This window comes from Rhizobium lentis (genome assembly GCF_014200175.1).
Lineage (GTDB): Bacteria > Pseudomonadota > Alphaproteobacteria > Rhizobiales > Rhizobiaceae > Rhizobium > Rhizobium mulingense.
In genome coordinates this window covers 963,606-1,167,906 of record NZ_JACHBD010000001.1, presented here as the reverse complement: position 1 = coordinate 1,167,906, position 204,301 = coordinate 963,606, and the positions used below count along the sequence as shown (strand labels likewise).

Sequence of the window (204,301 nt, the reverse complement as noted above, 5' to 3'; positions counted from 1 at the left end):
CTTGAGCGACGGGCCGGCGCCGTCCGTGCGAAGGGCCTCGGGGCGGATGCCGAGGACGAGTTCGCGGCCATTGACGGCGGCTTCGGCGAAGCGGGTCGGTAGGGGCAGGCTGGCATCAGAACCTGCAATCGCCAGCCGGCCATCGCGCACTGTCGCCTTCAGCAGGTTCATCGGCGGAGCGCCGACGAAGGTGGCAACATAGAGTGTTGCCGGATGGTTGTAGATTTCCTCAGGCGTGCCCAGCTGCTCGATACGGCCGTCGCGCATGACGGCGATGCGGCTTGCAAGGGTCATCGCCTCGATTTGATCATGGGTTACATAGACGACCGTGGTCTTCAGCATCTGATGCAGCCGCTTGATCTCAGTGCGCATCTCCATGCGCAGCTTGGCGTCGAGATTGGAGAGCGGCTCGTCGAAGAGAAACACTTCCGGCTTACGCACCAGCGCCCGGCCGATCGCGACGCGCTGGCGCTGGCCGCCGGAGAGCTGGCTCGGTTTGCGGTCGAGAAGGTTTTCGATCTGCAGGAGTTTCGCGGCATCGCGCACGGCCTTGTCACGCTCGGGCGCCGGCACCTTGCGCATTTCCAGGCCGAAGCCGATGTTCCGGTGCACCGTCAGATTGGGATAGAGCGCATATGATTGAAAGACCATGGCGATGTCGCGGTCCTTCGGATGTACTCCGAGAACCGACCGCCCACCGATCCTGACGTCGCCGCTCGTCGCCTCGGCAAGGCCGGCAATGATGTTGAGGAGCGTGGACTTGCCGCAGCCGGAGGAGCCGAGCAGCACGAGGAATTCGCCGCTTTCCAGCGAGATGTCGATGCCTTTCAGCGTTTCCACTTCGCCATAGGTCTTGCGGATGTTTTCAATGTCGAGCGCGCTCATGACATGGGCTCCTGAGGAGCCGATGGCTCGCCATAGCTGCGGGGAAGGGTGGAAATGGCGCGCGAGGCGACCTGTGTCCCTGCCGCCAGGCAGGAAGCCAGCGGCTTGCCGTCTGCCAATGCTGCCAGGAAGCCGGCATTGAAGACATCGCCGGCGCCGATCGTATCGACGACCTTGACGACGGGTGCAGTTGCGGATGCCGGCAGGCCATCCGGCCCGATGGCGATGGCGCCATCCGGGCCGCGCTTGACGACGATGATCGCGCCCTCCGGCATATGCGACCTGACTTCACGGGCGGCTTCGACCGGATCGGCGATGCCGGCAAGCGTCGTCGTCTCGACCTCATTCAGCAGTGCAATGCCGCTGCGCGAAAGCCAGGCACGGGCGGCCGCGCAATTTTTTTCGGTCCAGCCGTCGAGCGGCCAGCCGGTATCGAGTGCGACAATGATGTCGTGGCCGTCGGCCCAGTCGAAGAAGGCGTCATATTCGCTCGCCAGATCGTCGGTCAGAAAGCCGCCGCAGAGAAGCGCGTAACCGCCGCGCAGTCTTTCGCCGTCGATGACTGCGAACACGTCGGCGAGGCTGAAGCGCGGCAGATGGCCGGTCGTCGTGAAGAAGGTGCGCTCGCCGTCCGGATGGGTGATGCCGACGGAAAGCGTCGTTTTCTCGGGGCGTACCGGCCAATTTTTGGAGCGATGGCCGAAGGCTTCCGCCAGCCAGCGGCCGAACTGGTCGCTGCCGATATTGGCGGCGATCTCGAATTCGATGCCGAGCGCCTGCCACGCGAGTGCGCTGTTGCCGGCCGATCCGCCGACGCGGAGCTCGTCGTGATCGACCCTGATTTCCGTGCCGGCCTTCGGCCAGGGGGCGGCCGGTCCGAGGATGAGATCGACATTGACGTTGCCGATGACTGCAAGCGGCCGCATTCATTCACTCCGGGTAATCTTGGTGGAGCGGATCGGCGTTCCGGCATTCTCCACGCGGGTTCCTGCAAAGGCGATCATCAGCCGCTGGGCGACCGGCAGCATCGCGAAGATCGCGGCAAGCCCCGTCGCTGGCGCAAAACGGATCGTCACCGCCCCTGTGACGGGGGCTTCGCTCGAGGCGTCGAACAGGATGACGGGCGCGCCGGTCTCGACGGCGGATACCGCCATGGTGGTGACGAGGCCGGCCGTCTCGTCGAGACCGCGGAACAGTACCACGCCAATCTCCGGCCTCAGCATCTCCATCGGGCCATGGCGCAGCTGACCGCCTTCGAGGGAGAAGCAGGGCCGTCGCGAAAGCTCTGTCAGCCCGAGGGCCAGTGCCTCGGCGACACCTTGCAGTCGGCGGCCCGAGGTCACGACGGTCGCGACCTTTTCGAGTGCAGCGAGCGCGGCCGCGATGTCATGGTCTTCGGGCGCCTTGAGGACGGCAAGCGCGGCCGCGGGATCTTCGCCGAGAGCGGCCAAGACCGCGAGATGCAGGGCGAAGGTCACGGTCAGGCTGCGGGTTGCGGCAAAAGCAAGCTCGGTGCCGCCGCTGCCGACCAGCGACGGGGCGGTTCTGGCGAGGAAGGAACTGCCTTCGAGCGTCAGGCCGAAGCTTTCCTCCGTACCGCCGGTTTCGTTGAACCAGCGCACGACTTCGGCACTTTCGCCCGATTGCGAGGTGACGAAGATCGTCCTGCCGGCGATCGGCAGCGGCTGGCCGAGCTGTTCGGAGAGCGGCAAAGCGACGGCATCGATGCCGAGCGCACGGTAGAGCGGCTCGACGGCGCGGTTGACGGCATGCGAGCCGCCCATGCCGAGCAGTAGAAGCCGGCCGGTCTTCTTCAGCGAGACGGCGGCTCTTGCCGCCATCGGTGCGGCGGCTTCATAAGAGGCGATTGCATCGGCGTGCTGGCGCACCATCTCGCGGTCAATCGCAGCAAGTCCGGCCGGCCGGTTTCTTTCTGTTGTCATCTTCATCCCTTGACGCCGCCGCTGGTGAGCCCTGAAATCAGGGCGCGTTGCATGACGAGGCCGATCAGCACCGGGGGCAGGGCGGCGAGCACGCCTGCCGTGGCGATCAGTCCGTAATCGGAAACGCGGCCGCCGGCGAGATCGGCAATGGCGACGGTCAGCGTCTTGGCGCGCTGGTCCGAGGTGAAGAGCAGCGCATAGAAGAATTCATCCCAGGCCAGCAGGAACGCGAAGAGGCTCGATGTCGCGACCACGGGGGCGGCAAGCGGCAGCGTAATAATTCTCAGCGTCTGGAACAGGCCGGCGCCATCGATCATTGCGGCGGATTCAATCTCGCGCGGGATGGAATCGAAGCCCGATTTCATCAGCCAGGTGGTGAAGGGTGCCAGGATGGTGAGATAGACGAGGGCTAGGCCGAAGACGTTGTTCAGCATGCCGAGATGGGACAGACCCATATAGAGCGGCACGGCGAGTGCTACGGGCGGCAGCATATAGGTGGCGATCACCATCGACAGCGACCATCCCACAGAAGGCGTGCGCGACACCGCCCAGCCGGCCGGAATGGCAAGCGCGATGGCGGCGATGGTCGCCATGCCGGCCACCTCGATGCTGTTGCGCAGCGATGAGGTGAAGGCGGCGCCAGCGCTGTTTTCGAGCGTCGACAGCAGGACCTGGTAACGCGAGAAATCCATCGTCTGCGGCCACCAGCGCAGCGGCTTTGCCGCAAGATCGGCGGCCGGCGAAATGCTCATGATGAACAGCCACAGGATCGGAGCCAGGATGACGGCGGCAAGCAGCAGCGCTGAGAGATGAATGAAGGCGGAAAACAGCGGGCTCTGGCGTTCCATCAGACGGCACTCCCGGCGGTCTTGCGCACCAGGGCGGCATAGCCGGCGGCAAGCAGCGTGACCAGCAGCGTGACGATCAATGCCAACGACGCGCCCGAGCCCGCCCGCTGGAAGGAGAAGGCTTCCTGGTACACGAGGATCGAGAGCGTGCGGGTGCTGTTGGCCGGTCCGCCGCGGGTCATGACCCAGATGATGTCGAATACCTTGAAGGCTTCGATCGTGCGCAGCACGAGCGCTACCATCAGCGGGCCGGCGAGATAGGGCAGGATGACGAAGCGGAAGCGGGCGAAGGGGCCGGCGCCGTCAACGAGGGAGGCGGCGGTAATATCGCGCGGCACGGCCTGGAGTGCGGCAAGCGCGATCAGCGCCACCAGCGGGAAGTTCTTCCAGCAGTCGGCGACGATGAGGGCGGCAAGCGCCGTGCCCGGCTCGCCGAGCCAGGAGCGATAGGCATCGAGCAGACCAAGCTGCGTCAACGCCGCGTTGAGCGCACCGTATTCAGGATTATAAATCAGCCGCCAGAGCGTGGCGTTGACGACCGTCGGCAGCGCCCAGGGCAGGATCATCAGGGCGCGGAGCGCAGTGCGGCCGCGGAACTGCTGATTCAGCAGCAGCGCGGCAAGCACGCCGATCACCATTTCGGCGGCGACCGAGACGATCGCGAACCATGCAGTGGTGACCAACGTGCGCTGGAAATTCGAGCCGGAGAGCATCTTGGCGTAATTATCGATGCCGACGAAATTGCCATCGGTGCCGACCAGCTTGGCATCGGTGAAGGAGAGGCCGACGGTATCGGCGAGCGGCCAGCCGATGACTGAGATCATGACCATGAGAAGCGGCAGCATCAAAAGCCACGCGCGGGTTGTCAGCCATGTGCCCGACATCGAGGCGACCCTTCTTCATCACAGGTTTGGGAGGCGGGCGGCGACAGGCGCCGCCCGGGGTTCATGCCGGCTTCAGAGGCCGCTGTTTTCGGCAGCAGACTTCAGCGCGTCCTCGGGAGTGGACTGGCCGAGCAGCGATTCCTGGATTGCCTGCTGCAGCGCCGTCGAAAGCTCCTGATATTTCGGCGTCGTCGGGCGCGGATACATGGCGGCGAGGCCGACCTTGGCGGCGGAAATCAGCTCTTCCTGGCCCTTGGTGACACCGGGGTCGTCATAGGAGGAAGCCCAGATCGGCAGGCTGAGCTTGGCGTAGGCGTTCTGTGTGGCCTGCGAGGTCATGAAGGTGATGTACTTCCAGGCCTCGTCGGGATGCTGGCTGGCGGAGGTGATGCCGAGGCCCATCGAGCCGTTGACGGCCGAAGCCTCGCTCTTACCGGCGACGCCCGGCGCCGGCACGACGCCGACCTTGCCCGCGACCTTGCTGTCCTTCGGGTCGTTCGCCATGTTGTACATGTAGGTCCAGTTGAGAGCGAAGGCGGCATCACCGTTCTGGAAGACCTTTCGGACGTCCTCTTCCAGGAACTCTTTGGAGTTCGGATTGGTCAGGCCTGACGTGTAGCTGGCCACCATATATTTCAGGGCGTCAAGGCCGCCACCGCTTTGGAAGGCAGGTTTGCCGTCCTTCAGGAAATCGCCGCCATAGGCGCTAACCAGCGTGGTATAATCGCAGATTGCCGCTTCGGCCTGCGACCAGCTCCAGGCGATCGGAGTTGCCAGCAGACCCTTGTCCTTGATTGCCTTTGCCTGCTCAGCCAGCTCGTCCCAGGTCTTCGGCGGCGCCTTGATGCCGGCCTTCTCCAGGATTTCCTTGTTGTAGAACAGATATTTGGTGTCGAGGATCCAGGGCATGCCGTAATATTTGCCGTCATACTGTACAGTGGTCCAGGCGCCCGGCAGCACGCCCTTCTTCATCTCGTCGGTGATGCGGGAGGAGACGTCGACCAGCACCTTGTTTGTGGCGTATTCGGCCGGCCAGATGACGTCGAAGAGGACGACGTCATAGCCGCCGCCGGAACCCTGCGCCAGCACGGTCTTGTCGTGCAGGCCCTCATAGGGAACGAATTCGAGATTGACCTTGATGTCGGGGTTCGCCTTGGCGAAGGCGTCGGTCATGGCGCGCACATCGGCTTCGCTATAGGCGGCCTGCGCCATGAACAGCGCGTTCAGCGTCGTTTCGGCGAAAGCATGCGGGGCAAGGGATGCGCCGATCAAGGCCGCACCCAAAAGCGTCTTGTTCAAGGATTTCAGCATTGCAGCCTCCAGTTTTTGACATTTACGCATAGCCGAGGGCGGATTTCCGCCATCGGGTTTTCGAGAAGGCACGCATAAAAAAACGTGCCGGTTCGTCACCTCGGAGCGTCGTTGGAGGCCCTGTACGGCTTCCTGCGTTCCCTGGAACTCTCCGGTTCCTTATTAAGTCAATTGTCTTGACTTATTACTTCTTCAACATTCTACTGGAGTCAAGAGGCAATTGCACATGAATGACAGCAGGCCGATCAGGGCCAAGAGCGGCACCAACCACGAAGGCACCAGCGCGCATAATCGGCGCGTGATAGTCGATGCCTTGAGGATCAATGGTGCGCTCTCGCGCGCCGATCTGGCGCGGGCGACACGGCTGACCAAGCAGACGGTGTCGAATATCATCGAGGAACTCGAGCGCGACGGTCTCGTCAGTTCGCAGGAGGCGGTGCGCAAGGGCAGGGGCCAGCCCTCGACGCCCTTTCGGCTCGTCCCCGGGGGCGCCTTTTCGATCGGCCTGCAGATCGACCGGCATGTGACGCGGGCCGTCGCCGTCGATCTCGTCGGCAGCGTTCTCGTGCGCGCCGAGGCCGCTTTGCCGCCGGGAGGCCCGTCCACGGGAGCGAAGGTCATTCTCGACCTCGTCGCAGGCGTGCGCTCGAACCTCGCTAGGATCGTCCGGCAATCGGATAAGCGGCTGGTCGGCCTCGGCGTTGCGATGCCCGGCCCTTTTGGGATTGACGGCAGCGGCGACGACCCGTGGATGATGGGGGCCTGGCAGAAGTTTCCCCTGCTGGAAACCCTGGCCGCCGGCACCGGGCTCGATGTCGGACTGCAGAACGATGCGGCGGCGGCTGCGACCGCCGAGCGCATGGTGGGGGCCGCCCACGGCCTCGATCATGCCGTCTGCCTCTTCGTTGGCTACGGCATCGGTGCCGGCCTCATCCTGAATGGTGAACTCTACCGCGGCGCCAATGGCAATGCCGGCGAGATCGGCATGGCGCTGCTCTTTGCCGACGGTAAATCGACGCCGCTCGAACACCGCGCCTCGCTCGCCTCGCTCTACCAGCATCTGTCGGCCGACCCCGCCGATCCCGATCTCCATGCGCGCATCGACAACCTCGCCTTGAGAGGCGACCCGAGCATCGAGGCCTGGATCGGGACGGCCGCAGCCGATTTGCGCTGGAGCATCCATCTGATCGAAACGATCTTCGATCCGCAGACGGTGATCCTCTGCGGCAGCGCGCCGGAAGGGCTGGTTAACAGGCTGATTGCGGCGGTCGGGCCGCTGCTCCCTTCGATCGCCGAAAGGCGTGGCCGGACCCTGCCGCGCCTGCAGCCCGGCATGGCCGATCCCTGGTCGGTGGCGCTCGGAGCCGCAGCAGGACCGATCAGCCGGGCATTCGATCCGCATTTTGCTGCAATTTTGAAGGATTCCCGCTGATTTCGAGGCTGAAACCGGGCGTTGCGCGGCAGTGCAGCGGCAGAAAAATGGCTCTATATGTAAGTTTCAAGTGACCATTACAAGCGAATAAAGAGGCGCTATCGAAGTATAGTCAAATATTGAAAATTATTGAAACTTATGGGAATTCTGGTATAGATATAACTATTCGGCAGTGCGCTGGGGTGGTTGGCGAGGCTTCTCTCAATATAGCCTTCAGCCGTGGCAAATAACATCCGCATGAAGGTTTCGTGATGGCGCGATTTCGGTTGTTTCGTGTCATGGAATATTCATTGGCCGCGGCAATTTGGACCAGCTAATAGGGCGTGCGCTGAAAGTGCGCGTCTCTTTTACGTTCGAGGTTCTCATGCAAGCCAAGCTTCTCGGCGCCGTCGGCGCCCTTCTCGCTACAGCGTTTCTTGCTGGCCCGGCTGCCGCCGCCGAAAAGACCAAGATTGACTTCTGGTTCGGCAATTCCGGTGACATCGCAAAGCGGGTCCAGGAACAGTGCGATCGCTTCAACCAGTCGCAGGCCGATTACGAAGTCGTCTGCACTAGCCAGGGCAGCTACGACGCCTCCCTGCAGAACACTATTGCCGCCTTTCGCGCCGGCAAGCAGCCGACCATCGCTCAAGTTTCCGACGCCGGCACGCTCGACATCATGCTCTCCGGCGCCTACTACCCGGCAAACAAGCTGATGGCCGACATGGGCTACACCGTCGACTGGAACGATTATTTCTCGGGCATCGCAGGCTACTACGCCACGTCCAAGGGCGAGATGTATTCCTTCCCCTTCAACTCCTCGACCGCTCTGCTCTACTGGAACAAGGATGCCTTCACCAAGATCGGCAAGGATCATGCTCCGGCGACCTGGAAGGAAGCCGGTGAGGACTTCAAGGCTCTGAAGGACGCCGGCTATGCATGCCCGCTCGCCTTCGACATCTCTAACAACGAAGTCTGGCAGTACATCGAGCAGTTTGAAGCCATCAACGGCGAGCCGATCGCCACCAAGAAGAACGGCTTCGAAGGCCTCGACGCCGAGCTGGTCTTCAACAAGAACCCGCTTCTCGTCAGCTACATCAAGGACCTCAAGTCCTGGTACGACAACAAGCTCGCCGTCATCAAGAACAAGGCCGTCGGCCAGACCTTCGTCGAAGCCTTCGCTGCCGGCGACTGCCAGGTCATCCTGACTTCGGTCGGCGACCACGGCAATATCGGCCGCACCGCCAAGCAGGGCATGAACTGGGGCGTTGCCATGCTCCCGACCTACGGTGACGCGACCCGTCACAGCTCCTATGTCGGCGGCGCTTCGCTCTGGGTTCTGAAGGGCCATTCGGACGCCGAGTACAAGGCTGCCGCTGCATTTTTCAACTTCATCGCGAAGCCGGAAGAAGCTCTGACCTGGTCGACCGTTACCGGCTACATCCCGGTTCGCAACTCCGGCTTCGAATATCTGAAGAAGCAGGGCTTCTACGACAAAGCGCCTTACGCCGGCCGTGAACTCGCCATTCAGAGCCTGACCGCTTCCCCGGCTGGCGACGCAGCCGCAAAGGGCATCCGTCTCGGCGGCCTGCTGCAGGTCCGCACCGAGATCGCCAACGGCCTGCAGGCGATCTTCGTCAACAATGCCGACGTCCAGGCCTCGCTCGACTCTGCTGCCGAACGCGGCAACCAGCTCCTGCGCCGCTTCCAGCAGACCTACAAGAACGTTCAGCTCCCCTGATTTGAGCTGCACCCGGCCCGCCTTGCGCGTGCCGGGTGCGTCTTTGTAAGTTCTCCCAATCAGTCGCGGATGTGCTGGAGCCCGCGCCTGAAGTCAAATCAGGGCGAAAACGACCACCCATGGAAAAGCGCGTCACTTTCTCCTCGACGACGATCGGCCTGCTTTTTGCATTCCCGATGCTGCTGCTGATCTTCGTCTTCTTCTACTGGCCAAGCGCGCAGGCGCTTTATTGGGCGTTCACGCTCGAGCAGCCATGGGGCGGCGGCAATGCCTGGGTCGGCTTAGACAATTTCAAACTGCTGCTCAGCGATCCGATCTATTGGGAATCGATCACCCGCAGCATAGTCTTCGGCTTCAGCTCGACGATCATTGCCATGGGCCTGGCGCTCATCCTGGCGCTTTTGACGGATCGCGAGCTGCGAGGCCACAAGATCTACCGGTCGGTCTTCATCTGGCCCTATGCGATCGCCGCGCCCGCTCTTGGGCTTGCCTTCCGCTTCATCCTGGCGCCGGAGGCCGGCCTTCTCTCGGTCATCAACCATGTCTGGCCCGGCCTCTGGAATCCCGCGCTTGACGGCAAGGACGCGATGATCGCCGTCATCGTCGCCTTCTCCTGGAAATATATCGGCTATAACTTCATCTTCTTCCTTTCGGCTCTGCAGGGCATTCCGCGCTCGCTGATCGAAGCGGCCGCCATGGACGGCTCCGGGCCGCTGCGCCGCATGTGGGATCTCCAGCTGCCGCTGCTGACGCCGACATTGTTCTTCCTGCTGGTGATCAACATCACTGAAAGCTTCCAGGATTCCTTCGGCATCGTCGACGTCATGACGCAGGGCGGCCCGGCCCGGGCGACGGAGCTGATGGTCTACAAGATCTATTTCGACGGCTTCCGGGGCCTCGATTATTCGGGCGCCGCGGCGCAATCGATCATCCTGATGCTGCTCGTCGTCATGCTCACCATCTTCCAGTTCCGCTTCATCGAGCGGCGCGTGCATTACAAGTGAGGTCGCGGACATGATCGAACGCACGCCGATATTCAATTTCATCTGCTATACGCTTCTGGCGCTCGGCATGGTCATCGCGCTCCTGCCTTTCGCCATCGTCATTATCGCCTCGACGCTGGATCTGGAGACGGTCAACCGTGTGCCGCTGCCGCTGACGCCGGGCTCGCATTTCTGGGACAACGCTCGGGAAGCCTGGGTCCGCGCCGATCTCGGCAACAAGCTGCTGCACAGCATCATTTTCGCCACGGCAGTCGCTACCGGCAAGGTCATCCTTTCCGCCATGGCAGCTTTCTCGATCGTCTACTTCCGCTTCCGCGGCCGCTATGTGATTTTCTGGATCATCTTCATCACGCTGATGCTACCGCTCGAAGTCCGCATCGTGCCGACCTATTCGATTGCGGCCAATGCGCTGCAGCCATTCCAGACGATTCTCGATGTCACGGGCATCAGCTGGCTCGTGGCCCAGATTACGGGCATCCAGGTCAAGCTCGAATGGGGTCTGCTGAATTCCTACCCGGGCCTGGTTCTGCCGCTGGTCGCAACCGCGACCGGGACGTTCCTTTACCGGCAGTTCTACCTGACGGTTCCCGATGAGCTTGCCGAGGCTTCGAAGATGGATGGGTCGGGCCCGGTCCGGTTCTTCTGGGACATTCTACTGCCGCTGTCGCGGCCGAACATGATCGCGCTGTTCACCATCATGTTCGTCTGGGCATGGAACCAGTATCTCTGGCCGCTTCTAATCACCACCGATCCGAATTTCGGCATTGCGGTGACGCAGCTCAAAACCCTGATTCCATCCGAATTCGGCCTGCCTGACTGGAACGTCGCAATGGCGGGTACACTGATCATCATGTCGCCGCCGCTGGTCCTCGTCATCCTGATGCAGCGCTGGTTCGTGCGCGGCCTGATCTCCACCGAGAAATGAAGGAACAGTCCTGTGGCACCGATCTCAATCCGTGATGTAAAGAAGAGCTACGGCAAACATCCCGTGGTTCACGGCGTCGATCTGGAAATTAAATCCGGTGAATTCGTTGTCATCCTCGGCCCTTCCGGCTGCGGCAAGTCCACGCTCTTGCGCATGATCGCCGGCCTCGAGGAAATCAGCGGCGGTGAAATCGCGATTGACGGCCGCGTCGTCAACCAGCTGGAGCCGCGCGAGCGCGGCTGCGCGATGGTGTTCCAGAACTATGCGCTCTATCCGCATATGACCGTAGCCGAGAATATCGGTTATGCGTTGAAGGTGGCTGGCGTTGCGAAGGCTGAGCGTCAGCGACGCATCACCGAGGTCGCCAAGGCGCTTAGCCTCGAACCCTTCCTCGACCGCCGCCCGGCCGCTCTTTCCGGTGGCCAACGCCAGCGCGTCGCCATGGGCCGCGCGATGATCCGCGAGCCGAAAGTGTTCCTCTTCGACGAGCCGCTGTCGAACCTTGACGCCAAGCTGCGCATCGCCATGCGCGCCGAAATCCGCCGCCTGCACCGCCGCCTTGGCGCCACTTCGATCTTCGTCACCCATGATCAGACCGAGGCGATGACGCTGGCCGACCGGCTGGTGGTGATGAACGGCGGCAAGGTGGAGCAGGTCGGCACGCCGGAAGAGGTCTATCATCATCCGGCCTCGCGCTTCGTCGCCGGCTTCGTCGGCACGCCGGCGATGAACCTGCTCGAAGGCACGATCAACGATGAAGGTGTCTTCGTCTATGACCAGAGCCGCAAGATTGCGCTGCCGCGCGAACGCGCCGCGCCGCTGAAAGGCAAACGCGTCGTGCTCGGCATGCGCGCCGAGGCCGCCCGACTGGTGGCGCCGGATGCGCCCGGCGCCTTGATCGCGACGGCCGATTTCATCGAAGAGCTCGGCGCCAGCCGCGTCGTTCATGCCGATTTCGACGGGCTGCCTTTTGCCGTGGCGCTGACGGATGCCGTGAGAGTGAAATCCGGCGACCCGATCGGCATCGCGATCGACCACAACGCGATCCACCTCTATGCCGCCGATACCGGCCGGATCATCGAGAATTCTGCAATGAGCAGTGCCGGCGCCGTCCACGCCTGATTAATTCATCGCCGGTCGGCGTCAGCGATGGATCGGATCGATCCAGGGGACGTCTTCCGGCTTCTCGACCGGCTCGATATCGAGATTGACGACGACGGGCTCCTGGCCTGAGCGGACAAGCACGCATTCCAGCGTCTCGTCACGGCTGGCGTTGATCTCCTGATGGGGCACGTAGGGCGGGACATAGATGAAATCGCCGGGGCCGGCCTCGGCGGTAAATTCCAGATGCTCGCCCCAGCGCATGCGGGCCTTGCCCTTGACGACATAGATAATGCTTTCGAGATCGCCATGATGATGGGCACCGGTCTTGGCATTGGCATGGATCGTCACCGTGCCGGCCCAGATTTTCTCGGCGCCGGCACGCGCATTGTTGATCGCAGTTGCGCGGTTCATGCCCGGCGTCTGCGCCGTGTTGGGATCGAGCGAATTGCCGGGAATGACCTTGACGCCATGTTCCCGCCAGTCGATGTGAGAATGCTCGTGGTCGCCGCTCATGCCTTGTCTCCACCTTCGATGCAGACAGTCTAGGTAGGCGCGACGCGACGGCCAAGCGGATTTATCTTCGCGCACCAGAAAGAGGCACCCGATGAGCTATCTGCCACAAATCGATTACGACACGGCTTCGGAGGAGATTCGGGCAGCGCATGACGAAGAAGTCAGGCTGCGCGGGCGAATGACCAACATGAAGCGGACGCTCTTACATTCGCCGGTCGCCCACCGCATCTATGCCGAATGGTTCACGCTGCGGGCGGAGCTGGATCCTGCCGTCAGCGACCGGGAGATCTGGGTCTTCTCGCATGCGATCTCGAAGGCGGCGAAATCGAAGATCGCCATCACCTTCTTTCGCCGGGCGCTGATCAACAAGGGCTTCAATCCCGATGCGCTGGAGCTTTCCCAGACGGAAGCGTTGCTCGACGCCTTCGGCAAGGCGATCGTCGCCGATTCCAACGCCGTTCCGGCCGAGCTATGGGCGCAGCTGAAGACGCGCTATGAGACAAAGGTGCTGGTTGATCTCGTCGCCTTCGCCGGCATCATGCTGGCGACCGCCGTCTTCAATAATGTCGTCAAAGTCGATTTCGACCCCGAACTTGAAGCCTTTGCCGAAGGTGCAAACTCGAGCTAGCCATCTAGCGAAGCAATCGCCGCCCTGATCGCGTCGGCGCCAGGTCTGATCGGCCGGTATTCGAGCCCGACGGCTCCGTCATAGCCGTTGCCGAAGATCCAGTTGAGGCGGTGGCCGAGATCGATGCCGCCGGAGCCCGGCTCGTTGCGGCCGGGATGATCGGCGACATGAACGTGAAAGACGCGGTCGAGACGGCCCTCCAGCACCTCTTCCGTGCGTTCGTCCATCACGGCGGAATGGTAGACGTCGTAGACGATGCCGATCTCTGGGCGGGCGACGTCATCGACGATGTCGAGGCCTTCGCGGGTGGAATCGAGGAAATAGCCGATATGGTCGATGCGGGTGTTGAGCGGCTCGACGCCGAGGCGCACGCCGCTGCCGGCGAGGATATCGGCGCCGGCTCTCAGCGTTTCGGTGAGGGCCAGACGCTGCGCCTGCCGGGTGAAGCCGGGAAGATCGTCTCCTGCTTGGGCAATCAGCACCGGCGCGCCGAGACGTCTGGCGACGGCCGCGGATTCGGCCAGGCCCTCGAGCCAGGCGTGCCGGTTGACGGCGTCGGTCAGCGCGATCATCGGTTCGGCAACGAGGCTGGTCACCGCAAGGCCGGTTTCATCAATCGCCGCCTCGATCGCACCCAGGTCCTTGTCGCTCCATCGCCAGAATTCGATCGCCGTCAGGCCGCCGGCATGGGCGCGGCGGATGCGGTCGGGAAAGCGGTCGCCCGCTTCGGCAAACAGCCACTCTATGCAGGCCGAATAACGTCGCATGAAAACTCCTCCCCTGTGCGCGGGGCGCAGGCTGCGCCAGATCGGAGCCTGCCGCAAGGCTTGACGGCCGGACTCATTGACGGAACACTCCGCACATCAGGCCGGGATCGCCGGCGTTGCTGGAGGAAGATATGGATCTGGGATTGAGGGGAAAGACCGCGGTTATAACGGGCGCGTCGGTCGGCATCGGGCTGGCGATCGCCGAGGGGCTGGCGGCAGAGGGCACCGATCTCGTGCTGGCGGCGCGCGGCGGCGAGCGGCTGGAGGCGGAGGCCGCCCATATTGCCGAGAAGCATGGCGTCAGCGCCACCGCCGTTGTCGCCGACGTTGCGACGGCAGCGGGAACGGAGGCGATCATTGCGGCCGCCGCGGAGAAGGGCGGCGCCGATATCCTCATCAACAATGCCGGCACCGGATCGAACGAGACGGTGATGGAGGCGCCGGACGAGAAGTGGCAGGCTTATTGGGATCTGCATGTGATGGCTGCCGTGCGGCTTGCACGCGGGATCGCGCCGCAGATGAAGAGGCGCGGCGGCGGGGTCATCCTGCACAATGCCTCGATCTGCGCCGTCCAGCCGCTCTGGTACGAGCCGATCTACAATGTCAGCAAATCGGCACTGATGATGTTTTCGAAGACGCTCTCGACCGAGCTCATCCCGGACAATATCCGCGTCAACTGCGTCAATGCCGGCCTGATCCTGACACCGGACTGGATCAAGACCGCCAAGCAGCTGACGGCCGAAACCGGCGGGAACTGGGAAGGCTATCTGCAGAGCGTCGCCAATGAACATGCTGCTTCAAAACGCTTCGGCACGCCGGAAGAACTGGCGAATGTCTTCGTCTTCCTAAGCTCGGAACGGGCAAGCTACTGCATCGGATCGACCTATTTCGTTGACGGAGGCATGTTGAAAACAATCTGACGGATCAACGGCAAAGCGCGCTGGAGGCCGAGGACTGGCGGCACCTTCTGCGGACGTTGCCGAGATAAGCTATAAATAATAGCTATTTTGTTGTATCTTCACGCTTTCGACGCTATTTGCCTGCTATTGGCAGGATAAGTATTGCGTTTTCGACAGGGCAAAGACGATGCTGACGAAAAAGGGAAAATATGGCCTGAAGGCGCTGGTCGATTTGGCGCGGCTGCCGCCGGGCGAGACCGCCTTCATCAATGACGTTGCCGCCCGCAACAATATCCCGAAGAAGTTTCTCGATACGATCCTCTTGGAACTGCGCAATGTCGGCATCCTGCGTTCGAAGAAGGGACCCGGCGGCGGCTATTCCCTGTCGCGGCCGGCTTCCGAAATCCGCATCGGTCATGTCATCCGCACGCTCGACGGGCCCTTAGCGCCGATCCGCTGTGCCAGCCGTACGGCCTATGAGGCCTGCGACGATTGCGCCGATCCGGAAACCTGTCAGGTGCGGCGTTCGATGACCGATGTTCGGGACGCGATCGCCGCCATCCTCGACAATATGACCCTCGAGCAATTCGTTGCGGCCGGCGGCCATGTCGAGGGCGCTACGGAAGAATTTCCGATCTCTGCCGCCAGCTGAGATCTCTTCGTTTCCACATCGTCCCGCATAACGGCGGCGCCCTCTGCAAGCTTTCAGTTCTCGACTTTCTGCGACACATACTTGCCTGCGCTGCGCAGCAGCCTATCCCGAGGCAGCGAAAGCGCGTGAATGCGGGCATTGCGCCAATGGCGGTCGAGATTGAGCCCGATACCGGCCGATGCCTGCCCTGCGAGTTCGAACAGCGCATTGGCGGTGGCGAGCGCCGTATCGCCGGCTATGATCGCGGCCGCCGAAGCGGAAAAATACGCGTCCGCCATCGCCGCCTCCACGGGATTGACCTGGGCAAAGTCGAGTTTTCTGCCAGCCCGTTCCAAGGCCGCCGCCGTCGCTTCGATGCCAACGGCATGTTTGCCGAGCTGAGAGAGGACGGCGGCGCGATCGCCGATCGCTTTCATCAGGTCGGCCCACGCGGCTCGCGCGATACCGAGGCTTACCCCGGCCTTGAGCAGCAGGCCAAGCGACACGCCGGTCGAATATCCAAGCGAAGGCGCCGGCACGATGGCGTCGGCGTTAACATGGAGTGGACCGGCGATCGCCGTTGCCGATCCATTGGTGCGCTGGCCAAAGCCGTCCCAATCATCGACCACCTGCAGGTCTCCATCGCTGCCGGTGAGGTAGAACGTCGCCGGGCGGTCGGGCGGAAGTGTGAGGGCGGCGGCGATCCAGTCGGCATAGAGGATACCGGCGGCCTGCCGAGTGCGGCCGCTGAGGCGATAGCCCGGGCCATCGTCCGTCACCTCGCATCCCTCGGCGAAAGCGGCGGCCGCGAAGCGGTCGCCGAGCAGCACCCGGGCAAATAGCGAGGTCTTCAGATCCTCTCCGGCCTGAATGCGGAGTGTTTCCAGCGCAGAAAAATGACTCTCCAGAGTCTCGCCGATCGAGGCATCGGCCTCGGCAATGATCGCAACGATTTCGGCAAGTAGGGCATTCGGCACGTCGAGCCCTTCATGGTCGGGCGGAACAGTGATCGCCGTCAGTCCCGACATCGACAGCGCGTCGACTTCGGCAAACGGCAGAATGCGGTTGATATCGCGTTCGCTCGCCTCGCGCCGGAATGCGGTCGCGAGGTCACGGGCCGTGGAGATTGCCGCCTCTTCGCTCTCGATGCGCTGCGCTGGCGGTCTCAGGCGGTCACGAAACTGCGATATGGTTCCCATCGATCACTCTTTCCTCGACGGATAACAGGAGTGAGGGATTTCGCTCCGGATGATAAGAACGGTTTTTCTAGAAAAAACCGATGCTTCGAATTATCTCACCAACTTGATCGCCTTGCCCTCGACGCTACTTATGGTTAACCGGGGCTTCCTTGATTGAGAAACATGATGAGCGACTCTCTTGCTCGCCGCAGCGAGGTTTCGAAAATGGCACGCGAGCCGAGACCGCGTCCGACGCTGGATATCGCCGATATACCAACCTATGCCATCGGCGACATTCACGGCCGGCGCGACCTGCTCGTGAAGGCCGAACAGGCTATCCTGCGCGATGCGGCACGGCTGCCCGGGCGCAAGCTGATCGTGACGCTCGGCGATTATATCGACCGCGGCCCGGAATCGGCGCAGGTCATCGCTCACCTCATGGATCCGCCGCCGCAAGGTTTCGATCGGATCTGCCTTGCCGGCAACCACGAGATCGCCATGCTCGATTATATCGACGGCTGGCTTTCCTATGACGACTGGATGCGGATGGGATCGGCGCACTCGCTGAAATCCTATGGGCTCGATCCGGAACATCTGCCGCTGGTCTTTCCCTCCGGTGCACAGCTTGACGCCTTCCTCCGTCATTCGCTGCCGCACACGCATATCGATTTCATGCGGGCGATGCCGATCATGCTGGACACGCCGAGCGTATTGTTCGTCCATGCCGGCATCGATCCGGCGCAGCCAATCGCGGCGCAGACCGACGAGGATCTGGTGCTCATCCGCCACCGATTTCTCGAAAGCAGGATCCCTTTGCCGAAACTCGTCGTCCATGGTCATACGCCGAACGACGAGCCGGAGGTTCGCGCGGGGCGGCTCAATCTCGATACGCGCGCCTATCGCAGCGGCAGGCTGACCGTCGCCCGTCTGTGGCAGGGCCAGGTGCATCTGTTTTCCACCTGACAGGCATTGTCACTGGAGTGATCAAACCGTCTCCCTTTCGGTCGGGACCGCTTCGACCGGCCTGTCAGCTGAGCGGTTGCGACGCCGGCCGCGCAGCACGACGTAGAAAACCGGCGTCAGGAACAGGCCGAAGATCGTCACGCCGAGCATGCCCGAGAAGACGGCAGTGCCGAGCGACTGGCGCATTTCGGCGCCGGGGCCGGTCGCGATGGCAAGCGGCAGCACGCCGAAGATGAAGGCGAAAGCCGTCATCAGGATCGGGCGCAGGCGAAGATGGCTGGCCTCGATCGCCGCCTCGACCGGCGATTTGCCTTCTTCTTCCGCTTGTCGCGCGAACTCGACGATCAGAATGGCGTTCTTGGCCGCAAGGCCGATCAGCACGATCAGGCCGATCTGCGTCAGGACATTGTTGTCCATGCCGCGGAGCGAGACCCCGATCAGCGCCGCCAGCACCGCGAGCGGCACGATGAGGATGATCGCCAGCGGCAGAACCCAGCTTTCATATTGCGCCGCCAGCGCCAGGAAGACGAAGATCACCGACAGGGCGAAGATATAGACGGCGGTGTTGCCGGTATGGGTCTCCTGATAGGCGAGTTCCGTCCATTCGAAGGTCGTTCCCTGCGGCAGGATCTTCGCCGCCAGCGCCTCCATCTTCGCGATGGCGTCGCCCGTTGACGTGCCTGGCGTCGGATTGCCCTGAAGCGGCACCGAGACATACATGTTGTAACGCTGGACAAGCGCCGGGCCGCTGGCATCCTGAATGTCCATCAAGGTTCCAAGCGGAACCAGCGCGCCGGTCGCCGATCGAACCTTCAGGGCGAGGATATCTTCCCTATCCATGCGATACTGCCGGTCGGCCTGGGCGCGAACCTGGTAGACGCGGCCGAACGCGTTGAAATCGTTGACGTAAGCGACGCCAAGATTGATGGAGAGCGCGTTAAAGATATTGGGGATCGGCACATTGAGGAAGCGCGCCTTGTCGCGGTCGATCGCCAGGAAATATTGTGGGCTTGCATCGGAGAATGTCGTAAAGACGCCGGTCAATCCCTCCGTCGTCGCTGCCGCCCCCATCATCTGGCGGGCGAGGGCGAGCACCCGCGTTATATCGGCGTTTTCAAGGTCGGAAATCTGCATCTTGAAGCCGCCGGAATTGCCGACACCCCGCACGGATGGCGGCGGTATGGCGATGATGAAGGCTTCCTGGATGCTTTGCAGCTTGCCGAAAAGCTCGCCGATGATCTTGTTGGCGTTGTCTCCGCCTTCTTCGCGTTCGGCGAAGGATTTGAACGGGACGAAGACGACGCCGGCATTCGAGGCATTGGTGAATGTCGCCCCGCTGAAGCCGGCAAACTGCACGGCATTGCCGACGCCCGGCACGGTACGGGCGATATCGCCCACCTGCTTGACGACGGCGTCGGTACGCGCAAGCGAGGCGCCGTCAGGAAGTTGTATGACGATGATCGCGTAGCCTTGGTCCATGGTCGGGATGAAACCCGAGGGGACGCGCGTGCCGATGTACCAAGTTGCCCCCAGCAGGCAGACGAAGGCGACCATGGCAGCGCTCAAGCCGACCCAACTGCTGACCAGGTGCCGAACGGTCCATGAATAGCCGGAACTCATCCGATCGAATCCACGGTTGAAGCCATCGGCAAGGCCGCGCCCCAGGCGTGTAGCCATATTGACGCGCCTGGTTTCGTGGTCATGAGGCTTGAGCAATATGCCTGCCAGGGCGGGCGAAAGCGTCAGCGAGTTCAACGCTGATATCGCGGTGGTGACGGCGATGGTGACCGCGAACTGCCGGTAGAACTGTCCCGAAATGCCTGGGATGAAGGCTGTCGGCACGAAGACGGCGATCAACACCAGCGAGATGGCGATGACGGCGGTTCCGACTTCGTCCATCGTGACGTGGGAGGCCTGTTTCGGCGTCATGCCGCGGGCGAGATTGCGCTCGACATTTTCCACCACCACGATCGCGTCGTCGACGACGATGCCGATCGCCAGCACCAGGCCAAACAGGGTGAGCATGTTGAGCGAGAAGCCGAAGGCCAAGAGGACGGCGAAGGTGCCGATCAGCGAGACGGGGATGGCAATGATCGGAATGATCGCGGTTCGCCAGGATTGCAGGAAGACGAGCACGACGATCGCCACCAGGATCGCCGCCTCGACGATGGTTCGATACACTTCGGAGATCGAATCCGAGATGAATTCGGTCGTGTCGTAGACGATGCGATATTCCAGCCCTTGCGGGAAATTCTGCGACAGGTCCTTCATGATCGCCTGGACCTGATGGGCGGTATCCAGGGCATTGGTCCCCGGCCGGGCGAAGATGCCGAGCGCGACCGCGGGATCGTTGTTGAGATAGCTGTTGGTGACGTAGTCCTGTGCGCCGAGTTCGATGCGGGCGACATCCTGCAATTGCACGAGCCGGCCGCTATCCGTCGATTTGACGATGACGTAGCGGAACTCGCGCACGTCGGAGAAGCGTCCGTCCGTCCGCACCGTATATTCGAACGCGTTCTTGCCGGTCACCGGCGGCGCGCCGATCTTGCCGCCCGACACCTGGACGTTCTGGTCTCTGAGGGCGGCGACGACGTCATCGGATGTCATGCCGTAGGCAGAGAGCTTTTCCGGGTCCAGCCAGATTCGCATCGAATACTGGCGCTCGCCGAACAGCTGCACGTCGCCGACGCCATCCAGGCGAACGAGAACGTCGCGGATGCGGTTGCGGGCGTAGTTGGAGACGTAAAGCTGGTCATAACGGTGCGTCGGCGACAGCAGGTGCACGACCATCATCAGATCCGGCGAACTTTTGTCGGTTGTCACGCCGAGCCGCTGGACTTCCTCGGGAAGGCGGGGGAGGGCGATGGAGACGCGGTTCTGGACAAGCACCTGGACCTTATCGAGGTCGGTGCCGAGCTTGAAGGTAATCGTCAGCGACATGGCGCCGTCGGCACTCGAATAGGAAGACATGTAGAGCATGTCTTCGACGCCGTTGATCTGCTGTTCGAGCGGCGTCGAAACCGTGTCGGCGATGGTCTGCGGATCGGCGCCCGGATAGGAGGTGCGCACGACGATCGTCGGCGGCGCGATCTCCGGATATTGCGACACCGGCAGCTGCGTATAGGCGATGCCGCCGACGACGAGAAGGACGATCGAGATCACGGCCGCAAAGATCGGCCGGTCCACGAAAAAATGAGCGAATCTCATTGTCCGCTCTCCGCGCCGGCGGTTTCGGGCGCCGTGTCCTGCCGCTCTTTCGGCAGTTCGGTCATCTGGGGCGTGATCTTCGAGCCGGGACGGGCGCGGATTACGCCGTTGACGACGATCGTCTCGGTGCCATCGAGACCCTCGCGTATCACGCGGTAGCCGTAGAGCCGCGGTCCAGGTCTCACGGGCTTGGTCGAAACCGTGCCGTCGTCGGCAACGACATAGACGACGCGCTCGTTCTGATCCGAGCCGATTGCCTCGTCGGGGACAAGAATGGCCTGATAAGTGTTGGAAGCTTCGACCTGTATGCGGCCGAAGAGGCCGGGCTGCAGGACAAGGTCAGGGTTGGGGAACCGGGCCCGCAGACGAATGGTGCCACTCTGGTTGTCGACCCGGTTCTCGGCGAAATCGAGCTTTCCCTTGAAAGGTTTGGCATTGGGATCCGAGATCGTGACGGAGACATCCAGTCCGCCGCCGCCCTGCTGGAGATCCTTGCCCAATTTGCGGGCCGTGTCGGCAAAATTCAGCAGGCGGCGTTCGTCGACGTCGAAATAGAAATCGATCGGGTCGAGAGAAACGATCGTCGTGAGCACGGTCTGGTCGGTCTGCACGAGATTGCCGGCCGAGATCAGCCGGCGGTCAATACGGCCGCTGAGCGGCGCCTTGATTTCCGTATATTCCATGTCGAGCGACGCACGGTCGGCAGCGGCCTGCGCGCCGCGGACATTGGCCTCGGCCGAATCAAATTCGCGGCGGCGATCATCCAGCGTCTGCGCCGACTGACTGCCGCTCGAGGCAAGCGACTGGGCGCGCTTGTACTGCGTGTCGGCAAAGACCAGGGTGGATTGTGCCGCTTCGAGGGTCGCCTTTGCCTGGTTAAGCGCCGTAATGAAGGGTCTCTGGTCGATGACGAAGAGCAGATCGCCCTGCTTGACCAGGGCGCCGTCCTGGAAATGGATTTCCTGCAGGTAACCGCCGACGCGCGAGCGAACGGAGACTTCGTCGACCGGTTCGAAGCGACCGATGAACTCGTCGCTGTCGACGACGTCACGAACAACCGGCTTGGCGACGGTGACGGGCGGGGGCGGCGGGGCGTTTTGAGCCAGCGCGGCCAGAGGCATCAACGCCGCCATGCAGCCAAACACCGCGATCTGTCGAAGCGCGTAAGTCATACCGGTCCTCCAATCTCGGCGCGCGCTTTTTGCTGCCGCCAAACCCAATATGAAGTGATGTCGTTCATGTCTTGCTGCTTGATCGGAGGCGTTCGCCCCCTTGATTTCTCCGGCGTCCAATACCCTGGAAAGGAAGGCCGGCAGGCATGCAGATCAGAAAAATCGTAACGCTATGGAATTGGACTATAAACGGCAGCGGCGAAAAATTGCAAATGCCAATTGGCGGCGCTTCCTGAAACCATAGAGACGTCGCGGAAGGGCGTCAGCTCTCGACGATCTCATCCCTGCCGGGCGGAAGCGCGCCGAGCTCGGCCCAGTCAAGTTCCTGTTCCAGCATATGAAAGACATCGTCGTCGATCTCATCGGAGCGGCGCATCGCTGCCAGCTTGGCGCGTTTTGCGACGATGACATTGCGGCGCTGCTTATCGAGCCTGCTGACCTCGCGTGGATGTTTCCCGTCCGCGGCGATCTTGCGCTCCGAAGTGTAGACATCGCGCAGGATGCGGGTGGAATCGTCCTCGCCGCCTGTAAGCTCGGCCAGCGCTGCATCGATCAACGCCACGCGGGCTCTGGCGAGATCGCGCTCCAGGGACGTGTCCGGATCGAATTTTAGAAAACGGATCAGCGGGCCGAGCGTCAGTCCCTGGACGATAAGCGTGCCGAGGACCACGGCGAGCGCGCTGAGCAGGATGATGTCGCGATCGGGAAAGTCGATCGGCAGGGCGAGTGCCGTCGCCAGGGTGACGAGGCCCCGCATGCCGCACCAGCCGGCAAGCAGGCTGGCTGCAAACGTCGGAGCGGCCTGTATCGTGCGTCCGCGCGCTGCGAGAAATTTGATCGCCCGGTTGTAGAAGAGCACCCAGGCGAGACGGACGACGACGACGGTTCCGAAGACCGCGGCGGCGAAGCCGATCGCGAAACTCAGTCGGCCGGGATCGAGGTCGAGGACGATCTGGCGGGCCTGCAGGCCCATCAGCAGAAAGGCGAGCACATTGAGCAGGAAGACCGCAGCCTCCCACACAGAATAGGAGTGGATGCGGTGGCGGGCCGTCTGTAGTTCAGGCATGTAGCGGGCAATCACCATCGCGTAGACGACGATGGCCAGAATCGCCGAAAAATGCAGCCGCTCGGCGATGATCCACGTGCCGAAGGTGGCGACGAATTCGAGTAGCGTGCCGCCGAGCGTGCCGGCGAGCCTCAGGCCGACGACCATGTAGAGACGGCCCATGAGATAGCCGAAGACGAGGCCACCGGGGACGGCGAGAGCCAGTTCCGCCAGGGCGCCGGAAAAGAAGGCCGGACTGGCCGCGGCAGAAACCGCAGCGCTGAAGATCAGAAGCGCGACGGCATCGTTCAAAAGGCTCTCGCCCTTCAGGACGACATAGGTCTGGCGCGGCAGGGCGAAGCGATCGAGCATGGCGGTGGCGGCGGCGGCATCCGGCGGCGCGACGATGGCCCCGAGCGCGACGGCCGCGGCCAGCGGCAGGCCGGCCATCGTCACCCCGACGACGGCTACGGCTGCAGCTGTCAGGATCACGGCGATCGCGGCGAGCGAAAAGAGCGGCAGCCAGTTGCGCCTCAATGTTCTCGGCGGCAGATCATAAGCGGCGTCGAAGAGCACGGGCGCGACCAGCAACGCCAATGCAAGGTCGGGATCAATGGCAACCTCGGGAGCCCAGGGCACAGCCGCAACGATGACGCCGGCGATCGACAGCATTGTCGGATACGGAATTCGAAACTTCCTGGAGAATTGCAGAAAGACAATCGCCACCAGCAGGAGGGTCAGCATGCTTTCGAAGAACGCCATCAAGCTCCCCAAATACGCGCCTCGTGCGGAGGCGTTCCTGCCGCAGAATTAGGGCGGCGCAAGCCCGCGGCCACTGTCAAACGGGCTTGAGCCCAAGCTGCGGCATTTCAGCCGACGTTGCTGAATCTGCCGTCTGCGTCCTTGTGCTGACGGCAAGCTCAATATACATACGCATATCATAAGTATGCTTATAAATTCGGTCGCAGGTTTTCATGAGCTCTACGCCCACACTCGGTTTCCTTCTCCATGACGTCGCGCGGCTGCTGCGCAAGCGGTTCGAGCAGCGCGCGAAGTGCCTTGGGCTGACCCGGTCGCAATGGCAGACGCTTGCCTATCTCTCCAACAATGAAGGCATCCATCAGGGCGGCCTTGCCGAAATTCTCGAAGTCGAGCCGATCACGCTGGTGCGCATCCTCGACAAGCTCGCCGAACGCGGGCTGATCGAGCGCCGCCAGCACCCGACCGACCGGCGCATCTGGCTGCTCTACATGCGCGAAGCAGCCCATCCGCTGCTCGCCGAAATGCGCGAGCTCGGCGATGTGACCCGCGCCGAAGCGCTGGACGGCGTTTCGGCCGCGCAGCGCGAGCAGCTCTACCAAATCCTGTCCGCAATGAAGACGAACCTGGTGCAGGCTTGCCGAACACCAGTTGAAGAGAATGAGATGAACGATGGCTGATCAACCCAACCTCCGCGTCGTTGCCGACGCCAAGACATCTGACGAAAACGAAATCAAACAGCAGGAAACGGTAGCCGAAGCGCCTTCATCCAGTTCAGCGCCGGCTGCCGCCGTGGCTGCGCCTGGCGGCAACAAGGTCCGCCGCCGGCGCAGTCTCACACGGCCCGTCCTGTTCGCCCTGCTGCCGGTGTCGCTCGTCGTCGGCGGTTATTGTTACGTCAATGGCGGCCAGGTGATGTCGACCGACAACGCCTATATCCAGGCCGATATGGTCGGGGTCACCACCGATGTCTCGGGCATCGTCGAGCAAATCAATGTGCACGAGAACGAGGCGGTCAAGGCGGGGCAGGTGCTCTTCAGCCTCAAATCCGATTCCTTCAAGATTGCGCTCGATGGCGCCAAGGCGCAGCTCGGCGCGCAGCGCAATCAGATCATGAACCTCAAGGCAAGCTATCAGCAGTCGCTCGCCGAGATCACGCAGGCGGAAGCCGATCTGCCCTATTACCAGGATCAGTTCGATCGGCAGCAGAGCCTTGTCAACAATGGCAGCGCGACGCAATCTGCCTATGACGAGGCCAAGCACAATCTCGAGGCCGCGCGGCAGAAGGTTGCCGTCGCCAAGGCCGAAGCGGCAACGACGCTCGCCGAGCTCGGCGGCAGTGCTGACCAGCCGGTCGAGGAAAACCCGCTCTATCTGCAGGCCAAATCCCAGGTTGACAATGCGCAGCGCGAGCTTGACCACAGCGTCGTCAAGGCGCCGTTCGACGGCATCGTCACCAAGGTCAACGCCTTGCAGGTGGGCTCTTATCTTCAGGCGTCGCAGCAGGCCTTCTCGCTTGTCGCCACCGACCATCTGTGGATCGCCGCCAGCCCGAAGGAGACCGAGCTGACCTACGTCAAGCCCGGGCAGACGGCGGAGATCTACGTCGACACCTATCCCGGCATGATGTGGAAGGGCAAGGTCGAGAGCATCAGTCCGGCCTCCGGCTCCAGCTTCTCGCTGCTGCCGGCGCAGAACACCACCGGCAACTGGGTGAAGGTCGTCCAGCGCATTCCGATGCGCGTCAGCATTGAGGACGCCGGAGGCAAGCCGCCGCTTCGCGTTGGCATGAGCACGGTCGTCGATGTCGAAACCGGCCATGCCCGCGGATTGCCCGACTTCGTCAACAAGCTTCTGGGCCGGTCTCAGGGCAAGGATCATGAGTAACGCTCCCGCATCTCCGGCGATCCCCGTTGCCAATCGCGGTGCGATCACCGCCTGCGTCATTCTCGCCGTCATCATGCAGGCGCTGGATACGACGATCGCCAACGTGGCGCTGCCTTATATTCAAGGCAGCGTGTCGGCCTCCGCCGACCAGATCAACTGGGTGCTGACGTCCTACATCGTCGCGGCGGCGATCATGACGCCGCCCTCCGGTTTCCTTGCCGCCAAGTTCGGCCGCAAGCGCGTGCTGCTCGTCGCCATATCAGGCTTCGTCGGCGCCTCGGTGCTCTGCGGCCTGGCGCAGTCGCTGAACCAGATCGTCGCCTTCCGCTTGCTCCAGGGCCTGTTCGGCGCATCGCTGGTGCCGCTTTCCCAGGGCATCCTGCTCGACATCTACACGGTCGAGGAGCGCGGTTCGGCCATGGCGCTCTTCGGCGTCTCGGTCATGGTCGGGCCGGTGCTCGGCCCGGTCATCGGCGGCTGGCTGACCGACAATATCAGCTGGCGCTGGGTGTTCTACATCAACGTGCCGATCGGTGCGCTGGCCTTTGCCGGTATCGTCATCTTCGTATCGGAAACGAAGAGGGATGCGCTTGCCAAGCTCGACTGGTTCGGTTTCGGCATGATGAGCCTGTTCATCGCCTCGCTGCAGCTCTTCCTCGATCGCGGTGAGCAGCTCGACTGGTTTTCTTCCGGCGAGATCATGCTCGAAGCGATCATCTGTGCTGCCGCCTTCTATCTGCTGCTGGTGCACACGCTGACGGCGGAGAAGTCCTTCGTCAATCCGAAGCTGTTTCTGGACCAGAATTTCACGATCAGCATGATCTTCATCTTCGTGATCGGCATCACCTATCTCGCCTCGCTGGCGCTGATGACGCCCTATCTGCAGACGCTGATGGGCTATCCCGTCATCACCGCCGGCATCGTCATGGGGCCACGCGGGCTCGGCACCATGCTTTGCATGTTCATCGTCGGGCGGCTGATCGGCAAGGTCGATACACGCTGGCTGCTGGGGCTCGGCCTCGGCCTGACTGCCTGGGCGATGTACGACATGACCGGCTGGACGCCCGACGTTTCGCAATGGACGATCATCTCGGTCGGTTTCATCCAGGGCGCCGGTCTCGGCTTCCTCTTCGTGCCGCTGACGACGATCGCTTTCGCCACGCTACCCGCCCATATGCGCGGCGACGGCACCGGCCTTTACAATCTATCTCGCAACATCGGCTCGTCGGTGGGTATCTCGATCGTCTCGGCGCTGATCGTCGAAAACACGCAGAGCAATCATGAATCGATCGCCGCCTATGTGACGCCGTTCAACCATGCCTTCAATGCGGCGGCGGCGCAGGGGCTCAGTCCCGTGACGGCGGCCGGGCGCGCCTCGCTCAACGAGATCATCACGCTGCAATCGACGATCATCGCCTATATGGACGATTTCAAGCTGCTGATGCTGATGTCGCTTGCGGTCATTCCGCTGGTTCTGCTGCTGCGCAAGCCGAAAGCGGCGCCCGCCGTCGACCACAGTGCCGTCATGGAATAGTCAGCGAAACGGCTTGCTGAGATGACGCGATCCCTGGATGCCGAAGCGCCATGGCGCGTCGGCATTTTTCGTGATGCCGATGCGCTTACCCGAAACGATCGGCACCGGCGCGGAGAGCGTCAGCGCATAGGGAGGGTGGTCGAGCAGCCGGTCGTTGATCTCGATGTCGATGCCGAGCGCCTGGCAGAGTTTGCCGGGGCCGCTGCAAAGCGCCGTCAACATGTCGGTGCCGCGCCGCTGCATCATCAGAGGGATTCCTGTTTCCGGCTCAAGGGCCCGGATGAGCACGGCCGAACCCGGATGGCAGACGAAGTTCAGGCACCAATACATGCCGTAAATGCGGTAGATGTAGACATTGCCGGGGCGGCCATACATGGCGCCGTTGCGCCTGGTCGGGCCGCGGAAGCTGTGCGAGGCCTCGTCATCGGGGAAATAGGCTTCCGTCTCGGTGATGCGGCCGCCGACACCGTCGACTGTGAGATGGCAGCCGAGCAGAGCCCGGGCAACAGTGGCCGCATCGCGCTCGAAAAACGCCTTGAGGCTTTCGCCGGCAAGCGCGCCGGCGCCGATCGCGCCGCTTGTCATTCCACCATCGGTCATGGCCAAGGCAGATACCATTCGGTGCGCTTGGCGTCACCCTAAAAGCGTTTGACGTGACAAGCAGGTGTTACCGGCCGGCATTCGGATCGCGCATCGGGATCGAGGAGACCGTGACCGAAACCGGGTCGCTCGCCGGAAAAGAATCTTCGAGGCCCTCTTCCAGTTCTTCTTCAAGCAGGGCGGCATCCTTGCTGCGCGGGCCGTCGCCATGGGTGGGTTCGATGGCTGTCGCAAGCAGGGCCTTGGCGCGCGAGACGGCATTTTCCGAGGTTAGCTCTGGCCTGCTGCGCAACGTCACGGCAATGCTGTCTTCGCCCTCGCCGCCGAATTCGATGACGAAGCCGTCTTCCGTCTGGTAGACAGTGATGTCGCTGAGTGCCATGGCCTCCCCCGAAAAAAGCGCTTACATGCGCAAGGCGCGCCTTAATGATGCGCGCTTTCCGGATTTTGTCGAGCGAAGACCTTCACCAGCCAGTCGATGAAGACGCGCACGCGCGGTGAAAGCTGGCGGTTGCGGGGATAGAGCAGGGATACCGGCGTCGGCGTCAGCGGAAAATGCCACCCCGGCCGAAGAACTGGCCCGGGAGACGAGCTGGCCGGCGGCAAGGCGCTGACCGCTAAAGCCGATGTCAGCAATGCGGGCGCCGTGCGCCGCATGTTCGATGCCGCGGAAGCCGCTTTCGGTGGCATCGACGTGCTCGTCAACAATGCCGGCATCATGATGCTCTCCTCGCTCGCTCAAACTGACGACGAAAACTTCGACCGCCAGATCGGCGTCAATCTCAGGGGCACCTTCAACACGTTGAGGGAAGCGGCCAGGCGCTTGCGCCACGGCGGCCGGGTCATTAACTTCTCGACCTCGACCGTCGGCTTGAAGCTTGAAACCTACAGCGTCTACGCCGCGACCAAAGCGGCCGTCGAAACGCTGACGGCGATCATGGCCAAGGAAATGCGCGGCCGCAATATCACCGTCAATGCCATTGCGCCCGGTCCTGTCGCCACCGATCTTTTCCTCAACGACAAATCAGAGGAACTCGTCGCCCGCATGGCGAAGATGAACCCGCTGGAGCGCCTCGGTACGCCCGAGGACATCGCGTCGGCGGTCGCCTTCCTCGCCGGTCCGGACGGCGGCTGGATCAACGGCCAGACGCTGCGCGCCAATGGCGGCATGATCTGACGAAGGCGAGCTCATCGCGATTATGTGATCGCTTGTAGGCTTTCCCTCTTACAATCTTATGGGGAGTGCCTATAACTGCTTTATCGCGAGAGAGTGGAGTTCCCTGACGCTCTCTTACGAACCTCCAGAGCCTGCCGCGCCCGCTCTGCGGCGCGACAGGTCCGATGTTCGAAATATTGCGGCCCGTCGAAGGTTCCCCTCCTTCCGGGCCGTATCTGTTTTGCCGCTCAATAGTCGTTCAGCTTGGCCTCGACCAGAAGCTTCACCAGCCAGTCGACGAAGACGCGGACCTTGTTGCTGAGGTGGCGATTCGGCGGATAGACCACATAGAGCGGGATCGGATCGCGGCGCCATTCCGGCAGCACGCGGACGAGTTCGCCCCGCCGCATCGGCTCGCGCGCCATGAAGGTCGGTACCTGCGCGACACCGAGCCCCGTCAGCGCTGCTGTCAGATAGGTGCGGCTGTCGTTGACGGAGGCGATATAGCGTGGGTTGGTTTCAATCATCTCGTTGTCCCTGCGAAATTCGAAGGGCAGCGTCCGGTTGTTCTGAGCGCGGAAATAGTTCACCGAAAAATGTGCGGCCTCCAGATCCTCAGGGCGTTCGGGCATGCCGAATTTCTGGATGTAACTTGGCGAAGCACAGGTGATGAGTTCCATCTCCGACACGCGCCGGGCGATGAGCGACTGGTCGGTAGGCGTGCCGGCCCGCAACGCGCAATCGACATTTTCGACCAGATAATCCACCGTGCGGTCGCTGACGCCGAGGTCCAGACGGATATCCGGATAACGCTGATAAAAGTCGCAAAGAGCCGGGACGACGATTGCGTCAGCAAAGGCGCCGCTCATTTCGACGCGCAGCCGCCCGCTCGGCAGGCTCTGCGAGTTGGAGAGGCTGCCGTCGAGTTCCTCCAGTTCGGAGATGAGCTGGGCGGCGCGTTCGTAATAAAGCGCGCCGTCCGTGGTCACCATGACCCGTCGCGTGGTACGGTTCAGAAGCTTGGTGCGCAGATGCGCTTCCAGGCCCTGGATGAGATTGGTCACCGTCGCCTTCGGCATAGCGAGCATGTCGGCGGCGCGGGTGAAATTGCCCGTCTCCACCACGCGGATGAAGACGCGCATTGCCGAAAGTTGATCCATCGGTTTCAAGTCCGGAGTTTGCGTTGCACCATTATTCGAGAATCGGAACAGTGTAATCGCGATATCGCTTCTTATTCCCTGTTCTGAATAACAATATCTTTTTTATGCAAAATGCAAGCGACGGCGTTTTCTGTTTGTCGCGATGCACAAAGAGACGGCAATCATGACGGTGGAATGGAAAGATATGATGCTGGATAAGGTGGCCATCGGCCCCGTTTCCGCACGCATCTACCAAGGCGCCGATTATGGCAAAGGTCCGCCGATCGTGCTTTATCTGCATGGTGGAGCGTTTCTCGACAGCGAGACGAATGTCGACCGACCGGTGGCGATCAGCCTTGCCAAGGCTGGCGCCATCGTCGCCGCCGTCGATTACAGCAGCCTATCCGGGAACCTGTTTCCGAAGGCGCTGGAAGTTTCCTTCTCGGTTTTTACCTATCTCGCCAACAAGCGCGCTGCCGGTCTCGGCGACCGCAAGTCGCTGCTCTTCGTCGCCGGCGAAGAGGCCGGCGGCAATGTCGCCGCCGGTGTGGCGCTGAAGGCGCGCGACCAACTGCCCGACGCACTCGATGGGCAGATTCTGATTTCGCCGCTGCTTGATCCCTTCATGGGCACATCCTCTATCCGCAGAGCGGAGGCCATCGGCATGCGGCAGCGCTGGACAGAGGGCTGGAGCCATTACTTGAGCGGCGGCGGCTGCCACCCTTACGCGGCGCCTTGCCTCTGTTCGCGTCTTGCGGGCGTCGCGCCGGCGCTGATCTTCACCGCCGAGGACGATCCTCTGCACGACGAAACAATTGGTTACGGTGCCCGCCTGAAGAAGGCGGGTGTCGGTGTGCGCCAGCATGTCATTCCCGCCGGGACGGGCTGGCCCTCGATTTATGGTGGGAAATCCGGGGAAGTGCCCGATTGGCAGGAACACGTCAGCCGCCATTTCGGAGATTTCCTTCAGGACGTAAGCGTCCAACCGCAATTGCATTGAAGAAGATTTGATATTTCGGCGGCTTGGGGCCGCAAGGAGAGTACTGATGACGTCCAGAAACAAGCGCTGGGCCCTGGTGGGCGCCGGCATAGGCCTTATTGCGTCGGTTTCCGGCGCTGCATTGTTTTTCGAACTGCCGATGAGCACGACCGCCACGGCCGCTTCCGCCCCGGCGCAGCCTCCCGCCGTGCCGGTGACGGTTGCCGTCGTCGCGGCGCGCGATGTGACGGCTTGGGAGAGTTTCTCCGGCCGCCTCGAAGCCGTCGACCGTGTCCAGGTTCGTTCCCGCGTCGCCGGCGCCATCCTGTCGGTGGCGTTCCGCGAAGGTGCGCTGGTCAAGCAGGGCGACCTGCTGTTCACCATCGATCCGGCTCCCTATCAGGCGAGCGTGGCGCAGGCGCAGGGCCAGGTCGCTTCGGCCGAAGCGAAGGTCAGCCTGGCGCAGACCGAGCTCGATCGCGGCCGCAGGCTTTCCGACAACCGCACGATCTCCCAGAGCGATCTCGATCAACGCCAAAGCGCGCTGGCCGAGGCGCAGGCAGGACTGCGTTCGGCGCAGGCCGCATTGCAGTCGGCCCAGCTCGATCTCGATTATACTGAGGTGCGGGCGCCGGTGTCCGGCCGTATCGGCAAGATCGAGGTGACCGCGGGTAACCTGGTTGCGGCCGGCTCGGCTTCGCCGGCGCTGACGACGCTCGTTTCGGTCGATCCGATCTATGCGAGCTTCAATGCCAGCGAAGAGATGGTGACGCGTGCCCTTGCCCAACTGCCGCAGACGGACAGCGCCTTGCCGCCGGTCGAACAGATCCCCGTCGAGGTCGGCACGCTGGCCGACAGCGGCACACCGATCAAAGGCAAGCTGCAGCTGATCGACAATGAGGTCGATGCCTCAAGCGGCACGATCGGCGTGCGCGCAGTCTTCGACAATCCGGGCGGGCGCCTGATCCCCGGCCAGTTCGTGCGGGTGCGCATGGGCCAGCCGAAGGCGGAGAACAAGATCGTCATCAGCGATCGTGCCGTCGGCACCGACCAGGACAAGAAGTTCGTCTTCGTCGTCGACGGCGAGAACAAGGTGGCCTATCGGCAGGTGCAGCTCGGCACGCTGTCTGACGGTCAGCGGGTAGTCGAAAGCGGCCTGAACGCGGGCGAGAAGATCGTCGTCAACGGCCTGCAGCGCATCCGTCCGGGGGCCGTTGTTATCCCGCAGATGGAAGAGAAGGTCGCGACCGCTCAGTAAGACTTCGCCCTCCCCGGCGGGGCTAGGCTATGCCTCGCCCGGGGAGGCCCATGCTCGAATTGATATGACCCGCCGGTGGTTCCCAAGCCGCCGGAGAGGCACTTTGCATCCATGTTCACCCCGGAGAGGGCTTTGATATGAACATCTCCAGATTCTTTGTCGACCGCCCGGTTTTTGCCGGCGTTCTTTCGGTCCTCATCGTGGTTGCCGGCCTGATCGGCCTCAGGGCGCTGCCGATTTCCGAATATCCCAACGTCGTGCCGCCGTCGGTCGTCGTGCGCGCCACCTATCCCGGCGCCAATCCGAGCGTCATTGCCGAAACGGTGGCGACACCGCTCGAGGAGCAGATCAACGGCGTCGAGGACATGCTCTACATGTCGAGCCAGGCGACGTCGGACGGCGTGCTTAATGTCACCGTCACCTTCAAGCTCGGCACCGATCCCGACAAGGCGCAGCAGCTCGTGCAGAACCGGGTCTCGCAAGCTGAGCCGCGCCTGCCGGCGGAAGTCCGCGCGCTGGGCATCACCACCGTCAAGAGCTCGCCCGACTTCATCATGGTCGTCAATCTCGTCTCCGACGGCGACAGTCACGACATCACCTATCTTCGTAACTACGCGACCCTCAACATCAAGGACCGGCTTGCCCGTATCCCGGGCGTCGGCCAGGTGCAGGTCTTCGGCGCTGGCGATTACTCGATGCGCGTTTGGGTCGATCCGCAGAAGGCGGCCGAGCATGATCTCGCTGCGAGCGACATCAGCAACGCCATCAGTTCGCAGAACGTCCAGGCGGCTGCCGGCATCATCGGTGCCTCTCCGAGCAAGCCGGGTGTTGACCTGCAGCTCAACGTGAATGCGCAGGGCCGCCTGCGCACGCCCGAGGAGTTCGGCAACATAATCGTCAAGACCGGCGCCAATGGCGAGATCACCCGCCTTCGCGACGTTGCCCGCATCGAACTCGGCGCTGCCGATTACACGCTGCGTTCGCTGCTCGACGGCAAGCCGGCGGTCGCCGTTGCCGTGCTCCAGGCGCCCGGTTCCAACGCCATCGAGATCGCCGACAATGTGCGCGCGACCATGGATCAACTGCAACTGGCCATGCCCGAGGGCGTGAAATACGAGATTGTCTACGATACGACGAAATTCGTGCGCTCCTCGATCGAGAAGGTTATCGACACGCTGCTTGAAGCCGTGGCGCTCGTCGTCCTTGTCGTCATCCTGTTCCTGCAGACATGGCGCGCCTCGATCATTCCGCTGATTGCGGTTCCGGTCTCGATCATCGGTACCTTCGCGGTCATGTATGTCTTCGGCTTCTCGATCAACGCGCTCAGCCTGTTCGGTCTGGTGCTCGCAATCGGTATCGTCGTCGACGACGCCATCGTCGTGGTCGAAAACGTCGAGCGCAACATCGAGCAGGGCCTGTCGCCGAGAGCGGCCACCTACAAGGCGATGAAGGAAGTCTCAGGCCCGATCATCGCGATCGCGCTGGTGCTCGTCGCGGTTTTCGTGCCGCTCGCCTTCATTTCCGGTCTGTCGGGACAGTTCTATCGCCAGTTCGCACTGACGATCGCCATCTCGACCGTCATCTCGGCCTTCAACTCGCTGACCTTGTCTCCGGCGCTCGCAGCTCTTCTCTTGAAGGGTCACCACGCGCCGAAGGATTGGCTGACGCGGTTCATGGACGCCATCTTCGGCTGGTTCTTCCGCGGCTTCAACCGTGTATTCGGCGCCGGCTCGAACGCCTACGGCAAGGGTGTGGGCGGGCTGGTGTCGCGCAAGAGCATCGTAATGGTGGTCTATCTGGCGCTGGTCGGCGCGACCTACAGCATGTTCACGACGGTTCCCGGCGGCTTCGTGCCCTCCCAGGACAAGCAGTATCTGATCGGCTTCGCTCAGCTGCCGGATGCCGCCAGCCTCGACCGGACGGAAGACGTCATCAAGCGCATGACGGATATCGCGCTCGCCCAGCCCGGCGTTGCCAACGCAATCGCCTTCCCGGGCCTGTCGATCAACGGCTTCACCAACTCGTCGAATGCCGGCATCGTCTTCGTGACGCTCAAGGACTTCGAGGAGCGCAAGACGCCTGATCTCTCGGGCGGCGCCATCGCCATGGCGCTGAACCAGAAGTTCGGTGCCATCCAGGATGCCTTCATCGCCATGTTCCCGCCGCCGCCGGTCAACGGTCTCGGCACGACGGGCGGTTTCAAGCTGCAGATCGAGGATCGCGCCGGCTTGGGCAACCAGGCGCTCGACGAGGCGACCAAGGCGGTGCTCGCCAAGGCCTACCAGACGCCTGAGCTTGCCGGGCTGTTCTCCAGCTTCCAGATCAACGTGCCGCAACTCTATGCCGATCTCGACCGCGCCAAGGCCGAGCAGCTCGGAGTTTCCGTCACCGATGTGTTTCAGACGCTGCAGATCTATCTCGGTTCGCTCTATGTGAACGACTTCAATGCTTTCGGCCGCACCTACAGCGTCCGCGTGCAGGCCGATGCCAAATTCCGCGCCCAGCCGGAAGATATCGGCCAATTGAAGGTCCGTTCGGCATCGGGCGAAATGATCCCGCTTTCGGCGCTGCTGAAGGTCGAGCCGAGCACCGGTCCGGAGCGCGCCAACCGCTACAACGGCTTCCTTGCCGCCGACATCAACGGCGGTCCGGCGCCGGGCTTCTCATCCGGCCAAGCCCAGGCGGCAATCGAGAAGATCCTTCGCGAGACCCTGCCTGCTGGCATCGACTTCGAATGGACGGATCTGACCTATCAGCAGATCCTCGCCGGCAATTCGAGCGTCGTCGTCTTCCCCCTGGCACTGCTGCTCGTCTTCCTGGTGCTGGCCGCCCAATATGAAAGCCTGACGCTCCCGCTTGCGATCATCATGATCGTGCCGATGGGTGTGCTGGCCGCGTTGACGGGCGTCTGGCTCACCGGGGGGGACAACAACATCTTCACCCAAATCGGCCTGGTCGTCCTTGTCGGTCTATCGGCGAAGAACGCGATCCTCATCGTCGAGTTCGCCCGTGAACTGGAGTTCGAAGGCAGGACGCCACGGGAAGCCGCTGTCGAGGCCAGCCGGCTGCGTCTTCGCCCGATCCTCATGACCTCCATGGCCTTCATCATGGGTGTCGTGCCGCTCGTCGTCTCGACCGGCGCCGGTGCGGAAATGCGTGCCGCCATGGGTGTCGCGGTCTTCTCCGGCATGATCGGCGTGACCTTCTTCGGCATCTTCATGACGCCGGTGTTCTACGTGCTGCTGCGCCGGATGACGGGCAACCGCCCGCTGGTCCAGCACAAGCCGGACGAGCACAAGGAGGAAGAGGCCGAGGTCATCAGGCTCGCGGCCGAATAAACGGAATTCAACCTTCCTTTGTCGAGTAAATCGGGCGGGAACTGCGGTTCTCGCCCGTATCGTTTTCGGAGACCCGACAAAAATGCGTTACGTTCATCAAAACGGTTGCAACCATGGGCGAGGGGACTATCAAAGACGGATAGCAGCTCGGAGGATCGGCGCGGGCGTTACCTATACGCAATGCGGGCAAGGCCGGAGCGCTTGCGGGAGATGATGGGATGGGCTGAAGCCCAGGCTTCTCGACTTCGAAGAGACGTATGCCCGATCGGGAGGATGGTAATGACGGACAGCCAGACGAAAAAACGCCGCCTGCGTTCGCAGGATTGGTTCGACAATCCCGATCACATCGACATGGCGGCGCTCTATCTCGAGCGTTTCATGAATTATGGCATCACGCCGGAGGAGCTGCGTTCCGGCAGGCCGATCATAGGGATTGCCCAGAGCGGCAGCGACCTTACACCCTGCAATCGGGTGCATATCGAACTCGCCAATCGCGTGCGCGACGGCATTCGCGATGCCGGCGGCATTCCGATCGAATTTCCCACGCATCCGATCTTCGAGAACTGCAAACGCCCGACGGCCGCGCTCGACCGCAATCTCGCCTATCTCGGCCTCGTCGAAATCCTCTATGGCTATCCGCTCGACGGCGTGGTGCTGACCACCGGCTGCGACAAGACCACGCCTTCGGCGATCATGGCGGCCTCGACGGTCGATATTCCGGCGATCGTGCTCTCCGGCGGGCCGATGCTGGACGGCTGGCACGAGGGGGAACTGGCGGGTTCCGGCACGGTGATCTGGCGGATGCGGCGGAAATATGCGGCCGGCGAAATCGACCGAGAGGAATTCCTGCAGGCAGCGCTCGACTCGGCTCCTTCGGTCGGCCACTGCAATACAATGGGCACTGCTTCGACGATGAACGCGCTGGCGGAAGCACTCGGCCTGTCGCTGACCGGGTGCGGCGCCATTCCGGCCGCCTACCGCGAGCGGGGGCAGATGGCCTACCGCACCGGACGGCGCGCCGTCGAGATCGTGTTCGAGGATCTGAAGCCGTCGGATATCCTGACGCGGGCGGCCTTCCTCAATGCGATCCGCACCAATTCGGCGATCGGCGGCTCGACCAATGCACAGCCGCATCTGGCTGCGATGGCCAAGCATGCCGGTGTCGAACTCTATCCCGACGACTGGCAGGTGCACGGCTTCGATATCCCGCTGCTGGCCAATGTTCAACCGGCTGGCGCCTATCTCGGTGAGCGTTATCACCGCGCCGGCGGCACGCCGGCAATCATGTGGGAGCTGCTGCAGGCCGGTAAACTCGACGGCGACTGTCGCACGGTGACAGGCAGGACGATCGCCGAGAACCTGCATGGGCGGGAAGCCGGCGACCGCGAGGTCATCCGGCCGTTCGACGACCCGCTGAAGGAGCGAGCCGGTTTCCTCGTCCTGAAGGGTAACCTCTTCGACTTCGCCATCATGAAAATGAGTGTCGTTTCAGAGGATTTTCGCCGGCGCTATCTCCAGGAGCCGGGGCGAGAAGGCGTCTTCGAGGGCAAGGCTGTCGTCTTCGACGGCTCGGAAGATTATCATCGTCGCATCAACGATCCCGCGCTCGGCATCGACGAGAATACCATCCTCGTGATTCGCGGCGCTGGGCCACTCGGCTGGCCGGGTTCGGCCGAGGTTGTGAACATGCAGCCGCCCGACCATCTTCTGAAGCGCGGCGTCCGCAGCCTGCCGACGATTGGCGACGGCCGTCAATCGGGCACGGCGGACAGCCCCTCGATCCTCAACGCTTCGCCGGAGAGCGCTGCCGGCGGCGGCCTCGCCTGGCTTCGCAGCGGCGACACGATCCGCATCGACTTCAACCACGGGCGCTGCGACATGCTGGTGGATGACGCCGAGATCGAACGGCGCAAAGGCGAGGGCATTCCGCCGGTGCCGGCGGATGCGACGCCGTGGCAGCAAATCTACCGCCGTTCCGTCACGCAACTGGCGGACGGCGCCGTTCTGGAAGGGGCAGCGGACTTCCGCCAGATCGCGAAAAGACCACCGAGGCATAATCACTGATCGCGAAGCTGCGGCAGATCGCACGTCCGTTGATCCAAAAGGGAAAGCCGTAACGAAGATTTCAACATTTCGGTGTCGCGCCTTGCGGGCCCGGCGCTGCTCGGCAAGCTGAAAAACTCGACATTCCGCCCGGCGCAATCATATTCGAGCTGGTCGAGACGATTTTCCTCGATGAGGCGACGACACGCTGCTCGATCATATGATGATATCAAACAGCTGGGCATCAACATCGAAATCGACGATTTCGGATCGGGCCACGCCTCGCGCAGTCGCGTGGTCAGTTCGATCGTCGAAATCGCCAAGGCGCTCGATGTCTGGGTGATCGCCGACGGCGTCGAGACTGAGGCTCACGCCACCGTGCTGGCGCAGCTCGGCTGCGACGGCCTGCAGGCTCTTTGGCTATCCCGCGCGGGCAAACCAGGCAGCGATAAGCGGCTAAATGTCGGTGAAATTGCTTACTCGCCACCGGCAGGACGATAATGGGCGGCAAGTAATTTTCTTGAGCTTGCAACGGCCTTGTTTCATGGTAATGCGGAAACAAAGCTTACTGCATTGCATCGAAAATGATTATACGCGTCGTCAAGACCATCAGCGCGGCTTCTCCATAATTCGCAGCCGCGATAGGGAGTGGTGATCTGACAATTGCTTTGCCGTTGGCGGGATGGACTTGCGGGACATTCAAATCTGGGAAGGTCGCATGACTTCGGAATTTGCCGTTCGTTCGATGCGGCCCGGCGAATTGGAACTCGTGCTCGAATGGGCGCGTCAGGAGGGATGGAATCCCGGCCTCGACGATTCGCTGGCATTCCTCGAAGCTGATCCGACGGGCTTTTTCGTCGGCGCCATTGGCGAAGTCCCCGTCGGCTCGATCTCGGTCGTCAAATATGGCGACAGCTTTGCCTTTCTCGGCCTCTACATCGTCCACCCCGATTTCCGCGGCAAAGGGTACGGCAAGGCGATCTGGGAAGCGGGGATCGCCACGGCGGAGGGCCGGACGATCGGTCTCGACGGCGTCGCCGCGCAGCAGCAGAACTACCGCAGGGCCGGCTTCGAACCCGCTTATCTCACCATTCGCTATGGCGGTATCGCCAGCACGCTGCCGGCCTCAACGCTCGTTGCGCATCCGGTGCTGGATTCGCGCCTGGAAGGGCTTCAGCGTTATGATTCGGCGATCTTTCCGCAGCCGCGGGAAGCCTTCCTTGCCGCCTGGTGCACCGGCCGCAAGGGACGGCGTACCGCTGTCGTACGGAAGAGCCACAAAATCCGTGGCTACGGCACGATCCGCCGCTGCTACGAGGGCTACAAGATCGGCCCACTCTTTGCCAATGATTCCGATAGCGCCGCAGCACTGCTTGCCGAACTGGTCCCGGAGGCGAAAGGGGCAACAGTCTTCATCGATATTCCCGCGGAGAACCGCGAGGCGATCGCGCTTGCCGAAGGCATGGGCCTTCAGCCGGTGTTCGAGACCATGCGCATGTATCGCGGGCCAGCGCCAGCCACGCCGTTGAAGCACGTCTTCGGCGTGACGACGCTGGAGCTTGGCTAATCCACCGGTGAGGCGGGCACGGTTCCAGCCGAGGCTTTCGGACGACCTTTTTCGGCGATGGCGATGCCGCCGAGCGTCAGGGCCAGCGCGACCATATGGAAGGACTGCAGCGTCTCGCCAACCAGGGCGACGGAGAGCAGGGTTCCGAATACCGGCACGAGATTGATGAACAGACCGGCCCGGTTGGCGCCGATTGCCTCGACGCCCTTGATGTAAAGAATCTGCGCCAGCAGCGAGGGGAAGATCGCTGTGTAGAGAGTGATGCCCCAGCCGGCCTGATCGGGCCATTGGGCCGCATCCCGGCCTGCCTCCCAGAGGAGCAGCGGCAGCGATGTCAGCATGGCGGCAAAGGCTGGGAAGGCCATCAGCGTTCGCCAGTCGACCCGCGGTTTCCAGCGCAGGAAGATCGTGTAGAGCGAATAGGCGACGATCGCGATCAGCATCAGGCCGTCGCCCCGATTGAGCTGCAGCTGCAGCAGCGAGGCGAGGTCGCCATGCGCCGCTGTCAGCGCCACGCCTACCAGCGTCATTCCGAAACCGAGGCATTGCGCCAGCGAAATGCCGGTGCGGAAAAAGACGAAATTCAGCAGGAAGATCAGCATGGGAATGCCGGCCTGCTCGATGGCGACATTGATCGCTGTCGTATACTGCACCGCCGAGTAAAGCATCGCGTTGAAGAGGGTGTAGCCGATGGCGCCGTAGCAAAGCAGCAGCGGCAGGTTTTTTCTGGCGACCGGCCAGTCCTTCTTGAGTTGCGGCACCGAGATCAGGGCGATCAACGCGACGGCAAGGAACCAGCGCAGGAAGGTCAGCATCATCGGGCTGACATGGCCGACCGCGAGCTTGCCGGCGACGGAATTGCCGCCCCAGCAGAGGGTGGCGATGACGAGGCAAATATAGGCCGTGGCTTGCAAGAGCGTTTCTTCCTCGTCTTTTGATGATCAACAAGCGGCGTTTTCCCAGGGGAAATAGCCTGCCCACTGCTGTTTTGTCACGTAAAAAGCCCAATCGCCTGTGACAACAGGGTCGCTTTCCCAAAAACAAAGCTTTATAGATGCGCGGGTTTGAGCAGGTGCGCGGTTCCGCGCCGGTAACAGGAAGAGTTAGATGACGAACGTAGTCGTGGTCGGTTCGCAATGGGGTGACGAAGGCAAAGGCAAGATTGTCGATTGGCTTTCGGAACGCGCGGATATCGTCGTGCGCTATCAGGGCGGCCACAATGCCGGCCATACACTCGTCATCGACGGCACCAGCTACAAGCTCTCGCTGCTGCCGTCCGGCGTCGTGCGTCCAGGCAAGATGGCGGTGATCGGCAACGGCGTCGTTGTCGACCCGCATGCGCTGATCGCCGAGATTGGTCGACTGGAGGCCCAGGGCGTGAGCGTGACGCCTGACAATCTGCGCATCGCCGACAATGCGACGCTCATCCTGTCGCTGCACCGCGAACTCGACGCGATGCGCGAAGATGCGGCCTCCAACAGCGGCACCAAGATCGGAACGACGCGCCGCGGCATTGGCCCGGCCTATGAAGACAAGGTCGGCCGCCGCGCCATCCGCGTGATGGATCTTGCCGATCTCGACAGCCTTTCCGGCAAGGTCGACCGTATCCTCACACATCACAACGCCCTTCGCCGCGGCCTCGGCGTTGCCGAGGTCAGCCACGAGGCGATCATGGAGGAGCTCACCTCCATCGCCGACCGGGTGCTGCCGTTCCGCGATACCGTCTGGCTTTTCCTCGACAAGGAGCGCCGCAAGGGCGCCCGCATCCTCTTCGAAGGGGCACAGGGCAGCCTGCTCGACATCGATCACGGCACTTATCCTTTTGTGACCTCCTCGAACACGATAGCCGGCCAGGCCGCGGCCGGTTCCGGTATGGGACCGGGCTCGCTCGGCTATATCCTCGGCATCACCAAGGCCTATACGACACGTGTCGGCGAAGGCCCGTTCCCGACCGAGCTCACCGACGAAATCGGCCAGTTCCTCGGCGAGAAGGGGCATGAGTTCGGTACCGTGACAGGGCGCAAGCGCCGCTGCGGCTGGTTCGACGCCGCGTTGGTTCGCCAGTCGGTCGCCACCAACGGCATCACTGGCATCGCGCTCACCAAGCTCGATGTGCTCGACGGCCTCGAGGAACTGAAGATCTGCGTCGGCTATATGCTCGACGGCGAACAGATCGATCATCTTCCCGCAAGCCAGGGAGCGCAAGCTAGGGTCGAACCGATTTATATCACGCTGGAGGGCTGGAAGGAATCGACCGTCGGCGCCCGCAGTTGGGCAGATCTTCCGGCACAGGCGATCAAATATGTTCGCCAGGTCGAAGAGCTGATTGGGGCGCCTGTCGCGCTCCTGTCCACCAGCCCGGAGCGGGACGACACCATACTTGTGACCGATCCGTTTGAGGATTAAGGTCACCGGTCACTGCGGAGGATAGGTTCGGGAGAGTACCGGACTTCTTGAGAAAGTACTGATGGCGGATTTTATTGCAGTTATTCGGCGGGCCGTCGACGGCCTGGCCGAAAATACCCCCGAGATGCGGGTAAAGGTCTACGAACGTGCTCGCGGCGCAGTGCAGCGGCAGCTCGAGAACATGAAGCCGCGTCCGCCGGAAGCCATGCTGCAACGCCAGCTCGAAAAGCTCGAGGCTGCCATCCGCGACGTGGAGGCTGAACACTCCGAGGCGCTGTCACTCGATGAGGCCGCAGACTCTGTCGCTGTGCCGGAGCCCGTCGAGGAATACGCGGCTCACGGTGAAAGCGAACCGCCTGTGTCACAGCCGGCCGTCGACGAGCCAGCCGATGAAGCCCCTACAGAACCGCTGGCGGCAGAGGCCGTCGATGAGCCCGATCACGTCGAAGCTGCCGCACCGCAGGAAGCTCAGGAAGAGGTCGTGGCCGAGAACGTCGAGCCTGCGGAACCCCAGCCTGCAGAGCCCGCGTTCGCGGAAACACCAGTTTCCACCGAGGCGGAAGCGCCCATTGAATCATACTGGCATCCCTCGCATGAGGAGGAGGCGCCGGCCGAGGAATGGCATGCCGCCGAGGCGCGTGAGGTAGCTGACGGCTTCGAACCGCCGCCTGCCGGGCATGGCTACGCGGAAGCCGGCCAAGATCGTGCCGATGAGCAGCCTCTCGCGGAAGCCGAAGAGGTCGGGGCCGAACCGACGACCGTTGAAAGCCATGAGCCGAAGGCCGAGACGGCTTACGAGCCCATCGAATCGTTTCAGCCGGTCACGCGTGGCCTAGAGCATGCATCCAACCGGCTGGTCGAGCCGGTCGCCGATTTCGATCGTGCGCAGGAATTCGTCGAACACAGCCGCGAGGAGCCACTGCACGCAGATGCGGCGGCGCATTTCGACCCCGTCTGGACCGAACCCGCTGCCGAAACACCGGCTCCGGCGCCGAAGGATGCCGAGACCGAATGGGCGGAAGAGGAACTCCGGCAATATTCGGAAACCGCTCTGGCCGCCGCCGACACCTCGGCGCGCGCCTTCGAAGAGGTGATATCGAGCCTCGAAAAGATAGCACCCGCGGCCGTCATGCCGGCTGCCAAGGAAAGTTTCTCCTGGGAAACGGCCGCCTTCGACGATCTGCCGCCGATCGAGGCCGGCAGCGACAAGAAGACGCCGGTTTCCTCGCATTTCGACGATGTCGATATCTTTGCTGAAGTGCACGATGGCAAGGCGGCGCCTGCTGCCGGCACGCCGAGCGAGGGATGGCGTGAAGCCAAGGCACTGCGTGGCTATGACCGCCGGGGCTCGGTCGCCGCCGACGATGACGACGCCAATCCGGGGATGGATATCGATCAGATCGTCGCCGCCAAACTGCAGGGCAAGAATTTCCGCATGGAGCCGAAGCGGCGCCGCTTCGGCATCGGCACGGTGATCACCCTGATCTTGGCGCTTATTCTGATCGGGGGCGGCGTCTATGCCGGCTGGATGAACAGAGAGGCGCTGGTGGCGATGGTCGATGGGCTTGTCAGCTCAGCACCATCGCAGTCCACGAGGAACGAGGCGGCAATGACGCCGACGGAACCCGAGACGCCTGCTCAGCCGAGCACGCCGACGCCAGCCGAGCCAGCTACCCCGGAAGCGCAGAATACGCCGCCGGCACCGGCAGTGCCGAACCAGCAAGTGGCGTCATTGAACAGTGACGGTGCGGCGGCCAATTCGAAATTCACCCAGCGGCTGCTTTCCGATGGAAGCGAAGTCGACAGCGGCCCGGCGGCTGTGCCGGGAACGCCGACCGCCGAAGGGAAATCGGTGGCCGAGCAGAATGTCGCGGCTGCGGATACGCCGGCTGCCAGCGCCCAAGGTGATACGGCCCGGCCGGAAACGCTGACGCCGAACGGTCCCGCGGCATCGCCGCAGCAAGCCGCCCCGGTTGGGTCGTCGGAAAAGATGTTCCTCTATGAGGAGCGTATCGGCCAGAGCTCGCCGACGGCGATCGAGGGAACGGTCGTCTGGAGCGTCCAGCACGAGGCCGGCCAGGGTGGTCGGCAGGAAGCGACTGTCCAGGGCAATATCACCGTTCCCGAGCGTAATCTTTCGGCTCTCGTCACCTTCAAACGCAACTCCGATCCGTCGCTGCCGGCAAGCCATCTTGTAGAGATCGTCTTCTCGGTGCCTCCCAATTTCGAAGGTGGCAGTATCGACAGCGTCCAGCGCATCTCGATGAAGCGCACGGAACAGGATCGCGGCGACGCGCTGATTGCGGTTCCGGCCAAGATCACCGACGATTTCCACATGATCGCGCTCAACGATTATCCCGATGCGCGAAAGGCCAATCTCGACCTGATGTCGACCCGCAACTGGATCGATATCCCGATCACCTATCGCAACGGCCGCCGCGCGCTGCTGACGATGGACAAGGGCGGTACGGGAACGGATGCGTTCAATACAGCCATCAAGGAATGGACCGCGCTAGGGGATGTCTCGACGAGCCAGTGAGGTTGTCACGGGCAAGGGAGTGCCTTGCCCTTCACTCGCGCTCAGCGCATTCACAGCTCTGCCGCTCACGCCCCTCATCCGCCTGCCGGCACCTTCTCCTCGTAAACGGGGCGAAGGGGGATAGCTGCCACCCCTCCGTTCCTCGCTGTCCTCTCGCGGGGCATGTGCCTCTCCCGGTTTTTACGGGGGTCCGAAGGACGGGTCGAGACCAGCGGCTCGCCCCCGGCAAGGGTTAGGGTGAGGGGCCAATCACCGTCTACCCGGTCGCACAACCCAAACGAAAACGCCACCTCCCGCATCGGGGAGATGGCGTTGCCAATTCTAGACTTCAACTATCAGGCCGTGGCTTCGACGACGCGGACGGCTTTGGCGCGTTCCAGGGCTTCCTTGCGGACAGCGTCTTGCACCTTCTCGAAGGCGCGAACCTCGATCTGGCGGACGCGTTCGCGGCTGATGTCGAATTCGGCTGACAGGTCTTCCAGCGTCACCGGCTCCTCGGCGAGGCGGCGGGCCTCGAAGATGCGGCGCTCGCGTTCGTTCAGCACGCTCATCGCCTTGCTCAGCATACGCCGGCGGGTTTCGAGCTCGTCCTGCTCGATCAGCACGTCTTCCTGGCTGTCGTGATCGTCCACAAGCCAGTCCTGCCATTGGCCGCTGTCGCCTTCGGCCGCCTTGATCGGCGCGTTCAGCGAGGCGTCGCCGGAGAGGCGGCGGTTCATCGAAATGACCTCCTCCTCCGAGACGTTCAGCTTGGTGGCGATTTCCGATACGTGCTCCGGCTTCAAGTCGCCGTCGTCGATCGCCTGAATGCGGCCCTTCAGCCGGCGCAAGTTGAAGAACAGGCGCTTCTGGTTTGCGGTCGTACCCATCTTCACCAGCGACCACGACCGCAGGATATATTCCTGTATCGAGGCCTTGATCCACCACATGGCATAGGTGGCGAGGCGGAAGCCGCGCTCCGGATCGAATTTCTTGACCGCCTGCATCAGGCCGACATTGCCTTCGGAGACGACTTCGCCGATCGGAAGGCCGTAGCCGCGATAACCCATGGCGATCTTCGCAACGAGGCGCAGATGGCTGGTGACGAGCTTGTGGGCGGCGTCGCGGTCGCCGTGCTCGGCATAACGCTTGGCCAGCATATATTCCTGCTGCGGTTCGAGCATCGGGAATTTGCGGATTTCGTCGAGATAACGATTGAGGCCGGCTTCGCCGGCGGTAATGGACGGCAAGGTATTTCGGGCCATAGTGCACCCTCCTAAAGTGAATTCCGGTTCCCGATGAAAACGCGTCCCCGCGTCGAAAGGCGAACCGAGACCTGCGGCTTTCTACCAAGCCCGCACTAAGTCTATATACAGATAAGTATGGCGAAATGGCGGTTCAAGACGCCGCTCACGCAGGTGTGAGACGGGGAAGGCGGAATTCCGCAGTCCCTTCTAACTCCGCAATGCCGCGACAAGTTCCACCATATCCTCGGGCAATGATACTTCGAAATGCATGAGTTCGCCGGTGCGTGGATGCTCGAATTGCAGCATGAAGGCATGCAGCGCCTGGCGGTCGAACCCGTTGACCACCTTGCGGATTTCTTCGGGCAGCAGATTGGCCTTGGTCTTGAAGCCGGCTCCGTAGACGATGTCGCCGAGCAGCGGGTGGCCGATATGAGCCATGTGCACACGGATCTGATGGGTGCGGCCGGTTTCGAGGCGGCACTCGACCAGCGAGGCGAGCGCCGTCGCGTCCGGGGTTTCATGAAAGCGCTCGATCACCTCGTAATGGGTGATCGCCTCGTCGGCGTCATGGCTGTCGGGGCGTTTGACGGCGCGCCGGGTGCGATCGCCGGTGGCTCGGCCGAGCGGCGCGTCGACCGTGCCTGTCAGTGACCGGGGGCGACCCCAGACGATGGCCTGATAGGCCCGCTCCAGCGGCATGGTGCGGCCGTGGTCGGCAAACTGGAGCGACAGGTGGCGATGGGCAATGTCGTTCTTGGCGACGACCATGACGCCTGTCGTGTCCTTGTCGAGACGATGGACGATGCCGGGGCGGCGAACGCCGCCAATGCCGGAGAGCGTATCGCCGCAATGATGGATCAGCGCGTTGACCAGCGTTCCGGTCCAATTGCCGGGGCTGGGATGGACGACCAGGCCGGCCGGTTTCGATATAACGATGATGTCATCGTCCTCATGAAGGATATCGAGCGGGATATCCTCGCCCTGCGGCGTCGGGTCTTCCGGTTCGGGCAGGGTGATCTCGAAACTGTCGCCGACGCGCACCTTGCGCTGCGGATCGGTGACGGGTTCGCCGCGCATCGAAACCTGGCCGTCCTTGATCAGCGCCTTGATGCGGCTGCGGGAAAAATCCTCGCCGACTTGCGCCGTCAGCCAGGCGTCAAGCCGGCCTTCCGCGGTTTCATCGGCGGTCAGGACTTTTCTAATGCCAACTGCTTGTTTAAAGGGGTCGCTCAAGACGCTTCTTCTCCGACGTATTTTTAGAACGGGACACACAGATGACAGCAATCGAGCCGGACGACCAGGAAGAGAAGCCCCTTGATCCGGCGATGGAAAGTGTCCGGCGCAAGATGGTCCGCCTGCAGATCGTTTCCGGCGCCATCATGTTCGTGAGCCTTATGGCGGTCTTCGGTGCGGTTGTCTACAAGACGATGCGCGAGCCGAAGGACACGGCTCCCGCTGCCTCCGCCTCCGCCTCCGGTGTGCCCTCGGATGCGCCGCTCGCGGCCACCGTCTCCCTGCCGCTGGGTTTCAAGGTGCGGTCGACCTCGTTTTCGGCGGGGCAGATCCTGTTTTACGGCGAGACCGTCGAAGGCCGGAACAAGGCGCTGATCTTCGATCTCCGGACCGGCCGCACCATCGCTGACCTGACCGTCACAGGCAATTGAGGCCGGCATGGCCGCTCCCCCGATCGCCATCGCGAATGCCGACGATCCGCGCGTCGCGGAATTCCGCGACATTCGCGAGCGCGATCTGACCGGGCGGGAAAACCGCTTCATCGCCGAGGGTACCGTCGTGCTTAGAATGCTCGCCGAGGCGCATGCGCAAGGCCGCGGCTTTCGCGCGGAAAAGATCCTGCTGCTGCGCAATCGCGTCGAGGGCATTCTGCCGATCCTGGAGCGGTTTCCGGCCGACGTGCCGGTCTATGTCGCCGAGGCTGACGCGCTTGCCGGCATCGTCGGTTTCCATCTCCATCGCGGCGTTCTCGCGCTTGGCCGGCGGGAGGAGCGTGACGAGGCAGCGCTTCTTGACGCCCTGCCGGAACGGGCGCTGGTCCTCGTCGGCTGCGGCATTTCCAATCACGACAATGTCGGCTCGATGTTCCGCAATGCAGCCGCCTTCCGGGCAGATGCAGTGCTGCTCGACGAAACCTCCTGTGATCCTCTTTATCGCAAAGCGCTGCGTGTTTCGGTCGGGTCGGTGCTGGGCGTTCCACACCGGCGCGGCGGCAAGGGACTGGACCTGCTCCTTGCACTCGCCGAACGGGGTTTTGCCATCTGGACGCTTTCGCCCCGCGGGAAAACGGACATTCGCGCCATTCCGGCTGCGGCACGCATGGCGCTCGCCGTCGGCACGGAGGGCGAGGGCTTGCCGGCGGCGCTGCTGGCCCGCTTTCAGAGCGCGCGCATCCCGCAGTCGGACGAGCTCGATAGTCTCAATGCGGCCACGGCGACGGGGATCGCGTTGTTTTCCATGGCCTCGGCCATGGGACGCATCTGAAGCACGTCGCGATCTTTGAGATTCGCTCCCCCCGCTTTAGGTCTATATCTTCGGCACGTTATCGCAAAACCGCTGCACACTTTTGCGCGACATGCTTTAACGCACCGGATTGGCGATGATGGCAGCCACCCTGTCGGCAAGGCTGACGCGGTCGTTCGGGTTCTTGCTCCCGGCATCCGCCAGCAGCGTGCGGATCGGCGAGGAAGGGCCTTCGTTGAGTGCGGTCAGCGCCACCATATTGGCGGCGATCGAGGCGATTTCCTCGCGGATCGCACCATCACGTCCGGCGACGGACTTTGCCTTCTGCAGGCGTTCGGCAAGGGCGGCGCTGCGCTTGCGGACATCCTCGCTCATCTCAGCCGTTACCGCAGCGGTGTCGAGCATGGACGCGGTTGGGTCGTCGGGTGTCAGTTCGGTCGGTAATTCCGCCGCCATTTTGGGAAGGCCGGAGTCGCGCAGCACCCGGTTGATCCTGCGGATTTCGGCATTGGCGGCTTTCAACTGCTCCTTCAGCTTGACGATTTCCTGCTGACGGCGGGCGAGCAGGGTTTCCTTCTCGGCGGCGGATGCGCTCTCACGCGCGGCCTTGTCTTCCAGGCGGATCACCATATGCTGCTGCTGCGTCAGTTTCTGCTCGGCATCCTTGGCTCGCTTCTGCAGCAGGGTGACGTCCTGGCGCAACGTGTCGCGCTCGTCGCGCAACGCGTTGGCGCGGAATTTCAGGCTTTCCGCCTCTGTTTCACGCGCGGCCAGATCAATCCTCAGCCCGTCGGTTTGTTCGCTGAGCTTGCTCAGCCGCGTCCGCATTGCCGCCAGCTCGCTCTCCTTGTTGGCAGCGGATTGCTCGGCGATATGCAGATTGGTCTTCAACTGGCTGATATAGTTCTCGTCCTTGCGCAGGTGCGAGCGCTGCTCGGCCGCTTCGACATGCATCTCGCCGATCTGGGCCTGCAATTCACCGATATCGGCGGCAAGTCTGCCGGCATCGACGGCAAGGGCATCGTGCCGCAGCTGAAGCGAGAGGGATTTTTCGCGTTCACGCAGAAGGTCTTGGGTGGTGCGCGCGTTTTCGGCGGCATAAAGGGCGCGCACCATATCTTTCTGGGCGCGGACCTCTTGCGGGCTCAAAGGCATCGTCGCTTTCAGCCGATTTTCGGTATACCAGACGATGCGGCGGTGTATGGCCGGCGAAATCAGAAAGACGAGGAAGGCCGCGGTCAGGAAGCCCAGTCCGAACAAGAGAGCGTATTCGATCACGGCGGGGCCATCGATTCGACGTTGATACTAAAACAGGATTTCAGCCCAGTCGGCCAAGGTCTTAATCCCGTTCTCCGTTGGCCGGAACTTGACATCCGAAAACCGATTACGCTTTCGGCGTCCTATTCCGGGTCATCCGTGATGATTAAGCACGCATGGCGCATCGGGGCAAGGCCGCCGATGCGGTTGGCGGCAGTTTCGGACGGTCCTGCGGCTTCAGAAGGGATTCCAGGTCGGCGCCTGGGTGATCTTGAGGTAGCCGACATTGACGCCGAGTCGGGCGCCGACGCCGGTGCGGATCGGCACGACCAGCACGTCGTTGTTCTTCAGCACTGTCATGCCGAAGCCCGCAATTACATAGGCAGAGCCGCTGACGCCGCCGAAGCGGGCATAGATGCCATCGATGGAGGGCAGATCGTAGACGAGCATCATGACTCGCGAGCCCTGTCCGCCGTAATCGATGCCGAGGGAGGGCCCCTGCCAGTAGAGCGGATGCTCGCCGGCATTCTTGGTATTCAGCTGGCCTTCGCCATAGGTGAGCCCGGCGATGAAGGCGCCGCCGCCTTCCTGTCCGAGAATATACCCGTTCGGCAAGCCGTATTTCTGGAAGGCGCTTTCCACCACCTTGGCAAGGCCGCCGCTGGCGGAGCCGAAGAAGGAGTGGCCGGTATCGATGATTTCCTGCATCGTATACTGACCGTTGTTGTTCTGAGCGGCGGCCGGCCCGGCAACCATCATCGAGGAGAAGACGAGGGCCGAGAGCAACCTGCAGAAGCCGATGAATCGGTGCGGAAATCGAGGGCGCATGGTGTCATCCGTTCGTCGTTGGTCGGGAGCGGACAACCGCTCGCGTCAATTGCTGCATTTTGCGCCGATGATCTTAACAATCGGTTTACCAAATATGGTGTCATTATGGCACCGAATGCGATCGCAAACTTCGCGCAATTTAGATGACGCATATTACCGGGCGCGATGAGATTGCCGCCCCTCAGGAGACGATGATGTCCAAGAACCCGAACCTTACCTTGTCCGGCCCGGATCTGGCCGCGCTCCTCTGCAGCCGCGTTTGCCACGACGTCATCTCGCCCGTCGGCGCGATCAACAACGGTCTGGAACTTCTCGATGAAGGCGGCGCCGATTCCGATGCGATGGACCTGATCCGCACCAGTGCGCTCAATGCCTCCGTCCGGCTGAAATTCGCGCGTCTGGCCTTCGGCGCGTCCGGCTCAGTTGGCGCCTCGATAGACACCGGTGAGGCCGAGCGGGCCGCCAAGGATTTTGCGCTGGCGGAGAAGAAAACCGAGGTGATCTGGAACGGGCCGCGCGCCATCGTTGCCAAGAACCGGGTCAAGCTGCTGCTCAACCTCTTCCTCGTCGCCTATTCCTCCATTCCACGCGGCGGCGTGCTCGAGGTGACGCTCGAAAATCCCGAATTCGACGCCAGGTTCACGCTCACGGCCAAGGGCAAGATGATGCGCTTGCCGCCGAAATTCGTTGAAATATCGACTGGCACAATCGAGGAGGCAATCGACGCCCATTCGATACAGCCCTATTACGCTGTGCTGCTGGCTGAAGAGTGCGGAATGACGCTCGATCACAACGCCAGCGCCGATGAATTGGTGTTCACGGCGGTGGTCGCTGCTGCTTGATTTCGGAGCCCAGACGGGTGTCGGCGCCCGTCCGGTAACGATTCCTTAGCCTGATGGACCTATCCTCCAGGGTTGTAAGAGGCCTCTTGTTGCGACGAATGCGGGGGCAAAGGAGCAGTCATGCAAAGGTTCATGATCACCGATAATTCGGACATCGTCCGCAAGGTCGGCAAGCGCATTCTCTCCGAACTCGACTTTCTCGTCAGCGAGGCTTCCAATGCCAGTGAGGCGCTGCAGCGCTGCCAGGCGGAACTGCCGGAATATCTGATCGTCGATTCCGGCATGGAAGGTGCCCTCGACCTCATTGCCGCCATCCGCGCCATGGACGGGGGCAAGGACGTCAAAATCTATTATTGCGTCATCGAAGCGGATCTGAAGAAACTGATGGCAGGCAAACGGGCAGGCGCCACGGATTTCCTGCTGAAACCCTTCGATCGCAAGATCCTGACCGCCGTTTTCGGAAACCGCGCCATCGCTGCCTGACTGGAGGCGCATTCCGCCGACATCATCCATTCCGGAGCGTTCCGCCAAAAAAGTGCGGACGCTGGCTCATGCTGCGGCTCTCCTTCCCTCACCGAGATGAGGGACTCCAGGTCGAGCAGGGCCTCAGGCCATCTCACTCTCATTGCCGCCCAAATACGAAAAATCCCGCCGGCAGGGCGGGATTTCTTCATCCGATAAGGGGATCGGAGGATTCGGAAGCTCAGGCGGTTTCCGCATATTCAGTGCCGTCCGGCTCGCGAAGAACGTAACCACGGCCCCAGACGGTTTCGATGTAGTTGGCGCCGCCGGCGGCGTTGGCGAGCTTCTTGCGCAACTTGCAGATGAAGACGTCGATGATCTTTAGTTCCGGTTCGTCCATGCCACCGTAAAGGTGGTTGAGGAACATTTCCTTGGTGAGCGTGGTGCCCTTGCGAAGCGAAAGCAGCTCCAGCATCTGGTATTCCTTGCCCGTCAGATGGACGCGCTGGCCGCCGACTTCGACGGTCTTGGCATCGAGATTGACGATCAGTTCGCCGGTCATGATCACCGACTGGGCGTGGCCCTTAGAGCGGCGGACGATGGCGTGGATGCGGGCGACGAGCTCGTCCTTGTGGAAGGGCTTGGTCATGTAGTCGTCAGCGCCGAAACCGAGGCCGCGAACCTTGTCTTCGATGCCGGCCATGCCCGACAGAATGAGGATCGGTGTCTTGACCTTCGACAGCCGGAGAGTGCGGAGCACTTCATATCCGGACATGTCGGGCAGGTTCAGATCGAGAAGGATGATATCGTAATCATACAGCTTGCCCAGATCGACGCCTTCTTCACCGAGATCGGTGGTGTAAACATTAAAACTCTCTGATTTCAGCATCAACTCGATGCTCTGCGCCGTAGCGCTGTCGTCCTCGATGAGAAGTACCCGCATAATTATCCCCTTTACCGCCGCCGAAAGGTGGTCTGGCCCCCTACACGCTACCGAACAAGCTACGTGATTTGGAAGCTGCCACGAAATGGTTAACAAATTCTGATTCACTCTGGCAAGGAGTATCGAATTTATTAAATAATTTTTCCATTTCTCTGTTTTCCAATAGGAATCTCAAAAAGGCTTTCCTCAATTTTAACATTAGGAAATAGCGCTAAGTGATTCATCCGACTCGCCAATGAAAAGGTTCGAACTTCATGCCGCGGCATTTACCGACCCTTAAATCATCGGGCCTATCATTAACGATGCCCGTAAACGAAAGGTTACCAGCGGTAGGTATTTGTTAATATCGCAGGAAATTTTTTAGCAAACCGTGTCAAAGCGGCGCGCAGGGCGGTTTCAAGTTGAGCCGGGGTCTCGCATCACGGGAGTAATGCGTATGAAGTCGCGAGAAAGTCTCGTTCGCCTGAAAGAGTTTCAGGTGAACGAAAAACGACGTCAATTGCAGCAATTGCAGATGATGATGTCCGAATTCGAACGGATGACGAAGGATCTGGAGAGCCAGATCGTCGTCGAGGAAAAGAAGTCCGGTATATCAGACCCGAATCACTTTGCTTATCCGACCTTCGCCAAGGCCGCGCGTCAGCGGGCCGACAATCTGCAGGTTTCAATCAAGGAATTGAAAATGCAGGAAGAGGCGCTGGAACTGGCGCTTGAGGAAATGCAGGCGGAATATGCAAGGGCGTCGGCGCTGGAAGAACGTGACAGCGGCGCTCGAGCACGGGCGTAAATGAAAACGACGGGCGCCGGCTTCGGCGCCCCGGGGATCGCCACAGAGAAGCCATGTATGATGGGCGCGCTGGTCCATCATACATGGCTTTTGGTGTTTGCCGTTCTCCATCTCGATATCGCCCCTTTTGGCACACCGGCCCGAAAAAATCGGAATCGCTTTTCGGAGGCCACGATGCGCGGAAGTGTTGCAGCGCCCTTTGCTCGCCTGAAAAGACGCGCGGCGCTTCAGAAATCGCAGCAGGCCAAGCCGCGGGAATCAGTTCACGACGTCGTGCCATTCCGGGTGGCGCTGCGCCTGCGCCTTGAAAAAGGGGCAGAGCGGAATGATCTTCCAGCCGCCGGTGCGGGCAGCCTCCACCGCGTGCAGCGCCAATGCCTGGCCGACGCCTTTGCCGCGCAGGGCATCGGGAACGGCGGTGTGATCGATGATGACGAGCTTCGGCGATGTGCGCGAGTAGGTCATCTCCGCCTCATGCCCTTCTACCTCGGCCGCATAACGGCCGCCGGATGCGCCTTCCTCGTTTCGAATGTCCATTGTTTTTCCTCGCAGGGGGATGGGGATTTTGTCGCCGGCGACGGTGACACGGCGGCGCGATCATGCCAAGCCGGCGAGGCAATTCCTCGAGGAGACGGAGTGTTCATGAAAAAGATCGGATCGGTGCAAGGTTCGCGAACGAGGGCGCTTTCGATGATCCGCCCGGTACTGCTCGTGGCGGCGCCGTTCCTCCTTGGGCTCGGCCTCATCTTGCCGCTGGTCCGTTTCGAGACTTTGTATTTCTTCGATCAGACCCCGTCCCTTGTCGAAATCGTCGCCTCGCTCTGGCAGGGCGGGGATGGGCTGCTGGCTGCGATCGTCGCGCTGGTGTCGATCGTGCTTCCGATTCTGAAGATGGTTGGGATCGCTGCGGAAGCGACAGGTGCCGGCGGCGGGGCCGGCAGTCCATTTTATCGTCGCGTCGTGCCGCATCTGTCCAAGTGGTCAATGATGGACGTGCTGCTGGTCGCGATCGTCATTGCGGCGGCGAAGACGACGGGATTGGCGGATGCTTTCACCCAGCCTGGCCTGTGGTGCTATGCGGCCTCCTCAATGATTTCGGGCCTTCTGCACTCCCTGACGGGAGATGCATCCGGCCCGAAATAAATCGTCGATGCTGGCGTGCGATCAGTGGCGATACTGCTGAATGCGCGTGGTGCGCAGACCGGCGAGGCCATGGCTGTTGATCGACGACTGCCAGGACAGGAACTCTTCGACCGTGAGCGTGTAACGCTCGCAGGCCTCTTCCAAGCTCAACAGGCCACCGCGAACAGCCGCGACAACCTCTGCCTTCCGGCGGATCACCCAGCGCCGCGTATTGGGCGGCGGAAGGTCCGCGATGGTCAGGGGGCTGCCATCGGGGCCGATGACATATTTTACTCGGGGACGTATCATTTCGGTCATTGGACTCTCTACACAACGCAAGACCACGAGCGCCACTCTAGCTTGCCACATTTAAAAATTGCCTAAGCCCAACGTAAGACTTTGATAACAAATTTAGCCGCCCCGGAGTGGCTGATGAATGGGTGTCTGCTTCGCAGGACTTCGTCGCGAATCTCCCCTATATCGCCCCAGTTCGTATGATTTCAGGCTTCCTTCCCTCGCTTGCGCAGCCAAAGGGTCTTGTCGATACTCCGGCGCGGGCTTTTATCGCCTGCAGCGAGGCCGAACTGAAGCCGGTCACGCGACGTCAGGATGACGAAAAAAGGCGCACTAAATTATTGACGGCTGCGCGCGAGGCGCTCGATCTTTGTCTCGGCAGTTCGACAGCGGCGGAGAAGGTACAGCTCGACGAGATGGGGAAGCTTGCAGGCTTGGATTTTGAGCTGCTTTCGGCTTCCCTTCGAGCGCGCGCACCGCTTTTATCGAAAAGCGTTAATCAGAATTGGCAGCAAAGCCTGGTCAGCTTTACGAGGCCGCCGACCACTGTTTGCCGGTGGGCAATGAAGCGGTCGATCCTGCCGATCGCCTATGAGGTGGGGCATCTTCGAGGAGGACGGTCGATCAGGAAAAGGCCATCTCGACACGCTCTTCCAGGATGCGGTGAAGTACACCGTCGCCTTCATGGCGCTGACCTGAAACGATACATTTTTGCCTTTTGAGGTAGCGGCCATGCCGGCAGGGCGGCAGGCAACGGTGACGTTCTACGGCCCCAGGCGCTTCTGGGCCACTATCGCGTCACAGCAATCCGGGAAGTACTTCCGGGAAACGCTCCCCCGGCGCCAAATCGGATGCCCGAAGCTACCCAAAGTGGCTGCGGCGTCGTTTGCGGCTCCGAGACGACGCGCGGCGCTGCGGTCGGTCGCCCGCAGGAGCGGAGACGAGACCGCGATCCTTCGAGGTCTCTCGTCGCATAGGATCGTGGGGAATATCTGAGGAGTGCGATGGCAAGGATCGCTCAACCGCTGCAGGCGGGAGCCCGAGCATTCCGGTACCGGCTGCTTTGAGCAGCCGGCCCTTTCTCATAAAAAGCTTAGAAGCCTTTTCCGCCGGCCAGTTCCGATAGGACGGTTCCGACAATGATGCGCATATCCATCAAGATCGAGAAGTTTCCGACGTAGTAGAGGTCGCAGGCGATGCGCGCGCGCGCTTTTGCCGGACGATCCGTCGGGCCGCGCAGGCCGCGCATCTGGGCGAGACCGGTCATGCCCGGACGCATTGCGTGGCGCTGGTGGTATTCCGGCACAAGCTCTTCGTAGAGCATGCCGCCGGCGCGCATGCCGATCGCGTGGCAGCGCGGACCGACAACGGACATGTCGCCCAACAGCACGTTCAACAGCTGCGGCAACTCGTCGATGTTCGTGCGGCGCAGGATGGCGCCGATGCGGGTGACGCGCGGGTCGTTCTTCACCGTCTGAGCAACGCCCGAGACATCGCAGAGATCGGTGCGCATGGAGCGGAACTTGTAGACTTTGATGGCCTTGCAGTTCCTGCCCCAGCGGGTCTGCTTAAACAGCACCGGTCCGGGGCTGTCCAGCTTGATCAAGAGGGCGACGAGAAGAAGTAAGGGTGCGAGGACGAGGAGGGCGCTCAACGACGAAACAATGTCGAACGCCCGCTTCAGGACGAGATCCACCCACGGCGCCTGCGGCGCATCGCTGTGGATTACAGGGGTCTGGATCTTCAGGCTCGGCTGCTGGCGGCGGCTCGGCCGGAAGGACTCTGTCGAAATAGTGTTGTTTAGTTCCGTGATGCTCAAGGATCGTACTCTGTTGTCTTCGAGGGGCGCGGCGGCAATAGGCGATCAATGGTTTACCCTGTCACCAGGGCTGCACTCAGGTGTTGGTAACCCTACTAAAACGGAAAAATGCGACAATTGTGTAATGGTGTCCAGAGAAATATCGCATCGCAATAAATCTTTCGCATTTGCGTTAAGTTGAGGCAAGCTCATGATATTTCGTTAAGAATTGGAATTTCGTCAAGGTTTTTAGGCCTTTGGCAGGGGCTTCCGGGGTGCTTCGGACGTGCCTTTTCGGCACGTACCGCATTGCCCACAAGCGCCATTTCTTAACAGAAACCGGGGCGAAATTCTTTCGCGAGAACGGTCGGCTTGTTATCCAACAGTGCCAAAATGTGACAAAACCAAGGCGGGATCGACGAGCTTTTGCAGGCAGAAGGTGTGGGGACACGGGGCTATCCCGCAGAATCATCTCTGTCGCCGGCCATGCGAATCAGTTGATGACGGGCGAAGCTGAGATAATTGGCATGTCGGGGAGGGGCGACGGATGAAGAAGCACGCCCGCGGCCTTTCAGCGATCCTTGCGGGCGGTCAGGCGGGTTCGAGGACGCGTTTCCTGCCGCCCCAGGAAATGAAGTTGGGGTTGGCGAAATCGAAATCGGCCGCCGTTCCGGTCTTGCCGTAAGTCAGCGGCGCTCCGTCGAGCGTCACGGTCGAACCGCCGGCGGCGCGAAGCACTGCGTCGCCGGCCGCTGTGTCCCATTCCATCGTGCGCGTGAAACGGGGATATACGTCGGCCTTGCCTTCGGCCAGCAGACAGAATTTCAGCGACGAGCCGATGTTCGTGCACTTGGAAATCGCATGGTCGGCGAGGAAGGTTCCGGTCTCCGGGCTGTTGTGGCGAAGGCTCGCGAGCGCCAGCCTGTCGGCCGGCTGTTCGCGCACGGTGATTGCACTGCGTGCGCCGACGGTGAAATCGTCCATAACCACGAGCCTTTCGGCGTGGCCGCGTTCTCCCGAGAAGGCAAGCCCGAGCGCCGGCGCGTAGACGATTCCGGCCACCGGAGCGCCGTTCTCGATATAAGCGATGTTGACGGTGAATTCCTGCCGCCCGTCGACGAATTCACGCGTGCCGTCGAGAGGGTCGACCAGGAAGAAGCCCCGACCGCTGATGTCGGGCACCCTGCCGGCCGCGACCGACTCTTCCGCCACGACCGGTATTTCGGGATAGTCTCGGGCGAGATGCGCGAGGATGATCCGTTCGGCCTCCTCGTCGGCGACCGTGACCGGACTTGCGTCCGCCTTCATGGCGACGGGAAAGCCTTCGCGCAAGACCGTTATAATGGCCCTGCCGGCTTCGAGCGCCGCCTTTTCGAATGTCCTCAGCATTGTCCTTTGCCGTTCGCCGCGCGGTGAGCACCCCGTTGTCGCTCGTCCGCAAACCATCCCTGCCACCATAGCCAATCTTATATGGTGTTTCGCCCCGCGCTCCGCACCCCGATAACGCAGTCTGCGATGCTACCATAAGTCTTCGGTCTTGTCAGACCAAGATGGCAGGCATTCGCTGGAATGGGATTCGCCAAAGCGCCGCGCTGCGGGTCTGAATTTGCTCCATCTTCCAATTCTGTGGAATAGGTTACGCGGCAAGAGGTTCATGAAATTGACGGCGAAATCGCCGAATGGTTAATTCGACGCCAGTTTTTGGCTAAAAACAGGACGTGCTTCGCCGATTTTCTGTGGATTTTGGTGCAAAATGCGCCATTTAGCCCTGTTCGAACAAGAATCTGCCGGAGTAAATCCTTTTTGTCTTCACATTTGCAACGAAACCGCTATGCATGCGGTCATGAGGTTGCCTGAAACGGGTGACCGAAGAACCAAAAAGAGATGCAGCATATTCGGCTCGCATCCAGGGGAAAACGACATATGGAGTATTTCGTCCAGCAGCTCTTCAATGGGCTGACGCTCGGATCCATCTATGGTCTTGTGGCTATTGGCTATACGATGGTTTATGGCATTATCGGCATGATCAACTTCGCCCATGGCGACATCTTCATGCTCGGTGGTTTCGCCGCTCTTATCGTCTTCCTCGTCCTCACATCGATCTTCGCAGGTCTCCCGGTGGCAATTCTGCTGTTGGCGATGCTTGTTGTCGCGATGCTGATGACGAGTTTGTGGAATTGGACGATCGAGCGTGTCGCATACCGTCCTTTGCGCGGCTCGTTCCGCCTGGCGCCGCTGATTACCGCGATCGGCATGTCGATCGTGCTGTCCAACTTCATCCAGGTAACGCAGGGTCCGCGCAACAAGCCGATCCCGCCGATGGTGAGCTCGGTCTACCAGTTCGGCAATATCTCGGTATCGCTGAAGCAGATCATCATCATCGTGATCACGGCAGTGCTGCTGACGATCTTCTGGTATATCGTCAACCGCACCGCTCTCGGCAGGGCCCAGCGCGCCACGGAGCAGGATCGCAAGATGGCGGCCCTGCTTGGCGTTAATGTCGACCAGACGATCTCGATCACCTTCGTCATGGGCGCAGCACTCGCTGCCGTCGCCGGCACGATGTATCTCATGTATTATGGTGTCGCTTCGTTCGCCGACGGCTTCACGCCGGGTGTGAAAGCATTTACCGCAGCCGTCCTCGGCGGCATTGGTTCGTTACCAGGCGCGGTCTTTGGCGGTCTGCTTATCGGCCTTATCGAGTCGCTGTGGTCGGCGTACTTCACCATCGCCTACAAGGACGTCGCGACCTTTGCGATCCTGGCTTTCGTGTTGATCTTCAAGCCGACCGGCATCCTCGGTCGACCGGAAGTCGAGAAGGTATAACGTCATGGCAAACATCGCAAATTCTGCAGGCAAGCCCGATGCCGGACTTGTCCGCAAAGGCCTTACCGAAGCTCTTTTCGCGGCGGTCCTGTCGTTCGGCATGTTCGTTCTCTATGTCGGCCTCAAGACCGACCAGAACATCAGCAACGAGCTGATCATCGTCCAGCGCTGGGGCTTGCTTGCGATCTTCGTCGCGGTCGCTGCCATCGGCCGCTTCGCCATGGTGGTTTTCCTGCGACCGCATCTCGACAGCCGCAAGCTGGCAAAGGCGAGGCAGGGCGAACTCGACATCTCTACCGAGAAGAGCTTCTTCCACCGGCATTTCCTGAAGATCGCGCTGGCCGCGCTGCTGCTTTATCCCTTGGTGGTGGTAGCGCTCAAAGGCCCTCAGGGCTCGCTGACATATGTCGACAACTTCGGCATCCAGATCCTGATTTATGTGATGCTCGCCTGGGGGCTGAACATCGTCGTCGGCCTCGCCGGTCTGCTCGACCTCGGCTATGTCGCCTTCTATGCCGTCGGTGCCTATTCCTACGCGCTGCTTTCGAGCTATTTCGGCCTGTCCTTCTGGGTACTGCTGCCGCTTTCGGGCATCTTCGCGGCGCTCTGGGGCGTCATCCTCGGCTTCCCGGTGCTGCGGCTGCGCGGCGATTACCTCGCCATCGTCACGCTTGCCTTCGGTGAAATCATTCGTCTCGTCCTGATCAACTGGACCGAAGTGACGAAGGGCACGTTCGGTATCTCGAGCATCCCCAAGGTTACACTTTTCGGCATTCCCTTCGACGCGACGGCCGGCGGCTTTGCCAAGCTCTTTCACCTGCCGAGCTCCTCGGCCTACTACAAGATCTTCCTCTTTTATCTCATTCTGTTGCTCTGCATGCTGACGGCCTATGTCACCATCCGGCTGCGCCGCATGCCGATTGGACGCGCCTGGGAAGCTTTGCGCGAAGACGAGATCGCCTGCCGTTCCCTCGGCATCAACACTGTGACGACCAAGCTCACCGCCTTTGCAACGGGCGCTATGTTTGCCGGTTTCGCCGGCTCGTTCTTCGCCGCCCGCCAGGGCTTCGTCTCGCCGGAATCCTTTGTCTTCCTGGAATCGGCCGTCATTCTCGCGATCGTTGTTCTCGGCGGTATGGGTTCGTTGACCGGCATCGCGATCGCTGCCATCGTCATGGTCGGCGGCACCGAGTTGTTGCGCAACATGGGCTTCCTAAAACTCATCTTCGGGCCTGATTTTACGCCGGAACTCTATCGCATGTTGATCTTCGGCCTCGCCATGGTCGTCGTCATGCTGTTCAAGCCGCGCGGCTTCGTGGGCTCGCGTGAGCCAACAGCCTTCCTCAGAGCGCGCAAAGCGATATCCGGAAGCTTTATCAAGGAGGGCCATGGTTGATGAGCCCCGAAATGAATAAGATGTCTGGCGACACTCTGCTCAAGGTCGAGCACCTGTCGATGAAGTTCGGCGGCCTGATGGCCATCAACGATTTTTCCTTCGAGGCCAAGCGCGGCGATATCACTGCTCTAATTGGCCCGAACGGAGCCGGCAAGACCACCGTCTTCAACTGCATCACCGGTTTTTACAAGCCGACGATGGGCATGATCACGCTCAACCAGAAGAGCGGCAAGCAGTTCCTGCTGGAGCGTTTGCCGGACTTTCGCATCACCAAGGAAGCCAAGGTCGCGCGCACCTTCCAGAACATCCGGCTGTTCTCCGGCCTGACCGTTCTCGAAAACCTGCTGGTTGCCCAGCACAACAAGCTGATGAAGGCATCGGGTTATACGATCCTCGGCCTCATCGGCGTCGGCCCGTACAAGCGGGAGGCAGAAGGCGCGATCGAGCTTGCGCGTTTCTGGCTGGAGAAGGCGGATCTCATCGACCGCGCCGACGATCCAGCCGGTGATCTGCCCTATGGCGCCCAGCGCCGTCTCGAGATCGCGCGCGCCATGTGCACCGGGCCGGAGCTGCTTTGCCTGGACGAGCCGGCCGCAGGTCTCAACCCACGCGAATCGGCGGCGCTGAATGCGCTGCTTCAGAACATTCGTGCTGAAACCGGAACATCGATCCTGCTGATCGAGCATGACATGTCGGTCGTAATGGAAATCTCCGACCACGTCGTCGTTCTTGAATATGGTCAGAAGATTTCCGACGGTACGCCGGATCACGTGAAGAACGATCCGAGGGTCATTGCAGCCTATCTCGGCGTCGAGGATGAAGAAGTGGAAGAGGTGATCGCAGCCGTCGAGCAGCTCGAAGGAGGCGCAAACTGATGGGCGATGAAGTAATGACCGGTCAACCGCTCCTTCAGGTCAACGGCGTCGAAACCTATTACGGCAATATCCGGGCGCTCGCGGGCATCGATGTCCGAGTCAACAAAGGCGAGATCGTCAGCCTGATCGGCGCCAACGGCGCCGGCAAGTCGACGCTGATGATGACGATCTGCGGCAGTCCGCAGGCCCGCACCGGCTCGGTTGTCTTCGAGGGCCGCGATATCACCAAGCTGCCGACCCACGAGATCGCTCGGTTGCGCATCGCGCAATCTCCTGAGGGACGCCGCATCTTTCCGCGCATGACGGTCCTGGAAAACCTCCAGATGGGGGCCGGCCTCGACAATCTCAGATATTTCTCGGAGGACGTCGAGAAGATCTTCACGCTCTTCCCGCGTCTGAAAGAACGCCATGCCCAGCGCGGCGGTACGCTTTCGGGAGGCGAGCAGCAGATGCTGTCGATCGGCCGCGCCCTGATGGCGCGCCCGAAGCTGCTGCTGCTCGATGAACCTTCGCTCGGCCTCGCGCCGCTGATCGTCAAGGGCATTTTCGAGGCGATCCGCAAGCTCAATGAGCAGGAAGGCCTGACCGTGTTCCTGGTTGAGCAGAATGCCTTCGCGGCGCTGAGGCTTTCGCACCGCGGCTATGTGATGGTGAACGGCAAGGTGACGATGAGCGGTTCCGGCAAGGAACTGCTCGCCAATCCCGAGGTCCGCGCCGCCTATCTCGAAGGCGGAAGACACTAGCTCGAAGGGAGAGTTTGAGATGCAGGGACTTTTCTTCGAAAGCGATGACAGCGTCCGTCTCGTCATTCGCGCCCTTGTGGTGCTGATTGGCTTCTGGACGGCGTGGCGGGCCGGCAAGGCAGTCGCCGACGGCTGGAACAATTATCCGCTGGCGGTGGTCTACACCTTCCTGCTCGCCTGGGCGATGCAGTTTCTCCACCACGCCCTGTTCAATGGACCAATGCTCAGCGCCCTCTATTATGGCATCGACTTCGTGACGTTGCTGGTCTTCTCGACGGCCGGCTTCCGCTTTCGCCGCACCAATCAGATGGTCAACAACTATTACTGGCTGTACGAAAAAACTTCCGCGTTTTCGTGGAAGGACAAACATTGACAGTCCGTTGAAACTAGGCATGAATTGCCTTCAGAGTGGAACAGCTTTCCTGGCGCAGTCAATGGTGGGTAATGCGCCGGGCCTTGGACCGGAACCCGCCCAAAAATTGGGAGTAACAATATGAAGAAGTCTCTTCTGTCGGCGGTGGCTCTGACGGCGATGGTCGCCTTCAGCGGCAATGCCTGGGCCGACGTCCTCATCGCTGTCGCTGGTCCGCTGACCGGCCCGAACGCTGCTTTCGGCGCGCAGCTTCAGAAGGGTGCCGAGCAGGCGGCCGCCGACATCAACGCTGCCGGCGGCATCAACGGCGAGCAGATCAAGATCGAGCTCGGCGACGACGTCTCCGACCCGAAGCAGGGCATTTCGGTCGCCAACAAATTCGTCGCTGACGGCGTTAAGTTCGTCATCGGCCACTTTAACTCGGGCGTTTCCATCCCGGCTTCGGAAGTTTATGCCGAAAACGGCATTCTCGAAATCACCCCGGCCGCGACCAACCCTAAGTTCACCGAGCGCGGTCTCTGGAACACGTTCCGCACCTGCGGCCGTGACGACCAGCAGGGCGCCATCGCCGGCAAGTATCTTGCCGACCACTTCAAGGACGCCAAGATCGCCGTCGTTCACGACAAGACACCCTACGGTCAGGGTCTTGCCGACGAAACCAAGAAGGCGATGAATGCAGCCGGCGTGACCGAAGTCATGTACGAAGGCATCAATGTCGGCGACAAGGACTTCTCGGCCCTCATCGCCAAGATGAAGGAAGCTGGCGTTTCGATCATCTATTGGGGCGGTCTGCACACCGAAGCCGGTCTCATCATCCGTCAGGCCGCCGACCAGGGCCTGAAGGCAACGCTGGTTTCGGGCGCCGGTATCGTTTCGAACGAACTGGCCTCGATCGCCGGCGACGCCGTTGCCGGGACCCTGAACACCTTCGGTCCTGATCCGACGCTGAACCCGGCCAACAAGGAACTCGTCGAAAAGTTCAAGGCCGCCGGTTTCAACCCGGAAGCCTACACGCTTTATTCCTACGCTGCGATGCAGGCGATCGCCGGTGCGGCCAAGGCTGCCGGCTCGGTGGATCCTGAAGCCGTCGCCACCGCCATGAAGGAAAAGGGTCCGTTCCCGACGGTTCTCGGCGACATTTCGTTCGATGAAAAGGGCGACCCGAAGATTCCTGGTTACATCATGTACGAATGGAAGAAGGGCGCGGACGGCAAGTACACCTACGTCCCGCAGGGCATGTAAGCATAACTTCCCTTTTGGGGATGTGAGATTGAAGCCCGGTTCCGACCGGGCTTCTTTGTTTTCCGAAGATTTCAATTTCTGTTCGCCGAGGTGCCACCTCCCTGCCGACGGGTCTGCCCGTTTCCGGCCGTTGCGAAGATCCTCGGCAATTTCGGCGGCGGCGATCCCATGCCGCCAACCAATACATGTCGCCCGGAAGTGGGCCGCGGTTCCGGGACAACGACATGCATAAAAACAAAGAGCTAAAGCGCGTCGCATGAATCAAATTTGATGCGACGCGCTTTATCGCTCACATCTCGTGCAGCACATGGGTCGCCTTCACGGCGGCCGATGCACGGTTTTCGACGCCGAGCTTCACGTAGATCTGTTCGAGATGCTTGTTCACCGTGCGTGCCGACAATCCCAGAATTTCGCCAATGTCGCGGTTGGCCTTGCCCTTGGCGATCCAGAGCAGCACTTCGGATTCGCGCTGGGTGAGAGAGAAGCGCTGGCGCAGCATCTCGTCGTCGCTGCGCTGATTGGCAGCGGTGAGGCGAAAAAGATATTCGTCAGGGCCGATCGCGCCGAGGAAGGCGAGCTGCAGCGCCGCCTGGCCGGCATGGGCGATCGAGATGATGCCGTCGCGCGCAGCACTTGCGCGGTCGCGCATCCAGCCGGCGATATGGCGGACGACGATTTCCATGCCGTCGTCACTGCCCATGGCGGCATTGACAAGGCGCGTTGCCTGTGGCGTCGACCAATGGATCGCACCGTCGCCCTTGACTGCCAGCAGATGCCGCCCGGCGGCGTCGAGGGCGACGCGGGCGCTCTGGGTCGAGCGGGCATTTCTGAGATGGACGCGAATGCGGGCGCGCAACTCGTCGATATTGATCGGTTTGCTGAGGTAATCGACACCGCCGGATTCCAGCGCATGCACGACATGTTCGGTCTCGGTCAGACCGGTCATGAAGATAACAGGCACCTGCGCCACAGCGACATTCGCCTTCAGCCTGCGGCAGGTCTCGAAGCCATCCATGGCGGGCATGACGGCGTCGAGCAGGATGAGATCGGGCGTAATGCGCTCGACGATGCCAAGGGCTGCCGCGCCGGAGGTGGCGATCAGCACGGAGTAGCCGGATTGTTCGAGCGCATCGGTCAGGAACCCGAGCGCTTCGGGCGAGTCATCGACAAGCAGAACGATGTCGCGGGGGAGGGCCGGCTCAGCCAATGGATTCCACCTTTTCGTCGAAGTCGTGCAGGAAGGTCATGAAGCCGGCCATATCGAAGGAGGCGACATAGGCGCGAAGCTCCTCCGTGAATGGCCGATTTGCCTCCAGCTTGGCAAGGTCCGAAAGCTTGGCTTCGATGCCTCTGATATAGCCGATCTCCCCGAGCCGCAGCAATTCCTGCACATGGGCCGGGCCAGGACTGAGTATCGGCGTTTCGGTTTTTTCCACAATGGCGTGGGCGTCGTCGGCATAGATCCATTTCAGGCCGAGATGGAGGGCGAGTTTGTCGCGCAGCTGGCGGATATCGACCGGCTTGCCGATCGTATCATTGTGGCTGTCGTCGCTGTCGCTCAGAACGGCGGCATCGCCGATGTTGGCCGAAAGCATTACCATCGGCGCCGTCTGGCCGGCCTCGCGCAGGCGCGAGACGAGCTGCCAGCCGTTCATGCCGGGCATCAGGATATCGACAAGGAAGAGATCCGGCATGATGCCGTCGATCAGCGTCAGGCATTCGGTGCCGCCTGCCGCGGTCAGGACAATGAAATCGAGAGGAGCCAGGATTTCGCGCATCATCTCGCGGTGATCCTCATTGTCATCGACAACAACCACAGTGCGGCGCGAACCGTCGTAACCGATGATGCGCTTTTCCTGCGGCGGGGCGGCAGCGCGTATGACGGCCGACAGCATCAGCCGCACGCGAAAGGTCGAACCCACGTCCCTCACGCTCGAGACCGAAATCTCGCCGCCGAGCGTGTTGGTCAGAAGCCGGGTGATGGTGAGACCGAGCCCGAGACCCGGCATCGGCCGCACGCTTTCGGCCTCGCCGCGCTGGAAGGGTTCGTAAATGCGGGGGAGGTCTTTCTCGGTGATGCCGCGGCCGGTATCGGCAACGGTGAAGGTCGCCACCTGGCTGCGATAGCCGACATCGAAGGTGACGCTGCCTTCGTCGGTGAACTTGATGGCATTGGAGAGCAGGTTGACGAGGATCTGGCGCAGCCGTTTTTCGTCCGTGCGGACGAATTGCGGCAGGGCCGGCGAGCGATCGTGAGCGAAGGCAAGCCCCTTTGCCTGCGCCTGCGGGCGGAACATCTCGACGATCTGGTCGAGGAAATCCTGGATGTTGATCTCGTTCGAGTAGACCTGCAGGCGGCCGGCCTCGATCTTCGAAATGTCGAGCAGGCCGTCGATCAACCCGGAAAGATGCTCGGCGCTGCGGCGGATGACCCTGATCGAGGATTGGCGCGGCGGAGGAATGGTTTCGTCGCGCTCGAGGATCTGGGCATAGCCGAGCACGGCATTCAGCGGCGTGCGAAGCTCATGGCTGAGGCCGACGACATAGCGGCTCTTGGCGCGGTTGGCGGCCTCGGCCATCTCCTTGGCGTTCTGCAAGGCGGCATCGGTCTTCTTGTGGGCGGCAATTTCCTTGAGCAGCAAGGTGTTCTGGCGCGACGATTCCTCCTCGGCGACGACGCGGCTGTCATGGGCGAGCACGTAGAACCAGCAGACGACGCCCGATATCACCGAAAAGACGAAGAAGACGACCAGGATGGTGCGGTTGACCACTTCGGCCGTCTCGGGGGAGGCGGCGGCGACCTGATGGGCAATCATCGCCAGGATCGCGCCGATGGCGGCCAATGCCAGAACGACGGCGATGCCGTAGCGGCCGAGGCGCGTCGCCAGTTTGCCCAGGATGGTTTCCGGCAGCAGAACCTTGGCGACGGCGCCGACCTGCGCGTTGAAGCGGGCGGCCGGCTTGCACATGTCGTGGCAGCGGCTGTCGAGCGAGCAGCAGAGCGAACAGATCGGCGCGGCATAGGCCGGGCACCACGCCATATCCTCCGGCTCGAAAGGGTGCTCGCAGACGGAGCAGGTGATGTTCGTCAGGTTCTTCCAGCTCTGGCGCGGCTTGCGGGCGAGATAGAACTTGCCTTTCGTCGCCCAGGCGAGTGCCGGCGAGGCGATGAGCGCGACGACGAGCGTGATATAGGGGGCAAGTGAGGCGGCGAGCGGGCCGAAGGCGCCGAAATGAGCGATCAGCGACACCGTTGCCGACAGCGCCATGGCGCCGATGCCGACCGGATTGATGTCGTAGAGGTGAGCACGCTTGAACTCGATGCCGGGGGGAGCGAGCCCCAGGGGCTTGTTGATGAAGAGATCGGCGAAGATCGTGCAGAGCCAGGCCATGGCGACGATCGAGAAGATGCCGAGCGTCTCCTCCAGCAGCCGGTAGATGCCAAGTTCCATCAGCAAGAGGGCGATCGCAACGTTGAAGACCAGCCAGATGACGCGGCCGGGGTGGCTGTGGGTCAACCGCGAGAAGAAGTTCGACCAGGCGAGCGAGCCGGCATAGGCGTTCATCACGTTAATCTTCAACTGCGAGACGACGACAAAGGCCACCATTAACAACAGCGCGGCATTATGCCAGGGGACCATGTAGCCGAAGGCGGTCAGATACATCTGCGCCGGGTCGGCGGCGCGATCGACCGGCACGCCCGAGGCCAGCGTCAGCACGACCAAGAAGGAACCGGCGAGCAGCTTCGGTGCGCCAATGACAACCCAGCCGGGTCCGGCAAGGAAGACGGCGAGGCGATGGCGCCACTTGCGCCGCGGCTCCGGCGGCAGGAAGCGCAGGAAGTCGGCCTGTTCGCCGATCTGCGACATCAGGGCGAGGATAACGGCGGAGGCGGCGCCGAACTCCACCAGATCGAAATCGGCGACGGTGCCGGGCGGGCCCGAGGCATGTCGGATGCCGGCAAAGGCGCGCCAGAGATCGAATTTCTCCCAGTCCATGAAGGCGATGAAGAGGAAGGGCAGGATATTCAGCACGATCCAGAAGGGCTGGGTCATCAGCTGGAACTTGCTGATCAGCCGCACGCCGTGCGTCACCAGCGGGATCACCATGACGGCGCTGACGACATAGCCGATCCAGAGGGGAATGCCGAGCGCCAGTTCCAACGCGCCGGACATGATCGAGGCCTCGATCGCAAACAGCATGAAGGTGAAGCCCGCATAGATCAGCGAGGTGATGGTCGAGCCGATGTAGCCGAAACCGGCGCCACGCGTCAGCAGATCGATATCGACGCCGTGGCGGATAGCGTATCGGCTGATCGGCAGACCGATCGCCAGCATGGCGAGCGAGGCGACGATGATGGCGTAGAAGGCGTTGGTGGTGCCGTAGGAGAGGCTGATGGCGCCGCCGATCGCCTCGAGCGCCAGGAAGGAGATCGCGCCGATCGCCGTCTGTGCGATGCGCTGGGAGGAGAAATGGCGGGCGCTCTTTGCGGTAAAGCGCAGCGCGTAATCTTCCAGCGTCTGGTTGGCGACCCAGCGATTATACTCGCGTCTTACCGGAATGATGCGTTGGCGTGCTGCCATGTCTTCCTTCCGGCATTCCGGTTGGCCTATCGTCTCAAAACAGTGTTGGCAGGATAGATGAGAAAGGCAAGGGGCGGAGCACTGGCAGATTCACGGAACCGCCATATTTTTGAAGCCGGTCTGTCACACAAGCCCTCTAACTCTCCCGCCATTCGTTCAACCATTTCAGGTATCACCCATGTCTGTTTCAAGCCTTTTCCGCCTGAGCACCGCCCTCGTCGGCCTTGTTTCGATCGTGCCGCCGCTTGCCATCGCCGAGCAGGACACGGCGGCGAAAGCGCCTTATGTCGAGACCGGAAACACCAACAAACGCGGTGATGCCTGCTTCTCGACGGTGGACTCCAATGCCGCCGTTCATCTCCTCTCCGGGTTCCTCGAAATCTGGACCCCGCGCACGCCTTTCGTCGATGCCGGTGTCGAAGCCCCGGCCAAGGAGAATTGCCGGGCGGTCGCCAAGACGGATTGGGACGGCATTCCCTTCAGCAAGACCGACGGCCAGATCATTAACAAGCTCGTCCATGACGCCAACATCGCCTATGTCGTCAAGGCGACGCGGGCGCGGACGGCCGAGCAGGCATTTGCCGCCTATCTCGACGACCGACGCGGCAAGAACGCCAGCATCGTCGACGGCCTCGGCCCGCTGACGGAAGCCTGGAAGGCCGGCTCCAAGCAGACTACCACGATCACCGAGGTAGCGGCCGACGCGACGACGGTCAAATATGACGACAAGGGCAACAACCGCGGCGCCGGCAGCAAGCCGGACACCGAAAACAAGACCGACGCCAACCCGGACATGGGGCTTGCGATCGACTTCATCAACGCCGCAAGCGCTGACGGCTCGACGGAACCCGCCAAGCGCTATTTCAAATATGGCCGCCCCTACCGCTGGAGCCAGGACGTGTCGGTTGTCCCGACCCTGGTGCCCGCCAAGAGCGGCAAGCCGGTCGAGGATGGCGGTTTCCCGAGCGGGCATACGGCGGAAGCCTGGCGGGATGCGCTCGCCATGGCCTATCTCGTACCGCAGCGCTTTCAGGAAATGATCGCCCGCGCCAGCGAACTGGGTGAGGATCGCATCCTTTCCGGCATGCATTCTCCGCTCGACGTGATGGGCGGCCGCATGCTCGGCACCGCGACGGTCGTCTACAATCTGAACAAGACCGGCAATGCTGCGCTGAAGCGCGACGCTTACGCCCAGGCGCAATCGTGGCTGATCGCCAAATCAGGCGTTGCCGATGCGGGTGCGCTCGAAGTCGCCGCTCATAGAGCGCCGCTCGCCGCGGACCGCTTTGCCGATCACGACGCCAATCGCGCTAACGTGCTGCAGCGTCTGAGCTACGGCCTGCCGGCGATCCATGCGACCGATCAGCCGGCCCGCGTGCCGCAGGGCGCCGAAGCGCTGCTCGAAACGCGTCTGCCCTATCTTAACGGCGAACAGCGCCGCGAGGTTCTGAGGACGACGGAAATCACTTCCGGCTATCCGCTCCTCGACGACGCGGAAGGTTACGGCCGCCTCAACCTGTTTGCTGCCGCCGACGGTTATGGTGCCTTCGACCAGGATGTGACCGTGACGATGGATGCGGCCAAGGGCGGCTTCAGTGCATTCGACACCTGGCGCAATGACATCGGCGGCAAGGGCAGGCTGGTGAAGAGCGGCAGCGGCATCCTCGGCCTGTCAGGCGCCAACAGCTATGCGGGCGGCACCATTCTGGAAGAAGGCGTGCTGGTCGCCGGTTCCTCGTCGGCCTTCGGCACCGGCGGGCTGACGGTGAATGGCGGTTCGCTGGTTCTGGCCGCCGCCAAGCCGCTGATCGTGGGCGGCGATTATCAGCAGATCGCCAAAGCTGCGGCGAAGCTTGCACTCGGCGCGAACGGTGCCGGCACCCTTGCAGTCAACGGCAAGGCGGAACTCGCCGGCGATCTCGACGTGACTCTCGCCGACGGCTTCACCCCGACGCCCGGAACGAAAATCGAGATCCTGAAAGCGGGCAACGTCACCGGCAGCTTCGGCAAGTTCACTATTTCCGGCCATAAGGCGAGCCTCTCCTACGGCCCGACATCGGTTACGCTGACGATCGACGGCTGATTTCCGTCTCACAGATGGAGGGCGTCCTCGGCTGCGGGGATGCCCTTGCTTCCCGCCTGCCTATTTACCCCCTGCGTCTACGTCATTTTGCGTATGTGTTTTTGCGATGCGGCACCCGATAGTCCCCGCGGCAACAGTTAACTCCGTTTCCGGCCTGTTGCGGAACAAGAGAGGGGATCAACCAAATGAATCTCAAATCCATTATCACCGGTGCTGCACTCGGCACCGTCATGGCGGCGTCGGCCGCGTTAAATGGCGCGGTCGCTGCCGATGACACCATCAAGGTCGGCGTGCTGCATTCGCTCTCCGGCACGATGGCGATTTCCGAAACCACGCTGAAAGACGCCATGCTGATGCTCATCGACGAGCAGAACAAGAAGGGCGGTCTTCTCGGCAAGAAACTCGAGGCCGTCGTCGTCGATCCGGCTTCCGATTGGCCGCTGTTTGCGGAAAAGGCCCGCGAGCTGATCCAGAAGGATAAGGTTGCCGCCGTCTTCGGTTGCTGGACGTCCTCGTCGCGCAAGTCGGTTCTGCCGGTGTTCGAAGAGCTGAATTCGCTGCTCTTCTACCCCGTGCAGTATGAAGGCGAAGAATCCTCGCGCAACATCTTCTACACCGGTGCTGCTCCGAACCAGCAGGCAATTCCGGCCGTCGACTACCTGATGGAAAAAGAAGGCGTCAAGCGTTTCGTGCTCGAAGGCACCGACTACGTCTATCCGCGCACGACCAACAAGATTCTCGAGGCATACCTGATTTCGAAGGGTATTCCGAAGGAAGACATCATGACCAACTACACGCCGTTCGGCTTCTCCGACTGGCAGACCGAAGTTGCCAAGATCAAGGAATTCGGTTCGGCCGGCAAGAAGACCGCCGTCGTCTCGACGATCAACGGCGACGCCAACGTTCCGTTTTACAAGGAACTGGGCAACAAGGGCATCAAGGCGACCGACATTCCCGTCGTCGCCTTCTCGGTCGGTGAAGAAGAACTTGCCGGTCTCGACACCAAGCCGCTTGTCGGCCATCTCGCTGCCTGGAACTATTTCGAGTCAGTCGAAAGCCCGGCCAACAAGAAGTTCATCAAGGACTGGCACGCTTACACCAAGAACGACAAGCGCGTGACGAACGACCCGATGGAAGCCGCCTATATCGGCTTCAACGCGTGGGTTAAGGCCGTCCAGGCTGCCGGCACGACCGATACCGACAAGGTTCTCGACTCCATCATCGGCGTCAGCGTACCAAACCTCTCCGGCGGTTATGCGACCGTCATGCCGAACCATCACATCACCAAGCCGGTGCTGATCGGTGAAATCCAGGCCAACGGCCAGTTCGAAATCGTCCAGCAGACGCCCGCCGTCGTCGGCGACGAATGGTCCGATTACCTGCCTGATTCCAAGGACCTGATCTCCGATTGGCGTAAGCCGATGTCCTGCGGCAACTTCAACGTTGCCACAGGCAAGTGCGGCGGCAAGGGTTCCTGAGTACGACCCCCAATCAGATGATTGCTTGAAGACTTCCGTCCGGGTTCGATCCCGGGCGGAAGCTCCGTCCCAGCGATTACGCCGCGAGGCCAACACTATCCAGGGCGAGAAAGCCGATGTATCGCGCTATAAAGATTTTCCTCTTCACGCTCTGCCTGACATTCGCGGGCCTGACATTTTCCGGCCCCGCATTTCTGGGCTTGGCAACATCGAGCGAAGTTCGGGCAGAGGACGATATCCACGTCCTCATCGATGCGCTCGGCGTCGGCGACTTCCCGGAACGCGAGGCGGCCATCAAGGCGCTGGTCGCATCCAAGGACCCGCATGTCAGCCAGATCCTGCAGCACTTGAGCGACGGCCTTCTCTACGTCAATTCCGATGGCGGCCCGGTGCTTCTCCAGGGCGGCACCGATGACGAACCGACCTATTCCGATCCGATCACCGGCGAAGCCGCTGCCGATGTCGATCCTGACATGATGACCAAGGTCAAGATCAACAATGCACTTCGCGGCGTCATCAGCGCCGCCACCAGCCAGCTGACGCTGATGAGCCCGGACCGTTCGGCGCGGCTTGCCGCGGCACAGGGCCTGCTGAAAGACGCCGATCCCGCCAATCTCGACCTTCTGAATGCGGCGCTTGCGGCTGAAAACGACGCCGAGATCAAGAATATGATGGAAGCAGCGCGCGCAGTGCTGCTGCTGAAGACGGATGCGAGCGTCGAAGACAAGAAGGCTGCGATCGATACGATCGCGGCTCGCGGCAATCGTGATGCACTGAACATCCTCACGACCACACTCGAAACCGCGCCCGATGACCTGAAGCCAGCGATCCAGGCAGATATCAGCACCATCAATCGCAGTCTGGCGCTGTGGGATATCGTCCAGAACGTCTGGTACGGATTGTCGCTCGGCTCGGTGCTCCTGCTTGCGGCGATCGGCCTTGCAATCACCTTTGGCGTTATGGGCGTGATCAACATGGCACATGGCGAAATGGTGATGATCGGCGCCTATGCAACCTATGTGGTGCAGGAAACGATTACCTCGGCCTATCCCTCGCTTGCCGATTATTCGCTGGCCTTTGCGGTGCCGGTCGCCTTCGTCTTCACCGGCCTCGTCGGACTCGTAATCGAGCGCGCCGTCATCCGCTATCTCTACGGCCGGCCGCTCGAAACACTGCTCGCCACCTGGGGTGTGTCGCTGATCCTGCAGCAGGCCGTGCGCAGCATCTTCGGCCCCACGAACCGCGAGGTTCGCAATCCGACCTGGATGTCCGGCGTTTTCGATCTCGGCGGGCTCTCCATCACCTGGAACCGACTGTGGATCATCGTCTTTTCGATGGTTGTCTTCGTGGCGCTGCTCCTGCTGCTCAAGCGGTCAGCTTTCGGTCTGCAGATGCGCGCCGTCACGCAGAACCGCCGCATGGCATCGTCGATGGGCATCCGCACCGGCTGGGTGGACGCCTTCACCTTCGCGCTCGGTTCGGGAATTGCCGGTATTGCCGGCGTGGCGCTCAGCCAGATCGACAACGTCTCGCCAAATCTCGGTCAATCCTACATCATCGACAGCTTCATGGTCGTCGTCTTCGGCGGTGTCGGCAATCTCTGGGGCACACTGGTCGGCGCCTTGTCGCTCGGCGTCGTCAACAAGTTCCTCGAGCCCTTCGCCGGCGCCGTGCTCGGCAAAATCCTGGTGCTCGTCCTCATCATTCTTTTCATCCAGAAGCGTCCGCGCGGGCTCTTCGCACTCAAAGGAAGGGCGGTGGAAGCATGATAACGGCCTTCCTTCTCCGGTCTCTCGATCGCAGGATTTCGGTCGCCGTGGCGCTGCTGCTGGCGATCGCCATCCTCGTGCCGATCTTGAACCTTGCGACCGGCCCGAGCCACCCGCTGCACATCCCGACCTACATCATGGCGCTGTTCGGCAAGTATCTGACCTATGCGCTGCTGGCGCTGGCGCTCGATCTCGTCTGGGGTTTCTGCGGCATCCTCTCGCTCGGCCACGGCGCCTTCTTCGCGCTCGGCGGTTATGCGATGGGTATGTATCTGATGCGCCAGATCGGCTCGCGCGGCGTCTATGGCGATCCTGTTCTGCCCGACTTCATGGTGTTCCTGAACTGGAAGGAGCTGCCCTGGTTCTGGTACGGTTTCGACCAGTTCTGGTTCGCGGCGCTGATGGTGCTGGCCGTGCCGGGCCTGCTCGCCTTCGTCTTCGGCTGGTTCGCCTTCCGCTCCCGCGTCAACGGCGTTTACCTCTCGATCATCACCCAGGCGATGACCTATGCTCTGTTGCTTGCCTTCTTCCGCAATGACATGGGGTTCGGCGGCAATAACGGCATGACCGACTTCAAGGATATCCTCGGCTTCAACATTCAGGCGGACGGCACGCGCGCCAGCCTCTTTTCCGCGACGGCGATCTTCCTGGCGCTGTCGCTGACGATCGCCTCGGCAATCGTGCGATCGAAGTTCGGCAAGGTGCTGGTCGGCGTGCGCGATGCCGAAAGCCGCACCCGCTTCCTCGGCTACCGCGTCGAGCATTTCAAGCTCTTCACCTTCGTCGTCTCGGCGATGATGGCGGGCATAGCAGGCGCGCTCTACGTGCCGCAAGTCGGCATCATCAATCCCGGCGAATTCGCACCGGCCAATTCCATCGAAGTCGTCATCTGGACGGCGGTCGGCGGGCGAGGGACGCTGATTGGGCCGATCATCGGTGCGATCCTGGTCAATGGCGGCAAGACGATCTTCACCGGCCTCTTTCCGGAATTCTGGCTGTTTGCGCTCGGCGGTCTTTTCGTCGCCGTCACGTTGTTCCTGCCGAAGGGCGTCGTCGGCACGGTTTCGCACTATTTCGCCAAGCGGAAAAGTGTTGCCGAGGCTGCGCCGCCGGCGGTGCAGGAAGATGGCGTCGAGCCGAAAATCCAGGCAGCGGAGTGAAGGTCATGATCCCCGACGTCAAACCCACCAGCGTGCTTTATCTCAGCGGCGTCTCCGTTTCCTTCGATGGTTTCAAGGCGCTGAATTCGCTGTCGATCGTCATCGAACCGGGCGAGCTTCGCGCCATCATCGGCCCGAATGGCGCCGGCAAGACGACGATGATGGATATCATCACCGGCAAGACAAGGCCCGACGAGGGCGAGGTGTTTTTCAACGGCACGATCGATCTCACCAAGAAGGACGAAGCCGATATTGCCCAGCTCGGCATCGGCCGCAAATTTCAGAAGCCGACGGTCTTCGAAAGCCACACGGTCTGGGACAATCTGGAGCTGGCGCTGAACCGCCGCCGCTCGGTCTTTTCGACGCTGTTCTACCGGCTTGGAGGTGAGGACAAGGCGCGGATCGAAGAAATTCTCGAAACGGTGCGGCTGACCCACCGGCGCGACGAGCTGGCAGCCAATCTTTCGCACGGGCAGAAGCAGTGGTTGGAGATCGGCATGCTGCTCGCGCAGGAACCGAAGTTGCTGCTCGTTGACGAGCCCGTTGCCGGCATGACGGATGCGGAGACGGCGGAAACGGCGATCCTCCTCAAGGACATCGCCAAGACCCGTTCGGTCGTTGTCGTCGAACACGATATGGGCTTCATCCGCGACCTCGGCGTCAAGGTGACATGCCTTGCCGAAGGCTCGGTGCTGGCGGAGGGCTCAATCGATTTCGTAAGCTCCGATCCGAAAGTGATCGAGAACTATCTGGGGCGGTGACGAATGCAACTACAGGCTTGAACCCGATGAGAGAACAAGCTCTAAAACGAGCGGGGTTTATCGTGGGGTTTCAACATGGCTTTTCTCGGTATTCTGGTCATGGCGATCAGCGGCGCGGCTGTCTGGTACTGGCGATTGAAAATGATGCGTGAGGCGGGAAGCGAGATCATCGATTCCGTCGAGCGTATGCGGGGGGCCTTTAAACGCGGAAAGTTGCGCAAGCAGGCCGAGGCAGCGCCACTGGCCTCGATCGCCGATCCGGTGATTGCGGCGGTGGCCTTCTTCTTCTGCCTTGCCAAGGAAAAGCCGATCCATCTCGACGCGGCGAAGGATGTCGTCCGCAACCGCATGAAAGGGATCATCCGGCCGGGCGATATGGAAGAGGTGCTGGTTTTCGGGGAGTGGGCGTCTAAGAACGTCACCAGCCCCGAAGATCCGATCCGCCGGTTCCGGGATCTCTGGCTAAAGGCGCTCGACATGCAGGAGCGTCAGCAACTGATCGGCATTGCCGAGGACGTGGCCGCCGCTGGCGGCGAGAGGACGAAAGAACAGGAGTACGCCTTGCAGATGCTGAGGCGCACGCTGATGAACTGATGGGGAATGGGTGAACGGATGCTGACAGTCGAAAACGCAAATCTGCACTATGGCGCGGCGCAGGCGCTGCGCGGCATCTCGATCAAAGCGGAGATGGGCAAGATCACCTGCGTGCTGGGGCGCAACGGCGTCGGCAAGAGTTCGCTTCTGCGCGCGGTCACCGGCCAGCATCCGCTGTCGGCCGGAACCGTCACCTTCAACGATACCAGGTTGAACGGCCTGCCGCCTTTCGCCCGCGCCAAGCAGGGCATCGGCTACGTGCCACAGGGGCGGGAGATTTTCCCGTTGTTGACGGTCAAGGAAAATCTCGAAACCGGCTTTGCCCCGCTTGGCCGGCGCGACCGCAACATACCCGATGATATCTTCAGCCTCTTCCCGGTGCTGAAGTCGATGTTGTCGCGTCGCGGCGGCGATCTCTCTGGCGGGCAGCAGCAACAGCTGGCGATCGGCCGCGCCATGGTGACGCGACCGAGGATCCTCGTGCTCGACGAGCCGACCGAGGGCATCCAGCCGTCGATCATCAAGGATATCGGCCGGGCAATCCGTTACCTGCGCGATTCCACCGGCATGGCGATCCTGCTCGTCGAACAATATCTCGATTTCTGCCGGGAGCTTGCCGACTACGTTTACATCATGGATCGCGGCGAGATCGTGCATGAAGGACTTGCCGAGACGCTGGACACGCCGGAGGCTCGCCGTCATCTGACCGTTTGACCGGCAGATGCCGTATTTTGCAGCAGCGAGCACGACGTTTCGAAGCCTTCGCCGTCGCCCAAGAGGTCTGTTCGGGACGGCATGGGAATTGCTTTGCTTCCGTCACCCGTGCGATCGAATGATCCGGTAGCGCGACCGAAAGGGACGTATGATGATTGCGGCGGCAGGCACGAGACCGCAAAGAGCGGAGGGGCGCGGACATCTGGCGGCAAAGCTGCTCGGCGGCCGTACACGCATCCGTGAACTCTATCAGGAGGGCGCGGCGAAGATCCGCCTGCCGGATACGTTCGATGCCTCGATGGAAGCCGTCATCATCAACACATCAGGCGGGCTGACTGGCGGCGACCGGATGGACTGGAGCGTCGTCGCCGGCGCCGGCACGAAGATCGACGTCACCACCCAGGCCTGCGAAAAGATTTACAAAGCATCGGCCGGCGTCGCAGAGGTGACGACCCGCATCGAAGCCGGGCCGGGGGCGCGGGTCGACTGGCTGCCGCAGGAAACGATCCTGTTCGACCGGGCGGCGCTCTTCCGCCGGCTCGATGTGGATCTCGACGAGAGCGCCGAATTTCTGGCGGTAGAGGCCGTGCTCCTTGGTCGCAAGGCAATGGGCGAAACGGTAGACACGGGTTTCTTTCGCGACCGCTGGCGCATTCGCCGCTCGGGTCGGCTGATCCATGCCGAGGAGCTCAGGCTATCCGAGGGCGTTGCGGCGCTGGCGGCGCGCCAGGCGGTGCTCGGCGGGCAGGTTGCCTTGGCGACGCTGTTTTATGCGGGGCCGCTGGCGGAAGCCTATCTCGGTCGGGTCCGGCCGCTCGTCGAGGAAAGGAGTGGCGGTGCGAGCGCCTGGAGCGGCAAGCTGGTCGTTCGCCTTGCGGCGGCCGACGGCTTCACGCTGAGAAAAATCCTGATCCCTGTCATTTCCGTCTTGCGCAACGGTGCGCCTGTGCCGAAAGTCTGGAATCTCTAAAGCTAAGCATCAAGCAGATGGGCAAGCAATGAACCTCACTCCGAGAGAAAAAGACAAGCTGCTGATTTCAATGGCGGCAATGGTGGCGCGGCGGCGGCTCGAGCGCGGCGTCAAGCTGAACTATCCCGAAGCGATCGCGCTGATCAGCGACTTCGTCGTCGAAGGCGCCCGAGACGGCCGCCCGGTCGCCGAGCTGATGGAAGCCGGCGCCCATGTGATCGGCCGCGATCAGGTGATGGAAGGAATTGCCGAGATGATCCACGACGTGCAGGTGGAGGCGACATTCCCGGATGGCACCAAGCTCGTCACCGTTCACGAACCGATCAGGTGAGGAAAAAGAATGCTGGAGCTCCGACCCAATTGCGAATGCTGCGACAAGGATTTGCCGCCGGAAAGCGCCGAGGCGCGGATCTGCACCTATGAATGCACCTTCTGTGCCGATTGCGTGGATCGGGTGCTGAAGGGCGTCTGCCCGAATTGCGGCGGCAATCTCGTCGCAAGACCCATCCGGCCGGCGGCGATGCTCGCCAAACATCCGGCGTCGACGAAACGCGTGTTGAAGGCTGAGGGCTGCGCGCCCAGAGCGGCGTGAGGAGGACGAGAATGATTCCGGGCGAAATCATTGCCGCGAACGGCGACATCGAACTCAATGCCGGCGCACCGACGGTGACGCTGGAGGTTTCCAACACCGGCGACCGGCCGGTGCAGGTCGGCAGCCATTATCATTTCGCCGAGACCAATGCCGGACTTTCTTTCGACCGGGCGGCGGCGCATGGCAAGCGGCTGGATATCCCAGCCGGAACGGCCGTGCGCTTCGAGCCGGGACAGACGCGTTCCGTGACGCTGATCCCGCTTGCCGGCAAGCGCGAGGTCTATGGTTTCCGTCAGCTGGTGATGGGCAAGCTTTAACGGGAGGGATGCATGCGTTTGAACATCTGCCTCGTCGGGGCGGCGATGCTGCTAGCCGCGGGCGGTGCCTCTGCTCAGGACATCGATTGCCAGAATCCTAAGACGCAATCGGACATGACATCCTGCGAGGCGGCGCGCCATGAGACCGCCGACAAAGCTCTGAACGCGCAATACAAGAAGACCCGCGCTGCTCTGGCCGCGATCGACAAGGATCTCGACGGCGACATGAAGGGCGCGGAGCAGGCGCTGGTCAAGGCGCAGCGCGCCTGGATCGATTATCGCGACGCCGAATGCGACGCCTTCGGCTTCCAGGCTCGCGGCGGCACGATGGAGCCGATGCTGGTCGCCGGCTGTCTCGCCAACATTACCGACAAACGCACAAAAGAGCTGAAAGAGCTCGAAAACACGATGAGCAACTAGGGTGATTAGCAAGATCGTGATTGTCGGCAATGGCGAGGTCGCAGAGGCGGGAGCAGGCATCATTGATGCCGCCGATTTCGTCATCCGCTTCAACGATTGCCGTTCCTATGGCGCCGGCGGCAGCCGGACGGATGCCGTTGCGGTCTGCAATACCGGCCGGCCGGCAAAGGCGATGCTCGGCTCGCGAGAATGGCGCGCCCATCCCGGCGTCGTTTCCGCTCGCGAAATCTGGAGCGTGCGCGATCCGGACAAATTCGCGGCCATCCGGGCGCCGCTTGCCGTCTCGCATCCCGATCTCGACGATTTCTGCGACGACTATACGGAAGCATTCGGCGCTTTCTGCTCGGAGGCCGGCAAGAAGCATGTCGTGATCGACCGATCGATCCACGAAGCCGTTGATGCCTCGCTCTCGGCCTTTGTGCCTGGGGACTATGTCGTCCCCAGCAGCGGTATGATCGTCATCGCCGAAGTGCTGAGCAAATTTCCCGACGCCGAGGTGATTTTGGCCGGGTTCGGTCACGCCGGGTGGGAATGGCACCCGTTTGCCGCCGAACGGCAGCTTGTCGATAGTTACGCCGCCGTGGGCCGCCTCAAGCGGCTCGGCGAAAAAACACTTGTCTCTTCCTCCTACGGAGCCTGATGGATGCCCTATAAGATCTCACGCGCCGCCTATGCCGGCATGTTCGGACCGACCACCGGCGACAAGGTGCGCCTTGCCGATACGGAGCTCTTCATCGAGATCGAGAAGGATTTCACCACCTATGGCGAGGAGGTGAAATTCGGTGGCGGCAAGGTGATCCGCGACGGCATGGGCCAGAGCCAGGTGACGCGGGCGGACGGCGCGGTCGATACTGTCATCACCAATGCAGTGATCGTCGATCACTCCGGCATCTACAAGGCTGATATCGGGCTGAAGAACGGGCGCATCGCTGCGATCGGCAAGGCGGGCAATCCCGATATGCAGCCCGGCGTCAACATCATCGTCGGCCCGGGCACGGAGGCGATTGCCGGCGAGGGGAAGATCGTGACGGCCGGCGGCATGGACAGCCATATTCACTTCATCGCGCCGCAGCAGATCGAGGAGGCGCTGATGTCGGGCATGACCTGCATGCTCGGCGGCGGCACGGGACCGGCGCACGGCACGCTCGCCACCACCTGCACGCCCGGCCCCTGGCATATCGCGCGGATGATCGAAGCGGCCGACGCCTTCCCGATGAACCTCGCTTTTGCCGGCAAGGGCAATGCGTCGCTGCCGGGCGCGCTGACCGAGATGGTGCTGGCCGGCGCGACGTCGCTGAAGCTGCACGAGGACTGGGGCACGACACCTGGTGCCATCGACTGCTGCCTGTCGGTCGCTGACGACTATGACGTGCAGGTGATGATCCACACCGATACGCTGAATGAAAGCGGCTTCGTCGAGGATACGATCGGCGCCATCAAGGGCCGCACCATTCACGCCTTCCACACGGAAGGGGCGGGTGGCGGGCACGCGCCGGATATCATCAAGATCTGCGGCCAGCCGAACGTCATCCCGTCGTCGACCAATCCGACGCGGCCTTATACGGTCAATACCATTGCCGAGCATCTCGACATGCTGATGGTCTGCCATCATTTATCGCCCTCGATCCCCGAGGATATCGCCTTTGCCGAAAGCCGCATCCGCAAGGAGACGATCGCGGCCGAAGATATCCTGCACGATATCGGCGCCTTCTCGATCATCTCGTCCGACAGCCAGGCCATGGGCCGCGTCGGCGAAGTGGCGATCCGCACCTGGCAGACGGCCGACAAGATGAAGCGCCAGCGCGGTCGGCTGAAAGAAGAGAAGGGCGACAATGACAATTTCCGCGTCCGCCGCTATATTGCCAAATACACGATCAATCCGGCGATCGCGCATGGTCTCAGCCATGAGATCGGCTCGATCGAAATCGGCAAGCGCGCCGACCTGGTGCTGTGGAACCCCGCCTTCTTCGGCGTGAAGCCGGATATGGTGCTGCTCGGCGGGTCGATCGCCGCCGCGCCGATGGGCGATCCGAACGCCTCGATTCCGACGCCGCAGCCGGTGCACTACCGGCCGATGTTTGCCTCCTACGGCAAGAGCCTCACCAATTCCTCGGTCACCTTCGTCAGCCAGGCCTCGCTCGATGCCGGCCTGAAGGGCAGGCTCGGCGTTGCGAAGGAACTGTTGGCGGTGAAGAATACCCGCGGCGGCATCTCCAAGGCATCGATGATCCACAACGACCTGACGCCGGAGATCGAGGTCGATCCGGAGACCTACGAGGTCAGGGCGAATGGCGAGTTGCTGACATGCGAGCCGGCGACGGTGCTGCCGATGGCGCAGCGCTATTTCCTGTTCTAGGACCGCTCGCTCCGTGCGCGCCGGACGGTTCCGATGAAAACAGGCATCCACTGGCTGTTGCGGATCATATTGCTGGTCGTCGCTCTGGCGACGGCCGGAACCTTCATTCCCCGGCCGCTGATCGCACCGGTCGAAGCATCGTCCGCGGTGGCAACCCACCGGATTCTGCTTCTGTCGGGAGCAATCCATACGGATATTGCGATTCCACTCGACGAGGAGACGCGCGCGGCTTTTTCCTTTCTTGATGACGGCGAATTTCCGCTCGGCCATCCGAATGCGGAATGGCTCGTTGTCGGCTGGGGCGGCCGCGCCTTCTATCTGGAAACGCCGACCTGGTCGGAGCTGAAGCCGATGCCGGTGTTGCGGGCCCTGACGATCGACCGTTCGGTGCTGCACGTGGATCTCGCCGGTCATATTGCCGAGCCGCAGCCGGCCGTTGTGGCCTTCGATATCGGGGACGAACAATTGGCGCGGCTGCGCAATTTCATCTCGGATAGTTTTGTCCGCGACGCGGGCGAGGTGAAGCTGATCTCAAACGCAGGTTACGGCGAGATCGACCGGTTCTTCGAGGCGGAGGGATATTTCAACGCCCTCTTCGGCTGCAACACCTGGACGGCTGCCGCGCTCCGCTCGGCGGGACTTCGAACCGGCTTTTGGAACCCGCTTCCACCTTCGTTGCGATTATCCGTTGCTGTCTACAATTGAGGCATCCGCGGGGCAGGCGAGTTGAAAGCGACAAGTTCAGCAAGCTTCCGGAATATAGAGTCCTCACTTGAGCAAAAGGTCATTGGTGCTTGCATCGGCAAGCGCTATTTTGCATGGTTGTCCTTTCAGCAAACGGACATGTCATGCAGCGCGTCACCTCCTATCTCCCCGCCGGAACCCCTTCCTCCCATCCGACCGCCCAGGTCAAGCTGCCGCATGACCTGCGCCATCTGCGCCGCAAGCTGCTGCATCTCGAAAATGGCGAGATGGTCATGCTCGATCTCAAGGACCCGGTGCTCTTCGCCAATGGCGACCTGCTGGTGCGCGAGGACGGGGAGCTGATCGAGATTCTGGCAGCCGACGAAAAGCTCTTCGAAATTCGAGGACGCGATCGCACGCATCTCGTCGAGCTCGCCTGGCATCTCGGCAACCGTCATCTTGCCGCCCAGATCGAGGAAGACCGCATCGTCATCCTGCGGGACCATGTCATCCGCTCGATGCTGCAGGGCCTCGGCGCCACCGTGCTGGAGATCGACGAACCCTTTCAACCCGCGCGCGGAGCCTATCATTCGCATGGCGGCCATGCGCATGATCACGGCCATGCCGCTCATAACCACGGTCACAACCATGATCATGGGCATGATCATGGGCATGATCACGGTCACGCGCACGGCCATGACCGCCAGCATGATCACAGCTGCGACCACGATCATAACCACGAGCATCATCACGGCCACAAGCACGATTGAGGCGCGATGACAGGGGAACACCAACTGCAGGCATTGCTGCGCCTGACGGCGTGGCTGTCGCCGGCCTTTCCCGTCGGTAGCTTCGCCTATTCGGGTGGGCTGGAGCGGGCAGTGGCCGATGAACTCGTTATCGATGCTGCTTCGCTTGCAAACTGGATCGGCACGCTGATCGGCCATGGCGCCGTCTGGAACGATGCGGTGCTTTTGGCCGAGAGCCACAGGCAACAGGCAGATGCCGGGCGCCTTGCCGAAACCGCCGCTCTGGCCGAGGCTCTTGCCGGATCGCGTGAGCGCCATCAGGAGACCATTCTGCTCGGTGACGCCTTCCTCGCGGCGGCGCGGGCTTGGCCGGACGAAGTGTTCGAGAGGTTGCCCAGCAAGACCGTTTATCCCGTCGCGGTAGGCGCGGTTGCCGGTGCGCATGGTATAGGGTCCGAGCAGGTGCTCGCAGTCTTCCTGCACGCCTATGCCTCGCAAGCGGTTTCGTCCGGTATTCGCCTCGGCGTCGCCGGGCAGAGGGACGGTGTTGCCCTGCTGGCCGGCCTAGAAGACCACATTGTGGCGGTTGCCCGACGGGCGGCAGCGTCGTCGCTCGACGATCTCGGTTCGGCGACGGTACAAGCCGATATCGCCAGCCTGCGCCACGAGACGCAGGCGACGCGGTTGTTCCGCTCGTGAGGATATCAATTATCCGCAGAAACTGCTTCATTTGACGGTGGCGCCCGCCGCTGCCGTCGCTATCATCCGGTTCGATTGGAGTGAAACACATGAAATCAAGAAACGGACCTCTGCGCGTCGGCATTGGCGGGCCGGTCGGGTCGGGCAAGACGGCGCTGACGGAAAAGCTCTGCAAGGCGATGCGCGACGACTATTCCGTCGCCGTCGTCACCAACGACATCTATACGACCGAGGATGCCGAGGCGCTGGTGCGCATGCAGGCCCTGCCCTCGGAGCGGATCGTCGGCGTCGAAACCGGCGGCTGCCCGCATACCGCCATCCGCGAGGATGCGACGATCAATCTGCAGGCGATCGCCGGCCTCAACGAGCGCATTCCCGATCTCGACGTCGTCTTCATCGAATCCGGCGGAGACAATCTGGCGGCGACCTTTTCGCCGGATCTTGCCGATGTCACCATCTACGTGATCTCCGTCTGCCAGGGCGAGGAAATCCCGCGCAAGGGCGGGCCCGGCATCACCCGGTCCGATCTGCTTGTCATCAACAAAAAGGATCTGGCGCCCTATGTCGGCGCCGATCTCGAGGTGATGGACCGGGATGCAACGCGCATGCGCGGGAGCCGCCCGTTCGTCTTCTCGGACATGAAGCGCGGCGACGGCATCAGTTCGATCGTCAATTTTCTCAGGGAGCAGGGCGGGCTCTGAGCGGTCGGACCTGCCGCAGCAGATCGGCCTCACTGATGGCGGCGAAAACGGCAAAACGAACGGGCCGGGAGTAATCTCCCGGCCCGTTTCATTATCTGGATTTTGCTTATTCCGCTGCGAAAGGCGGCAGCCGTAGAACGTTGGTGTCGTTGCCTTTGGTATTCTTGCGCTTGCCTTCCGGCTTTTCGATCGCCGTAAGGCGCTCGTCCAGCGCATCGATTTCGCTGCGGTTCTCGCGGGTAACGCGGGTGAGATCCTCGCGCGATAGCGGCAGGTCCTCCTCATCCTTCCTGCCGACCAGGCGTCCGAACATCCAGCCAAGCAGACGGGAGAGATCGTCCATGATCAGGAAGAAGGACGGCACGACGACGAGCGAGAGCACCGTCGAAACGATGATGCCGCCGATCACCGCGATCGCCATCGGCGCGCGGAACGAGCCACCTTCGCCGACGCCGAGCGCGGAAGGCAGCATGCCTGCCGACATGGCGATCGAGGTCATGATGATCGGCCGGGCGCGCTTGCGGCCGGCTTCGACCATGGCTTCGACACGGGCCATCCCCTGATGGCGCATCTCGATCGCGAAATCGACGAGCAGGATGGCGTTCTTGGTGACGATACCCATCAGCATCAGAATGCCGATCATGACCGGCATGGACAGCGGATTGCTGGTGATGATCAGAGCCGCCGCGACACCGCCGATGGCAAGCGGCAGCGAGAACAGGATGGTGAAGGGCTGGATGACGTCCTTGAACAGGAGAATCAGCACCGTCAGCACCAGCAACAGGCCCATCAACATGGCGTTGACGAAGCTCTGCTGCATCTCGGTCTGCACCTTGGTATCGCCGCTTTCGGCAAGGTGTACGGAGGCCGGGATGTTGGCCGCCTTGACGATCTCGCGGAAGCGGGCCGAAGCCGTGTCGAGCGCCACGCCCTGCGGCAGATCGGAGCCGATAGAGACGACACGGTTGCGGTTGTTGCGCTTGATCGAGCTAACGCCTTCCGAATAGTCGATGTTGGCGACGCTCGATAGCGGAACGGTGCCGCCGCTGGCGGTCTGGATCTTCAATGCGCGGATGGCGGCAAGGTCGCGGCGCATGTCGACCGCCGCCTGGACCCGGATAGGGATCTGGCGATCGTCGAGCGAGATCTTGGCAAGGGCCGCATCGACATCGCCGATGGTGGCGACGCGGATCGTCTCGGAGATCTGCTGCGGCGTAATGCCGAGGCGGGCTGCCTCGTCCTTGCGCGGGTAGACCTGCAGTTCCGGACGAGGCAGGGCGCCGTCGGCACTGACATTGGCGAGCAGCGGATCGGCACGGAGCTTCGACTCCAGAATGCCGACGGCGTCGTTCAGGTCCTTCTCGTTCTTGGAGAGGAAGTTGAAGGAGAGGTCGCGTTCGCCGCGATCGTTGAGCTTCAGGATATGAACGTCGGGAATATCGCGCACCTTCGCGAAGACTTCCTTTTCGATATCCCATTGCGGGCGTTCACGGCCGTGGACTTCCACCTTCGGCAGCATCGGACCGATAACCGGGATGTCACCGAGCACGTCGTTGACCACCTTCTTGACCAGCGACTGGTCGAGCTTGTGGAGTGCCAGCGTAATGGTCGCACGGCGCAGTTCGAGATCGCCCTTCGGCGATGCGCCGCCGAGGACGAAGACACTTTCGACGCCGTTGATGTCCTTGACCCTGTCGTAGATCGCGTCCGCCGTCTTCTCGGTATCGTCAAGCCGCGCATTCGGCGGCAGTTCGACGGAGAGAACGATACGCGAGGCGTCTTCCGGCGGTAGGAAGCTGCCGGGCACGAACATGAACAGCGATATGACCGAACCAACCGTGAAGAGGAGGGCCACAATCAGTGTCGTGTAACGCCAATACCACTTGCGAGTCGTACCGGTGACAAGGCGGGTATAGCCCTTCATCAGCAGGCCGTCATTGTCGTGATGGTCGTCAACGCCGTCTTCGGCACGCATCAGATAGGCGGCCATCATCGGAGTGATGAGACGCGCGACCATCAGTGAGAAGAAAACGGAGAAGGCGACGGTCAGGCCGAACTGGATGAAATACTGGCCCGGAATGCCCGGCATGAAGGAAACCGGCACGAAGACGGCGATGATGGTGAAGGTGGTGGCGATGACGGCAAGGCCGATTTCATCCGCCGCCTCGATCGCCGCCCGGTAGGGTGTCTTGCCCATCTTGATGTGGCGGGCGATGTTCTCGATTTCGACGATCGCATCGTCGACAAGGATACCGGTCGCCAGCGTCAGGGCCAGGAAGCTGACGAGGTTCAGCGAGAAGCCCATCATGTCCATGACCCAAAAAGTCGGGATCGCAGACAGCGGCAGGGCGATCGCCGAAATCAGGGTCGCGCGCCAGTTCCGGAGGAACAGCAGGACGACGATGACGGCGAGCAGCGCGCCTTCGAGCAGCGTGTGGATGGCGGCTTCGTAGTTGCCGTAGGTGAAATACACCGAATCGTCGATCATCTCGATCTTCACATTCGGGTTCTCGCTTCTGACCTTGTCGAGGCTCTGTGCTACGGTTTCGGCGACGCTGACCTCGCTGGCACCCTTCGAACGGAAGACGCCGAAGGTGACCACAGGCGTATCGTTGAAGCGCGAGAAGGATTTCGGCTCTTCATAAGTGTCCTTGATGACGCCGAGGTCGGACAGCTTGACGAAACGGCCGTTCGGCAGCGCGATCGTCGTGTCGGCGAGCTCGGCGACATTGCGGGCGTCGCCGAGGACGCGGATCGCCTGTTCGCTACCGGCCACTTGGCCGCGGCCGGAGCCGAGGTCGACGTTGGTGCCGCGCAGCTGCTGGTTGACGCTTGCCGCGGTGATGCCATGGGCATCGAGCTTGGCGGGGGTGAGTTCGATACGCACTTCGCGCTCCGCGCCGCCGTAACGGTCGACGCGGCCGATACCGGCCTGCCCCTGGAGGGCGCGCTTGACGGTATCGTCGACGAACCAGGAGAGTTCTTCGAGCGACATGTCGGGCGAGGAAACGGCGAAGGTCTGGATCGCCTGGCCCTCGACGTCGACCTTGGTGACGATCGGCGTTTCGGCCGTCGCCGGCAGATCGCTGCGGATGCGATCGATCGCGTCCTTGACGTCCTGCACAGCTTGTTCCGTCGGCACTTCCATGCGGAACATGACGTTGGTCTGCGAGCTGCCGTCGGTCACCGTCGACTGGATCTCGTCGATTCCGGTAATCGAGGCAATCGCGTCTTCGATCTCCTTCGTCACCTGCATTTCGAGTTCGGCCGGCGAAGCGCCGCTCTGTGTCACGCTGATCGAAACCAGCGGCACGTCGATGTTCGGGAAGCGCGTGATCGGCAGCGTGTTGAAGGACTGGATGCCGATGAAAATCAACAGGCAGAAGGCCAGCAGCGGCGCGATCGGATTTCGAATGGACCAGGCTGAAAAATTCATCGGATGGTCTCTTTAGTTGGAAGCCGAGGGCTGTTCACGCACCGGCGTGATGTGATCGCCGTCGCGGACATAGGCGCCCGCCTTGGCCACGACCTCATCGCCGCTCTTCAATCCATAAACGATCTCGACATAGGGCCCGTCCTGGATGCCGGTCTCGATCTTGGCGAATTTTACCACACCATCCTCGACCTTGCGGGCCGACGAGCCTTCATTGCCCGTCAGGACTGCAGTCAGGGGAAGCGAGACGCCCTCGGTTTCGCGGACGATGATCTCGGCGCTGCCATACATGCCGGAACGCGCCTTGCTGTCATCGTCGATGGAGATATGGACGAGGCCGAGGCGGGTCACCGGATCGACGGTGGGAGACACCAGGCGCACGGCGCCAGAAAGCTTTTCACGGCTGCCGGAAAGGGAAATGGTCGCCTTCTGGCCGGCCGCGATCCTGACAATGTCGCTTTCGGCGACTTCGGCGACCAACTCGATATCGCCATCGCGAATGATGGTAAACAGCGGATCGCCGTTCCCGGCAGCGATCGCGCCGACCTTGGCGTTCTTTGCAGAAACCACGCCGGAAACCGGCGTCTTGACGTCGGTGCGGGCGAGCTTCAGATCGGCGTCGGCGATTTGGCTGTCGAAGACCTTGAGATCGGCTTCGGCGACCTCGATCGCCTGTTCGGCGGAGACGACGCGGGCATTGGCGGCAGCGGCGGTCGCATCGGCCTGCTCGACCTGGGCGGTGGAAACGGTGCCCTTCTTGACCATTTCCTGGGCGCGGGCCTGCTGCTGCCTTGCCTGTTCGGCATTGGCCTGCGCCTCGATGAGCTGGGCGCGCAGCTGGGCGAGGCTGGCCTCACCCTTGGCCTTGGTCGCCATCATCTGGCTCTTCTCCAGAACCAGCGCGTCGTCGTTCAGCGTCGCCAGGGTGCTTTCGGCCCGAACCTTGTCGCCGATATCGGCTTTCAGCGTGCGGATCGAAAGACCCTCTACTTGCGGCTGGATATAGACTTCCTCCACGGGCTTGAGTGTTCCGGTGCCGATGACACGGTCGACGAGGGTGCGATTGACAGCTGTGGTGACGACGATCGCCGGCAGGTTCTGCTGCGGCTTTGCGACCGGCGTTTCCTGCGAAAAGGCGGTGGATGCAGCCACCGCCGCTGCAAAAAAGGTGGATACGCTTAAAATTCCAGTCGGCTTGCGTGCCATGCGTTTTCGTCCAATCTCATCAGAAGGTTAGCCGAACTCGCGCGTTTGCCATTGAGCTCGCGACTAGGCCACTGCCTTTCCAGCATTCTCAGGGGTATCCACACATCATTTGCCGTCTTCATCCCTCCCGGCAAATCGGCTTCTAGTTGGTATCGATTTGCTCGAAATGCAAGCCCGGCAGAAAACAATTCCCCATGAGCCGATAATAATTACCATCAGAACCTGAATCAATCATCGTAGGGTTATGCGAACATAACGATGATTGATCCTGCTTCTCCCCGAATGACGTTTGACGCCATCTAAATGCGACAGCTGCAAGGCGTTTTTTTCGGTGCAGGAAAAACGAAACGCGCGGGAAAATGTCGCCCGCGCGTTTGCCTCAAATGCTGCAGTCCTTACTTGGATGCGGCGTCGGTGATCTCGTGCGTCCAGGCACCCGATGGCTCTTTGCTGATGATCTTCTGATCGAGCAGCGCCTTTGCCGTGCGGGCATAGAGTGCCTCGTCCAGTTTGCCGGAGCCGTCGCCGACGAGCTTGGCGACTTCGCCCATCATGCGCTTCTGGTGGTTTTCGTCTTGGCCGCCATTGTCCACGACGATCTCTGCCGCCTCATCCGGGTTCTCAGTCGCATATTTCCAGCCCTTCATCGAGGCGCGGACGAATTTGACCATCTTCTCCTTGAAGGCTGGGTCCTTCAGCTTGTCTTCCATGACGTAAAGGCCATCCTCGAGAAGGTCGTTGCCCATCTGCGTATAGTTGAAGACTGTCAGTTCTTCCGGCTTGAAACCGGCATCGATCGCCTGCCAATATTCGTTATAGGTCATGACGGAGATGCAGTCGGCCTGCTTCTGCACGAGCGGCTGCACGTCGAAGCTCTGCTTCAGCACGGTGACGCCGTTCGGGCCGCCTTCGGTGGAGAGGCCGAGCTTGTTCATCCAGGCGAAGAAGGGATACTCGTTGCCGAAGAACCAGACACCGAGCGTATGCCCCTTGAAGTCGGCCTCGGTTTTAACAGGGCCATCCTTGCGGCAGACCATTTCCAGGCCGGATTTCTGATAGGGCTGGGCAATGTTGACGAGCGGAACGCCCTTTTCGCGGGCAACCAAAGCGCCGCCCATCCAGTCGACGATGACATCGGCGCCGCCGCCGGCGATCACCTGCTCGGGGGCGATATCGGGGCCGCCCGGCTTGATCTCGACGTCGAGGCCTTCCTCCTTGTAGAAGCCCTTGTCCTTGGCAACGAAATAACCGCCGAACTGGCTCTGCGTGACCCATTTCAGCTGCAGAACCACCTTATCGGCGGCCATCGCGTGGGCCGCTGCAAGCGACATGGCGCTCGCCATCATTGCAACCATCAACTTTTTCATTTTCTTGTCCTTACCCTCTGAAGTTATGCCCGGATCTCATTTGCGAAGCCCGCGCGCGCCTAGCCACCACGGATAGACGGATGCCAGAACGTCACCGCCCGTTCCGTCAGGGCGATGATGCCATAGAAAATCGAGCCGGCCAGCGCCGCAACGGCGATTTCCGCCCAGACCATGTCGACATTCATGCGGCCGATCTCGGTGGAGATGCGGAAGCCCATGCCGACGATCGGCGTCCCGAAGAATTCCGCAACGATGGCACCAATCAGCGCCAGCGTCGAGTTGATCTTTAGTGCGTTGAAAATGAAGGGCATGGCTGCCGGCAGCTTGAGCTTGAACAGCGTCTGCCAGTCGCTCGAGGCATAGGTGCGCATCAGGTCGCGCTCCATGCTGCCGGAGGCGGCGAGGCCGGCGACGGTATTCACCAGCATCGGGAAGAAGGTCATGATGATGACGACGGCGGCCTTTGACGGCCAGTCGAAGCCGAACCACATGACCATGATGGGCGCGATGCCGATAATCGGCAGGGCCGATACCATGTTGCCGATTGGCAAGAGGCCGCGGCGCAGGAAAGAGACGCGGTCGGCCAGCACCGCGACGACGAACCCGCTGAGGCAGCCGATGACATAACCGATCAGTACCGCCTTGAAGATCGTCTGCCTGACATCCGCACCGAGAATTGGCAAGGAGGTCATCATGCGGGCGCCAATGGCACTCGGCGGCGGCAACAGGATGAAGGGGATGCCGGCACCGCGCGTGATCGCCTCCCAAAGAATGAGAATCCAGGCGCCGAAGATCGCCGGAATCAGCAGCTGGAGCGTCGATTTGCCGAAAGTGGTGACAGGCTGCAGCTTCGAAAGCTCGGTGACACAGCGCCAGGCAAGCAGCCAGGAGGCAAAGAGCAGCAGGAAGAAAGCCCGCGTAGCCGTCGCCTGATTGCCGGAAAGAGCAGAAAGCAGCATCCAGGCGGCGCCATGAGCGCCGATGAACAGCACAGTGGCGCGGTAGGCCGGCGGCTGCGGCGCGAAAGACAGGAGAGCGGCCGCGGCGACGATAATGAGGATGAGGCTCGCCGTCCCATCGCTCAAGGGTCGCGACGCACCCTCGGCCAACAGCGGCAGGCTCATCAGTGCCAAAAGGCAGAGGAGGAGGGCGACGATGCCCTGCCAGGAGAAGCTCAGATGTCTCATGCCAGTCTCCCGCCCATGGCGCGATCAACCATCTTGCCTGCAAGACCGACGATCGCGACAAGGATTCCCGCCAGCAGCGATCCAGCAACCAGAGCTGCCCAGATATCGATGGTCTGACTGTAATAGGAGCCGGCAAGCAGTTTGGAGCCGATGCCGGCGGTCGCACCGGTCGGCAGTTCGCCGACGATGGCGCCGACGAGGCTTGCGGCGATTGCGACCTTCATCGAGGTGAAAAGGAAGGGAATCGAGGCAGGGACGCGCAGTTTCCAGAAGGTCTGGATCGGGCTGGCATTATAGGTGCGCATCAGGTCGAGATACATGATTTCGGGCGAGCGCAGCCCCTTCACCATGCCGACGGCGACCGGGAAGAAGGAGAGGTAGGTGGAGATCAGTGCCTTGGAGACGAGGCGGGAGGCGTCGGAATCGAGATTCAGCAGATGCGCCAGTGCATTGTCACCTGTCAGCACGTTGTAGGAGATGATGACAATCATCGGCGCGATGGCGAGGATCGGTATCGTCTGGCTGGCTACCAGCCAAGGCATCAGTGAGCGGTCCATGGCGCGGTTGTGCACGATCAGCACGGCAAGAAGAATGCCGAGCAGCATGCCGAAGCCAAACCCGAGGAGGGTGGAGGAGAGTGTCACCCAGCTGTGATAGACGAGGCTGCGGTTGCTCGAAAGGCTGCGCAGGACGGTGTTCTCATAGACGTTCTGGGCCACCTGATGCGGCGCCGGCAAGATCGGCTTCGGCTGCGACAGCGTCTTGCCGATGAATTCCATCGTGGTCGGTGTTACGCCGGCGCGGCTATCCATGTCGCGCTGGAATGGCGCATTCATGAGAATGGCGGCGACATACCAGATGGCGATGAGGGCGAGCAGAATGGCGGTGACCGGGATGACCTTGTTCTTGAGGGTGTCGGGTCTCATAACGACTGCCTCGATTTTTGGACGCCCGATGCGCAGCCGCCTCCTCTAGCTTCGGAGTGCAATCGCCTAAACTTCATGGCTATGCCCCGTCCTCAGCCCCTCGCGGACGCGGTGGGCGATTTCCAGGAATTCCGGGGTGTCGCGGATGTCGAGCGGGCGTTCGGCCGGAAGGGTGGAGTCGATCACGTCGGTCACGCGGCCAGGGCGCGGCGACATCACCACGATCTTGGTCGAGAGATAGACGGCCTCGGGGATGGAGTGGGTGACGAAGCAGATCGTCTTATTGGTGCGGGCCCAGAGTTTCAGCAGTTCTTCGTTCAGATGATCGCGGACGATCTCATCCAGGGCTCCGAAGGGTTCGTCCATCAAGAGCAGGTCGGCATCGAAGGCGAGTGCGCGAGCGATCGAGGCGCGTTGCTGCATGCCGCCGGAAAGCTGCCAGGGAAATTTCTTTTCGAAGCCGGAGAGACCGACGAGGTCGAGCGCCTCGGCGATCCGCCTTGTCCGGTCAGCGCCGCCATAACCCATGATCTCCAACGGCAGGGCGATATTGTTTTCGATGGTGCGCCAGGGATAGAGCGCCGGTGCCTGGAAGACATAGCCGTAGGCGCGGGCCCTGCGGGCCTGCTCCGGCGTCATGCCGTTGATCGAGATCTCGCCCGACGTGCTCTTCTCGAGATCGGCGATGACACGCAGGAAAGTCGTCTTGCCGCAGCCCGACGGGCCGATGAAAGAGACGAAATCGCCCTTGCGGACATCAAGATTGACGTCGCTCAGTGCCCGCACCGGGCCGTCATTCGCCTGGTAGGTGAGACAGAGGTCCTTGGCGGATACGACGGAGGGTGCTTGCATCAATGCGACCGATCTTGTTTTCCCCGCCGGAAGGCGGTTTGCATGTTACCATAGCTGCCAGCTCTGCCGGCGGCGCAATTGTTGGAGGAAGAAAATGGACGCGACATCAAAACCCACCTGCCACATCGTTCGGCCGAACCATGCCTATGATGGCAAGCAGGGGCTCAGCTATTTCGAAGGGATAGCGGCCGAGACCGTCGGCGCCAAAGGCATCTGCATGCATCTCCTGACGATTCCGCCCGGCGTGCGTGCTAAAGCGCATCTGCACGAGGCGCATGAGACGGCGATCTACGTGCTCTCCGGCGAAGCCCATACTTGGTACGGCGACCGGCTGGAGCATCATGTCATCACCCATGCCGGCGAGCTCTTCTACATCCCGGCCGGTGTGCCGCATCTGCCGGCGAACCTCAGCAGCACGCCCTGCACGGCGGTCATCGCCCGCACCGATCCCCACGAGCAGGAAAGCGTCATGCTTCTGCCGGAACTGGACGCGCTGGTGCCGGCGTAAGCTTATCCGCATGGAGGCGTCGGTTCCCGGTTGATGGCCGTGTCGGAGGTGATCATCGTCATACGCCGGTTGCCGGGATGCCGCTGCGTTCCACCTTGCGCGGAGAGGTGATCTCCTTCCAGGTGGACAGTGCTTTGCTGACAGCTGTGACCGGTTCACGCCTCACGAATTCGCCGTGACCCTCGCGGGTCTTGATCGTGCTTTCCTCGATCGCCACCACACCGCGCGTCAGCGTGTAGCGCGGCAGGCCGGTCACTTCCTTGCCCTCGAAGACGTTGTAGTCGATCGCCGACTGCTGGGTCTTGGACGAGATAACCTTCGAACGGTTCGGGTCCCAGACGACGATATCGGCATCGGCGCCGACTAGGATTGCGCCCTTCTTCGGATAGATGTTGAGGATCTTGGCGATGTTGGTCGAGGTGACGGCGACGAATTCGTTCATCGTCAGCCGGCCGGTATTGACGCCGTGCGTCCAGAGCATTGGCATGCGGTCTTCAAGACCGCCGGTGCCGTTCGGGATCTTGGTGAAGTCGCCGACGCCGAAACGCTTCTGCGCCGTGGTGAACGCGCAATGGTCAGTTGCGACCACCTGCAGCGAGCCGGAGGCAAGCCCGGCCCAGAGACTGTCCTGATGCTGCTTGCTGCGGAAGGGGGGCGACATGACGCGGCGGGCGGCATGATCCCAGTCCGGGTTGGAATATTCGCTCTCGTCGAGCGTCAGGTGCTGGATCAGCGGTTCGCCATAGACGCGCATGCCCTTGGCGCGCGCCCGGCGGATTGCCTCGTGCGCCTGTTCGCAGGAGGTATGGACGATATAGACCGGGCAGCCGGCCATGTCGGCGATCATGATGGCGCGGTTGGTGGCTTCGCCCTCGACTTCGGCGGGGCGGGAATAGGCATGCGCCTCTGGGCCGTTATTGCCTTCGGCTAGCAACTTTGCCGACATCGAAGCGACGACGTCGCCGTTCTCGGCATGCACCAGCGGCAGCGCGCCGAGTTCGGCGCAGCGTTGGAACGAAGCGAACATCTCGTCATCGTCGACCATCAGCGCGCCTTTGTAGGCCATGAAATGCTTGAAGGTGTTGATGCCCTTGTCGCGGACGATGGTCTCCATCTCCTTGAAGACCTGCTCACTCCACCAGGTAACCGCCATGTGGAAGGAATAGTCGCAATTGGCGCGGGTCGATTTGTTGTCCCACATGGTCAGCGCTTCGAGCAGCGATTGGCCCGGGGCGGGAAGAGCAAAATCGACCACCATGGTCGTGCCGCCGGAAAGGGCGGCCCGCGTGCCGCTCTCGAAATCGTCGGAGGAATAGGTGCCCATGAAGGGCATTTCCAGATGGGTATGCGGATCGATGCCGCCAGGCATGACGTAACAGCCGGAGGCGTCGAGCGTTTCGTCGCCCGAGAGGTTCGGGCCGGTCTCGACGATTTTGCCGCCGTCGATCTTGACGTCCGCCTTATAGGTGAGGTCGGCCGTGACGATGGTGCCGTTCTTGATGACTGTGGTCATGATCGTTGCCTATCCTTATTTGTGAATGCGGCTGGCGAATAGAAGCCGGGCGGTTCGGGACTGAATTCGAGCCGCCCCTGCAAGGCCGCAAGGATCGTTTCGAGTACGGAGCGCCGCTCGCGCGAGATTTCCTGATTCCAGAAGCGCAGTACCGAATAGCCATTGGCATTGAGCCATTCGGTTCGGCGTTGATCCGTCGCGCTGTCGGCGTGCTGGAAGCCACCGACTTCGACGATCAGCCGTTCCTCACGACAGAGGAAATCGACGATGAATGGGCCAAGCGGAACTTGTCGAGTGAACTTATAACCGTTGAGGCGACGGGCGCGCAGATCGCTCCAAAGGTGGTATTCTTCTTCGGTTTCGTTTTGGCGAAGCTGGCGGGCTTGTGCGGTTTTCGCGGGACGATGCTTGCGTATATCCTGTTTGATAATTTTAGTCGCGCCCGGAGCCCCCTCATCCGCCCTTCGGGCACCTTCTCCCCGTGGGGAGAAGGGGGAAGCCGCGATGTCCACCAATCCCTTCTCCCCAGCGGGGAGAAGGTGGCCAGAAGGGTCGGATGAGGGGGCTCCGGGCACGACATGAGACATCACACCACAATCTCCGCCGTCTCCACCACCGCATGGAACAGCACATCGGCGCCCGCCGTCGCCCATTCCTTGGAAATCTCTTCCGCCTCATTGTGCGAGAGGCCGCCGACGCAGGGGCACATGACCATGGTGGCAGGCGCTACCTTGGCGGCCCAGCAGGCGTCGTGGCCGGCGCCGGAGATGATGTTCATATGGCTGTAGCCGAGCCGTTCGGCGGCGGAGCGGACAGAGGTGACGAGCTTTTCGTCGAAGGTGACGGGCGCAAAATGGCCGATCGCCTCGACGGAACAGCCTACACCCAGCGCGTCGCAGATGCCAGGCGCTTCCGCCTCGATCTTTGCCCGCATGCGGTCGAGCTTGGCTTTATCGGGCGAACGGATGTCGACGGTGAAGACCACTTTGCCCGGCAGCACGTTGCGGGAATTTGGGGAGAAGAAGACTTGGCCGACGCCGCCGACGGCACCCGGCTGCTCGCCCATCGCCACGCCCTGCACCATTTCCAGGATGCGTGACATGGCAAGGCCGGCATTGACGCGCATGTTCATCGGCGTCGAGCCGGTATGGGCTTCCTTGCCGGTCAGCGTGAATTCCAGCCACCACAGCCCCTGACAGTGGGTGACGACGCCGATCTGCTTGTCCTCGGCCTCGAGGATCGGGCCCTGTTCGATGTGATATTCGAAATAGGCGTGCATCTTGCGGGCGCCGACCTCTTCGTCGCCGACCCAGCCGATGCGCTTCAACTCGTCGCCGAACAGATTGCCCTCGGGATCGCGGCGATTATAGGCAAAGTCGAGGCTGTGGACGCCGGCAAAGACGCCCGAGGCCAGCATCGGCGGGGCAAAACGCGCGCCCTCCTCGTTCGTCCAGTTGGTGACGACAACAGGATGCTTGGTCTTGATGCCGAGATCATTCATCGTGCGCACAACTTCGAGGGCTGCGAGCACGCCGAGCACGCCGTCATATTTGCCGCCGGTCGGCTGGGTGTCGAGATGCGAGCCGACATAGACGGGCAGGGCATCGGGATCGGTGCCGGCGCGAGTGGCGAACATCGTGCCCATGCGGTCGACGCCCATGGTCAGGCCGGCCTCGTCGCACCATTTTTTGAAGAGGCTGCGGCCCTCGGCATCCGAATCCGTCAGCGTCTGGCGATTGTTGCCGCCGGCAATGCCGGGTCCGATCTTCGCCATGTCCATGAGACTGTCCCAGAGACGGTCGCCATTGACGCGCATGTTCTCGCCTGGTGCTGCCACCATCTTTATGCCCTCACCCGTTTACGGCAGTCATGCAAGGGGCATGCCCGCCTGTTCCCGTGGTCTATTCCGCGCCTCTTATTGGTTTTATCGAGCGCCGGAAAATCGCCAGTTGCCTTTGTTTTTCATCTGGCGGATAATTTGACCGATTGGTAAACATTACAACTTCCACCGCCGGGCTCAAGACGAAAATCACGAAAATTGCCGATAAAAATACGGGCAGTTGCTCAAGAAAGCGGCCGGAGTGCCTCCAGCCGAAACTTGAGCGAAGAAGTTGAATTTCAAGGGGAACGACAGTCTGTGACCATACCGAGAGCAGCGAAAACCCTGAGGCGGACGCGAATCCAGGAGGAGAAGGAAGAGCAGATCCTGGAAGCGGCGCTCGACGTGTTTTCGGCAAGCGGCTTCCGCGGCTCGACCATCGACCAGATCGCCGAAGTGGCCGGCATGTCGAAGCCCAACCTGCTCTACTATTTCCGCACGAAGGAAGCCATGCATCGGGCGCTGATCGACCGGGTGCTTTACACCTGGCTGGAGCCGCTGCGCGCCTTCGATGCCGACGGCAATCCGGAAGAGGAAATCCGCAGCTATATCAGACGCAAGCTGGAGATGGCGCGCGACTTTCCGCGTGAAAGCCGGCTCTTTGCCAATGAGGTGCTGCAGGGCGCGCCACATATCGAGGACGAGCTGAAGGGTCCGCTGAAGGAACTGGTCGACGAGAAGGCTGAGGTCATCCGCGCCTGGGCGAAATCGGGCAAGATCGTCAAATGCGACCCCTACCATCTGATCTTCTCCATCTGGTCGACGACCCAGCATTATGCGGATTTCGACGTGCAGGTGCGCGCGGTGCTTGGACAGGACCATGCCGGCGAAGGCCGCTTCGAGGATGCGGCGCGGTTTCTGGAACAGCTCTTTATTGGCGGGCTGCGGCCGGATCGCTCCGAGAGCTGACGTTATTGCCTTTTCGGCAGCGGTATGCGGGCGAGAGTATCCGTTACGCCTTCCATCGTATAGGGCTTTGCAACATGGGCGCGTCCGAATGGCTGTTTGCCTGGGTGATGCCTTCGGCACCCCTTACGGCGCGCTTTTCAATCCATCAGGCGAGGCAGATTTGCCGCCAATATATTGATGGCGAGGCGCACCTTCGGCAGCATCACCGGCGATCTCGGCCACACGGCATAGGCTTCGAAAATGGTGGACGGCATATCGGTCAGAACCCGCACGAGTTCACCTGACAGGACCCTGTCCCGCACCAGCCAGCAGGTCAGCCAGGCAAGCCCCCGGCCTTCGACGGCGGCGTCCGCTATCGAGGCGAGATCGTCGAGGCGCAGCCGCGATTTCGGCAGAACTTCGCGCGGGGGACCGGCGGCGGCCGGGAAGATCCAGGCCCTGTCGTTGTCACCCCTGCGATAGACGATACCCTGATGGCGGGTGAGGTCGTCGAGCGTTTGCGGCACGCCATATTTTTCCAGATAGGCAGGCGAGGCGCAGACCGTCATGGATTGCCGGGCGATCGCCCGCGCCATCAGGTCGGGATTATCCTTCAGCGGGCCGTTGCGGACGGCAAGATCGAAGCCGTCCTCCAGGAGGTCGACGACGCGATCGCTGAAGGAGAAGTCGAGTTCGAGATCCGGGTGATCGTCGAGCAGGCGGGTTAGGATCGGGACGGCGCAATGGCGTCCGAACAGCACCGGCATCGATACCCGCAGCCTGCCGCGGACCTCGCGCCTGCCCGATTCGAGCTGGGCCTCACCGATCCGGATTTCCTCGATAGCTCTCAGACAGCGCTCATAGAAGAACCGGCCTTCGTCGGTCAGGCTTTGGGTCCGGGTTGTGCGGTTGAAGAGTCGGACGCCGAGCCGCTGTTCGAGCCTTGCGATCGTCTTGCTGACTGCCGAACGGGTAAGATGGAGCCGTTCGGCAGCGGCTGAGAAACCGCCGGCTTCTGCCGTCTGGACGAAGATCGAAATTCCCTTTAGCTGCTCCATATTTGTTTCCATTGCGGCACCATTCTGTCGATTTATTATCGCAACAGAGGACGAATTTTCAACGATATATCTGCTGCTCCTCAATCGAGAAGGAGCAGAAAGATGCAGACGACAAGGCAGTGGCAGACCGAGGCAATTGGACCGGAAGGAGATCTGAAGATCGGTGAAGCCGGAATTCCCGAGGTATCAGGCACGATGGTCCGGGTGCGGACGCAGGCCGTTTCCCTCAATTTCCGCGACAGGCTGGTCCTGGAGAGCGGCATGGGGCTGCCGCTACAGTTTCCCTTCGTGCCGGCCTCGGATATGGCGGGCGTGGTCGAGGCCGTCGGGCCGGATGTCACGCGCTTCAAACCCGGCGACCGGGTGATCTCCACCTTTTCCCCGGACTGGATCGAGGGCCGGGGGCCGGGCACGGCCCGCACGCCGCATTACCAGACACGGGGCGGCTTCTATCCGGGCGTGCTGTCCGAACATACAGTGCTCTCCGAGCAGTGGTTCACGCTTGCGCCGGCAACGCTCGATGCCGCCGAAGCAAGCACGTTGCCCTGCGCCGGCCTGACCGCCTGGTTCGCCCTCATTGAATGCGGCAGGCTCAAGGCCGGCGACCAGGTGTTGGTGCAGGGAACCGGCGGTGTCGCGCTCTTCGGCTTGCAGATCGCCAAAGCGCATGGCGCCGAGGTCTTCATTACGTCAGGCAGCACCGAAAAGCTCGAGCGGGCGTCCGCCCTCGGCGCCGATCATCTGATCAACCGGCACGAAGGTGACTGGGTGGAGCAGCTCTATCACTTGACCGGTGATTACGGCGCCGACCACGTGTTGGAAATCGTCGGCGGGCCGCATCTCGGCGAGGCTCTGAAGGCCGTGGCGGTCAACGGCCGCATCTCGGTGATCGGCGTGTTCGAGGGGTTCGACGTCTCGGGGCCTGCGGCACCCTTGCTTCTGAAGGCGCCCATCGTACAGGGAATTTCGGTCGGTCACCGCCGGGCGCTGGAAGATCTGGTGCGCGCTGTCGACCGGACCGGGCTGAAGCCTGTTATCGACAAGCGCTACGCCTTCGAGGAACTGCCGCAGGCGTTCGATCATCTCTATCGCGGCCCATTCGGCAAGGTCGTCATCGAGTTTTGAAACACGCGCTCCCTCGCGTCGTGGAGGGGAGCTTGCGGCTAATCGGCAGCGACGGTCTCGCTTTCGAAGGCGAAACCTTCGTCGGCCCAACCGGTCATGCCGCCGATCATCAGCTTCACCCCCAGGCCGAGCTGGGCGAGGCGGAGAGCGGCCTTATCTGCGCCGTTGCAGTGGGGGCCGGCGCAATAGACGACGAACAGCGTGTCCCTTGCCCATTCCGACATGCGGTGCGCGGTCATCTTGCCGTGCGGCAGGTTCATCGCACTCGGCACGTGGGATTGCGCAAACAGGGCCGGCGAGCGCACGTCGAGGAGAACGAAATCGACCTTGGCGCCGGCAATGGCGGCATGGACATCCGAGCAATCGGTTTCGAAAGCGAGCTTGGCGGCATAGTGGGCGGCGGCGAGATCGGGCTCGGCGGCTGGTATTTCGGCGACGGGGCTTGGCATCTGTCTTTCCTTTCCGTGTTGGAATTGCAGTTTGGTATCGCCGATGGTAGAGCTTTGCGAAATTGGCCATCATGACTGATAGCGTAAAGATCATGCCAAACACGTCGCCGCATCAGACGAAAGGGCCGCTGGTCGCAGCCCTTGCCTATGACGGGCTTTGCACCTTCGAATTCGGCATCGCCTACGAGGTCTTCGGCCTGCCGCGTCCGGAGATGGGCGATAACTGGTATCGCTTCTCTGTCTGCGGCATCGAGCCGGGGCCGCTGTGCGCCGCCGGCGGGTTGACGGTCGCCGTCGACAAGGGACTGGAGGTGCTTGAGGCGGCGGAGCTGATCGTCGTGCCGGGCTGGCGGGCGATCGATGCGCCGGTGCCTGCGCCGCTCGCCGCAGCACTTAGAGCAGCCCATCAGCGCGGCGCGCGCATCATGTCACTGTGCTCCGGCGTCGCGGTTCTGGCCGGATCAGGGCTGCTTGCCAATCGCAGGGCGACCACGCATTGGCGCTACGTCGCCTCGATCGCCGCGCTTTATCCCGACATCACCCTTGACGCCGATGTTCTCTACGTGGACGAGGGCAGCCTGCTGACCGCGGCGGGCAGTGCGGCTGGCATCGATCTCTGCCTGCATGTGGTGCGCAGCGATTTCGGCCCGGATGCCGCCAACAGCGTGGCGCGACGGCTCGTTGTTCCGCCGCATCGTGAGGGCGGGCAGGCGCAGTTCATCGCGGCGCCCGTGCCGGAAGAGCGCGAGGGCATCCGTCTCGGGCCGCTGATCGAATGGATGCGGGAAAGCCTATCCGAGGAGCAGCCGATCAATCTGCTCGCCAAAAGAGCGGGCATGAGCATGCGCACCTTTCAACGCCGCTTCGAAGCCGCAACGGGTGAGAGTGTCGGCGAGTGGCTGCTGAAGGAGCGGCTGCGCCATGCGCGCGATCTGCTGGAGAAGGAGCTTGCGGTGTCGCTCGACGACATCGCGATATCAAGCGGCTTCGGCACGCTCGCGACCATGCGGCATCATTTTCGTCGGAGGCTGGGGACGAGCCCGAGCGCCTATCGGAAATCATTCTGCGGTTAGCGCGCCATGCTTGCAATTTCATCTGACTTCGCCAAAACGGGCACTCTCAATTGTTCTGGAAAAGGGAGCGCCACGATGACGAATATCTCAGACGCCCCGAGAGGGTTTCGGCTTAAGTCGGGGGCTGACGATGCCGGTTGAACATCGGCGTTTCCGGTGATGAAGACCGCTCATATCCAGAGTTCATTGTCATGGGCAATTCTATCGGGAACGGAAGCTCCCCGATGATGTCGGCGTCGAATCCGGCGCCATCAATCATTTCTTTTCCAGTTATGCCTGGATCGAAGGCGCCGCCTTGGACCAGCTCGACGAGATGTCGCGACTGCCGGGTGTTTCGGAAATCGCCGGCAAGGAGGGCGCAACCATGAGCGCCATTGATCTTCTCGTGACGTCGGGCAACGACCCGCTGGAATGCCGCATGGCGCTCTCCGCACTTCTGCCATCCTCGAGCCTGACGCGATCGGGTTTGGCTGCACCTTCGAGAAGAGCCTCGTCCCGTTGCGTCAGGTCGAGGCTGAAAAGCAGGAGGCGGCCAAATCCGGTCGCTTCATCGCCAACCGGACCATCGAGCGAGGCAACGAGGTCAAGGCTTTCAAGCTGTGATCCGGCATATCGGTCCGACCGCAACGATAAACGGCGCCCTTCGATGAAGGGCGCCGCTCCTTTCAGTTACGGTCTCTGAAAATAGTGATTCCGTTCGATGCCGTCATAGCGGCCGGATTGCAGGCAGCAGTTCTTGAAACCGCCTCCTGGAACCGCAGGGGCAGGGATCGGCGCGGCCGAGTTTTTCGATCAGTTCGACGTTGCCATGAACGATCTGCGACCCGGTCTTGACCCGGGCTTCGGACGGGAAGGATTTGCGCCGTTTCGACGTGACCTCAAAAGCTGAAGTCGGTGAGGTGTTTGCGAGCCATGGCTGCCTCCTCTTCGTTGACACGCTGCGTCGTGCAGCATGCGCGTCATAAGTCTATGGCCGGTTCAGCGCAATGTTGCGGATCGAACTTTGCCGCAGCGTTGCAAACCCGTCACTCGGCCGTCCCGGCGGGGCGCTGACAGGACTGTCTCGCAGCCTCACCTGGACATTATCCGAAAGCCTGCTCCGGAGCGGAGCGGTTTCGAGGAACCCCGCCCTTCCAGAACCGTTAGAGGTTTCCAGTAGGGACTGTTCACAATGTCGGGCGCAATCAGCGCGCTTTCATCGACGTCTTTGGACGTGAAGTACCTTCATTCACGACCGGCGCGCCGATTCTTCATCCGCGGTCTCCGGGCCGGATCGCGTGAAGGGCAAGCCCGGGATCGGCTGATATGGATCTCGACAAATGCTGCTGGTCGCGACCGCCGGCACTCGAGGAGGGAAGTCTTCCAGAGGAGGTATCATGTTCAAGAAGTACGCCTATGCGTGGATCACCGTCGCCTTCTTTCTGTTTTCGCTCGCCGGCCATTGGATGTTCGGTTGGTTCGCCTTTGTCGGCGAGCAGCAGAGCCACGGGCAAGCGCCTGATATCAATGCCTATCTCATGGAAATGAGCAGAGACACCTTTGAAAACTGGCAGTCCGAATTCCTGCAATTACTCTGGCAGGTCGTTGGTCTTGCCTATTTTCTTTATATCGGCTCTCCGTCTTCAAAAGAAAACGATGACCGCACGGAAGCAAAACTCGATGCTCTCATCCGGCTAAATGCCGGAGAGAACGGTGAAACGATCATCGCCGAGATCGATAAGCACTTCATGAGAACCGGAGGACATGCGGGACCATACGAGCATGAGTTGGAGATGCGCAGGGGGCCTCGCAGGACCGGCGGCGCCACTTGAGCCAGTCCCAGCCACGCGACTGCGCAGTTTGCGCCACAACTCCAGCGATCCGCAGCACGCCGCGGGCGACATTCGCCGCGGCGTTGCCATTCGTCACTCCGCCGCCTGGCGGGCCATCGGATTGTTCGGGTGGGTCGTCCAATTGGCATAGTTCGGATCGACGACGCGGCCGGTGCGCTTGTCGAGGGTGCCGGCAGCCAGCGGTTCCATGGTGATGCAATTCTCGACCGGACAGACGTTGACGCAGAGATTGCAGCCGACGCATTCCTCTTCGATCACCTCGAAATGGCGCAGCCCATTGACGACGCTGGTGATCGCCTGGTGCGAGGTGTCCTCGCAGGCGATGTGGCAGCGGCCGCATTTGATGCAGGCATCCTGGTCGATCTTCGCCTTGGCGACGTAGTTGAGGTTCAAATATTGCCAGTCGGTGACATTGGGCACGGCGCGGCCGGTGATGTCGTCGAGAGTGCGATGGCCCTTTTCGTCCATCCAGTCGGAGAGGCCCGAAATCATCTCGTCTACGATCTTGAAGCCGTAGGTCATCGCCGCGGTGCAGACCTGCACGTTGCCGGCGCCGAGAACGAGGAATTCGGCGGCGTCGCGCCAGGTGGTGATGCCGCCGATACCCGAGATCGGCAGGCCGTAGGTTTCCGGATCACGGGCGATTTCGGCCACCATGTTGAGGGCGATCGGCTTGACTGCCGGGCCGCAATAACCACCATGGCTGCCCTTGCCGCCGACCGTCGGGTTGGGGGCGAAATTGTCGAGGTCGACGGAGACGATCGAATTGATCGTGTTGATCAGCGAGACGGCATCGGTGCCGCCGGCCTTGGCGGCGCGGGCGGGACGGCGAATATCGGTGATGTTGGGCGTCAGCTTGGTGATGACGGGCATGCGGGTGTACTGCTTGCACCAGCGCACCACCATTTCGATATATTCCGGCACCTGGCCGACGGCCGATCCCATGCCGCGTTCCGACATGCCGTGCGGACAGCCGAAATTGAGCTCGATGCCATCGGCGCCGGTCTCTTCGACGAGCGGCAGGATCGACTTCCAGGCCTGCTCCTCGCAAGGCACCATGATCGAGGCGATCAGCGCCCGGTCCGGCCAGTTCATCTTGACCTGCTTCATTTCCCGCAGGTTCGTATAGAGGTCGCGATCGGTGATGAGCTCGATATTGTTGAGTCCGAGCAGCCGGCGGTCGGCGCCCCAGATCGCGCCGTAGCGCGGGCCGTTGACGTTGACGACGGGTGGGCCTTCCTCGCCGAGCGTCTTCCAGACCACGCCGCCCCAGCCGGCCTTGAAGGCGCGCTCGACGTTGTAGGCCTTGTCGGTCGGCGGCGCTGACGCTAGCCAGAACGGGTTGGGGGATTTGATGCCGACGAAATTATTACGGAGATCAGCCATTGTTCATTCTCCCCTTCAAGCAACCGCGACAGCCGGAGCGGCTGCTGCGGAGAGGGTGCGATGGATGGATTCAGCCGCGTCGCGGCCGTGCGCGACGGCGGAAACGGTAAGATCCTCGCCGCCGAAGACGCAGTCGCCGCCGGCCCAGACGCCGTCGAGGGAGGTGCGGCCCTCGACGTCGACCGCGATGCGACCGGATTCCATGCGAAGCGAACCGAGGCCGGAGGCGTCAAAGGTCTGGCCGATCGCCTTGAAGATCTGGTCGGCGGCAATCACGCCGGTTTCGCCGGTGCCGACGAGGCGGCCTTCGACGAGCTTGGTGTATTCCACTTCGATGGCGGCGACCTTGCCGTCCTGAGCCAGGATCGACTTCGGCGCCAGCCAATGGCGGATGATGACGCCTTTGGAGCTTGCCAGATCCTGCTCGTATTCCGAGGCGTTCATATGCTCCTTGCCGCGGCGGTAACAGATCGTCACCTCTTCGGCACCGAGCAGCTTTGCCTGCACGGCAGCGTCGATCGCCGTCATGCCGCCGCCGAGAACGACGACGCGGCGGCCGATGGCGATATCGCTCTTGTCGTCAGCCTGACGCAGTGCGGCGATGAAATCGACGGCATCGTCGACGCCCGCAAGGCTCTCGCCCTCGATGCGCAGCGCGTTGACGCCGGCAAGGCCGATGCCGAGGAAAACGGCATCATATTGAGCCTGCAGATCGGCAAGCGAAAAGTCGCGGCCGAGAAGGGCGCCGTGGCGCACTTCGATACCGCCGATCGAGAGCACGTAATCGACTTCCTGCTGAGCGAAGTCGTCGACGGTCTTATAGGTGGCGATGCCGTATTCGTTGAGGCCGCCAGATTTTTCCCTGGCATCGTAGATGGTGACGGAGTGGCCTTTGACCGCCAGGCGGTGCGCAGCGGCCAGGCCTGCCGGGCCGGCGCCGACGATGGCGACCTTCTTTCCTGATGCTTCGGCCCTGCTATAGAACTGCTTGCCGGCCTGCATGGCGGCATCGGTCGCGTAACGCTGCAGGCGACCGATCTCGACAGGCCGTTCTTCCGCCGTGTTGCGCACGCAGGCCTGTTCGCAGAGCTCTTCGGTGGGACAGACGCGGGCGCACATGCCGCCGAGGATATTCTGATCGAAGATCGTCTTCGCCGAGCCGAGCGGATTGCCGGTCGAAATCTGCCGAATGAAGAGCGGAATGTCGATCGAGGTGGGACAGGCCGTCATGCACGGCGCGTCATAACAGAAATAGCAGCGGTCGGCGGCGACCAGCGCCTCGTGATGGTCGAGGCGTGGATGCAGATCGGAAAAATTAGCTTCATACTCGGCAGGCGATAGCCGGCCGGCATGAATCCCAGTTTCCAGTCGTTCCATTGAAGTTCCCTCATTATTGGTAAACGGCCTGTGAGGGAAAGCGTAACTCAGGTTTAAAAATTTATCAAACGGTAAAATTTTGACGGTTCGCCCCCTTTGGACGTCCACGCAATCCACTGTTTTCGCGTAAGAAATAATGCCGCCTTGGGTCAGAGAAATATTTCTGCGTTCCGTCCAAAAGGGCCGGCCGAAAAAAGATTCAAAAAAGTGAATTTATTTGCGACCGCAGGGAACCAAATTTGGACGTCATCGTTATCGCGATATCCGGATGGTGATCGCATCGACCCAACATGCGCGCCCCCAACCCACTATCCGGACGTACTCACGGTCCCCTCCCGGTGAGTGAAGACAGCCGGTGCGCCGCCCTCGCACCGGCTGTTTTTCTGTTTTCGCCCGACTTTATTTCCCACCTCAGATGCGTTTGAAGATTTCGAATTCGGTCTCCGGAATGGTCAGCCGATATTCGATGCGGCCGGGCACAAGATTCAGTTCCGCCTTGCCGTTGACCGACGAGGGCACGACACGCTCCAGCACGGTGCGGCCGAAGCTGTTGTCACTGAATTCGTGGACTTCCGACTGATCCTGCAGCACTTCCGCCCAGGCGATCTCGATCGCCCTTCTGTCGCCGATCGCAGCTTCCCGGCAGTTGAGCGTGATGGAGGCAGCGCCGCCGGCAATTGCGCCATAGGAGGCGGAGTTGACGATGAGTTCGTGGAGGGCAAGCCCCAGATGCACGGCGGCATTCGGCGTCAGATGCGCGTTAATGCCGTAGATCGGCATGGAGCCTGATGTTTCCGGCCAGTAGGGGGCGAACTGTTTTTCGGCGAGTTCGAAAAGATAGGCGCCGCGCCAGCTCGAATCCGTGATCAGGTCTTGGGAATTGGAAAGCGATTGCAGCCTCCCGCGGAACTTCAGGAGGAAACTGTCGAGAGAGAGCGTGTTGCGCGCCGTCTGCGTGGCAATGCCCTGGATGATGGCAAGAAGGTTCTTCGAGCGGTGCGAGAGTTCGCGCAGCAGCGATTTCAGTACTTTTTCACGGTGCCGGCTTTCGGTGACCTCGGTCATGACGGACAGAAGCCCATGCGTGCCGCGTTCACCGGTGCGCTGGATTTTCAGTTCATAGGTGCGCATTTCGCCGTCGACGTCGATCTCGACCTCGGCATTGTTGGGGATGCCGGTCTCCAGCACCTTGTGTTTCAGCGCTGTCAGATACTGCCCATGGATATCGCCGAAAAGGCCAGCATCAGTGCTGCCGGGCATGAAGCGCGCCGCGAAATACGGCGGCAGATTTTCGGCGTAGAAAATCGAAAGCCGGGCGTCCTGGCAGAGTATTGAAATACCGGCGCTGCCGAGCGCCCGTTCCATCATTGCGGCTTTGCCTTCGAAGGTGAAAGGCGTGCCCGACAATGGTTCAGTCGTATTCACTCGGCCGCCTTTCCTTGTGACGTCTTGAACGTCGCTGGAGGGAACGCCCTCCAGAAACCGCCTGCCGACTTTAGAACAAAGCGCTGCAAAAACCGTTAAGGCCTTCGGCGCGTCCCGGCAGCACCGGAACGCCTGTTTCGACGGATTGGTTCCGAAGGCCGGAAAATTGCGTCTCAGGCGGCTACCTTGGTCGATTCATTGAAGAAAAGCGCCTGGCTGATCAGTGCCTTGACCATGTCTGGGTTGAAAGGTTTGGTAACGAGGAAAGTCGGTTCGGGGCGCTCGCCGGTCAGGAGCCGTTCCGGGAAAGCGGTGATGAAGATCACCGGCACGCTCGACGTCTTGAGAATGTCGTTGACGGCATCGATGCCGGAACTGCCGTCGGCAAGCTGGATGTCGGCGAGCACCATGCTTGGCTTGGTCTTGTTGTAAAGCGCGACGGCTTCGGCATGGGTGCGGGCGATGCCGGTGACGCGGTGGCCGAGACTTTCGACCATCTGTTCGATATCCATGGCGATCAGCGGTTCGTCCTCGATGATCATGATGTCGGTTGCCACCTGGCGGGAAATCTCCTGCGAAGCCTTGTCGAGCAACTGCATGACATCCTGTTCGTCGAGCTCGAGAATTTCTGCGATTTCGGCGACGCGGAAATTCTCCACGGAAGCGAGCAGAAAGGCCTGACGGGCGCCTGGCGAAACTTTGGACAGATTGAGGGTCGCGCGCTGTTCCCACGCATATGGCGAGGTCGGCTCTGGAATCTGGACTGCAGTGGAACCAAACAGTTGTGTAAACAGTTTGTAGAGGGCGACCCGGTCATTCGCCGTATCCGGGAAAATCGACAGATCCGCGATGATGGCTTCAAGAACGGCGGCGACATAGGCGTCGCCCGAAGTCTGAGTGCCGGTCAGTGCGCGGGAATAGCGACGCAGATAAGGCAGGTGCGGCGCAATTCGAGTAGAAAGTGTCATATATGGCTCCTGTATACAGGCCGGCATTGGCTCCAATGACCGATTAACGTCATCTTGATAAAAAAGTTCCGGAACGGCAGGAACTTTTTTTGCCGCGCCGCATTATTCCAGCCGACATAGAAAGGGCGTAACATTTTGAGCCACGCAGCGGCAAACCTCGGCGACATCGATGATCGAAAGCCTCGGTCTCGCTGGTTGAAGTCATGATGATGCCGTGCACGCCCCTAGAACAGACAACCGGCGAGAAGACGAATTGATGACCACACGCAAGAAAGAAGCGGCCGATCAGCGACAGCTGGAGCTGCGGGCAAGCGATATCCTGGACCCGAACAATCAGATCGGCGTCAAATTGCGGTCGCTCTATGCAGCCGTACAGGATGAAGCGATCCCCGATCGTTTTCTCGATCTTCTCGAAAAGCTCGACCATGCCGAGATGATGGCTTCCGCCAAGATGGCCGAATAGGATCGCCCGCATGGAAGATAAAATGCAACCCAGCTTCAAGCGGGAACTGCTGGCGGCGCTGCCCAGTCTTCGCGCCTTCGCGATCTCGCTCATCGGACGCCACGACCGTGCCGACGATCTCGTCCAGGATACGATCATGAAAGCCTGGGCCAAGCAGGATCATTTCGAGATGGGCACCAATATGAAGGCCTGGCTCTTCACGATCCTGCGCAACGAGCTCTACAGCCAGATGCGGAAAAGCGGCCGCGAGGTGCAGGACAGCGACGGCTTGTTCACCGAATCGATGGCGATGCACCCCTCGCAATATGGCGCGCTCGATCTGCAGGACTTCAAGAAGGCGCTCGATCAGCTGCCGCCGGACCAGCGCGAAGCGATCATCCTCGTCGGCGCCTCGGGCTTTTCCTACGAGGAGGCCGCCGAAATCTGCGGCTGCGCCGTCGGCACCATTAAGAGCCGCGTCAACCGCGCCCGCCAACGCCTGCAGGAATTGCTGCAGATCTCAGGCGAAGCCGATTTCGGCCCCGACGCCACCTCGGCGCCGCTGACCTCGAAGGCATTTGCGTTCTGACGAGGTTGTGATGGGAGAACGGCCGGCTGCCCCTGAGACGCCGGCCTTTTTGGGCTGCCGGGAGCGCGAGGGTGCCGCGTGTGTATTGCGGGCGCTAGCCTCTCCCCCCTCATCACCGGAATCCAGGCCGCCGCTCGAAGTCCTTGCGGCAGGCACAGGAATGAGGGAGGAAAGGTGGGGCTCCACCTCTTAGGCGTCCGGGAGACGGGCGATGCAAAGAATTCAATCCTCCCGCTTCGACCCCACCAGATTGGCCGCGACGATTGCCGCCAGCACGCCAGCGGTCAGCAGCGGCTGGGCGCGGACGAGGCCGAGGCCGACTGCCGCCAGCGATTCCAACGCTGCGCGGCGCTCGCGGGCGCGGCGTTTCTCCCGGGCATTGGCGATCGCCATCGCGGCGAGCAGGATTATGCCGATCAACAGCGCACCGACGGCCATGAAGAGAACGGCGGCGAACGGACCGTAGATGCCGGCAAGCCAGATAGCTCCGGCGGCAACCGCCAGCGCATAGGCTGTGAGGAGGAAGAGCAGCGCGAGCGCGATGAAGATGCTGGTGCGCTTGGCGCGCGTGATGGTCCGGTGCACGCTTGCGCCTGTCAGCAGGCTGAGGATCGATAGCATCGCGCGTCCTCAGCGCCGCGCGAGGAAGGCGATAGCCAGGCCGAAGGCTGCTGCGGCGCCGATCGTGGCCAGCGGATGCTTGCGCACGGTCTCGCGCATCTCGGTCGCGCCGCGCTCGTAGCCATGCTGCAATTCGCGTAAGAGATCCTCGCTGCGGCTGAGCAGTTCCTCATAGCCCGCACTTGCCTGGCTGCGCATCTTATCGCCCTGATGGCGCGAACTCTTGCCGACCAAGCGCGTCAGTTCCGCAAGCTCATCGCGCAGCGCCTCAATCTGTTCCTCGATGCCGGATTCGAAATTGTGGAAGGTGCCGTTGCGGCGGCTGCGGCCGGAGTGAAAGATAGAATAGGTCATGGCTGTCTCCAATGGCTGGGGCGCGCGCAAGCCCGCCTGTTCTGCACCGGGTCACCACCGTTCGTTGCATAGATGAGACCGCGCGGCATTGACCCAAATCACTGCCGACAACGTCCCGGGCGATCAAAAGTTCCGCCGGGCTCGGCGGTTAGCCTTGGGAAACGGCGCTGTGGGCGAGCACGAAAGGAGTGCCGTCGGCAGGCACCTGATTGATGCGCAGCGCGCAGCCGAATACCGAGAGCATGGTCTCATCGGTCAACACCTCATCGATACAGCCGGCGGCGGCGAGGCGGCCGGATTTCATCAGCACGAGGCGGTCGGCAAAGAGCGCCGTCAGGTTGATGTCGTGCATGACGGCGATGACGCCGCCGCCGCGTTCGCAGAAATCGCGGGCAAGCGACATGATGGTCAGCTGATGGCTGATGTCGAGGCTGGAGACCGGCTCGTCGAGCAGCAGCCAGCGGGACTTGCCGTCGACGACGGGCTCGGCGATCTGGCAAAGCACGCGGGCAAGCTGCACGCGCTGCTGCTCGCCCCCGGAGAGTTCCTGGTAGAAGCGGCCTTCGAAGCCGGTCAGATCGACCGACGCGAGGGCGGCGGCCGCCGTCTCGTCCGCCTTTTCGGGATTGAGATTGAGGCCGGATGTCAGGCCCATGCGGACAATCTCGCGCACGGTGAAGGGAAACGAGATGGTACTTGCCTGCGGCAGCACACCACGAATGGCGGCAAGCTGCCAGGGCTTCAGCCCCTTCACCTCGTCGCCGCCGATGCGCACCAAGCCATCATAAACAAGCTCGCCGGAGATCGCCTTCATCGTAGTCGTCTTGCCGGAGCCGTTGGGACCAGCAATCGCGGTCAGCTCGCCGGCCTTTGCGGTGAAAGCGACGTCGCTGATGATTGATTTGCCTGACAGGCGCACGGAGAGGCCGGAAACTTCGATCATCTGTACGTCACTCACAATTGCCCTCAAAGGGCAAGGCGTGAACGCTGCCTCAGCAGGATCCACAGGAAGAACGGCCCACCGACCGCCGCGGTGATGATGCCGATCGGCAGTTCGGCCGGGGCGACCAGGGTGCGCGCCAGCACGTCTGCGAAGATCAGCAGCGATCCGCCGAGAAGGGCTGCGGCCGGCAGCAGGAAACGGTGATCCGGCCCGATTGCCATGCGCAGGATGTGCGGCACGACAATACCGACGAAACCGATGCCGCCGCTGACGGCGACGGAAGCACCGGTCGCCGCGGCGACGCCGACGATTGCGACATTCTTCAGCCGCTGCACCGGTACGCCCATATGAAAAGCGGCTGCCTCGCCGAGCGTGATGGCGTTGAGGCCGCGGGCCATGAAGGGCAGGGCGGTGAAGGACAGCAGGATGATCGGGCCGGCGGCGGCGATCTTCGTCCATGTGGCGCCGGCAAGCGAGCCCATGCTCCAGAAGGTCAGGTCGCGCAGCTGCTGGTCGTTGGCGACGTAGATCAGCAGGCCGGTCACGGCGAGGGTGAGCGCGCCGAGCGCGATGCCGGCAAGTAGCATCGTCGCCACCGAGGTCTGGCCGTGACGGGTGGCGATCCTGTAAAGCAGCAGCGTCGTGACCAGACCGCCGCCGAAGGCTGCCACCGGCAAGGCGTAGATGCCGAAGAACGCCTGGAACGGTGCCGCGAGGCCGCTGCCGAGCACGATCATGGCGACCGCGCCGAGGCTTGCGCCGGAGGAGACGCCGACAAGGCCCGGATCGGCGAGCGGATTGCGGAACAGGCCCTGCATCACCGTGCCGGAGACCGCCAGCGAGGCGCCGATCAGAAAGCCGAGGATCGTGCGGGGAAGGCGGATATCGAAGATGATGATCCGGTCACGGGCGCTCAGCGCCGCCTCCGACCCGGTCACATTGCCGATGACCTCGAGGATCGAGGCATCCGAGGTGCCTGTCGTCACCGAAAACAGCATTGCGAAGGCGGAGCCGGCGACAAGCAGAGCGATCGCCAGCACGGCGAGCCGCGTTCTGTCGCCCGCCCTGGTTTCGCCGATCTCTGCCATCGCAAAGCGTCGCCCTGGTTGCGTCATGGCTTGCGGCAGGGCCATGATCAGCCCCCGTAGATCGCCGCGTTGAGCTCGCGCGCGGCGGCGGCCGTGCGCGGGCCGAAGCCGAGCAGGTAGATGCCGTCCATCCGGACGATCGCCTTCTTCTCGCCGGCCGGCGTCAGCGCGATCGCCGGCTGGGCCAGCAGGTCCTCGTTCCTGGTACCGGCGCCGTCGCCGCGGTTCATCATCACGATGATGTCGGGCTTGGCTTCGATGATCGCCTCGTCCGTCAGCGGCTTATAACCGGGGAATGCGCCGACGGCATTGACGGCGCCGGCAAGCTTGACGATGCCGTCGGCCGCCGTGCCGGTGCCCGAGGCCATGATCCGGCCGTTCTGGGCGCTGAGGATGAAGAGAACGCGCTTGCGCTCGGTCTCCGGGCGCTTTTCGGCGTCGGCGATTGCTGCATCGAGATCGGCCGCGACCTTTTCTTCAAGTGCTTTCGCCTTGTCGGGCACGCCAAGCAGCGCGCCGACGCGATCGATCTTGGCGATGATGCCATCGCGGGTAAAGGTGTTCGGCACGGTTTCGAAAGGCACGCTGGCATTCTTCAGCACGGCCAGCGCCTCTACCGGGCCCGAACCCTCGACGGCGATGATCGCCGTCGGGTTCATGGCGAGGATGCCTTCCGGTGAGAGCGCACGCATATAACCGACATTGGGCAGCTCCAGCGCGGCTTCCGGATAGGTGCTTGTCGTGTCGCGGGCGATCAGCCGGCTTTCCTCGCCGAGCGCATAGACGATCTCGGTAACATCGCCGCCGACCGAAACCAGGCGCGACGTGTCCAGCTTCCTGTCCTCGGCGCGGGCGGCACGGACAAAGGCGATGCCCTTGACCGCCGGCGCCGAGGGGATCAGCGGCAGCGCCATGACGGCCGCCGTCAGCGCCAGTTGCCAGGGACGGATTCGGCGCACATTGTTAGGCATCGTCATCGTTGCGATCCTTATGCGGCGACACTTGCTGCCCGCGGCAGGTTTTCGATGATCTCGCGCCATTCGGCGCGTTCGTCAGAGCCTTCCTTGCGCTTGCCGAAGAACTGGATGATCATCTCGCCGTCGGCATTGTAAGCCTCGAGCGAAGTGACGTGGCCGTCCTTTGTCGGCTTGCGCACGGCCCAGGTCTCGGCGATGTGATCCTGGCGCAGATGCAGGTGGAATGTCGGGTCCATGATATTGATCCACGGTCCCATGGTCTGCACGTTGACGATCGGGCCGGAATGGATCTGGACGATGCCGTTATTGGCGACGAAGCACATGATCGGGAGGCCCGATTTCACCGAGGCATGCATCATCTCCGCCGTCGCGCCGTTGTCGAGCTTCCAGGCATAGTCGTCGCCGACGCTGCGGATGGCCGCCCGGCGGCCGATCTTCAGGCGCTTCAGCATGCCGAAGAACTCATGCGTGTCGGTGAGTTTGCTCCAGTTGTCGCGCAGCTCGTCGCGGTTGACATCTGCGGCCTCATCGGCGGCATTGGAAATCTCCGCCTCGACGAATTCCTGCGACTGGTCTTCGAGCTTTAGTTCGGCGACGATCGCGTGATAGGCCTCGACATTCGAATTCGGTCGCAGATGCACCTTGTGCACGGCGTTGCCCGCCTTGTCGAAATATTGCAGGCTGAGACGCTCCTGGTCGCCATCCTTTTTGGAGACGGCGAAGCCATGCTCCCAGTGGCTGGGGAAGATGCGCAGGTCGATGTTCTCGCCGAGCGCGATCGCGCTCTGCATGCCCATCTTGATGTTTTCGAAGACGCCGATCTTCTCGTGCACGGCGCTTTCGTTGCGCGACAGCGCCATCACTTCGCCGAGGCCGGCGACGCGTTCCAGAAGCTTCAGCGCGCTGCCATTGATGCGGGTCACGCTGATGCCTGTTTCGGCGGCGACGAGGGCTGCCTCGGAAATCTTCAGCCGGGCGGCGATATCGCGCTCGCGCATCTTTGGATTTTCGGCGCGAAACGCACGGATTTCGGCCGGCGCCGGTCTTTTCTGTTCAGTCATGTCTTACCTACTTATTGGCCCTATTTATTAAGAATGAGCTTGCCCTGGCGGGTGATCTTCAGGCGGTAGACCAGCCCGTCGTGTTTGATCACGATCTCGTTCATGCCGCGGAAAAGATCCGCGCTGTCGACGATCCGCTGTTGCGCCGCCGGCTCGCTGGGCAGCGGCGCATGCTTAAAGCTGTCTGGCTTTTCAACCATCATGTCGGTTGGCAATTCCGTGAAGCCGGGGATCGGTGGTCCCCGGTGTGGTGACAATTAACTTGACTTTATTACTCATAGTTTTTTAAAGACGCAATAGGAGACTAACGTACTCAAGTTTTTGAGATTGCTAATTTGCTGCCGCCTGCCGGCGGCCTGCGACATGGCGGAGAAGATCATGACGGGTAGGTTTGCGGCCATTGCGGCCGGCTGGGTGATGGCGGTTGCGAGCGTATGCCAGGCACAGGAGACGGCACGGGCAGCCTCTCTCAATGTCGAGCTCAACGCGCTGGCCCCCTCGCAGAAGGGCTGCATGATGACCTTCGTCGCGCTCAACCAGCTGCCCGCCGCCATCAACAAGGTGTCCTTCGAACTTGCCTTCTTCAACGACAAGAATGCCGTCGACCGCATCACCGTGCTCGATTTCCGCGATCTGCCGCAGGGCAAGAAGCGCGTGCGTCAGTTCGACATGCCGAATGTCAAATGCGAGAGCGTGACCCGCATCCTCATCAACGACACGCCGGTCTGCGACGGGCCGGCTGCCGGCGAATGCATGAAGGGCCTCGTCGCCCGCTCGCAGATTTCCGTTCCCTTCGAGGGATAAGAAGACGCCGGGCATGATCCCCGGCGGGCATGTTTCAGGCTGTCCGAGGCATAGACAATGGCGATTTCAGCGAAAACCAGATCGAGACAGGTGCTCATCGGGGAGGCGGACGCCGGCGGCAGCCTGAATGATAATACGCCCGGAATGCATCCCGGCCACGAGCTTTCCGAATTGCGCAACGCGCAGCGGCAGCCGGCCGGCGAAGCGGTGATCCACTACACGCGTTTCGCGCAGATTTCATCCTTCCCGGATCATCCGGAAACTGCGCCGGCAGCTCCCGTTTCCGCGCCGCCGATGGACGCGACGGTGGAAAAACAGGATGACGAGAAGACACCAGTGCGACGGCGGGTGGCGCTGAGTTGCGTCGGTTCAGCCTTTTTCCATGCTGCGTTGGCCGCCACGCTGCTTATTATGATGCCTGCGCCCTCGGATGAAACGCTGATGGAAGCCGGCGAGGCGATCAGCGTGGTCATGCTCGGCAGTTCCGACGCCGATCAGAGCGCAGCCGGCGACACTGAGGTGACCATTCAGGAAGAAGTGGTCCCAGAGGCTGTTGAGCCCGATACAGTTAAGCCAGTCGAGACAGCCGAGGTGCAGGCGGAGGTCGTTCAGCCGGAAACCGTGCAGCCCGCGGACGCAGAGCCGGTCGAAACCGTCCGGCCTGTGCAGGAGGTTACACGTCAATCAGCGCAGACGATTGCGGCTTCGGAACCTGAAGTCCTGGTATCCGAAACCCCTGCAGAAACTTCTGTCGTGCAGCCGATGTCGGCGGTGGTGCCAGAGCAGCCGGTGATGTCTAGCGAACCCCCAACGGCAAGCGCAATGCAGTCCGAACCCGAAGAGATCAAGCCTGTCGAGGTACCTCCCGTTTCTCCCGAGCCGGAGCCGCCGACTGAGGTGGTCACTCCGCGGCCGAAGCCAAAGCTGGAAAAGCCTGTAGAAAAGAAGACGGTGGAAAGGAAGCAGCCGCCGAAGAAAGCACAGGGTTCGGAGGGCGATGCCAAGCAGGAGTCGCGCCGGGGTGCTGCAGACGGACAGGCAGACGCCAATTCGAACGATAATTCGCGCACATCCGGTGGACGGAATGGAGCGGGCGGTGCGTCGGAAGCCAATTACAAAGGCAAGCTTGTCGCGCGGTTGTTCCGTTGCGTAGACCGGATGGAGTCTCGGTATCGTACGGCTCCGGCCACCTTGACCGTTCGCATCACCGTCAATCGCAGAGGCGATATCACCGCGTCAAGTGTTGTCCGTGGCTCGGGGCTCCCCGAGGTTGATAGCGCGGCTCTTGCCAGGGTAGCCTCTTGCAACCTGCCGGCGATGCCAGACACGATCGCGGCATCCTCGCGTACCTACGCCTTCCCCGTCGAGGTCACTCCGCGATAATATGATAACGATAATCAACTTTATACTTTACTCTGAAAATCAAGTTTAATAAGAGTCCGTTCGCGCACGCAGGAATCGTGTGACGACAACGAGCGAACGGGTGGTAAATGGCTCGCAAGGGCAAGAAGGGTTCGAACCGGGAGGTCCGCGACAGCGCGGGCGAGGACGCAAGTCAGGCATCCCCCGGACGGTCCAAACTGGATGGCCGCAGTTTCCTCTATGTCGGCGGGCGCGACTGCCAGGTGGCGCATCTTCGCCAAATCTGCAGCAATTTCGGCGCCGAGCTCATTCATCACGACGGCGGCCTGCGCGAAGCGGTGTCCCGCATCGATACCGTGCTTCCCTCGGTCGACTGCGTCTTCTGCCCGATCGACTGTATCAGCCACGATGCCTGCCTTCGGGTGAAGACCGGCTGCAAGAAGTTCGGCAAGGCCTTCATCCCGCTGCGCAACGGCAGCAAATCCAGCCTGGAGCGTGCGCTGCAGACGATGAACGAACGAGACAATTCCCGATGAACGACCAGCACCCCGACGGCTTCACCATGATCGGCCTGCACAAGCTCGCCGCGCAGAGCGGCGACGGCCTCGTGCCCGAACTCTACGAACTTTTTCAGCAGCATGCCGAACGCCAGCGGATCTATCAGAATGTGACGCTGTTCCCGACCTGGGAGGCGCGCATGCCTGGAGAAGCGACAACGAGAGCACTTGGCCCGGCGGCGGCAAACGGCAATAATGTTCTTGCCTTTCCCTCGCATGCCGCAAAGATGGGCAAGAGGAAGGCGTAAGGAGATTTCATGTATATCGCGATGAACCGCTTCCAGGTCGTCACGGGGACCGAGGGCGATTTCGAGACTGTCTGGCGCAATCGCGATTCCAGCCTGGCCGAAGTGCCCGGTTTCGTCGAATTCCGGCTGCTGCGCGGCAAGCTCAACGAAGAGGCGGGCTATACGCTCTATTCTTCGCACACGGTCTGGAAGAGCGAAGAGGATTTTCAGAACTGGACGAAGTCCGAGAATTTCCGCGCTGCGCATCGCAATGCCGGCGACCGCAAGGCGATGTATAAGGGACCGCCGGTGTTTGAGGGCTTCAATGTGGTCGATGGGATTTAGCTGCTGACAGTTAGCTTGGCGTCCGTAGCCCCCTCATCCCCCTGGACACCTTCTCCCCGAGGGTAGAAGGGACGTGCCGCAGCGCTGATTTTCCCTTCTCCGCTCGGGGAGAAGGTGGCCCGAAGGGTCGGATGAGGGGGCTGCACGGCACGCGCTTCATGCGACTCCTAGTTTGCTCTCGAGCAACCGGCAGCGATTGCCAAACTCTACGCCCGAACCCGCAAGATCGCGCCCGCCGCAACGGCCAGCCAGCCAAGCATCATCGCACAGCCGCCGGTCGGGGCGGCATAGGGGAAGAGGCCGGAACCGGCAAAACGCAGCGAGACCAGGTCGCCGGCAAAGAGCAGCGTTCCGGCGATCATCAGAAAACCGGCCAGCCAGGCGGTTTTGAGCCTTGCGGTGCCGAGAGCCAATGCCAGCAGGGCAGGGGCGTGCGTCAGGCACATGGCGGATGCCGATGCGACCAGGTTGGCTTGCCCGCCGCCATGGGCGGCAAGAGCGGCAAGCGCGACGCCGGCCACGCCGAACAGGCCGGCAAAGAGATATAGCACCGGCTCCAGACGCGCGTTCAGGCTCATGGTTGTTCCTTGTTCTGCATGTGGTAGGCGAGGCGCTCGACCGGCGCCCAGATGAGATCGCGCAACGCCTGGCTTTCGATCGTCCCGTCGAGGGCGCGGCGGAAGCAGAGCAGCCATTCGTCGCGCTCGACAGGGCCGATCTCGGCGACGAAATGGCGGCTGCGCAGGCGCGGATGGCCGCGTTTGTCGGTATAGAGCGGCGGGCCGCCGAGATAACCGCTCATATATTCGTAGAATTTCTCTTCGCTCTCCTGAAGGCTCGGCGGGTGCACGGCGCGCACGTTGCTTGCCTCCGGCAGCCTATCCATCAGCTCATAGAAACGGCGCGTCAGCGCCCTGACGGCGGGATCGCCTCCGATCGCTTGATATAGAGTGGTGACCTTCTCCGTCACGAAACCATCCCAAATGTCTTTCCACGGCCCCTTCATGCACCGGGCGGAAAATGATCGCAACTGTATCAAGCTGCCGCGGCATTTCGCGCATAACGCCGGCGCCGAAGGGATTCCAACCGATTCTTCTTGACAAAACCGTCCGGACGGTATCTTTATATCGCATGTCGAACGCTCATCACCGCAAGAAACAACCGGCTCTCGTGCGCCAGCAATTGCTGGATGTCGCCGCACGTCTTGCCGCCAGCGAAGGCATGGCCGCGGTCACGCTCGATGCGGTGTCGGCCGCCTCCAGCGTCAGCAAGGGCGGGCTGCTGCACCATTTCCCGACGAAGAATGCGTTGCTCGATGCCCTGTTCGAGAGCCTGCTGGAAACATTCGACGGCGATATCGAGGAACTGATGCGGGGTGATCCGCTCCCGCAGGGCCGTTTCACCCGCGCTTATGTCATGGCAGTATCCGGTCTCAAGGACCGTCCCGACGATTCCAGAAACTGGACGCAGATAACGATCGCGCTGCTTGCCGAACCCCGGCTGCGTCTGCGCTGGCGCCAGTGGGTGCAGGCGCGGGCAGAGGAATATGTCGGCACCGACTCCTCGCTCGACGCCCAGATCGTGCGGTTTGCCGCCGACGGGCTTTGGTTCGCGGACACGCTGGAAAGCCACGATATCGACGGTGCCCTGAGGCGGGACCTCATCGGCCGCCTCGTCGAGCTGACCGGCAAGTAATCCGAAGGGAATTCGTCATGAGCCAGGCTGCCGTTTACGGGCTGCTTTTTGCCGCCATCGTGCTCGAAGTCATCGGCACCACCGCGCTGCAATTGTCGCAGCAGTTCACCCGCATCGGGCCAACGGTGCTCGTCGTCGCCTGTTATGCAGCGGCCTTCTATTGCCTGTCGCTGACGCTGAAGAGCATTCCCGTCGGCATTGCGTACGCGATTTGGAGCGCTTTGGGAATCGTGCTGATTTCCTCTGTGGGCCTCGTCTTCTTCAAGCAGCGCCTCGACCTGCCGGCGATCATCGGCTTGGGGCTGATCATATCCGGCGTCGTCGTCGTCAACCTGTTTTCGGAATCAGTTTCGCACTGATTTTGCTATGATATTTTAGATGCTTCCTCCGAGGTTCGCGCGACAAATTTTCCCCTTTGTCAAATTCCTGACAAAGGGCTATGTGTTGCTTGGACGTGGAGGAGATCGAGGCGCACCCAGCGCCTTTTTCCAAAGCGCTTTGAATTCTGCTTTCCCGCCTGCTCGATACTTCCAGCTTCCAGAGGAGCACATCATGGCCATACGCACCGTCGTCTGGGGAGAGAATATTCACGAGACCACCAATGAGATCGTTCGCGGCATCTATCCCGAGGGCATGCATACGACGATCGCCAATGCGCTGAATGCCGATCCCGCCATCTCGGCGACGACGGCGACGCTGCAGGAACCGGAACATGGCCTCAGCGAAGCCCGGCTTGCCGAAACCGATGTGCTGACCTGGTGGGGCCACAAGGATCACGGTGCGGTCTCCGACGTCGTCGTCGAACGCGTCGCCAAGCGCGTCTGGGAGGGTATGGGCCTGCTGGTGCTGCATTCCGGCCATTTCTCGAAGATATTCAAGCGGCTGATGGGCACGCCCTGTGCACTGAAATGGCGCGAGGCGGGCGAGCGCGAGCGGCTGTGGACGATCAATCCGCGCCATCCGATCGCCGCCGGCATCGGCGAGCATTTCGAGCTGGAGAACGAGGAAATGTACGGCGAGCAGTTCTCGGTGCCGGAGCCGCTGGAAACGGTGTTCATCTCCTGGTTCCAGGGCGGCGAAGTCTTCCGCTCGGGCCTGACCTGGCGCCGCGGCGCCGGCAACATCTTCTATTTCCGCCCCGGCCACGAGACCTATCCGACCTATCACGACGCCACTGTCCAGAACGTGCTGATCAACGGCGTCAAGTGGGCCTATAACCCTGAAGCGGCGTTGACCGGCATTACTGATGCTCCAAATGTGCCGGTAGAAAAGGCGCTGGAGCCGATCGTCGAACGCGGCCCGAGACTGCACCAGGCCGGCGAAGCCGGTTACCGCTGAGGAGCATTCATGCGACTACTCGTTCTTGGCACGGGTGTGATGGCGAAAAACCAGCTCACCCACTTCAGCAAAATCGACGGCGTAACGGTGGTCGGCGCCGTCGACACCGATCCCGACCGGCTTTCCGCCTTCGCCGACAAGTTTGGCATCGAAAAGCGGTTTCTGTCGCTCGACGAGGCGATCGCTTGGGGCGAATTCGATGCGGCGACGAACATCACGCCCGATCGGATCCATCACCCGACGACGCTGGCGCTGATCGCCGCCGGCAAACATGTGCTCTGCGAGAAGCCGCTGGCGGAAAACTATCCGAAGGCGCTGGAGATGACGGAAGCGGCCGAAAAGGCCGGCATCATCAACATGGTCAATCTCACCTATCGCAATGTCGCGCCACTGCAGCGCGCCCGCGAGATGGTGCTCGCCGGCGAACTCGGAACGATCAAACATGTCGAGGCATCCTATCTGCAGAGCTGGCTCGTCTCGCGCGCCTGGGGCGACTGGCGCACGGAGTCGACCTGGCTGTGGCGGCTTTCCACCGGCCATGGCTCGAACGGTGTACTCGGCGATGTCGGCATCCACATCCTCGATTTCGCCGCCTATGGCGCCGCGACCGACATCGATCATGTCTTTGCCCGGCTGAAGACCTTCAACAAGGCGCCGGGCGGCCAGATCGGCGAATATATGCTCGACGCCAATGACAGCTTCACCATGTCGGTCGATTTCGCCAACGGCGCGCTTGGCGTCATCCATGCCAGCCGTTGGGCGACGGGCCATCTGAATGAACTGAAGCTGCGCATCTACGGCGAGAAGGGCAGCCTCGAGGTCATTCATCGCCCCGGCGGTTCCGAATTGCGCGGCTGCCTCGGCGAGGATGCCGAGACCGCCACCTGGAGGGAGATCGAGGTGACGCCGGTGCCGACCAACTACCAGCGCTTCGCCGAGGCGGTAGCAAGCCGCATCCAGCCGGATCCCAATTTCCGCCACGCCGCCAACCTGCAGAAGGTTCTCGACCTCGCCATGGTCACCGAGCGTGAGCGGCGCGAGCTGAAGGTCTGATCCTGCGGGCGAGGCGGAGGGGCGGGGACAAGCCGTATGAAAAATCTTCTCACAAGCTGGCCGCTTTGGGCGCTTCTTTCCGCCTGCTTCGCAGCGCTCACCGCGATTTTCGCCAAGGTCGGCGTCGAAAATGTCAATTCGGACTTCGCAACCTTCATTCGCACCATCGTCATCCTGCTGGCGGCGGCAATCATGGTCTCCATATCAGGCAGCTGGCAGGAGCCGTCCTCGGTGTCGAGCAGGAGCTGGCTGTTCCTGGTGCTCTCCGGTCTTGCCACCGGCGCATCCTGGATTTGTTATTTCCGGGCCTTGAAGCTCGGCGATGCCGCCCGGGTGGCGCCGATCGACAAGCTGTCCGTCGTCTTCGTCTCAGTCTTTGCTGTGCTCTGTCTGGGTGAACGCCTGACGCTGCCGAACTGGCTCGGCGTCATCATGATTGCCGGAGGCGCCATACTCGTCGCCTACAGGGCTTGAACCGGCGCAGGCAAGGATGCGTTGGCGCAAGCAAACGAAAAGGCCCCGCCGAAGCGGGGCCGTAGGTAGCCGAGCCGCAGCAGGCGAACTTCGACGCTCTTATTATTCAATCACCTGCACCACGCGGTGGGTGCGGGGCTCGACGATCACACGGCGATCATTGACAACGGTATAGGCATATTTCGGGTTGTCAGGCACCGGAGTGACGACGACATCAGCCGGAAGCGGCTTGCCGACGACGATCGGTTGTTCGACGACCACGCGAGAGGTCGGGGCCGGCTGCTGTTCGACATAGGTGACGACCTCGCGCGGGGGCGGATCGATAACAGCGCCGGCAACACCGCCGGCCACGCCGCCAACGGCAGCACCCACGGGACCACCGACAATCGCGCCGGTGATAGCGCCACCGGCAGCACCGGTGACGGCTCCGTCAGCCAGAGCATTGGTGGCAAAAGACGACAGCGCAAGGGCGCTGGAGACAAGTAGAATCTTGTACATTTTGCTTCTCCTTTGCTGGGGTTGCGTCTCGTTAACGACGCCATCTATTCGATGTTCCCGCTGCAAAGAGTCACGCTTTGGAAAGCTGATTCACATTCTGTGAGGCCGCTGAAGCATTGACCGGACGTCGATTATTCCAGCCGCCGACGGAAGAGCCAGGCGGCGGCGCTGAGCGTGACGGTGGCGATCAGCGCCAGCGGGATCGTCTGGTTTATCACCTCGCTCAAGGGGATATCCTTGAGGAAAACGCCTTTGACGATCACCAGGAAATATCGCAGCGGATTGATGAAGGTTATCGGCTGCAGCCAGCCCGGCATGTTCTCGATCGGGGTCGCGAAACCGGAAAGCAGCATGGCCGGGACCATGAACAGGAAGGCGCCGAGGATCGCCTGCTGCTGCGTCATCGACAGCGCCGAGATGAACAGGCCAAGGCCGGCGACCGAGCCGAGATAGAAGATGGCGCTGCCGTAAAGCAGGAGGAGCGAACCGCGCAACGGCACCTCGAAGAGGAAAACGGCGGCCAGGATATAGACGGTGATGTGGAACAGGCCGATCATCATCGGCGGGATCAGCTTGCCGATCAGGATCTCGTGCAGGCGCAGCGGCGAGACCATCAGCTGATCGAAGGTGCCGAGCTCGCGCTCGCGGGCAATGGAGAGAGCGGTCACGATCAGGCCGATCAGAAGCGCGATGCTGGCGATCAGGTTCGGCACCATGAACCACTGGTAGGTGAGGTTGGGGTTGAACCAATTGCGGGGCATGGTCGAAACCATCGCGGGGCCGGCGCGCATGCCTGCCGGCGTCTCTGCGGCAAGGGCCGCGCTGATCTGCTGGAGGTAACCGGCGACGATCTGCGAGGCGTTGGAACGGCGGCCGTCGAGGATCACCTGCAGGTCGGCAGGCGCTCCCGCCTCGATATTGCGGGAGAAATCCGGGCCGATCTCGATTGCGGCGATGACAGCCTGGTTGTCGATCGCTACCTGAACTTCGGCCTGATCGGCGGCGATCTCGATGTGGCGGAAGGTCGGCGCGCCATCGATGCGTTCGATCAATTCCTGGCCCCAATGGCCGCTGTCGCGGTTCAAGATCATGACGTCGACATTGCGCACTTCGAGCGTGGCGGCATAGGAAAAGACCAGAAGCTGGACGATCGGCGGGCCGATCAGGATGGCGCGGCCCTTGGGATCGCGCAGCACGGCGAGCAGTTCCTTGACGATGAGGGCGTAGAGCCTTGTCCATCCCATCTCAGCCGATCCTCTTTCTGGTGCTGCGCGCCGCCAGCACGAACATGATGGCGCCGATTGCCAGCATGACGGCGATGGCTTGAACGAACATCGGCCAGATGTCGCCGGCGAGGAATACGGTCTGCAGGCTGGGGATCAGGTAACGCGCCGGCACGATGAAGGTGATCCACTGGATGATCTCAGGCATGGAATTGATCTCGAACAGGAAGCCCGACAGCAGGAAGGCCGGCAGGAAGGCGGAGATCAGCGCCAGCTGCGAGGCAAGGAACTGGTTCTTGGTGGCCGTCGAGATCAACAGGCCTTGCCCCAGAGCCGGGATCAGAAAGGCGGCCGACAGGGCGTAGAGTGCGGCGACGGAGCCGCGGAAGGGCACGCCGAAGAGAAAGACGGCAAGCAGCACGCAGAGCGTCATAGAGGTCAGGCCGAGCAGGAAATAGGGCAGGATCTTGCCGGCGAGCAGCTCGACGGCGGTCACCGGCGTCGCCATCATCGCCTCCATCGTGCCGCGCTCCCACTCGCGGGCGACGACCAGGGAGGTCAAAAGCGTGCCGACCAGCGTCATGACGATGGCGATCGAGCCCGGCACGAGGAAATTGCGGCTGGTCAGCTCCGGGTTGAACCAGAAGCGCTGCTCGACCGTGATGGCCGGCTTGGAGGTGGCGACATCCGCCTGCCTTTGTTGCTCCCAGTTGGCAACGGCGCCCTGGGCGTAATTCTGGACGAAGTTCGCGGTGTTCGGGTCGGAGCCGTCGACGATCACCTGGATGTCGGGCCGGTTTCCAGTGGTGTAGCGCGTGGTGAAATCGGCCGGGATGACGACGATGCCGCGCACCTTGCCGAGCACGAGGTCTTCCTCAAACAGGCGCCGGTCGCGGCCGATCGCCACATCGAAATAACGCGAGGCGCGGAAGCTGGCGGCGAGATCCTGCGTTAGCGGCGTCATCTCCTCGGTCACCAGGCCGATGCGGGTGCGGGTGGTATCGAGCGAGACGCCGTAGCCGAAGAGAAAGAGCAGGATCAGCGGCAGCACGAAGGCGATGAGGATGCTGCTCGGATCGCGGATTGCCTGAAAGCTTTCCTTGCGCACCAGGGCAAAAAGACGCCGAAGCCGACCGGAAGAGGGGCTCATGCGGGATCCTCCGCTTCCGATTGCTGCACGAGCGCGATGAAGGCATCCTCCATCGTCGGGTCCGGCTGCTCGCTGGTCGCGACGCGAGCCTTCAATTCATCGGGCGAGCCCAGCGCGATCGAGCGGCCGCGATAGATCAGCGAGATGCGATCGCAATATTCCGCCTCATCCATGAAATGGGTGGTGACGAGCACGGTGACGCCCTTTTCGACCAGCCCGTTGATATGGGTCCAGAACTCGCGGCGGGTGATCGGATCGACGCCTGAGGTCGGTTCGTCGAGGAAGAGGGCGCGCGGCTCGTGCATGACGGCGCAGGCCAGCGCCAGGCGCTGCTTCAAGCCGAGTGGTAGATCCTTGGCGGGCTCGCGGCCATGGCGGCCGAAATCGAAAATATCGGCCATCAGTTGGATGCGTTCGCGCTTCCGCTGGCCGCGAAGGCCATAGACGCCGGCGAAAAATTCGAGGTTCTGCGTGACCGTCAGATCGCCGTAGAGCGAGAATTTCTGCGCCATGTAGCCGAGCTGGTTGCGGGCTTCGGCGGCATCGCGGCGCAGATCGAAACCGGCGACGCGGCCTTCGCCGCCGGTCGGCTTCAACAGGCCGCAGAGCATCTTGAAGGTGGTGGATTTGCCGGCGCCGTTCGGGCCGAGCAGGCCGAAGATCTCGCCGCGGCGGATATCGAAGCTGATATTTTCGGCGGCGGTGAAGTCGCCGAAGCGCTTGGTCAGGCCCCTGGCCTCGATCACCGGCCGGTCGCCCTCAGCGGTGAGCGGCGCCTGCGCTTCGGCCAGCCTGGAGCGGCCGCCGGGGCCGCCGCCCAGCATGTCGACGAAGGCATCCTCGAAGCGGGGCGTGGTAGGAGCAAGCGATGCGCCGTCGCCGGCCTTGCCGATATCGGGCGTCTTGTCCTTGGCCGCCACCAGGCGGATCGCCTCGCCCTGGATCACGCCGTCGACGACGCCATCGGCCTGCAGCAGTTCGGCAAGCACCTGCCGTCGGCGTCCCGTGACACCGGAGACCCTGAAGACCCGGTCGTCGACGCGCTCGGTCATCTCCGTGGGTTTTCCCGAAAAGAGCAGCTTGCCCTGGTTCAGGAGCAGCACGTGGTCGCAGGCCTCCGCCTCGTCCAGATAGGCGGTCGACCAGAGAACGCCGATGCCCTCTTTCGTCAGGTTCTCGACCATCTTCCAGAGGTCGCGGCGCGAGATCGGGTCGACGCCGACGCCCGGCTCGTCGAGCAGCAGCAGGCGCGGCTTTTTCAGAAGCGCGCAGGCAAGGCCGAGCTTCTGCTTCATGCCGCCGGAGAGTTTGCCGGCCAGCCGGCCGGTGAAGCGTTTGAGATCGGTAAAGCTCAGCAATTCGTCGAACGTGCTCGCGCGTTCGCTCTTCGGCAGGCCGCGCAGATCGGCGTAGAGATCGAGATTTTCCTGCACTGAGAGGTCTTCATAGAGACCGAAGCGCTGCGGCATGTAGCCGATCGCCGCCTGGATGCCGGCTGCATTATTTCTGGTGTCGAAGCCGAGAACTTCTACGATCCCCGTGTCCGGCAGCATCAGGCCGGTCATCAGGCGGATCAGCGTCGTCTTGCCGGCGCCGTCAGGGCCGACGAGGCCGGTGATCGCGCCGCGGGCGATCGTGCCGGAAACGGCATCGAGCGCAGGGGGCGCATCGCCGAAGCGTTTGGTGACGGCGTCGATCCGGACGAGCGGCTTGTCGTTCCAACCGGTCTGGGGGGCGGTGTCGGCGGTGGTCATCGTCCGCCTGCCGCAGGCGTTGAAAGGCGGACGGTGACCGGCATGCCCTGGCGCAGATCCAGGCCGGGCTTGTCGATGACGATCCTCAGGCGATAGACTAGGTCGGTCCTGAGTTCCGGCGTTTCCACCGATTTTGGGGTAAATTCGGCCACAGGCGAGATGAAGCCGATCGTGCCCTCGTAAGGTTTGTCGGGCGCCGTATCGGAGGCGACGGATACCTTCATGCCGGGGTGGATGCGGCCGAGATCGGGCTCCGCGACGTAGCTGCGCACCCAGACCGGCTCGGTCAGCGACAGCACGAAGACGGTATCGGCCGGCGAGACGATCGCGCCATTTTCCCGCACACGCGAGAGGATGACACCGTCGTTCGGGGCGCGGAGATCGGTATCCTCCAGCGAGGTGCGGGCCGAGGCCAGCGTTGCCTCGGCTGCCTTCAGTTGCGCGTCGGCGGCGGCGATATCCTCGCTGCGCGAGCCTTCCTGCAAAAGCTTCAGCGCTTCCCTGGCGGACTGGGAGCGGGCGGCGGCCATGGCCTTTGCGGCGGTCGCCTGATCAAGGCTCGCCTCGGAAATGGTGCCCTGCGGGCGAAGCTGGCGGGCGCGGTCATAGGCGAGGTTGGCATTCTGCAGATCGGCGAGGCTTTCGTCATAGGCGGCGCGTGCCTGGGCAATCTCGGTCGGCCGTGGGCCCGCCTTCAGCTTGTCGAGCGTGGCGCGAAGCGCGGCCGCATTGGCCTCCGCCGAACGGACGGCAAGTTCATTGGGCGTGGCGTCGAGCTTTGCCAGAACCGTTCCGCTCTTGACGACATCGCCCTCGTCGACGCGGAGTTCGGAGATGCGCCCGCTGACACGGAAGCCGAGTGATACCTGGCGGATGTCGACATTGCCGTAGAGGACGAATTCGCGGCGGGTCTCGGGGAGCCAGCCGAACTTTTCCGGCAGGCCGTACCACCAGGCGGCGGCGCCTGCCGCGATGAGGAGAATGATGGCCAGCGGAAGAATGCGTTTCATGCCGCACCTCCTTTCGACGGGCCGATGACATCGACCAGCTCGGCGGCGAGCCCGCGCAATATTTGCACCTGCTCCGGGCCGACCGCGTCCCATTCCATCTGGCTGAGCACAGCCGCATGAGTGACGCGAAAGACGAGGATGCTGCCGAGAAGACTGAAGGTGCGCAGGCGCACATGTTCCGAGCCGGGGTCCTCGTCAAGAATGGCGGCGATCAGCCGCCGGCCGATCTCGATCATCGGCCGCATGATGCCTTGGTAGACCCTCGTGAAGGCTTCTGTCGGCTCCATCTGCTCGCGGATCAGAAAGCGCGCCCAGGATTCGGATTCCTTGCCGACGAAAAGCGTCACCATGGTCTGGAGAACGTCCGTCAGGAAGCGCCGGGCTTCGGCTTCGCCGAGCGGTTTGCCGGCAGCATCCAGGGCCAGCAGATGCGCGCCGATGCGCGCCCTCATGTCGCCGACATGGGTGTCGATGCGGGCCATCAGATATTCGGCGGTGGCGATATAGAGGCCTTCCTTGCTGCCGAAATAATAGGGGATGGCCTGCAGGTTGACGCCGGCCGCCTCGGTCAGCTGGCGGGTCGAGGCGCCGTCGAAGCCGTAGCGGCCGAAGACGTCGAGGGCGGCGGAAAGCATCTTCTGCCGCGCGACATCGGCGCGTGCTGAGGCTGGTGGTAGATTGGCCTTTTCCTTGCTCATGACGATTCTGTAACATGGCTGGAAAAATAAGTCAATCGATTGATTAATTTCGATGTGGAGACTTTCGCGCCGCGGTCCCAACGGGCGGAGATGATCGATTTCGCATTCGGTGATCCACGGCAACGCAGATAAGCAAGGCAAAGAGGCCCGCGGGAACCCTCTTAGGGTTCTCGGGGTGAGAAGGGGAACCAAGCCTCGGTCTGGCTGCCAACAGGGAAGCGATGCGACTATCGCTAATTTTCACGACACTGATATGTCTGGCGTCGGCCGGTTGCAAAACAGGCACCTGCCGCTTTCCGTTGCTTGCCCGGCCATGTTTTGACACAAAACCGCCTTGGTCTGTCCGTATCGCCGGTTCGATGCGTATTCAGATCTATATTATCGCGCTCCTGCTGAGCGCCATTATGTGGTCGATCTCGTTCGACGCGGCGCGAGAATCCTATCACGCTGCCCAGAGTGCGGGATTGATGCCCAATTTGCATATCAACAAGAAGCTGGATCGCATTCTCTAGACTGCGGGCCAGCGTTCACATCATTGGCATTGCGCGTTTGGTCGAGGCGTATCGGCCGGCGGATGTGTTTGCCATGTACGCGGGCGCTTCTCGGTCCTTAGATCCGAGAAAAATGCGCGGCGCCGGAGAAAGTCAAATTTCGTAAAATTTGACCGATCCGCTTAAAAGCACTGCAAATCCTGGCGTGTAGAGTGATCTCATGAAAGCGGCCGAGGCGTGGACAGACGCGTCGATCGTTTGGAGCCTGGCGGAGTGAAAACCCGCCGATCCGCAAATGGGGACTCGACATGCATAGAACGCTTGCCGCCATCGCCTTGACTTTGACCGCCACGGCTGCCGCCGGGCCGGCCTTCGCCATCGGCCCCGCCAGCCTTGCACGCGACCTGATGTACACCTCCGCCATCGGCCATTCGCCCGAGGTTCCGCTGACGACACGCGCCGGATTCGTACGGCCGGGTGTTCCCTTCGTGCTGCGCGATCCGGCAGCGGTCGAAGGCGAAGGCTACCAGTTCAGGACCTATGCACAGAAGCTGACCGTCGCCGTCGACCATATGTTTTCGAAGGCCGTCGAGGCGGTGCAGGCGGCCGCGCTTCTCCGTTGAAGCCTGTCGCGGACTTGAGATTGAACTGCGTCAGGCGTCAAGTTCGCTGCGCGCGTCGAGATACCAGTCGACGAAAGCCTTGACACCGACGTCCAAGGTCGTATCCGGCTTGTAGCCGGTTAGGGCGACGAGCAGGTCGGGGGCAGCGAAAGTGCGCGGCACGTCGCCCTTCTGCATCGCCAGCATCAGCCGTATTGCAGGCCGGCCGAGCGTCTTTTCCACCGTCTCGACGAAATCCATCAGACTGACCGGCTGGCCGCCGCCGATATTGACGACGCGGAAGGGCGCCTGGCGCGAAAGCGTTTCGACCGCCGCGTCGTCGAGGCGATTTTCCTCGCCGGGCGCAATGGCCGACAACCTGACGACTGCTTCGACGAGATCATCGATATAGGTGAAATCGCGGCTCATATTGCCTTCGCCGTAGATCTCGATCGGTTGGCCCTCAAGCATGTTCTTGGCGAATTTGAACAGCGCCATATCGGGCCGGCCCCATGGGCCATAGACGGTGAAGAAGCGGAAGGCCGTTGTCGGAATCTTGTGAAGATGGGCATAGCTGTGCGCCATCAGCTCCATCGATTTTTTCGTCGCGGCGTAAATGGTCAGCGGCTCGTCGGCGCGATCGGTCTCGCGGAAGGGAACGGTCGCATTGGCGCCATAGATCGATGACGTTGAGGCCAGCATCAGATGGCGGACTTCGACCCGCCGGGCGATTTCCATGATATTCCACGAGCCTTCGACGTTCGAATGTATATAGGCTTCGGGATTTTCCAGGCTGTAGCGTACGCCGGCCTGTGCGGCGAGGTGAATCAGGATGTCGGGCTTGGCCGCGAGGACAGCCGCCTCCAGCGCCGGCCGGTCCTCGAGCATCGCGATGACTGGTTTGAAGGCCGGAAACTGGGAGAGGGCCGCATGGCGCATCTCCTTGAGCTTGACGTTGTAATAGGGCGTGAGGCCGTCGAAGCCCGTTACCTCATGCCCCTCCTGGAGCAGGCGCCTGGCCAGATGAAAACCGATGAAACCGGCCGTCCCTGTAATGAAGTAGCGCATTCCCACCTTTTCTTGGCCCCCGCCGACGGCAAAGAGCCGATTCCGTATCACGTGACCCCCCTTACAAGATAAGAAGAGGCCGAGTCGATAGGTCTTGGGGGAGAAGGCTGCGACACCTATGCCGCTTGCACGGGCATCGGCGCGGCCTGCTTGGCGGATGCCATCGATATTGCTCATCTGCGGGGATGGGCGCCCGATCGTTATGTTGCATTGCAACATGCTGGCCTGCATGTTATGCCCGCCCACACGTCGGCAAGCGAAATCAGGATCGATGCGAGATATAATCTATTGGATTCTTTGCGCATTTTTGACCTTTGCCATTGCCATCGTGTCGCTGCGCTATGTCACGAACTTCTGGCTGCTGTCCTTTGTCTACAGCTTTCAGATCCATCTCGGGGTCATCTTTGTTGCCGCCAGTCTCGTCATTCTGGCAGTCAAAAGGCAGATATACGGGTTGGTTCTTCTGCTCGCCTCGCTTTTTCTCACTGCTCACGGTTTCGTCATGCTGCGCGAATTTGCGCAGGATGATCAGCAGACGGGTGCCACGCCGCTTTTCCGTCTGATGTCGTTCAACATCGCGATCGACAACTGGAAAAACTCGACGGCTCTTGCCGATATGGTGATCGCTTCGGACGCCGATGTCGTCAATTTGCTCGAAGCCAAGCCGCTGACATTTCATCTGCAGCGATTGTTCAAGGCCTATCCCTATCATATCGGCTGCGACAACGGCAAAGATAGCTGTGATACGCTGGTCCTGTCCAAACGGCCGTTCGTGATGCGGCAGGTCGCAAGCATCGGCAGTCTCAGGAAAGACAGGCTGGTCGTCTCAAGCGTCGACTTCGGCGGCCAAGCCATCAGTCTCGTGTCGGCGCATCTGTCCAAGCCCTATTACGACGACTACCAGATGGGCGAACTGGATGACCTCGGCAAGGCGCTCGGTTCGATTTCCGGCCCTCTGGTGCTGTCCGGCGACTTCAATTCGTCGGCGATCGCACCCAGTATCCAGGGTCTTCTCCGCGAACAGAAACTGAAGACGCTTGCACCTGAACCGGCGACATGGCCGATTGCAGCCGGCGCCTTCGGGATCGCCATCGACCACATATTCGCGCGGGCGCCGCTTCACCTGATCTCGCTCAAACGTCTCGACGACAATCTCGGCTCGAACCATTCCGGTTTGATCGCAGAATTCGCGCTCGACCAGGAAACTTCACCGGCGAGGTAACGCCTGCGGCAAGTCAGAATCTCGTTCGGCCGCCTTTGCGGTCGATCATCTGGAAGGTCTTGCCGTCGGTCTTCACGCTGACGCAATCCTTCGACTTGTTGGGAAACAGAACGCAGACCTGGCCGTTGTCTATCTTGTAGCCATTCTTGTTGCCCTCGCGATATTCGTAGCCATTGCTGCTTTCTTTCAGTTCCGACGTGCCGGGCAGGTGCTGGCGAATTTCGGTCTCGCTTGCAGCGCGCATATTCGCTGGCTGGGCGAACGCCATGGCCGGCAGCATCAGTGAAAGAAATCCGGCGAGGGCGGGCAGGATACGCATCAGGGAATATCTCCGGTCATGTCTGTCGGCGCCTTCATTCTACGAGAACCCCGAGAGGAAATTCAACAGCAATGCAGATCGCGACGGAACCGGCGGCGGGTTGCCTCGAGCCCGCCAGCCGTTCCGAAAGCCGCTCTACGTTCTACCGAACTCGTCGACGATGCGGATGATGTCATCCTCGCCAAGATAGGATCCGGTCTGTACCTCGATGAGTTCGAGGACGATCTTGCCGGGGTTGGCGAGACGATGGACCTCGCCGAGCGGAATGTAGACGCTTTCGTTCTCGCGCAGCATCCGTACATTCTCACCAACCGTCACTTCGGCCGTTCCCTTGACGACGACCCAATGTTCGGAGCGGTGATGGTGTTTTTGCAGCGAAAGCTTCTTGCCCGGCGTGACGAAGATGCGCTTCACCTGAAAGCGATCGCCGTTGAAGATGGAGGTATAGCCGCCCCACGGGCGGTAGGACGTCGGATGCGTTTCGGTGAACTTCGCTGTCGCCGATGTGGAGGCCAGCATCTTGACCAATTGTCCAACATTCTGGCTGTCCTTGAGCGGTCCGACGTAGACGGCGTCCTCGCTGGCGATGACGGCGACATCCTCCATGCCCTGGACGGCAAGATGCACGCCATGGGTCATGACCAGCGAATTGCGGGTGTTGACCACGGTCGTGTTCGCGGCAGCGACATTGCCGTTATCGTCGCGTTTTCCCGATTTCCACACGGCATCCCAGCTTCCCATGTCCGACCACCGGAACGGCGAGGGGACGACGGCGGCCTTCGAGGTCTTTTCCATGATCGCATAATCGATCGAGATATCCGGGCTCTTGGCGAAATGATCGGCATCGAGGCGGGTGAAGTCGAGGTCGCGGCTTGCCTTGGAAACAGCCTTGCTTGCGGCTTTGAGCACCTCGGGCGCATGTTCCTGCAGTTCGGCAAGAAGCTCCGTCACCGGGAACATGAAGATGCCCGAATTCCAGTAGAAGCCGCCATCGGCGAGCATCCGCTGGGCTTCCTGCAATGCCGGCTTCTCGACGAAGCGGCTCACCTTATGAGCGCCGTTCTCCAGCGCATCGCCGATCTCGATATAGCCGTAACCTGTGGCCGGTTCGGTCGGATTGATGCCGAATGTGACGAGCCTGCCGTCGGCCGCCGCCTCGCGGGCGATGCGAATACAATCGAAATAGCTCTTGTCGGCGAGGATCTCGTGATCCGAGGCGAGCATCTGGATGATGGCATTCTTGCCGAACAGGTCGGCGGCCAGCGTCGCTGCGGCAGCGACCGCTGCCGCAGTATTGCGGGCGACCGGTTCGAGCAGGACGGCGGCGAGCGGACGGGCGAGCTCACGCGCCTGCTCGGCGACAAGAAAGCGGAACTCTTCATTGGTGACGACGATCGGGGCTTCGTAGAGCTCGGGATCCGAAACGCGTTCAAGCGTCTCCTGAAACAGCGTTTTGTCGCCGACGAACTGAATGAATTGTTTCGGCGCGGTAGCGCGGGAAAGCGGCCAGAGCCGCGTGCCTTTGCCACCGGCCATGATCACGGGAACGATTTTCTGCGTCATAGGCGTGTTCCTTGAAATAAACGGCTTATTCGTTGCACGTTAGCGGGCGGCTGCCCAGCCTCTTATTCTGTCGAGCCCGCTGTGCAGCAGGTGGAGGGCGGCGGATTCGCTCCCGGCTTCGACGTAGCAGCGCATTTCCGGCGCATTGCCGGACGGGCGGAAGTGGATGATCCCGCCATCCCTCAGTGTCACCCGAAGCCCATCGATATCGGATTTTGTCGCTACCGCGCCGATCGGCTGTAGGAAAGAGGCAAGGTTTTCATCCGAGGCGCGCAGATATTCCATCAATGCCGCACTCGTCTCGACGGGGAAATTCTCCAGACGATCGGCGGCGGCGAACGGCAACTTATAGGAGGCGGCAATGACAGAAAGCGGCTGGCTGCGAGCGGCCGCCAGCGACAGGATTGCGAGCATGGGAATAAAACAGTCACGTGTCGGCAATGCGCGCAGTTTTCGGCCGTTGATCTCGAAAGTGGTTGCCGTCAGCAAGCCGCCATTGGCTTCAAAGCCCATGACGCGATCGTCGCCGGCGGCCACCGCCTCTTCCATGCCTGATATGACGAAGGGCGAACCGACACGCGTGCGCCTGACGGTGAAAGTGCCGGCGGACTCGATGCCGGAATTGGAGGTCACGGGCGTCACCACCGTGCGGGCTCGCAAGAAGTTGGCGGCCACAAGGCCGAGAAGGTCGCCGCGCAACGGTGTGCCGGTTTCATCGGCAACCAGGGGCCGGTCGCCGTCGCCGTCGGTCGAAACGATTGCATCGAATTTGTGCTCGGAGACCCAGCGCCTCATCAGCGCGATCGGCTCGTCGGAAACGGCTTCGGTGTCGACCGGTATGAAACTCTCCGAGCGGCCGAGGGCGATGATCTCGGCACCGTAATGGGCGAGAACGTCGATCAGGAGGTCGCGAGCGACCGTGCTGTGCTGGTAAACGCCGATCTTCAGCCCGGAGAGCGCACCTTGCGGAAGTAGAGCCGTATTGCGTTCGAAAAACAGCTGCCGGCAAATCGCCTCATGATCTTCCATCTTGGCCGGCGCCTCGATGAGCGCTTTGCCGCTTCGTTCGATCTCGGCTGCCTGTGCGGTGATCGCCGCCTCGTCCGTTTTGTCGATCTCGCCATCAGGGCGATAGAATTTTATGCCGTTGCGGTCTGCGGGGATATGCGAGCCCGTGACCATCAGGCAGGCGGCCTTGCTTTCGAGGCCATAAAGGGCGAGGGCCGGCGTCGGCACATTGCCGCAGTCGAAGACACGGAATCCGAGTGCCGTCAGCGCACCGGCGCAGTTTGCCGAGATTTCAGGGCTGGAATCGCGAAAGTCGCGTCCGATCAGAATGATGTCGCCGGCCCGTGCCTTGCCGGTCTCCAGCAGATATTTGCCGAATGCGGTGGCGTAGAGGGCGGAGGCGCGTCCTTTGAGATCGACTGAAAGTCCGCGAAGGCCGCTCGTGCCGAATTTCATGTGAAGACAAGCTCCGATTGTCACGATCAAAGTTCTACTCAGCTCGCCAGCCGGCGTAAATACCGAAGCGGGCTTATAGTTAAACACGGGCGGTGAAGAACCAACAAGGTTTGCGCTCACCGCCAGGTTTCGATGGGGCGGAGCCGCCGCGAGACCGACGAGCATTGCGGCGTCGGCCTATTTTGTTAGAACTGTATGTCCATTGTTTCGTCCTATTCGAAGGTTTGCCGATGAGCGATACATCCGTCAGTCTCGACGAGAGCTGGAAGTCCGCCCTCGAGGGGGAATTTTCAAGCCCCTACATGCAGCAGCTCAAATCTTTCCTGGTCGCGCAGAAGCAGGTCGGAAAACGGATATTTCCCAAAGGTAGCGAGTATTTCCGAGCTCTCGACCTGACACCGATCGCCAACGTCAAGGCCGTCATCCTCGGTCAGGATCCGTATCACGGGCTAGGGCAGGCACATGGATTATGTTTCAGCGTCCGGCCCGGCGTGCGCATACCCCCCTCGCTCGTCAATATCTACAAGGAGATGGAGACGGATCTCGGTATAGCGCCAGCGCGTCACGGTTTTCTAGAGCACTGGGCACGGCAGGGCGTGCTCCTGCTGAACAGCGTGCTGACAGTCGAGGAGGGGCAGGCGGCTGCCCATCAGGGCAAGGGTTGGGAACGCTTCACCGATGCCGTCATCCGCAAGGTCAACGACGAATGCGAATCCGTCGTCTTCATGCTCTGGGGTTCTTATGCGCAGCGCAAGGCCGCCTTTGTCGATACGGCGCGGCATATGGTGCTCAAAGCGCCGCATCCGTCGCCGCTTTCGGCCCACAATGGCTTTTTTGGCTGCAAGCATTTTTCCAAGGCAAATGCCTTCCTGCAGTCCCGCGGGCGCGCGCCGATCGACTGGCAGTTGCCGGTCGATCCCCATAAGTCCTGAAGTGAACACACATGGATCTGTGTTCACAAAAAGGAGACAATGCGTTTTGGTCTGCACGTCTATTCCGGAGGCCTGACCGAGCGCATTTATGATCCATCGAAAGCCCGCAAGCGGCGGGCGAGAAAGGGGTCTCACATGCTCGATCAAATCAAGGGTTTGCACCACGTCACGTCGATGGCGGAGGACGCCCGCACCAACAATCAGTTCTTCACCCATGCGCTCGGACTTCGTCGCGTGAAGAAAACGGTGAATTTCGACGCTCCGGATGTCTATCATCTCTATTATGGTGATGAGACCGGTGCGCCCGGCACGATCATGACCTATTTCCCCTTCCCGAAGATGGCACAGGGCCGGCCCGGCACCGGTGAAGTGGGTACGACCGTGTTTTCGGTTCCGCAAGGTTCGCTCGGCTTCTGGAACGATCGCTTTGCCGCACTCGGCGTCGGCGGCCTGAAGACCGATGAAAGCTTCGGCGAAAAGCGGTTGAACTTCTCCGGTCCCGATGGCGACGGTTTTGCGCTCGTCGAGGTCAGGGACGATGGCCGCCAGCCGTGGACGCATGGCGGCATCAGCGAGGATTATGCCATTCGCGGCTTTCACTCCGTCGCCATGCGGCTGCGGGATGACGGCGCCACGGCCGAACTGCTGAAGTTCATGGGCTATGAAGTCGCCGAGGAAAGGGACGGGGTCAAACGGCTGATCATGCCTGACGGCAACGGTGCGCATCTCATCGATCTCGAGACGATGCCGAATATTGCCCGCGCGCTTCCCGGCGCCGGCTCCGTCCACCATGTCGCCTTCTCGGTCGAAAACCGCGAAAAGCAGCTCGAAGTGCGCAAGACGCTGATGGACACCGGCTATCAGGTGACCCCGGTGATCGACCGCGATTATTTCTGGGCGATCTATTTCCGTACGCCGGGTGGCGTTCTGTTCGAGGTTGCGACCAATGAACCCGGCTTCGACCGCGACGAGGATACGGCTCATCTCGGCGAAGCTCTGAAGCTGCCGCAGCAGCACGCCCATCTTCGAGCGCTGCTTGAACAGCATCTGCAGCCGCTGGAAGCGTAAGGAGGGCGACATGACGGAAACCGGATATGTGCACCTGCTGCATGCCGGCGCACCTGGCAAACCAATTCTGATCGTGTTGCATGGCACCGGCGGCGACGAAAACCAGCTGTTTGATTTCGGCCGACAGCTGCTGCCGGAAGCGACGGTTCTTGCTCCGCGCGGCGATGTTTCCGAATATGGTGCTGCGCGGTTCTTCCGGCGCAGCGGTGAAGGGGTCTACGACATGGCCGACCTTTCACGGGCGACGGAGAAGATGGCCGCCTATGTCAAAGCATTCGCTGACGAGTACCAGGCTTCCCGTATTTTCGGCTTGGGCTTTTCGAACGGCGCCAATATTCTTGCCAATGTGCTGATCGAGAAGGGTATCTTCGACCTGGCGGTGCTGATGCACCCGCTCATTCCGTTTCAACCGGAAGCCCATTCGACGCTTGCGGGAAGAAAGGTGCTGGTGACGGCCGGACGGCGGGATCCGATCGCCCCGATGGCCGCGACCGAAGCATTGTCGCAACACCTGAAAGGCCGCGGCGCCGAGGTCGGCACGGTCTGGCATCCCGGTGGTCATGAGATCGCGCCGCTCGAAATCGATGCAGTTCGCGATTTCTTCAGCGGCTATTGATCGATTGCGCCAACCGGCGACGGCCGAATTGCGGGGCCGGTGAAAACCGGTCCCGCATCTTGGTTCATACGACGACTTGGCATCGCCAACAGAGATGCCACCAAAAGTGCTCTAGCTCTTTCATTGAGAACAGGATTCAGATGTTAGGCCAACGGGCCTGAAATCATCCTGTTTTACGAACGAGGAGGATATTTGCCCCTGATTGCCTTCATATAAAAATCCCCAGGTGACTCCGCCATCGTCAAGCCGACGACGACGCCTTTAGGAACCCCTTCATATTCTCGCCTCTGACCGTTGGTCAGATAGACCCGCAGATGCCGGCTGTCTTCGTCGTAGGCAATCGCCTCGATAAGTTTCGAATCAACCGCAGTTTCCACTTTGCACCCCGCAGTTTTGGATCTGAGATTCTTGATCAAGAATGGCATTCGCGCTCGCAACGCACCATCTTTATGCGGTGCCGCAAGGTCGTCAAGCGCGATCTGCTTTAACGTTCATTTTTTCTTGGCGTCTCTCGTTTTAGTTGATTAATACAGCTTTTTCGAAGGCCCGGCCTGTGGAAAATTGGCAGTCTCCGGTTCTTCCAGGTACGGAAATATTGAACGATGCAGCTGAGTTTTGAAGAATCTGGTAAAAACGCAAGCTTAACCATCCGTTAACAAGAATATATTAAGACACGTTGAAATATTAATCGAAACATCTTCTCGATTATGTATTAATACGACGTGCCCTTGTTCGTGGGAGCCGTTTTGCTGTGCCCGCCGAGCGGCGTGAGGTGCCCTAACCACGTGCCGCCGACAACCGACCGGCAGGCGAGATTCCTCGCATTTTCGTCGATCCATTGCGACGCGAAAATCGTTCAAGCGCTTGGCGCCCAGATGGTGACCGCGCAGGAGACTCTTGCGCTTTCCATCGGGCGCGACGAGGATGGGCGATCGTCATTGCCCGATGTGCTGGACGCGCAGCATTCGGCCTCAATAAGCCAGGCGAGCTGGCGCGGGCGGTTCAGCGAAAGGGCGATGGGTCCGTCGTTTTGAATGTGGCAGTAGGTTCCGGCTACAATGGCGACGGTCGCGATCAGGCCAACTTCTTATGATCACTAAACTTCGTGCCGTTGCGGCGATGGGTGAGAAATGGATCAGTTCCGACAGCCCGCCACACGGCCGGGTTTCATAAATGGGTTACATGTTTAACTATCTCGTCCCGTGGCGACAACAGATACCGATACTGACTGGCAGCCATAGAAAGCGCGCTCGGTTGACATTTGCCGAAGGCGATTTCGCAGCGGTCTATGCGATGAGCGATGTCCACGGATGTTATAGCGAACTCGTCGAGGCGCATCGCCGCATCGAAGCGGATGCCGAGCGCATTCCGGGGCCGAAACTCATTCTCCTGCTCGGCGATTATATCGATCGCGGGCCGGATTCGAGCGCGGTGCTGGAATTCCTGAGCAAGCCGCCGCCGCCGGGATTTCAGCGTCTCGCCCTGTGCGGCAATCACGATGCGGAGCTGGTGAAGCTCTATCGCAAACCGACACGCCTTCTTGAATGGCTTGGTTTTGCCGGGACGGAGACGCTGAATTCATACGGCATCGACATCGAGCATCTACTGCAATCGGCGGCTGGAAACGAAATGATCGCCCGCGTCATTCACAACATGATACCGGAGCGGCATATCCAATTCCTGGAATCGCTGCCGATCATGCTGCAGATGGGAAGGGTCGTCTTTGTCCACGCGGGCATCAGACCTGGCATCGATCTCAAGAGACAAAAGGACAGTGACCTTATGTGGATCCGCCAGCCCTTTCTGAACGAAGGGCCGCAGCTTCCTTTCCTCGTGATTCATGGACACACCCCGGCGCGAATTCCGACCTTCGGTCCGCAACGCATCGGGATCGACACCGCGGTTTCGGCGACGGGCCGCCTGACCGTGCTGACGATCAAAGGGACGCGGGTCGGACTCCTGTAGAACAGGAGTCCGGTGTCGTGCGACAATCGCTTGCGGTGTTCGACGACGCGCTTTTGCTTGGTTTTTCATCCATGTCGTTGCCCCTGGGCCACTGCAGGCTTCCGCACGCCATGCATAAAAAACGCCGCGGAATTTATATTCCGCGGCGTCAGGATGTTTGATCTCGGTATCAGGAGTTGGTCGTTTCCTGGAAGAGATTGGTGCCGATGCCGGTATAGGTGAAGCCGTGTTTGCGGATCTCGTCGCTGCGGTAGATATTGCGCAGGTCGACCAGGACCGGAGCCCGCATCGACTGCTTCAGGCGATTGAAATCGAGCGCACGGAACTGGTTCCATTCGGTGACGATGACCAGCGCGTCCGCGCCAGCGGCTGCTTCATAGGGGCCGCTCGCATACTCGATATTCTCGATGACCTTGCGGGCGTTATCCATGCCTTCGGGATCGTAGCCGATCACCTGGGCTCCATTGTCCTGCAGGGTCTGGATGATGGCGATTGCCGGGCTGTCGCGCATGTCGTCGGTGTTCGGCTTGAAGGTCAGGCCGAGGATCGCGATCTTCTTGCCGCGAATGTCGCCGCCGACCGCAGAAATCACCTTGCGTCCCATCGCCCGCTTGCGGTTGTCGTTGATGGAGATCGTCGTCTCGATGAGACGAACCGGCGCGTCGAAATCCTGCGCGGTCTTGGCCAGGGCCAGCGTATCCTTGGGGAAGCAGGAGCCGCCGTAACCCGGGCCGGCGTGCAGGAACTTGGCGCCGATACGGCCATCGAGACCGATGCCGCGCGAAACGTCCTGGACATTTGCATCAACCCGTTCGCAGAGATCGGCGATCTCGTTGATGAAGGTGATCTTCATTGCGAGGAAGGCGTTGGCAGCATATTTGATCAGTTCGGAGGTACGGCGGGAAGTGAAGACCAGCGGCGCCTGGTTGAGATAAAGCGGACGATAGACCTCGGTCATGGCTTCGCGCGCCCGGTCGTCGTTCAGACCGACGACGATGCGGTCGGGGCGCTTGAAATCTTCGATCGCTGCGCCCTCGCGGAGGAACTCGGGATTGGAAACGACGGCGACATCGGCTGTCGGATTGGTTTCGCGGATGATGCGCTCAACCTCATCCCCGGTCCCAACCGGTACGGTCGACTTGGTGACGACGACGGTGAAGCCTTCTACGTAGGTCGCGATCTCGCGCGCCGCCGCATAGACGTAGGAGAGATCGGCATGGCCGTCGCCGCGCCGGGAGGGCGTGCCGACCGCGATGAACACGACGTCGGCGCCACGAACGCTTTCGCCGACATCCGTCGAAAAGGACAGGCGGCCGGTGCTGGTGTTTTCGGCGACCAGTTGATCGAGACCTGGCTCGTAAATCGGAATGCGGCCCTCGCGTAGGGCCTCGATCTTACTCAGATCCTTGTCGACGCAGATGACGTCGTGGCCGAAATCCGCAAAGCAAACGCCTGAAACGAGGCCGACATAGCCTGATCCAATCATCGTGATGCGCATATTTCCCTCAAATCATTAGAGTAGAACGTCATGCTGCGTCGCAGCATGGACCCCGTCATACTTAATCTGGGCGAAAAGACAACATCGAAGATCGCCTTGTGGCCCAAGTCGGAATTCCAACTCAGGGCGCTGCGACCCGCGCCAGCTGCCCTGTCGACTGCAAAAACATAGTTTTGTGTGGGCGATATGACAAGTCGAGCCGCGCATCGGAGCCGACTCGACTTCAACCCGGAACGGGCGGATTTAATTATTTAGATGTGGGCATTGCGGAGGCTAAGGCACTTCACGACTTTGCCGGAATTGCCCCAGCCGCGCCCGTTTTTACAGGCGATACCAGACGTAAGGGTCGGTATCCGATTGAATCTTGTCCCAGCGCAGATCGGTATCGCGCCAGTTCTTGATGCTGCTTTTCCTGTTGTCGAGCACCAGGTCGCCCTTGTCGGTTCTGACCACAAGGACGGCGTGTCCTTCGCCGGAGGGCGTGTATGCCGTCGCAATTCGCAAAGCGCGTGACGACCAGCCCATTGCCATCAACCGGCTGCGCTTGGTCAGCGCAAAATCCTCACAGTCGCCGCTGCGGACGTTCACTTTCCAGACATCGCCGTTCAGTTCATTGCGGGGATCGTTCCTGCCGATCATCGTACGATTGACGGAGTTGTTCACATCCTTCAGCTCCAGCATTTCCTTGTCTGTCAGCGCCACCACCGACAAACCATGGTTGTCGCGGCATTCGGCAGGGTTCTGGGCGCAGAACAGCACCTGGGCGAAGGGCGGAATGATCGTTCCTTTTTCAGAGATATAGCTCACTCCTGAACCGCTGGTCAGGCCGCGGGCGAAACCGGCGGGGCCGGCGGCAAATGCAGAGCAGGCATTCGCTGCTGTAAAAGCCAGTGCCAGAAGTGTAACGAACGTCTTCTTCATCTCTTCATCCCCGTTCAGGGCAACCGATTGAGATCAGGCTTGCCTTTTTTCTCAGTCAATGGCATGGCGATTAGTGATCTGCCAAGTATTGGGCACAGAACGTCTTTCCCGTTTCTGCCGCTTGAAGGAGCATAATCGGGGCCGGTCTCGATTGGCTTAAGCCTTTCGGGACAATTTTAAACGATGTGGAATTCTGTTGCACTTTAACACGCAAGCGTTTGATATGCAACTTATGTTGGTACGAGTATATTAACCGTATTGGTTGTATCTCTCTCGTTGCTGCTGCTGATGAGCGAATCAAATGTTATCCAACCTCATCAACGGGCAGGTCTTGCGGGAGACAATCCTCGTTGCCTTCATTGGGCTGGTAATATTGACGCTCATTCCGTTCGGAAGCGTCACGCCCTTTCCCTTCGCCTTCGCTGCGATCGGGATGTTTGCTCTGGCCATTACGGCGGGGCTGCTGCTTGGAGAGCCGAGTCAGGCTGGATGCGTGTTCAACATCGCCCTGTTTCTGCTGGTCGTGCTGACGGGGTGGACGTTCGTCCAGACAATCGAACTGCCAGCCAATTGGCTGGCAAACCCTGCCTGGAGCGCTGCGCGTGACTTGGCGGGCGTTCAATACGCGGCGATCTCCGTCGAGCCGGCCGATACGCTCGCCTCGATTCTCTGGCTGGCTCTGCCTTTCGTGACCTTCCTGACCGGCCTGGTCTTGTGCGATACCGATCAACGGGCGCGGAAAGTGCTGGCCAGCCTCGGACTGACGGCGGGCGGTATCGCGGTTTTCAGTCTGATACAATTTTCGATGTTTCCCAACATTCTGATCGTCATCGAAAAACACGCCTACCTCGACAGCCTGACGGCCGTGTTCGTCAACCGCAATACCGCCGCGACCTTCCTCGGGCTGGGAACGCTGCTCATGCTGACCCTGGTCAGGGATATTGCCCGTTCCTATTCAAACCATCCGCCCGGCGAGCCGGGCCGAAACGTTCTTCTCCTGAGGGTGTGGATCTACATTCTGCTCTTGAGCGCATGTTTCACCGCGCTGATGCTGAGCCGATCACGCGCTGGGATATTCGCGACCTTTGTTGCCGCTCTCATCTACTTTCCCTGGCTTGTCATCTCATGGAACAACTCCAGGCGCCATATGAGACCGACGCCAAGGTGGCGGTCGATATTAAAGCTTCTTTCGGCGATGATCTTCGTTGTCCTGTTGCTGAGCATGTTTGCCGGCCAGGCGATTTTGCGTGCGCAACAGCGGCATCTCGAGGACGATGATCGTTTTTGCATCCTGCCGGGCATCTGGCGTGCCATTTCGGATCATTGGGTGACGGGGACGGGACTCGGCACCTTCCGCACCGTGTTTTCCGCCTATCGCGATCCGGCCTGCGGCATTTTCGGAATCTTTGATCGCGCTCATAATTTCTACCTCGAAGGATTTCTGGGCCTCGGAATTTTATTTCCGATCGCGGCGCTCATCGCCTTTTCGGTGCTCGCAAGTGTGTTTTGGCGGGGGCTCGTTCAACGGCGCCGCTTGAGACATTACGTTCTTCTTGGTCTGGCGGCGACGGTTTTGGTCGCCCTTCATGCTACGGTTGATTTTTCGCTGCAAATACCGGGCTTTGCGGTATTTTTCGCCGCCTTCCTCAGTGCCGTGGTCGCGATCAGTCTTGGACGCAATAATGGAGACGCGAAACGACTATATGAGGGGGCTGCTCAACAGCGGACGGTTTGAGCAAATGGGTTGGTGAAGGTTTTTCGAAAATGCCGATTGCGCGGCAACGCGCTGTTGACTCTGAAACGCAACAGATTTTATAGCGGTGCAGCCTTTAGATCGTTGCCGGCCCCATACAAGACGGGTTGGATCGTATTCGCCTTCGTGAAGGCTTGGCGTTGCCAGCCTGCCACAGTTAGAGGAATGTTAATCCGCCTACAGTCATTATTGATCGGGGATTGTCTTGTATTTCGTAAAATTGCGGGGCAGTACCTCCAGGGGCGTCAACACAGGTTATTCTATGGGTTGTTTTCCTATCGGTAGTACACGCGTCGCCATTGTTGTAGCGCTAACGAGTATATTGGCAAGCTGCACGTCGTTGCCAAGGTCCGGTCCCGATCATACAGATGTTGATCGAGGTGCGGCTGTGAAAGTAACAACGAAGGAGCGTCGCGTCGGCATCGACTACGCCCTGATTGATCTTAGCAAAAACGTCCTGTCATTTTTCACATCTCCGCAGCCGACCTCCTTCAAGGGGTTTGGCGGCGGTCGGGGCAAGGCGCCTGAGATTCCGCTTGGTTATGGCGACGTGGTTCAGGTTGCTATCTTCGAAGCTCAGTCCGGTGGACTGTTCATTCCCTCGGACGCCGGCAGCCGACCCGGCAATTACATCTCGCTGCCGGAGCAGACCATCGATAGAAACGGAACGATCACGATTCCCTATGCTGGTCGCGTTCCGGCTGCAGGCCGTCTCAAGGAGACCGTGGAGCAGGACGTCGAAGATCGGTTGGCCAGCCGCGCGATCGAACCGCAGGTGGTTATTACGACAACGACCAGCCGCTCCAGCCAGGTGGCCGTGCTTGGTGACGTCAACAATCCTCAGCGCATCACGATCAGCCCGGCCGGTGAGCGCGTCCTCGATGTCATTTCTGCCGCGGGCGGTTTGACGACCAACAATATTGAAACGAATGTGACGCTGCAGCGCCGCGGCAGAACCGCAACCGTCGCCTACAACACGCTGTTGAAGAACCCGGCGGAGAATATCTATGTCGCGCCGGACGATACGATCTCGGTTGACCATGAGCGCCGCACCTATCTTGCGCTCGGCGCGGCCGGCGTTAGCGGACGTTTCGATTTCGAAGAGTCCGACCTGACGCTTGGAGAGGCAATCGCCAAGGCGGGCGGGCTCCGCGACGATCGTGCGGATCCAGCTCAGGTCCTGCTCTATCGCCTTGTCCCGAAGACGACAGTTGCCGCGATGCATGTCGATACGACCAGGTTTGCGGGCGATACGGTTCCGGTGATCGTTCGCGCCAATCTTCGCGATCCGGCGACCTTGTTTGCTGTTCAGCAATTCAAGATGGAAGACAAGGACGTTATCTATATCTCCAATTCGGACTCTGTTGAATTGGTCAAGTTCCTTGACATCGTAAACTCGGTATCGTCCACTGTCGCCGGCGTGTCGGATGACGTGAACGATACTCGCAACGCAGTGCGCAATCTCGGACGTTGATTGAAATGGGCGGGCCGGCGTCGATCGTTAGTGATCGAGGCCGGCGGCCTATCGGCTAGCGGATTTGATGAAGGAAATTGTGGGTATGGCAAGGTCAGCTGTTTATCGTCGGCTTGCTTATAGCGGAGTTATCGTCGCGGCTTTTGCCGGCATGACTTCAAGCGCTCTTGCGGCTGCTTGCCTGGGGCCGGCAAATCTGACGCCGGTCGACATCAGCGGATTTACGGCCAATCCCGCCGTGCTGCTCGACATGTCCGATCCATTGGTTTTGTCATCGCGTGTACGCGCATTGGTCGGAAGCAGCGACGACGCCCTGTCGCCGGTGATCGAGCAGGCCAAGAAGGCCAATGCCGCCCAGATGGCGGCGATCGGCGCCGGTCTTGGACGGGCGGCCAACAGCTGCCAGGTCTCGGACCCGCAATTCAAGCTCGCGATCGAAAAAGCGGTCGCCGAGGCGGCCACTGCCGATCCTAACCTTGCGCCGCTGCTGGCAGCCTTTGCGAAGGTTCTCGCTGAAGGCGGCACAGCGGCACTCGGTCCGGGCGCAAGCGCGGCTGCGGCAGCATCGGGTATCGGCAATGACGGATCGATCGGCCGCACCGGTCCCGGGGCGGATGACGGTACGCCGTTTGAGGGCAGCGCCACAACTGCCGGCACGCTGCAGGTTTCGACTGCGGGGGACGGCGATAGTTCGTCGACCTCAACGACGACACTGATCAGCACGGGCGGGGCAGGGCAGTCGTCAACCGACCCGACGCAATCGACGAGTCAGAGTGTGCCCGTCACACAATAGCTGGATTTGCCTGTAGATCTTAGCGCTTGACGCCTTTGTTGGAGATCGAAATTGCTGTCGCCAGATAAACTTACGCCGCGTATCGACCCCTCCCGCGATACGGGAAACGAAGCTGATTTCATCGATTTCGACAAGCTCATTGCCATTGCTCGCCGGCAGTGGCGGATCGTTGCAGCTTGTGCTTTCGCTTTTGCCATTCTCGGCGTCGTCTATGTCCTGACATCCGTGCCGGTTTACACCGCCGACACGAGCGTGTTGATCGACCGCAGCGACAATCAGGTCATCAACCAGCTGGCCGCGTTCGGCCAGCTGGACGACGACGAAGGCACCGTTCTCAGCCAGGTCGAGCTGTTGAAGTCGGACACGATCGCCTACGCGGTCGTCGACAAGCTGAAATTGGTCGATGACCCGGTATTCAACGCACCGAAGAACTCGCTTTTTTCTGTCGCGACGCTAAAATCCCTGATGAATTTTCGTTCCTGGTTTGCCGATGACGCGGCTGTCGCGCCCGACCCGCAAGCGAAACGGAGAGCGGCCGCAGAAACGGTCGCGGGCAATATCGATGTCGAACGCGTGGGCAAATCCTACGTTCTCGATGTCAGCTACACCTCGCAATCGCCGGACCTAGCGCGTGAAATCGCAGCCGCGATCGCCGACGTTTACATGGTCGACAAGCTCAATTCCAAATATGAGGCGACACGCCGGGCCGGCGAGTGGCTGCAGGAGCGTATCGAAGAGCTTCGGCAACAGGCGCTGGACACCGACCTCGCGGTGCAGAAATTCCGCAGCGAGCATGGGCTTGTCGAGTCAGGATCCGGCACGCTGCTCAGCGAACAGCAGCTCTCCGAGCTCAACAGCCAGTTGATCACCGCCCAGGCCGCGACGGCCCAGGCCGAGGCGAAATACGCCCGCATCAAGTCGATCATCCAGGCCAAGCAGACCGATGCGATCGTGACCGACGTGCTCGACAGCTCGATTTCGAACGATCTTCGCAAGAAATATCTGGAAGCGTCGAAGCTGGAGGCCGAGATCGAGGCACGGCTGGGTCCGGACCACGTCCAGGCCGTCCGGCTGCGCGCCGAAATGGCCGAATATGAACGGCTGATGTTCGACGAACTCAATCGTATCGCCGAGAGCTACCAGAGCGAGCTGCAGGTTGCGCAATCGCGCGAGAAATCGCTGCGCGACAGCGTTGACCAGGCAACGGGCGTGGCCGCAACGGCGGGCGAGACGCAGGTTCAGCTTCGTGAACTCGAGCGGACGCGCGATACCTATAAGAATCTCTATCAGAACTTCCTGACGCGATATCAGGAGGCAATCCAGCAGCAGAGCTTCCCAATTACCGCCGCACGTATCATCACAATCGCGGAGACGCCGACGAAGCCGAGCGCGCCGAAGAGAAGCCTCGTTGTCGCTTTTGCCATGTTCCTGGGATGTGCATTCGGTAGCGGCATCGGCGCGTTCCGCGAATTCCGCGATCGCTTCTTCCGCACCGGTGACGATGTCAAGGACATGCTCGACGTCGAGTCTCTCGGTGTCATGCCGCTAATCGAGAACAACGTCGAGGATCCGACCCTCGTCGATCCGGGCAATCCGCGCAGCATTGCCAGAGGCGGCAAGACGACGACCTATGTTGAGGAGCATCCGCTATCGGCATTCGCCGAGACGCTTCGAAGCGCGAAGATCGCCATCGATATCAGCGCGGCCGATCAGCGCTGCAAGGTCATCGGCGTCGTGTCGAGCCTGCCGGGCGAGGGCAAGTCGACGACGGCCATCAACTTTGCCAAGCTCCTGGCAATGCAGGGCGCGCGTTGCCTGCTGATCGACGGCGATATGCGAAATCCCGGAGCGACCCGGGCGATCGGCCGCCATGCCGAAGCCGGCTTGCTTGAAGCAATCGTCGACAACCGCCCGCTCAAGGATCTCATTCTTCTCGATCCCAAAACGAAGCTTGCATTCCTGCCGACGGTGGCGCGATATCGCGTTCCGCACTCTTCGGAGCTGCTGGCCTCGCGTGGCATGGATCAGCTGCTTGAAATGGCGCGCCAGAGCTTCGATTACATTATCGTCGACTTGCCGCCGCTCGCCCCTGTCGTCGACGCGCGCGCCATTAACCCGAAGCTCGATGCCGTCGTATTCGTGATCGAGTGGGGCAAGACCTCGCGCAAGGTGGTTCAGTCGACCCTGTTGTCCGAGCCGGATCTCTATACCAAATGCGTCGGCGCGATATTGACCAAGGTCGATCCGTCGCAGATGAAGCTCTACCGGACATTCGGCTCCAGCGAATATTACTATAAGCGTTATTCGCGATACTATACCGAGTGATGCTCGCCGGTCGGCATATTTCACCTGCAAGGATCATTTTCCTTATCGTCACCGCGGTCCTCGCGGTGCTGGCCGGCCGAGAACTGTATGCTTCGATCAGAACCGCCAGCATCTCGATCGTTGCCGAAAGGATCGAGCGCGGCGACACCGTCACGGATGACATCGCGGCCAGATATGCGGCGCGCGCAATCGCCGTGGTTGACGGACATTATTGCCGATCGGACATTGTCGCCGCCGGCGTCACGCTGGTTCTGGCGCAGCTCGATCGGCAGAATGTCAATATCAACTACGACGCCTGGGTTGCCGCGGCCTCGAATGCCCGCCGCTACCTCCAATATGCGCTCTCCTGCATGCCGACCAACAGCAATTTCTGGCTTCGTCTCGCCGCCGTTCAGTCGACAATTGCCGAAGAGCCGCTTGCGATTGCAGAAATGATGAAACGTTCGGTCGCTCTCGCGCCCTATGACGAGTCGATCGTTTTGACCCGGTTTTATTTCTGGAACGATTTCACCGATGCAACACTTTCGGCGGCCAGCAGCGCCGTTGACGGCGATCTGACGACGATGTTGAAACTCGGCGACCGCTGCAGGGTCAATGCCACCATGAAAGCCATCAGCCCGCAGCTCCGTCCGGTCTTCGATCGGATCTGGGCAAGTGTCGGGGAAGGGGCGACGGCGCGGTTTCGGCAGCGCTGCAGCCGGTGATTACGGCTGCAAAGCTTCGACAATTGAAGTCGGCGCCTTGAAGCGGTCTGTGGCCCATGACTGAAGAAGCTGGGTGACACGGTATCAGCTTTCGTCGCCATCGAGGCGACCGAATGGCTCGGGAAACTTTCACCTTCTTACCACGACAACGCCCGCTGCTTGTGCCGCGGGCGTTGTTTCTTGATGGTTGTCGATGATCAGACTTCGACGCCGCCGGAAACGACGTCGGTGCCGGTAATGTTGAGCGTCAGAATGCCGGCCTCCGTGTGGCCTTGGCCATCGGAGATCTTGTAGTACTGGACGGTTTCGGTGACGTGATCGCCGGGCGCAATATCCTGCGTCAGCTCATAGGTGAACTCGCCATTCGCCTTGACGTGGAACGTGCCATAGGTGCCGAGAATATCGGTAATGGCGCCGCTATTGCCGTTGACGTTCGTGCCGTCGAACTGGCGGAGGAAGAGTTGACCATTGCCGCCCGGAATGTCGTCGACCAGCGCGTTGCCGCTGATCAGATCGCCTTCGTTAAAGCTGTAATGGTCGTCGACCGCGACCGGCTCGACCTGGGTTACGCCCTGAATGTTGAGGGTGAACAGGCCCATATCAGTATGGCCGGAGCCGTCGGAGATCTTGTAGGAAACCTTCTCCTGAATCAGCTCGCCGTTGGTGAAGCCAATCTTGGCGGTATCGCTCAGGACATAGGTATAGATGCCGCCGGCCTTGACGTAGAAGGTGCCGTAATCCCCCTGGATCGTGGTGACCTGGCCGTGCTGTTGGCGCCGACGCTCTGTTGGTCGAAGGCGCGCAGGAAAAGGTTGCCGTCAGATGTGTCGTTGCTGCGCAGGTTTCCGGAAATAACGTCGGTTTCCAGAAAAGTTGCAGTATCGTCGGTTGCGTGAGTAGCCACTTGCCTCTCTCCTTGAAATCGATCTTCGCCGGTCATTTTCGACTTCAGCGAGCCGCCAGATTGGCAACTGCGTCCGGCCCAGTAAGCCGGCTTGCTGTCGTGAAGTTGCAACCTTATCGCGACGAAGTATAATTAATACACCAATCTATTTATATTGAAGGCGCAAGAATTATTGCGAGATATCACGCATTTTAGTGTTTCATTTTAGCAGAGGGAGAGAGGTCGGTAGTTAGAAGATTTTCCATTACCTTGGGAGATCGCAGCATGACCGTCTATTACGTGAATTCAGTGACAGGATCCGACAATAACAACGGAACCGGTGAGAGTTCAGCCTTCGCGACATTGTCTGCTGTTGAAGCCTTGAAGCTAAATCCGGGCGATAGCGTGCTGCTTGCCGCCGGAAGCGTGTTTAACGAACAGTTCGACCTGAAATATTCCGGCAGTGTCAGCGCTCCGATCACAATCGGCAGCTACGGCATTGGTGACGCACCGGTCATCCGCAGCAGCAATGACGGGATCCACGGTTCCAAGGCGTCGAATATCGTCATCGAGAACATCAAGATCGCCGATACCGGCGCCAACGCGATCTATGCGGGCAATGTCTCGAACTGGACCGTGCGCAATGTCGAAGTGTCGAATACCGGCCTGTCCGGAAAGCCGGGGTCGGTCAGCTTCCAGAGCAGCCAGAACATCACGATCGAGAACAGCAGATTGACCGGTGTGCATTCCGACGGCATCTGGATGGACAAGGTCAAGGGCATCACGCTCCTCAATAATACGGTCACCAACAGCCAGGGCAGCGCGGCCGACGCCATTCAGCTCAACGACAGCAGCAATATCTTGGTCAAGGACAACCACCTGGAACAGACCGAAACCAACAGCGCCAAGGGTGTGCTGGTGCTGATCCGGGCGCAGAGTGCCGTGGTCGAGGGCAATACGCTGGTGGGTGGCGGCTTCGGGTTGAGCGCGCAGGCGGGCACGAACATTGCCATCCACGACAATGACATCTCGGGATATGGCGGTTACAGCTGGTCCTACGGCATCGGCCTCGGCGATCAGGGCAACGCGACAAACTACGATATCAGCGGGAATTATCTGCACGGGGGCGTATACGGCGTGCTGATCAGCGCCATCGGCAATCCCGCTTATATCCGCGAGAATATCGTCATTCATGACAATGTTTTCGACGATCTGTCTTCCTCGGCGCTGAAGGTCGACAAGCCCGCATCGGGCTCCTTCTACGACAATATCATCGACAGCGCCGTGCCGACGCTGACGATGCCGGCCACAATCGCCGCCCAGAACACGTTCACCATCGGCGGAAGCAAGACGCTCGAGCAAGCGCAGGCCGAAATCGACAGCGCCGCCGGCAGCACGACCGGCGATACGCAGGTCAGCTCTCCTGCGCCTGCCGCGGAACCGCTGGTCGCCCCCCTGCCTGCCGGCACCCAAAAGATTGTCGCCGTCCATGACAGCCTGAAGATCACGGAAGATACCGGCAGCGCCTATCACGGCAACCTGCTTGAGAACGACAAGGCCAGCAACGGCACGATACTGCTTCGCCGCTTCGGCGACAGCGCGGTCGACAAGCACGGGTTGACGCTGGCGGGGAAATACGGAGTTATTCACGTGGAACGCGATGGCGACTACAGTTACACGGTCGATGCCGCCAAGCTCGCCGGTCTCAGCGGCAAGGTCAGCGAATCCTTCCAATATAAAATCTCCGATGGCGCTTCCCATATTGACACCGACAGCTTGAGCGTTTCCATCAATGTCGACACATTCCACAGCAGCCACGCCTCGCACCTGCTTTCCTAACGTTGAAGCGCTTCGGCATGTTTCCCCGTTCGATTTACGTTTCGATCTCGGACGGGCAGCGTCTGCCGGACCGAAATACGCCGGGTGAGCGGTGGCAAAATGTTCCGCCGGTGTCAGATTAATCGAACTACAGATTGCAATTATAGTTAACGCGGTAGTAGATACCGAAGCTAATGTGCCACGGTTTCGCCGCTTTGGACCGTTATTGGGCGACTTGCGCTTTTCACTTGCTTCCGACGGGATGATTATCGTACCGTTAAAGTTAGAGCCTCTGAAATTGTTCGTGATAAATTTGTATTTTCGGTCACGTTTCGGTGGGATTCATGTACTAGTGTAGGAGCGTGCCAACGGGTTCGGCGAGGGTGCCGGGTCCGAGGGTAGCCATGTCAATGATCGGGCCTGAGGGGCCTGCAACTGCAGTGCGGACCAGCGTATTCGCTGCGTGCGTAGTGCGGCAGGAGAGGATTGCTTCGTGTTTCAGAGTTCAACAGCTGACGTTAATGAACCGTCCAAAGCCTTGCGGAAATGCAAAAGCGGGCTCATTTTCATTGGCATAGCCAGCGCGCTTATCAATATCCTCTATCTCACAAGTTCATTTTTTATGCTTGAGGTGTATGACAGGGTTATTCCCAGCAAAAGCATACCGACCCTGGCTGCCCTGGCGATACTTGCATTAACTCTTTACGCCTTTCAGGGAGCCTTTGAGGTTCTCAGGAGCAGAATGCTCGTCCGCGTTGCCGGTGCGCTCGACGAGATGGTGAACGGGCGAGTGTTTCGGGCTCTCATCAAGGCGCCGCTGAAGGTCAAGATCGGCGGCGACGGGTTGCAGCCCCTGCGTGATTTCGATCAGATCAGAACCTTCCTGTCGGGCATGGGTCCGACGGCGATGTTCGATCTGCCCTGGCTTCCCTTCTATATCATCATCTGTTTCCTGTTCCATCCGGCGATCGGATATATCGCCATCGGCGGATCGCTGGTGCTCGCCATTCTGACGTTTCTAACCAACCAGGGCACGCGTACGCTGTCCAAACGGCAATCCGAAGCCGCCAATATGCGCAACGCTTTTGCGCAGAGCTCGATCCGCAACTCCGAGGTCATCCACGCCATGGGCATGGCGGGCACCATGGCCGACATTTGGGATCGCAAGAACAGCGAATACCGGCATATCACTCGGCAAGCATCCGATGTCGGCAACGGATATGCGACGATTTCGAAGATTTTTCGTATCGCCCTGCAATCGGGAACGCTGGCGACCGGCGCGATTCTCGTCATTCAGGGACAGGCCTCTTCGGGCATCATCATCGCCGGCTCCATCCTGACATCCCGTGCTCTGGCGCCTGTGGAAGCGGCGATCGGAAATTGGCGCGGTTTCGTATCCGCCCAGCAGAGCTGGGGCCGGCTTGCGAACCTGCTGAAGACAATTCCGGAGATGCCGGCTCCGCTCACGCTTGCGGCGCCCAGCAAGCAGGTCACGGTCGAGGGTGTGGCCAGCGGACCGCCGGCCGGCCAGCGGCTGGTCATTTCCGATGTCAGCTTCGGCCTGCGCGCAGGCAGCGCGCTCGGCGTCATCGGTTTCAGCGCCTCGGGCAAGTCGTCGCTGGCGCGGGCGATGATGGGCATCTGGCCGACAGTCAGGGGATCCATTCGCCTGGATGGCGCGGCGCTCGACCAGTGGGACGGTGATGCCCTTGGCCGCCATATCGGTTACCTCCCGCAGGACGTGGAGCTTTTCTCGGGCACCGTCGCGCAGAATATCTGCCGCTTCGCCAAGGAGATGTCGCCGGAGGCCGTGGTTGCGGCGGCGAGGGCGGCGCGCGTTCATGACCTTATTCTGCGTCTGCCGAATGGTTACGAGACCGAAATCGGCGAGGGCGGCGCGGCGCTTTCGGCCGGTCAGAGACAGCGTATCGCCCTTGCGAGAGCGCTTTACGGTGAACCCTTCCTGGTCGTGCTCGACGAGCCGAATTCCAATCTCGATGAGGAAGGCGAGCGGGCGCTGAGCGCTGCGATCATGAGCGTGCGGGCACGCGGCGGCATTGTCGTCGTCATCGCGCATCGCTCTGGCGTTCTGGCCGTGTGCGACTTCGTGCTGATGATGCAGGAGGGCAGAATGATCGCATTCGGCCCGAAGGAAGAAGTGCTGGCGCGGGTCAGCCGGCCGGAAGCGACGCGTACTCCGATTGCCGAGCGCGTGGCTCAGCTCAAAGTCGTGGTCGATGGCAATGCGGCCGAATAGGCCGGAAGGACGATGATGAGCAAAGTTACTATTGAATCAAAACGATCCCTCAACCGTCACGTCGCCGTCGTCGGCGCGCTGTCCATCGCGCTGGTGTGCGGCATCGGCGGTTGGGCGGCGACGACCGAGCTTTCCAGCGCCGTCATCGGCGAAGGCGTCGTCGTCGTCGACGGCGATGTCAAGAAGATCCAGCACCCGACCGGAGGCATCGTGTCGAAACTCCTGGTCGCCGAAAACGACCATGTCTCGGCTGGACAGGTGTTGATACGGCTCGATGGGACGACAACCAAAGCGCAGCTCTCGATCGTCGAAAGCACGCTGGCGCAGCTTTATGCGCGTCGTGCCCGTCTCAAGGCTGAGCGGATCGGCGCCGATTCGTTCGAGGTCGAGGAAAACATCAGCGATTTGATGACATCCAGTGCTGCCGCTTCCAACAAGGCGGCCTCCAGAAATGCCGCAAAGGACCTTCTCGACGGCGAACAGAAATTGTTTGACAGCCGAAAGTCGGCGCTCGTCGGAATGAAGAGCCAGTTGGCGTCGCGCAAGGATCAGCTGGCCGAACAGATCAAGGGTCTGGTCGTTCAAATCAACGCCACAAATGATTCCCTCGGCCTGATCGAACAGGAACTGGAAGGCGTCGATGCGCTCTACAAGAAGGGACTTGTCACACTTCAGCGCTTGAATGCGCTCAAGCGTGCACGCGCCGACCTTCAGGGCAGTAGCGGCCAGGAAATCGCCGCAAAGGCGGAGGCCGAGGGCAAGGCGATCGAAATCGATCGCCAGTCGATCCAGCTTGACGAAGATCGTCGCTCGGAGATTGCGAAAGAACTGACCGATGTCGAGGCGAAGATAGCCGAAAATGAAGAGCGCCGTGAAACCGCGCTCGATCAGCTCCGCCGTCTCGATATCACCGCACCGTTGAGCGGCAGGGTCCACGAACTTGCCGTTCATACGGTGAACGGCGTCATTGAGCCGGGCCAGACGCTGATGCTCGTCGTTCCCGAAAACGACGATCTGACCGTGCAGGCGAAGGTCTCCACCCGGGATATCGACCAGCTCCATGTCGGGCAATCCGTCGATGTGCGTTTCAGTGCCTTTGATCAGCGCACGACACCCGACGTGCGGGCCACGATCACCTCGATTGCACCTGATATCGTCAAGGATGAGCGGACGGGGATCAGCTACTATCCGCTGCGCGTCAAGCCGGAAGCGCAAAGCATCGCGAAGCTGAAGTCGATCAAGCTCTATCCCGGCATGCCGGCCGAGGTCTTTATCAAAATTGGCGATCGTACCGTCATCTCCTATCTCACCAAGCCGCTGACCGATCAGATGCAGCACGTCTTTCGTGAGGAATGATCGGCGGCTTCGCCGCGCCGCTGCTACATATCGCAGCCTCTGAGGTCAGCTTTGCCCATCCGGCTGGGGGCAAAGCTTGCCTTGCGCCATGCTGGCGGGTGACGGATAGCGCCCGCCGCGATATGGTCCCTTCATGATATGTTTGCGGCTTTGGCGAGCGGTGCCGACGGAGAGGCTACTGGCATGGGCGCTGGTTCTTTTCTTGGCCTGCCTCATCATGGTTTCAACGACCGGGAAGAGTAATGCCGAGAACCTTCCGCCTGTGAAAATCGTGGCTTTCGGAACATCGCTGACAGCGCGCGGGGGATGGCAGGCCGGACTTGAGGCAAAGCTTGCCGCCTGCCTGCAGAGACCCGTCAGGGTCGAGAGCGTCGCCAAGAGCGGCGAGACATCGGCCTGGGCCCTGACTCAGTTGGACCGGGTCGTTGCCGAAGCGCCGGATATCATTCTGATCGAGCTCTATGCCAATGACGCAACCGTGCACCGGTTCGTGTCGCTGGCGCAAAGCCGAAGGAATATCGGCGAGATCCTCGATCAGCTGCATCGGCGCCTGCCGCGGGCGCGGATCATCGTCATGGCAATGAACCCGTTTTCGGGCCTGCGGGGACTGATCCGTCCGTTCGTCGGCAGCTATATTGCGGCTCATCAGGCGGAGGCACGGAAGCGCGGTCTGGAATTCGTCGATCACCGGCAGGGCTGGGAGCGCCTCAGCCCGGACGATCTGGCTGCCGCAATTCCCGACGGCGCGCATCCGCGGCCCGATGTTGCTGCCAGGATCATCGTGCCCACACTCGTCGGACATATCGCCGGCCGCGATTGCGGAGACTGAATCTCCGCCTTCTCGCAAGTGTCCGCGGCCGGTCGCGGGCTCAGCCTGCCGCGAGATAACCCTTCAAATAGTTGACCAGCGACGTCCGGCCGCCATCGGACGGATCGTCATGGGAGGGACTGCTGAGGTCCTGAAGGAGATAATCCTTTAGCTCGTCATCGTCATGCGCGACATAGATCCCCGGCCGGTCGATGAGCTGGCTGACCGTGGCAAGTTGGTGATCGTTTCGGTGCTCGCCAAGGGCTGCCTTGCGGGGAACGAGAATGATTGGTTTGCCGAAACGTTTCGCCGTGAGCACGGTGCCGATGCCCGCGTGAGAAACGATCACGCTCGCCTCGCGAAAGACCCTGTCGAAGTCGGCAGGTTCGATATTCTTGATCCATTTCATGTTTTCAGGCGTGTAGGTGCCCTTGCCGATCTGCGCCAGAACCGGCCGAGTCAATTCTTTGGCGAAGGCGTCGACCGCCTTGACAAGGCGATCGAACGGCAGCTGCGTTCCGACGGTGACCAGGATCAAAGGACAGCTCCTGCGTAATGCGGGCCGTCTGGCCGCGACAGATGCTGCCATTGCGTGAGCCAGAGCGTCGCGATATGGCCGGCCAGTTTTCCCGAAAGGGACAACTTCTCGACATTGGCGACGCTATCGATCCAGATCGTGCGCTTGCCCGTCAATTTGCCGGCGAGCAGGCAGAAAAGCCCGGGCGCGGCACCCGTGGAGATGATGACGTCGGGCCTGTGCCTGATGACGATGGCGAAAGCGCTGAAAAAACAGCGGATCGACATGATGATGGAGTCGCGGCTGCAATCGGGAAGGACCAGTCCGTCCCGGATGTCGTATTTGGAAAGCAGCCCCGGGATCGTGGTTGCAAAAGTGATGTCGCAGCCCTCGAAGGCGCTGCGCATGGTCATCAGCTGTTCCCAATGGCCGCCCCCCGACGACGCAGCGAGAACCTTCAATTTTTTCTCAGCCATAGACAGGCATCTCCTATGTTTGACCGATGATTATAGGCAAGACCATTCCACCGAAACCGTGGCTGTAGCACGGCAGTTTAATCGAATTCTAACATCATTGGCCGGCAGGTCGAGCGCAGGGATCGGGAAAATTCTCAATTCGGGGCAGCAGACTCACCTGACATACTTATAAACGGGTCCTGCCATCGGCACTGCCTGAAGCGCCATCTTGGCCAAGATCGGCAATAACGTCCCTGATATCATCAATATAACGATCATGAATGCAAACCATGGCCCGTGATATGGCAGGATCTTCACATAGGTACCCTTGGCTATTCCTATGAAGATCGTATTGAGCAGATAGATCACCATCGAATTCTGGCCGAACCAGAGAAGGATCTTGTCATTCTCGAAAATCGGCAATCTCACCAGAGCGTGCAGGAACGGAATCGACGCTGCCCCGCATAGAAGAAGCCAATAGGGGAAACTCCGGCCGATATAAAGTGCGGCTGCGAAAACGATCAGCCAGACGACAATATATTTGGAGAATAGGTTCAGCGCACAGGCGGAGTATTTGCAGCTCACCATGCCGGCGGCGAAGAATACGAAATAGCTTAGAATTCGCGCGGCATAAAACCTCTCCGAAGCGGGAATGAAGAAGATCGCCAGCGAGAACAGGAAAAGGATGCCGATCTGCCGGCCGCTCAGCCGCCACAGGATGGGCGTCAGCACCGAATAGACGAAAAGCACCAGAAGGTACCAGATCGAAATGGTCGGGTTGTTGGGGCTGTTCGAAATCACCGCCCATGGGCCCTGCCAGAAGCCGCTGACGCCATCGTCGACGTGGATGAACATTTCGGCGAACTGCTTGCCGAAGACGTTGATCAGGCACATCACGATAAAGGGGATCAGCAGCCGGTCAAACCTCTTGGCGAAGAACGCGCCGAAGTTCCGGTCGAGCGCGTTGTGCGCGCCGGTGAAAAAGAACACGAAGCCGCTGAGATACATGAAGAACGGCATATGGAACGTGTAGATCGCTGCTTTTGTCGCCTGGTACCATGCCTGTTCGCCAAGCGTGCCCTGCATGACAAGATGGCCGTAGACGACCAAGAGGATGCCGAGGCCCTTGCCGCGTTCGATATCCAGCAATTTTTCGCGTTCAACGCTGACCGCGGCTGTTTTCGATTCCGGCACGGCCATTGGGGCGCTGGTCATTGCCTACTCTCCTGAAACTGGTTGTGAATGGTCGAAGCTCCGCTGCCAGGCCGATCTTCTCGAGAGAAGTCGCCGCCGACGCGGTGGGACGATGGGTTCCGTCGTCATGGGCAAGACGGAGACGAGGACCGGCCATAGACCGATCGGCGCGAGCATCATTCCCGCTTCGGTCATCGCGCCGATCATGACAAGCAGGATCAGGGCGACCTCTTTCGCCTGAACGGTCTGAAGCTGATGGCTCTTGTAGACTGCGGCGATCTTCTTGAAGATCCGCGTCAACAGGAAAGCGATCCAGCAGAGAAAGCCCGGAATGCCGATGTTGAGACAAATCTCGAGGTAGGTGTTGTGCAGCGAGCGGACGGTGTGGCCGAGACGGACATATTCCTCGACAATGTCGGCCTGCCGGAACGTGGCGAAGCCGTAGCCGAAGATCGGCCTGTCGTAGATCAGAGGGATCACCTGTTCCCAGATATCGGAGCGGCCCGACAGCGTCAGGTCCTTACCGAAAGCTTCCGCGACGGCCTGGGCGACGCCGAGATAGGCGATCGAGCCGGCGACGCCGATGAGGAGGCAGAGGAAGAGCACGATGAAAGCGCGGGCCATACTGTGTCTGACGTTCTCCATCATCTTCAGGCCGAAAATCGTGGCGAGACCGATCGCCACCATGACGACGGCGGTCGACGACAAGGAGACCACGACAAGGAGCAGGGTCAGCAGGATGGCGAGGCTTCTCAGCAAGCCGCTGTAGCGGAGCCTGGGGGAGGGCAGACGATGGGAAATAAGCACGATAAAGCAGATCGCGCAGAACTGTCCCATTGTATTCTTGTGATAAAACAGCCCCTTCACGGCTCCCGCCAGCGAACCGCCCATGATCCCGAAACGCGGGAAGGCGGCCGTATAGAGGACATTTGCGAAGGCGGAGAAAACGGCAAAATTGGCCAGGAGACGTAAGGTTTCCTCGTTGCCGTAGCGCAGTCGAAAGAGCAGGGGACCGAGCGCCAGCAGACCGACGGCCGCGGCGCCGCGAACGGAGGCGCCGAAATCGAGCGAACCGGCGAATGACACCACGATAGCAAGGATCACGACACAGACAAGGGGTGAAATGCCGCGGAAAAAGGCGAGGAAGCGGTTCGGCTCAAGAAGACAATAAAGGCCGATCAACGGGATCAGCGAATAAAGCATCAGCTTCTGAGGAAGCGGATCAATAGACACGCCTTCGTCGAAATTCGCAGGATAACCATACCACATGCCGGTGGCCCGGAGCAGGGCGAGGTAGAATATGCCCGTCAGGAGCAGACGGACGAGCGTCTCCTTTTTTATGCCGTGGCGCGGCCGTGCGCGGGTGGCCGGCCGCAGGCCGATATCTCCATCTCGAACATAGGTAGGGCCGACACTCATCCGAGGGCGCTCCTGCAAACAGTATCAGAGGGCGGCATTGGGCTTATATTCCTGGTATGCATGTCCGAGGATGCCGTTGACCATGCCGGCGCCGCGCAGCACGTGGGTGAGCGCCCGCATGCCCCAATAGGGTGAAATCACGATCGCCGGCAGCATGGCCAGCCCGAGTATCACTCTCGAGGCGCCATAAGCCGCCCGATAAAGCCTGCGCTTGGGATTGCCGTGCAGGACCTCGCTGACTGCGAAAGTGTTGCCGAGCCGGTATTGCCGCTGCAATACCCACTTCCAGGTCATGCGGCTGGCAGGAACGATATCATAGACGAGTGCCTTGTCAGCCCAGAAAACCTGCATGCCGCGGCGAATCGCCTGATTGAAGAAGAGATAATCGGTGCCGCCTGTGAAGCGCATCTTCTCTTCGAAGCGCAGATTCCATGAGCGGATTAGCGGATAATCGAACATGACGTTGTTCGAAGCCGCATAGGAAATGCGTTGACCGTCCTTGTTTTTCTTGCGCTCGAAAACCTTCGCCTTGATGAAGTATTCCGGTGGGTTGTCGGGATAAACGGGCTGGACGGGGCCGTAGACGCAATCAGCGCGGTTTTTCCCGCGAGTCTCCAGCATCGCATCGAGCCAACCGTCGACAGGCCATTCGTCATCGTCGAGAAAACAGAAGAGGTCGGTGTCGGCAGGGGCTGAATCCATGGCCCGGTTACGCGCAAAGGGTATGCCCTGGTTCGGCTCGACGACATAAATCAGATTATAGGCGCCCGTCTGGCCAAAGCCTTCGACGGTGGCTCTTGCGCTGCCGGCCGCATCATTGTCGACGATTACCATGGTCAGATGATAGGGGCGAGCCGGATGCTGGGTCTGGCGCGTCATCACGTCAAGCAGCTTGGCGATCCCGTCCAGACGCCGGTAGGTGAGCACACCGACGGCGATATTCAACGGCGACATGCCTGGCCGATCGGCTTCGGCCGATGAACGCGGGAAGGTGTCTTGGTTCATGACTGTCCTCCGCGCAGCATATGTCCCAAACGCTTGCGGGCGGCCATCAAGGCCACTTCGGTTGCGGCATCCTGGCCGAAGGGACCGCCGGCGACGATGTTGCGCGCTTCGCTGCTGAGCTTGAGCAGCGATGTCGTTTGCGCAATACCGCCGGCCACCAAGCTCTTGCCGAGCGCCTGCAGCCCGTCATAACGGCGCGCCAGTTCCAGCCCGGTGGCGATCATGATCCGCGGGCGAAGCGTCTTTGCCCGGCTCGTGCCTGTGTAACGGTTCGACGCATGAATGCGTTGGAATGTCAGCGGCGTCTCGACGATGGCGCCGCGGCCGAGATAGGCCGCTGCGAACTTGATATAATTGTCGCTGAGAACGACATCCGTCGCCACGGACATCGGCAATATCTGGGACAGCAGGGCGCGGCGGAAACTCAAGCCGGATGTCGGCACCGGAAGCGAAGGGAAACCGCCTTTGCGCAACGTCTCCCGCTTGTCGAACAGCGTCACCAGCAGCTCCGCAGGAGGAGGCTGGTCACCTTCGGCAGTCGTCACGCGGTCGAAGCACCAGTCGATCTCGTTGCGGTCATAGATCTCAGCAATCCGCGCGAGTTTGCCGGGCAGAAACGCATCGTCGGCATCGAGGAGAAAGAGGATATCGCCGCTTGCGGCCGCAAAGCCCGCATTGAAGCTCGAGGCCTGGCCGCCGTTTTCCTTCAACACAGGCAGGATCTGTTCCCCATAGGATCCGAGGATCTCCCTGGAATCATCCGTGGAGCCGTCGTCGACCACGATCACTTCAAAGTCGGGATAGGTCTGCGACAGAACGCTGTCGATGCATGGGCGCAAAAAGCACCCGTAGTTGAAATTATTGATGAGCACCGAGAGTTTCAAATTACCGCCTCCTGGGCCAATCGATCATCGCGCTAGCGTCGCGGACGCGTATCTGCGAATTCCGGCACGATACCCACGCATGTAGTAATACTTCCAGATAGCCCAGAAACGCTTCTTCGATTGCGGCAGGAGATAGAGGATGGCTGCCCGAAATGCCCATTGCGCGCTTTCGATCCAGGTCTTAACGGGCACCCCTGCGATCCTGGGGCCAGTTGGAACGTCTTTTGGGAAGAGTGCGGGAATACCGTATCCCAGCCGTTCGCCTCGCTTCTGAACCCAAAGTTCGTTCACGCTGGATGCAGGAATCCAGTGGTGAACAATTGCTTCAGCGCAATGATAGGCTTTCACGCCGCGCCCGCAAAGTCGCATGATGATTTCCTGATCTTCGCCCATGGCGAACATCCCCCCCGGCAGGGGTCCAATATCTTCCCTGTACCGAACGTCCGCACCGAGGGCGCTTAGTCGCACGGTGGTGTTTGGTCCCCACACGTTCGTCGGATCGCAGGGTCCGCTGGTGCGTGTATCGACGATGGCAAAAGTCGATCCCATGGGAACCCATTCGAGAAGGCGATTTCCCGTTGGCGAATGCTCCCAATTAGGAAGAATCTGGCCACCAAAAATACCAAACTCCGGGTTAGCCTCTGCGCATGCGGCAATCTTGCTCAACCAATCCGGGTTCGCTTCCACGTCATCGTCGGTCATAACCAGAAGCGTTCCTTTCGCGACGTCCAGTGCGGCATTTAGGGCACCAGATTTGCCAGGGGAAGGGTGGTCGAGAACGGTAATCGGCAGTCTTTGATCATAGCGATGCAGTAGCTCCGAAGTGGCGTCTTTGCTGTTGTTGTTAACTGCAATGAGTTCCCATTTCTCGGGAGGGAAATCCTGAGCCAGAAAAGAATCGAGAGTGTTTTGCAGACGCCTGCTGGCGCCATTGTAAGACGAGAAAATAACGCTGATGATCGGATTGCTCATAGGTCCTCAGACTTTTCAGGAAATTGAAAACCTTTCTTAGCGGGCCAGTCGATAGCGCTCGAATCTTGCCCATGTTCCTGTAACGACACGAAGTAATTCCGTCTCCGGACCGATCGGCCGTCCGGCAAACCACCACATCATGAACATTGACGTTAGGTAGACACCACCGCCGATTGCCACCAATCCCAACAGTCGAGGCAGCAGCCCAAATTCCGCCTGGAGAAACATTCCGACATCTTGGGCGGAGTAAACAGCAAGGCCCATCAAGACACACGATGTCAGCGACCGGGCGTTGGAAAGGATCTGCGCCAGGACCGGAATACCTATCAAGCTTCGAACGATGAAAAAGTTGAAGCCGATCGCGATCGTGCCGGTGAACATTCGGGCAATCAGCACACCATGAAGGCCCCCGAAATAAAGGCCGGCGGCAATAAGCGGCAGCCGAATGGCAAAAAGCTGAGTATCGCGGATGAACAGCATGCGCGTGCCTCCGAGGGAGAGCCCGAGCGGTTGAGCCAATGAGCCGAGAGTCTGGAGAGCGTAGATCGATGCGAGGGCCTGGATGACTGGGACCGCCGCTAACCACTTCGCGCCCATGAAGAATTCGACCATCGGATAGGCAACCAAAGCCATTCCCACGCCGAGCGGAAGTGCGACAGCGGTTACGACGGCTTGTGCTCGCCTATAACCCTGACGCAGTCGCTCCTTATTGCCATTGAGTTGTGAAAAGGCTGGAAAAAGTGTTTGCGTCAGAGGCTGAGTCGCTTCGCGAGTGGGCATGACTGCCAGTGTATCACCAACCGTATAGTAGCCGACCTCGGTACGACCCAGCAATTTACCAATCAAAAGCTGATCGAAGCGCCAGTTGAGTGTGTTTACCACTTGGCTGAATGTCAACCACATGGAGAACGACAGCAGATCCCGATAGTGGACGAAGCGGATTTTCGGAAGGAATGGCAGCGCGGTGTAGGAAATCGCGATGCTGGCGATCTGCCCGGCGATTATGCTGAGCACAAGCGCCCAGTAGCTTCTGAAAAAATAAGCCACTACGATTGCCGTGGCGACCGCAAACAGCTTCTGTGACACGCTGAGCATGAAATCCTGCCAAAATACCAAGCTTTTTTGAAGCATGATACGGCGCGGATTGCCGAGGCCGCTTAAGCACATACTGAAGGCGAGCGCATACATCACGTTCACGAGATGGGGTTCGTTGTAAAAGGATGCAGCAGGTTGTGCGAAAATTGCAAAGACGACGCCTAGAAGGATGCCCTTCAGTGCTCCCAATGTCCAAGCGGTATGAAAGTGATCCGCAGTGGGTGCCTTGTGTTGAATCAATGCCTGCGACAACGGAAGCGCGGTGAAGGAGCCAACAATCGCCAAGAGCGTATTGCCGATCGCGACAACACCAAAATCCGACGGGGCGAGCAAACGGGCCAAGACAATTGTGGAGATGAAGCCAAGTAGGTTGACGAGACCTCTTGCAGCGGAGATCCACATGCTCCCTTTGGCGAGGCGTGACGCGATACTGTTCAAGATTTAGACCCCTCTACGACCTCGTACGGAGTATCGCTGCTCAGAGACTGCACGATGTCCACAGCTTCTTTCATCGTTGACGCTTTGAACACCCCATCAAAATCGTGGGTGAAGGCATCGATGTACGAATGTATTTTGCCGTAGTTATTATCGAGGCACACGTGCGGGATCCCGAGAAGCGTGGTCAAAATATGCGCGTGGAGGCGATCAGTTAGAACGTATTTTCCCGTCGACAAAATGCGCAAGCCCCGTTCGAGGCGGCTGGATGCCTGATGCCGATAAATCGCAAGCTTCCGGGCCGGCCAGTTGAATTTGCCTTCAAAAAGGGACTTTACCTTGCCGTAGCGAAACGATCGCGCTTCGAAACCTTCTGGATCAGTTATCCAGTCAACGGGATCGGGACCGTTCAGACGCCGATGTTCGGACAGATCGTGTTGCACCATTTCCTCATCATGGCGCAAGAGGGATACGACGTCATGTTGTATTCGTGTCCGGCGCGTTAAAGGGCCTAAACCGAAAGCGCAATCGGGGGCGAGCTTGGCGGATACACCGAGATGTTGCTTGGCAAATTCCAGACTGTTGTTATCTCGAACGAGCATATGAAAATCGGGATGACGCGAAAGAATTTTTGCTGTTCTTCCCGCTGCCGAAAGATCTAAATACTTGATTGATTGTGGCATCTGAATAATGCGGCGCCCGGTATTTTCCGCGATTACGCGTTCGCGAAATTGCTGCGCCCATCCGTGGATATCGCCAAAATTGCCGCCTCCTTGAAGGACGATCGGTCCTTCTGGAAGGGCGTCTTCCAGGGCTTTTCGGTGATACTCACGGTTGGTTGCCAAGTAGGAAGGAAACTGGCCGGTCGCCTCCTTCAGCAATTCAAGCGCTCCGAGCCAGATCGCCGTATCGCCGACGTTTCCATAGTTTGGAAACTCCATGAACGCATATCGAGTCCCGTAAGGAATTCTCTCTTGTAATTCCGCCAGGAGCCTGGTTCGATCTCTTTGAATAAGGTCCGTATAAATCATGCACATTTGCCCTATTCGTTAATTTTGTTTGGAATTCGTCGAAGCAACATTGAAAAGCCAACGTTTTGCCTTTCGCATTCGCCTCCGAACGAGATCGGCGACGAGGTAGGCTGGTGGAGATAGCGCAACGAGTGCGGGGAAATCTCGATTGGCCCAAAGATGCAACACTTGCGTGCGCAGGTGTTCTTCGATCGTGTGAAGCACCGGCGGCCTGAAATGTTTGGCGTGCTGCTTAAATGCGGTACCAATGAAAGACAAATCGCTCCGTTCCAGCGAATATGGGCGATAGGAATTCAGATGAAGCAGTTTTGCCGCAGTTGATATTTCGAGATAAGCTCGTTCCTCTGTGGATAGCGATGCGGAGGTGAGCTCGAGAATTGACGCCAGCGTTTTCGCCGCCTTATATGATGCGCTGAGATTTTCGGAAAAATCGATGTCCTGTTGCCCTCGCGAACGGCGCTTCGCAGAAAGCGCCGCCAATTGTGAGGAAACTGCCTGGATGCGGCCGTTTACGATCGACGAGCTTGAGATGCTGCTCTCGTGAAAACGGTATTCGCCAAGAATTTCGGTGAGATTATGAAGCCGTCCGACTTCACGTAGTCTCCAATAGAGATCCGTGTCCTCCGCATGAACGACATACCGATAACCTCCGACGCGAACGACAGGCTCGCGGCGAACCATCAACATTGGATGCATCAAATAAGGTTCGGTTGACGGAATAGAGTCCATGTCGGCGATGATTTCGCCAAAACGAGTTTTCGTTCCAAGGCGATCGCCCTGCATGTTGATGTGCCAAACGTTGGCGCCGACCGCAACGCAATCGTCGTGCTGTCGAAGATAAGAGCATTGCTTTTCAAGACGATCTTCGAATGCGATGTCATCTGCATCGTGTCTCGCAATGAATTCCGCATCACATGCAGCAAGGCCAACGTTCAACGCGTCGACGATCCCGCCATTTTCCTTGTTGATGACAGTAATCCGTGGATCGAGGCGAGCAATTCCATCAAGCAAATGGCGAGTTCCATCAGTCGATCCGTCGTTGACGATGACAATTCGGATATCGGTAAGCGTTTGCCGTTGAATTGATGCAACCGCGCTCTCTATCGTTGCCTCGCCATTATAGACCGGAATGAGAACGTCGATCGTTTTAGGATTTGTCACTATCGGCTCCTGCTCGTCTTTTTTCGCCGGGACATGCTCAACTGTAGTGAAGCTGTGCCCGCCGGGATTCTCTCTAGTTGCTCATGGTTCCGCGCTGCGCCTGCGTTTTTTCCGGATAATTCTCTTTAGCATCGCAAGTGGGATATCAGCGTTTGAGCGGTCAACCAAGGCGGACCAAACCAGGCTCGCGTAGCGCCGCTCCAACAAGTTATTGGCGCACCGGCGTTCAACCGAAAGACGGATGAGCGCCCGGCGTCGCTCGATTAGAAGATGCTGGGTCTTAGGGTCTGCGATGAGATCCGGCTCGCGTGAAAGCCTGTCCATGGCTTGGATTTGGCCCTTGTAGTCAATTACAGTTCTGCTCAAGCCGGAGGATCTCGTCGTGTATAAGTATCCGGGTTCCCGCAAGAGAACGAAACGTCCTCCATAACGAAGGATGTCTGTATATATCAGGAAGTCTTCTCCATGCCTGCAGTCGGTGCGATAGCTGATCGCATGCCGATCGAGAAACGAACGCCGATAGAAAGGCTTCAGGAGTCCAAAATCGGCTTCGGGAGCGTACGGACGAGCTTGTTTCAGGAAGGCATGGAGATCTATGATTTGTTCGCGCGGTAACGATCGAAGAGCTGGATTTCCAGTTGAACCTGCAACAGCATCAAAATAGACGAAGTTATCCGCAACAATATCAGCGTTCTGCAATTCACCCAGAACGAGCAGGCGCGATAGTCTGTTCGGCAAGAACGCATCGTCTGCATCCAGCACAGAAATCCACGTTCCACGCGATGCCGCAATGCCCGCGTTGCGGGCGGCCGACGGACCGCCGTTTTTTTCAAGCTGAACAAGCCGGACCCGCTTGTCTTGCTTCGCCAGGGCGCGGATAACGTCGGCGCTGTTATCGGTGGAGCAATCATCAACCACGATTACTTCAAGACTGACGTCCTCTTGCGACAGGGCGGAATTGATTGCTCGATCTACAAACGGCGCGCAGTTATACGCCGCAATAACGACCGACACGTCAATTCGTTGAAGTTCATACATCAGTTGAACGTACCTTAATTACGAAGCAAGTGTGGGGCACAGCGTCAGCTTATGCTGCTTAGTGCATCGAAGAGCTTTTGTGCTTGTTTTCGCTCGTCATAGTGTTCCTCGATAATGGCGCGCCCCTCGCGTCCCATCGATGCAATTTTTTCTGGTTGCTCCGCGAGCGCCTCCATGGCTGCGCATAGTGCCTCGACGTCGCGTTCAGGCACCAGCAAGCCGGATCTTCCGTCTGCCACGAGTTCCGGGATACCGCTATGGTGCGTGCTGATAACCGCAAGACCCAGCGCCATGGCTTCCATGATAGCAACCGGTATTCCCTCCATATCGCCATCGGCAGCAACTACGCTTGGCAGAACAAATATATGAGCGTCGTTCAGAAGCGTTCGTACTTCGTCATGCTGTACGCTGCCGTGCAGCACCAGGCGGTGACCCAGCATAAAACCGTCCGCAAGTTCGCGAATATTTTCGAACAATGGACCGTCGCCAATCATGTCCAACCGAACGTCGAGATCCGGCTTGTTCGCAATCAACCTGGCGAACGCCTCGATGACGTAGCGATGACCTTTCTTTTCGGTCATGCGGCCAACGGAAATGAAGCGCAGGGGGGCATCGTGTCGCTTTACCCGTTCCCTAAAGCGGAAGGCGCTACAATCGATGCCAAGGCGCTGCGTCCGGATCTTCTGAGGTGATGCACCAAGTTCGATCAAACGGCGGTGCCAGAGATCACTAATGGGCAAAAGAAGATCTGCCTGTTCGAGCAGGTCGTCGTATATGTCCGCACGCTTGTCTTTCATAAATTGTGTGAGGTCGTAACCATGGAAGACGGTCGTTAGCGGAGCATCCACCAGCCCTGCCTTCTTCAACTGCGCTACGACAAGACCGGCGGTACCGAAATGGCAATGAATGACAGCCCTATTTTGCTTTGGCTGGAGCATCGTTGCAAGTATAACTCTAGTCGAGAGCGGTGTACCATTGCCTGTGCCTCGCCGCTCAGCGATGGATAATAGGAGGCGAAAAGATGCCTTCAGCGGCAGCTTGAACAGGTTTCTCAGTAATGAAGAGACCCTTTTAGCCCTATTGGATCTACCTGTCCCCTCCATGGCATAGCGGATGTCGGTAAAGCCATATTTCTTGGGTAGATCAGATGGGCTGCTGGTTTCCTGTTTCTGAGCTACAACATGAATTGCGACTCCGATGTCACGTAACCCCCGCATTTCATTATAAACGAAGGTTTGACTTAATTCGGGAAAGTTTCGAGAAAAATACACGACATCAAATTTTGGCATATCTTTCCCAATATGCTTGCTCTCATTTTCCACATCGACAGCAGCCAAATTATTTAACTCCCGCGGTGGATCTATTGTTGGATTCACTGAACTGTTCAATGATTCCCTTTCTAAGACTTTGATTCCATTTCAATTTAAAGGCTAACCTGCTTCTTGGCATGTACCGCATGATTTGAATGGCAGGTTTCATTGCCGTCCATGTCAAAAATGCTCCGACGGGGATACCTTTAACTTTGAATTTTCTATCAAAAAGCTCGGATCGAAGGATAACCATGCCCTTCCCGTAGCGCTCTGCTCGCCCGAGAATCCAGCTCTCCGACACGTATTCCTTCTTGATTATATGCCTAACCTTGGGCTTGGTAGAGTGATAGGCGCGCCCGCCGTTCTTCTCCAGGCGCAGGGCAAACGCGGTGTCCTGTCCCATGGCGTATTGTTTAACAACGGCATTGGGGCCGAGATTGGCGTGAACGACATAGTCCTCGCCGATGATTGAGCGACGGAACGCCGAATTCGGGCCAAAGATGAGATAGGCCGGAATCGGACCGACCTCAAGTTCGCTGTTGACGGCGTAGAGAATGCTCATGTGAGCATATTTCAAAACCCAATCCTCGGGCTGCTGTTCCCATTCCGGCAGAATTAGCCCGCCGAACATGCTATAGTCAGGCTGCTCCTCAGCAAGCTTTACAAATTGCTCGACCCAATCAGGCTCCGGAATAACGTCGTCATCCGTTAGAATGACGAGTTGACCTTCCAGATGTTTGAAGCCGGTCGCAAGCGCGTTTTCCTTACCTTGCTTGGACTCGAAATAGACTTCCAGTGGAAGCTTGGCCTGGAAGGATTTAAGGACCCGGGCTGTGGCGTCCTTGCTGTTGTTGTCGACGGCCACGATCTTCCACTGATCGCGCGGAAGCGTCGTCTTGGTCAGAGCCTCCAACATCCGGGGCAGCGTCTTTGCGCCATTGTAAGTCGAAAAAAGGATGGTGACCTTTATCGTGCTCATATTGTTCTCATATTGTTCTCTCCGACGCGTCCGAAGGCCGCTCAGCTTTCCTGAAATTTCGCATCGGGCCGGCATCCGCTGTCAGGATCCATGCGGCCATAACGCGAAATGATTTTGATGTCGCTGCGGATTATTTTTGCCGGATTGCCGGCGACAAGCGAGCGCGGCGGCACGCTCTTGGTCACCACCGAGCCCGAGCCGATGACGCATTCGTCGCCGATTTCGACGCCGGGCAGAATGATGCTGCGGGCGCCGATGAAGCAGCGTTTGCCGATCCTCGTGTGCAGATAGAGGCCGCGCGTGAGGTCGTGGGTCAGGATCGCGGCTTCGAAGGCGACATAGGTCTCCGCGCCGATGTGCAGGCCTTTCGGGTTGGTCTTATCGAACCGCACGCTTAAGGAAAAGCTTGCCGTCGGATCGATGTCCATTCCCCAGAATTTCGTATAGTAGAGCCACTTGGCCCTGACGATTCCGTTCCGCAGCGGCCGAAATACGTTCAGTCCCCACTTCGGCTTCTTTCCTGTCTGCACCATCAAGTCCGACCCCGGCTCGAAAATTCGTCTAGCACGGAACTGTAATAGTCCTCGAGCATCCCCGTTTGGCGACGTATGTCGAAGCGCTCGGCCACCAGAAGCGGTGCCCGCGCGCTGAAGGCTGTCCACAGGGCCTGGTCATTGAGCAGCCGTCCGACCGCTTCCGCCATTCCCGCGACATCCCGCTCCTCCACGAGATAGCCAGTTTTCCCCTCCTCGATCGCTTCGCCCACGCCTCCCGAGCGGAATGCGACGACTGGAGTGCCGACGGCCTCAGCCTCGAGATTGGCGAGGCCGAACGCTTCTGCGTGACCATTGTCGAGGGTCACGCTGCCGTGGAGATAAAGCTCTGCACTGGCCAGCAGGTCCCTTATCTCAGTCTGCGACAGATTTTCATGGATCGTGACGCTTGGCAAGGAACGACGCGCCAGCGCCTCGATTTCCCCTTTCAGCGGTCCCTGACCCACCATGACGAATTCGACCGGCGTGCCGGTCGCCGCCACGCGCGACAGCGCGTCGATCATGAAGCGGTGGCCCTTATAGTCGACGAAACGGGCGATGGAAACCACCAGTCCCTTTTTTCGGGGACGAGGCTCCATTTTGAAGAGATCGAGATCGATGCCGATGTGGTGGCGAAAAACGCGGTCGGCGCGGAAACCGAGCGCCAGCAGCCGGTCGCGGATGAAATCGGAAACGGCGATGTTCCAGCTGTTCCAGCCGGCCATTTCGCTGCGGCCCTTGGCGAAGAAGCGCACCTGGTTGAAGCCGCCCGGTTTTTTCGGATCGCCGCGATAGGTGGCGTCGAAGCCGTGAAACGTCGTCACGAGCGGTTTGCCGGCGGCCCGCGCTAAGGGACCGATGACATAGCCGTTCTTGCCGAAATGCGCGTGAACGAGGTCGGCCTGGCCAATCGCGGGAAAGAGGAAAGGCAGGCCGATCTGTGGAATTTTCAGCAGAAGTTCGCCGGCCCGCGCGATCGGCGACCGGCGGATGTCGTGAACCGGAACAGTGGATTTTCTGGTGTGGGCCGAGGAAATTCGCGTGCCGGCAAGAATTTCAGCCTCGAACGAACGAAACGCTACCGCCTGATTGAGAACAAATGCCTGGCTGGCAGGCAGAAATTTTTCCACATAAATAACTGCCTTTTTCATGAATCTGCCGATGTCTCCGTTGTCTTGCGCATCACATCGCCTCTATTGCCTGCCTGATGCCATCAGCTGAACTGCGCGGCGCGTTGTTTTCATCATAGAGATTAATGCGTTTTGTGCAGGCTCCATCGGCATCGGTCCCCGTTTCATCGGGCTCGCCGTATTTTTCCGACATGCCCCATACGGTGACGCCTTGCAAGTCGCCGCGTTCGGCCGCCACGGTGATCACGTCGCGGAAAATATCGGCGTAGGCGGCCTGCGTGAAGCCTTGGTCGTGCTTCAGGAAGCGGCAGGACGCATCGAGTTCGGTGATATAGACACCGATACCCATATCCTTCAGAGCCGCGCAAAATCGCCCCATTCCCTCCGGATCTATCCGGTCGAGGCCCGGGCGGAAATGCGCCTGCAGCCCCACCGCGTTGATCGGCGCCTTCCTGGTGACGAGATCCTCGACGATTTTGAGAATGTGCACGCGTTTCTGTTCGAAGATGGCGGATTTTTTCTCAAGATGCGTTTCGTTGAGAACCAGCGTTGCACCCGGATCGGTCTCATGCGCCATATCGAAGCTCATGCGAATATAATCGTCGCCGAGAAGGCGTCGGAAAACACAGTTCCGCAGGTCGGGCGCATCATATTCCAACGGCTCGTTCACCACATCCCAGGCATCGATCGATCCCTTATAGCGAGCGACAACCTGTTTTATATGACGGTTCATGACCGTCCGGAGGCCGCGCGCGTCGGCGATCTCCGACACCCAGTCCGGGACGCGATACCAGATCAGCGTATGCCCATAAACCCTCATGTTGTTTTTTCGCGCGAATGCAACCATCCTGTCGGCGCCCGCGAAGGAGAAGATGCCTGGGCTCTTTTCCGTCGCTTTCCACTTCAATTCGTTGCGTGGCGTTATTGAATTGACGTTCTCGACATAGAGTTCGCAGGCGCCCGGATCGCCGATATTTAGTAAGTCGATTGCCGATCCGAACCGCAACGATTTGCTGTCGGCAAGGGCGCGCAGCCCTGGTTCCGCCGGCACCCTGGGCAGGACCGCGCCCGCCTGGACATAAGACAGCGCGAGCGGAAGCGAAGCGAGGAAACGTCTTCTGTTCATGCTATTCCTCGCTGTGGGCTTTTCTCATCTTCGCGACGGAACTTGCTGCAGCAGGGTCGGTTTTCGACGGTTCCGTTCCGATCTGCGTTTACTTTGGTGGAGTAGTGCAACCTCAAATATACTTTCCCAGGAGCGAATACTGTATCCGCTAGACTCTTCAGTCTGTGCCAAGAGATAGATCTTCCCGGAGGGCGCTCGTGATGGAAGATTGGTTCAGCTACGCGTGATGAGCTTTTTTTCATATGGCATTTCAAAATGCCGTTTTTTTATGGCGCCCCTTCGAAACGCGCTCTCTCGTCTCGATGACCTGCAGCTCGCAGCCGTGTTTTCAGCGTCTTCGGCGTGTTCCTACCCTCCTTGCAGCTGGGGGAATGTCACGACGGCTGCGCCCGCGCGGCGGATGCCATTCGCCTGTTGAACGACGACCTTGGCCAGGGCGCGCGCAGGATTTGAATGTCTAGCGGCAGCACGACGATGCAGGTCCCATGGCCCGATAGACCGGTCACGCGTGCGCCCTCGACCAGCGTCCGCAGCTACTTCTTCCCGTCTTATTGCCCTGATGCCGGCGCCGGTTGCGCGGGGTCAGTTTCAGCCGTCGGCTCCGGTGATGGAAGCCAGGTTCTGTCGGAAAAATAATCTCTCGTTCTCTTTTGAGGTCCGGACGCCGCATCCAGCGAGAGCGTAAAATTGTAACGGTCCGGATTGAGCACCTCGCGGCTGAAGGTGATGCTGGCGCCGAAGCCGTCTTCCTTGATGTCCCTCAGATTCTTGATTGCGCTCAGGGCCTCATGAAAATCCAGCCATTGCGGTTGGCTCAGCATGACCTCGAAAATCCGCAGGATGTTCGGGTCGAGCTGGCCATATTGGTCAGTCTCTGGATTGACGATCTTCACGCGCATGTTGTTGATCGTGCCGGCGGCGTCACCGCGAACGATGACGAAGATGGAACTGGGAAGCTGATCCTTTTCACGTTTGCCGTTGTGTTCGAAAAAGCATTCGAAGGTATCGGCGTTGAAGCTCGCTGCCGCCCATTCGCTGGTTTGGATGCCGGCGTGGCGCAGGGCCGCGCACATTTCCGCTCCTGAGATGCGCCACGTCCGGAGAAAGGTTGATGCGGTCTGCGCCATAGGCGGTTCGGTGGCAAGTAGGGGAAACCTGACGGCGGCCGGTGGTGCCGGGCGGGGAAGCGCCTTCGGTGTCGGCGGCTTGACCTCATATGAAAAGAGATCGAGGCCGAAATAGCGATCGATCGTCCTCAAGTGCTTCATGTCGTTGGAAAGAAGCACGGTTCCGATGATGAGCGACAGGGAAATCGTCAGCAGCAACCAGAAGACCACGGGAATCCGTGGTTTTCCCACTGGCTGTTTCGCATATGCGGGCGACGGATTCTCGGGCAAGCTTATCTTCTCCGAGTACGCGAGAAGGGTTTCATTTGGGCTGTCTAGATTCAGCAGTATACATCCATCCGTTAAATATCTTTGGCTTGCTGTTCGGCATTCTGCCGCGTCGGGCGTGTCGTCGGCAAGAAGCGCCCGCTTCACATCTGCCGGAAGCGGATTGGGTTCCCCGATCTTGATCCTTTCCAATGCACCCGCCGCTATGGCGCGGCGAAGATCGCGGATGATCCGCGGCCGTGACAGGCAAAACGGGGCACCGCAGTCTCCTATACTTCTCGGCCCCTTCCGGTTTTCTTGCTAATGTTCATGACATTTTAGAGAGCCGGGATCCGGTCCAATCTCAGTGCGTGCTGCCATCTGTTGATGCTGCCATCTTTGTTTTATCTTCGCGCAAAGGTTAAACTTTTTATTGCAAAACTACAGGTTATATTATTGATCTACATTTTGTTTTGGCGGGTATTACCCAATTTTCGACGTATTCTTCTATAGGGTCTGCCGCGAATTTGCAGAAGGAGAAGGATATGTCCGTCGAACTGGACGCGACCACCTATATCCACGCCAAACCGACCACCGCGCATTCCTACATCCTGCCGGCTGTGCTTGGGGTGCTGGAAGGCCATTTTGCCGGCTCGGCGAAGGCCGATGTCTTCGATCTGGGATGCGGCACGGGCGGGGCGGCCGCAGCTCTTGCGAAAGAGGGATATTGCGTCGTCGGCGTCGATCCTTCAAGCGACGGCATCGCCAAAGCCAATGTCAAATACCCCGGGCTGCCGCTGAATGTTGGTTCGGCTTATGACGAGCTTTCCGGGGAATACGGCACCTTCGACGCGGTGATCAGCCTGGAGGTCGTCGAGCATGTCTATGATCCCAAGGCCTTCACCTCGACGATGTATGATCTGGTTAAGCCTGGCGGCATCGCCGTGGTATCGACTCCCTATCACGGCTATCTGAAGAACGTCGCCCTGGCGGCGCTTGGGAAAATGGATGATCACTTCATGCCGCTGAAGGATCATGGACATATCAAATTCTGGTCGAGAAACACTCTCAGCACGCTGCTGCATGATGCCGGTTTCCGCAGTATTCGTTTTGAATATGTCGGAAGGATACCTGCTTTTGCCAAGTCGATGATCGCCGTGGCTGAAAAGCCTCTCTAGCCGACAGGGCCGCGGGGCCGATTTCGACAATCCGCCCCGCTCCGACTTTCTCGATAAGCTACTCCTCATATATATGTCATGACACGCGCCTGCAGTAATCCACAGGTGCTTCTACTGTGCGCGGCGCTGAAAAAAATCCTTACAAAATATTTACTTTTAGTTGCATTCTTGCTCGAATTCTCCATTATACAGCGGGCGTGCTGATAAAGCGGGAGACTTATTCACATGAAGGCCAAATCGCCGAATTCCATCGACGTCTATGTTGGCAACCGCGTGAGAGTTCGGCGAAAGACGCTCGGGATGACCCAGCATGGTTTGGCTCAACTTCTGGGCATTACCTTTCAACAGATTCAGAAATACGAAAAGGGGACGAATCGCATCGGCGCCAGCCGTCTCCAGCGCATTTCCGAGATTCTTCGCGTGCCCGTCGGCTTTTTCTTCGAGAACGGCGGTTCCGGGCCGATCGAAGCGCAGACGAGCGAGTTGAACAAATTCCTGTCGTCGAAGGAAGGACTGGCGCTCAACAAGGCGTTTATCGCCATTGAGGATCCAAATATCAGGCAAAAACTGGTGGCGCTGGCCAAAAGCCTGGCGGTTGAGGGCTTGCCCGACATCGACAGCGAGTTGCAGGATCCGGTCGTGCACAATTGAGGATAGATCGTGCTTCATCTGCAGACATTTGGCGATCTGCGGTTGACCGAGACGAATGGCGAGTTGGTTCGCTATCCGATCAAAGGTCTGTTGATGATGGCCCATATCTATGTCGGGGCGAGCCACGAGCTCAGCCGCTATGAGCTGGCACAGTTTCTATGGAGCGACGTCGAGCCGGAACTGGCGCGGCTCAATCTACGCAAAATGCTGTCTCGCATCCGCGAGATGGACGGCGGACGCGCCGAAATAGCCTTCGATTTCACCGCCACGACGGTTCGCCTCAACACGCAGGCGCTTTCCAGCGATCTGGATGTCTTTCGGGCCGGCGGTGCGCCGCTGGATCGGCTGCAGGCGATCACCGAATTGACCCAGCGCGGTTTCATAGGAAATATCAAGCCGGCGACAAAGCCGATAGATGCGTGGATCAGGGCGCAGCGGGACGCCCAGGCGTTGCAATTGCGTCAGGCATTGCTGGAGGCGCTGCCCGAGGTGCAGAAGCCCGACGCAGCGCGCATCATTTCGAGCGCCGCCCTGCAAATCCTCGAGCGGGATCCGAATGACGAGCAGGTGAGGGCGCTGCTGCACCAGATATCCCGCGGCTCGCCGTTTTCCGAGAGATTGGCAAATGGCGACGGCCATCCAAGGGTGGAGGTGAAGCGTTCGGAGCCTGGCAGCCAGTCGACCGACATCGAACGCATATCGGCGGCGCCGCTGATCCTGCCGCGCCTGGCGTTGCTTCCCCCGACAGCCAAGCACGCCGATGCCGGACTTGCCCTTGCCAACGCTCTGATCGAAGACGTCACCATAGAATTGTGCGCACTTCGAAACGTTTCCATCGTCGCGCCGCATACAGCCGGCCAGATCCGCCGCGACTCCGAGAAGGCGGCCGTGGTCGCCAGGCACTCGATCACCTATCTTCTGGACACCCGACTCTCCGAAGAGGGGTTGTTCGCGCAGCTGATCTATTTTCCCACGGACGAGATCATCTGGGCCAACCGCTTTGCGATGACGCGCGCTACATTGCCGCGCCACAGGCGGGTGATTGCCCAGCAGTTGACCGAGTCGGTGGCCCGCGAGCTGGCCGAAAACGAGGAGGAGCGGTTACGTTTCGAGGCCGATCCCGGGGCCTACCACGCCTACCTCGTCGGTTCGAGCCTGATGAGCAAGCTGACATTGCCGCATATCCGCCGGGCAAGGAAGGCGTTCAAGCAGTCGCTGTCGTACAAGTCGGATTTCTCCGCCTCGTTTACCGGGCTGGCAAGAACCTTCACCAGCGAGTGGCTCGTGAGAGCGCAGGGAAATGACGAGCTGCTGCATTTGGCGGAACAGCATGCGCTTCGTGCAATCGAGCGGGATCCGGAATCGGCGGCAGGCCATCGTGAGCTTGGCGTCACCAGGCTTTATCTCGGCGATGTCGATGCCAGCGTCGCAGCCCTTCACCTGGCGGAACAGCTCAGCCCGCATTATGCCGATGTCATCTACAGCCATGCCGACACGCTCGTGCATGCATCCAGGCCCGGTGACGCGCTCGCCAAGATCAGAACAGCGATGTCGCTCAATCCGATCGCGCCTGACGCCTATCTGTGGTGTGCGGCGGGAGCCAGTTTCTTCCTGGAACAGTATGAGGAGGCCATCGCCTACGTCGAGGCGATGAAAGACAAAGCGCCGGCCCATCGTATCGCCGCGGCCAGTTGCGCAATGATCGGCGATCGAAAACGGGCACTCTTCCATCGGCAACGCGCCGAAAGCATCAACCCGGTGTTCGACGTCGAGAAGTGGCTCGCCATCGTTCCCTTCAAGGAGCATTGGCAAAAAGAGCTATATCGGGAGGGCCTGTTGAAGGCCGGGTTTTAACAATAGCTGAGGGGCGTTACATGGCGAAAGCTGTCATCATAGGAATACCGGACGAGGCGGGTCTTTGGCTGGCCGATCTCGACGCGGGCACGGTCAAGCCGCTCAATCCGACGGGGGAATTGGCAACTGCGAGCAGTCTGCGCAAAGCCGGCGGAATATTCGTGAAGGGCGTCGATCTGGCTGTCGCCGTTTCGTCGGCGCAGGTCGCTCTTTCCGGCCACGTCGACGGCTGAGCCGACATCTGACGGACCAGTCGACATATTCCGACAGGATCATATCGCCGCGGGAAACTCTTTCCCGGGTCGAGCCCTTGTTGACCAGATTCGGGGTGACCAGGGTGGCGCGACATACCGGGCTCGACGATATCGGGATTCCCGTCTGGTGCGCCTATACCCCGAATTCGCGATCCATCGTGATCGCTCAGGGGAAGGGCCTGACCGATGTCGATGCCAAAGTGTCCACCGTCATGGAAGCCCTGGAACGGGCCGTTGCCGGCGAACCTTTCGTCGATCGGCTCCGCAGCAGCGCTTCGGGCCTGCGGGCAATGGGGCACAAGATCGACACGCTGGACTGCCTGATCGCCATCCATAAACCCGACCTCGGGCCGGACGAGGAGACGGATTGGGTGGCCGGCATCGATATTCTTACCGGCGGGACGATTTATATCCCCTTTGAGGCGGTGGTGCTCGACCGTACGCGAGATGCCCGATACTGGATGTCATCGGACGGCCTGGCCTCGGGAAACAACCTGGAGGAGGCGATTTTTCACGGTTTGCTCGAGCGGATCGAGCGGGACGCGCATGTGCTGTGGCAGGTCAGCACGGAAGCGGATCGTTATGCCGGCTGCGTCGATCCCCGCGGTTTCCTGGACGGCGCCTTGGACGGGTTGATCGATAAGATCGACGCGTCGGGATTGGCGCTCAGGCTCTTCGATATCACCAGCGACATCACCATTCCCTGTTTCACCGCCATGCTAGGCCCCGGGGACTGCGTTCCGGACCCGCGGGATCGCCACGGTGGCAGGGACATCCGCCTTGTCGAGGTGACCGGCGGCACCGGCGCCCATCCCTCTCCCGTGCGCGCGGCCATTCGGGCGATAACGGAAGCCGTGCAGTCGCGGCTTACCTATATCAGCGGAGCCCGGGACGATATTTCCCCGGCCACCTTCTCTAGATCCTTGCCGCCGCTGATGCGGCGAGCCTTCGACGCAGTTCCCGGATCGCCGGGCCCAACGCCGCAACATCGGCCACGGAATCTCACGCAGATGTTGCAGCATGTGCTGGAGGCTTTGCGAACAAAAGGGATCGGTTCGGTCATTGCCATACGCCTCAGCGAGGGCACGCTTCCCTTCAGCGTCGTCAAGGTCGTTATTCCCGCGCTCGAAAGTCCGGAAGGGGAGCGTGCTCGGCGGTTGGGAACAAGGGCGCTGGCGAGAGCGATCGGCTTTTGAAGATCATTTTCGCAGGTCCCAGTCTTCCCGACGCAGCCGCACTTGCCGGCGAGGCGATACGCGTCCTGCCGCCTGCGACACAGGGAGATGTTCTGGCTGCGGCGGAACAGGGTGCCAATGTCATCGGACTGGTCGACGGCGGCTTCGAATATGCCGCGCCGGTCTGGCATAAGGAAATTCTCCGCGCTCTCTCGCTTGGTGTGACGGTGCTGGGGGCGGCAAGCATGGGCGCGCTGCGGGCTGCAGAATGCCATCCGTTCGGCATGATCGGGATTGGCCGCATTTTCGAAGACTACCGCTCGGGCCGGCTGGTCGATGATGCCGCCGTTGCGCTCGTGCACGCGCCGAGCGCGCTGGGCAGCAAGCCGTTGACGATCCCGCTCGTCAATGTCAGCGCCACGCTCGATGCCATGGAAAGCAATGAATTGCTCCCAGGAGGAGTGCGCCGGGAGCTTGAAAATGCTGCGAGCGCAGTCTTCTTCAAGAGGCGGACGTGGCGGGCGATCGTCGAGCAGTGCGCCAGCATAGCCGCGCCGGATCGTCCGAGATTATTGACAGCGCTTGTCGCGCATTCCGTCGATCAAAAGCGCATCGATGCTCTGGAGTTATTGAAAGCAGTGCAGGCAGCCGCGGATATCCGCGTGAATGCCAATTTGTCCTGGAAATTGCACGAGACTGCATTTCCTACACGGCTCGCATTGTGAATTGAATGCAGCAATCGTCACCGGGAGTTGTGTCACGCTTTTTTCACGGGCTTGGCCACGCCAGCCCGCGTATTGTTCCTTCAATTCGTTGGAGAAATGGGCATGGGCGTGACATCGGCCGCTAACATAAATGCAGACCTCAGGGCGGAAGAGGGTCTGGACGAACTGCTCGCTTTGGCGCGGATGATCGCCTATGCGCGGCAGGTCGCTCAGGATGCCAAACTGCAATTCGCGTCGAATTGCCTCGATCTTGCCCTTGAGGCGGTGAAGCAGGAAGTCGGGGAGGAACTGACCAGGGATCTGGCTGAATTGAGCTCCCCGGTTCCGCAGGTGAGCGTAAAGAGACATTAGTCTGGCCTCCCAGGAACAACTGCGGCCTCTCTCCTGCCTCATGCCGAGGTGTTCCGTAGGCGCCTCGAAGGACGAGGTCGACGACCAACCAACGCGACTTCCGCGCTCCGTAGGGGATTGACTCATCTCCGAGCAAGGCTACGGTCTTCTCTTCCGGGTAGAGGGGGCCTGCGTGAAATTCAGCTGCTTTGCGCGAGGCGGGAAAACATGTCACGGTCTTTTCCTGCGATCGCCGCTCTTCTCGCTCTGATCCCGGCCGCCGGCCATGCCAGCGAGGCGCGGGGAAAATCGACGCCTCCTGCTGCGAAGGGCTGTGTGGAAGTCAGTGGAACGGCGTTGACCGGAATGGCCGGAGGCCCCGCCTATTCGGCGGCCGAGCTCAAATGCGGCACAAAGCTCTCGCTGGTGCTGCAGCGCCAGACCGGCAGAAATGGGAACCTTCCCGCCTGGAGCACGATCGATGAGGTGGCGATTGTCAAGCCCAGCCCTCGTCACGAACTTCTGCAACCGAGCTATTGCTCGTCGAGCCTGTTTCCTCAGGACATGGTCTTTGCGCTCGGCAGGATGGTGGAACAGCCGGATGGCTCCTATCGATCGGAGAGCGTCGTCAAAGCCTGGAGGGTCGATATCAAACGCGAAAGACTGGCCGCGATTCCCGTCGATGGTCTGCTTTGCGCGCTGGACCCGGCCGATTGATGGGGGCGACCACACACTTGGCGAAAAACACCGCCCCTACTCTCCGCCCACACCCTGAGGCGCTCTGCATGGCTTCGAGGGTTGAGGCCGGCCACTGGTGTTTCTGCGGCAATGGATGAGTGCTGCCGGGATAGGATCTGCGCAATCGACCTATTCGGAATCGATTTGATTATAGCTTGGGAAAAATCCGGAATGGGTCTTGGGCTGCCGCTCATTCGGGCTGTATTCGAACCCGGGCACAATAAACACTTAAAACGAACGATAAGCGGTTTCGCTGACGTTGTCTCCGGGCGGGGAGACGGCGCGAGTTTGGTCTCGGTGGTCGTCTAATGATCGGCTGGGCCGATCACTCATTCAGTGGGTCAAATTGCGCTTCTGGGCCAGCAGTAAAATGTAATCATCGGCAATGTCCGCGATGGCCATTGCGACTTCCGCCGGATCGCACCCCTCGACCTTCGTGTTTGCAATGAACTGATAAACTGCCTTCTCAATCTGTTTCCGGCAGATCATCACGCGTTCATCATAACCAAATTCCGGAATCTGCGATGCTAAATCACTCATCAGGTCGGCTCCTCACTACTTACAGTGACCATGACACAAATTATAAGTTGAGCAAGCAAATGCTTTATCAAAGGTTAATTCAGGGACGAGGTGCGGCCATTTCGACACAGATTTGGTCAGTCAAAAGCCATTTCGGTGTGTTGCATTGAGTGAAGTCTTTCGCGCTGGCGGATTGACTGTTCATGCCGGGAGTCGCTCGACGAGAGTGGGTGTCTCTGAGCCTGCGGCTCTTTGGTCTCGGACTGCCTGACGGATTTGAAGTGACCGGTCGAAGGCTTGCAAATACCGGTCTATCCGCAGCGCGATGACCTGCCATAATCCTATGATTTGTCAAGATGTTAAACCTCTCTTCGCCTTCACGATCGTCATTCTCCGAAGTTGGGTTGTGTTGCGCATTGTCGATGCCGGCTCATGCCGGGATTATCGGATTTGGTCCTGGCCGCTCCTTCTTAAGTGTTGCCTTGCTGCGCCGTTGCGACGAAAGAAAAGGAAGGAAAGAATGTGAGGATCTCTTATGTTTTTCCGACAAGAATGCAAGGCGGCGCCGTTAAGCGGCATCTGCGCCAACTTCGAATAATAAATGAGATAAAACCAAACTTTTATCAAAAGGTAAAAATATCTATTTCAGATAGTGGTTGTATTTAAAAGTGTTTTTTGTGATGATTGAACTGTTTATGGTTAATATCCGCAAGATGTGCTTATTTCAATAATAAAGATGACCTCGTCTATCACTTTATAATAAAGACATTATCTCTCTGGGGGCGAATTTGCTGTCCGGTAATTTCGTTGCAAAGCGGAAGCATTTGCCGTTGAGCGTGAGACCGGTCATTGCTTTCGGATATACTGGTTTAGGGAATATCGCTGTCGAAGCAGCATTTCTCTATCCGATGCAGCGATCAAAACGGTGCCCCGCGGCAACTTGTCCCCCGCAAAGTTGAGGACCCGCCGGGGTGGTGACGGGTCCTCTGGTAGGATTTCTTGCACAGTGCGTAGCTATAATTGCGCTTAAACTTGATATTGTCACAGCCTATTATCGGAAGATTATAGTTTCCCACAGTTTTGTCATGGTCGCGACTACAAATATTTTACGTCGTGCTCGATTTGTACTGAATAATTAAGAAATAGTTGACAACGGAGCGGAGGTACCGTCCTTAAGGACCGGAAATGCTCTATCTCTTCGAGGTCGCAGTGCAATCTCCGTCGCAACGGTCGATCTTCGACAAGCGCCGGAACAAGGCTTTCGTTCGGAAACGAGACCATCCGCCAACCAGTGGGATAACAGGGTCTATTTCTTCGAATTTTTTGAACTTCTGCTGCTTCTGCCGCCAGAGCGGCCGGACTTTCGACAACGCCCTGTTTGCGGCTCTGGCGGCTTTTGAAAAGATCAGCTTGATGATGACGCTGGCAGCAAGCAATGGACTATGACGATAGACGTGCTTGAGCGAGGCTGCGGCGCTGCGCCAATCTTTCAAAGCCGCAAATTTCGAGAATGCATAGAGGTGGGCCGAGGCGCGGGCGCAACTGACGACGAAATCAGGAAGCTGCGGATTGCGGGCGACGCATCGCTCATAGACGGCCAGAAGCGATCGCGCCATTCGGGATCTGTCGGCAGACATGGCCGCGGCATGAACCCGATAGCCCACCAGGCCGAATGGCACCGCCTCGATCTTGAAATGCTCGGCGGTGCGGAGTTCGAAATCGAAGTCTTCGCATCCTCCGATTCCCTGCTTGGCATAGCTCGGATCGTAGCCGCCGATCTTGTCTATGACGGCACGGCGCACCATGAAACCGCTGCCATTGCCGACGAAGCGGAAGACGAGATGGCGGATGAGAATGGATTCCCGGGCGCTAAGCGACGAGCCGGACCGCGTGCAATATCCCTGGGAATCGACCAAACGATGAAGTGCATAGACCGCACCCCAGTCGTCGGGCAGGGGATGGAGCGCCGACAGCATTCTTTCGACATATGTCGGATGCCAGAGGTCGTCCGCATCCAGGAAAGCGAGATAGCCGGCCTTCGATGCTGCGATCCCGGTATTTCGCGCCGCGGCGACGCCGCGGTTTTCCGTCGACAGAAACTGGATCCTCGGATCGGCGACGGCGAAGTGGCGGCAGATGGAGGCGGTCTCGTCGGTCGAGCCGTCGTCGACGACAATGATCTCCAGCGCCCTATGGGTCTGATCGATGACGGACTGAAGCGTCTCTGCGATATAGTCTCTGGCATTGTAGGCGGGGATCACGACCGCTACCAAAATTTCCGACGTGGTCGACATCTCCATCGCCCTCACCCGAGTTTGGATGCGAGTGTTGGTGGGCGTAGATCGATCTGGTTCTTCATCATCCTGGCGACCGCAGGGCGATGGCTGACGACGATCAGCGTTCGGCCGGCATCTTGCTTGATTGCCGAAAACACTCGCATTTCGGTATTTTCATCCAGCGCGCTCGTGGCTTCGTCCAGGAGCAGGATCTGCGGCCGGCCGGCCAGCGCGCGGGCCAGACCGATGCGCTGGCGCTGTCCGCCTGAAAGCCGCACTGCCTCGTCGCCCAGCCATTCGTCGAAGCCTTCCGGCAGATTTTCGATGAATTCCGTGGCGCAGGCGACATCGGCGGCCCACCTGACGTCCTCATCGGAGATATCGCGACGGAAGCGGATGTTGTCGAAAACCGTGCCCTCCATCAGTTCGACATCCTGGCCCGAGACCGAGAGCAGGTGCAGCCAGCTCGCGCGGTCGACATCGGCAAGGTCCCTGCCGTCGATCGTGATCAGGCCTCGCGTCGGCCGGGTGAGATCAAGGATCATGTTCAGGATTGTCGTTTTGCCGGAGCCGCTTGGTCCGGTCAGAGCCGTCGTTTCGCCTGCCTTGATCGAAAAATTGAGGTTTTCGACGGCCGGGGCGGTCGACTGCTCATATGTGAAAGAGACGTCGTGGAAGACGATGGCTTCCGCCAGGCGGGGGACCGGCACCCCTTGCGCGGCCTGCTTGGCGTCGTCCTTTTCGGCAAGCAGCGCCAGGACGTTCTGCAGCGACGCTTCCATCTCGTAAAGGCGCAGGATCTGAGAGTCGAATCCCTTGATGTGCGGCTGTAGCCTGTAAAGAAGGATGGTGGCCGAAAGCGCGGCCTTGAAATCCACCGGCAGGAATTCCGAAGACAGGATGATCGTCAGGATGACCCCGAAGGTCAGGATTTCGCTCAACAGAGAGGTCGCCGCCCCCATCCAGTCCGAGTGGCGCCAGGTCCGGCCGACTTCGCTGGATAGTGTTACGAAGATCTGCTGGTGGCGCTGCTCGAGGCCGAAGCTTTTGACCGCCTTCAAGGTCTGCAGCGTGGTCCAGCTCAGCTGCGTCAAGGCTTCGACGGCGGCCAGCGCCGAAGCGCCGAGACACCGATAGGCGCCGGCAAAGAACCCCAAGGCGAAGTTATGGATAAAGCCGAAGACAAGCCCGAGCAAGGCGATCGGCCAGGCCATGACAAGCATGCCGATGCCGAAGATGACGATCGTGCCGAAATTGACACCGAGACGCACCAGGCTCGCATGGGCCGAGGATACCGCATAGGCTTCAGTGGCGATCACATTGATCAGATCGCTGCGCTCATAGTGCTGAAAGCGCTGGAACGGGATGGTCAGGATCTTGGCGTAGAGACGGTCGCGCATGCGATCGCTGATCTTGTGGTTGATCGCGCTCGTGATCAGCGAGTTGACGAATCCGAGGAGAATGCGCAGCAGGATGGAGGCGATGAGGATGCCGATCAGCACCGGTTTGGAAAGACTGAGGTCGACGCCGCCGAAAATCGCCGGAAGCCCGGCAACGGCGGAGCCGGAACCTGTGTCCTGCTGGCCGAGGATAAAGACCAGGCTCACCAGAAAGGTGATGCCGACCATCTCCGAAAAACCGGTGAGAATGCCAAGGACGATCATCACCGTCATCTTCAGCCGCAGCGCCGGCACGAGCTGCAGAAGCTCGCGGTAGCGGGCCGCGATGACCATATTGTAAGCGCCGGCCGGCCGGGAGGCGGATGTTCGCAACCTATTCATAGTCGACCATCCGCGACGATGTCGGGCTGAGCACGCCGCCAAGCGGCATGAAACGATCGCTGAACGGCGTGCCGGCTTGCGGAATGGCCGCACCGGCAAAGCGGGTCTTCGATCGGGCCGAAGGCTTTCGCAGGATCTGTCTTGCAATGCGCACGCCATGGCGTTTTGCCAGACGAAAGCTCTGCCGTAGGCTATGGACGATCAACTGCGGGCCATATTGTCCCGCCATCATCGGCGCCAGGTTCCTGAGCTGGGCGTAATCGCGGTTTGCAAGGGCCTTGTTGAAATACCAGTGCGTTGTATTGAATTTTGCGGTCTCGATATCGCGCCGCAGATGCGGGTAGCGGTCGATGATCGGCGCCATCACCAGGGCGTGGGATTTCAGCATCCGAAGGGCGTTGCTCGACATGTTTCCCCGGGTGAAGCGATAACCGGTGAGGAAATCAGGAACCAGCGCGAAGGGGAGGGTCTCGGCCAAGGCGAGATAGAGCTTCAGATCCTCGCAGCCCTCGGCGCCGCTGTCGCGCAGCCCGGCGTCGTAACCGCCGCAGCGCAGAACCTCTGCGCGCGGCATCAGCGGCGTGCTGCCATTGCCGATGAAGTTTTCTCGCAGCAACGGTTCGAAGATGTTGCCTTCATGCAGGACCGGGCGTGAATTGCCGAAAATGACGCCGTTTTCGTCGATCGCCGCATACCAATTGTAGGCGACTCCATGGCTGCCGGGAAATTTTCGCAGCGACTGCAGCTGGCGCTCGATCTTCTCGGGATGCCACACGTCGTCGGCATCGATAGGCGCCACATAGGCGCCCCGCGCCTCGCCGATGCCGTGGTTGCGGGCGCGGGCAACGCCGCCGTTGGCCTGCCGGAGAACCCGGACACGGCGATCGATGAGGCTATAGTCGCTCGCAAGCGCGAAGGTGCCGTCCCGCGATCCGTCGTCGACCACAAGGATTTCGAGCTTGTCGTAGGTTTGCTTCGAGACGCTGTGCAAGGTTTCGAGAAGCGTCTTTTCGGCGTTGTAGGCCGGGATGACGACGGTGATCAGAGGGGGCGCTGCGGTGGTGATGATTGTCATTCGATAAAGGCTCCCGGCAGGCCCATCAGTGCGGGGAAGGCTTCAAGCGGCCGGTCGCCGCGGACTTCGAGGCGCGGCAGGCCGAAGACATTGTCGGAAAAAGCGGCTGTTGCGGCGCGTGTGGTGAAGCCAATCGTGTAACCGGCAACGGAAAGAATGCCCGGCACCCTGAAGTCGGTGGCGCCGTAGGGCAGTGCGATCGAAACTACGGAGCCGCCGAGTCGGCTTTCCAGCGCATGGCGCGACCGCAGGGCTTCGGCGAGCAAGACATCGTTTTCCATCGCACTCGCCGGCGTATGGGAGGCGAGATGGGAACCGAAGCTGATGCCTTTCTGCTGCAGTTCCAGAATATCCGGCCACGCCATCAGCGCCGCCGGCTCGCCATAGGCACAATCCCAATCCGAGCGGCCGCCGACCTTGTCGGTGACGACGAAGACATCGGCGCTGAAATCATTCTCGGCCAGGATCGGGAAGGCGTTGGCGCGGAAATCCAGATAGGCGTCGTCGAAGGTCAGCATGACCGGCCGGCCCTGGATCGGCTTGCCGCTGCGCAAATGATTGGCGAGCGACGGCGCCGTCACGGCGTAATAGCCATGCCGGCGCAGGAATTGCATTTGCTTGCGGAACATCTCCGGCGGCGTGCGGAAGCGCCGCAGCGCGGCGGGGCCATCCTCGGCGATCCGATGATACATCAGGATGGGGACCGAGGTCGTCACCTCGGTTGCCCATGCCACCTCGCGCGCGACGCCCGCCGGTCCCGAGATGATGTGCTTTGCCACATCGACGTCCATCGGTGTTCCATGTGTCTCGACCCGCAGGACGGGATCGACCACGGTGGCTTTGCGGAAGCGGTGGATGGCGTAAAGCGCCGTGTCGATCGTCTCTTCGAGGGCAAGCCCCGCCTGTTCGGCCAGAACCCGTCTGATCGTCCCGACCCCGAAAGGATGGCCCCAATCGAAACCGGTTCGCCCGGGCTCGTCCTGGCGCAGATGCGCGTGGGCGGTGATCAGGCACCCGCCCGGCTTCAGCGCCGCCGCCATCTTGCGGCAGACACTGGCAAGCATCTGCTCATCCTTCATGTAGTAAAGCACTTCCGAGCAGAGGATGAGATCCTGATCGGGTGGAAGCTCTTGTCCGACGAAGTCGAGAACCCGAAGCTCGACATTGGAGAGATCGAGACAGCGCTTTGCCGCCCTGTCGATCGCCCGCTGCGAAATATCGGTGGCCGTCACCCGGCCGACTGCGCGTGCAAGCTTCTCGGTGAAGATCCCCTCGGCGCAGGCAAGTTCCAGGGCCGTTTCGGTCCCTTGCGGGATCAGGCTCAATGTCTGCGCATATTTGACCTGCTCGTAGACCGACAGGTAATTCCACGGATCCGGGCGTTCGAAAATGTGCTCCCAATAGTCTTCTGCCGACTGAGCCCGGGGGGCCTGCATTTCCTTCGCCGGCGCTGCGGCGGCTGTACGTCGCACCGGCGGCAGGCCGCCTTCGAGATCGCGCAGGATGTCGGACAGGCGGGTGTCATTATCCTGTCCGTCGCCTGGCGCCCGGGCCAGGACGGCATTGCGGCCGGTCCGCGCCAGAAGCCTTTCGAGCCGTCCGCGCCGCCGGCCGCTGCGGATGATGAGGCCGCCGAAGGCTCGGTAGCCGCGGAGCGCCTCCCTTGTCCAGGCAGCCGCATAAGCGAGGGTGGGCTGCCGCTCAAGATGTTCTCCCGCCTGCATCTCCTGCAGGATCAGTCGGATCTGCGCCCGGATCGACAGATCACCCCAGAGCGGCCCGACGAAGGTGCCGACATGTTCGTCGCCGGAAAAGCCGTGCATGATCAGCGTATCGGCCTGCTGGGCCCGGGCGATCCTGGAAAGGGCGCCGAGCTCGACGCTCACTACCTGGATAGCGCCGAGGCTGAAGGATCGCCGAAGGTTGCCGACGGAGATCTGCCAGGCGGCGGCTTCGAGGATCTTGCGGCCGGTGCCGGGCAGCGAATGCCGCTGGATCAGCTCGACGAGCAGACGGAAAGTCGGCCACCATCGCTCGGGCGCATCGATGAGATCGTCGGCCCGGTCGGGCAGGAGGCCGGTCTGCAAGCCGTGAAGGATCACGCCGGCAAAAAAGCTCTCATAGCCTGCGGCATCCGGGATGTCCGGCAGCAGTGCGGCGAGGGCTGCTATATCCAGGCTCGGATCGTGCTTGGCCGCGATGACCCAGACGAGCATGCGCAATCGGCTGATGGCGGGCGTGATCCAGCCGCTCTCCCGACCTTCGGCCGGCAAGCCGCGCTGCTTGCGCAGCGCCTCGGCCTTCGTCGTCACGCAAATCGCGTCACGCACCAGTTTCGTCGGATCGCCGGAAAGCGAGCCCGGCTTCATGCGATAGAAAGCCAGGCAGGCGTCGACACGGCGAAATTCCGCACCTGCAAAGGCCATGCGCAGCCAGAGATCCCACTCCTCGCAGGTCTGCAGGCTCTCATCCATGCCGCCGACCCGCTCGAAAAGGCTTTTGGGAAAGACCACCGTATGAATGGCGAGCGCACAGAAGGACGAGAATTCGCGCCTGGCGGCATCGCCGGCAAGCACCGGCGCCTGTTCCACCGGCATCAGCCGGCCGTCCGGGGCGACCCGGCGGTAGGAGCAATAGGCAATGGCGAGCGGCGATCTATCCTCCGCCATCGGCAGCATGGTTTCGATGAAGGTCGGATCCAGCCAGTCGTCGGCATCGAGCATGCAGAGCAGGGGGGCGACGGCCAGCCGGGCGGCATGGTTTCTGGACGCCGCAGCGCCGGCATTGGCCTGGCGGGCGGCGACAATGCGGCTGTCCGCTGCGGCTATCGCTTCAAGCCGTTCCCAGGTGCGGTCGCTCGAACCGTCGTCGACCACAACCGCCTGCCAGTTCGGCCGCGTCTGCCGCTGCAGGCTGGCAAGCGCTTCGGCAAGCGTGTCCTCGGCGTTATAAGCAGGAATGAGGAAGGAAATGGCCGGCGCCACAGCTGTCACCATGCGCGCATCTTCCAGCGGCGCAGAACGTAGAGCGCGCCGTTGACGCTGCCGAGCATCTCCTGCTTCAGGAAGAAGTCATGCGAAGTGGCGCCCTTGCGCAGGCGTTTGCGCAACCTCTTGGCGAAATATTTCGGGAAGGAGATGAGGATGCGCCGAAGGTTGCCGCCGTTGCCGGTGTTCTGATACTGCACCAGCAGTGCAGCGATATGGCCGCTCATATATTGCTGGATCTGCCTGGCGAGCCCCTGCATATCCTTGCGATGAAAGTGCCAGGAAACCGCTGTCGGCTCGTAGCGGCAGACATGGCCGTGATGCAGCAGCCGGTTCCAATATTCGGAGTCGCCCGAACAGCCGGCCGCCCCCATATCGAGGCGGACGTCGAACAGGCCGATCTCGTCGAACACCGCGCGGCGGAAGGCTTGGCTTGCGCCGGCGCCGATCGTCCAGACCGGCGCGCCGTAGCGCCTGTGACTGTCGTAGAAATCCCGGCCGAAATCCTGCCTGATGTAACCGCGGCCGAAACCCCAGTGCTTTTCGAAGATGAACTGCGCCGGCGTTGCGAGCTCTCCGGGTAGGATCAGCCCGGTGACGCAGCCGATCTCCGGCCGGTCGAATGCCTTCATTAGGTTCTCCAACCAGCGCTGGTGGAGAACGACGTCGTCATCGGTAAAGGCGACGAATTCGGTTTTCGCGGCGCGGATGGCGGCGTTGCGGGCAAAATCCAGCCCGACCCGGTCTTCGCGCACATAGGTGGCGCCCGCTTCTTCGACCACCCGGCGGGTCGCATTGCCTGAAGAGGCATTGTCGACCACGATGATCTCCGCCGGCTTCAGCGACTGTTCGGGGATCGAGGCGAGGCACCGGCGCAGCTCTTCCGGCCGGTCCTTGGTGCAGATCAGAATGCTGACCTCGCGATTTTGAAGAGGTGCCTGCGCGACCTGACGCGCATGCGCGAGCGTATCCGGCTGCACGACACGTCCGGCAAGCTCGGCCGCGGCCTCGGGCCTGTCGACGTACGCCTGTCCGACCGGCAGGCCGTCGGCGAGAAAGACCACGAGCCCGGCCGATATCGGCGCCGCGACGGTATCCGGCTCATGCGATGCGAGATCGAGATAGTGAATCGGTACGGGAAAAGTGACAGTCGCCAAATCGGACGGAATGATTTCCTGCATCGTTACTCTCTCAACGCACACGCGCACAGGCCGGCACAAAGCCCGCGCGGAATGCGGGAAGTGCTTGAAACCCGGGCGGCTATTACGCCGCGCCCGCCTTGATCTTTTCTCTGAACCAGTCGAGCGTCATTGCCACGCCCTGTTCGTAGCTGACCTTGCACGACCACTCGGGCATGACGGCATAGGCTCTCGTCAGGTCCGGCCGCCTGTTGGTGGGATCCTGCGGCGGCGATGGCTCGAAGACGATCGGCACGCCACCGACCAGCTTGGAAACATATTTCGCGACTTCGAGAACGGTGATCTCGCGGTCGTTGCCGATATTCAAGGGCCCCTTGTAGTCGGTCTCGTTGATCCAGAAATAACGGGCGAAACCGTCGACGATGTCATCGACATAGCCCCAGCTGCGCGACTGCTTGCCGTCGCCGAACACGGTGATCGGGCGACCCGAAAGCGCCTGGGTGACGAAGTTGGAGACGGCGCGGCCGTCGTCGGGCCGGGTGCGGGGTCCATAAATATTGAAGGGGCGGATGACCTTGACGTTCAGCCCCTTGGTGCGCTGCATCTCGAACAGCAGCGCTTCAGTGCATCTCTTGCTCTCGTCATAGGACGAGCGCGGGCCGGTACAGTCGACCTGGCCCTTGTAGGATTCCGGCTGCGGCGACACCAGAGGATCCCCGTAGATTTCCGAGGAGGAGGTGTAACCGAAACGCCCACCCTTTTTCAGCAGGTCGAGAAGCCGGAAGGCGCCGAGCAGGTTCGCCGAAATCGTCCTCTTCGGTTCCTTCATGTACCAGGGCGGTGATGCCGGCGACGCGAGGTGGTAAATCTCGTCGAATTTCTCCGAGGTCTGCAGCGTCTCGACGTCCGATTTCACGAAGTGAAAACGGGGATCCCTGATGTGCGAAATATTCTCGAAAAGTCCGGTCCAGAGATTATCAACAACGACGAGCTTCTGAACGTCATTCCGAAGCAAAAGCCGATCGCATAGATGCGAACCGATGAAGCCTGCTCCGCCAGATATCAATACGCTTTTCACTGGATTGCGCCTCTTGACTTAAGAAAAGGTGAGTATTCATTAGCATCACCCGCAAGAACTGGCAATTACCTCGAATAATTCTAAAAAATACTCGCCTATTAATCTTAATTGTTAATTCACATTACCCTAGGTAGTATTGTCCCCTATTGGGGGATAGGGCTGCGACCCAGAATATGTACCTGCAACCGCCCGGCTCAATTTTCGTGGTGCATTTGGCAATATTGTGGCCCTGTTGCACCGCAGCCTATTCCTCGCCGGCAAATTCTCTATCATACAGGCAAGAGCGCGCATCGGGCTAAAGTCCGCCTCTCAACCTGATAGCGAATTGGTTCGGATGGACGCAGGATACGGCAGCCAGCCTGCTCCCGCGTCCGTGCCGCTGTTTTCGATCAATTTGCCGCAAGCGCCGTCAATACCCGGTAGGCCGCGGTAACCCGATCCTCGTTGGGGTAGTTTTTGTTGGCCAGGATGACGATGCCGACGCGCTCGCTGGGGATGAAGGCGACATAGGCGCCGAAGCCGTTCGTCGAGCCGGTCTTGTTGATCCAGACATCGCCACGCGGCTTCATCGGCGGCTGCAGCGCAGCGACCGGGATGGTCTTCAGCATTGCCGCCGAATTGCCGTCGAGCAGGCTCTGCAGGGTGACGGGATAGGCATATTGCTCCCAGATCAGGTCCTGGATCATCGCCCCCACGCCGAAATAGCCGGCGTGGGTCTTGTCGATCGCCTGCTGCAGTTTTCCGTCGAGCTTGGCCAGGCCCATATTGGCGCCGACGAAGCGGATCATGTCGCCGGCGGTGGATCTGACGCCGTAGGCCTCGGCGGACAGCAGGCCAGGCGTCAGCCGGGCCGGCTCGCCGCTGCGCTTATAGCCTTGGGCGTAATCGCTCTGCCGCGACTTCGGCACGTTGATGAAGGTGCTGCTCAAACCGAGCGCGGGAAACAGCCTGCCTTCCGTCAACTCCGCGAAATCGCCGCGCATGGCTTTCGCCGTGATGAAGCCGAGCATGCCGATGCTCGGATTGGCATAGCTGCGTTGGGTTCCGGCCGCGTAGGAGGGGTGCCAGGCCGCAAGATATTCCATCAGTTGGCCTTCGCTTTTGATCTCGTCGGGCACTTGCAGCGGAAAACCGCCTGCCGTATGGGTGCCGAGATCGATCAGCGCGACATCGCCGAACGGCCTTCCCTTCATCGCGGGAAGATGTTTGGCCACCGGGTCAGACAAAGAGAGGTCTCCCGTCGCTTCGGCATAGGAGGCAAGCGTCGCGGTGAAGGTTTTGCTGATCGAGCCCAGTTCGAAGAGCGTGGCCGGCGCAACCGGTCTGCCGGTCTCCTTCGATTCGACGCCATAGGTGAAGATGTGATTCCGGCCGTCGACGGTGATGCCGACGGCTACTCCCGGGATGGCGTATTTTTCCATGATCGGCTTGATCGCCGCATCCGCGATTGCTCTCACTTCAACCTCGTCGGCGGCAAAGGCGCTTGCGCAAGCGCATGCCGTGATCAACGCGGCCGATAAAAATTTTATGCCAAGGTTTTTCACAATCATCCTCCAAATCGCCAGGGCGGTCGCCATGAGCGCAAATGCGCGCCCGGGGAGGCGTTTAGCGGCTCTGTTTTCTGGGGGCAAACCATGATATCTCGCAGCAGCTGCAAGAATTTCTAGGGCTTAGATGGTTCGTCAATTCCTCCCGCTGAACGGCCTCAGAGCCTTCGAAGCCTCGGCACGGCATCTGAGCTTCACCCGCGCCGCAATCGAGCTCTGCGTCACTCAGGCGGCCGTCAGCCAGCAGGTCAAGGGGCTGGAAAAGCGTCTGGGAGTCACACTGTTCCAGCGTCTGCCGCGCGGCTTGAAAATCACCGCGGAAGGCGAGGCGCTGCTGCCGACGGTGAGCGCCTCCTTCGACCAGATGGCGACGACGCTCGACAGGATCGAGGCCGGGCAGGTGCGCGAATTGCTGTTCCTCGGCGTCGTCGGCACTTTCGCCGTCGGTTGGCTCCTGCCGCGCCTTGCGGATTTCCAGCGCCGGCATCCCTTCATCGACGTACGGGTTTCTACCAACAACAACCGCGTCGATCCCGCCGCCGAGGGGCTCGACTTAGCCATCCGCTTCGGGAGCGGCTCATGGCACGGGACGGAGGCGCAGCGCCTGTCGGAAGCGCCGCTCTCGGCTCTCTGCATTCCCAAACTGGCGGAGGATCTGCGGTCGCCGGCTGATCTCGCCGGCGCAACGCTGCTGCGCAGCTACCGCACGGATGAATGGAGCACGTGGTTTGCGGCCGCCGGCGTTCCGCCGGCCGACCAGGTGAATGCCGGCATCGTCTTCGATTCCTCCGTCGCCATGATGGAGGCCGCCCTCCAGGGGCTCGGCGTTGCGCTGGCGCCGCCCTCGATGTTCGCCAGGCATCTCTCGTCAGGTGCGGTCGTTCAGCCCTTTGCCACCACCATATCGCTCGGAAGCTACTGGCTGACGCGTCTGCAGTCACGGCCGGTCACCCCGGCCATGCGCGCCTTTTCCGATTGGATCGTTGCGCAGGCGTGATGTCCGGAGCGCCCGCTCGGGCGGACGCTCCCAGTCGCATCACTTCTGAATGCAGGTGTCCACCGTATCCTTGGTGCACTCGTCAAGCCCGGTGAAGACAGGATCGTCGACCTTCTTGCCCGATATCAGATCCATCATCACGGTCGGCGCCTTGTAGCCCATTTCGAACGGCCGCTGGCCGACCAGCGCGGTCACCAGGCCTTCCTTGGCGATCGCCACTTCGTCGCCGATCGTGTCGGCGGCGCCGATGACGAAGTCGTTCTTGGCAATCTTGTCGGCCATCGGCTTGAACAGATCGCGATAGGGCTGCGGGGCGCCGAAGAGCGGCCATCCGCCCATAATGCCGAAGGCGTCGAGATCGGGATTGGCGGCGAGGATATCGGTCATCGCCTGAACGCCCTTGGCGCCGTCGTCATTGGTAAAGACCGGGCATCCGGCCACTTCCGTCCAGCCGCCTTCGCCCTTCAGGGCGGCAAGCCCCTTCTTGCCGCTCAGCGTATCGCGCATGCCCTGGGCGCGGCGCAGGATGTTGTCAGCGCCGGGATTGCCTTCGATGGTGCAGATCTTGCCGCCGTTCGGCTTGGCCTTCTTGATGTATTCGCCGATCTTGGCGCCCATCAGATAATTGTCGGTGCCGAGATAGGTCTTGCGCAAGGCCGAATCCTCGGCCGCCAGATCGGCATCGAGCGTCATCACAGGCACGCTCGGATTGGCCGTCTTCAGCGTCTGGGCGATCAGCTTGGCGTTCGAGGGCGAGATGGCGATTGCCGCCGTATCGGCCTTGCCAAGCATATCCTGGACGATCTGCGCCTCGCCGGCCTCATCCGAGGTCGATGCCGGGCCGGTATAGAAGCACTCATATTCGGCCGAGGCGTTTTCCTTGTTCCACTTCTGGCAACCCTGATTGATGGCCTCGAAGAACGGGTTGTCGAGGCCCTTGACGACGATGACCAGCTGCTTCTTGGCAGCCATGGCCTCGCCGGCGGTAAACGCCAGCACTGCCGCAGCTGTCAGCAATAATGCCTTCCTCATAGCTTCCTCCCATGGAAAGACGGGCCTGATTGCCCGCCCTCTAGTCAACCGGGATACCAGACGATGCGAGGCTCCTCCCTTGACCGCTGGTATTCCCAGGCTGAATCGACAAGTTTTTCGAGATCGTAGACCGGGCGCCAGTCCAGCAGGTATTTCGCCTTGCTGTTGTCCATCCAGTTGGAATGAAACTGGCTTGCGATATCGACGCAGCCGAGCCCGCGCGTGCGGGCGAGGTAAGCGGCGACTTCCCCATAATCGACGGGACGATCCATCGAGATGTTGAAGAGCTCTCCCTTGGCGCGCGGATTGTCGATCGCCGCCAGTATCGCCGAGACAAGATCGTCGACATGCACGAAATTGCGCTTCAGCGGCCGCCCGTCGGCATCGCGCAGCAGCGGCACCGTGTCCTCGCGGGCGTAGCGCTCGGCCTCGGGCGGCGGAACGAACGTCTTCCAGTCCGGCCCGCCGAAGACATCGTCGCCGAAGGACAGCGTGAACTTGAAATCGTCCTTCTCCATGATCCAGGGCGCGCGCAGGCAGCAGGTATTGATGCCGTATTGGATGGCGAACTGCTCGAGCATCACCTCTTCCAGCACCTTGGAAAGCGCGTAGCAGCCGGGATAGGCGCGATGCGGCGTCTTTTCGGTCACCGGCCCGTCATGGCGATAGAAGAAATGGCCAATGCCGGCATCGCCGCCGATCAGGATGAACTGCCGGGCGCTCGTGCTCGTGCGGAAGGCCTCGAGCAGCCAGAACAGCCCTTTGACGGTGACATCCATGACGTCATCTGGCGTTTCCTTGCAGGTGGCGAGATGCAGCACATGGGTCACACCCTCCACCGCCGCCGCAACGACATTGGCGTCGGCGATCGAACCCCTGAGGACCTCGATGCGGTCGGTTTCTTCAAGCGCGCGATTGTGACAAAGCGCGCGAATGCGGGCATTGGAAAATCTCGGCTCGTCAAGCAGCCCAGTTATGAAGCGCCGCCCGACCTTGCCCGTAGCCCCGGTGACAAGGATCAGCATGGTCTCTCTCCCAGCAACAGCTAATATCCCAGCGTTTGCGGCGTCAATCTGTATTTTCGCGGTGAAGTAGATTTTTGCCTACGTAGGGTGTTTGCGCGGACAATTGATTGACGATTCTTCAGGCTTTTGCGTAAATGCAAATAATCGCTTTTCCGGGAGGAGCTTGGCAAAGCGAGATCGCAGACGCCTGGCGGCCAGCTGGCAGCGACTGTAGGTCTGCGACATCAAGGGAGGGTGGTCGGCTGGGAGCGGTTCTCGAACTTACCAATATTTCCAAGCACTTCGGCGCCATCCAGGCGGTGAACGACGTATCGTTTACTCTCGAAGCCGGCCAAGTCGTCGGGCTGATGGGTGATAACGGCGCCGGAAAGAGCACGCTGGTCAAGATGATCGCCGGAAACTTCCGGCCGAGCGAGGGTACCATGCGCCTCGACGGCAAGGAAATCGTCATGCACCGGCCGATCGAGGCGCGCCAGCACGGCATTGAAATCGTCCATCAGGATCTGGCGCTCTGCAACAATCTGACGGCCGCCGCCAACGTCTTCCTCGGCCGTGAGCTGCGCCGAGGCATCGGTCCCTTCCGCATCCTCGATTACAAGACGATGTACCGGCGCGCCGGCGAGATCTTCAAGGAGCTGAAATCGGAGACGCGTCCGCGCGACCTCGTCAAGCAGATGTCGGGCGGCCAGCGGCAGGCGGTGGCGATTGCCCGCACCATGCTATCGGAGGCGAAGATCGTGCTGATGGACGAGCCGACGGCTGCCATTTCGGTCCGCCAGGTGGCTGAGGTCTTGAACCTGATCCGCGAGCTGCGCGATCGCGGCATCGCGGTCGTGCTGATCAGCCACCGCATGCCCGACGTTTTCACCGTCGCCGACCGGGTCATCGTCATGCGCCGCGGCCGGAAAGTCGCCGATAAACCAATTGCGGCGAGTTCGCCAGAGGAAGTGACGGGTCTCATCACAGGCGCCATCGAACAGGTTTGAGCGGCGCGGCACGGGGCAGAAAGAAGGTCAGCAATGGCAGTTACCCTCGATCAGACGATTGCGCAGAGAGAGCGAAGCCGGATTTCCGAGTTCGTCGGCAGTCAGACCTTCTGGGTGCTGATCGCCGTCATTCTCGCCTGCCTCTTCCTGTCCGTCGCCACCGATTCCTTCGCAACGGCGAAGAACCTCTACAACATCACCCGCAACGTCACCTTCGTCGCCATCATCGCGCTCGGCATGACGCTGGTCATCATCACCGGCGGCATCGACCTCTCCGTAGGCTCGGTGCTCTGCCTCTGCAGCATGGTGCTGGCGGTCACCATGCATGCCGGCTACGGCATCGAAACCGGCATAGCGGCCGCGATCGGCACGGCGCTTGTCGTGGGCGCCTTCAATGGCGTGATGATCGCCTATCTCGATTTTCCTCCCTTCGTGGTCACCCTCGGCATGCTGTCGGTCGCCCGCAGCCTGGCCATGGTCGCCTCCAACAACACCGTCGTTTTCCAGTTCGGACCCGATCACGACAAGCTGTTGGCGCTCGGCGGCGGCGCTTGGTTCCTCGGCATCGCCAATCCTGTTCTCTACATGGTCATCCTGGCGCTCTTGACCGGCTTCGTGCTGCGCTGGACGCGTTTCGGCCGCTATATCTTCGCGATCGGCGGCAATGAACATGCTGCCACGCTCACCGGCGTTCCCGTGCGCCGCATCAAGGTCGCCGTCTACATGATCTCGGCGCTCTCGGCCGGCATTGCCGGCATCGTCCAGACCGGCTGGCTTGGCGCCGTCACCACCAATATTGGTGCCGGCATGGAACTGCAGGTCATCGCCGCCGCCGTCATCGGTGGCGCCAATCTGGCCGGCGGCATCGGCACCGCCTTCGGCGCGCTGGTGGGCGCTGCGCTAATCGAGGTGATCCGCAACAGCCTCGGCCTGCTTGGCATCAACGCCTTCTGGCAGGGGACGTTTATCGGCGGCGCGATCGTGCTGGCGGTACTGTTCGACCGGATACGGAATTTCAGGCAGAGCGAGTAGGCGGCGACGCCCCGATCAGGCGGCTGCGTTACAGAAGCGAAACCGGCTGTCGGTGAGTGCGCGCGCTACGCTCCCGGCGGGCGATACCGGATCGACTTCGCCTTTTCCAAGGCTCGGATCGTGTCCTCGACGTCGAGGAGAACGGTGGTCTCAACAGAGCTGAGCGCGCCTCCCGCGCCGATCGCAAGTGCGACAGCCGCCATCGACACATTGTCGGGCGCCTCCCACAAATTCCACCCGTCATGCTCGCCGAAGGCGTACCAGAATCCATGCAGCTTTCCGCCGACGGATTCAATGTAGCTCCGGGCTGCCTCCCGGCGATCCTCCGGATTTTCGATCATGCGCGCCCAGGTCTCGGGCGTGTAGCTGAAGCGCGTTAGATACATGGCCATGGTTTGCCCCCTCCGCGGGTCGATCCAGTAAACGCTCAAGCCGAACGGAACGCCAGTCATTCGATGGGGGTAGGACTAGCCAAACGTCTATGGACGGCAATCGAGACAAGGCTTGATAATTCCGCCGGGGCCAGGCCGGTGCATCAAGCCGTATTGAAGATCAACCTGAGATAGCTATGTTGCGCCGTATAGTCACGACAATAAGGCCTGTTCGAATGTTGCGCAGCGTCATTTCACTTGTCTCAATGCTGTTGCTCTCCATTCATTCCCGCCGAACACGCGCTCGCGCAAGACAATCCAAACGTCCAGCTGATTGCGTCCGGCGATCCGGCCATGGCCAAAGCCCATGAGAAATCGATAGGGAGTTGGACGGCTTTCTCGAGAAACTTCGCAACCCACCGGCGGGAACCGAAACCTACAGCCTCAAGCTTGGTTTCAAGGACAAGGATAAAGAGGCGTGGAGCTGACCACCGATCAGATGGCGCCCGACGTGGAATTCATTTGGGTCTACCAGATCGAGGCATCGAGTGACCATTTCCCCGCTCTCTTGGCGATAGGCCGGAATACATCCACAACACCAAGCAGGGGGATCGCGTCGCGTTCGGGAAGGCGGATATTTTCGACTGGCTCTATGTCGAGAAAGGGAAAGTGAAGGGAACTATACCGCTTGCCCGCTGCTGTTGGCCGTCCCGAAAAAACACTTGGACTAGTATCGCGAAATCTACGGCATTGTCGGTACTGTCCGCACGCCGGCTGGACGCGGCAAAAGAAAGCCCCGCCGAAGCGGAGCAATCAGGGGAAAGGACGGGATCGCTCAGGAAGGAAGAGCGGACGGACCCAAAAAATGGGGCCACCTTTGCGATCCCACGGCTATAACGATGAGCGATCTGCCGGGTTCCTGTACGCTATCAGACGAAGCGAGGGGCATTCAGCGACGGCCACGACCTCACCCGAACAAAACTGGCCGACCGCGGCCACCTGTTCGAAAGCCTTCTGTCCGCGGCTGGCGAGGGAGACATTCGAACGTTTTTTGTCAAGGGCGCAGCGCATCAACCTGAATGCGGTCAACCCTCCGGGGGCAATGTAAACCGGCCGGCATCGAACGGGCGTCTGGCTGCGACCGGGGTAAAATCCTCAGCTGACGTCGCGACATGAGCCTCACGATGAACCGTGCGGGGTGAGACACGAGGCGTACTTAATCCCATCGCCTCGCCGGGAGAATGCAGCGCCCATTTCATCAGCGCCGCCTCGGATGTCGATCCGAGGAAATTGGCTTCTTCCCAGGAAGCGGTCATGGGCAGAAAGGCGATCATAGCAGCGCCCGGCCTGGCGGTCTCCGCTGCAACAAGGCGGGGATGGAAGCGGGCGTGGGCCGGCAATGCCGTCTGTCTCTCCGGAAGTGCGGCAATCGGGCCGATCGAGGCAGTCTTGAGTTCGTCGTCCGCGCCCGGATCATGCGCAAGGGCAGGCGGGCGCATCGCCGGTATCGGAATCGGCAAGGATGAAACATCCGGAACCGCGCCTTCCTCATCCCGCTCGCCCGCGCCGGTCTGCAGCGCAAGCGCATTCAAGGCCCGGCTTTTCGGCGTCGGCAGAAGCGCCGTCACGAGCTTGCCGTTGGTGGCGTCGCCGCCCGGCGTGGTCGATGCTCCAGCGTCTTCGTCGTCGCCAGCGGTGCTGGCGATCTCTATCGAGGTGGAACTTACGCGTTCTCTGTAGTTCGCAACCGCCTGATTATATCCCGGCAGCGGCCGGCCATCGGCCGGAAGATGCATCGTCTGCCCGTTCGGGAATATCCGGGCGAGTTCCTGCCGCGACATGCGCGGCCAGGCCCTGACATTGCCGACGTCGAGATGCACGAAAGGCGATCCGGAGGTTGGATAATATCCGACACCGCCGACCTGCATCTGCATGGCAATCGCACGCAGCGTCGCAAGTTTGACGCCCGGAACGTAGAAATCCAGCGCCTTACCCAGCATGTGCTGGCTCTTCTTGGCGACACCCGTGCTGCGCGAGCGGTTGCGGAGCATGTTGTTGGTGGCAGGGGAGCGATAGGCGGAAACGACGTGGATGTAATCCTTACCGCCGCTGCGCTTATACACCTCCCAGACCAGGTCGAGCAGCCGGGGATCCATCCGGGTAGGCTCGTTCCTTCGCCAGTCGCGCAGAAACCGGTTGATCTGCGCAAGGCCTTTAGGATCGAACTTTCCATCCCGCTTATAGGTAATCGTCGCCTTCTCGCCTGTATGGGTAAAGAACAGCTTCAGGGCGCGATCTTCCGCTGAGGCCAATGATGCGGAACCGACAAGCGCGGGCAGCGCAAACAGAGCCGGCAGAATGGTCTGCGTTGCAACGCGTTTTGCACGCGACAGAAGCACGGCAATTCCGCCCGACAATCCTTGCACTGAATACGTCAACACCACCAACCGTCCTACATCAAACCCTCAACGACGGGCGGGGACGCCGCAGCCATCGGGATTAGTAAAGCCAGTTTATGGTCAACAAATTGCTAACATGTGGATGTGGAAGTTCGGTCAACGTCAATGTTGGATGCCGGGCGCCCGATCAAGAAAATTGACGCAGCCGGCAGGACGAAACTGACAACTCCTATGTTATCGTCACGATCTTGGCGTTGGAAGATCGTGCCGGTGGCTGAAGCATCGAGCCTGCGTTCTCCCTGCGCGGCCAAAGCGCCAGACGCGAAGAGTCTTCGGTGGAGACGACCATCGTTCCCTCGCGCTCAGTCGCGGAAAGATTGCGGGGTTATCCAATGCCGCTTGCCTACAGGCCTGCCCGGCCGGAAGACTTAGCCGCCAGCGATGCGTTGGTGGTCGCCAGCATCAACGAGCTGACTGTCCGGCATGGCTTCGGGCCGATGGCGATGGCAAGCCCCCCAAACTTTCAGCTGTTTTCGCTCAAGGATGATCCGGGCGGCCTGTGGCTCGCCGAAGAAGGCCGTGAAATTGTCGGCTTTGCCTGGAGCTGGGTTTGCGGCGATGTCTGGTTCCTCGCTCAGTTGTTCGTCGATCCCGCGCGGCAAGGGCAGGGTATCGGCAATGCGCTGTTGGAACGAACCCTCGAGCACGCCCGAAAATCGGGCGCCGCGCATAAGGCGCTCATCACCTTCACCTTCAATCGCGTCTCGCAGGGGCTCTATATCAGGCACGGGCTCTTTCCGAAGATGCCGGTCTATTTCTTCAATGGCGAGCGCGAGCGACTAAGACGGACATTGCCTCAAGCGCCGTTCCGCGCCATCGCCATCGATAACAGTGCTGCGACCATGGCCAGCATTGGGGCGATCGATGGCCGTGCCATCGGCGTCTCGCGCGAGAAACATCACCGCTATTTGTTCGATGACCCGGCGATCACAGGGCGCTTGCTCTATGCCGACAATGATCTGGTCGGTTACTGCTACGTGGGCGTTAATGGGCATATCGGTCCGCTCGCCGTGAAGCGAGCCGACGTTCTTCACAATGCCTTTGCGACGGCCTTGACGCTGGCGGCGGATGGCCCTGCCGAGAAGATTTCGGCGTTCCTGCCGGGGACATGCGACAGCGCCTTGAGCCTTGCCGTCGATCAAGGCATGCGGATCAGCTTTCCGATGCTGTTGATGGCATCACCCGGCTATGGCGACTGGACGCATTATCTGCCGCGAAATCCGGGTTTCATGTGATCAGAACGGATATCACCATCGCTCCGAATACACCACTGTCTTCGTCTCGGGACGACCACAGCAACCCGCGAAAATCAACCGCGAATGATGAAGTCGAAATTCCACGAACAACTAGCTCCTTGGTGTCTGGAATGCCCAAAGGAGACCCCGCGGCTACGACGTCGGGTTGATGCGGCTGGCTGAGGTGGATGCCATGCTGAATTCAACTCTCCCGCTCAGAGCGAACGGTACCTAATGCGAACGAAGGTTGAATGATAGGAAAATCGCGGGCCTTGGAAGCAGGCCCGCGATGCTTCCAACTTATTTGATGACTTCAATCACCGCGCGGGTCTTCGGATTGACGAGCACACGTTTTTTGTTGACGACTACATAACCGTAATCAGGTTGATCGGGAATTGTGTGGATCTCGACCGTGTCAGGAAGCGCCGTACCGACTGCGACGTCACCTTCAAAGGTGACGGATGGCGTGTCCTGTTTTTCGACATAGGTCCTGACCTCGCCAGGAACGACGACCGTCGTCGTCTGCGCGACCGCCGCTCCTCCGAGTGACAGAGAGAGCCATGCCGCAGAGATGACCAGTGTTTTCATGTTATCCTCCCAGGATCTTGAACGTGCTGGTAAACTCCACCGACAGGATATGGTTCCTCGCTACACGGAATGCCTGCGGGCAGGCTTAATAGGCGACGTTAGCGTTCTCTCTCGTGCATGCCGCATGGGCAGGAATCCTCAGCCTGAAAATGGGACGGCTTTCAGATAGTCATGCCGAGGCGGCAGGCTTTTCCGCGCCGTGGGCACGCTCTCTTGCGGATCCCCGTGCCAACGTCTGGGTGGAACCGCAGGGGAGGGAGCCAATGGGCAACGACGATAGTACCTACGGTTCACCTTCACATGGCTTCACCGGTTCCTCCCGTCGAGGTGCCGACAGCTCGGCACGGGAAGTCATGCGTGCATTCGAGGACGGCCTTAATCTGGTATGGTTTACGCTTCTCGCGAGGCACGGCACTTTTGCCGGAGCATCCTTCATGATCCGCGAGCAGAGACGAGCGGAATGGTTCCTGATCTCCGGAATGATGTCCCATCCGACGCCGCAAATCGGCCGCAGTTTGGGTAAGCGCGTTCAGCACGTCGTCGCATCATCATGCGAAAGCCGCGACGTTGCGCTGGTCGCAGACCATCTGCGAGCAATGGGAGCCGCTGCGACC

At 60.7% G+C, this 204,301-nt stretch carries 191 protein-coding genes and 4 pseudogenes (1 of these 195 running past the window's edge); 99 read left to right on the top strand and 96 right to left on the bottom strand.

Features of this window, described 5'->3' with window-relative positions:
• The 6 genes from GGI60_RS05640 to GGI60_RS05615 form a co-directional block, all read right to left on the bottom strand.
• The coding region (locus GGI60_RS05640) for an ABC transporter ATP-binding protein (protein WP_183911883.1) at positions 1-885 on the bottom strand (885 nt) is incomplete at its 3' end.
• The gene (locus GGI60_RS05635) at positions 882-1,811 is read right to left on the bottom strand and encodes a PfkB family carbohydrate kinase (protein ID WP_183911886.1); all 930 of its coding nucleotides are present in this window, start codon (positions 1,809-1,811) and stop codon (positions 882-884) included. The genes GGI60_RS05635 and GGI60_RS05640, both read right to left, overlap by 4 nt.
• Positions 1,812-2,834, bottom strand: a complete 1,023-nt coding sequence (locus GGI60_RS05630) for an SIS domain-containing protein (RefSeq protein ID WP_183911888.1) — start codon at positions 2,832-2,834, stop codon at positions 1,812-1,814.
• On the bottom strand, positions 2,831-3,676 hold the full coding sequence (locus tag GGI60_RS05625) for a carbohydrate ABC transporter permease (RefSeq protein ID WP_183911890.1): 846 nt from the start codon (positions 3,674-3,676) through the stop codon (positions 2,831-2,833). Before GGI60_RS05625 ends, GGI60_RS05630 begins: the two co-directional genes overlap by 4 nt.
• A complete protein-coding gene (locus tag GGI60_RS05620) occupies positions 3,676-4,560 on the bottom strand; it encodes a carbohydrate ABC transporter permease (protein WP_183911892.1) in 885 nt (294 codons plus the stop codon). Before GGI60_RS05620 ends, GGI60_RS05625 begins: the two co-directional genes overlap by 1 nt.
• A 72-nt stretch (positions 4,561-4,632) precedes the next feature.
• The gene (locus GGI60_RS05615; RefSeq protein WP_183911893.1) at positions 4,633-5,871 is read right to left on the bottom strand and encodes an extracellular solute-binding protein; all 1,239 of its coding nucleotides are present in this window, start codon (positions 5,869-5,871) and stop codon (positions 4,633-4,635) included.
• A 226-nt stretch (positions 5,872-6,097) separates the two neighbouring features.
• On the opposite strand from GGI60_RS05615, the gene GGI60_RS05610 reads away from it, so the two are divergent.
• From GGI60_RS05610 to GGI60_RS05590, 5 genes are all read left to right on the top strand, one after another.
• Positions 6,098-7,303 carry an ROK family transcriptional regulator gene (locus GGI60_RS05610; protein ID WP_183911895.1) on the top strand — a complete coding sequence of 402 codons (1,206 nt, stop codon included), beginning with the start codon at positions 6,098-6,100 and terminating at the stop codon, positions 7,301-7,303.
• 364 nt (positions 7,304-7,667) lie between these two features.
• Positions 7,668-9,023 carry an extracellular solute-binding protein gene (locus tag GGI60_RS05605; RefSeq protein WP_183911897.1) on the top strand — a complete coding sequence of 452 codons (1,356 nt, stop codon included), beginning with the start codon at positions 7,668-7,670 and terminating at the stop codon, positions 9,021-9,023.
• A 119-nt stretch (positions 9,024-9,142) separates the two neighbouring features.
• Complete coding sequence (locus tag GGI60_RS05600) at positions 9,143-10,027, top strand: carbohydrate ABC transporter permease (RefSeq protein WP_183911898.1); 885 nt, start codon at positions 9,143-9,145, stop codon at positions 10,025-10,027.
• Between the two features lie 10 nt (positions 10,028-10,037).
• Positions 10,038-10,952, top strand: coding sequence for an ABC transporter permease subunit (locus GGI60_RS05595; protein WP_183911901.1), 915 nt, complete (start codon positions 10,038-10,040; stop codon positions 10,950-10,952).
• A gap of 12 nt (positions 10,953-10,964) precedes the next feature.
• Positions 10,965-12,074, top strand: coding sequence for a sn-glycerol-3-phosphate import ATP-binding protein UgpC (locus tag GGI60_RS05590; RefSeq protein WP_183911903.1), 1,110 nt, complete (start codon positions 10,965-10,967; stop codon positions 12,072-12,074).
• Positions 12,075-12,095: 21 nt separating this feature from the next.
• Here GGI60_RS05590 and GGI60_RS05585 read toward each other — a convergent pair whose 3' ends face one another.
• Complete coding sequence (locus GGI60_RS05585; protein ID WP_009994847.1) at positions 12,096-12,569, bottom strand: cupin domain-containing protein; 474 nt, start codon at positions 12,567-12,569, stop codon at positions 12,096-12,098.
• A 91-nt stretch (positions 12,570-12,660) separates the two neighbouring features.
• Between GGI60_RS05585 and GGI60_RS05580 the strand changes: the two genes are divergently transcribed.
• On the top strand, positions 12,661-13,197 hold the full coding sequence (locus tag GGI60_RS05580; RefSeq protein ID WP_183911905.1) for a hypothetical protein: 537 nt from the start codon (positions 12,661-12,663) through the stop codon (positions 13,195-13,197).
• Here the strand turns inward: GGI60_RS05580 and GGI60_RS05575 are convergent.
• Entirely contained in the window at positions 13,194-13,964 is a 771-nt protein-coding gene (locus tag GGI60_RS05575) for a TIM barrel protein (RefSeq protein WP_183911907.1), read from the bottom strand. The two genes, GGI60_RS05580 and GGI60_RS05575, sit on opposite strands and share 4 nt — an antisense overlap.
• A 131-nt stretch (positions 13,965-14,095) precedes the next feature.
• On the opposite strand from GGI60_RS05575, the gene GGI60_RS05570 reads away from it, so the two are divergent.
• Both GGI60_RS05570 and GGI60_RS05565 read left to right on the top strand, forming a co-directional pair.
• Positions 14,096-14,884, top strand: a complete 789-nt coding sequence (locus GGI60_RS05570) for an SDR family NAD(P)-dependent oxidoreductase (RefSeq protein WP_183911909.1) — start codon at positions 14,096-14,098, stop codon at positions 14,882-14,884.
• A 166-nt stretch (positions 14,885-15,050) separates the two neighbouring features.
• Entirely contained in the window at positions 15,051-15,515 is a 465-nt protein-coding gene (locus GGI60_RS05565; protein ID WP_097582028.1) for an RrF2 family transcriptional regulator, read from the top strand.
• Between the two features lie 53 nt (positions 15,516-15,568).
• Here GGI60_RS05565 and GGI60_RS05560 read toward each other — a convergent pair whose 3' ends face one another.
• The gene (locus GGI60_RS05560; protein ID WP_183911911.1) at positions 15,569-16,693 is read right to left on the bottom strand and encodes a monooxygenase; all 1,125 of its coding nucleotides are present in this window, start codon (positions 16,691-16,693) and stop codon (positions 15,569-15,571) included.
• A 165-nt stretch (positions 16,694-16,858) separates the two neighbouring features.
• Here GGI60_RS05560 and GGI60_RS05555 point away from each other — a divergent pair, with 165 nt between their 5' ends.
• Entirely contained in the window at positions 16,859-17,635 is a 777-nt protein-coding gene (locus GGI60_RS05555) for a metallophosphoesterase (RefSeq protein ID WP_183911913.1), read from the top strand.
• 21 nt (positions 17,636-17,656) lie between these two features.
• Here the strand turns inward: GGI60_RS05555 and GGI60_RS05550 are convergent, their stop codons facing one another.
• The 3 genes from GGI60_RS05550 to GGI60_RS05540 form a co-directional block, all read right to left on the bottom strand.
• Positions 17,657-20,842 carry an efflux RND transporter permease subunit gene (locus tag GGI60_RS05550; protein WP_183911915.1) on the bottom strand — a complete coding sequence of 1,062 codons (3,186 nt, stop codon included), beginning with the start codon at positions 20,840-20,842 and terminating at the stop codon, positions 17,657-17,659.
• On the bottom strand, positions 20,839-22,014 hold the full coding sequence (locus GGI60_RS05545) for an efflux RND transporter periplasmic adaptor subunit (RefSeq protein WP_183911917.1): 1,176 nt from the start codon (positions 22,012-22,014) through the stop codon (positions 20,839-20,841). Before GGI60_RS05545 ends, GGI60_RS05550 begins: the two co-directional genes overlap by 4 nt.
• Before the next feature lie 262 nt (positions 22,015-22,276).
• On the bottom strand, positions 22,277-23,821 hold the full coding sequence (locus GGI60_RS05540; RefSeq protein ID WP_183911919.1) for a sodium:proton antiporter: 1,545 nt from the start codon (positions 23,819-23,821) through the stop codon (positions 22,277-22,279).
• Between the two features lie 212 nt (positions 23,822-24,033).
• Between GGI60_RS05540 and GGI60_RS05535 the strand changes: the two genes are divergently transcribed.
• From GGI60_RS05535 to GGI60_RS05525, 3 genes are read left to right on the top strand one after another with little or no spacing between them, the layout of a single operon-like run.
• Positions 24,034-24,498: a MarR family winged helix-turn-helix transcriptional regulator gene (locus GGI60_RS05535; RefSeq protein ID WP_183911921.1), complete on the top strand. Its 465-nt coding sequence runs from the start codon at positions 24,034-24,036 to the stop codon at positions 24,496-24,498.
• Positions 24,491-25,705: an HlyD family secretion protein gene (locus GGI60_RS05530; RefSeq protein ID WP_183911923.1), complete on the top strand. Its 1,215-nt coding sequence runs from the start codon at positions 24,491-24,493 to the stop codon at positions 25,703-25,705. The genes GGI60_RS05535 and GGI60_RS05530 overlap by 8 nt, the downstream gene beginning before the upstream one ends.
• A complete protein-coding gene (locus GGI60_RS05525; protein ID WP_183911925.1) occupies positions 25,698-27,239 on the top strand; it encodes a DHA2 family efflux MFS transporter permease subunit in 1,542 nt (513 codons plus the stop codon). The genes GGI60_RS05530 and GGI60_RS05525 overlap by 8 nt, the downstream gene beginning before the upstream one ends.
• Here the strand turns inward: GGI60_RS05525 and GGI60_RS05520 are convergent, their stop codons facing one another.
• The 3 genes and pseudogenes from GGI60_RS05520 to GGI60_RS05510 all read right to left on the bottom strand — a co-directional run.
• Positions 27,240-27,857, bottom strand: a complete 618-nt coding sequence (locus GGI60_RS05520) for a DNA-3-methyladenine glycosylase (protein WP_246720302.1) — start codon at positions 27,855-27,857, stop codon at positions 27,240-27,242.
• Positions 27,858-27,906: 49 nt separating this feature from the next.
• Positions 27,907-28,221: a hypothetical protein gene (locus tag GGI60_RS05515; protein WP_183911927.1), complete on the bottom strand. Its 315-nt coding sequence runs from the start codon at positions 28,219-28,221 to the stop codon at positions 27,907-27,909.
• Positions 28,222-28,262: 41 nt separating this feature from the next.
• Positions 28,263-28,394: pseudogene (locus GGI60_RS05510) on the bottom strand (LysR family transcriptional regulator); the annotation flags it as partial.
• On the opposite strand from GGI60_RS05510, the pseudogene GGI60_RS05505 reads away from it, so the two are divergent.
• A pseudogene (locus GGI60_RS05505) lies at positions 28,394-29,016 on the top strand (SDR family oxidoreductase); the annotation flags it as partial. The pseudogenes GGI60_RS05510 and GGI60_RS05505 overlap by 1 nt on opposite strands.
• A gap of 227 nt (positions 29,017-29,243) precedes the next feature.
• On the opposite strand, the gene GGI60_RS05500 reads toward GGI60_RS05505, so the two are convergent.
• The gene (locus tag GGI60_RS05500) at positions 29,244-30,155 is read right to left on the bottom strand and encodes a LysR family transcriptional regulator (protein WP_183911929.1); all 912 of its coding nucleotides are present in this window, start codon (positions 30,153-30,155) and stop codon (positions 29,244-29,246) included.
• Positions 30,156-30,318: 163 nt separating this feature from the next.
• On the opposite strand from GGI60_RS05500, the gene GGI60_RS05495 reads away from it, so the two are divergent.
• The 6 genes and pseudogenes from GGI60_RS05495 to GGI60_RS05470 all read left to right on the top strand — a co-directional run bounded on the left by GGI60_RS05495 (position 30,319) and on the right by GGI60_RS05470 (position 39,319).
• Complete coding sequence (locus GGI60_RS05495; protein ID WP_183911931.1) at positions 30,319-31,134, top strand: alpha/beta hydrolase fold domain-containing protein; 816 nt, start codon at positions 30,319-30,321, stop codon at positions 31,132-31,134.
• Between the two features lie 46 nt (positions 31,135-31,180).
• Entirely contained in the window at positions 31,181-32,371 is a 1,191-nt protein-coding gene (locus GGI60_RS05490; protein WP_183911933.1) for an efflux RND transporter periplasmic adaptor subunit, read from the top strand.
• Positions 32,372-32,508: 137 nt separating this feature from the next.
• The gene (locus GGI60_RS05485; protein WP_183911935.1) at positions 32,509-35,709 is read left to right on the top strand and encodes an efflux RND transporter permease subunit; all 3,201 of its coding nucleotides are present in this window, start codon (positions 32,509-32,511) and stop codon (positions 35,707-35,709) included.
• Between the two features lie 279 nt (positions 35,710-35,988).
• Positions 35,989-37,773 carry an IlvD/Edd family dehydratase gene (locus GGI60_RS05480; RefSeq protein ID WP_183911937.1) on the top strand — a complete coding sequence of 595 codons (1,785 nt, stop codon included), beginning with the start codon at positions 35,989-35,991 and terminating at the stop codon, positions 37,771-37,773.
• 63 nt (positions 37,774-37,836) lie between these two features.
• A pseudogene (locus GGI60_RS05475) lies at positions 37,837-38,163 on the top strand (EAL domain-containing protein); the annotation flags it as partial.
• 307 nt (positions 38,164-38,470) lie between these two features.
• On the top strand, positions 38,471-39,319 hold the full coding sequence (locus GGI60_RS05470) for a GNAT family N-acetyltransferase (RefSeq protein WP_183911939.1): 849 nt from the start codon (positions 38,471-38,473) through the stop codon (positions 39,317-39,319).
• Here GGI60_RS05470 and GGI60_RS05465 read toward each other — a convergent pair.
• Positions 39,316-40,233 carry a DMT family transporter gene (locus tag GGI60_RS05465; RefSeq protein ID WP_183911941.1) on the bottom strand — a complete coding sequence of 306 codons (918 nt, stop codon included), beginning with the start codon at positions 40,231-40,233 and terminating at the stop codon, positions 39,316-39,318. The two genes, GGI60_RS05470 and GGI60_RS05465, sit on opposite strands and share 4 nt — an antisense overlap.
• Positions 40,234-40,426: 193 nt before the next feature.
• Between GGI60_RS05465 and GGI60_RS05460 the strand changes: the two genes are divergently transcribed.
• Positions 40,427-41,725: an adenylosuccinate synthase gene (locus tag GGI60_RS05460; RefSeq protein ID WP_183911943.1), complete on the top strand. Its 1,299-nt coding sequence runs from the start codon at positions 40,427-40,429 to the stop codon at positions 41,723-41,725.
• 61 nt (positions 41,726-41,786) lie between these two features.
• Positions 41,787-44,264 (top strand): hypothetical protein, encoded by a 2,478-nt coding sequence (locus GGI60_RS05455; protein ID WP_183911946.1) that lies wholly within the window; start codon positions 41,787-41,789, stop codon positions 44,262-44,264.
• Between the two features lie 335 nt (positions 44,265-44,599).
• Here GGI60_RS05455 and rpoH read toward each other — a convergent pair whose 3' ends face one another.
• Together rpoH and GGI60_RS05445 are read right to left on the bottom strand one after the other, a co-directional pair.
• Positions 44,600-45,508, bottom strand: a complete 909-nt coding sequence (gene rpoH, locus GGI60_RS05450) for an RNA polymerase sigma factor RpoH (RefSeq protein ID WP_012484996.1) — start codon at positions 45,506-45,508, stop codon at positions 44,600-44,602.
• Between the two features lie 189 nt (positions 45,509-45,697).
• Positions 45,698-46,723, bottom strand: a complete 1,026-nt coding sequence (locus GGI60_RS05445) for an RluA family pseudouridine synthase (RefSeq protein WP_183911948.1) — start codon at positions 46,721-46,723, stop codon at positions 45,698-45,700.
• A 41-nt stretch (positions 46,724-46,764) separates the two neighbouring features.
• Here GGI60_RS05445 and GGI60_RS05440 point away from each other — a divergent pair, with 41 nt between their 5' ends.
• Complete coding sequence (locus GGI60_RS05440; RefSeq protein ID WP_183911950.1) at positions 46,765-47,154, top strand: hypothetical protein; 390 nt, start codon at positions 46,765-46,767, stop codon at positions 47,152-47,154.
• 7 nt (positions 47,155-47,161) lie between these two features.
• Positions 47,162-47,986 carry an RNA methyltransferase gene (locus tag GGI60_RS05435; protein ID WP_183911953.1) on the top strand — a complete coding sequence of 275 codons (825 nt, stop codon included), beginning with the start codon at positions 47,162-47,164 and terminating at the stop codon, positions 47,984-47,986.
• A gap of 96 nt (positions 47,987-48,082) precedes the next feature.
• Here GGI60_RS05435 and GGI60_RS05430 read toward each other — a convergent pair whose 3' ends face one another.
• On the bottom strand, positions 48,083-49,243 hold the full coding sequence (locus GGI60_RS05430; RefSeq protein WP_183911955.1) for a hypothetical protein: 1,161 nt from the start codon (positions 49,241-49,243) through the stop codon (positions 48,083-48,085).
• A gap of 216 nt (positions 49,244-49,459) precedes the next feature.
• The gene (locus GGI60_RS05425) at positions 49,460-50,050 is read right to left on the bottom strand and encodes a DUF1134 domain-containing protein (RefSeq protein WP_064684799.1); all 591 of its coding nucleotides are present in this window, start codon (positions 50,048-50,050) and stop codon (positions 49,460-49,462) included.
• Positions 50,051-50,244: 194 nt separating this feature from the next.
• On the opposite strand from GGI60_RS05425, the gene chpT reads away from it, so the two are divergent.
• Together chpT and GGI60_RS05415 are read left to right on the top strand one after the other, a co-directional pair.
• Entirely contained in the window at positions 50,245-50,892 is a 648-nt protein-coding gene (gene chpT, locus GGI60_RS05420) for a histidine phosphotransferase ChpT (protein WP_183913819.1), read from the top strand.
• 120 nt (positions 50,893-51,012) lie between these two features.
• Positions 51,013-51,375, top strand: coding sequence for a response regulator (locus GGI60_RS05415; RefSeq protein ID WP_004675721.1), 363 nt, complete (start codon positions 51,013-51,015; stop codon positions 51,373-51,375).
• 220 nt (positions 51,376-51,595) lie between these two features.
• Here the strand turns inward: GGI60_RS05415 and ctrA are convergent, their stop codons facing one another.
• Entirely contained in the window at positions 51,596-52,297 is a 702-nt protein-coding gene (ctrA, locus tag GGI60_RS05410; protein ID WP_007533606.1) for a response regulator transcription factor CtrA, read from the bottom strand.
• A gap of 436 nt (positions 52,298-52,733) precedes the next feature.
• Here ctrA and GGI60_RS05405 point away from each other — a divergent pair, with 436 nt between their 5' ends.
• Complete coding sequence (locus tag GGI60_RS05405; RefSeq protein WP_009991379.1) at positions 52,734-53,084, top strand: hypothetical protein; 351 nt, start codon at positions 52,734-52,736, stop codon at positions 53,082-53,084.
• A 258-nt stretch (positions 53,085-53,342) separates the two neighbouring features.
• Here the strand turns inward: GGI60_RS05405 and GGI60_RS05400 are convergent, their stop codons facing one another.
• Positions 53,343-53,621, bottom strand: coding sequence for a GNAT family N-acetyltransferase (locus GGI60_RS05400; RefSeq protein ID WP_183844294.1), 279 nt, complete (start codon positions 53,619-53,621; stop codon positions 53,343-53,345).
• Positions 53,622-53,726: 105 nt separating this feature from the next.
• On the opposite strand from GGI60_RS05400, the gene GGI60_RS05395 reads away from it, so the two are divergent.
• A complete protein-coding gene (locus GGI60_RS05395; RefSeq protein WP_246720301.1) occupies positions 53,727-54,227 on the top strand; it encodes a paraquat-inducible protein A in 501 nt (166 codons plus the stop codon).
• 21 nt (positions 54,228-54,248) lie between these two features.
• Here the strand turns inward: GGI60_RS05395 and GGI60_RS05390 are convergent, their stop codons facing one another.
• Positions 54,249-54,524: a DUF1153 domain-containing protein gene (locus tag GGI60_RS05390; RefSeq protein ID WP_007533628.1), complete on the bottom strand. Its 276-nt coding sequence runs from the start codon at positions 54,522-54,524 to the stop codon at positions 54,249-54,251.
• A gap of 107 nt (positions 54,525-54,631) precedes the next feature.
• Between GGI60_RS05390 and GGI60_RS05385 the strand changes: the two genes are divergently transcribed.
• Entirely contained in the window at positions 54,632-55,222 is a 591-nt protein-coding gene (locus GGI60_RS05385; RefSeq protein ID WP_183911957.1) for a hypothetical protein, read from the top strand.
• Positions 55,223-55,593: 371 nt separating this feature from the next.
• Here the strand turns inward: GGI60_RS05385 and GGI60_RS05380 are convergent, their stop codons facing one another.
• A complete protein-coding gene (locus tag GGI60_RS05380; protein WP_183911959.1) occupies positions 55,594-56,319 on the bottom strand; it encodes a sugar transferase in 726 nt (241 codons plus the stop codon).
• Between the two features lie 570 nt (positions 56,320-56,889).
• Complete coding sequence (gene cysQ, locus GGI60_RS05375) at positions 56,890-57,687, bottom strand: 3'(2'),5'-bisphosphate nucleotidase CysQ (protein WP_183911961.1); 798 nt, start codon at positions 57,685-57,687, stop codon at positions 56,890-56,892.
• A gap of 534 nt (positions 57,688-58,221) precedes the next feature.
• Here cysQ and GGI60_RS05370 point away from each other — a divergent pair.
• The 6 genes from GGI60_RS05370 to GGI60_RS05345 all read left to right on the top strand — a co-directional run bounded on the left by GGI60_RS05370 (position 58,222) and on the right by GGI60_RS05345 (position 63,753).
• Positions 58,222-59,124, top strand: a complete 903-nt coding sequence (locus GGI60_RS05370) for a branched-chain amino acid ABC transporter permease (protein ID WP_183911963.1) — start codon at positions 58,222-58,224, stop codon at positions 59,122-59,124.
• A gap of 4 nt (positions 59,125-59,128) precedes the next feature.
• Complete coding sequence (gene livM, locus GGI60_RS05365) at positions 59,129-60,520, top strand: high-affinity branched-chain amino acid ABC transporter permease LivM (RefSeq protein ID WP_183911965.1); 1,392 nt, start codon at positions 59,129-59,131, stop codon at positions 60,518-60,520.
• Complete coding sequence (locus GGI60_RS05360) at positions 60,520-61,395, top strand: ABC transporter ATP-binding protein (RefSeq protein ID WP_183911966.1); 876 nt, start codon at positions 60,520-60,522, stop codon at positions 61,393-61,395. Before livM ends, GGI60_RS05360 begins: the two co-directional genes overlap by 1 nt.
• A complete protein-coding gene (locus GGI60_RS05355) occupies positions 61,395-62,138 on the top strand; it encodes an ABC transporter ATP-binding protein (RefSeq protein ID WP_183911968.1) in 744 nt (247 codons plus the stop codon). The genes GGI60_RS05360 and GGI60_RS05355 overlap by 1 nt, the downstream gene beginning before the upstream one ends.
• A gap of 19 nt (positions 62,139-62,157) precedes the next feature.
• Positions 62,158-62,511: a DUF6867 family protein gene (locus GGI60_RS05350; protein WP_037141013.1), complete on the top strand. Its 354-nt coding sequence runs from the start codon at positions 62,158-62,160 to the stop codon at positions 62,509-62,511.
• A 120-nt stretch (positions 62,512-62,631) separates the two neighbouring features.
• Positions 62,632-63,753, top strand: a complete 1,122-nt coding sequence (locus tag GGI60_RS05345; RefSeq protein WP_183934449.1) for a branched-chain amino acid ABC transporter substrate-binding protein — start codon at positions 62,632-62,634, stop codon at positions 63,751-63,753.
• Positions 63,754-64,042: 289 nt separating this feature from the next.
• Here GGI60_RS05345 and GGI60_RS05340 read toward each other — a convergent pair whose 3' ends face one another.
• A complete protein-coding gene (locus GGI60_RS05340) occupies positions 64,043-64,960 on the bottom strand; it encodes a response regulator transcription factor (RefSeq protein ID WP_183911970.1) in 918 nt (305 codons plus the stop codon).
• Positions 64,953-68,336, bottom strand: coding sequence for an ATP-binding protein (locus tag GGI60_RS05335; protein WP_183911972.1), 3,384 nt, complete (start codon positions 68,334-68,336; stop codon positions 64,953-64,955). Before GGI60_RS05335 ends, GGI60_RS05340 begins: the two co-directional genes overlap by 8 nt.
• Before the next feature lie 178 nt (positions 68,337-68,514).
• On the opposite strand from GGI60_RS05335, the gene GGI60_RS05330 reads away from it, so the two are divergent.
• From GGI60_RS05330 to ureG, 18 genes are all read left to right on the top strand, one after another.
• Positions 68,515-70,419, top strand: coding sequence for a phosphatase PAP2 family protein (locus GGI60_RS05330; RefSeq protein ID WP_183911975.1), 1,905 nt, complete (start codon positions 68,515-68,517; stop codon positions 70,417-70,419).
• Positions 70,420-70,604: 185 nt separating this feature from the next.
• Positions 70,605-71,897 carry an urea ABC transporter substrate-binding protein gene (gene urtA / locus GGI60_RS05325; protein WP_183911977.1) on the top strand — a complete coding sequence of 431 codons (1,293 nt, stop codon included), beginning with the start codon at positions 70,605-70,607 and terminating at the stop codon, positions 71,895-71,897.
• Between the two features lie 116 nt (positions 71,898-72,013).
• Positions 72,014-73,666: an urea ABC transporter permease subunit UrtB gene (gene urtB / locus GGI60_RS05320; RefSeq protein ID WP_183911979.1), complete on the top strand. Its 1,653-nt coding sequence runs from the start codon at positions 72,014-72,016 to the stop codon at positions 73,664-73,666.
• Positions 73,663-74,826, top strand: a complete 1,164-nt coding sequence (gene urtC / locus GGI60_RS05315; protein ID WP_183911982.1) for an urea ABC transporter permease subunit UrtC — start codon at positions 73,663-73,665, stop codon at positions 74,824-74,826. The genes urtB and urtC overlap by 4 nt, the downstream gene beginning before the upstream one ends.
• Before the next feature lie 5 nt (positions 74,827-74,831).
• The gene (urtD, locus tag GGI60_RS05310; protein WP_183911984.1) at positions 74,832-75,587 is read left to right on the top strand and encodes an urea ABC transporter ATP-binding protein UrtD; all 756 of its coding nucleotides are present in this window, start codon (positions 74,832-74,834) and stop codon (positions 75,585-75,587) included.
• Between the two features lie 75 nt (positions 75,588-75,662).
• Positions 75,663-76,181: a hypothetical protein gene (locus GGI60_RS05305; RefSeq protein WP_183911986.1), complete on the top strand. Its 519-nt coding sequence runs from the start codon at positions 75,663-75,665 to the stop codon at positions 76,179-76,181.
• A gap of 18 nt (positions 76,182-76,199) precedes the next feature.
• Positions 76,200-76,895, top strand: a complete 696-nt coding sequence (gene urtE, locus GGI60_RS05300; protein WP_003581844.1) for an urea ABC transporter ATP-binding subunit UrtE — start codon at positions 76,200-76,202, stop codon at positions 76,893-76,895.
• Positions 76,896-77,043: 148 nt separating this feature from the next.
• Positions 77,044-77,865 carry an urease accessory protein UreD gene (locus tag GGI60_RS05295; protein ID WP_183911988.1) on the top strand — a complete coding sequence of 274 codons (822 nt, stop codon included), beginning with the start codon at positions 77,044-77,046 and terminating at the stop codon, positions 77,863-77,865.
• 28 nt (positions 77,866-77,893) lie between these two features.
• Positions 77,894-78,196, top strand: coding sequence for an urease subunit gamma (locus GGI60_RS05290; protein WP_003561955.1), 303 nt, complete (start codon positions 77,894-77,896; stop codon positions 78,194-78,196).
• Between the two features lie 9 nt (positions 78,197-78,205).
• Entirely contained in the window at positions 78,206-78,457 is a 252-nt protein-coding gene (locus GGI60_RS05285) for a DUF1272 domain-containing protein (protein ID WP_183911990.1), read from the top strand.
• 11 nt (positions 78,458-78,468) lie between these two features.
• Positions 78,469-78,774, top strand: coding sequence for an urease subunit beta (locus tag GGI60_RS05280; protein ID WP_183911992.1), 306 nt, complete (start codon positions 78,469-78,471; stop codon positions 78,772-78,774).
• A gap of 12 nt (positions 78,775-78,786) precedes the next feature.
• Complete coding sequence (locus GGI60_RS05275; protein ID WP_183911994.1) at positions 78,787-79,194, top strand: lysozyme inhibitor LprI family protein; 408 nt, start codon at positions 78,787-78,789, stop codon at positions 79,192-79,194.
• A gap of 16 nt (positions 79,195-79,210) precedes the next feature.
• Positions 79,211-79,834 (top strand): Urease operon accessory protein, encoded by a 624-nt coding sequence (locus tag GGI60_RS05270; protein ID WP_183913823.1) that lies wholly within the window; start codon positions 79,211-79,213, stop codon positions 79,832-79,834.
• A 3-nt stretch (positions 79,835-79,837) separates the two neighbouring features.
• On the top strand, positions 79,838-81,550 hold the full coding sequence (ureC, locus tag GGI60_RS05265) for an urease subunit alpha (RefSeq protein WP_183911996.1): 1,713 nt from the start codon (positions 79,838-79,840) through the stop codon (positions 81,548-81,550).
• A 33-nt stretch (positions 81,551-81,583) separates the two neighbouring features.
• Entirely contained in the window at positions 81,584-82,255 is a 672-nt protein-coding gene (locus tag GGI60_RS05260; protein WP_183911998.1) for a TIGR02117 family protein, read from the top strand.
• A 143-nt stretch (positions 82,256-82,398) separates the two neighbouring features.
• Positions 82,399-83,004, top strand: a complete 606-nt coding sequence (locus tag GGI60_RS05255) for an urease accessory protein UreE (protein WP_183912000.1) — start codon at positions 82,399-82,401, stop codon at positions 83,002-83,004.
• A 6-nt stretch (positions 83,005-83,010) separates the two neighbouring features.
• Complete coding sequence (locus tag GGI60_RS05250) at positions 83,011-83,682, top strand: urease accessory protein UreF (RefSeq protein WP_183912002.1); 672 nt, start codon at positions 83,011-83,013, stop codon at positions 83,680-83,682.
• A gap of 89 nt (positions 83,683-83,771) precedes the next feature.
• Positions 83,772-84,383, top strand: coding sequence for an urease accessory protein UreG (gene ureG, locus GGI60_RS05245; protein WP_183912004.1), 612 nt, complete (start codon positions 83,772-83,774; stop codon positions 84,381-84,383).
• A 106-nt stretch (positions 84,384-84,489) separates the two neighbouring features.
• On the opposite strand, the gene GGI60_RS05240 is transcribed toward ureG, so the two are convergent.
• The 6 genes from GGI60_RS05240 to GGI60_RS05215 all read right to left on the bottom strand — a co-directional run bounded on the left by GGI60_RS05240 (position 84,490) and on the right by GGI60_RS05215 (position 93,354).
• Entirely contained in the window at positions 84,490-87,819 is a 3,330-nt protein-coding gene (locus tag GGI60_RS05240) for an efflux RND transporter permease subunit (RefSeq protein ID WP_183912006.1), read from the bottom strand.
• Positions 87,820-87,831: 12 nt separating this feature from the next.
• On the bottom strand, positions 87,832-89,022 hold the full coding sequence (locus tag GGI60_RS05235; protein WP_183912008.1) for an efflux RND transporter periplasmic adaptor subunit: 1,191 nt from the start codon (positions 89,020-89,022) through the stop codon (positions 87,832-87,834).
• Positions 89,023-89,417: 395 nt separating this feature from the next.
• Positions 89,418-90,389 (bottom strand): ABC transporter substrate-binding protein, encoded by a 972-nt coding sequence (locus GGI60_RS05230; protein ID WP_183912010.1) that lies wholly within the window; start codon positions 90,387-90,389, stop codon positions 89,418-89,420.
• A 59-nt stretch (positions 90,390-90,448) separates the two neighbouring features.
• On the bottom strand, positions 90,449-91,576 hold the full coding sequence (locus GGI60_RS05225; RefSeq protein WP_183912012.1) for an ABC transporter permease: 1,128 nt from the start codon (positions 91,574-91,576) through the stop codon (positions 90,449-90,451).
• Complete coding sequence (locus tag GGI60_RS05220) at positions 91,573-92,502, bottom strand: ABC transporter permease (protein WP_183912014.1); 930 nt, start codon at positions 92,500-92,502, stop codon at positions 91,573-91,575. Before GGI60_RS05220 ends, GGI60_RS05225 begins: the two co-directional genes overlap by 4 nt.
• A 66-nt stretch (positions 92,503-92,568) precedes the next feature.
• On the bottom strand, positions 92,569-93,354 hold the full coding sequence (locus tag GGI60_RS05215; protein ID WP_183912016.1) for an ABC transporter ATP-binding protein: 786 nt from the start codon (positions 93,352-93,354) through the stop codon (positions 92,569-92,571).
• 94 nt (positions 93,355-93,448) lie between these two features.
• Here GGI60_RS05215 and GGI60_RS05210 point away from each other — a divergent pair, with 94 nt between their 5' ends.
• Complete coding sequence (locus GGI60_RS05210) at positions 93,449-93,862, top strand: cupin domain-containing protein (protein WP_183912018.1); 414 nt, start codon at positions 93,449-93,451, stop codon at positions 93,860-93,862.
• A 58-nt stretch (positions 93,863-93,920) separates the two neighbouring features.
• On the opposite strand, the gene hydA is transcribed toward GGI60_RS05210, so the two are convergent.
• From hydA to GGI60_RS05195, 3 genes are read right to left on the bottom strand one after another with little or no spacing between them, the layout of a single operon-like run.
• Positions 93,921-95,375 carry a dihydropyrimidinase gene (gene hydA / locus GGI60_RS05205; protein WP_183912020.1) on the bottom strand — a complete coding sequence of 485 codons (1,455 nt, stop codon included), beginning with the start codon at positions 95,373-95,375 and terminating at the stop codon, positions 93,921-93,923.
• The gene (locus GGI60_RS05200) at positions 95,372-95,962 is read right to left on the bottom strand and encodes an endonuclease domain-containing protein (RefSeq protein WP_183912022.1); all 591 of its coding nucleotides are present in this window, start codon (positions 95,960-95,962) and stop codon (positions 95,372-95,374) included. Before GGI60_RS05200 ends, hydA begins: the two co-directional genes overlap by 4 nt.
• Complete coding sequence (locus GGI60_RS05195; protein WP_183912024.1) at positions 95,962-97,215, bottom strand: Zn-dependent hydrolase; 1,254 nt, start codon at positions 97,213-97,215, stop codon at positions 95,962-95,964. The genes GGI60_RS05200 and GGI60_RS05195 overlap by 1 nt, the downstream gene beginning before the upstream one ends.
• 297 nt (positions 97,216-97,512) lie before the next feature.
• Between GGI60_RS05195 and GGI60_RS05190 the strand changes: the two genes are divergently transcribed.
• Positions 97,513-98,163: a TetR family transcriptional regulator C-terminal domain-containing protein gene (locus GGI60_RS05190; RefSeq protein WP_183912026.1), complete on the top strand. Its 651-nt coding sequence runs from the start codon at positions 97,513-97,515 to the stop codon at positions 98,161-98,163.
• A 137-nt stretch (positions 98,164-98,300) separates the two neighbouring features.
• Here the strand turns inward: GGI60_RS05190 and GGI60_RS05185 are convergent, their stop codons facing one another.
• Entirely contained in the window at positions 98,301-99,200 is a 900-nt protein-coding gene (locus tag GGI60_RS05185) for a LysR family transcriptional regulator (protein ID WP_183912028.1), read from the bottom strand.
• A gap of 102 nt (positions 99,201-99,302) precedes the next feature.
• On the opposite strand from GGI60_RS05185, the gene GGI60_RS05180 reads away from it, so the two are divergent.
• Complete coding sequence (locus tag GGI60_RS05180) at positions 99,303-100,325, top strand: NAD(P)-dependent alcohol dehydrogenase (protein WP_183912030.1); 1,023 nt, start codon at positions 99,303-99,305, stop codon at positions 100,323-100,325.
• A gap of 38 nt (positions 100,326-100,363) precedes the next feature.
• Here the strand turns inward: GGI60_RS05180 and GGI60_RS05175 are convergent, their stop codons facing one another.
• The gene (locus GGI60_RS05175; protein WP_183912032.1) at positions 100,364-100,774 is read right to left on the bottom strand and encodes a rhodanese-like domain-containing protein; all 411 of its coding nucleotides are present in this window, start codon (positions 100,772-100,774) and stop codon (positions 100,364-100,366) included.
• Between the two features lie 71 nt (positions 100,775-100,845).
• Between GGI60_RS05175 and ftrA the strand changes: the two genes are divergently transcribed.
• The 3 genes from ftrA to GGI60_RS05160 all read left to right on the top strand — a co-directional run bounded on the left by ftrA (position 100,846) and on the right by GGI60_RS05160 (position 103,658).
• Positions 100,846-101,847 (top strand): transcriptional regulator FtrA, encoded by a 1,002-nt coding sequence (ftrA, locus tag GGI60_RS05170; RefSeq protein WP_183912034.1) that lies wholly within the window; start codon positions 100,846-100,848, stop codon positions 101,845-101,847.
• A gap of 411 nt (positions 101,848-102,258) precedes the next feature.
• Entirely contained in the window at positions 102,259-102,450 is a 192-nt protein-coding gene (locus GGI60_RS31890; protein WP_246720299.1) for a hypothetical protein, read from the top strand.
• Positions 102,451-103,223: 773 nt separating this feature from the next.
• Positions 103,224-103,658 carry a DUF6766 family protein gene (locus GGI60_RS05160; RefSeq protein ID WP_183912036.1) on the top strand — a complete coding sequence of 145 codons (435 nt, stop codon included), beginning with the start codon at positions 103,224-103,226 and terminating at the stop codon, positions 103,656-103,658.
• Positions 103,659-103,751: 93 nt separating this feature from the next.
• Here GGI60_RS05160 and preA read toward each other — a convergent pair whose 3' ends face one another.
• The 4 genes from preA to GGI60_RS05140 form a co-directional block, all read right to left on the bottom strand.
• Positions 103,752-105,065, bottom strand: coding sequence for an NAD-dependent dihydropyrimidine dehydrogenase subunit PreA (gene preA / locus GGI60_RS05155; RefSeq protein ID WP_183912038.1), 1,314 nt, complete (start codon positions 105,063-105,065; stop codon positions 103,752-103,754).
• Between the two features lie 15 nt (positions 105,066-105,080).
• The gene (locus GGI60_RS05150) at positions 105,081-106,442 is read right to left on the bottom strand and encodes an NAD(P)-dependent oxidoreductase (protein ID WP_183912040.1); all 1,362 of its coding nucleotides are present in this window, start codon (positions 106,440-106,442) and stop codon (positions 105,081-105,083) included.
• 411 nt (positions 106,443-106,853) lie between these two features.
• On the bottom strand, positions 106,854-107,849 hold the full coding sequence (locus GGI60_RS05145) for a sensor histidine kinase (RefSeq protein WP_183913825.1): 996 nt from the start codon (positions 107,847-107,849) through the stop codon (positions 106,854-106,856).
• Positions 107,850-108,040: 191 nt separating this feature from the next.
• Entirely contained in the window at positions 108,041-108,835 is a 795-nt protein-coding gene (locus GGI60_RS05140) for a response regulator (RefSeq protein WP_020922074.1), read from the bottom strand.
• A gap of 256 nt (positions 108,836-109,091) precedes the next feature.
• Between GGI60_RS05140 and GGI60_RS05135 the strand changes: the two genes are divergently transcribed.
• Both GGI60_RS05135 and GGI60_RS05130 read left to right on the top strand, forming a co-directional pair.
• On the top strand, positions 109,092-109,298 hold the full coding sequence (locus GGI60_RS05135; protein ID WP_183912043.1) for a NepR family anti-sigma factor: 207 nt from the start codon (positions 109,092-109,094) through the stop codon (positions 109,296-109,298).
• A 10-nt stretch (positions 109,299-109,308) separates the two neighbouring features.
• Positions 109,309-109,866 carry an RNA polymerase sigma factor gene (locus GGI60_RS05130; RefSeq protein ID WP_064684848.1) on the top strand — a complete coding sequence of 186 codons (558 nt, stop codon included), beginning with the start codon at positions 109,309-109,311 and terminating at the stop codon, positions 109,864-109,866.
• A 222-nt stretch (positions 109,867-110,088) separates the two neighbouring features.
• On the opposite strand, the gene GGI60_RS05125 is transcribed toward GGI60_RS05130, so the two are convergent.
• From GGI60_RS05125 to hemP, 7 genes are all read right to left on the bottom strand, one after another.
• The gene (locus tag GGI60_RS05125) at positions 110,089-110,487 is read right to left on the bottom strand and encodes a hypothetical protein (protein WP_183912044.1); all 399 of its coding nucleotides are present in this window, start codon (positions 110,485-110,487) and stop codon (positions 110,089-110,091) included.
• 9 nt (positions 110,488-110,496) lie between these two features.
• On the bottom strand, positions 110,497-110,841 hold the full coding sequence (locus tag GGI60_RS05120; protein WP_097604204.1) for a DUF883 family protein: 345 nt from the start codon (positions 110,839-110,841) through the stop codon (positions 110,497-110,499).
• A gap of 148 nt (positions 110,842-110,989) precedes the next feature.
• Positions 110,990-111,784, bottom strand: coding sequence for a heme ABC transporter ATP-binding protein (locus GGI60_RS05115; RefSeq protein WP_183913827.1), 795 nt, complete (start codon positions 111,782-111,784; stop codon positions 110,990-110,992).
• Positions 111,785-111,807: 23 nt separating this feature from the next.
• Positions 111,808-112,917: a FecCD family ABC transporter permease gene (locus GGI60_RS05110; protein WP_183912046.1), complete on the bottom strand. Its 1,110-nt coding sequence runs from the start codon at positions 112,915-112,917 to the stop codon at positions 111,808-111,810.
• A 2-nt stretch (positions 112,918-112,919) separates the two neighbouring features.
• Entirely contained in the window at positions 112,920-113,849 is a 930-nt protein-coding gene (locus GGI60_RS05105) for a hemin ABC transporter substrate-binding protein (RefSeq protein ID WP_183912048.1), read from the bottom strand.
• A gap of 11 nt (positions 113,850-113,860) precedes the next feature.
• Entirely contained in the window at positions 113,861-114,910 is a 1,050-nt protein-coding gene (locus tag GGI60_RS05100; RefSeq protein WP_183912050.1) for a hemin-degrading factor, read from the bottom strand.
• 20 nt (positions 114,911-114,930) lie between these two features.
• On the bottom strand, positions 114,931-115,113 hold the full coding sequence (gene hemP / locus GGI60_RS05095; RefSeq protein ID WP_183912052.1) for a hemin uptake protein HemP: 183 nt from the start codon (positions 115,111-115,113) through the stop codon (positions 114,931-114,933).
• Positions 115,114-115,288: 175 nt separating this feature from the next.
• Between hemP and GGI60_RS05090 the strand changes: the two genes are divergently transcribed.
• The 5 genes from GGI60_RS05090 to GGI60_RS05070 all read left to right on the top strand — a co-directional run bounded on the left by GGI60_RS05090 (position 115,289) and on the right by GGI60_RS05070 (position 118,205).
• Entirely contained in the window at positions 115,289-115,714 is a 426-nt protein-coding gene (locus GGI60_RS05090) for a hypothetical protein (protein WP_183912054.1), read from the top strand.
• Positions 115,715-115,771: 57 nt separating this feature from the next.
• Positions 115,772-117,097: an energy transducer TonB gene (locus GGI60_RS05085; protein ID WP_183912056.1), complete on the top strand. Its 1,326-nt coding sequence runs from the start codon at positions 115,772-115,774 to the stop codon at positions 117,095-117,097.
• Positions 117,098-117,204: 107 nt separating this feature from the next.
• Positions 117,205-117,612, top strand: a complete 408-nt coding sequence (locus GGI60_RS05080) for a DUF2325 domain-containing protein (RefSeq protein ID WP_039621588.1) — start codon at positions 117,205-117,207, stop codon at positions 117,610-117,612.
• Positions 117,609-117,881, top strand: coding sequence for a hypothetical protein (locus GGI60_RS05075; RefSeq protein ID WP_183912058.1), 273 nt, complete (start codon positions 117,609-117,611; stop codon positions 117,879-117,881). Before GGI60_RS05080 ends, GGI60_RS05075 begins: the two co-directional genes overlap by 4 nt.
• A 9-nt stretch (positions 117,882-117,890) precedes the next feature.
• Positions 117,891-118,205: an antibiotic biosynthesis monooxygenase family protein gene (locus GGI60_RS05070; protein ID WP_183912060.1), complete on the top strand. Its 315-nt coding sequence runs from the start codon at positions 117,891-117,893 to the stop codon at positions 118,203-118,205.
• A 206-nt stretch (positions 118,206-118,411) separates the two neighbouring features.
• Here the strand turns inward: GGI60_RS05070 and GGI60_RS05065 are convergent, their stop codons facing one another.
• Positions 118,412-118,783 (bottom strand): DUF423 domain-containing protein, encoded by a 372-nt coding sequence (locus tag GGI60_RS05065; protein ID WP_183912062.1) that lies wholly within the window; start codon positions 118,781-118,783, stop codon positions 118,412-118,414.
• The gene (locus GGI60_RS05060) at positions 118,780-119,175 is read right to left on the bottom strand and encodes a group II truncated hemoglobin (RefSeq protein ID WP_183912065.1); all 396 of its coding nucleotides are present in this window, start codon (positions 119,173-119,175) and stop codon (positions 118,780-118,782) included. The genes GGI60_RS05065 and GGI60_RS05060 overlap by 4 nt, the downstream gene beginning before the upstream one ends.
• Before the next feature lie 161 nt (positions 119,176-119,336).
• Between GGI60_RS05060 and GGI60_RS05055 the strand changes: the two genes are divergently transcribed.
• The 5 genes from GGI60_RS05055 to GGI60_RS05035 all read left to right on the top strand — a co-directional run bounded on the left by GGI60_RS05055 (position 119,337) and on the right by GGI60_RS05035 (position 122,765).
• On the top strand, positions 119,337-119,900 hold the full coding sequence (locus GGI60_RS05055; RefSeq protein ID WP_183912067.1) for a TetR/AcrR family transcriptional regulator: 564 nt from the start codon (positions 119,337-119,339) through the stop codon (positions 119,898-119,900).
• A gap of 17 nt (positions 119,901-119,917) precedes the next feature.
• Positions 119,918-120,259 (top strand): SMR family transporter, encoded by a 342-nt coding sequence (locus GGI60_RS05050; protein ID WP_183912069.1) that lies wholly within the window; start codon positions 119,918-119,920, stop codon positions 120,257-120,259.
• 193 nt (positions 120,260-120,452) lie between these two features.
• Positions 120,453-121,238 (top strand): ThuA domain-containing protein, encoded by a 786-nt coding sequence (locus GGI60_RS05045; RefSeq protein ID WP_183912071.1) that lies wholly within the window; start codon positions 120,453-120,455, stop codon positions 121,236-121,238.
• A 9-nt stretch (positions 121,239-121,247) separates the two neighbouring features.
• Positions 121,248-122,291, top strand: a complete 1,044-nt coding sequence (locus GGI60_RS05040; protein WP_097578201.1) for a Gfo/Idh/MocA family protein — start codon at positions 121,248-121,250, stop codon at positions 122,289-122,291.
• 36 nt (positions 122,292-122,327) lie between these two features.
• The gene (locus GGI60_RS05035) at positions 122,328-122,765 is read left to right on the top strand and encodes an EamA family transporter (protein ID WP_183912073.1); all 438 of its coding nucleotides are present in this window, start codon (positions 122,328-122,330) and stop codon (positions 122,763-122,765) included.
• A 102-nt stretch (positions 122,766-122,867) separates the two neighbouring features.
• Here GGI60_RS05035 and GGI60_RS05030 read toward each other — a convergent pair whose 3' ends face one another.
• The 6 genes from GGI60_RS05030 to GGI60_RS05005 form a co-directional block, all read right to left on the bottom strand.
• Positions 122,868-123,263, bottom strand: a complete 396-nt coding sequence (locus GGI60_RS05030; RefSeq protein WP_097665115.1) for a DUF1236 domain-containing protein — start codon at positions 123,261-123,263, stop codon at positions 122,868-122,870.
• A 131-nt stretch (positions 123,264-123,394) separates the two neighbouring features.
• Positions 123,395-124,507, bottom strand: coding sequence for an ABC transporter permease (locus GGI60_RS05025; protein ID WP_183912075.1), 1,113 nt, complete (start codon positions 124,505-124,507; stop codon positions 123,395-123,397).
• A 1-nt stretch (position 124,508) separates the two neighbouring features.
• Complete coding sequence (locus tag GGI60_RS05020; RefSeq protein WP_183912077.1) at positions 124,509-125,636, bottom strand: ABC transporter permease; 1,128 nt, start codon at positions 125,634-125,636, stop codon at positions 124,509-124,511.
• Entirely contained in the window at positions 125,633-127,390 is a 1,758-nt protein-coding gene (locus GGI60_RS05015) for an ATP-binding cassette domain-containing protein (protein ID WP_183912079.1), read from the bottom strand. Before GGI60_RS05015 ends, GGI60_RS05020 begins: the two co-directional genes overlap by 4 nt.
• Positions 127,387-128,400, bottom strand: a complete 1,014-nt coding sequence (gene hlyD, locus GGI60_RS05010; RefSeq protein ID WP_183912081.1) for a secretion protein HlyD — start codon at positions 128,398-128,400, stop codon at positions 127,387-127,389. The genes GGI60_RS05015 and hlyD overlap by 4 nt, the downstream gene beginning before the upstream one ends.
• Positions 128,397-129,098: a CerR family C-terminal domain-containing protein gene (locus GGI60_RS05005; RefSeq protein WP_183912083.1), complete on the bottom strand. Its 702-nt coding sequence runs from the start codon at positions 129,096-129,098 to the stop codon at positions 128,397-128,399. Before GGI60_RS05005 ends, hlyD begins: the two co-directional genes overlap by 4 nt.
• A 799-nt stretch (positions 129,099-129,897) precedes the next feature.
• On the opposite strand from GGI60_RS05005, the gene GGI60_RS05000 reads away from it, so the two are divergent.
• Positions 129,898-130,212, top strand: a complete 315-nt coding sequence (locus GGI60_RS05000; RefSeq protein WP_183912085.1) for a hypothetical protein — start codon at positions 129,898-129,900, stop codon at positions 130,210-130,212.
• Positions 130,213-130,242: 30 nt separating this feature from the next.
• On the opposite strand, the gene GGI60_RS04995 is transcribed toward GGI60_RS05000, so the two are convergent.
• Entirely contained in the window at positions 130,243-131,259 is a 1,017-nt protein-coding gene (locus GGI60_RS04995; protein WP_183912087.1) for an NAD-dependent epimerase/dehydratase family protein, read from the bottom strand.
• Between the two features lie 271 nt (positions 131,260-131,530).
• Between GGI60_RS04995 and GGI60_RS04990 the strand changes: the two genes are divergently transcribed.
• The gene (locus GGI60_RS04990) at positions 131,531-132,481 is read left to right on the top strand and encodes an endonuclease/exonuclease/phosphatase family protein (RefSeq protein ID WP_183912089.1); all 951 of its coding nucleotides are present in this window, start codon (positions 131,531-131,533) and stop codon (positions 132,479-132,481) included.
• Positions 132,482-132,494: 13 nt separating this feature from the next.
• Here the strand turns inward: GGI60_RS04990 and GGI60_RS04985 are convergent, their stop codons facing one another.
• From GGI60_RS04985 to GGI60_RS04975, 3 genes are all read right to left on the bottom strand, one after another.
• Positions 132,495-132,800, bottom strand: a complete 306-nt coding sequence (locus tag GGI60_RS04985; RefSeq protein ID WP_183912091.1) for a hypothetical protein — start codon at positions 132,798-132,800, stop codon at positions 132,495-132,497.
• Positions 132,801-132,935: 135 nt separating this feature from the next.
• Positions 132,936-134,363 carry a mannose-1-phosphate guanylyltransferase/mannose-6-phosphate isomerase gene (locus tag GGI60_RS04980; protein WP_176539245.1) on the bottom strand — a complete coding sequence of 476 codons (1,428 nt, stop codon included), beginning with the start codon at positions 134,361-134,363 and terminating at the stop codon, positions 132,936-132,938.
• Positions 134,364-134,402: 39 nt separating this feature from the next.
• Positions 134,403-135,827 carry a phosphomannomutase gene (locus GGI60_RS04975; RefSeq protein ID WP_183912093.1) on the bottom strand — a complete coding sequence of 475 codons (1,425 nt, stop codon included), beginning with the start codon at positions 135,825-135,827 and terminating at the stop codon, positions 134,403-134,405.
• 230 nt (positions 135,828-136,057) lie between these two features.
• On the opposite strand from GGI60_RS04975, the gene ung reads away from it, so the two are divergent.
• From ung to GGI60_RS04960, 3 genes are all read left to right on the top strand, one after another.
• Complete coding sequence (gene ung / locus GGI60_RS04970) at positions 136,058-136,759, top strand: uracil-DNA glycosylase (protein WP_183912095.1); 702 nt, start codon at positions 136,058-136,060, stop codon at positions 136,757-136,759.
• A gap of 135 nt (positions 136,760-136,894) precedes the next feature.
• Positions 136,895-137,827 carry a VOC family protein gene (locus tag GGI60_RS04965; RefSeq protein ID WP_183912097.1) on the top strand — a complete coding sequence of 311 codons (933 nt, stop codon included), beginning with the start codon at positions 136,895-136,897 and terminating at the stop codon, positions 137,825-137,827.
• Positions 137,828-137,837: 10 nt separating this feature from the next.
• Positions 137,838-138,443 (top strand): alpha/beta hydrolase, encoded by a 606-nt coding sequence (locus GGI60_RS04960; protein WP_183912099.1) that lies wholly within the window; start codon positions 137,838-137,840, stop codon positions 138,441-138,443.
• A 173-nt stretch (positions 138,444-138,616) separates the two neighbouring features.
• On the opposite strand, the gene GGI60_RS04955 is transcribed toward GGI60_RS04960, so the two are convergent.
• On the bottom strand, positions 138,617-138,868 hold the full coding sequence (locus tag GGI60_RS04955; RefSeq protein ID WP_409527247.1) for a KTSC domain-containing protein: 252 nt from the start codon (positions 138,866-138,868) through the stop codon (positions 138,617-138,619).
• A gap of 748 nt (positions 138,869-139,616) precedes the next feature.
• On the opposite strand from GGI60_RS04955, the gene GGI60_RS04950 reads away from it, so the two are divergent.
• The gene (locus GGI60_RS04950) at positions 139,617-140,408 is read left to right on the top strand and encodes a metallophosphoesterase (RefSeq protein WP_183912103.1); all 792 of its coding nucleotides are present in this window, start codon (positions 139,617-139,619) and stop codon (positions 140,406-140,408) included.
• A 169-nt stretch (positions 140,409-140,577) separates the two neighbouring features.
• Here GGI60_RS04950 and GGI60_RS04945 read toward each other — a convergent pair whose 3' ends face one another.
• Entirely contained in the window at positions 140,578-141,906 is a 1,329-nt protein-coding gene (locus GGI60_RS04945) for a UDP-glucose dehydrogenase family protein (RefSeq protein WP_183912105.1), read from the bottom strand.
• 321 nt (positions 141,907-142,227) lie between these two features.
• Positions 142,228-142,827: a transglutaminase-like cysteine peptidase gene (locus GGI60_RS04940; RefSeq protein WP_183912106.1), complete on the bottom strand. Its 600-nt coding sequence runs from the start codon at positions 142,825-142,827 to the stop codon at positions 142,228-142,230.
• A 301-nt stretch (positions 142,828-143,128) separates the two neighbouring features.
• On the opposite strand from GGI60_RS04940, the gene GGI60_RS04935 reads away from it, so the two are divergent.
• The 5 genes from GGI60_RS04935 (at position 143,129) to GGI60_RS04915 (ending at position 149,876) form a co-directional block, all read left to right on the top strand.
• Positions 143,129-144,562 (top strand): O-antigen ligase family protein, encoded by a 1,434-nt coding sequence (locus GGI60_RS04935; RefSeq protein ID WP_183912108.1) that lies wholly within the window; start codon positions 143,129-143,131, stop codon positions 144,560-144,562.
• A gap of 280 nt (positions 144,563-144,842) precedes the next feature.
• Positions 144,843-146,054 (top strand): polysaccharide biosynthesis/export family protein, encoded by a 1,212-nt coding sequence (locus tag GGI60_RS04930; protein WP_183913829.1) that lies wholly within the window; start codon positions 144,843-144,845, stop codon positions 146,052-146,054.
• Between the two features lie 85 nt (positions 146,055-146,139).
• Positions 146,140-146,847 carry a sugar transporter gene (locus tag GGI60_RS04925; RefSeq protein ID WP_183912110.1) on the top strand — a complete coding sequence of 236 codons (708 nt, stop codon included), beginning with the start codon at positions 146,140-146,142 and terminating at the stop codon, positions 146,845-146,847.
• A gap of 51 nt (positions 146,848-146,898) precedes the next feature.
• Entirely contained in the window at positions 146,899-149,172 is a 2,274-nt protein-coding gene (locus GGI60_RS04920; RefSeq protein ID WP_096768904.1) for a polysaccharide biosynthesis tyrosine autokinase, read from the top strand.
• Positions 149,172-149,876 carry a hypothetical protein gene (locus tag GGI60_RS04915; RefSeq protein WP_183913831.1) on the top strand — a complete coding sequence of 235 codons (705 nt, stop codon included), beginning with the start codon at positions 149,172-149,174 and terminating at the stop codon, positions 149,874-149,876. The genes GGI60_RS04920 and GGI60_RS04915 overlap by 1 nt, the downstream gene beginning before the upstream one ends.
• Positions 149,877-150,073: 197 nt before the next feature.
• Here GGI60_RS04915 and GGI60_RS04910 read toward each other — a convergent pair.
• Positions 150,074-150,780: pseudogene (locus GGI60_RS04910) on the bottom strand (Ig-like domain-containing protein).
• 264 nt (positions 150,781-151,044) lie between these two features.
• Between GGI60_RS04910 and GGI60_RS04905 the strand changes: the two are divergent.
• The 4 genes from GGI60_RS04905 to GGI60_RS04890 all read left to right on the top strand — a co-directional run bounded on the left by GGI60_RS04905 (position 151,045) and on the right by GGI60_RS04890 (position 157,019).
• Positions 151,045-152,598, top strand: a complete 1,554-nt coding sequence (locus GGI60_RS04905) for a right-handed parallel beta-helix repeat-containing protein (RefSeq protein WP_183912112.1) — start codon at positions 151,045-151,047, stop codon at positions 152,596-152,598.
• A gap of 472 nt (positions 152,599-153,070) precedes the next feature.
• On the top strand, positions 153,071-154,834 hold the full coding sequence (locus tag GGI60_RS04900) for a type I secretion system permease/ATPase (protein ID WP_183912114.1): 1,764 nt from the start codon (positions 153,071-153,073) through the stop codon (positions 154,832-154,834).
• Positions 154,835-154,849: 15 nt separating this feature from the next.
• A complete protein-coding gene (locus GGI60_RS04895; RefSeq protein ID WP_183912116.1) occupies positions 154,850-156,190 on the top strand; it encodes an HlyD family type I secretion periplasmic adaptor subunit in 1,341 nt (446 codons plus the stop codon).
• 133 nt (positions 156,191-156,323) lie between these two features.
• Entirely contained in the window at positions 156,324-157,019 is a 696-nt protein-coding gene (locus GGI60_RS04890) for an SGNH/GDSL hydrolase family protein (protein WP_183912118.1), read from the top strand.
• Positions 157,020-157,059: 40 nt separating this feature from the next.
• Here the strand turns inward: GGI60_RS04890 and GGI60_RS04885 are convergent, their stop codons facing one another.
• The 17 genes from GGI60_RS04885 to GGI60_RS04805 all read right to left on the bottom strand — a co-directional run bounded on the left by GGI60_RS04885 (position 157,060) and on the right by GGI60_RS04805 (position 174,679).
• Complete coding sequence (locus GGI60_RS04885) at positions 157,060-157,536, bottom strand: glycosyltransferase (RefSeq protein ID WP_183912120.1); 477 nt, start codon at positions 157,534-157,536, stop codon at positions 157,060-157,062.
• The gene (locus GGI60_RS04880) at positions 157,533-157,991 is read right to left on the bottom strand and encodes a glucuronosyltransferase (protein WP_183912122.1); all 459 of its coding nucleotides are present in this window, start codon (positions 157,989-157,991) and stop codon (positions 157,533-157,535) included. Before GGI60_RS04880 ends, GGI60_RS04885 begins: the two co-directional genes overlap by 4 nt.
• A 153-nt stretch (positions 157,992-158,144) precedes the next feature.
• On the bottom strand, positions 158,145-159,185 hold the full coding sequence (locus GGI60_RS04875; protein WP_183912125.1) for an acyltransferase family protein: 1,041 nt from the start codon (positions 159,183-159,185) through the stop codon (positions 158,145-158,147).
• Between the two features lie 3 nt (positions 159,186-159,188).
• The gene (locus GGI60_RS04870) at positions 159,189-160,583 is read right to left on the bottom strand and encodes an O-antigen ligase (protein WP_183912127.1); all 1,395 of its coding nucleotides are present in this window, start codon (positions 160,581-160,583) and stop codon (positions 159,189-159,191) included.
• Between the two features lie 24 nt (positions 160,584-160,607).
• Positions 160,608-161,588 (bottom strand): glycosyltransferase family A protein, encoded by a 981-nt coding sequence (locus tag GGI60_RS04865; RefSeq protein ID WP_183912129.1) that lies wholly within the window; start codon positions 161,586-161,588, stop codon positions 160,608-160,610.
• On the bottom strand, positions 161,585-162,472 hold the full coding sequence (locus tag GGI60_RS04860; RefSeq protein ID WP_183912131.1) for a glycosyltransferase family 2 protein: 888 nt from the start codon (positions 162,470-162,472) through the stop codon (positions 161,585-161,587). The genes GGI60_RS04865 and GGI60_RS04860 overlap by 4 nt, the downstream gene beginning before the upstream one ends.
• Positions 162,473-162,496: 24 nt before the next feature.
• Positions 162,497-163,444, bottom strand: coding sequence for a glycosyltransferase family 2 protein (locus GGI60_RS04855; RefSeq protein ID WP_183912133.1), 948 nt, complete (start codon positions 163,442-163,444; stop codon positions 162,497-162,499).
• A 36-nt stretch (positions 163,445-163,480) separates the two neighbouring features.
• A complete protein-coding gene (locus GGI60_RS04850) occupies positions 163,481-164,977 on the bottom strand; it encodes a lipopolysaccharide biosynthesis protein (RefSeq protein WP_183912135.1) in 1,497 nt (498 codons plus the stop codon).
• Complete coding sequence (locus GGI60_RS04845) at positions 164,974-166,005, bottom strand: polysaccharide pyruvyl transferase family protein (protein WP_183912137.1); 1,032 nt, start codon at positions 166,003-166,005, stop codon at positions 164,974-164,976. Before GGI60_RS04845 ends, GGI60_RS04850 begins: the two co-directional genes overlap by 4 nt.
• Before the next feature lie 18 nt (positions 166,006-166,023).
• Complete coding sequence (locus GGI60_RS04840; protein WP_312862789.1) at positions 166,024-167,166, bottom strand: glycosyltransferase family A protein; 1,143 nt, start codon at positions 167,164-167,166, stop codon at positions 166,024-166,026.
• Positions 167,167-167,247: 81 nt separating this feature from the next.
• A complete protein-coding gene (locus GGI60_RS04835) occupies positions 167,248-168,204 on the bottom strand; it encodes a glycosyltransferase family 2 protein (RefSeq protein ID WP_183912139.1) in 957 nt (318 codons plus the stop codon).
• A gap of 44 nt (positions 168,205-168,248) precedes the next feature.
• Positions 168,249-169,541: a glycosyltransferase gene (locus GGI60_RS04830; RefSeq protein WP_246720297.1), complete on the bottom strand. Its 1,293-nt coding sequence runs from the start codon at positions 169,539-169,541 to the stop codon at positions 168,249-168,251.
• Position 169,542: 1 nt separating this feature from the next.
• Positions 169,543-170,493, bottom strand: coding sequence for a glycosyltransferase (locus tag GGI60_RS04825; RefSeq protein ID WP_183912141.1), 951 nt, complete (start codon positions 170,491-170,493; stop codon positions 169,543-169,545).
• A 41-nt stretch (positions 170,494-170,534) separates the two neighbouring features.
• A complete protein-coding gene (locus tag GGI60_RS04820; protein ID WP_183912143.1) occupies positions 170,535-171,026 on the bottom strand; it encodes a DapH/DapD/GlmU-related protein in 492 nt (163 codons plus the stop codon).
• On the bottom strand, positions 171,026-172,177 hold the full coding sequence (locus tag GGI60_RS04815) for a glycosyltransferase (RefSeq protein ID WP_183912145.1): 1,152 nt from the start codon (positions 172,175-172,177) through the stop codon (positions 171,026-171,028). The genes GGI60_RS04820 and GGI60_RS04815 overlap by 1 nt, the downstream gene beginning before the upstream one ends.
• Before the next feature lie 31 nt (positions 172,178-172,208).
• Positions 172,209-173,282, bottom strand: coding sequence for an endo-1,4-beta-xylanase (locus GGI60_RS04810; RefSeq protein WP_183912147.1), 1,074 nt, complete (start codon positions 173,280-173,282; stop codon positions 172,209-172,211).
• A 548-nt stretch (positions 173,283-173,830) separates the two neighbouring features.
• A complete protein-coding gene (locus GGI60_RS04805) occupies positions 173,831-174,679 on the bottom strand; it encodes a DUF6030 family protein (RefSeq protein WP_183913837.1) in 849 nt (282 codons plus the stop codon).
• A 521-nt stretch (positions 174,680-175,200) separates the two neighbouring features.
• Between GGI60_RS04805 and GGI60_RS04800 the strand changes: the two genes are divergently transcribed.
• The 8 genes from GGI60_RS04800 to GGI60_RS04765 all read left to right on the top strand — a co-directional run bounded on the left by GGI60_RS04800 (position 175,201) and on the right by GGI60_RS04765 (position 181,539).
• Positions 175,201-175,833, top strand: a complete 633-nt coding sequence (locus GGI60_RS04800) for a bifunctional 2-polyprenyl-6-hydroxyphenol methylase/3-demethylubiquinol 3-O-methyltransferase UbiG (protein WP_183912149.1) — start codon at positions 175,201-175,203, stop codon at positions 175,831-175,833.
• A gap of 225 nt (positions 175,834-176,058) precedes the next feature.
• Complete coding sequence (locus GGI60_RS04795) at positions 176,059-176,484, top strand: helix-turn-helix domain-containing protein (protein WP_183912151.1); 426 nt, start codon at positions 176,059-176,061, stop codon at positions 176,482-176,484.
• Between the two features lie 9 nt (positions 176,485-176,493).
• Positions 176,494-178,338, top strand: coding sequence for a peptide antibiotic resistance protein (locus tag GGI60_RS04790; protein ID WP_183912153.1), 1,845 nt, complete (start codon positions 176,494-176,496; stop codon positions 178,336-178,338).
• 20 nt (positions 178,339-178,358) lie between these two features.
• Positions 178,359-178,571: a hypothetical protein gene (locus GGI60_RS04785; protein ID WP_183912155.1), complete on the top strand. Its 213-nt coding sequence runs from the start codon at positions 178,359-178,361 to the stop codon at positions 178,569-178,571.
• Between the two features lie 41 nt (positions 178,572-178,612).
• Positions 178,613-179,788 carry a YcaO-like family protein gene (locus GGI60_RS04780; RefSeq protein ID WP_183913839.1) on the top strand — a complete coding sequence of 392 codons (1,176 nt, stop codon included), beginning with the start codon at positions 178,613-178,615 and terminating at the stop codon, positions 179,786-179,788.
• The gene (locus tag GGI60_RS04775) at positions 179,785-180,492 is read left to right on the top strand and encodes a TfuA-like protein (RefSeq protein WP_183912157.1); all 708 of its coding nucleotides are present in this window, start codon (positions 179,785-179,787) and stop codon (positions 180,490-180,492) included. Before GGI60_RS04780 ends, GGI60_RS04775 begins: the two co-directional genes overlap by 4 nt.
• A 102-nt stretch (positions 180,493-180,594) precedes the next feature.
• Positions 180,595-180,843, top strand: coding sequence for a hypothetical protein (locus tag GGI60_RS04770; RefSeq protein ID WP_183912159.1), 249 nt, complete (start codon positions 180,595-180,597; stop codon positions 180,841-180,843).
• Between the two features lie 207 nt (positions 180,844-181,050).
• Positions 181,051-181,539, top strand: a complete 489-nt coding sequence (locus GGI60_RS04765; protein WP_210314334.1) for a hypothetical protein — start codon at positions 181,051-181,053, stop codon at positions 181,537-181,539.
• A gap of 354 nt (positions 181,540-181,893) precedes the next feature.
• On the opposite strand, the gene GGI60_RS04760 is transcribed toward GGI60_RS04765, so the two are convergent.
• From GGI60_RS04760 to ampC, 8 genes are all read right to left on the bottom strand, one after another.
• Positions 181,894-182,100: a hypothetical protein gene (locus GGI60_RS04760; protein WP_085738057.1), complete on the bottom strand. Its 207-nt coding sequence runs from the start codon at positions 182,098-182,100 to the stop codon at positions 181,894-181,896.
• 1,169 nt (positions 182,101-183,269) lie between these two features.
• Positions 183,270-184,379: a glycosyltransferase family A protein gene (locus tag GGI60_RS04755; protein WP_210314335.1), complete on the bottom strand. Its 1,110-nt coding sequence runs from the start codon at positions 184,377-184,379 to the stop codon at positions 183,270-183,272.
• Between the two features lie 5 nt (positions 184,380-184,384).
• Positions 184,385-186,136 carry an ABC transporter ATP-binding protein gene (locus GGI60_RS04750; protein WP_183912163.1) on the bottom strand — a complete coding sequence of 584 codons (1,752 nt, stop codon included), beginning with the start codon at positions 186,134-186,136 and terminating at the stop codon, positions 184,385-184,387.
• On the bottom strand, positions 186,129-187,211 hold the full coding sequence (locus GGI60_RS04745) for a glycosyltransferase family 2 protein (protein WP_183912165.1): 1,083 nt from the start codon (positions 187,209-187,211) through the stop codon (positions 186,129-186,131). Before GGI60_RS04745 ends, GGI60_RS04750 begins: the two co-directional genes overlap by 8 nt.
• Entirely contained in the window at positions 187,208-190,207 is a 3,000-nt protein-coding gene (locus GGI60_RS04740; protein ID WP_183912167.1) for a trifunctional glycosyltransferase/class I SAM-dependent methyltransferase/polysaccharide deacetylase, read from the bottom strand. Before GGI60_RS04740 ends, GGI60_RS04745 begins: the two co-directional genes overlap by 4 nt.
• A complete protein-coding gene (locus GGI60_RS04735; RefSeq protein ID WP_183912170.1) occupies positions 190,201-191,379 on the bottom strand; it encodes a glycosyltransferase family 2 protein in 1,179 nt (392 codons plus the stop codon). Before GGI60_RS04735 ends, GGI60_RS04740 begins: the two co-directional genes overlap by 7 nt.
• A gap of 82 nt (positions 191,380-191,461) precedes the next feature.
• A complete protein-coding gene (locus tag GGI60_RS04730) occupies positions 191,462-192,415 on the bottom strand; it encodes an NAD-dependent epimerase/dehydratase family protein (protein WP_183912172.1) in 954 nt (317 codons plus the stop codon).
• Between the two features lie 389 nt (positions 192,416-192,804).
• Positions 192,805-193,965 (bottom strand): class C beta-lactamase, encoded by a 1,161-nt coding sequence (ampC, locus tag GGI60_RS04725; RefSeq protein WP_183912174.1) that lies wholly within the window; start codon positions 193,963-193,965, stop codon positions 192,805-192,807.
• 124 nt (positions 193,966-194,089) lie between these two features.
• Here ampC and GGI60_RS04720 point away from each other — a divergent pair, with 124 nt between their 5' ends.
• Positions 194,090-194,959 carry a LysR family transcriptional regulator gene (locus tag GGI60_RS04720; RefSeq protein WP_183912176.1) on the top strand — a complete coding sequence of 290 codons (870 nt, stop codon included), beginning with the start codon at positions 194,090-194,092 and terminating at the stop codon, positions 194,957-194,959.
• A 39-nt stretch (positions 194,960-194,998) separates the two neighbouring features.
• On the opposite strand, the gene GGI60_RS04715 is transcribed toward GGI60_RS04720, so the two are convergent.
• A complete protein-coding gene (locus tag GGI60_RS04715) occupies positions 194,999-195,991 on the bottom strand; it encodes a sugar-binding protein (RefSeq protein WP_183912178.1) in 993 nt (330 codons plus the stop codon).
• Positions 195,992-196,035: 44 nt separating this feature from the next.
• On the bottom strand, positions 196,036-197,016 hold the full coding sequence (locus tag GGI60_RS04710) for an NAD(P)-dependent oxidoreductase (RefSeq protein WP_183912180.1): 981 nt from the start codon (positions 197,014-197,016) through the stop codon (positions 196,036-196,038).
• 134 nt (positions 197,017-197,150) lie between these two features.
• On the opposite strand from GGI60_RS04710, the gene GGI60_RS04705 reads away from it, so the two are divergent.
• Positions 197,151-198,002, top strand: a complete 852-nt coding sequence (locus GGI60_RS04705) for an ATP-binding cassette domain-containing protein (RefSeq protein WP_183912182.1) — start codon at positions 197,151-197,153, stop codon at positions 198,000-198,002.
• Positions 198,003-198,035: 33 nt separating this feature from the next.
• Entirely contained in the window at positions 198,036-199,034 is a 999-nt protein-coding gene (locus tag GGI60_RS04700; RefSeq protein ID WP_183912184.1) for an ABC transporter permease, read from the top strand.
• A gap of 65 nt (positions 199,035-199,099) precedes the next feature.
• Here GGI60_RS04700 and GGI60_RS04695 read toward each other — a convergent pair whose 3' ends face one another.
• Positions 199,100-199,426 carry a GYD domain-containing protein gene (locus GGI60_RS04695; RefSeq protein WP_183912186.1) on the bottom strand — a complete coding sequence of 109 codons (327 nt, stop codon included), beginning with the start codon at positions 199,424-199,426 and terminating at the stop codon, positions 199,100-199,102.
• Between the two features lie 567 nt (positions 199,427-199,993).
• Here GGI60_RS04695 and GGI60_RS32735 point away from each other — a divergent pair.
• A complete protein-coding gene (locus tag GGI60_RS32735) occupies positions 199,994-200,302 on the top strand; it encodes a DUF2314 domain-containing protein (RefSeq protein ID WP_312862792.1) in 309 nt (102 codons plus the stop codon).
• A gap of 188 nt (positions 200,303-200,490) precedes the next feature.
• Here the strand turns inward: GGI60_RS32735 and GGI60_RS04685 are convergent, their stop codons facing one another.
• Positions 200,491-201,846: a DUF882 domain-containing protein gene (locus GGI60_RS04685; RefSeq protein WP_183912188.1), complete on the bottom strand. Its 1,356-nt coding sequence runs from the start codon at positions 201,844-201,846 to the stop codon at positions 200,491-200,493.
• 350 nt (positions 201,847-202,196) lie between these two features.
• Between GGI60_RS04685 and GGI60_RS04680 the strand changes: the two genes are divergently transcribed.
• Positions 202,197-203,099 (top strand): GNAT family N-acetyltransferase, encoded by a 903-nt coding sequence (locus tag GGI60_RS04680; protein ID WP_183913842.1) that lies wholly within the window; start codon positions 202,197-202,199, stop codon positions 203,097-203,099.
• A 300-nt stretch (positions 203,100-203,399) separates the two neighbouring features.
• On the opposite strand, the gene GGI60_RS04675 is transcribed toward GGI60_RS04680, so the two are convergent.
• Positions 203,400-203,687, bottom strand: a complete 288-nt coding sequence (locus tag GGI60_RS04675; RefSeq protein WP_183912190.1) for a DUF1236 domain-containing protein — start codon at positions 203,685-203,687, stop codon at positions 203,400-203,402.
• 263 nt (positions 203,688-203,950) lie between these two features.
• Here GGI60_RS04675 and GGI60_RS04670 point away from each other — a divergent pair, with 263 nt between their 5' ends.
• On the top strand, positions 203,951-204,301 hold the 5' portion of the coding sequence (locus tag GGI60_RS04670; RefSeq protein ID WP_183912192.1) for a hypothetical protein. The gene runs 123 nt beyond the window's last position; only the first 351 of its 474 coding nucleotides appear in the window; it begins with the start codon at positions 203,951-203,953; its stop codon lies beyond the right edge, outside the window.

Excerpts from the sequence above, each read along its gene's own strand:
- GGI60_RS05585 (WP_009994847.1), bottom strand. The coding sequence starts at position 12,569 with ATGAGCGGCGACCACGAGCATTCTCACATCGACTGGCGGGAACATGGC.
- GGI60_RS04995 (WP_183912087.1), bottom strand. The coding sequence starts at position 131,259 with ATGCGCTACTTCATTACAGGGACGGCCGGTTTCATCGGTTTTCATCTG.
- GGI60_RS05130 (WP_064684848.1), top strand. The coding sequence starts at position 109,309 with ATGGAAGATAAAATGCAACCCAGCTTCAAGCGGGAACTGCTGGCGGCG.
- GGI60_RS05220 (WP_183912014.1), bottom strand. The coding sequence starts at position 92,502 with ATGAGACCCGACACCCTCAAGAACAAGGTCATCCCGGTCACCGCCATT.
- GGI60_RS05185 (WP_183912028.1), bottom strand. The coding sequence starts at position 99,200 with ATGGAGCAGCTAAAGGGAATTTCGATCTTCGTCCAGACGGCAGAAGCC.
- hydA (WP_183912020.1), bottom strand. The coding sequence starts at position 95,375 with ATGACCACAGTCATCAAGAACGGCACCATCGTCACGGCCGACCTCACC.
- GGI60_RS05225 (WP_183912012.1), bottom strand. The coding sequence starts at position 91,576 with ATGAGACATCTGAGCTTCTCCTGGCAGGGCATCGTCGCCCTCCTCCTC.
- GGI60_RS05485 (WP_183911935.1), top strand. The coding sequence starts at position 32,509 with ATGAACATCTCCAGATTCTTTGTCGACCGCCCGGTTTTTGCCGGCGTT.
- GGI60_RS05495 (WP_183911931.1), top strand. The coding sequence starts at position 30,319 with ATGACGGTGGAATGGAAAGATATGATGCTGGATAAGGTGGCCATCGGC.
- GGI60_RS05005 (WP_183912083.1), bottom strand. The coding sequence starts at position 129,098 with ATGAGCAAGGAAAAGGCCAATCTACCACCAGCCTCAGCACGCGCCGAT.
- GGI60_RS05440 (WP_183911950.1), top strand. The coding sequence starts at position 46,765 with ATGACAGCAATCGAGCCGGACGACCAGGAAGAGAAGCCCCTTGATCCG.
- GGI60_RS05620 (WP_183911892.1), bottom strand. The coding sequence starts at position 4,560 with ATGTCGGGCACATGGCTGACAACCCGCGCGTGGCTTTTGATGCTGCCG.
- GGI60_RS05615 (WP_183911893.1), bottom strand. The coding sequence starts at position 5,871 with ATGCTGAAATCCTTGAACAAGACGCTTTTGGGTGCGGCCTTGATCGGC.
- GGI60_RS04760 (WP_085738057.1), bottom strand. The coding sequence starts at position 182,100 with ATGAGTGATTTAGCATCGCAGATTCCGGAATTTGGTTATGATGAACGC.
- GGI60_RS05335 (WP_183911972.1), bottom strand. The coding sequence starts at position 68,336 with ATGGCAGCACGCCAACGCATCATTCCGGTAAGACGCGAGTATAATCGC.
- GGI60_RS04980 (WP_176539245.1), bottom strand. The coding sequence starts at position 134,363 with ATGACGCAGAAAATCGTTCCCGTGATCATGGCCGGTGGCAAAGGCACG.
- livM (WP_183911965.1), top strand. The coding sequence starts at position 59,129 with ATGGCAAACATCGCAAATTCTGCAGGCAAGCCCGATGCCGGACTTGTC.
- GGI60_RS05030 (WP_097665115.1), bottom strand. The coding sequence starts at position 123,263 with ATGTACAAGATTCTACTTGTCTCCAGCGCCCTTGCGCTGTCGTCTTTT.
- GGI60_RS05105 (WP_183912048.1), bottom strand. The coding sequence starts at position 113,849 with ATGACGATGCCTAACAATGTGCGCCGAATCCGTCCCTGGCAACTGGCG.
- GGI60_RS05250 (WP_183912002.1), top strand. The coding sequence starts at position 83,011 with ATGACAGGGGAACACCAACTGCAGGCATTGCTGCGCCTGACGGCGTGG.
- rpoH (WP_012484996.1), bottom strand. The coding sequence starts at position 45,508 with ATGGCCCGAAATACCTTGCCGTCCATTACCGCCGGCGAAGCCGGCCTC.
- GGI60_RS05070 (WP_183912060.1), top strand. The coding sequence starts at position 117,891 with ATGTATATCGCGATGAACCGCTTCCAGGTCGTCACGGGGACCGAGGGC.
- GGI60_RS05085 (WP_183912056.1), top strand. The coding sequence starts at position 115,772 with ATGGCGATTTCAGCGAAAACCAGATCGAGACAGGTGCTCATCGGGGAG.
- GGI60_RS05565 (WP_097582028.1), top strand. The coding sequence starts at position 15,051 with ATGCTGACGAAAAAGGGAAAATATGGCCTGAAGGCGCTGGTCGATTTG.
- GGI60_RS04940 (WP_183912106.1), bottom strand. The coding sequence starts at position 142,827 with ATGAAGAAGACGTTCGTTACACTTCTGGCACTGGCTTTTACAGCAGCG.
- GGI60_RS05400 (WP_183844294.1), bottom strand. The coding sequence starts at position 53,621 with ATGGACATTCGAAACGAGGAAGGCGCATCCGGCGGCCGTTATGCGGCC.
- GGI60_RS05405 (WP_009991379.1), top strand. The coding sequence starts at position 52,734 with ATGAAGTCGCGAGAAAGTCTCGTTCGCCTGAAAGAGTTTCAGGTGAAC.
- GGI60_RS04700 (WP_183912184.1), top strand. The coding sequence starts at position 198,036 with ATGGCAGTTACCCTCGATCAGACGATTGCGCAGAGAGAGCGAAGCCGG.
- GGI60_RS05120 (WP_097604204.1), bottom strand. The coding sequence starts at position 110,841 with ATGACCTATTCTATCTTTCACTCCGGCCGCAGCCGCCGCAACGGCACC.
- GGI60_RS05635 (WP_183911886.1), bottom strand. The coding sequence starts at position 1,811 with ATGCGGCCGCTTGCAGTCATCGGCAACGTCAATGTCGATCTCATCCTC.
- GGI60_RS04785 (WP_183912155.1), top strand. The coding sequence starts at position 178,359 with ATGGCGAAAGCTGTCATCATAGGAATACCGGACGAGGCGGGTCTTTGG.
- ung (WP_183912095.1), top strand. The coding sequence starts at position 136,058 with ATGAGCGATACATCCGTCAGTCTCGACGAGAGCTGGAAGTCCGCCCTC.
- GGI60_RS04745 (WP_183912165.1), bottom strand. The coding sequence starts at position 187,211 with ATGACAATCATCACCACCGCAGCGCCCCCTCTGATCACCGTCGTCATC.
- GGI60_RS05460 (WP_183911943.1), top strand. The coding sequence starts at position 40,427 with ATGACGAACGTAGTCGTGGTCGGTTCGCAATGGGGTGACGAAGGCAAA.
- GGI60_RS04975 (WP_183912093.1), bottom strand. The coding sequence starts at position 135,827 with ATGAAATTCGGCACGAGCGGCCTTCGCGGACTTTCAGTCGATCTCAAA.
- GGI60_RS04925 (WP_183912110.1), top strand. The coding sequence starts at position 146,140 with ATGGCAAGGTCAGCTGTTTATCGTCGGCTTGCTTATAGCGGAGTTATC.
- GGI60_RS05020 (WP_183912077.1), bottom strand. The coding sequence starts at position 125,636 with ATGAGCCCCTCTTCCGGTCGGCTTCGGCGTCTTTTTGCCCTGGTGCGC.
- GGI60_RS05520 (WP_246720302.1), bottom strand. The coding sequence starts at position 27,857 with ATGGTATCTGCCTTGGCCATGACCGATGGTGGAATGACAAGCGGCGCG.
- ureG (WP_183912004.1), top strand. The coding sequence starts at position 83,772 with ATGAAATCAAGAAACGGACCTCTGCGCGTCGGCATTGGCGGGCCGGTC.
- GGI60_RS05090 (WP_183912054.1), top strand. The coding sequence starts at position 115,289 with ATGACGGGTAGGTTTGCGGCCATTGCGGCCGGCTGGGTGATGGCGGTT.
- GGI60_RS05000 (WP_183912085.1), top strand. The coding sequence starts at position 129,898 with ATGCATAGAACGCTTGCCGCCATCGCCTTGACTTTGACCGCCACGGCT.
- GGI60_RS05425 (WP_064684799.1), bottom strand. The coding sequence starts at position 50,050 with ATGCGCCCTCGATTTCCGCACCGATTCATCGGCTTCTGCAGGTTGCTC.
- GGI60_RS04870 (WP_183912127.1), bottom strand. The coding sequence starts at position 160,583 with ATGAGTGTCGGCCCTACCTATGTTCGAGATGGAGATATCGGCCTGCGG.
- GGI60_RS04810 (WP_183912147.1), bottom strand. The coding sequence starts at position 173,282 with ATGAACAGAAGACGTTTCCTCGCTTCGCTTCCGCTCGCGCTGTCTTAT.
- GGI60_RS04675 (WP_183912190.1), bottom strand. The coding sequence starts at position 203,687 with ATGAAAACACTGGTCATCTCTGCGGCATGGCTCTCTCTGTCACTCGGA.
- GGI60_RS05525 (WP_183911925.1), top strand. The coding sequence starts at position 25,698 with ATGAGTAACGCTCCCGCATCTCCGGCGATCCCCGTTGCCAATCGCGGT.
- GGI60_RS05110 (WP_183912046.1), bottom strand. The coding sequence starts at position 112,917 with ATGGCCCTGCCGCAAGCCATGACGCAACCAGGGCGACGCTTTGCGATG.
- GGI60_RS05355 (WP_183911968.1), top strand. The coding sequence starts at position 61,395 with ATGGGCGATGAAGTAATGACCGGTCAACCGCTCCTTCAGGTCAACGGC.
- urtB (WP_183911979.1), top strand. The coding sequence starts at position 72,014 with ATGTATCGCGCTATAAAGATTTTCCTCTTCACGCTCTGCCTGACATTC.
- GGI60_RS05285 (WP_183911990.1), top strand. The coding sequence starts at position 78,206 with ATGCTGGAGCTCCGACCCAATTGCGAATGCTGCGACAAGGATTTGCCG.
- GGI60_RS05140 (WP_020922074.1), bottom strand. The coding sequence starts at position 108,835 with ATGACACTTTCTACTCGAATTGCGCCGCACCTGCCTTATCTGCGTCGC.
- GGI60_RS05395 (WP_246720301.1), top strand. The coding sequence starts at position 53,727 with ATGAAAAAGATCGGATCGGTGCAAGGTTCGCGAACGAGGGCGCTTTCG.
- GGI60_RS05575 (WP_183911907.1), bottom strand. The coding sequence starts at position 13,964 with ATGCGACGTTATTCGGCCTGCATAGAGTGGCTGTTTGCCGAAGCGGGC.
- GGI60_RS04815 (WP_183912145.1), bottom strand. The coding sequence starts at position 172,177 with ATGAAAAAGGCAGTTATTTATGTGGAAAAATTTCTGCCTGCCAGCCAG.
- GGI60_RS04880 (WP_183912122.1), bottom strand. The coding sequence starts at position 157,991 with ATGGCTGAGAAAAAATTGAAGGTTCTCGCTGCGTCGTCGGGGGGCGGC.
- GGI60_RS04935 (WP_183912108.1), top strand. The coding sequence starts at position 143,129 with ATGTTATCCAACCTCATCAACGGGCAGGTCTTGCGGGAGACAATCCTC.
- ampC (WP_183912174.1), bottom strand. The coding sequence starts at position 193,965 with ATGATTGTGAAAAACCTTGGCATAAAATTTTTATCGGCCGCGTTGATC.
- GGI60_RS05050 (WP_183912069.1), top strand. The coding sequence starts at position 119,918 with ATGAGCCAGGCTGCCGTTTACGGGCTGCTTTTTGCCGCCATCGTGCTC.
- GGI60_RS04705 (WP_183912182.1), top strand. The coding sequence starts at position 197,151 with ATGCAAATAATCGCTTTTCCGGGAGGAGCTTGGCAAAGCGAGATCGCA.
- GGI60_RS04955 (WP_409527247.1), bottom strand. The coding sequence starts at position 138,868 with ATGCCATTCTTGATCAAGAATCTCAGATCCAAAACTGCGGGGTGCAAA.
- GGI60_RS04795 (WP_183912151.1), top strand. The coding sequence starts at position 176,059 with ATGAAGGCCAAATCGCCGAATTCCATCGACGTCTATGTTGGCAACCGC.
- GGI60_RS04865 (WP_183912129.1), bottom strand. The coding sequence starts at position 161,588 with ATGAACCAAGACACCTTCCCGCGTTCATCGGCCGAAGCCGATCGGCCA.
- GGI60_RS04985 (WP_183912091.1), bottom strand. The coding sequence starts at position 132,800 with ATGCGTATCCTGCCCGCCCTCGCCGGATTTCTTTCACTGATGCTGCCG.
- GGI60_RS05210 (WP_183912018.1), top strand. The coding sequence starts at position 93,449 with ATGGACGCGACATCAAAACCCACCTGCCACATCGTTCGGCCGAACCAT.
- GGI60_RS05235 (WP_183912008.1), bottom strand. The coding sequence starts at position 89,022 with ATGGCACGCAAGCCGACTGGAATTTTAAGCGTATCCACCTTTTTTGCA.
- GGI60_RS05305 (WP_183911986.1), top strand. The coding sequence starts at position 75,663 with ATGGCTTTTCTCGGTATTCTGGTCATGGCGATCAGCGGCGCGGCTGTC.
- GGI60_RS05540 (WP_183911919.1), bottom strand. The coding sequence starts at position 23,821 with ATGGCGTTCTTCGAAAGCATGCTGACCCTCCTGCTGGTGGCGATTGTC.
- GGI60_RS05255 (WP_183912000.1), top strand. The coding sequence starts at position 82,399 with ATGCAGCGCGTCACCTCCTATCTCCCCGCCGGAACCCCTTCCTCCCAT.
- GGI60_RS05275 (WP_183911994.1), top strand. The coding sequence starts at position 78,787 with ATGCGTTTGAACATCTGCCTCGTCGGGGCGGCGATGCTGCTAGCCGCG.
- GGI60_RS04855 (WP_183912133.1), bottom strand. The coding sequence starts at position 163,444 with ATGAGCAATCCGATCATCAGCGTTATTTTCTCGTCTTACAATGGCGCC.
- GGI60_RS04990 (WP_183912089.1), top strand. The coding sequence starts at position 131,531 with ATGCGAGATATAATCTATTGGATTCTTTGCGCATTTTTGACCTTTGCC.
- GGI60_RS05360 (WP_183911966.1), top strand. The coding sequence starts at position 60,520 with ATGAGCCCCGAAATGAATAAGATGTCTGGCGACACTCTGCTCAAGGTC.
- GGI60_RS05015 (WP_183912079.1), bottom strand. The coding sequence starts at position 127,390 with ATGACCACCGCCGACACCGCCCCCCAGACCGGTTGGAACGACAAGCCG.
- GGI60_RS05435 (WP_183911953.1), top strand. The coding sequence starts at position 47,162 with ATGGCCGCTCCCCCGATCGCCATCGCGAATGCCGACGATCCGCGCGTC.
- GGI60_RS05610 (WP_183911895.1), top strand. The coding sequence starts at position 6,098 with ATGAATGACAGCAGGCCGATCAGGGCCAAGAGCGGCACCAACCACGAA.
- cysQ (WP_183911961.1), bottom strand. The coding sequence starts at position 57,687 with ATGCTGAGGACATTCGAAAAGGCGGCGCTCGAAGCCGGCAGGGCCATT.
- GGI60_RS05595 (WP_183911901.1), top strand. The coding sequence starts at position 10,038 with ATGATCGAACGCACGCCGATATTCAATTTCATCTGCTATACGCTTCTG.
- GGI60_RS05480 (WP_183911937.1), top strand. The coding sequence starts at position 35,989 with ATGACGGACAGCCAGACGAAAAAACGCCGCCTGCGTTCGCAGGATTGG.
- GGI60_RS04845 (WP_183912137.1), bottom strand. The coding sequence starts at position 166,005 with ATGATTTATACGGACCTTATTCAAAGAGATCGAACCAGGCTCCTGGCG.
- GGI60_RS05280 (WP_183911992.1), top strand. The coding sequence starts at position 78,469 with ATGATTCCGGGCGAAATCATTGCCGCGAACGGCGACATCGAACTCAAT.
- GGI60_RS05290 (WP_003561955.1), top strand. The coding sequence starts at position 77,894 with ATGAACCTCACTCCGAGAGAAAAAGACAAGCTGCTGATTTCAATGGCG.
- GGI60_RS04895 (WP_183912116.1), top strand. The coding sequence starts at position 154,850 with ATGAGCAAAGTTACTATTGAATCAAAACGATCCCTCAACCGTCACGTC.
- GGI60_RS04755 (WP_210314335.1), bottom strand. The coding sequence starts at position 184,379 with ATGGAGATGTCGACCACGTCGGAAATTTTGGTAGCGGTCGTGATCCCC.
- GGI60_RS05135 (WP_183912043.1), top strand. The coding sequence starts at position 109,092 with ATGACCACACGCAAGAAAGAAGCGGCCGATCAGCGACAGCTGGAGCTG.
- GGI60_RS31890 (WP_246720299.1), top strand. The coding sequence starts at position 102,259 with ATGCCGCATGGCGCTCTCCGCACTTCTGCCATCCTCGAGCCTGACGCG.
- GGI60_RS05240 (WP_183912006.1), bottom strand. The coding sequence starts at position 87,819 with ATGAATTTTTCAGCCTGGTCCATTCGAAATCCGATCGCGCCGCTGCTG.
- GGI60_RS04890 (WP_183912118.1), top strand. The coding sequence starts at position 156,324 with ATGATATGTTTGCGGCTTTGGCGAGCGGTGCCGACGGAGAGGCTACTG.
- GGI60_RS05330 (WP_183911975.1), top strand. The coding sequence starts at position 68,515 with ATGTCTGTTTCAAGCCTTTTCCGCCTGAGCACCGCCCTCGTCGGCCTT.
- GGI60_RS05125 (WP_183912044.1), bottom strand. The coding sequence starts at position 110,487 with ATGCTATCGATCCTCAGCCTGCTGACAGGCGCAAGCGTGCACCGGACC.
- hemP (WP_183912052.1), bottom strand. The coding sequence starts at position 115,113 with ATGATGGTTGAAAAGCCAGACAGCTTTAAGCATGCGCCGCTGCCCAGC.
- GGI60_RS05115 (WP_183913827.1), bottom strand. The coding sequence starts at position 111,784 with ATGATCGAAGTTTCCGGCCTCTCCGTGCGCCTGTCAGGCAAATCAATC.
- GGI60_RS04750 (WP_183912163.1), bottom strand. The coding sequence starts at position 186,136 with ATGAATAGGTTGCGAACATCCGCCTCCCGGCCGGCCGGCGCTTACAAT.
- GGI60_RS05515 (WP_183911927.1), bottom strand. The coding sequence starts at position 28,221 with ATGGCACTCAGCGACATCACTGTCTACCAGACGGAAGACGGCTTCGTC.
- GGI60_RS05040 (WP_097578201.1), top strand. The coding sequence starts at position 121,248 with ATGCGACTACTCGTTCTTGGCACGGGTGTGATGGCGAAAAACCAGCTC.
- GGI60_RS04765 (WP_210314334.1), top strand. The coding sequence starts at position 181,051 with ATGTCACGGTCTTTTCCTGCGATCGCCGCTCTTCTCGCTCTGATCCCG.
- GGI60_RS05550 (WP_183911915.1), bottom strand. The coding sequence starts at position 20,842 with ATGAGATTCGCTCATTTTTTCGTGGACCGGCCGATCTTTGCGGCCGTG.
- GGI60_RS04715 (WP_183912178.1), bottom strand. The coding sequence starts at position 195,991 with ATGAGGAAGGCATTATTGCTGACAGCTGCGGCAGTGCTGGCGTTTACC.
- GGI60_RS04905 (WP_183912112.1), top strand. The coding sequence starts at position 151,045 with ATGACCGTCTATTACGTGAATTCAGTGACAGGATCCGACAATAACAAC.
- GGI60_RS04800 (WP_183912149.1), top strand. The coding sequence starts at position 175,201 with ATGTCCGTCGAACTGGACGCGACCACCTATATCCACGCCAAACCGACC.
- GGI60_RS05045 (WP_183912071.1), top strand. The coding sequence starts at position 120,453 with ATGGCCATACGCACCGTCGTCTGGGGAGAGAATATTCACGAGACCACC.
- GGI60_RS05470 (WP_183911939.1), top strand. The coding sequence starts at position 38,471 with ATGACTTCGGAATTTGCCGTTCGTTCGATGCGGCCCGGCGAATTGGAA.
- GGI60_RS04875 (WP_183912125.1), bottom strand. The coding sequence starts at position 159,185 with ATGACCAGCGCCCCAATGGCCGTGCCGGAATCGAAAACAGCCGCGGTC.
- GGI60_RS04945 (WP_183912105.1), bottom strand. The coding sequence starts at position 141,906 with ATGCGCATCACGATGATTGGATCAGGCTATGTCGGCCTCGTTTCAGGC.
- GGI60_RS04835 (WP_183912139.1), bottom strand. The coding sequence starts at position 168,204 with ATGTATGAACTTCAACGAATTGACGTGTCGGTCGTTATTGCGGCGTAT.
- GGI60_RS04695 (WP_183912186.1), bottom strand. The coding sequence starts at position 199,426 with ATGGCCATGTATCTAACGCGCTTCAGCTACACGCCCGAGACCTGGGCG.
- urtD (WP_183911984.1), top strand. The coding sequence starts at position 74,832 with ATGATCCCCGACGTCAAACCCACCAGCGTGCTTTATCTCAGCGGCGTC.
- GGI60_RS05605 (WP_183911897.1), top strand. The coding sequence starts at position 7,668 with ATGCAAGCCAAGCTTCTCGGCGCCGTCGGCGCCCTTCTCGCTACAGCG.
- ftrA (WP_183912034.1), top strand. The coding sequence starts at position 100,846 with ATGACTGATAGCGTAAAGATCATGCCAAACACGTCGCCGCATCAGACG.
- GGI60_RS05415 (WP_004675721.1), top strand. The coding sequence starts at position 51,013 with ATGCAAAGGTTCATGATCACCGATAATTCGGACATCGTCCGCAAGGTC.
- GGI60_RS04960 (WP_183912099.1), top strand. The coding sequence starts at position 137,838 with ATGACGGAAACCGGATATGTGCACCTGCTGCATGCCGGCGCACCTGGC.
- hlyD (WP_183912081.1), bottom strand. The coding sequence starts at position 128,400 with ATGAAACGCATTCTTCCGCTGGCCATCATTCTCCTCATCGCGGCAGGC.
- chpT (WP_183913819.1), top strand. The coding sequence starts at position 50,245 with ATGTCCAAGAACCCGAACCTTACCTTGTCCGGCCCGGATCTGGCCGCG.
- GGI60_RS05230 (WP_183912010.1), bottom strand. The coding sequence starts at position 90,389 with ATGAAAAAGTTGATGGTTGCAATGATGGCGAGCGCCATGTCGCTTGCA.
- urtE (WP_003581844.1), top strand. The coding sequence starts at position 76,200 with ATGCTGACAGTCGAAAACGCAAATCTGCACTATGGCGCGGCGCAGGCG.
- GGI60_RS05535 (WP_183911921.1), top strand. The coding sequence starts at position 24,034 with ATGAGCTCTACGCCCACACTCGGTTTCCTTCTCCATGACGTCGCGCGG.
- ctrA (WP_007533606.1), bottom strand. The coding sequence starts at position 52,297 with ATGCGGGTACTTCTCATCGAGGACGACAGCGCTACGGCGCAGAGCATC.
- GGI60_RS05600 (WP_183911898.1), top strand. The coding sequence starts at position 9,143 with ATGGAAAAGCGCGTCACTTTCTCCTCGACGACGATCGGCCTGCTTTTT.
- GGI60_RS05555 (WP_183911913.1), top strand. The coding sequence starts at position 16,859 with ATGAGCGACTCTCTTGCTCGCCGCAGCGAGGTTTCGAAAATGGCACGC.
- GGI60_RS05625 (WP_183911890.1), bottom strand. The coding sequence starts at position 3,676 with ATGGAACGCCAGAGCCCGCTGTTTTCCGCCTTCATTCATCTCTCAGCG.
- GGI60_RS05175 (WP_183912032.1), bottom strand. The coding sequence starts at position 100,774 with ATGCCAAGCCCCGTCGCCGAAATACCAGCCGCCGAGCCCGATCTCGCC.
- GGI60_RS04720 (WP_183912176.1), top strand. The coding sequence starts at position 194,090 with ATGGTTCGTCAATTCCTCCCGCTGAACGGCCTCAGAGCCTTCGAAGCC.
- GGI60_RS05195 (WP_183912024.1), bottom strand. The coding sequence starts at position 97,215 with ATGGTGGCAGCACCAGGCGAGAACATGCGCGTCAATGGCGACCGTCTC.
- GGI60_RS05545 (WP_183911917.1), bottom strand. The coding sequence starts at position 22,014 with ATGACTTACGCGCTTCGACAGATCGCGGTGTTTGGCTGCATGGCGGCG.
- GGI60_RS04965 (WP_183912097.1), top strand. The coding sequence starts at position 136,895 with ATGCTCGATCAAATCAAGGGTTTGCACCACGTCACGTCGATGGCGGAG.
- GGI60_RS05100 (WP_183912050.1), bottom strand. The coding sequence starts at position 114,910 with ATGACTGAACAGAAAAGACCGGCGCCGGCCGAAATCCGTGCGTTTCGC.
- GGI60_RS04820 (WP_183912143.1), bottom strand. The coding sequence starts at position 171,026 with ATGGTGCAGACAGGAAAGAAGCCGAAGTGGGGACTGAACGTATTTCGG.
- GGI60_RS04770 (WP_183912159.1), top strand. The coding sequence starts at position 180,595 with ATGGGCGTGACATCGGCCGCTAACATAAATGCAGACCTCAGGGCGGAA.
- GGI60_RS05055 (WP_183912067.1), top strand. The coding sequence starts at position 119,337 with ATGTCGAACGCTCATCACCGCAAGAAACAACCGGCTCTCGTGCGCCAG.
- GGI60_RS05370 (WP_183911963.1), top strand. The coding sequence starts at position 58,222 with ATGGAGTATTTCGTCCAGCAGCTCTTCAATGGGCTGACGCTCGGATCC.
- GGI60_RS05080 (WP_039621588.1), top strand. The coding sequence starts at position 117,205 with ATGGCTCGCAAGGGCAAGAAGGGTTCGAACCGGGAGGTCCGCGACAGC.
- GGI60_RS05215 (WP_183912016.1), bottom strand. The coding sequence starts at position 93,354 with ATGCAAGCACCCTCCGTCGTATCCGCCAAGGACCTCTGTCTCACCTAC.
- GGI60_RS05570 (WP_183911909.1), top strand. The coding sequence starts at position 14,096 with ATGGATCTGGGATTGAGGGGAAAGACCGCGGTTATAACGGGCGCGTCG.
- GGI60_RS05075 (WP_183912058.1), top strand. The coding sequence starts at position 117,609 with ATGAACGACCAGCACCCCGACGGCTTCACCATGATCGGCCTGCACAAG.
- GGI60_RS04950 (WP_183912103.1), top strand. The coding sequence starts at position 139,617 with ATGGGTTACATGTTTAACTATCTCGTCCCGTGGCGACAACAGATACCG.
- GGI60_RS05200 (WP_183912022.1), bottom strand. The coding sequence starts at position 95,962 with ATGTCTCATGTCGTGCCCGGAGCCCCCTCATCCGACCCTTCTGGCCAC.
- GGI60_RS05035 (WP_183912073.1), top strand. The coding sequence starts at position 122,328 with ATGAAAAATCTTCTCACAAGCTGGCCGCTTTGGGCGCTTCTTTCCGCC.
- GGI60_RS05530 (WP_183911923.1), top strand. The coding sequence starts at position 24,491 with ATGGCTGATCAACCCAACCTCCGCGTCGTTGCCGACGCCAAGACATCT.
- GGI60_RS04930 (WP_183913829.1), top strand. The coding sequence starts at position 144,843 with ATGGGTTGTTTTCCTATCGGTAGTACACGCGTCGCCATTGTTGTAGCG.
- GGI60_RS05150 (WP_183912040.1), bottom strand. The coding sequence starts at position 106,442 with ATGGAACGACTGGAAACTGGGATTCATGCCGGCCGGCTATCGCCTGCC.
- urtA (WP_183911977.1), top strand. The coding sequence starts at position 70,605 with ATGAATCTCAAATCCATTATCACCGGTGCTGCACTCGGCACCGTCATG.
- GGI60_RS05580 (WP_183911905.1), top strand. The coding sequence starts at position 12,661 with ATGAGCTATCTGCCACAAATCGATTACGACACGGCTTCGGAGGAGATT.
- GGI60_RS04740 (WP_183912167.1), bottom strand. The coding sequence starts at position 190,207 with ATGGTGACAGCTGTGGCGCCGGCCATTTCCTTCCTCATTCCTGCTTAT.
- GGI60_RS05500 (WP_183911929.1), bottom strand. The coding sequence starts at position 30,155 with ATGGATCAACTTTCGGCAATGCGCGTCTTCATCCGCGTGGTGGAGACG.
- GGI60_RS05160 (WP_183912036.1), top strand. The coding sequence starts at position 103,224 with ATGTTCAAGAAGTACGCCTATGCGTGGATCACCGTCGCCTTCTTTCTG.
- GGI60_RS04735 (WP_183912170.1), bottom strand. The coding sequence starts at position 191,379 with ATGCAGGAAATCATTCCGTCCGATTTGGCGACTGTCACTTTTCCCGTA.
- GGI60_RS04680 (WP_183913842.1), top strand. The coding sequence starts at position 202,197 with ATGCCGCTTGCCTACAGGCCTGCCCGGCCGGAAGACTTAGCCGCCAGC.
- preA (WP_183912038.1), bottom strand. The coding sequence starts at position 105,065 with ATGGCTGATCTCCGTAATAATTTCGTCGGCATCAAATCCCCCAACCCG.
- GGI60_RS05455 (WP_183911946.1), top strand. The coding sequence starts at position 41,787 with ATGGCGGATTTTATTGCAGTTATTCGGCGGGCCGTCGACGGCCTGGCC.
- GGI60_RS05180 (WP_183912030.1), top strand. The coding sequence starts at position 99,303 with ATGCAGACGACAAGGCAGTGGCAGACCGAGGCAATTGGACCGGAAGGA.
- GGI60_RS05065 (WP_183912062.1), bottom strand. The coding sequence starts at position 118,783 with ATGAGCCTGAACGCGCGTCTGGAGCCGGTGCTATATCTCTTTGCCGGC.
- GGI60_RS05390 (WP_007533628.1), bottom strand. The coding sequence starts at position 54,524 with ATGACCGAAATGATACGTCCCCGAGTAAAATATGTCATCGGCCCCGAT.
- GGI60_RS05260 (WP_183911998.1), top strand. The coding sequence starts at position 81,584 with ATGAAAACAGGCATCCACTGGCTGTTGCGGATCATATTGCTGGTCGTC.
- GGI60_RS05295 (WP_183911988.1), top strand. The coding sequence starts at position 77,044 with ATGATGATTGCGGCGGCAGGCACGAGACCGCAAAGAGCGGAGGGGCGC.
- GGI60_RS04710 (WP_183912180.1), bottom strand. The coding sequence starts at position 197,016 with ATGCTGATCCTTGTCACCGGGGCTACGGGCAAGGTCGGGCGGCGCTTC.
- GGI60_RS05350 (WP_037141013.1), top strand. The coding sequence starts at position 62,158 with ATGCAGGGACTTTTCTTCGAAAGCGATGACAGCGTCCGTCTCGTCATT.
- GGI60_RS04915 (WP_183913831.1), top strand. The coding sequence starts at position 149,172 with ATGCTCGCCGGTCGGCATATTTCACCTGCAAGGATCATTTTCCTTATC.
- GGI60_RS05345 (WP_183934449.1), top strand. The coding sequence starts at position 62,632 with ATGAAGAAGTCTCTTCTGTCGGCGGTGGCTCTGACGGCGATGGTCGCC.
- urtC (WP_183911982.1), top strand. The coding sequence starts at position 73,663 with ATGATAACGGCCTTCCTTCTCCGGTCTCTCGATCGCAGGATTTCGGTC.
- GGI60_RS05490 (WP_183911933.1), top strand. The coding sequence starts at position 31,181 with ATGACGTCCAGAAACAAGCGCTGGGCCCTGGTGGGCGCCGGCATAGGC.
- GGI60_RS05025 (WP_183912075.1), bottom strand. The coding sequence starts at position 124,507 with ATGGGATGGACAAGGCTCTACGCCCTCATCGTCAAGGAACTGCTCGCC.
- GGI60_RS04825 (WP_183912141.1), bottom strand. The coding sequence starts at position 170,493 with ATGAGCACGATAAAGGTCACCATCCTTTTTTCGACTTACAATGGCGCA.
- GGI60_RS05560 (WP_183911911.1), bottom strand. The coding sequence starts at position 16,693 with ATGGGAACCATATCGCAGTTTCGTGACCGCCTGAGACCGCCAGCGCAG.
- ureC (WP_183911996.1), top strand. The coding sequence starts at position 79,838 with ATGCCCTATAAGATCTCACGCGCCGCCTATGCCGGCATGTTCGGACCG.
- GGI60_RS05630 (WP_183911888.1), bottom strand. The coding sequence starts at position 2,834 with ATGAAGATGACAACAGAAAGAAACCGGCCGGCCGGACTTGCTGCGATT.